The organism is Azospirillum sp. UENF 112521 (assembly GCF_058780665.1).
The window spans coordinates 2,517,596-2,727,500 of record NZ_JBSNCI010000002.1 but is presented as its reverse complement, the minus strand read 5'-3'; the positions used below and the strand labels follow the sequence as shown (position 1 = coordinate 2,727,500).

Here is a 209,905-nt window from a genome sequence, read left to right as displayed (position 1 = left end):
CAGACAGACGGTGGGTGCTAAGGTCCATCGTCGAGAGGGAAACAGCCCAGACCGCCAGCTAAGGTCCCCAAATCACGGCTAAGTGGGAAAGGATGTGGGAAGGCCATGACAACCAGGAGGTTGGCTTAGAAGCAGCCATCCTTTAAAGAAAGCGTAATAGCTCACTGGTCTAGTTAAGCCGGCCTGCGCCGAAAATGTATCGGGGCTCAAGCCGTGTACCGAAGCTGCGGATGTGATCTTTCAGATCACGTGGTAGCGGAGCGTTCCGTAAGCCTGCGAAGGGTGTCCGTGAGGTCGCCTGGAGGTATCGGAAGTGAGAATGCTGACATGAGTAGCGACAAACAGTGTGAGAAACACTGTCGCCGAAAGTCCAAGGGTTCCTGCGCAAGGTTAATCCACGCAGGGTGAGCCGGCCCCTAAGGCGAGGCCGAAAGGCGTAGTCGATGGGAACCACGTTAATATTCGTGGGCCTGGCGGAGGTGACGGATTGGAAAGCGTGTACGATCTTATCGGATTGATCGTGCTGTGGACCGGTTCCAGGAAATAGCCCCGCCTTATAGACCGTACCCCAAACCGACACAGGTGGACTGGTAGAGTATACCCAGGCGCTTGAGAGAATGGTGTTGAAGGAACTCGGCAAATTGCCCTCGTAACTTCGGAAGAAGAGGGCCCCGTTGTGGCGCAAGCCATGGCGGGGGGCACAGACCAGGGGGTAGCGACTGTTTACTAAAAACACAGGGCTCTGCGAAGCCACACAAGGCGACGTATAGGGTCTGACGCCTGCCCGGTGCCGGAAGGTTAAGAGGAGGAGTGCAAGCTCTGAATTGAAGCCCCGGTAAACGGCGGCCGTAACTATAACGGTCCTAAGGTAGCGAAATTCCTTGTCGGGTAAGTTCCGACCTGCACGAATGGCGTAACGACTTCCCCGCTGTCTCCAACACCAACTCAGCGAAATTGAACTCTCCGTGAAGATGCGGAGTTCCCGCGGTCAGACGGAAAGACCCCGTGCACCTTTACTACAGCTTTGCAGTGGTGCTAGGGACTTCATGTGTAGGATAGGTGGGAGGCTTGGAAACATGGGCGCCAGCTCGTGTGGAGCCAACCTTGAAATACCACCCTTGAAGTCTCTGGCATCTAACCGTGGCCCGTTATCCGGGTCCGGGACCCTGCATGGCGGGTAGTTTGACTGGGGCGGTCGCCTCCCAAAGTGTAACGGAGGCGCGCGATGGTGGGCTCAGAGCGGTCGGAAATCGCTCGTCGAGTGCAATGGCATAAGCCCGCCTGACTGCAAGACTGACAAGTCGAGCAGAGACGAAAGTCGGCCATAGTGATCCGGTGGCTCCACGTGGACGGGCCATCGCTCAACGGATAAAAGGTACGCCGGGGATAACAGGCTGATGACTCCCAAGAGTCCATATCGACGGAGTCGTTTGGCACCTCGATGTCGGCTCATCACATCCTGGGGCTGGAGCAGGTCCCAAGGGTTCGGCTGTTCGCCGATTAAAGTGGTACGTGAGCTGGGTTTAGAACGTCGTGAGACAGTTCGGTCCCTATCTGCCGTGGGTGTCGGAGTTTTGCGAGGATTTGTCCCTAGTACGAGAGGACCGGGATGGACATACCTCTGGTGCACCGGTTGTCACGCCAGTGGCATGGCCGGGTAGCTAAGTATGGACGGGATAACCGCTGAAAGCATCTAAGCGGGAAACCCACCTCTAAACCAGAGCTCCCTTGAGAGCCGTGACAGACCATCACGTCGATAGGAGGCATGTGGACGGGCAGCAATGCTTGAAGCTAAGCCTTACTAATCGCTCGATCGGCTTGATCTCGACACCACAATTCACCGCGCCATGCGCAGCAGCAAGTCTGCTCCAAAGCAGTGCTTGACCAGCGCATCGCCGTTCGATACATCCTCCTCACTTGCACTGAACAAGCATTAAGCGCTTTCAGTAACAGCGTCGGTCTTGTGCCTCGGTGACCTGGTGGTCATGGCGAGGTGTCAAACACCCGATCCCATCCCGAACTCGGCCGTGAAAAGCCTCCGCGCCAATGGTACTGCGTCTTAAGACGTGGGAGAGTAGGTCGCCGCCAGGTCGCTCAGGCACATGAGACGCTCAATACACAAAAGCACGCATGCTTGCATCTTCACACTCCCTCATCCAACAATGAAACATCCGCGGGGTGGAGCAGCCCGGTAGCTCGTCAGGCTCATAACCTGAAGGCCGCAGGTTCAAATCCTGCCCCCGCAACCAAAAAGCAAGAAGCCCGCCCTGCTCGCGCAGGGCGGGCTTCTTGCTGTTCGGAGTAGAACCCTGCACCCACTTGTCACGACCCGCATTCCCTGACCCGCGGTCATTGCGGTTGCGCCGTGGGGGCGGCATGTCGTACCCATTTCGCAAGTTGCATCCACGCGGATGCCCCCGCTGCGCATGCTTTTCCAGTGTGTGCACAAGCTGCGAGCAGATGGCGAGCCCATGGCCAAGCGCAAGGTTTTCGACGATTTCGATCCGGCTCCGTCCGGTCCCTCAGTCTCCGAGACTCTGCGTGCGACGCGGATGGCGCATGGCTATGACCTGCGCGACGTCGCGACGATGCTGCGCATCCGCTATCCTTACCTGCTGGCGATCGAGGAAGGGCGGTATCAGGAACTGCCGGGCAGCACATATGCCATCGGCTTCCTGCGCTCCTATGCCGAGTGCCTGGGTCTCGACCCGGACATGGTCGTCACCCGCTACAAGGAAGAGGCGGCAGGCAGCGTCCGCCGGCAGGAATTGTATCTGCCGACTCCGGCCGCCGAAGGGCGAGCGTCGGGCGGAACGCTGCTGCTCGGCACGCTGGTGCTGGCTGGCATCGTTTATGGCGGCTGGTATTATCTGTCGGCGACCGACCGGTCGGTGGCGGACCTCGTGCCCACCCTGCCGGACCGTCTGGTCTCGCTGCTGGACGGCGTACCGGCCAAACCGGCCGAGCAAGTGGCCGACCAGCCCGCAACGTCCGGCCAGCCTGGCGCCGAACCCGCAGTTCCGGCACCGGCCCCAAACACAGCCCAATCTCCGGTGAATACGGTTCCGGTCAGCCCGACTCAGGCTGCATCGGCACCCTCCACTTCGGCGCCGGCCGGAACGCCGTCCAACGTCGGCAAGCCGCCGCAGACCGTCGCGTCCGCCGCCACGCAAGCGCCGGCAACTCCGCAAGCCGGTGCGGCCAAGCCGCAGGCCGGCACTGCCGCCGCCGTGCTGCCGCCGGCCCAGTCGCCATTGCCCTCCGCCAACGCGCCTGCTGCCAACCAGACGGGTGGGCAGGGCATCGTCAATGTACCGGCCCCGCCGGCCGAGGACGACGACGAGGCGTCGCCGCAGGATCCGACTCCGCTGAACGCCACGGCGGCCCCTCCGGCCGCGCCCGCGGTTCCGGCCGCATCGGTCCCGGCCAACGGAAAAGTTTATGGCACGCTGAACACCAATGCGAAGCTGGTCCTGAAGGCGACGCAGGAAAGCTGGCTTCAGGTGCGTGATGGCAGCGAGATCGTCTTCACCCGCGTGTTGAAGCCGGGCGACACCTTCCGCGTTCCTGACAAGCCCAACGTGAAGATCCGCACCGGCAACGCCGGCGGTCTGGTGGTGATGGCCGACGGTGGTGAAAGTCCGCCGCTGGGCTCTGTCGGGCAGGTGCTGCGCGACGTCGCCATCGACGGCCACGGGGTTGTGCGGCGCTGAAACCGGCCGGTGAGGGCGTCAGCCATGCGTCGGCGGCGCCCCACCAACCCTGTCCCTTGAATCCCCGGCGCCGGAGCGCACTTCTGGCCTGATGCCGGCTGCGCTAGGATGCGGCACCCGGTTCCGTTTTGCTGTCCAGAGGCTGACCTGAGATGATCGTGCGCGCCTACCGCCAGATCCTTCGCCGCAAATCGCGCCAGATTCGCGTCGGCAACGTGCTTGTCGGCGGTGATGCGCCGATCTCGGTCCAGACCATGACCAACACGCCGACCACCGACGTGAAGGCCACGGTGGAGCAGATCCAGGCAGCCGAACGGGTGGGGGCCGACATCGTCCGCGTCTCCTGCCCCGACCGCGACTCGGCTCTGGCGCTCAAGGACATTGTGCGGCAGGTGAAGGTACCGATCGTCGCCGACATCCATTTCCACTACAAGCGTGCCATCGAAGCGGCGGAGAGCGGTGCCGCCTGCCTGCGGATCAACCCCGGCAACATCGGCTCGGCCGAGCGGGTGCGCGAGGTGGTGAAGGCGGCCAAGGACCATGGCTGTTCGATGCGCATCGGCGTCAACGCCGGCTCGCTGGAGCAGGATCTGCTGGAGAAATACGGCGAGCCCTGCCCGGAGGCGATGGTCGAAAGCGCGCTGAACCATGCGAAAATTCTGGAAGACAATGATTTCCGAGAGTTCAAGATCTCGGTGAAGGCCTCGGATGCCTTCCTGGCCGTCGCTGCCTACCAGGGCTTGGCGGAAGCCTGCGACTATCCTCTGCACATCGGTATCACCGAGGCGGGCGGGTTGCGCGCCGGAACGGTGAAATCGTCGATCGGATTGGGCATGCTGCTGTGGTCCGGCATCGGCGACACGCTGCGCGTCTCGCTGTCGGCCGATCCGGCGGAAGAGGTCCTGGTCGGCTACGACATCCTGAAGTCGCTGGGGCTGCGCCGGCGCGGCGTGACCGTCATTTCCTGCCCCAGCTGCGCCCGGCAGAATTTCAACGTCATCAAGACGGTGGAACTGCTGGAGCAGAAGCTGGCCCACATCACCACCCCGCTGACCCTGTCGGTGATCGGCTGCGTCGTGAACGGCCCGGGCGAGGCGCGGGAGACCGACATCGGCCTGACCGGCGGTGGCAACAACACCCATCAGGTCTATCTGTCCGGCGTTACCGACCATCGGCTGAAGGACCAGGACATCGTCCAGCATCTGGTCGGGCTGGTCGAGAAGAAGGCGGCGGAGATCGAGGCGGCGAAGGCCGCCGCGGAGGCTGCCGAAGCCGAAACCACCCGAGAAACCACGCGAGACGTGGCCCCCGCCGCGGAGTAAGCTGCCCGGAATTCGGGCAGGGACAGCGATCCGCGGCGTGACCACCACCTCCTACCTCGTCATCGGCGCCAGCCACCGGACCTGCTCCGGCGTCGTCCGCGACCGCCTGTCCACCGACGAGGCGGAAGTGGCGGGAATGCTGGAGCGGCTGCGCGCCGTGGGGGTGGGGCAGGTGCTGTGGCTCAACACCTGCGACCGGGTGGAAGTGCAGGCGGTCCATGAACGACCGAACGAGGCGGCCCTGGCGATTGCCGAAGTCATGGCCGACCGCGCCAGCCTGTCGACATCCGATCTGGCACCGCAGCTCTACACCCGCACCGGCATCGACGCCGTGCGCCATCTGTTTGCGGTGGCCTGCTCGCTCGACAGCCAGATCGTCGGCGAACCGCATATCCTGGGCCAGTTGAAGGCGGCCCACCGCAGCGCTTCCGGCGCCGGGCTGACCGGACCGGAGCTGGAAGCGGTTCTGCAGGCCGCCTATGCCGCCGCCAAGCGGGTGCGCAGCGAGACGCCGATTGCGGAGGGCGCAACCTCGCTGGCCGCGGCAGCCATCCAGGTGGCGCGCGACCTGCACGGCGACATCAGGCGCTGCGGCGCTCTGCTGGTGGGAATGGGCGACATGGGGGCCCTGGTTCTGGAGGGGTTGCGTGAAGCCGGGCTGCCGCGGCTGACCGTTGCAGCGCCAGTGGATCGGCGGGCGGAAGCGGCGGCTCGGCGGCTCGATGGGCATTTCGCCCCTTGGGCCGATCTGGAGATGGCGATGACCGGCGCCGATATCCTGGTGACCGCAGCCGGTCTTGGGCGCTATATCCTGACCGCTCCGATGATGGAGACGGTGTTGAAGCGCCGCCGCCGCCGGCCGGTCTTCGTGGTCGATGCCGCCATTCCAGCTGATGTCGATCCGGCGGTGGCGGGCATGGACGGCGCCTTTGTCTATGATCTGGCCGATCTGGAGCGGGTGGCGCTGCAGGGCCGGGTTGGGCGCGAGGCGGCGACCCAGGCAGCCTGGATGATCGTGGACGAGGCGGTGGCCGCTTTCGCCCGCGACCGTGCGGAACGCGCAGCGGTGCCCGCCGTGGCGGCGCTTCGAAGCCATTTCGAAGCGGAGCGGCGGCGCCTGCTGGCCGGGCATGCCGATCTGGACGCGGCATCGGCGACGCGGCTGCTGGTCAACCGCCTGCTGCACGCCCCATCGGAGGCGCTGCGGGCCCTCGCCGCCGATGGCAGTGGCGAGGGGCTGGCCGAACGGGCGGCGGCGGAACGGCTGATGTTCCGCCTGTTCGGGCTGGACCGGCTGACCGCTGGCGCATTGGAAGAGAACGAACGGGATAAGGACGAGCGACGTGAGCCTGGACGAGAAGTTCGATAAGGTGATGGCCCGGTACGACGAGCTGCGCGACACGCTTGCGGCCGGCCTTGCCGAGTCCGGCGACTTCGCCCGGCTGTCCAAGGAATATGCCGACCTCACCCCGATCGCCGAGGCCATCGCGGAGTTGAAGAAGGGCCGCGCCGAGGCTGCCGATCTGGCGGAAATGATAGCGGCGATGATGGGCGATGCCAGCGCCGACCCCGAGATGAAGGCGATGGCGGAGGAGGAATTCCACGTCCTGACCAAGCGCATCCCGGATTTGGAGCGCAAGGTGCAGATTTCGCTCCTGCCCAAGGATGAGGCGGACGAAAAGAACGCCATCCTGGAAGTGCGGGCCGGGACCGGTGGCGATGAGGCCGCGCTGTTCGCCGCCGAACTGTTCGAGATGTACCGTCGCTATGCCGGCCTGCATGGCTGGCGCTTCGAGGCGATGGACGTCAGCGAGACCGGCATCGGCGGCTACAAGGAGGCCACCGCCAACATCACCGGCCGTGGCGTGTTCGCCCGGCTGAAATTCGAGTCCGGCGTTCACCGCGTCCAGCGCGTGCCGGCGACCGAGGCGCAGGGCCGCATCCACACCTCGGCCGCCACCGTCGCCGTGCTGCCCGAGGCGGAGGAGGTGGACATCCACATCGACGAGAAGGATCTGCGGATCGACGTCTTCCGCTCCTCCGGTCCCGGCGGCCAGTCGGTCAACACCACCGACAGCGCCGTGCGCATCACCCATCTGCCGACCGGGCTGGTGGTGAGCCAGCAGGATGAGAAGTCGCAGCACAAGAACAAGGCCAAGGCGCTGAAGGTGCTGCGTGCCCGGCTGTACGACCGCGAACGGGCGGAGAAGGACGCTGTCCGTGCCGCCGACCGCAAGAACCAGGTGGGCAGCGGCGACCGTTCGGAACGCATCCGTACCTACAATTTCCCCCAGGGGCGGGTGACCGACCATCGCATCAACCTGACGCTCTACAAGATCGACAAGGTGATGGCCGGGGAAGCACTGGATGAACTGGTCGACGCCCTGATTGCCGAGGACGAGGCCGCCCGGCTGGCGGAACTCGGGTGATCGCATGAACCTCCGCACCCTGCGTGCCCAGGCCGAGGCGCGGCTGCGCGAGGCCGGTGTCGATACACCGGAACTCGACGCCCGCTATCTGCTGGAGCATGCGCTGACCCTCACCCGCACCGACTTCATTACGAAGGCGGAACAACTTATCCCCGATGGCGATGCTGCCCATGCCCTGGCATTGGTGGAACGGCGTGCGGCGCGGGAGCCGGTGGGGCGCATTCTGGGGCACCGCGAGTTCTGGACCATCGATCTCGCCCTCAACCCCGACACGCTGGAACCGCGGCCGGACACCGAGACGGTGGTGGAAGCGGTTCTGGCCACCATCCCCGACCGGAAAGCTCCGCTGCGCCTGATCGATTTCGGAACCGGAACAGGTTGCATCCTGCTGGCGCTGCTGTCGGAGCTGCCGAATGCCACCGGTGTCGGCATCGATCTCAGCCCGCTCGCGGTCGAGGCGGCATCTGGGAACGCCGACCGCAACGGGCTGGCGAAGCGCGCCCGCTTTCAAACCGGCGACTGGGCCAAGGGGATCGAGGAGCGTTTCGACATCGTGGTGTCGAACCCCCCCTACATCCCCAGCGCCGATATCGCCACGCTGGAGCCGGAGGTGCGGGAGCATGACCCGCTTCGCGCACTGGACGGGGGACCGGACGGGCTGGAGCCCTACCGCATCCTCGCAGCCGAGTTGCCGCGTCTGCTGGTACCGGGTGGACTGGTCGCCTTCGAAGTGGGGCAGGGCCAAGCGGAAGATGTGGCGGCGCTGGTCAGGGCGCAGGGGTTGGGAGACACCGCAATCCTGTGTGACCTTGGTGGGGTAAAGCGCTGTGTCAGGGCACGGAAGAGCCTGTGAGGCGTCCGCTTATCCAAAAAAACGGTTGGATCGGCAGGCTTTGGCGGGTAGTGTGCGGTACACGACCGCGAACCTAAGGCCTGCGGAGCAAGAATCTCGGATGATTTTCTGCCGAGCGCTGACCGCCATGGCCTGCCGCACGCGATGCGGACGCGTCGTTTGAACCCCGTGAGCGACCCATGGAAATCGTCCATGGCGGGCTCGGTGGCCGGGCCGCAAGGCCGGATGGCCGCCGGAGCGTTCCGGGGACTGCGCTTCTCTTGCATGGGGCCTTAAGAGCCGAATGAGACAGGGACCGAACTCCAGGCGTTCGCGTGGTCGTGGCAACAGCGGCGGCGGGGGCAGCGGCGGTAGTGGTGGTGGCGGGGGCGGCGGTGCCGGCCGGCGCCAGAATGTTCCGCTGCGCCACCAGACCTTCGACAGCAACGGCCCCGACGTCCGCATCCGCGGCAATGCGTGGCAGGTGCAGGAGAAGTATCAGGCGCTTGCCCGCGACGCGATGTCGTCCGGCGACCGGGTGCAGGCGGAAAATTACCTGCAGCATGCGGAGCATTACCTCCGAATCATCAACCAGATTCAGGAATCGGAAAACCGCCAGCGCGGTGGGCAGCCCGGCAATGGGCACGGCCATCAGCCGCAGATCTCGTCGCATGGTGGCGACGAGGACGAGCAGCCGGCCGAGGACGAGACCGACGGCGAGGAACGGGCGGCCGTAAACGCCTGATATGTGATGCTAACCTGGGGTGATGTTTATTCGGCCGGAGTGACCGGGTCGCCCACTGCGATCCGGCCTCCGCCAGTCACCCGGGCGCGCAGCAGGATTTGGCTGTGGCCATAGCCGCGTTCCATGATGTTCGGCAGGCTGAGATCGGCGACGCCGGTATCCGGGTTCACATCGTTCCCGGGCGTGCAGTCGAGCGCTTCCACCACCTCCAGCCTTGCCGTACCGACAGTCAGGGTCCGGCCGACCCAACTGCGCTCCGCCCAGGGATCGATGCCGTCCACCAGCAGGTTGGCGCGCAGGCGGCGGGGATCGACCGGCTGCTTGGCGATCCGCTCCTCCAGGTCGCGCAGGCTGGCGAGGTTCAGCAGCGTGACCGAGGGTTCCTCGCTGTTGCCGAAGCCGCCCTGTTGCGCTTCGATCAGGCGTGGCATGCCGGGGACGATCCCGGCCAGATAGGCGGCGAAGAACTGTTCCAGCAAGTTGCGGCCCATCGGCTGGTCCAGCCGGCCGCGCGACACCTGTCGGCCGCCGCGGCGGATGATCAGCGCCTGCGTCGCCTCGTCGAACTCGCTCTGCAAGACAGCCAGCTTTTCCGTGCGGTCCAGCGTGAAGAAATCCGACGGCAGGCGCCAGCCCTGCGTCTCGGTATCCAGCGCGGCCGGGCCGTGCAGCAGCCCGTAGCGGCGGTCGAGCGGAATCGCCTGACCGGCGGTCAGCTCGATTGCGGGAAGATCCTGGCCACTCATGCCCTTGACGGGATAGCGGCGGATGACGGTCAGTGTGGCGTTCATTGCACTGCACAATGAAAGGGCTGGAGCGTCCCTGTCAACCGATGCGGTGCCTATTTCTCACGCTGCGGCTGGGGTATGGCAGGGCCGATCGTCCGAACCGCCCGCTCCACCCTGTAATCTGGTGCCGCTACCAGCGTTCGGCGACGGGCCGGCGGCCAAGAAATTCCTCCAGCCGCCGTCCGGTGGCCGGCGACAGGTCGGCCGGCAGCCGGTCGAGCGGGAAGAAACGGGTTTCGACGATCTCCACCCCGTCGGCCTTCGGGCTGCCGCTCCAGCCAGGCACGACATAGACCGCCACATGGTCGCTCGCCCCGTTGCGGAAGCGGGCATAGATGGCGAAAGGCTGAGCAGGGCGGTCGGCGATCAGCCCGACCTCTTCCCGCACTTCGCGCCGCATGGCGTCGACCAGCGTCTCGCCCCGCCCGACACCGCCGCCGGGCAGATGCCAGCCATCGACGTAGCTGTGCCGGATCAGCAGGACGCCGGGCGATGCCGGGTCCGCCTCGTCCAGGATGATCGCCCTCACCCCCATGGTCAGAGGCCGTGCCAGCCGATGCCAGACCCCGCGCAGGCTCCAGGCAAGACGAAGCAGCCGGCCCGTCATGGTTCTCGGCATCGGCTGGCCGGCGGATGCCGGCGTCGTGCTGGTCGGGGAACCGGAGGCGGCCAGATCGGTCATGATGAAATCCGGAACGAGGGCCCTTGGAAGGCGGAAAGGCGGAATGGCGGCAGTCTAGCCGTGGCCGGGAGGGATGTTGTAGGGGGCAATCGGCGGGTCGCGCGCTACCTCTTTTTCCCGGTCCTAGCCGGTCTGGAGGAGGCAGATGTGACCGCGTTTCTCCACCGATAACCTTTCTACGCAGATGGTCTTGCATGGCCTTTGGCCTTGCCTACATCTTCGGCAGCATCCTTGCGGATCGCACAGTTGCGTGGATCACGTCGACCGGGCTGCCTCGCGGACGGTCGACAGGAGAAGGGGAGCATCATGGATTTCGAGCAATACACCGAGCGCAGCCGCGGGTTCATTCAGGCCGCGCAGACCCTGGCCGTGCGCCGTGGGCATCAGCGCCTGACCCCGGAACATCTGCTGAAGACGCTGCTGGACGACAAGGAAGGGCTTGCCGCCAACCTGATCCGTGCGGCGGGCGGCGACCCCAAGGCGGCCCTGTCGGCGGTCGATGCCGAACTGGACAAGCTGCCGAAGGTCGAGGGCAGCGGCGCCGGTCAGCTCTACCTGACGCCCGAACTCTCCCGCGTCTTCGAGCAGGCGGAGAAGGTCGCCGAAAAGGCAGGGGACAGCTTCGTCACCGCCGAACGCATCCTGCTGGCGCTGGCCATGGCCGACGGCACCCCGTCGGGCAAGGCGTTGAAGTCCGCCGGCGTGACGCCGCAGGCGCTGAACACCGCCATCAACGACATCCGCAAGGGTCGCACCGCCGACAGCGCCAGCGCCGAGCAGGGCTATGACGCGCTGAAGAAATACGCCCGCGACCTGACCGCCGCGGCGCGCGACGGCAAGCTCGATCCCGTCATCGGCCGTGACGAGGAAATCCGCCGCACCATCCAGGTGCTGGCCCGCCGCACCAAGAACAATCCCGTGCTGATCGGCGAGCCCGGCGTTGGCAAGACTGCCATCGTCGAGGGGTTGGCCCAGCGCATCGTCAAGGGCGACGTGCCGGAAGGCCTGAAGAACAAGCAGCTGCTGTCGCTCGATCTCGGCGCGCTGGTGGCCGGCGCCAAGTACCGCGGCGAGTTCGAGGAGCGGCTGAAGGCCGTGCTGTCGGAAATCCAGGCAGCGGCAGGCGAGATCGTCGTCTTCATCGACGAGCTGCACACGCTGGTCGGCGCCGGCAAGTCCGATGGCGCGATGGACGCCTCCAACATGCTGAAGCCCGCGCTGGCGCGTGGCGAGCTGCATTGCGTCGGCGCCACCACGCTGGACGAGTTCCGCAAATACATCGAGAAAGACGCGGCGCTGGCCCGGCGCTTCCAGCCGGTCTTCGTGTCGGAGCCGACGGTGGAGGACACCATCTCCATCCTGCGCGGCCTGAAGGAGCGCTACGAGGTGCACCATGGCGTGCGCATCACCGACAGTGCCATCGTGTCGGCGGCGACCCTTTCCAACCGCTACATCACCGACCGCTTCCTGCCCGACAAGGCCATCGACCTGATCGACGAGGCGGCGAGCCGCCTGCGCATGGCGGTGGACAGCAAGCCCGAAGCCATCGACGAGCTGGACCGCCGCATCATTCAGCTGAAGATCGAGCGCGAGGCGCTGAAGCGCGAGCAGGATTCCGCCTCGCGCGACCGCTTGGTCAATCTGGAGCGGGAGCTTTCGGATCTGGAGCAGGACTCGGCCGAGCTGACCGCCAAGTGGCAGGCCGAGAAGGACCAGCTGCAGGGTGCGCAGAAGATCAAGGAGGATCTGGAGAAGGCCCGCACCGAACTGGAGACGGCGCAGCGTGACGGCAACTGGGGCCGCGCGGGCGAACTGGCCTATGGCGTCATCCCCGGCCTGGAAAAGGCCCTGAAGGACGCCGAGGAGCATGCCAGTAGCCGCATGCTGAACGAGGAGGTGCGCGACAGCGACATCGCCGCGGTGGTCAGCCGCTGGACCGGCGTGCCGGTCGACAAGATGCTGGCCGGCGAGCGTGAGAAGCTGCTGGCGATGGAGGACAAGCTGCGCGGCCGGGTCATCGGCCAGGACGAGGCCATCGTCGCGGTGTCGAACGCCGTGCGCCGGGCGCGCGCCGGGTTGCAGGACCCGAACCGTCCCATCGGCTCTTTCCTGTTCCTCGGTCCGACCGGCGTCGGCAAGACCGAGCTGACCAAGGCGCTGGCCGAGTTCCTGTTCGACGACGAGACGGCGATGGTCCGCCTCGATATGTCGGAATATATGGAGAAGCACTCAGTCGCCCGCATGATCGGCGCGCCTCCGGGCTATGTCGGCTATGAGGAGGGTGGGGCTCTGACCGAGGCGGTGCGCCGCCGGCCCTATCAGGTCGTGCTGTTCGACGAGGTGGAGAAGGCCCACCCCGACGTCTTCAACGTGCTGTTGCAGGTGCTGGACGATGGCCGGTTGACCGACGGGCAGGGCCGTACGGTCGATTTCCGCAACGTGGTCATCATCATGACCTCCAACCTCGGCTCGCAGGCGCTGGCCGAGCAGGCGGAGGGCGAGGACAGCGCTGCGGTGCGCGACGAGGTGATGGAGGCCGTCCGGGCCCATTTCCGGCCGGAGTTCCTGAACCGCCTGGACGAGATCCTGCTGTTCCACCGGCTCGACCGCCGGCATATGGGCGGCATCGTCAAGATCCAGCTCGGCCGCCTGACCAGGATGCTCGCCGACCGCGAGATCACGCTGACGGTGGACGAAGCCGCGACCGAATGGCTGGCCGAGGCCGGCTACGACCCGGTCTACGGTGCCCGTCCGCTGAAGCGGGTGATCCAGCGCGAGTTGCAGAACCCGATGGCGACCCTGATCCTCGAGGGCCGCATCAAGGACGGCCAGACGGTGGCGGTCGGTGCCGAAGGCGGTTCCCTGACCATCGACGGCCAGCCGGTGAGCGGGCTTGTTCGCAAGGCGTAGGGTTGAAGGCCCTCTCCCGACCGTGGGAGAGGGCTTTTCTCCTCAGTAAAACGGAGCCCCCAGCCCTTCCGCCTCGAAAGCGGCCTTCACCGCCGGACGCTCCAGCACGCGGGCGAGGTAGGGTCCGAGATTGCCCAGCGTGCGTGCCGGGCGGCCCATGAAGCGGGTCCAGCGGCACAGCATTAACAGGTACGGGTCGACAGCGCTGTACGTGTCGCCCAACAGCCACGTACGCCCTTCAAGCGCGCGGTCCAGGCCATCGAAATGACCGTTCAGCCGAGCTTCTGTCGCTGCCTTGAAGGCGGCTTGCGCTTGTGTGCCCTCGACGTAACGCTCGGGGTAGAAGTACAGCAGCATCTCGGCCTGGACGCTGTTGGTCAGATAGACCAGCCACTTGTAGAACTCCGCCCGCTCTGACGCGCCGACCTCCGGGGCGAGCTTCGCCTCCGGATGGCTGTCGGCCAGATGCAGGCAGATGGCGGCGGCCTCGTACAGCACCAGATCGCCATCCACCAGCGTCGGTACGCGGCCATGCGGGTTCAGCGCCAGATAGGCCGCACTCTTGTGCTCCCCCTTGTCGCGGTCGAGCAGCCGCAATTCGAAAGGCTCGCCGATCTCGCGCAGCAGGATGTGCGGCGCCATCGCGGCCGTGCTGACCATACCGTAAAGCGTGCGCAAGGCGGCTCCTCCCTTTCGTCGTTCCGGTCAAGCTGTCCCATCCGGCTTGGCGTCCCGCCAGCGTCTTGCACGCATGGCACGGATGACGGTGAAGCGGGTTTGTCGAGTGGCGAAACTGTGCGTATGATCGGCGATACTGTTTAACAAATCGAACACCCTGCGGTGGGCTGCTACGGCCATCCGGGGGAACGAACCCGACAAGACCGAACAGGAAGACCCACTCCATGACCGCTCCGGGCAGCACCGCCGGCAACTCTGCCGCCAGCCGCGACAAGGCCTTCGTCCTCCATCCCTACACCAACCTGCACGCCCATGAGACGCAGGGGCCGATGATCATCGAGCGTGGCGAAGGCATCCACGTCTTCGACGATGGCGGCAAGGATTACATCGAGGGCATGGCAAGCCTGTGGTGCGTCTCGCTCGGCTGGGGGGAAGAGCGGTTGGTCCAGGCGGCGACCAAGCAGATGCGGCAGCTGTCCACCTATCACATCTTCGGCCACAAGTCGCACGAGCCCGGCATTGATCTGGCCGAAAAGCTGATCGGGCTGGCGCCGGTGCCGATGTCCAAGGTCTTCTTCGCCAATTCCGGCTCTGAAGCCAACGACACTGCGATCAAGCTGATCTGGTACTACAACAACGCGCTCGGCCGGCCGGAGAAGAAGAAGATCCTGTCGCGCCAGCGTGCCTATCACGGCGTGACGGTGGCGACCGCCAGCCTGACCGGGCTGCCCAACAACCACCGCGACTTCGACCTGCCGATCGCCCGCATCATCCATGGCGATTGCCCGCACCACTACAGGAACGGGCTTGAGGGCGAGAGCGAGGAGGCCTTCGCCACCCGCTTGGCCGAACAGTTGGAGGCGCTGATCCTGGCCGAGGGGCCGGACACCATCGCCGCCATGTTCGCCGAGCCGATCATGGGCGCCGGCGGCGTCGTGGTTCCGCCCGCGACCTACTTCGCCAAGATCCAGGCGGTGTTGAAGAAATACGACATCCTGCTGGTCGCCGACGAGGTGATCTGCGGCTTCGGCCGTACCGGCAATTTCTGGGGCAGTCAGACCACGGGCATGCAGCCGGACATCCTGACCTGCGCCAAGCAGCTGTCATCCGGTTATCTGCCGATCTCCGCCGTGATGGTGAGTGACGCCGTCTATCGCGCCTGCGTCGAGGAAAGCCGGAAGATCGGCACCTTCGGCCATGGCTACACCTATTCCGCCCATCCGGTGGCGGCAGCGGTGGCGCTGGAAACGTTGAACATCTACGAGGAGCGCGACATCGTCGGGCATGTCCGCTCGGTCGCCCCGGCCTTCCAGTCGCGGCTGAAGGCGCTGGCGGACCATCCGCTGGTCGGCGAGGCCCGCGGCATCGGCCTGATCGGCGCGCTGGAACTGGTGGCTGACAAGGCGACCAAGCTCCCCTTCGACCCGCCCGGCCGCGCCGGCGCCCTGGTCAACGGTCTGGCCCAGGACAATGGCCTTATTGTTCGCGCCATGGGTGATTCCATCGCGCTCTGCCCGCCGCTGGTGATTTCCGAGGCGGAAATTCACCAAGTCTTCGACCGGCTGACCAAAGCGCTCGACGCCGCGGTGTCGGTTCTGCGGGGGTAAGGGCTGGCCGGGGGTGGGGCTTCGCGTCCTATCCCCGCCGCAGATGCATCTTGCCCAGCCCGCCCAGCGCGTCGAACAGCTGGCAGAACTGGGCGAGGAACTGCTCCCAGGTGACTTTCGTTGTCGGCTCGATTGCGGTGTGCAGCGCGCCCAGGCTGGTCCTGCCGTCGACCCTAGACAGGATCGGGCCGGCCAGCCGGGGCAGGGGAAGCGACACTACGCTGCCCATCAGGTCGAATTCCAGGCTGCCGCCGGGCGGAACGGCTTTGGCGACAGTCTTTCCATCGATGTCGCGCAGGACCGGCACCACGTCCGGCCCGTCCGGCTGGATGCGGGCGGCCTCCAGATCGGCGGGACGCAGCAGATAGGCGATGTGCTTGGTGAAGGCACCGGTGATGCGCTCGGTCCAGGCGGCGCGCTCCAGCATGCCCAGCCCCGACAGCTGCTTCAGGATGCGGGCGTCCTTGACCCACAGCGACGGCTCGTAGCGCAGCGGGTCGATCAGCGTCGCAACGGCGAGCCCCGCGCTCTCCGCCAGCTCCGCCAACTGCGGCACGCTGTAGGGGCGGTCGCAGCTGTGCAACAGCAGATCGTAGAGGTTGGCGTCGGCCAGCCGGTGATCGCTGATGTGCGGGTTGTTCAGCAGCCAGTTGGTCGGCGGCAGCGCCTGGATCAGCCGGCGTGCAAGCGCCACCTTTTCGGCGGGCGGCAACCCCTCGGTCATGCCGCGCAGCGCTTCCTGCATCGGGTAGACGCCGGTGCGGCCGTAGGGCGCGTAGACCATGATGCCGATGCCGCCGCCGGGTGCCAGCGCGCCGGCCAGCGAGCGCAGGCCGGCCGCCGGGTCGTCCAGATGGTGCAGCACGCCGCAGCAGTCGATGTAGTCGAACGGCCCCGCTTCCGCCGTGACCCCGCCCAGCTCCAGCAGCGACCCCCGGTGGAAGTCGATGTTGGTCAGGCCGCGCGCCTTGGCCCGCGCTTCGGCGACGGCGCGGCTGGCGTCGGACAGGTCGATGTAGGCGATGCGGCCGGGATTGCCGGCATCGGCCATCTGCTGCGCCAGCATGATGGTGCCGTCCCCCGTGCCGCCGCCGGCCACCAGAACCCGCAGCGGCTTGCTATGGTCGATCCGGCCGCCGAAGACATGCTGCACCAGCTCGTCCAGGTGGCTGGGCGAGCCGGTGATCAGCCGTCCGGCCTCGTCAGCCGGATTGCGCGCCGGATAGGGATAGGCTTCATACTGGGCGCGCAGGTCGTCGATGCTCATGGGAACCGCTCAGCGGGGAAAAGGGCGCGGCGACCATAGCACCGCGCCCGCTCGCATCGCACCTGCCGGATTGATGAGTGTCAGTGCCTCAGCCCGGCCACCCCGTCGCCGGCCGCACTTCGCCCACCCGCGCGCCGGCGCGGTTCAGCAGCGGAGTGGTCAGCAGCTGCGGCACGCGCGCCCATTGCGCCTCGGTCAGCGCCTGGGTCGAACGGATCAGGGCGGCCAGCGCCACCTCGCGGGCGCGGGCGGCGCCATCCTCGATCTTCAGCGCGATGCCGATGCCCTGCTCGGGGATCACGGCGCAGCCGACGCCCTCGGCCCCGCCCTTGACCAGCACGGCGCCGCCGGCCGCCTCCATCAGCGCCGTATCGAAGGTGCCGGTGCCGCCGATCAGGAAGGGGTGCTTGCCCCAGGCGGCGGCGATGCGGGTGACGGCCTCGGCCCGGGCGTCGGGCAGGTCGACCGGGTCGGCGATGCGGGCCATGGCATAGGCGATGGCGCCCAGCGGGATGCCGATGGTGGGGATGGAACAGCCGTCGACGCCCCAAGGCGCCCCGAACAGGTCCTGTCCGGTCATCTGCTCCATCACGCCCAGGATGCGCTGCTGCACCGGATGTTCGTAGCGGACATAGCCCTTCAGCCGTTCGCCCTTGTGCTTGGCCGTGGTCAGAAAGCCGCTGTGCTTGCCGGAGCAGTTGTTGTGGAAGGCGGTCGGCGCCTCGCCGCGGCGGACGAGATCCTCGGCGGTGGCGGGATCGTAGGGGATTTGCGCGCCGCATTCGTAATCGCCCGGCGTCAGCCCGACCCGTTCGGCCCAGGACCGCGCCAATTCCGTATGCCGCGCCTCGCCGTTGTGGGAGGAGCAGGCGAGCGCCAACTCCTGGTCCCCCAGCCCGAAGGCGTCGAGCGCGCCGCTTTCCACCAGCGGGATCGCCTGCAGCGACTTGATGGCGGAGCGCGGGTAGACCGGTCCATCGATGTCGCCCCAGCGCGCCAGCACATGGCCGCCCGCATCGACGATGCAGGCGCGGGCACGGTGGACCGACTCCACCAGGCTGCCGCGCGTCACCTCGACGGTGATCGGGCTTTCCGCCGGGCCGGAGAGATCGGCGCGGCCTTCGGCGCTTTCGCCAGGCCGGTGGCCATGAGGGTGGGAATGGCCGTGGTGGTGATCGCCGCCGCAGCAGGAGGAATGGTCGTGAGGATTGTCTGGGCTCATGCCGGCAAGCTTGCCTCGGGCGGGCTGCGACGGCAAGCTCCCGCCCGGTCATATCCTTACCCAGATCAGCGGGCTCTTCATGCGTGGCTATTTCGGAATCGGGGTGGAGCGGATCAGCAAGCCGGGCAATGTCGGCAACCTGATGCGCACCGCCCATGCCTTCGGCGCCTCCTTCTTCTTCGCCATCGATCCGGAACCGGACCTGCGCGAGACGAAGCTGGTCGACACCTCGGGCGCCACGCTGCACCTGCCGCTCTACATCCACGAGCGGGTAGCCGACTTCACCCTGCCCAGGGACTGCACATTGGTCGGGGTGGAACTGACAGACGACGCGGTGGAACTGCCCAGCTTCCGTCACCCGTTGCGCGCCGCCTATGTGCTGGGGCCGGAGCGCGACAGCCTGTCGCCCGCGCTGCTGGCGCGCTGCGACCATGTGGTGAAGATCCCGATGTCCTTCTGCATCAATGTCGGCGTCGCCGGGGCGCTGGTGATGTACGACCGCATGATCTCGCTCGGCCGCTTCGCCGAACGGCCGGTGCGTCCCGGCGGTCCGCTGGAGGGGCCGGCCCAGCACAAGCATGGCAAGCAGATCATGCGCAAGGAGGACCGCCGCCGCCGCATCCGCGGAGAGCAGAAGCCGGTCGCCGATGAAAGCGACGAATAAGGACGCGCTCAAAGCGGCAGTGGATCGTCCCCGGCGACGGCGCAGATCCGCTGTACCACCGCGGGCTTGGGCACCGACAGTTCGCCCTGTTCGAAGGCCACCACCTGAAGCCTGCCATGCACCCTTTCCAGCAACTCCCCCCGCCGCAGCAGGAAGTCGGGCGAGGACGGGCGGCCGAAGCGGGCATTGCCGTCAGCGAAGGTCTCGTAGATCAGCACGCCGCCCGGCTCCAGTGCCGCCAGGATGGCGGGGAAGAGCGGGCGGTGCAGGTAGTTGGTGACGACGATCCCGGCGAAGGTGCCGTCAACCGGCAGGGAATTGGCGGAAATGCCCGAGTCGCCGCTTTCAAGGTCGGCCTGAACGAGGGTGACGTTCGTGCCGCCCTCCAGGTCGGCGACGCCGCCTAGGTCACGGTCCAACCCCACCACCGGATGGCCGAGGCGATGGAACAGGCGCAGATGCCGTCCGCCGCCGCAGGCGAGGTCGAGCACCCGCCCGCCCGTCCGCACCAGCGGGGCGAACCGCTCCACCCAGGGGGAGGGCGGCGACAGCGGATGGGGTGTGGGCATGGGGAAACTCCCTTATCCGGACTTTTTTCGATGGTGTCGGGAACGATATCACAGGAGGTACGCGCCTATGGCCTGTCCGGCGTTTGACGGCGCGGCCCGGCCGTGCTGAATTAGGGCGATTCCCGAGTCGCGCCGCAACCCGGACCGGCGTGCACGGATTTGTCTTTCCTGCTGCGGGTCAGTTGGGGCTTGTGGGGATATGATCCTCTTCGCGTTGAGATGCTCGGCCGACCACCAGTTCGAGGCGTGGTTCCGCAACGGTGCCGCCTATGATGAACAGGCGGCGGGCCATCAGATCGCCTGTCCGATCTGCGGCGACACTGTGGTCGGAAAGGCGCCGATGGCTCCGCGCATCGCCAAGGGCGTCGCCAAGGCCGCCGACCGTGCCCGCGAGCAGGCCGAAGCCGTTGCGGCCAGCGCCCCGTCGGTGGCGCCGCCGGCTGCTCCCCCCAATGCGGTGCCGGTGCCGCTTCCCGCGCCGGTCCCGCTGCCGAACGCCGCCGACGTGGTCGCCGCCCTGCCGCCGAGCCTGAACGACGCCCAGCGCGAGGCGGTGGCCGAGGTGATGCGGCAGCTGACCGAGGTGCGGCGCAGCGTGGAGAAGAACTGCGACTATGTCGGCGACCGTTTCGCCGAGGAGGCGCGGCGCATCCATTACGGCGAGACCGACCCGCGCGGTATCTATGGCGAGGCGTCCGACGAGGAGGTCTCCGAACTCCACGAGGAAGGTGTGACATTTCACCGCATCCCGTGGATTCCGCGCACCGATTCCTGAAGGGCAGCCAGTCCCGGCAGGGTGGCGCGACCGCGCGGCCCCGCCACTGATTCCCAACGAAGCCGTTTGAAAAGCTGACTGTTTGAAAGGCGCACCCGGCAACGGGGGCGCCTTTCCCGTATGGCGCTACAGCCTTGCCCGCGCTTGCTTTTTCAGAGCTGTCCGCCCCCTCGGCGCCCACCCCATCGACCAAGGTAGGGGGTGCGCCCAACAATGATCTGTATCAAACAATTGGGCAGGTCAAGGGCGTACGAATTACGGGAAGAAACCCGGACGCGACCGCCCGGACGGCAAATGCCCGCTGATCCCGAAGACGATGTCTGGATGGATCGCAGAAGATTGCCGGCACTCGATGAGGGGACGCACATGAGTCAAAGCGCACAAAGGATTGTGAACAATCCAAAGTTCCAGGAACTGGTGGCGAAACGGTCCGCCTTCGCCTGGACTTTGTCGATTGCCATGCTCGTTATTTATTTCGGCTTCATCCTGCTGGTGGCATTCGGGAAGTCGTTCCTGGGCACGCCGATCGGCTCCGGCGTCACGACCTGGGGCATTCCCGTCGGCGTCTTCACCATCGTGTCCGCCTTCATCCTGACCGGCATCTACGTCCATCGGGCCAACGGCGAATTCGACGAACTGAACCGCCAGATCCTGGAGGAGTCGAAGTGATGCGCGCCACCACCCGTCTTGCCGCTCCGGTCGCCGCTGTGGCGGCTGCCGCCGGCGCGCTGGTTCCGACCACGGTCCTGGCCGACGCCATCGGCGGCGCCGTGCAGAAGCAGGCGACCAACTGGTCGGCCATCCTGATGTTCCTGGCCTTCGTGCTGTTCACGCTGGGCATCACCTACTGGGCGGCCCGCCGCACCAAGTCGGCCAAGGACTTCTACGCCGCCGGCGGCGGCATCACCGGCTTCCAGAACGGCCTCGCCATCGCCGGCGACTACATGTCGGCCGCGTCCTTCCTGGGCATCGCCGGCCTGGTGTACGCCTCGGGCTTCGACGGCCTGATCTATTCGGTGGGCTGGCTGGTCGGCTGGCCGATCGTGCTGTTCCTGGTGGCCGAGCGGCTGCGCAACCTCGGCAAGTACACCTTCGCCGACGTCGCCTCCTACCGCTTCAAGCAGACGCCGATCCGTTCGCTGTCGGCCTGCGGCTCGCTGGCGACCGTCACCTTCTACCTGATCGCCCAGATGGTCGGCGCCGGCAAGCTGATCCAGCTGCTGTTCGGTCTCGACTATATGGTCGCCGTCATCATCGTCGGCGTGCTGATGATCGGCTACGTGACCTTCGGCGGCATGCTGGCGACGACCTGGGTGCAGATCATCAAGGCGGTGATGCTGCTGTCCGGCGCCTCCTTCATGGCCTTCATGATCCTGGCGAAGTTCGGCTTCAGCCCCGAGGCGATGTTCAAGGCCGCCGTCGAGGCGCACCCGAAGGGGCTGGCGATCATGTCGCCGGGCGCCCTGGTCACCGATCCGGTCTCGGCCATCTCGCTGGGCATGGCTCTGATGTTCGGCACCGCCGGCCTGCCGCACATCCTGATGCGCTTCTTCACCGTCGCCGACGCCAAGGAAGCCCGCAAGTCGGTCTTCTACGCCACCGGCTTCATCGGCTACTTCTACATCCTGACCTTCATCATCGGCTTCGGCGCCATCCTGATGATCCTGGCCCCCGACGCCAACGGTGCCTATCCGTTCCTGACGGCGGCCCCGGCGGCCGGCGCCAAGGCGGTGATCGCCAATGTCATCGGCGGCACCAACATGGCGGCCATCCACACCGCCCATGCGGTCGGCGGCGACCTGTTCTACGGCTTCATCTCGGCGGTCGCCTTCGCCACCATCCTGGCGGTGGTCGCCGGTCTGACGCTGGCCGGCGCCTCGGCGGTTTCCCATGACCTCTACGCCTCGGTCTTCGCCAAGGGCCGCGCCAACGAGGCCGACGAAATCCGTGTGTCGAAGATCACCACCGTCGCCATCGGCATCCTGTCGATCGTGCTGGGCATCGCCTTCGAGAACCAGAACGTCGCCTTCATGGTCGGTCTGGCCTTCGTCATCGCCGCCTCGGCCAACTTCCCGATCCTGCTGATGTCGATGTTCTGGGGCAAGATGACCACCCGCGGCGCGGTGCTGGGCGGCGGCCTGGGGCTGGTTTCGGCGATCGTCCTGCTGGTTCTGGGTCCGACCGTGTGGAAGGCCGTGCTGGGCAACCCGACCGCCATCTTCCCGTACGACAACCCGGGCCTGTTCTCGATCCTGCTGTCCTTCGCCGGCATCTGGTTCTTCTCGATCACCGACAACAGCGAGCAGGCGCAGAAGGAGCGTCGCGACTTCGAGGCCCAGTACATCCGGTCGCAGACCGGCCTGGGTGCTGAGGGTGCGTCCGCCCACTAAACGTCAAGCGTTCGAACGAAGCGGGCAGAGCAACAAGAACAGGGAAGGGATCGCGTCTCGCACCGCGTCCCTTCCCCCCTTCGGGGAAGGCTCAAACCCGTGCGGTGACCGAACCACGCCGCCAAATGTCGCACCCGCTTTCGGCCTCGGGCCCGGCGGGTGTATCCTGGAAAGCGCCTCCGGATCCGGTCCGGAGGCGCTTTTTTATGCCTCCTTTTCCCGATGCCCCGCCCTCCTGTGACGGAGCCTGCCCGTGCAGCACGCGATGCCGACCGCCTCCCCGGACTTCGATTTCGGTCAGCCCCCCTTCGACCTGCTGACCGACGATCAGCGGACGGCGCTGGCAGGTGCGCTGGACATCGCGCTCTACCCGCGCGACGCCGTCCTGCTGTCGCGGGAGGAGCCGACCGATGCGATGTTCGTCGTGCTGCGCGGCACCGTGCAGGAGCGCCGCGGCGGCGAGGTGGCGGCGGTCCATGGACCCGGCGACCGTTTCGGCTTGCAGGCTCTCTATGGCGCCGCGGGTGCCGGCGCTGGCGGCAGCACCGCCCGGCGTTTCGTCGCGGCCGAGGAGTGCGCCTGCCACCTGATCCCGCGCCCCGCACTGGAAGCGCTGGCGGCGGAGAATCCCGAATTCGGCGCCGCCATCATCGGCGATTTCGCCCAGCGCATGCGCGATCTGGCGGCGTTGAGGTCCAACCGCGAGATGGCGGCGCTGACCATGGCGCGTATCCGGCAGGCCTATCTCCACCCGCCGCTGTTCGTCGACGCCTCCGCCAGCCTGCGCGACGCGGCCGAGGCGATGCGGCAGAACCGTGCCAGCAGCGTGCTGGTGCGCGGGGCGGATGGAGCGGTTGGCATCCTGACGGGCACCGACCTGCGTGACCTCGTGGTGCTGGACGGCCGGCCGGTGAGCGAGCCGGTCGGGCCGCTCGCCCGCTACGGACTGCTGACGCTCGACCGCGACGACCTGCTGTTCAATGCGCTGGTGCTGATGACCAAGCATGCGGTGCGCCGGGTGGTGGTGACGGAGAACGGCGCCATCGTCGGGCTGTTGGGGCAAAGCGACCTGCTGGCAGTGCTATCCAACCATTCCCAGGTCATCGGGTTGCAGGTGGAGCATGCCGCCGATCCCGCCGACCTGTGCCGGGCCAGCCGCTCCATCGTCGAGCTGATACGCACCTTGCATGCCACCGGGGTCAAGGTCTCCTTCATCGCCGATCTGGTGACCGAGCTGAACCGCCGAATCTTCCGCAAGCTGTTCGAACTGCTGGCTCCGCCGGACCTGCTGGTCAACAGCTGCCTGATCGTGATGGGCAGCGAGGGGCGGGGCGAACAGCTGCTGAAGACCGACCAGGACAACGGCCTGATCCTGCGCGACGGCTTCGACTGTCCCTATCTGCCGAGGATCGCCGCCGACTTCACCCGCCATCTGGTGGAGTTCGGCTATCCGCCCTGTCCCGGCAACATCATGGTGTCGAACCCGGACTGGACCCGGCCGCTCGCCGGCTACAAGGACGCGCTGTTCAACTGGATCCACCGTCCGGACGAGGCGGCGCAGATGAACCTCGCCATCTTCTACGACGCCGCCTCGGTGGCCGGCGACGCCACCCTGCTGGCCGAGGCGAAGGACTATCTGCTGGGCCGCCTGCAGGACAACCAGATGTTCTTCACCCAGTTCGCCCGTCCGGCCCTGTCCTTCGACACGCCGAGCGGCCTGTTCGCCGCCCTGTTCGAGCGGCGCCGGGCGGAAGCGGTCGACATCAAGAAGGCCGGCATCTTCCCCATCGTCCATGGTGTGCGAGCGCTGGCGTTGGAAAAGCACCGGGCGGAAACCAACACGGTGGAGCGCATCCAGGTGCTGGCCGAACTGGGGGCGCTGGACCGCAAGATGGCCGCCGATCTGGTGGAGGCCTTCACCATCCTGTCGACCATCCGCCTGAAGGCGCGTGTCGATCTTCCCGATGACGGGCCTGAGGAGGGAGCGGAACTGGCGATCGACAACCTCGTGTACCCCGACCGGCTGGGCAAGCTCGACCGCGACCAGTTCAAGGACTGTCTGGCCCTGGTGAAGAGCTTCAAGGAACTGATCGCCCACCATTTCCGCCTGAACCATTGAGGCGGCGACCATGGCGCACTCCGATCATACCGACACCGACCGCCGCGAGCATGTGGCGGTCCATTGCGAGGCGACCAGCTTCGACCCCGAGTCGGCAAGGCCGCTGACCTTCGCCGCCATCCGCATCCGCGGTCCCCGCATCCTGACCGGCAGCGCCCTGCTGCTCCATCCCGGCAGCAACACCGGGACGGCCGAGGCCGGCGACCTGCTGCATGCCTTCATCGGCGGCCGGCCGCTGGTCGGCTATTACCTGGATTTCTCCATCGCCATGGCCGAACGCCTGACCGGCCGTCCGTTGCCGGAGGAGCGGACGGAGGTGTCGAGCCTCTATTACGACCGCAAGATCCGCAGCCTGTCGAAGCAGGCGGTCGATCTGCGGCTGGACAGTCTGGTCAACGACCTCGACCTTCCGGTGCGGCCTGACGGTGCCTTCGGCATTGCGCTGACCGCAGCGATGGCGTGGCTGCGGCTGACACAGGACGGCCGCTGAGGAGTAGCGGACGGGTCAGAACCCGATCCGCTCCACCTCGAAGGCACGGTCGTGGGTCAGCGACGGCACCATGCTGCGGGCTTCCGCGATGCGGTCGAGGTCGAGGTCGGCAGTGATGAAGCCGACATCGGTGCCGGCATCGGCCAGCACCTCGCCCCACGGCGCGATCAGCAGGGAATGGCCATAGGTCTGGCGGCCCTGGTCATGGCTACCGGTCTGGGCCGGGGCAACGACGAAGCAGCCGGTCTCGATGGCGCGGGTGCGCAGCAGCGTGTGCCAGTGGGCGCGGCCGGTCGGCACGGTGAAGGCGGCCGGCACCGTCAGGATCGACGCCCCCGCCTTGGCCAGCGCCCGGTAGAGATAGGCGAAGCGCACATCGTAGCAGACGGTCATGCCGATGCCGCCCCACGGGCTGGAGGCGACGACCGCCCGTTCGCCCGGCCGGAAGGTGGCCGACTCGCGATAGGATTCGCCGTCCTTCAGCGTGACGTCGAACATGTGAATCTTGTCGTAGGAGGCGACGACCCGCCCCCCGGCATCGAACAGATGGCTGCGGTTGGCGGCGCGCCCGTCCTCCAGCAGGACATGCAGGGTGCCGCCCAGGATCCAGGCCCCGGTTTCCCGCGCCAGATCGGCGAAGAAGGGGATGCCGGGATGCTCCGCCTCGCTGCGGACGCGCTGCATGGTCTTGTCGCGGCCCTGGACGATCCAACCGACATTCTCCGGCAGGGCGATGAAGTCCGCCCCGGCGTCGCGGGCGCGGCGGACGAGATCGCCCGCCGCCCGAAGGTTCGGCTCAAGCTCTGTGCCCGCATTCACCTGGACGCAGGCGGCCTTCAGCACGCCGGTGCCGGCGGCGCCCCCGCTCACGCGGCGATGCCGAGCAGCGGGTCGAGCTTGCCGGCGCGATCCAGCGCGTGGATGTCGTCGCTGCCGCCATACGGCTTCCCGTCGATGAAGATCTGCGGGACGGTGGTCCGTCCTTCCGACCGCTCGATCATCTCGCTGCGGCGGCCTGGCTGGGCGTAGAGGTCGATTTCCTCGTATGTCACGCCCTTGCCGTCGAGCAGGCTCTTGGCCCGCATGCAGTAGGGACAGAAGGGCGTGGTGTAGATGACGACGTCGGCCATGCCACTGGGCTCCTTTTGGACGTGGAGAAACTATAAGGTCAACCCACGAGGGGCGCCAGACGTTGCAGCCCGCGTGCAACGCCGGTCAGCGTCGCCGGCCGCGGCCCTTTTTAAGCGTCAGCGCTGCACCACACGCGCCAGGGTCAGCACGTCCACCCGCGCCGCGCCGGCGCGCAGCAGAACCCGCGTGCATTCCGCCAGCGTCGCCCCGGTGGTCATCACGTCGTCGATCAGCACCAGCCGCTGTCCCGTCACCTGCTCCTTTGCCGACTGTCCCGGCCGCAGGCGGAAGGCGCCCTTGACGTTGCGGTGGCGTCCCTGGCGGTCCAGCCCGCCCTGGGTCGGGGTGGAGCGGTGGCGTTGCAGCAGGTCGGGCGTGGCGGGAACGCCGCTGTGCCGCGACAGCGCCTGTGCCAGCAGGGCCGCCTGGTTGTAGCGGCGGCGGAACAGGCGGCCGCGGTGCAACGGCACCGGCAGCAGCCGGTCGGCATCCGCCAGCAGCTCCTTGCCGGCCCGCGCCAGCCAGACGCCATAGGATTTGGCGGCATGGATGCGGTCGCCATGCTTGAAGCCGAGGACCAGCGGCCGGCTGCCGTCATCATAGGCCAGCACGGCGCGGGCGCGGGCGAAAGGCGGCGGGGCCGCCAGACAGGCGCCGCACAGCGCGCCCTCCTGCGCCTCATACTCGAAGGGAAGGCCGCAGCAGGCGCACAGCGGCGGGGCGATGAAGGTCAGCTTGACCCAGCAGGCCGCACACAGGCCGCCCTGCCGGTCCACCGCCTCGCCGCAGCTGAGACAGCGCGGCGGCAGCAGCGCGTCCAGCAGCAGGGCCGCCGCACCGCTGGCGATGCGGCCAAGTCCGGAAAGCGGCGCTGGCGCCTGCATCGGCCCGGTCCGTCACTGCAGCATGGCGATGCGCTCGAAGATCACCGCCGTATAGTCGCGCAGCGCCAGATAGATCGCCGGGCCGGTGACGAACAGGATCAGCAGGGTGGCGAAGAACTTCATGTCCTGCTGCAACGACGACTCGTTGATGTTGGTGGCGCTCTGGAACAGCATCAGCCCGGCCGACAGCAATGCCGTGATGCCCAGCGTCGGCAGCGAGATTTTCAGGATGACCATCAGCGCTTCATGACTGACGGCAATGGCCTCGTCGATGCCCATTCCGATGCCTGTCCGGTTTTCCTCCCATTCGGGAGCGCTGCTGTGGAGAAGGTGGCTGGGCTGCGAGTGTAGCACGGTTGTCGTGCCGCCGGCCTGGGGTATAGTGCGGCCATGACAAGCCCCGACAGCATGACCGTTTTCGACCGTGCGCTCGTCCGCCGCCGCCGTGACCGCGCCGTCGCCGAATTCACCGACCACGCCTTCCTGTTCAAGGAGATCGCCGACCGCCTTGCCGACCGGCTGGAGGACGTGATCCGTCCCTTCCCGCTGGCGCTGGACGTCGGCTGCCACGACGGGGCGATGGGCCGGATCCTGAAAGGCCGCAAGGGGATCGAACGGCTGGTCGCCTGCGACCTGTCGCCGGAGTTCGCCCGTGCAGCCCTCGCTCCCGGCAACCCCGCCGTCGCTGCCGCCATCGCCGCCGACGAGGAGTTCCTGCCCTTCGCCCCCGGCAGCTTCGATCTGGCCGTCAGCAATCTCAGCCTGCACTGGGTCAACGACCTGCCGGGCGCCCTGGTGCAGATTAGGCAGGCGCTGAAGCCCGACGGCTTCTTCTGCGCCTCCATGCTGGGCGGCCAGACCCTGGCCGAGCTGCGCCGCTGCCTGTATGAGGCGGAGATGGAGGTGTCGGGCGGCGTCTCCCCCCGCGTGTCGCCCTTCGCCGAGATCAAGGATGCCGGCGGGTTGCTGCAACGCGCCGGCTTCGCCCTGCCGGTGGTCGACAGCGACGTGATCACCGTCACCTATTCCGACGCCTTCGCCCTGATGCGCGAACTGCGCGGCATGGGCGAGACCAATGCCGTGCTGGCGCGGCGCAAGGTCCCCGCGACCCGTGCCTTGCTGTTCGACGCGGCCCGGCGCTATGCCGAGCTTTATGCCGAGCCGGACGGGCGGATCCCGGTGACCTTCGAAGTGCTCTACTTGGCCGGCTGGTCGCCGCATGAGAGCCAGCAGCAGCCGCTGAAGCCCGGCAGCGGGCAGGTTCCGCTGGGCGACGCGCTGAAGGGCGGCGGTATCCACTGAAACAGGGCGAGGGGCTGGTTTACGCAACCAGCTTCCAGGCCATCCAACCCAGCACCCCGGCGTTCACCAGCATGATCGCCGGGGCGACGCGGGCGACCGCGGTGCGCCAGGTGCGGCCGGCGATATGGCCGGCCAGCCCGACCGCCAGCAGGCTGGGCACCGTGCCGAGCGCGAAGGCCGCCATGCCGAGTGCGCCGGTCAGCGCACTGCCGCTCGCCGCCGCCACCGCGATGGCGCCATAGAGCATCCCGCAGGGAATGAAGCCCAGCGCCACCCCCAGCCCATAGCCGCGCCAGCCCGTCGGGTTGCCGAACAGCGGCCGGGCGAGGCCGGACACCCGCTCGCTCCACCAGCGTTGTACTCCGTTGCTTCCCAGCGAAGGAGCCTTGGGCAGCCAGGACAGGACGCCGCGCGCGGCATAGCCGAGGAAGAACAGTGCCGCCAGCGCCAGCAGCGCCACCGACAGCCAGCGCAGTCCCGGCAGCGCCCCGACATGGCCGGCGACCGAGGCCGACAGCGCGCCGACCAGCGCATAGGTCGTCGCCCGGCCGGCATGATAGGGCAGCACCGCCGCCCCGGTCAGGCGTCGGAACTCCGACATTGCCGACAGCGGCACCCGCTCCAGCCGCGCCGACACCTGGGCCAGGACGAAGGGGCCGCACATGCCGGCGCAATGGGTGGTGCCGCCGACCAGTCCGGCGGTCAGCAGGGCCAGCAGCAGCCCGCCGTCGCGGTCGATGACCACGGCGCACTGGTTCAGTCCGGCATCCAGCAGCGACAGGGCGTCCAAGGCAAAGCCTCTCCGGTTCGGGAACTGGCGGCGATCTTAGGAGGAGGGGAGGGGGCCCCCCAATGACGTGGGTCAATGGTGGGCAGGCTTGCCGGGGTGTGGGGCAAAGCGACCGCGAACGATTCTGTGCCGGTCGCTTAACCCCACGCCCTTACGCCAGCAGGCGGGCGATGGGCGGGCGGCTGGGATGAAGGACGACGCCGTCGTCGGCCGGTTCGACCTTCGCGTCCGGGTAGGCGGCCAGCGCATATTGCAGGGCCTGGACGAAGCGCGGCTTGAAATGCTTCATCTGGTCATAGCCGGCACCGAACTGCGCATAGAGCGACGGCCAGGAGATCGGCTGCGGCCGGCTCAGCGAATGCAGCCGGTAGGCGAGCCAGACATAGAGATCCAGGCTCAGCGAACGGTCCTTCAACTGCCGCACCGCTTCCTCCAGCAGGGGAACCGGATGGTCGCGCAGGGCCTGGAAGAAGGTCTCGTCCAACTGGACCACGTCGTTCCACAGCGTGCCCTGGCGGTCGTCGCCGAGAGCGTCATGGAAGATCAGGCCGCGCTTGACGATGCCGCCCTTCTCGAAGACGTCGGCGTCCTCGCCGTCCCAGAAGAACTTCAAGGAGCAGGCGGAGATGCGCAGCGACTGTTCGCGGAAGCCGCGGAAAGTCTCGCCGCCGACGCTGATGCCCATCCGGGTCAGCCAGTCGCGCATGGAGCGGCCGAGTTCGACTTCGCGGCGGCCGGTGCGCACGGCCTGGGTTTGCAGATAGATCAGGATCATCCGCGCCCGCGCGCCATAGGGCACTCCGAACAGCTTCATCTTGCCGTTCACCTTCAGCCGGCCCGGTTCGACCAGCAGCGTCACCTGATGGCCGCGCTTTTCCCAGGGCATGTCGTCGGCCAGCTTCTTGTGCGGAAGGCTGGTCAGGCAGAAGCCGCTGTAGGTGATGCCGAGATGCTGGTTCTCGTCCGCCAGGATGTCGGCGGCGATGTCCACCAGCGTCCGCTCTTCGGGCCGGACCAGGGCGCGCGCCTTGTCCCGGCCATGCTCGATCACGAGTCTGTGTATGTCGCCCATAGCAGCCTCACCCGGATGTTGTGGCATCCTGGTGAGCGGCGGCCGATGGAGTCAATGTGGGGTTAGGCGACCGTGCTAGTCGACGGTTAGTTGTTAGACTTATTAGTTGAGTCGCCGCTTGTCCCCATGGGGAAACCCCGAGTCGCGCCGCTTTTCCCCACGAATCCGCCGCTTTTCCCCAAGGGGATCAGGGTGGACAAAGAGGCGCGGTCGCTTTTCCCCACGGGCTGGGAGGAGCGACTCGCGATGGTTGCGGAGGGACTCGGGGAAGACGCGGGCGGTCGCTTAACCCCACGGGTCGGGGAGGGCGCAGCCGGAAGCCGCACCCCCTCAATGGCTCATCAGCACCGGAACGGTCATGTGCTGCAACATGAAGCGGGTCATGCCGCCCAGCACCAGCTCGCGGAAGCGCGAACGGCCATAGGCGCCCATCACCAGCAGGTCGCAGCTTTCGTCGGCGGCCATGTTCAGCAGGGTGTCGCCGGGCTCCACCACGTCGGTGGCAACATGGGTGGCCTCCACGCGGCAGCCGTGGCGGGACAGATGGCGGGCGATGTCGGCGCAGGGCTCGTCGCCCAGGCCGTTCGGGCCGGGCTTCGGATTGGCGGCCATCACCACGACGCGCTTGGCGGCGGTCAGCAGGGACATGGCGTCGCCGATGGCGCGCGCCGCCTCGCGGCTGCCGTTCCAGCCGACCAGAACCCGCTCGCCGATGCTGGAGAAACGGCCGGCATAGGGCACGACAAGAAGCGGCCGGCCGCATTCGAACAGCAGGTCGGCCGGCTGGGCGACAAGCTGGTCGCGGTCGCGGTCCGGATCGGGCTGGCCGACCACGACCAGATCGGCATAGCGGCCGCGGACCGCGGCGGCGATGGTCGGATCGGCTTCCTGCGCCAGCCATTCGGATCGGTCGGTCATGCCGTGCAGGCGCATGACGTCGTCGAAGGCCGCCTGCATCCGGTCCGTCTGGTCCTTGCGGCTCTGGCGGCGGCTTTCGCGCAATTCCTGCGGGATTTCGGCTTCGATGTAGCCGGGGAACACCGTGTCGGTGAAGGCATAGAGCGCGGTCAGGTGCGCATCGCACCGCGCTGCGAGCCGTGCTGCGAGGTCGAGACGCGCTGCGGACGCAGGCGTATCGTCGACGACGACCAGGAAGTCCTTGAGAGCCATGGCGTGGTTCCTGCCCAGAATGGTGATGGTTGCCCGTCATTGGGGCTTTTCATCATGGGATTTGCGGCAAGGCGGCGCCGGGTCGGGCGACATCCTCGACGTCGTTGTCCCCACTTGTCTTGGCAGTATAAATCCGCGCCTGCCCGCCGATGTCCTTCCATTACAGGGCACAGCCATGCCTTTGCCGCGTTCCTGCACCGCACAAGACTGATTGTCCGCCGAACATTCGACTTGAGATGCAATCGCAGGCCGCAGACACCCCGATAGAAAACGAAACCCATTCCTCTATTCGCACAGTGAGAAACAGAAAAGCGGGATTGTGCGTTCGGCGATGGTGCAACCCGCGCTTGAATGAATACTATGATATGCCCATGGATATGCAGCCGTGTCTCCGATGGATCGGCTATAGAAACGTTCAAGCTCTGTTGCACTAAGGCAGCTTTGGTTTTGACGGGCGGGTGACACTTCGCGTAAGTGTTGGGTATCGATTTCCTGATGAGTACCCCACTCTATCCTCGCCATGAGTCCTGATCCCCGAATCACCGCGCTGGCCGACGCTTTATCGGGTGCCACATCCGGCGCGCCGGGGCTCGACGCCCTGCGTCAGATTCTCGACGCCATGACGGTGAAGGTGGCGTTGATGGACCCGCAGAGGCGGCACATCTATGCCAACCGCGCCTATCTGGAGATGATGGGGACAACTCTGGAGAAGGCGGTCGGCACCACCATCGGCGACCTGCTGGGGCAGGACCAACTGCGCAACACCGTCGGGGCGGCCAAGCGCGCGCTGGCGGGCGAGACGGTGCAGACGGAAGGCTGGATCACCCAGGCCGACGGGCAGCAGCGTTACGTCACGCGGCTTCATGCGCCGCACCGGGCGGAAGACGGCGCCATCGCCGGCTACTTCGTCATTCTGCAGGACATGACCGAACGCCGTCAGGTGCAGGACGACCTGTTCCGCCTCGCCTATTACGACCCGGTGACCGGGCTGGCCAACCGCCTGATGCTGCTGAAGCACATGGCGGACTACCGCAACATGGGCGAGCCCTTCACCCTCGTCATCCTGGACATCGACCGTTTCGCGGAAATCCGCAGCAGCATGGGCCAGGGCTTCGCCAACGAGGTGCTGGACGGTCTGGCCCAGCGGATGGCGGCGCAGGCCGCCGCCTTCGACCTGATCGCCCGCGTCAGCGACCATGCCTTCGCCATGCTGGCCGGCGGCGCCTGCGACCGGCCGGTGCTGGAGGGCGCCATCGAGGAGCTGGCGTCGGTGGTGCGCTCGGCCCGCTCCAGTTCGGGCGGCACGGTGTTCCTGTCCGCCAGCATCGGCGTCGCCATAGCGGCGCCGACCCACGAACGGCCCGACGACGTGCTGCGCGACGCCGAGATCGCCACCGCCCGCGCCCGTGAGCAGGGCGGCGGGCGGCAGGCCTGGTTCGACCCGGCGATGCACTCCCATGTGGTCGAGCAGGTGCGGCTGGAGCATGACCTGCGCAGCGCATTGGACAGCGGCAGCGACCTGTGGGTCGCCTATCAGCCGATCGTGGAGATGGTGACCGGCGGGCTGGCGGGGTTCGAGGCGCTGATGCGCTGGAACCACCCGGAACGCGGCAACATCCCGCCCGGCATCTTCATCCCCATCGCCGAGAGCACCGGTCTGGTCGTGTCGCTCGGCACCTGGGTGCTGCGGCAGGCCTGCTTGCAGATCGCGGAGTGGCAGGACCGCCGCGAACCGGGCTCCGCCCCGCTGTTCATGAGCGTCAACCTGTCCACGCACCAGCTGTCCGATCCCAACTTCGTCCAGGTCGTGCGCGAGGTTCTGCGCGAGACCGGGGTGGAGCCGTCCTGGATCAAGCTGGAGCTGACGGAAAGTGCCGTCATGGACAAGGCGGAACAGTCGATCCGCCTGCTGCGCGACTTGCGGGCGCTGGGCATCAAGCTGTCGATCGACGATTTCGGCACCGGCTATTCGTCGCTGTCCTATCTGCACAAGCTGCCCATCGACAGCCTGAAGGTCGACCGCTCCTTCGTTTCCGCCATGCACCAGTCGGAGGAAAACCGCGCCATCGTCCGCATCATCATGGATCTGGCGCGCCTGCTGGGCTTCGACGTCATCGCCGAGGGCATCGAGACCAGCGCCGACGCCAATCTGCTGCGGGCGCTGGCCTGCGATTACGGCCAGGGCTATCACTTCGCCCGCCCGCTGCCGTCGGCGGATGCCGGCAAGCTGGTCGGCGGGGAGTTGCCGTGGCAGATGCCGCGGTGAAGGTGGCGGTCTGACGCCACCTCCCGCCTTCTACTTCCCCCGAACGAACTTCGGCGTCCCCGCCGTGCCGGGCAGCAGGCGGATGGCGTAGGGGCTGGTGCGCATCTGCGCCACAGCCTGGGCGGGGCCGGGCACCATCTCGTGATAGCCGACGATCAGGTCGGCGCCCTTCTGCTGCACGCTGTCGATGGCGACGCCGTAGCCGGCGCTGTCGCGCGGCCCCAGGAACACCGCCACCGCCATCCGCCCGCCGGGCAAGGAGGACGGGGCCGGTTCGCCGACCCGCGCCCACAATGCCGACCATTCGCCGGAGTCGCGGGCGACGACATAGGCGCGCTCGGCAGCGCTGCTGTGGTCGCCCTGCCAGACGGTGCCGGCCTCCGCCTGCGCCGGCAGCAGATTGCCGTCGGCGCGGTCGTTGCCGCCCTGGCAGGAGGCCAGCAGAAGGGCAGGGGCGAACAGCAGCGGGATCAGATGCGGGATTGGATGTGGGATCTGGCGGGGACGGGACGGCAGCTTCATGGGACGGTCAGGCGCTCCGCGGCAGGATCGTCTCGACCAGCGACGCCCAATAGCTGGCGCCGGTGGTCAGGATCGCGTCGTTGAAGTCGTAATGCGGGTTGTGCAGACGGCAGGAGGATCCAAGATGGCCGCCATGGCCGAGCCAGATGTAGGCACCCGGCCGCTCCTTCAGCATATAGCCGAAATCCTCCGCCGCCATGGTCGGGTCCGGCGCCCAGACCACATTCTCCTCGCCAACCACCTTGGCGGCGGCAGCGGCGGCGATGCGCGCCTCCGGCTCGCTGTTGACCGTGGCGGGATAGCCGGGGCGGAAGCGCAACTCCGCCGTGGCACCCAGACCTTCGGCGATGCTGGAGACGAGGCGGCCGAACTGCTCCTGGATGCGGCTGTGGTTCTCTTCCGAGAAGGTGCGCATGGTGCCGCGCATCCGCGCGCTGTCGGGGATGACGTTGGCCGCGGTCCCGGCCTCCACCACCGTGATCGACACGACGGCACTTTCGGCCGGGTTGGTGCCGCGGCTGACCAGGCTCTGCGCTGCGGTGATGATGTGGGCCGACACCAGGACCGGATCGATGCCGCGATGGGGCATGGCGGCGTGGGCGCCGTGGCCGGTCACATGGATTTCGAACTGGTTGGCCGCGGCCATCACCGGGCCGGGATGCACGGCGATCCGGCCGGCCGGAAGCTCCGGCCAATTGTGCAGGCCATAGACCTGCTCGCAGTCGAACTGCCGGAACAGCCCGTCGTCGATCATCCGCTTCGCCCCACCCAGGCCTTCCTCGGCCGGCTGGAAGATGAAGTGGACGGTGCCGTCGAAGTTGCGGGTCTCCGCCAGATAGCGGGCGGCACCCAGCAGCATGGTGGTGTGCCCGTCATGGCCGCAGGCGTGCATCTTGCCGGCATGGCGCGAGGCATGGTCGAAGTCGTTGGCCTCAGGCATCGGCAGCGCATCCATGTCGGCGCGCAGGCCGATGGCCCGGCTGCTGCCGCTGCCAAGCCCCGTCAGCGTGCCGACCACGCCGGTTCCGCCCAGGCCGCGATGCACCGCGATGCCGAACTCCGCCAGCTTCGCGGCGACGATGTCGGAGGTCCGCTTTTCCTCGAACCCCAGTTCCGGGTGGGCGTGGATGTCGCGCCGCCACGCGGTCATGTCGTCCTGGAAGGCGGCGATGCGGTTGTTGATCGGCATGTCTCTGACGTCTGGTTGGAACGGCCGGAGGACGTTCGGGGAAAACCGGGTGAGGACGGCTGAGGGGCGAGGATCGTCCGCTCAGCCGGAAGCGGCCAGATCGGGCACCGACATTCCGCGCTGGACCGCCGGCCTTGCGGCGACGGTGTCGTGCCAGCGCTTCAGGTTGGGGAAGCGTTCCAGCAATCCGCCGCCCGCCACCGCCGCGGCGGCGATGAAGGGGAAGCAGGCGATGTCGGCGATGGAGTAGGAGGCGCCGGCCAAATGCTCCGCCGCGCCCAGCCGCTCCTCCAGCGCCGCATAGCAGCGCATCAGCTCGCCCTTGTACAGGTCGATGGCATGGGGGATGCGGTCAGGAGAGCGGGCGGCGAAGCGCTGCATGTCGATGGCGGTGGGGCCGAGGTCGCTGATGCCCAGCATGAACCAGCTCATCGCCTCGGCCCGCTCGTCCTCATCCTCGGGCAGCAGCCGGCCGGTGCGCTCGGCGAAATGCAGCAGGATGGCGCCGGAGCCGAACAGGCGCCGCACCCGGCCGCCCGGAAGCTCTTCCGCCAGCGCCGGGATTTTGGTGATCGGGCTGACCGCCAGGAAGTCCGGCCGCTTGTTCTCGCCGGCGGCCAGATCGACACGGTGGACGGTATAGGGCAGTCCCAACTCCTCCAGCAGGATGGAGGCCTTGCGTCCGTTGGGCGTGGGAAAGCTGTAGAGCGTGAGCATGCTGCGACGGTCCCTGCGCTCCGTCCGGGGGCGGATCCCCGGGAGCGATAGCGCCAGTCTGGCCGATTTGCGCGGCGAACGCCAGCGACAGCACTGCCGATCCGGGCCTTCGATCCGTCAGGGCTAGAACAGCGGGGTGCAGCCGTCCGGCTTCACGATGCGCGTGGCCGACGGCGGGTTGGCCGCCAGCTTCGCCGCCGGGCGGATCGGCCGCCGCAACAGCTCGCCCCCGCAGTTCGGGCAGCGCTCCCCCGGCAGCCGGGCACGGCAATCGGCGCAGAAGGTGCATTCAAAGGAACAGATATAGGCGTCCGTCGCCTCGGGCGGCAGGTCGCGGTCGCAGCATTCGCAGTTGGGTCGCAGGTCCAGCATGGCACGGTCTCCGGCTTGGGCGATGTGCCGGAAAGAATAATGGGCTTTCTCTGTCTGCGTGAGTGGCGTAGTTGCCGACGGGCATCAATATCCTGCCAAAGCGATGCACCTTTGCCAGGAGAGAGGCTACATCGCCTCCGCCCGGCGGCCGAACAGGGCGCGCAGCTTGCGGCCGATGGCGCCGCCCAGCATGCCGTGGCCACCCCCCGCCTTTGGGAACCAGCCAGGGTCGTCGGTCTGGAAGCGGCGGACAACGTGCACGAAGGCATCGACGACGTCGGGGTCGAAGTCGCGGCCCGACCGTTCGACGATCCAGGCCATCGCATCCTCCACCGCCCAGGCGCTGCGGTACTGGCGGCTGGTGATCAGCGCGTCGAACACGTCGGCCACCGCCATGATGCGGGCGCCGATGGGGATGGCGCTGCCGCGCAGACCCTCCTGATAGCCCGATCCGTCGTAGCGTTCGTGATGGTAGCGCGCGATCTCCGCCGCGATGGACAGCAGCGACCGGCCACGCAGCGGCACCGCCGCCTCGGCCAGGATGCGGTGGCCGATCTCGGTGTGGCGCTGGATCATCTGCATGTCGATGCCGGTCAGCTCGCCCGGCATGCCCAGCGTCTCGTCCGACACGCTCAGCATGCCGACATCGTGCAGCAGGGCCGCCAGCCCGACCTTCTCGACGAAGTCGGCATCAAGCTCGTCCCGGAACTTCTCGCGTTGGTGCAACTCGCGGGCGATGGAGCCCACCAGCTTCTCGATGCGCTGGAGATGGCCGGTGGCGGCGTTGTCCTTGTATTCTGCCAGCGCGCCCATCGCCAGGACGGTGGCCTTCTGCGAGGTGTTCAGTTCCTCGATCAGCAGGGCGTTTTCGAAGGCGATGGAACATTTGTTGCGGAACAGCTCCATCAGCTGCCATTCGCGGGCGGTGCCGTCGTTGCGGCCCTCGACATAGATCATGCCGGTGATGCCGCCGTTGGCGCGCAGGCGCAGCGCACAGAAATCCGGCTCGATGATCGTCTCGCTGCTGGGCGACAGCCGCTCCAGCGCCGCCTCCACCCGCGGCTCGCCAAGCTCCGCGACCTCCACGTCCTTCCACTTGGCGAAGCGGCCGGTGGAGGCGCGCACGCGGATCTTGCGGTCGCGCGGCAGAGTGTCGCCCTGGATGCAGAGAAGCGCATGGTGGCCGATGCCGAGCAGTCCGACGACGCGCGGCAGGATGTTGGGAAACAGCACGTCGGGCGTGCGCATCTCCAAGAGGCCGGTGGTGGCCACCAGCATGCGGGCCAGCCCCTTGCGCCCCGCCGCCAGCGTCTGGAGGCTGGCGAAGGTGCGCAGCTGGCCAGCAACGGCGGTGCGCAGGGCGCGCGGCGTCAGCTCCGCCTTGACCCGCCAGTCGCCGACGTCGTTGGCGGCGATGGCCTCATCCTCGCTTCCCGTATCCCCGTTCCCGGCTTCGTCCTCCCGTTCATCGGTGCAGACCAGGATGCGGGTGCGCTGGTTGCCCAGTTCGCGCCGCAGATAGGCCACCAGCTCCAACCCCGCCTTCGGGCCTTCAAGCGCGGTTTCCAGCAGGATCAGGGCGGTGTCGGGATGCCGCTGCAAGGCGTCGCGCGCCTCGGCGGCGGAGGTGGCGCCGGTCAGCTCGACCCCGGCGCCGTCGATCGACAGCCCGTCCAGCGCCGACCGTGCCTTGGCCAGCAGCGACGGATCGGAATCGACGACCAGAACCTTGAAAGGTGGTTTGGCGACCGGATCGGCCATCTCTGGCCGTGCATCGTCGTGGAGCATGGCATTCCCAGCGGTTGCGCGTCTGCGGTGCGCGTCCGGCAAAGTAATCCCATTGCACGATTCATTCAACCGGCGACAAGTGCTGCCAACAGCTCCGAAGCCAGCAGGCCGGGATTGACCGGCTTGGAGATGACACGCGACACGCCCAGCTTGGCGAAGGCGGCGGATGTCAGTTCGGCCGGCACCTTGTCGTCGATGGCCGACAGGATGACGACCGGCATCTCCGGACGCAGCGTCCGCGCGGCCTTGATGACCTCGAACCCGTCATGGTCCGGCATGATGATGTCGGTGAGGACGAGGTCGAACTGTTGGACGTAAAGGATGCCGATGGCTTCCGGGGCGCTGGAGCACAGGGTCAGGTCATGGCCTTCGCGGGTCAGGATCGCGCGGATCAGGTTGCGCGTGACCGGATCGTCGTCCACCACCAGCAGCTTGGCCATGCCAGTCCCCGTCGCATTCATGCCGGGCGCAGGTATAGCGTGAACCCATGGTTACGCCAGCGGCAAGTTTATGACCCTCCATTGTGCTTATGCGTGTCAAAATGTCACGCGGCGAGCAGGGCGGCCTGTGAGAAACGACCCTGCACCGGCCCGGCGGTCTTGGAATGGTCAGTCCGTTTGGGGTAGTGTCCGCCCGCACCCCACGGACCAACAACGAGCAGACGCAAGACCGATGTTGCTTCCCAACGCCGTCCGCCGATTTGCCGGGGCCGTCTTTGCCGGTTCTGTCGTCTCTTCCATCCTCGCCGCCGGCTTTCTGGCCGCCGGCATGACCGCCGCGCCGGCCGCCGCGGCCGACCCGCGCCACCTCGGCACCTTCAAGGACTGGAACGCGTTCCTGTTCGAGGAGAAGGGCCAGAAGGTGTGCTACATCTCCAGCCAGCCCAAGAAGTCGGAGCCGAAGGCGAAGCGCGGCGACATCTACACGCTGGTCACCCACCGCCCGGCGGAAAAGGCCCTTGACGTCGTCAGCGTCATCGTCGGCTATCCGTTCAAGAAGGGCAGCGAGGCCGAGGTCAGCATCGACGGCAAGGACTTCAAGCTGTTCACCGACGGCGAGACCGCCTGGGCTCGCGATGCCGATGCCGACCGCACCGTGACCGCGGCGCTGCGCAACGGCAAGCAGATGGTGGTGAAGGGCGTGTCCGGCCGTGGCACCAAGACGACCGACACCTACAGCTTGGCCGGCGTCGGGCAGGCCTATGACGCCATCAACGAGGCCTGCGGCGTGAAGCGCTGATCGCCGCAGCGGATTACTTGGTCTTTTTGCCTTCGAGTCTTTTGACTCCGCGCGCTCATGGCCCTATGTAATGGGGCCATGAGCGCCTCCAATCATGCTTCCGCCTTCGTTCTGCCGGCGACCGATGCCGACGGACGCAAGAACCTTGTCGGCCTGTCCCGCGAAGAGCTGGAAGCCGAGATGCTGTCGATCGGCCTGGAAAAGTTCCGGGCACGCCAGCTCTGGCACTGGCTCTACCACCGCGGCTCCACCGATTTCACCGAAATGACCACGCTGGCCAAGCCGGTGCGGGAAAAGCTGGCCGACGCCTACATCGTGGCGCGGCCGACGGTGGTGACGGATCTGAAGTCGGCGGACGGCACCCGCAAGTGGCTGCTGCGCATGCCCGACGGGCAGGAGGTGGAGAGCGTCCACATCCCCGAGGAGGATCGCGGCACGCTCTGCGTCTCCTCCCAGGTCGGCTGCACGCTGACATGCCGCTTCTGCCACACCGGCACGCAGCGTCTGGTGCGCAATCTGGACGCGGCGGAGATCGTGGCGCAGGTGATGCTGGCGCGCGACATGCTGGGCGAATGGCCGGCGCCGCCCGACGGGCGCATGCTGTCCAACATCGTCATGATGGGCATGGGCGAACCGCTGTTCAATTACGACAACGTCGCCAAGGCGTTGAAGATCGTGATGGACGGCGACGGCATCTCGATCTCCAAGCGGCGCATCACCCTGTCGACCTCCGGCGTCGTGCCGATGATGGAGCGCTGCGGCCAGGAGCTGAACGTGAACCTCGCGGTCAGCCTGCACGCGGTGACCGACGAGCTGCGCGACATCATCATGCCCATCAACCGCAAATACCCGCTGCGCGAGCTGATGGACGCCTGCCGGAACTATCCGGGCCTGTCGAACGCCCGCCGCATCACCTTCGAATATGTGATGCTGAAGGGGATCAACGACACGCCGGCCGATGCGCGGGCACTGGTCAAGCTGCTGGAAGGCGTTCCGGCCAAGATCAACCTGATCCCCTTCAACGAATGGCCGGGCGCTCCCTATGAGCGGTCGACCGCAAAGGCGATCCAGGTCTTCGGCGACATCGTCAACAACGCCGGCTATGCCAGCCCGGTCCGCACCCCGCGCGGCGAGGACATTATGGCCGCCTGTGGCCAGCTGAAGAGCGCCAGCCTGCGCTTGACCGCCGCCGAACGCGCCGCCATCGCCAACGTCATCGCGGAGAAGGACGCGGCGCTGGTCTCGTAAGGGACAGCCGACGATACTTTCGATGACGAGGGGCTTTAGGCCGGGCGTGTTGAAATCCAGCCGCCGGGCATCCATGTTCCCTGTATGTTCGAGGGCTTCGCCGATGCCGTCCGCCTCCCCCCGGAATTGCGGACGGCTCCGCGCTGTGACAGGGTGTCGCCACGTCCGCCAACCAGATCCGGTTCCAGCATCGGCATGCCCGCCCCCATCGAGGACATCATCGCCAAGGCGATCAAGGATGCCGACAAGTCCTTCTTCAACGAGGATTATGCCAAGCAGGCGAAGGCGGTGACCGCCGCCCTGAAGAAGGCGGGGTACGAGGTGGCGCCGGTGAAGCCGCCGCCGGGGCTGGTCGAATGGGCGAAGGACAACATTCCGTTCGGTCGTCTGCGTCCGGCGGAACTGATTACGCAGATGTACTCGATGATGGTCGAGAACGTGCGGCGCTTCGACAAGTAGCGCCAGCGCAAGCGCGGCGGTCCCGGACTGTCCTCATTGGCTGGTATTACCACAGGACCGGAAGGCCGTTTCTTTTCAGCCACTTCCCGCGCTGCGCCAAAATCGTCACACCAGCACTTTCGGCCACCCCCCGCCGTTGACTCGGATGCTGCGTGAGCGTAATTCATTGCGCCAACCAATAGGACGGGACAGCCGTCTCAAAAGGGCACGCACCACCCAGCCGCCGCGGCAATCGTCATGTTGCGCCGCGTCCGGCCGCGAACAGAGGACGACGCAATGGCAAACGGCAGCGGTCGGCCGCTCTCCCCGCACCTTCAAGTCTACAAACTCCCGTTGACCGCAGTCATGTCCATCACGCACCGCATCACGGGCGTCGGGCTGGCTGTGGGCACGCTCCTGCTGGTCTGGTGGCTGGTTGCCGCCGCTGCCGGTCCGGAAGCGTTTGCGCGCGCGCAGGGCTTCATCGGCTCCTTCTTCGGCCTGCTGCTGATGTTCGGCTGGTCGGCGGCGCTCTACTACCACCTGTGCAACGGCATCCGCCACCTGGTCTGGGACGCCGGCAAGTCGTTCGAGCTGACCGACGCCGACCGCAACAACAAGGTCGTCCTCGGCGCGACGGCAGTGCTGACCGTGCTGACCTGGATCGTCGGCCTGGCCGTGTGGTGAGGAGATAAGACATGGCGTCCAATAGCAAGACCCTCCGCTCGCCGTTGCAGGTCGCACGCGGTCTGGGTTCCGCCAAGCATGGCACCGAACATTGGTGGTCGCAGCGTCTGACCGCGATCGCCCTGGTCCCGCTGACCGTCTGGTTCGTTTTCGGCGTCATCCGTCATCTGGGTGCCGATCACGCCGCCTTCATTGCCTGGATGAAGTCGCCCTTTTCGGCCGTGATGATGATCCTCACCGCCGTGGTCACCTTCCACCACGCCCAGTCCGGGCTCCAGGTGGTCATCGAGGACTACGTGCATGCCGAATGGCAGAAGATGGCGCTGATCATCGGCGTCAAGTTCCTGTCCTTCGCCCTGGCGGCCGCCTGCGTGCTGGCCGTCGTGAAGATCTTCATCGGAGCCTGACGACCATGGCGACCGCCTACAACATCATCGACCACACCTATGACGTCGTCGTCGTCGGCGCCGGCGGCGCCGGTCTGCGCGCCACCTTCGGCATGGCCGAAAAGGGCCTGAAGACCGCCTGCATCACCAAGGTGTTCCCGACCCGCTCCCATACCGTGGCGGCGCAGGGCGGCATCTCGGCCGCGCTCGGCAACATGGGCGAGGACGACTGGCGCTACCACATGTACGACACCGTGAAGGGGTCGGACTGGCTGGGCGACCAGGACGCCATCGAGTACATGTGCCGCGAGGCCATCCCGGCGATCATCGAGCTGGAGCACTACGGCGTGCCCTTCTCGCGCACGCCGGAAGGCAAGATCTACCAGCGCGCCTTCGGCGGCATGACCGCGCAGTACGGCAAGACCCAGGCCTATCGCACCTGCGCCGCCGCCGACCGCACCGGCCACGCCATCCTGCACACCCTCTACCAGCAGTCGCTGAAGCATGAGGCGGAGTTCTTCGTCGAATACTTCGCGCTCGACCTCATCATGGAGGACGGCGTCTGCAAGGGCGTGCTGGCCTGGAACCTGGACGACGGCACGCTGCACCGCTTCCGCGGCCAGCTGGTGGTGCTGGCGACCGGCGGCTACGGCCGCGCCTACTTCTCGGCGACGTCGGCCCACACCTGCACCGGCGACGGCGGCGGCATGGTCCTGCGCGCCGGCCTGCCTCTGCAGGACATGGAGTTCGTGCAGTTCCACCCGACCGGCATCTACGGCTCCGGCTGCCTCATCACCGAGGGCGTGCGCGGCGAGGGCGGATACCTGACCAACTCCAACGGCGAGCGCTTCATGGAGCGCTATGCCCCGTCGGCCAAGGATCTGGCGTCGCGCGACGTCGTGTCCCGCTCGATGACCATCGAGATCCGCGAAGGCCGCGGCGTGGGTGAGCACAAGGACCACATCCACCTGCACCTCGAGCATCTGCCGCCGGAAATCATTCACCAGCGCCTGCCCGGCATCGCCGAGACGGCCAAGATCTTCGCCGGCGTGGACGTCACGAAGGAGCCGATCCCGGTTCTGCCGACCGTCCACTACAACATGGGCGGCATCCCGACCAACGTTCACTGCGAGGTGCTGTCGCCGACCGCTTCGAACCCGGATCAGGTGGTGCCGGGCCTGATGGCGATTGGCGAGGCGGCCTGCGTGTCGGTCCATGGCGCGAACCGCCTGGGCTCCAACTCGCTGCTCGATCTGGTGGTGTTCGGCCGTGCGGCCGCCATCCGCGCCGCCGAGATCGTCCAGCCGGGCAAGGCCCCGTCGGTCAAGCCGGACGCTTGCGACAAGGCGCTGGAGCGGTTCGACCGCATCCGCAACGCCAAGGGCTCGATCAAGTCGGCCGACCTGCGGCTGGACATGCAGCGGACGATGCAGAACAACTGCGCCGTCTTCCGCACCGGCGAGGTCCTGGACGAAGGCGTCAAGAAGATCGACGCGGTCTATGCCAAGAAGGGCGAGATCGCCATCTCCGACCGCTCGCTGGTCTGGAACTCCGATCTGGTCGAAGCGCTGGAGCTGGACAATTTGCTGGGTCAGGCGGTCGCCACCCTGCATTCCGCCCAGAACCGTCCGGAGAGCCGCGGCGCCCATGCCCGTGAGGACTATCCGAACCGCGACGATGAAGGCTGGATGAAGCACACCGTCATCTGGGTCGCGGACAATGGCGAGACGAAGATCGATTACCGCCCGGTCCATATGTACACGCTGACCGATGAGGTCGAGGTCTTCCCGCCCAAGGCCCGTGTGTACTAAGGCCCGCCGGATAAAGGAAATCAGCCATGGTTGAATTCAACCTGCCAGCCAACTCCAAGGTCGGCGTCGGCAAGACCGTGAACGTCGCGAGCGGCGCCAAGCGGGCCAAGACCTTCAAGATCTACCGCTGGAACCCGGACGACGGACAGAACCCGCGCGTCGACTCCTATGTGGTCGACCTCGACAAGTTCGGGCCGATGATCCTCGACGCGATCATCTATATCAAGAATCAGGTCGACAGCACGCTGACCTTCCGGCGCTCCTGCCGCGAGGGCATCTGCGGGTCGTGCGCGATGAACATCGACGGCACGAACACGCTGGCCTGCCTGAAGGCCATCGAGGACGTGCCGGGCGACGTCAAGATCTACCCGCTGCCGCACATGCCGGTGGTGAAGGATCTGGTCCCCGACCTGAAGCACATCTATGCCCAGCTCGCCTCGATCAAGCCGTGGCTGCAATCGCAGTCGCCGGCCCCGAGCCGCGAGCGGCTGCAGTCGCCGGAGGACCGCGCCAAGCTGGACGGCCTCTACGAATGCATCCTGTGCTTCTGCTGTTCGACCTCGTGCCCCAGCTACTGGTGGAACGGCGACCGTTACCTCGGCCCGTCGATCCTGCTCCAGGCCTATCGCTGGATCGCCGACAGCCGCGACGAGATGACGGGCGAGCGCCTCGACAACCTCGAGGACCCGTTCCGCCTCTATCGCTGCCACACCATCATGAATTGCACCAAGGCGTGCCCGAAGGGTCTGAACCCCGCCAAGGCCATCGCCGAGATCAAGAAGCTGATGGTTGCGCGCCGCTGATCGCGGACAAACGTTCGCGACACGGAAAAGGCGCCCCTTCGGGGGCGCCTTTTTTCATTTTGGGGCTTCTCAGACGAAGTCCGGGTCGGTCGGGCGCGATGGCGGCAGGTCGTTGCCGGGAGCCGGGCTGTCGGTGGTGCCGGGGCCGCCGGGGTTGGGCAGGTCGGGGTTGTCGGTGCCCGGCAGATCGACGCCGGGAATATCCTCGTGCGGGCCGGGGAAAGGGCCAGAGGAGAAGGTCTGCGGGGCGGCGCTGAGGCCGGGATCGGCGATCGGCATGAGGCGGTTTCCCTCTGTCGGTGGATTGCGGTTGCTCGCTCTTCCCTATCAACGGCCGAAGCCGCAATCCGCTCCATCGCACGGGACGATTGCGTGCGCACCGGTTGACCGATGGCGGCGAGGGGGTATGCTCTTCGGGAGATCACCAACGACCACGAACCACGAATGGGCGGTGCCGGCCGGCGTCGCCCCGCGTAGGGACACATTTTCTTTCTAGGGAAGGACCGAAATCATGGGCGGCATGGCAGGCCAGGCGTGGAGCTGGATCCAGGGCGAGTGGGTGGAGGGCAATCCGCCCATCGTCGGACCGCTGTCCCACACGCTGTGGCTCTCTTCGACGGTCTTCGACGGCGCGCGTGCCTTCCAGGGCGTGGCCCCCGACCTCGACCTGCACTGCGCCCGCGCCATCCGGTCCGCCCAGGTGATGGGGCTGGAGCCGATGGTCACCGCCGGTGAGATCGAAGAGCTGTGCTGGGACGGCATCCGCCGTTTTCCCAAGGAAGCCGAGTTGTACATCCGCCCGATGTTTTACGCCGACGACGGCTTCGTCGCCCCGGCGCCGGAGAGCACGCGCTTCGTCCTGTCGATCTACGAGGACCCGCTGCCGCAGCCGACGGGCTTCGCCGCCTGCATCTCCACCCGCCGCCGGCCGATCCCGACCATGGCCCCGACCGAGGCCAAGGCTGCCTGTCTTTATCCGAACGCCGGGCTGGCGCTGACCGAGGCGCGCAAGCGTGGCTTCCAGAACGCCATCATGCTGGACGCCATCGGCAATGTGGCCGAGTTTGCCACGTCCAACCTCTTCATCGCCAAGGACGGGGTGGTGCGCACGCCGGTGCCGAACGGCTGCTTCCTGAACGGCATCACCCGCCAGCGCATCATCGCCCTGCTGCGCAATGATGGCGTGACGGTGGAGGAATGCACCCTGACCCCGCAGGACGTGTTGGAAGCCGACGAGGTCTTTTCCACCGGCAACCACGCCAAATGCGTGCCGGTGATCAAGGTGGAGGACCGCAGCCTTGCGGCGGGACCGCTGTTCCAGCGGGCGCGGGCGCTTTACTGGGAATACGCGTTCCGCTGATCGAGCAACGCCACCGCCGCCCGGCGGTGATGGGCCAGCGTGGCGGCCAGCCGGGCCAGCCACGCGTCGGTCCGGCAGGTCGCGGCGGTCAACGCGCCGCGGCGCCGGGCCGTGGCGAGGCGTGCTTCCGCCGCGAGCGTGCTGTGCAGACGGAGCGTTGCCGCGCGTTTGAGGGCGTTGGCGCGGCTTGGGCCGCCGAGCAGGGCGGAGCGAAGCTCCTGCTTCGGCGGCTTGGCGTCATGGGTGCGGTGAAGGCTGTCCAGGCGGGCGGCACGGTCCATGGAATGGACGATAGCGCCTGTCGGGATATGCGGTAAAGGCAAATTTTCCTAGGATCGCGCGCCGGGTGGGGAGGTGTTTGACCTCCTCACTGGCTCGCCCAGATGATCCGCGCCATCCAGGCGACGTCCGACAGCGGGATGCTGCGGTCGGGGTGGGCCCGGTTGATCGACAGCAGTTCGATCTTGGTCGCCGTCTCGCGCATCAACTGCTTGGCCATCACCTCGCCGCCCTTGGTGCGGACGACGACGCGGTCGTTGCGGCGGATCTGCGCGGCAGGCGAGACGATGATGGTGTCGCCGTCGCGATAGACCGGTTCCATGCTGTCGCCGGAAATCTCCAGCGCATAGGCATGCGGGTCGCCCAGGCTCGGAAACAGCAGTTCGTCCCAGCCGCTGCCGGCCGGGAAGCCGGCATCGTCGAAATAGCCGGCCGACCCGGCCTGGGCATAGCCGATCACCGGAACCCGTTGCAGCGGGGTGGTACCGGCGCCGTCGCCGACCAGCGACACGAACTCCGACAGGGAGGCGCCGGTGGCGTCCAGCACCTTGGAGATGCTTTCCGTCGACGGCCAGCGCAGCTTGCCGTCGTTGGTGGTGCGCTTGCTCTTGTTGAAGGTGGTCGGGTCCAGTCCGGCGCGCCGTGCCAGCCCGGAGGCGGAGAGCCCGTGCTGTGCCGCGAGGCGGTCGATGGCCCGCCAGATGTCCGTATGTTTCAGCATGGGACGATAATCTCATAAAGCGGCGACAGCGTCCCTAGGAACTTTTTCATAAAACCATTGACCGCGGGCAGTGGCGGGAACATAACGCAAACAGAAGGCGCGGCCGCGAAGCAGGTCCGGTGTCTCTCTTCCCAAAAAATCCGAAGCCGCAAGGAGACCAGCATGCTGCGTCCGGCCGCCACCGCTTTGCCTGCAACCAGCCTTTCCCGGACCGTTCCGCTGAAGCCGGAGCCCTACAGCGTCGAGGGCCAACCCTTTGCCGATGCGGAGGAGGCGTGGTTCTGGGCGGTGCAGGCGCATGAGGCCAAGGCAGCCGGGGCGCGGGTTGTCGCCGGCTGTGGGCAGGTCGCGCGGCCCTGCGAGCCGCAGGACCTTCTTCAGGTGGTCGACCGCCTGTACCGGGCGCGCAAGCTGATGCGCGACCACCTGCATGTGCTGGTCCATTACGGCCGCCGCCAGAGCGCGCCGGAACCGGACCGCTTCCGCGAACAGCGGGCCCATTCGCTGTGGCAGGAGGCGTTCACCGTGATCGCCCCGGCGCTGCGCAACAAAGGCATCGCGCGATGAGCGCCGCCCCCTGGACCGCCGCCTGGATCGTCTATCGCGGCGAAGCGCCCTTGTGGTGGCTGCGGTTGCTGAAGCCGGGCTTCCGCCACTGCCTGGCCCTGCTGACCGACGGTCGGCGCTGGGTGGCGGTCGATCCGCTGGCCGGTTTCACCGACATCGCGGTGCTGGACCTGCCCGCCGACTTCGACCTGCCGGGCTGGTACCGCGCCCAGGGGCTGACGGTCGACGCCGCCCCGCTGCGCCGCCCAGCCGGCCCCGCCCCCTGGGGGCCCTTCACCTGCGTCGAGGCGGTCAAGCGCCTGATCGGCTTGCGCGCCCGCCGGGTGCTGACCCCCTGGCAACTGCACCGCCACCTGACTGGAGGAGACCGCGCATGCCCGCATCCGCAGCCGTGAAACCGTCCGCCCGGCGGAAGGGTGACCTGTCGGAACCGGAAGCCCTGCTTGACCGCTACCGCGTCGCCCGCGAACGGCGCAGCGTGTGGGAAAGCCATTGGCAGGAGTGTTACGACCATGCGCTGCCCAACGGCCGGCCCTTCCGCGGCGGCGGCACGCCGGGCGAACGCCGGGTCGACCGGCTGTTCGACGGCACCGCCCCCGACGCGGTCGAGCAGTTGGCCGCCAGCCTGCTGTCGGAACTGACGCCGCCCTGGTCGCGCTGGTTCGGCTTCCAGCCCGGTCCCACCCTGACCGGGGCGGAGCGCGACCGGGTCGCTCCGCTGCTCGACCGTGCCGCCGGCATCGTCCAGGCCCATTTCGACCGCTCCAACTTCGCGGTGGAGATCCATCAGTCCTTCCTCGACCTCGTCGCCGTCGGCACCGCCAGCCTTTTGATGGAGGAGGCCGCCCCCGGCGCCCCGTCCAGCCTGCGCTTCACCGCCGTCCCGCTGGCCGAGGCGGTTCTGGAGGAGGGGCCGGACGGCCGGTTGGACGCCACGTTCCGCCGTAGCGAGGCGACGCTGGCCCAGATCCTCCAGCGCTTCCCCGGTGCGGACCTGCCAGATGAGGTGCGGAAGCAGGCGGCGGGGGAGCCCGACAGCCGCTTCCCGCTGGTCGAGGCGGTGCTGCCCGACGGGACTGCCTATCGCTGGGGCGTGGTGCTGGACAGCGGGCTCGCCGAACCGTCCTGGCTGGCGCAGGGGCGCTTCGCCCAGTCCCCCTTCGTCAATTTCCGCTGGCTCAAGGCACCGGGCGAGACCTATGGCCGCTCTCCGGTGATGAAGGCGCTGCCCGACATCAAGACCGCCAACAAGGTGGTGGAACTGGTGTTGAAGAACGCCTCCATCGCCGTCACCGGCATCTGGCAGGCTGACGATGACGGGGTGCTGAACCCCACCACCATCCGGCTGGTGCCCGGCACCATCATCCCCAAGGCGGTCGGGTCAGCCGGCCTGACGCCGCTGGCCAACCCCGGCCGGTTCGACGTGTCGCAGCTGGTGCTGGACGATCTGCGCGGCCGCATCCGCCATGCGCTGCTGGTCGACCGGCTGGGGCCGGTGGAGTCGGCGCGGATGACCGCGACCGAGGTGCTGGAACGCTCGGTCGAGATGGCGCGGCTGCTGGGCGCCACCTATGGCCGCCTGCAGGCCGAGCTGATGACGCCGCTGGTGCTGCGGGCAGTGTCGATCCTGCGCCGGCGCGGCGAGATCCCGGACATCACCGTGGACGGCCGGTTGGTGGAGTTGCAGCACCGTTCCCCGCTCGCCCAGGCGCAGGCGCAGCGCGACGTCCAGGCGACGCTGCGCTGGCTGGACAGCGTCAAGGCGCTGGGGCCGGAGGCGGAGGCCACTGTGGATGCGGCGGCGACCGCGCATTGGCTGGGCGAGGCCTTCGGCGTGCCGGCCAAGCTGATGCGGGCGCAGGTTGCCGGCGCCGGGCTGGACGCCGGAGCGGGTGCCGGTGGCTCCAATGGCTGACCGCCCAATGGCTGACCGCCCGACGATCGAGCAGGCCGGCTGGGACTGGCTGGAGGCGACGCTTCCTGCCGATCCGCAAATCGGTGCGGCAGCGGATGCCGACCCGGCGCCCAGCTTCGCCCGCTGCTTCGCCGGACGTGACGGGGAGCGTGTGCTGGCGGTGCTGCGGGCAATGACGCTCGACCGCGCACTGGGGCCCGACGCGTCGGAAGCGGCGCTCCGTCACCTCGAAGGGCAGCGCCAGCTGGTCGCCACCATCCTCGCGCTGGCCGCGCGGGGACGGGCCGGCTGATCGGCGGTTCTGCCGCCCTTTTTTCCCCTTCCTTGCAGGAGTTGATGATGGCCGACACTCTGCTGACCGAATCCACCGCTGCCGCCGATATGGTGCCGCCGCTGCCGGTTCCGGAGAAATTCCGCGACCCCAAGACCGGCGCCCTTCGGGTCGAAGCCCTGCTGAAATCCTATCTGGAGCTGGAGCGCCGCCTGTCGTCGCAGGGCCAGTCCCGGCAGGCACCACCGGACACCGCGTCCGACTCGCCTCCCCAGGCCGCTTCCCTCGATCCGGCCAGCTTCGATTTGGCCACGCTCGACCCGGCACAGCGCCGCCGGCTGCTGGGAGCGCCGGAGACGCCGGACGGTTACAGCATCGCCTGCGACCATGGCTTGTTCCAGTCCGACCCGGAAATTAACGGACGCCTGCACGAAGCCGGCTACACCGCGGATCAGGCCCAGCTTCTCTATGATCTCGCCGCCGAGCGGATGGTGCCGCTGATCCAGACCATGGCCGCCGAATTCCAGGCGGAGCGCGAGGTCGAGCGGCTGGTCGCCCGGTTCGGCGGAGAGGAGCGCTGGCGCGAGGTGTCGCGGCAGCTCCTGGCCTGGGCCGGCAAGACCCTGCCGCCGGCTGCGGTGGAAGGGCTGGCGACCACCTACGAAGGTGTCATGGCGCTCTATGCGATGATGACCGGCAGCGAGCCGGCGGCGCTCTCGATGGCCGGCAACCGCGCGGGCGGCGGCGAGGGCGAGGCGGAATTGCGCACCCTGATGCGCGACCCGCGCTATTGGCGGGAGCGCGATCCGGCGGTGATCGCCCGCGTCACCGAAGGCTTCCAGCGCCTTTATCCCGGCCAGGGGTGAGGTGAAGCGGTACCGGCCGTTCTCCCCCGCCGCTCGCTGTCCGGCGGGGGAGTGGCAGGGGGGACCGGAAGGCGGAGCAGAGACAAAGCGTCGCAGCATGCAACCTTCGTATGGGTTGGACAGACGTATCTTGCGCGTGCGAAGAAAAATTGCGTTGCACGACTGAAATGAAGTCGTCACCTTCCCTTTCACATCACCAACCGTCCGTTTATCGAACGGACCAGAGAGCGACGCCAAGCCCGATGACGCTGCGCCGCAAGATCCGCTGGCTGACCTGGATCGGCCTGATCGGCTGCCTGATGGCGGCGATCCCCGCGCTCTACCTGCTGCGGCAGGGCATGATCGCCGAGCGGGGCCAGCTTGCCGCCGCCCTGGTGGAGTCCGCCGGGCTGCTTCTGCGGGATCTGGAACAGTCTGCGGCATCCGGTGCGATCTCCGGCGACGAGGCGCGCGACCGGGCGCGGACGGCCCTGCTGGCCCTGTCGGCCAAACCCTTTCATGTCAAAATTTTCACGGACGGCATCGTCCCGTCGGGCTGGCCGGCCATCGACCGTGCGGTCACGGCGGAGGGGCGCTTCGAAGCCTGGGGTTGGGCCATAGCCGCCGCCGGCGACATCGGCGACCTCGACCGCGATTTCCTGATCGAGGCGTCGGGCTTCCTGCTGTTCCTGGCGGCGTTGCTGGTGTTGAGCTGGCCGGGATCGCTGTTTCTGTCGCAGCATGTGGTCGGGCCGCTGGAGGCGCTCTCGGACCGCATGCGCCTGCTGACGGAAGGACGGACCGACATCGACATTCCCGGCCGCGACCGCCGCGATGAATTCGGTGCGATGGCCCGCGCCATGGAGTTCTTCCGCCGCGCCGCCATCGCCCTGATCGAGCGGGACGAGCGGCTGGCCGGCATCATGAACAATGTCGGCGAGGCGATCCTGCTGGTCGACGCCCGCGGCCGCATCGAGGAACACAACCCCGCCGCCGTCGCCCTGTTCGGCGTGCCTGCCGGGGAACTTCGCGGCCGTCCGCTGTCCGGGCTGTTCGCCGCCTCCGACCGGGTGCGGATCGATGCGCTGCTGGCCGGCATGGCCACCGACACCGGTGTACCCGAGCCGGTGCGGGAGGAGGCGTTGGCGATCGAGCGCGCCGAAAGCGGCGAGCGGATCGACGCCTCGCTCAGCGTCTCGCCGCTGGTGGTGCAGGGGCGGCGCGGCTTCGTCTGCGCACTGGCCGACGTAACCGAGCGGGTGCGCCATGAACGCGAACTGATGCGGTTGGCCACCCGCGACCGGCTGACCGGCCTGCCCAACCGCGCGATGATCGAATCGCTGCTGGAAGCGGCGGTGGAGCGCAGCCGCCGGTACCGGCGTCCCTTCGCCGTGCTGTGCCTGGACCTGTCCCGCTTCAAGCTGATCACCGACACGCTGGGCCATCAGGCCGGCGACGCGCTGTTGCAGGAGGTTGCGCACCGGATCGTCGCCTCGGTGCGTGCCGCCGATCTGGTCGGCCGCATCGGCACCGACGATTTCGCCGTGCTGCTCGAGGAAATCCGCGATGCCGACGAGGCGGCGACAATCGCCGGGCGCATCCTCGACGCCTTCGACGCGCCGGTCACCCTGCCGGGTTGCGAGCATTACGTCCGGCCGGCAATCGGCATCGCCGTCTACCCGACGGATCTTGCCGGGGACCATGGGGACGGCGACGACCCGCAGGTGCTTCTGCGCGCGGCCGAAACGGCTCTCTACGCCGCCAAGCGGATGGGGGGACGCCGCCATGCCTTCTTCCGTCCGGAACTGGCCGAACAGGCGCGGCGTCAGTTGGCGCTGGACGGCGATCTGCGGGCGGCGCTGGCGCTGAAGCAGTTCCGCCTGCATTACCAGCCCAAGGTGTCGCTGATCGATTACTCGCTGGAAGGGTTCGAGGCGCTGCTGCGTTGGGAGAAGCCGGGGCAGGGGCAAACTCAGGGAACCATGATCCCGCCCGGCGAGTTCATCCCGGTGGCCGAGGAGACCGGCTTCATCGTCCCGCTCGGCGACTGGGTGCTCGACGAGGCCTGCCGCCAGATGCGCGAATGGCTGGATGCCGGGATGGAGCCGGTGCCGGTCGCCGTCAACATCTCGCCCAAGCATCTGCGCAATCGCAGCGCCGAGGATTTCCGCCGCATCATCGACCGCCACGGCCTGCCTCCCGGCCTGATCGAGCTGGAAATCACCGAAGGCGCGGTGATGCAGGATCTCGACCATGCGCTGGCGGTGCTGGCGGCGTTGAAGGCAATGGGGATCCGGGTTGCGGTGGACGATTTCGGCACCGGCCATTCGTCCTTGAGCTACCTGAAGCGGCTGCCGATCACCACGCTGAAGATCGACCGCTCCTTCATCAACGGCGTGCCGAACGAGCGCGAGGACGCCGGCATCGTCTCCACCATCATCGCCATGGCCGACATGCTGGGCCTGCATGTGGTTGCCGAAGGGGTGGAGAAGGCCGAGCAGGCCAACTTCCTGCGCCACCACAACTGCACCCAGGTCCAGGGCTGGCTGACCGGCCGCCCGGTGCCGGCCGACGCCGCCTGCCGCCTGTTGATTGAGCGTCTGCGGCAGACGGCGGCGTTAGGGGCTGCCTGACACCGGGACCGCCTTGCGCCGCGGGCGGGGGACCGTCAGTTCGGACAGGGTGACCGGGCGGAAATTCCAGACATCGACGCCGACGTCGATCTGCCGCGGCTGCGGCTTCAACTGGCCGTGGCTGTGGCCGTGCAGGTTCAGCGCCTTGCGGTGCATGCCGTTCCAGGTGCGGAAGGCGTAATGGCACATCACCAGATCGACGCCGTCCAGCGTCAGTTCGGCGTAATGCCCGACGCTGGCCCAGCCGGGCAGCGCCAGCGTCTCCGGGCCGTCGTTGTTGCCGGCGATCAGGTGCTTGGTGCCGTTCAGCCGGCCGAGCAGGGCGGCCATGGCGTCGGGCTTCATGTGCAGGGCGAAATCGCCGAGGTGCCAGACCTCGTCGCCGGGGCCGACGGTGGCGTTCCAGTTCGCCTCCATCGCCGCGTCCATCTCAGCGGTGGACTCGAAGGGACGGCGGAAACGGCCGCGGGCGCCGCCATGGCCGAAATGGGTGTCGCTGGTGAAGTATACGGTCATCGACCGGTCAACGTCGGCGCGCCCCCGGCGGTTCCCAACCCTGGGATCCCGCTTCGGGCGCGCCGCCGGATGCCGGCATCAGTGCTTGTGATCGCCAGCTGCCGGATCGAGGAAGCGGTGCAGGTGGACGATGTAATAGCGGGTGTGGGCGTCGTCGATCGTCTGGCCGGTGGCGCCGCGCCATGCCTTGTAGGCATCCTCATAGCTCGGGAAGATGCCGACGATGTGCAGCTTCGACGGATCGACGAACTGGTCCGAGTCCGGACGCACGAGTTCGCCGCCGAACACGAGGTGGAGGAGCTGTTTGTCGGGCATGGCGGGGTCCTTATAACCGGGGTGATTGGGGAGTTATGGCTGTCTTTGCGCCGGCAGGCCGGCTGATGCGTCGCATTCTCATATCCGTCGTCCGGGCGGCGCTTCAAGCCTGTTGACACGTCCATCGACCTTTGCCACCACGGGACCGCGGCGTTTTCAGGATCAGGATAAAGAATCCGTCCATTTGCCGCAGATGACGGGGGCCGAAAACATGGCCGAACACTGCGAGGATCGAGCGATGGCAAGTGGTCATACCGCGACTCGGGAGAAACATGGACGGGAGCTGCGGGTCTGGGACCTGCCGACCCGCCTGTTTCATTGGGCGCTTGTCGCCGCGGTGGCGGTCGCGATTCTGTCGGCTGAGCTTGGTGTGCTTGCCGTTCATATGTTGGCAGGCGAAACAGTTCTGATTCTCGTTCTGTTTCGGCTGGCCTGGGGCGTGGTGGGCAGCCAGACCGCCCGCTTCACCGAGTTCGTAAAGGGACCGGGGGCGATCCACGACTATCTGAAGCGTTCCCGCGCGGGTGGGGAGGCCGCCTTCACCCTGGGCCACAACCCGCTGGGCGCGCTGATGGTGGTGGCGCTCCTGCTGGTGCTGCTGGTCCAGGCGGGCAGCGGCCTGTTCACCAGCGACGACATCCTGGTCGACGGTCCACTGGTGCCGCTGGCATCCGGCGCCACGGTGTCGCTGCTCGGTTCGCTGCACCGGTTGCTCGCCAACGGCATCTTCGTGCTGATCGGGCTGCATGTGGCCGCGGTGTTCTTCTATCTGCTGGTCAGGAAGGACAATCTGATCCGTCCCATGCTCACCGGTCGCAAGACCCTGCCGGCGAGGCTGGCGGCGACGGAGCCGTGCCGTGCCCCGGCGGCGCTGGCGCTGGCGATCCTGGCGACGTCGGCCGGACTGGTCTTCCTGGTGCTGCGCGCTGCCGGCTGAGACTGTCGGCGGCTCCCGCCGGGCTGTCTTCCGCGACATATGCCGTTGGTTGTGTGCGACAATGCGCCATCTGGGACTGGACGTCTTCCAGTTTAGAATAACTCCAGATTGATCCGCACAAAACACCACGAAACCAATGATGCCGGCCCGATTTCCCGGATCGATCGCCCTTTGCCTGGATAAACCTTCAGGTTGTGGTGGGGATGTCGGCCGGCCGGGGGACCGCCAGTCATGCACGCACACACCGGACACCGCCCAGCCGCCCAATCAACCGCTGGACTGAAAGGCCTTCTGGTCGCCGCCACCGCTGCCCTGGTCATCCTTGCCGCCAGCACCGGCACCGCGCCGGCCGCCGATCAGCCGGCTGCGGGCGGCGATGCCCTGATGGGCCGCGCGCGCGAGCTGTTCAAGCCGCTGCCCGCCACCCTGCCCGTGGTTCGCAACAACGCGGTCACCCGCGAGAAGATCGAACTCGGCAAGATGCTGTTCTTCGATCCGCGCCTGTCGGCCAGCGGCATCTTCTCCTGCAACAGCTGCCACAATCTGGGGCTTGGCGGTGTCGACGGGCTGGAAACCTCGGTCGGCCATGGCTGGCAGAAGGGGCCGCGCAACGCGCCGACGGTGCTGAACGCCGTGCTGAACGTCGCCCAGTTCTGGGATGGCCGTGCCGAAGACCTGAAGGCCCAGGCCAAGGGGCCGATCCAGGCCGGTGTGGAGATGAACAGCACGCCCGACCGCGTGATGGCGGTGCTGAACAGCATTCCCGCCTATCAGGCCAAATTCGCCGACGCCTTCCCGAACGAGAAGAACCCGGTCAGCTTCGACAATGTCGCCATGGCGATCGAGGCGTTCGAGGCGACGCTGACCACCCCCGCCGCTCCCTTCGACCAGTATTTGGAGGGCAAGGCCGACGCGCTGACCGACACGCAGAAGGCCGGGCTTGAGCTGTTCATCGACAAGGGCTGTTCCGGTTGCCACAACGGCGTCAATGTCGGCGGCCACGATTACTTCCCCTTCGGCGTCGTGACCAAGCCGGGGGCGGAGATCCTGCCGCCGGGCGACAAGGGCCGCTTCGCCGTCACCAAGACCGCCGACGACGAGTATGTCTTCCGCGCGCCCACCCTGCGCAACGTCGCGCTGACCGCCCCCTATTTCCATTCCGGCAAGGTATGGGACCTGCGCCAGGCGGTCGCGGTGATGGGGTCGAGCCAGCTCGGCGCCACCCTGTCCGACCAGGAGATCGACAAGATCACCGCCTTCCTGACCGCATTGACCGGCCAGCAGCCGCGTGTCGACTACCCGCTGCTGCCGGCCAGCACGCCGGCCACGCCGCAACCCGTCTTCAAGTAAGGCCCATCTTCAAGAAGGCCTGTTCCGAAGAAAGACCGGGCAAAGAAAAAGCCCTTCCCCACGCCGGTGGGGAAGGGCTTTTCCGTCAGCAGCACCGCTTATTCGGAGCGGTAACGCTGGTGGCAGGCCTTGCAGCTGTCAGCCATCGCGCCGAACGCCTTGGCCGTCGCAGCCTTGTCGCCGGAAGCGGCGGCAACCTTCAGGGCCTGCGCGGACGCCTGAAGGCCCTGCGCTTTGGCGGTGAAATCCGGGAAGTTGGCCCAGATCACTTCCTTGGCCGCGGTCTTGCCCTTGTCGGAGCCGGGCGGGAACAGGCTGGGGATTTTGGCGGCGAAGGCGTCGATGCGATCGGTGACCGGACCGATGGCGGCGAGGTCGCCCTTGCCCACCGCGTCCTTGATCTCGCCCATCGCCTTCTTGTAGTCCTCGAACCCGGCCTTGCGGGTCTGGATCACGTCCTGGGCCAGAGCAACGCCGCCGGTCAGCATCAGCGCGGCCGAGGCCGCAAGCACGATACGGGAAAACACGGTTCTCATCCCTTCGTTGAATTTTGTCCCCAACGCCAGACCTTACACACCGCAACGCCAAAGCTGTCAAGTGAAGCGGCCATGACGCTGCCGTGCCGTCATGGCGTTCATTTGTGCTGTAAGAAATAATGCTGCAAAGGGTCGGGTGCGGGATTTGCCGGGGCTGCGGGTCCGATCCGCGGACGGTTGGAAATACCCGCGGGCTCGGTCCGGTACAGCACAGCCACAGGGCGGAAAAACCGCCGAACCGCACGGCTTTCACCGGCCGACCGGCCTTGCAACCGGGGTAGAGCGCAAGTAAGGTCCGGCCTCGCGCCTTCCACCCGGAGGGGCAGGCGTCCCAACGACGTCTCCGCCACACCGTCTCTATAGCCCTGAGGGGGCCCATCGCCATGTCGATCATCGCGTCCCGCCTGTCCCGCATCAAGCCGTCGCCGACCATCGCCGTGACCAACAAAGCCCGCGAACTGAAAGCGGCCGGTCGCGACGTCATCGGCCTGGGTGCCGGCGAGCCGGACTTCGATACCCCCGACAACATCAAGGCCGCCGCCATCAAGGCGATCGAGTCCGGTGACACCAAATACACCGCGGTGGACGGCACGCCCGCTCTGAAGAAGGCGATCTGCGCCAAGTTCGAGCGCGAGAACGGCCTGAACTACACGCCGGAGCAGATCACCGTCGGCGTCGGCGGCAAGCAGGTGCTGTACAACGCCTTGATGGCGACGCTGAACCAGGGCGACGAGGTCATCATCCCGGCGCCCTATTGGGTCAGCTATCCGGACATGGTCGAGCTGGCGGAAGGCACGCCGGTCTTCGTCTCCTGCCCGGCCGAGCAGGGTTTCAAGCTACAGCCCGCCGAGCTGGAGAAGGCGATCACGCCGAAGACCAAGTGGCTGATCCTGAACTCACCGTCGAACCCGTCGGGCGCTGCCTACACCCGCGCCGAGATGAAGGCGCTGACCGACGTGCTGGTCAAGCACCCGCATGTCTGGGTGATGACCGACGACATGTACGAGCACCTGCTGTATGACGGCCTGGAGTTCGTCACCCCGGCCCAGGTCGAGCCGTCGCTGTACGACCGCACCCTGACCGTCAACGGCGTGTCGAAGTCCTATGCGATGACCGGCTGGCGCATCGGCTATGCCGGTGGCCCGAAGGAACTGATCAAGGCCATCGGCGTCATCCAGAGCCAGTCGACCTCCAACCCGACCTCCATCGCCCAGGCCGCCGCCGTAGAGGCGCTGAACGGTCCGCAGGACTTCATCAAGGAGCGTGGCGAGGCTTTCCGCCAGCGCCGCGACCTGGTGGTGTCGATGCTGAACCAGGCCAATGGCCTGCATTGCCCGAAGCCGGAAGGCGCCTTCTACGTCTATCCGTCCTGCGCCGGGACCATCGGCAAGACCACGCCGGACGGCAAGGTGATCGAGACCGATGAGGATTTCGTCACCTACCTGCTGGAGTCCGAAGGCGTCGCCGTCGTCCAGGGTTCGGCCTTCGGCCTCGCCCCGCACTTCCGCATCTCCTACGCGACCTCGACGGAAGCGCTGGAAGAGGCGTGCAAGCGCATCCAGCGCGCCTGCGGCAACCTGCGCGACTGATCGCGTCGGCAGGACCCGAACAAGGAAAAGGGCCGGCTCCGGAAGGGGCCGGCCCTTTTCCTTTGGGCGCTACTTTGCGGCGATCATCCTGTCGATGGCGCCAAGCGTGAATTTCAGCACCGCTTCGTCGGCCAGCTTGCCGTCCTTGATCTTCTCGCCGACGCCGCCGATCACGACCTGGGGGCCGCCCAGCAGCTTGGCCGGAAGCGCCAGCAGTGTGTCGTTCACCTGCTGGTGCGCCCGCACGCCGCCGGTGAAGGCGGGAGAGTTGGAAATCACCAGCACCGGCTTGCCGATCAGCGCCGACTTGCCATAGGGGCGCGAGGCCCAGTCCAGCGCGTTCTTCAGCACGCCCGGCATGCCGTAATTGTATTCCGGCGTGACGATGACCACGCCGTCGGCGTCGGCAATGGCCTGACGGAAGGCATGCACCTCCGCCGGGGCGTCCGGCGTGTCGATGTCCTGGTCGTAGAGCGGCAGGCGCAGGTCGCGGATGTCCATGCTGGCGCCGGCCGGCAGGGCGTCCTGCAGTCCGCGCAGGATGGCCAGCGAGTTGGAGTTGCTGCGCAGGCTGCCGGGCAGGCCCAGCAGTTTGGCACGCACCGTTGCATCGGTCATGAAGCGGTTGCCTTTCCTCTAATCTTCGATCTGTTTTCTTACGGGGAATTGCCGGTCCCGGTCCAGTCGATGGAGCCGTGGGACGGATCCGATGGCACTGAAACGGTCGGTTCAGGCCCCGCTTTCCAACAGGGCCAGCTTTTCCAACAGGTCATGCCCCCGTTGCCATCGGAGCAAGCCCGGAAGAGCGACGCATGCCGGCTGTGACCATCTTGGGCTGCGACTGTTGATTGGCTGGTTGACTACCCACTTAGAGGCCACACAAAGGGTAGGACGCGCCACCGGGCGCGGCCATCGGAGTCGGGCTTCGGTTCCGACGGATCGAAAAAATGGGGAGGCGACATGGCGACGCGGCGACTGGATCGGGACGATCACGTCCGGAAGCATCTGGCGCTGATGCTGCAGGAATGGCAGGAGATGACCGGCCGCGACATGGCGACCGCCACCGCCGACCAGCGGCTTCAGCACTGCACCACCCTGCTGATCGACCTGCTGGGCGAGGCGGAACGCGCTGACGAAGCCGCCATGGTGGAAGTCTGAGGGCATCGCCTCATCCCAAGGCACCACATCGACAGTTGCAGGAGCGGTCCCAACCCTGATGGAGGGAGCCGCCCCTGACCGATGCGATGTCCTTACTGGGGGGCCATGCGGATGGCGCCGTCCAGGCGGATGACATCACCGTTCAGCATCTCGTTCTCCAGGATATGCTGCACGAGGCGGGCATATTCCTCCGGCTTGCCGAAGCGCTTGGGGAAGGGGACGGTGGCGGCGAGGCTGTCCTGGACCTCCTGCGGCATGTTCAGCAGCATGGGCGTCCCGATCAGGCCGGGGGCCACCGTCATCACGCGGATGCCGTTGCGGGCGAGATCGCGGGCGGCGCAGATGGTCAGGGCGACGATGCCGCCTTTCGACGCGGCATAGGCGGCCTGCCCGATCTGCCCCTCATAGGCGGCGACCGAGGCGGTGTTGACGATCACGCCGCGCTCGCCGCTGTCCAACGGGTCCAGCTTGGCCATGTCGGCCGCAGCCAGCCGCAGGATGTTGAAGCTGCCGATCAAGTTGATCTCGATCACCGACCGGAAATTCTCCAGCGGCATCGGGCCATCGCGGCCGACGATGCGCTGGGCGGGCGCGATGCCGGCGCAGTTCACCGCGATGCGGGCCGGCCCATGGGCCGAGCGCGCCTGATCGAACGCCCGCTCGGCCGAAGCGCCGTCGGTCACGTCGCAGACAAGACCCAGCCCGCCGATCTCATGCGCGGTCTTCAGCACCGCGTCCTCGTTGACGTCCAGCACGGTCACCTTGGCGCCGAGCCCGGCCAGATGGCGCGCCGTCGCCGCTCCCATGCCCGAGGCGCCGCCAGTGACGATTGCGGACAGTCCCTGGATGTTCATGGCATCTCCTCCTTAATTGCGACCGGTCCGCGCATGGCGCCGGCCTTGTGTCCAACAGGATGCGATCGCACTTGTCGTTTACCAGATGGCCGCTGAACCATACCACACCGTATGGTGCGAGGCATCATGCCGACGCCGCGATCTTCCATCTGCGAACGGGCCAATTCCAAAAGGGAGTCTCGCGTCCATGACCGCATCGTCCGTCTCTCCCTCGCTTGGCCGCTCTCTGGACACCGGCACCGCGCTGGCGGTTTCCGATCCCGACCGGGTCGAGCGTGACGAACGGCTGGTCCGCCGCCGATTCTGGCGAAAGCTGCGGGCCAACCTGCATCGCGTCCCCTTTCTGGAGGAACTGCTGGCCGCCTATTTCTGCGCGACCGACCCGGCGACCCCATACCGGGCCAAGGCGATCCTGCTGGCGGCGCTGGCCTATTTCGTGCTGCCGGTGGACGCGGTGCCGGACTGGCTGCTGATCGCCGGCTTCACCGATGATGCCGCGGTGCTGGCAGCCGCCGTGCAGACCGTACGCGCCAACCTGACCCCTGGCCATTGGCTGCGGGCGAAGGAGACCCTGCGCGCCGAAAAGGGCGGAGAGACGGAAAGCGCCGGCTAGTTGGGCTTGGACTGCGCCATCTTGCGGCCGTCCGCCGCGTCGCGGTGCATGGTATAGAGGGCGGAGCCGGCGATCACCAGGGCACCCACCCAGCCCCACAAGTCCATGGTCTGACCGAAGACGATCCAGGCGACGATGGCGGTGAAGGGCAGCCGGGCATAATCGTATGGCATCATCGCCGAGGATTCGGCCAGCGACAGCGCCTTCGTCATCGCCAACTGCCCCAGTGTCAGCACGCCGCCCAGCAGCGCCAGCCAGCCCAGCGTGCTAAAGCTCGGCCAGGTCCAGACGAACAGCGCCGGCACCAGGGCCATCGGGGTCACCAGCAGACCGAGGAAGGTCACGATCACCGGAGAGCTGTCTTTCCGGCTGAGCAGCCGCATCTGCAGGACAGTGCCGGCCGCGGCGACGCAATGGACGAACAGGGCCAGAAAGGCCAGATCGATCGGCGCCGCCCCTGGCCTCAGCACGATGATCACGCCGATCAGGCCGGCGCAGACCGCGGCCCAGCGCCGTGGCCGCACCCGCTCGCCCAGGAGCAATGCCGCCCCCGCCGCCACGAACAGCGGGATGGCGAAGCTGACCGCCGTCGCGGTGGGCAGCGGGATTTGGGAGATGGCGTAGAACCAGGCGCTCATGGCGCAGAGCGTGGTCAGCGCCCGCGTCACATAAGGTCCGAGCCGCCGTTCCGCCAGCACCGCCCGGCAGGCGGGCGCACCGGCCGTCAGTGCCCAGGGCAGCATCCACAGCAGGCTGAACAGGTTGCGGAAGAACACGACCTCAAGCGGGTCCATCACCGTCGAGGCCCACCGCACCGCCGTGTTGCCGATTCCGAACAGCAGTGCCGACAGCAGCATGAAGCCGGCGCCGAGCAGAAGCCGGTTGGACGGCGCCCGCAGGCGGGGGGCAGCGTCCATGGAAGAGGCGGAGACGGTCACGGTCATCGTCCCTGGCAAGCCGTTGGCGGATGGTCCGGTCCGACTCGCGGAAGGCCGTTAGCGCAAACATGGATCCGTCAGGACCATCTGCGGTCGGACCACCCGCGGCCAGTGCCGTGACAGCGATCCTCCGAAGGAAATCTCGCCAGCGCAAGCAAAATACGGGAATGAGACGTTATTATACTCCCGTATGACGAGTGGTGGTTCGGAAGTTGCGAAGTTCGGCCTCTTTCTCGGTAGGATGGCTTATTCCGGGATACCACCAGCGGCGAAGCGGTGCGGCAGGCTGACCGTGAAGCGCACCCCGGGATCGGCGTTCTCTATCGACAGGATGGCGTCCAACTGTTTGGACAGGGTGTGGATCAGCCGCATGCCCAGGCTGCGGCTGCGGCGCCAGTCGAAATCGGGCGGCAAGCCGACACCGCGGTCGCCGACGATCATCTGCAAGGTCTCACCGTCCCGCCGCAGCCCGACGACGATGACGTTCGTGTCTTCCGGGGCTCGGTCAGCAGCATCGGCCTGCGATGCGGCCGCCATGCCGACCACGGTGGAGGCAAGCGGCCGGTAGGCGTGCTTGATGGCGTTCATCACCAGTTCGTTGGCAAGCAGGCCCAACTGCACCGCATGGTCGGTCGGCACCTCCACCGGCTCAACCACCAATTCCAGCCGCCAGTTGCCGCCTTCGGAGCGGGCGGAGCGCTCCAACTCCCGGCACAGCTCGGTCAGATAGTCGTGAAAGGGGATGAAATGGACGTCGTCCACGCGGTAGAGCAGACGGTGGATGTCGGCGATGGCCTGGACGCGGCGTCCGGCTTCCAGCAGATGCTCGCTCAGCTGCGCATCGCCGACCGCCTGCCCCTGAAGGCTCAGCAGGCTGGAGACCACCTGCAGGCTGTTCTTGATGCGGTGGTTGGCCTCGCGCATCAGCAAATCCTTCTGCGCCAGCACCGCGTCGCGCTCACCGATGGTCCGCTCCAGCGAGGCGGTGCGGTCGCGCACCCGCCGCTCCAGTTCGCGCTGAACCTGACGGGCGGCACCGGCCTGCCGGAAGCCGAAGACCGAGAGGGCGGCCAGCGCCATGGCCGCCGCCGCCGCCAAACCGGCATAGGGCGCGATCAACCGCTGCCAGGACGCCAGAATCGGTGCCAGATCCAGCCGGACCACCACATGGACGGGCCAGCTGTCGACCCGGCGATGGGCGACGATGGTGGCGCCGTCCCGGGCGACGCCGCCGTCCGGCTCGACCTCGATTGCCCGGCGGGCGGTGTCGGACAGCGGGGCGGGCTCGGCGGACCTGTCGGGCTCGCGCACCAAAACGTCGAGGTTGCCGGCCCGCACCAGAACGGTCACCGGCTCGTGCGGGAGGTCCAATTCCTTGTAGAAGCCCGACAGATAGGACGGATCGATGGTGACGGAGGCGATGCCGCGGAAGCCACCATCCGGTTCGGACAGCCGGCGGCTGAGCAGGAAGGTGGCCTTGTTGGTCACCCGGCCGATGATACGGGGCCCGACATGGGGCTGGTCGAGCAGGCGGCCCTGCTGCGCGTTGCGCTGATGGAACAGGAAGATCTCGCGGTCGGACGCATCGGAATAGGGTGCCGGGAAGGCTGCCGTCGTCAGCCGCAGCAGCCCCGTCGCATCGTTCAGCCAGATGGCGTCCAGGAAGGGCAGCCGGGCGCGCTGGGCGTTCAGCTTGTCCCACAGGGCGCGCGACTGTGCGACCTCGGCCCAGGGCCGTCCGGCGCTTTCCTGGGCGGCGTATTCCACCAGCAGGTCTGCGGCATCGAACAGGCGGGCGGCATGTTCCGCCAGGACACGGACGGCTGCCCGCGCGCGTTCCTGTGCCCCATCGATCGCCCGTTCGCGCGACTGCACCCCGACGACCACGGTGACGACGGCGAGGAACAGGAAGCCGCAGGCGGCCAGCCAGCCGATGGCGGCCTCCAGCCTCGGCTTGCGGAAAGGCAGCGAACCGTCCGCAGCAATGCGTTCGGAACCGGTGGACTCGTCGGAAAGCGGGGGGAGGGCAGGGCCATTCAATCGGCCGTTCCTTATCCTTCGATGCGGATCGCCATGCAGGTTGTCGGGCAGATGGGCGGAATCGTCGAATAGTAGCGCAGGGTTGGCTGCCCGTAACCTTATCTTTCGTAGACTCAAGGTTACGCTTGGCTCCGGCAAGACCGGCTCGGCAACTGAAGCGATTCAATGATCGAACGGCTTCAGCGGATCGAATCGTTGTGCAGCACCATCTCCGTCGCCAGCCGGGCGGCGCACAGGTCGGCCAGGGCGGTGCCCACCGACTTGAACAGGGTGATCTGGTCGTAGAAACGCCGGCCGGCCCGTTCGCCGCGGCCGAGTTCGAACAGGTCGCCGGCGATGTCGTCGGACGTCAGCACGCCTGAGGCCACCGGCTGTGCGATGTCGCCGGCCTCGGCCGGCGTGCGGTCGCGGCAATCGACGAAGACGCGCGCGCGGCGGATGCACTCGTCATCGACCTCCCGCATCTCCGGCGTCACGCCGCCCAGCAGGTCCAGATGCTGGCCCGGCTGCAGCCAGTCGCCGCGGATCAGCGGGCTGTGCGACGCGGTGGCGCAGACGACGATGTCGGCGCCACGCACCGCCCCTTCGAGGTCGGCAGTCGCCTCGATGCGGAATTTCGGCCTGTGGAAACGGGCGGCAAGCTTGCGGGCCTTCTGCGGATCTCGCCCCCAGACCAGCACATGGCGGAGCGGCCTCACCGCGGTATGCGCCTCCACCAGTTCCAGGGCCAGCGGACCGGTGCCGACCACCAGCATCCGGTCGGCGTCCGGCCGCGCCAGATAGGAGGCGGCGAGTGCGGAGGATGCGGCACCGCTGCGCCGGCCGAGCGCAGTGGAGGAGTCCATCAGAACCTGGGGCACACCGGTCTTGCCGTCGACCAGCAGATAGACGCCCTGCGTCCGCGGCAGGTCACTGCCGGCATTGTCGGGAAAGACGGTGTCGATGCGCAGCCCGATCGCCTGATTGACCTGCCAGGCGGGGGCAAGCAGCAGTGCGGCGTCGCTGGCGCCATAGGTCTCGACCCGATGGCGGTGAGCCGGCGGAGCTTCCACGCCGGCGCGAAAGGTCTGCCGCAGGCGTTCGACCAGCATGCGGTGGTGCAGAACGGATCGAAGCTCGGCGCCGCTGACGGTGCGCATGGAACCCCCTCCCGCCGGCCGGCATCGCGTTCCGCCCCGATGGAAAGGGGCGGAACCCCTGAACCGATGATCAATCGATGGTCTTGGCCGACGGTTCAGGCCGACGGTTCCGACCGATGAGGCCCAGTGTGACGTTCAGTGAACGGTCGGCGCGCTGCCCTGGGCGGCCGCGACCGGCAGGGTGGAGCCGGGCAGTGTGCCCGAAACCGGGCCGGAAACCGGACGGGTGCTTTCGGCCAGACGCTTCTCGGCCGCGGCGGCGCGGGCCTGCGCCTCCTTCAGTTCACGCTCCAGATACAGCACGCGGTTGCCCTCGCGGCGGGCCCGGCGGCGATGGCGGCGCTGGCTGTTCCAGACGATGAAGCCGCCGGCAACGAAGCCCACCACCAGCGCGATCAGCGTGGCCAGATACACCTGCGTTTCGAGCGTGAAGGGCAGCGGCCACAGCGACAGGGTCACGATACCGCGGTTGGAGATCGCGAACAGGATCGCGACGAGGGCCACGGGAATGGTGACGATCCAGGAAAGATGGCGCAAGGCTAAGGTTCCTTGAGAGTGATACGGCCGGAATACGGCGCTGGGACAGGGCCGGGCCGGCGCTCACTCCGTGTTCAGACGCTCGCGAAGCTGCTTGCCGGTCTTGAAGAAAGGAATGCATTTCTCGCCGACGTCAACCGATTCCCCGGTCCGGGGGTTGCGACCCGTGCGCGCGTCCCGCTTCTTGATGGAGAAGGCGCCGAAGCCGCGCAGCTCCACCCGGTCGCCCCGCGCCAGCGCCTCGGTGATCTCGTCGAAGATGGTGCCGACGATCTTTTCGATGTCGCGCTGGTACAGGTGCGGGTTCCGCTCCGCCAGCCGTTGGATCAGTTCCGACTTGGTCATGACCGTTGACGTTCCCCCATCAGATGCGGGCACATTTTGGTCGGATTGCGCCGCGCTTGGACAGCAGCGTGCCACCGGGCGAATAAGGCGTCAAGCCCCACCCGCGGTGCTAAGCCGTTACGACACAATCGTTTTTCTGAACGGTGGAAAGTGTTTTGCCACCAAAGACCCTGTTCCTTCCAGGGCGCGCGGCGGCAATCTCCGGCATGGATCGTGACGGAAATTTGAAAGCAATCAACGGCTTCGCGAAAGAAAACCCGTGAACCGGCTCAGGCTCCGCTCAGCCGCGTCCCTTCCAGGATGGCGCCCTCCAGCACCGCCGACGAGCGGTCGCAGCCGGTCAGGTCGGCCAGGGTCAGGTCGCTGCCCTTCAGGTTGGTCTGGGCCAGCGAGGCGCCGGCCAGCCGCGCCCGCACCAGCGATGCGCGCATCACCTTGGCGCCGGCGCTGACCAGCAGCATGCCCAGATTGGCTCCATCCAGCCGGCTGTCGATCAGGATGGCGCGGTCCAGCTTCACCCCGCGCAGGTCGGCGCGGCTGAGATCGGCGGACCGCAGGTCGGCACCGTCGAATTGGGCGGCCTGCAACTGGGCGCCGTTCAGCCGGGCGTGGCGCAGCCGGGCGCCGCTGCCCTTGGCCAGCGTCAGGATCTTGCCCGTCAGGTCCGCCCCTTCCAGGTTCAGCCCGGTCAGGTCGAGCTGGCAGCCCTGCTTGCCGCTGGTGCCAAGCCAGATCATGTGCTGGCGCAGCATGCTGTCCAGCTGGTCCACCGGCAGGGCCGGCAGTTCGTCTGCGACGGATTCCTCCGGTTCGGGCTCTGCCGCCGGGGCTTGGAGCGGTGCCTGCCGGGCAGCAACGGCCTGCTCGTCGGTGCGGATCGCCTGTTCCAGGCCATCGGCATCCAGGCTCGCCCCCTCCAGGATGGCGCCGCGCAGGTCGGAGCCGTTGAGGTCGGCGCCGCGCAGGTCGGCACCGGAGAAGTTGGCCCCGCGCAGGTCGGTGCGATCCAGCCGGGCGCCGGACAGCCGGGTGTTGGTGAAGTCCGCCGCCTGGGCGAAGCTGCCCGACAGCTTGGCCCGCGCCATGTCGGCGTTGGTCAGGCGGGCCGACGCCATGTCGGCGGGACCGGGATCGAAGCCCACCACCTTCAGTTCGCCGGCGCTGTTGCGGTTGACCATGCTGCCGTCGCGCAGGTCGACCTCCACCATGGTGGCGCCGTCGAGCTTGGCGCCGCGCACGTTGGCGCCGCGCATGTCGGTGCGGAACAGCCGCGCCTCCGACAGGTCGGCCCCGCGCAGGTCGGCGCCATAGAGGTCTGCATGGTCCAGCACGGTGCCGCGCAGGTCCGCGTCGCGCAGGATGGCGCCGGCCAGATGGGCGCCCGTCAGGTTACGGCCGGCCAGCGACAGGCCGGACAGGTCGAAGAAGGGCAGGTTGGCGCGGGCGCCGTTCGGACGCCCCTCGGCGAATCGGACATGACGCTCGCACACACGGTCGAGCTGGTCCTGGGTCAGTCGGATGCGGGATTTGCCGTCTTGCGCCATGGCCGGTCACGCGAACAAGGCGTCGATGTCGGCCTGCGAGATCCCGCCGCCGCCGGAATCGGCAGGCGGAGGCGGGGGCGGAGGCGGCTTCGCGACAGGAGGCGGGGGCGGGGGTGGCGGGGGTGGCGGCGGGGGTGGGGAAGGCTCCACATCGGCTGGCAGCGGCTCTGCCCGCTCGGCCACCCCCGGCACGCTGTCGAACAGCGCGTCGATGGCGTCCTGGCTGACCTCCGGACCGCCCAGTTGAGGACCGTTCAGCAGATGCGCGTCCGGCCGGGTGTCGCCCAGCTTGCGGTGCGAGGACACTTCGCCCGACGCATGCTGCTGGGGATCGGCGACGGCCAGCCGCTCGACGCCCCAGATCTCGATCATCGTGTTCACGCGCTCTTCGATGTAGCGCAGAGTGTTGACGACTTTGGTGGTGCGCTGGCCGGTGATGTCCTGGAAGGAACAGGCGGTCATGATCTCGATGCACCATGCCTCGACCGCGTCGATCCGTTCGGCCAGATCGTCGTCGTCGCGCGGGATCGACATGGTGATTTCCTGAATCTTCTCCGTCGCGTTCAGGATGTCGGTGGTGGCGCGTTCGGTGGCGGCGACGATCTCGTCCAGTTCGCCGGTCGCCGCCTCGATGCGGTTGGACCCGGTGTCGGTCGCCTTCAGGGCCGCGATGTCGCTGCGCGCCTCGCGCACCACCTGGGTGATGGCGGTCAGCTCCTGCTGGATGCGCGGATCCTCGCCGGAGGCGAAGGCCGTGAAGGCGCTGGAGGATGTGCCGCTCAGCCGGTCGACCTGGGTGCACAGCTTGTCCACCAGCCGGTGAAACTCGTCGGAGGCGACGACGCGGCTGCGCCGGTCGCGCATGCGCAGGAAAGCCCGCCCCCGCGCGGTCTGCGACAGGGCCTCTTCCATCTGCAGATACTCTTGCTCGGTCAGTTCGAGCAGTGACCCGCCGCTCATAGCGCTCAACCCGTTCCTCGACAGCCGCGCCTTCCCGGCATCTCCGGGGCCACGCCGACCGTCGTCCTATACCACCGTATTTCTTTACCGGGAGTTTCCGACGCCACCACGGTATCATCGATGCAGCGGATTTGGCGGACAGGGCACGGCCATGGAGGCGGGCTTGGCTCTGAAGGCCGTCGGTCGGCCGACAGGCTTGAACAGACTTCGTTTTTATCCCAAATCAGCCCGATCGATGGCCATCTCGCCTTAGAAATTCCCAAAAGGAAAGGAACAGTCCATGAAGACGGCGGCGCGTCCGGTGATGTTTGCGGCGGCGGTCGGGATCGCGGCGCTGACCGGCGGCGCGCTGGTGGCACCCGCCGACTCGGCGCTGGGCCGGATCGGTTCCGCCATCGGCCTCGGGGCCTCGCCGGCCGAAGCGGCGCTGCCCCTGGGTGCGGTGGGCGGCGGCACCATCGCCCCGATGCTGGAGCAGGTGACGCCGGCCGTGGTGAACATCTCGGTGCTGAGCCAGGCGCCCCAGGCTGAAAACCCGCTGCTGCGCGACCCGTTCTTCCGTCGCTTCTTCAACCTTCCCGACCAGATGCCGCAGTCCAAGCCGCAGGTCAGCGCCGGGTCGGGCGTGATCATCGATGCCCGCAACGGCTATGTCGTCACCAACAACCATGTGGTGGAGAACGCGCAGGAGATCGCGGTCACCCTGAAGGACCGCCGCCGCCTGCGCGCCAAGCTGATCGGCCGCGACGCCGCCACCGACATTGCGCTTCTGCAGATCAAGGCCGACGGGCTGGCCGCGCTGTCCATCGGCGATTCGGACCGCACCAAAGTCGGCGATTTCGTCGTCGCCATCGGCAACCCGTTCGGACTGGGGCAGACGGTGACCTCCGGCATCGTCTCGGCAACGGGGCGCAGCGGGTTGAAGATCGAAGGCTACGAGGACTTCATCCAGACCGACGCCTCGATCAACCCGGGCAACTCCGGCGGCGCCCTGGTCAATTTCCAGGGCGAGCTGATCGGCATCAACACCGCCATCATTGGCCCGGCCGGCGGCTCGGTCGGCATCGGCTTCGCGGTGCCGGTCAGCATCGTCCGGTCGGTGGTGGAACAGCTGCGCGAATATGGCGAGGTTCGCCGCGGCCGGCTGGGCGTCGCCATCCAGGACCTGACTCCCGATCTTGCGGAGAGCATGAGCCTGAAGGGCGACGAGGGCGCGCTGATCGCCAAGATCGAGCGCGGATCGCCGGCGGACAGCGGCGGCCTGCGCAGCGGCGACGTGGTGATCGCGGTCGATGGGCGGCCGGTGCGCAGCGCCACCGATTTCCGCAACCGCATCGGCCTTCTGCGCGTCGGCACGCCGGTGCAGTTGACGGTGATGCGCGAGGGCGGGCAAAAGTCGGTCACCGTCCGAACCCAGCGTTGACTCCACCCCAGCGTTGCCCCCCAAAGTTGGCCAAAGTGAATAGACCGTCGAGGATCCACCCCGTACCGGCATGATGCGTTCAAACCCTCCCCGCCGCCCGGCCGCTCCGCCGGCGCCCACGCCCGGCCGCAGCGCGGCCCAGCGGCAGCGCGAGATCGCGACGCTGCTGATGCGGCTCGACGCCATGCTGAAGCAGTCGGCCGAACTGGCCCAGACGGCGCGCGAGCGGGTGTCGGTCGGCGGGCTGGCCCGCTATCGCCGTTTCAGCCGGCGGGTGCGCGACTTCTTTGCGCTGGCCGCCCTGACCCAGGAGCGGCTGGACGCCGCGCCGGAGGAGATGGAGGATTCTGATCGACCCCATGACCACCGCGCTGGAGCGTCTGCACGCCCGCATGGTGGTCCAGTTCGTGGAGGGCAGCGCCGCCTTCTTCGCCAGCTTCGCGCGGGTGAAGGCCCTGCCCATCGGCACCCATGAGATGTGCGGCGTGGAGCTGCGCGGCGTCCTGGAAATCCGCAAGTTCCTGGACGACCCGCTCTATGAGGGGGAGCGCGGGCAGGCCCTGCGCGGCGAGGCCGACCGCATCGCCGCCCTGATCCGGCGGGTGATGGACCGCATTCCGCCGTTGCCCGATTTCGGCGACGAACCCAGCATCGGCCCGCGCGGCACGCTGAACAGTCCGCTGAAGGGCCCCAACGCCCATCTGCCGCCCGGCCGCGCCGCCGCCCGCCCGTCTGCCGACCGCTTGGCCGCCGCCCGTCCGGGCGGCATGCCGCCGGTTGCCCCGCCGGCCCCGAACCCGAGCACCGAGGTTCGCTCGCTCAGCCTCGACCAGTTCGAGGACGACGAGGAAGATTAGGGAGGGGAGGGGCCAAATCGGCCATCCTGCCCCCTCGGTATCCTTTGGGGCGTCCTCTGGTCCGCGCCCTGCGCGCTCAGCGCCGGTGCCTGCCCTCGTCCGCCGTCAAGGCGCCGACTGCCGCGCCGGCGGCACCGCCCAGCAATCCGCCATAGACGGCACTGCCGCCGGTGACTGCACCGATGGCTGCCCCGCCGGCTGCGCCGATGGCGCCGCCGGTCAGCGCGCGGTTCTCGCGATGGTTCAGGTTCGAACAGCCGCCGAGCAGGGTCGCGCCGATCAGCAGCGCCATCGCCCCGGTGGAGAATGTCCGCATGGTGGTCTTCATCGGTCTCTTCCTTCAAACACAGGCACGTCGATAAGCCGGCCGCCACCCTGCCGTCAGGCCGGGAACAGGCGGTCAAGCTTATGTTTGGTGAGTGAAGCCGGTCCTTGCTGTGACCATTTCGGGGTATCGATCTCATCCGGTCAGGGGGTTCCACTCCTTTTGGAATGCGAGCGGTACGGAAGGTTGGGCGGATGTGCGGCATGGCGCCATGCGGGGCAGCGTGTACGCCGATTCCGGCATCCGACCCGAGAAATAACAATAATAATATTATGGTTAACAAATGGTGTGGTAAGACCACGTAAATTGTGTACGGGCGTTTACAAATGGTCTGAGATTTTACGATCAAAAATTCTTGTGAATTGGGCAGGAAACCCTTTAGGACCTCATTCATTATCCCTTGGGGAAAACTGAGTTCGGCTCCTGCTGCGGGCGTGCAGACGTCCAATGCCGAAAGGCCGACACCGGGAAGACCAGAGATGACAATCGACGACAGCGATTTAGACAGGAACCGACCGCTCCGCTTGCCATCCGACTCTCCGATGGGGCGGATCGTCGAGATGGCGTTCAGCGGCCTGTGGGTGATTCGGCAGCGAGGCGTCTTGGCGGAGGTCGGCGGACGGCTCTACTGGCCCGACCGCGCTTCGCTGGAGCAGGCCGCCGCGCGGGCCGGCATTCCGCTGTCCGCCGATGTCGTGCACACCGGCTGTCTCGACACCGGCTGCTTCGACCCCGGCCGCCGCTAGCCGGCCACCGATGGGGATGGTCCATTCACCTTCCGGGGGATGGAACAACAACGAACGGACAGTTGCACAGGCGACAGGCTGCTCCCAATATCCGGAGGATCGGCAAAGGTCAGAACCGGCCGTCCCGCAATCTCCGTTTCATTGGGGCCTATGGAAGACATCGACCGCCAAAGAGCGCTTGCCTATTTCGAAAGGCTGGGAAAAGAGCGGGTTCGACTCTATACCGCCATCGACTGCGACCGCTTTCTCGGTGACTGGCAGGTCCGTGAATTGGCCGATCAATGGCTTGATGCCAAGAATGCCGAAGACGGGTCGCGCCAGTTGGGATGGCCGCTGCTGCGGCGGCTGCTGTCCAACCGCCGCCCCTGATCCCAGTCCCCCTTACCCCCGCTCCGGAAACATCCCCAGCAGCCCTTCGCGCGAGGCGGGGCAGACGCCGCGTTCGGTGATCAGGCCGCTCACCAGCCTTGCCGGCGTGACGTCGAAGGCGTAATTCGCCACCGGGCTGCCGTCGGGGGTGACGCGCACCGTCTCGATCCGGCCATCTGCGGTGCGGCCGGCCAGCTCGCTCACCTCGCGGCCGTCGCGCTCCTCGATGGGAATCTCCCGCACGCCGTCGGCGATGGTCCAGTCGATGGTCGGCGAGGGCAGCCCGACATAGAAGGGCACACCATTGTCGTGGGCGGCCAGCGCCTTCAGATAGGTGCCGATCTTGTTGCAGACGTCGCCGGTCGCGGTGGTGCGGTCGGTGCCGACGATGCACAGATCGACCTTGCCGTGCTGCATCAGGTGGCCGCCGACATTGTCGGCGATCACGGTGTGAGGGACGCCATGCTGCTTCAGTTCCCAGGCGGTCAGGCTGGCACCCTGGTTGCGCGGGCGGGTCTCGTCGACCCAGACATGCAGCGGGATGCCCTGCTCGAAGGCGGCATAGACGGGGGCGAGCGCCGTGCCCCAATCGACGGTGGCGAGCCAGCCGGCGTTGCAGTGGGTCAGCACATTGACAGGCTCACCGGTCGCCTTGCGTGCCGCCGCGGCGCGGATCAATGCGGCACCATGCAGGCCGATGGAGCGGTTGATCTCCACATCCTCGTCGGCGATGGCCGCGGCCTCCGCCTCGGCGGCGCCGATGCGCTGCGACTCGGGCAGCGGAATCAGCCGGCCGCGCATGCGCTCCAGCGCCCAGCGCAGGTTGACGGCGGTCGGGCGGGTCGCCAGCAGGGTGGCGCAGGCCCGTTCCAGACCGTGGTCGCTGGCGTCGGTCCGCAGGGCCAGCGCCACGCCATAGGCTGCCGCCGCACCGATCAGCGGGGCGCCGCGCACCAGCATGGCGCGGATGGCGTGGGCGGCCTCCTCCAGGCTGGTCAGGCGGACGACGGCGAAATCGTGCGGCAGCCTGGTCTGGTCGATGATGGCGACGACACCCTCGCCGTCCGGCCAGATGGTGCGATAGGCCGTCCCGTCGATCCGCATAAAACTATCCTCCCCATGCCTGCCGGAGTCTTGCCAAGTCCTTACCAACGCGGGATGACTTTGTCGGCACCCCACAATAGGTGGTGGCTGCTGCCGCTTCAACACGGGTAGCCTTCGGCGGAACCGTCACCCGCCGGGCGGTGTTACCGTTTCCGGCTAAGAATGAAGTGGCCGTATCTCCAGATGGTTTCCGACACGATGCCGTTGCGCGCGCTGCGTTCCCAATCCTCTCCGCTCTACCGGCTGCCCGGTTCGGCGCTGGTCCTGATCGCCTGCACCGCCGCGGTTCTGCTGACCATCGGGCTGTCGGCCGTCTTCGCTTGGCGCGATCGCAACGAGGCGGTCCAGCAGGCGACCGGCGTCGCCGGCAACATCGGACTGCTGGCGGCCGAACACGCCGCCCGTCTGATCGAGTCGGGCGACCTGCTGCTGACCCAGGCGGCGACCTTGGCCAGTCCAGCCGGCACGCCGCTGCCCGACGATGTCGCGACCCGCGACCGCATGGCCCTGCTGGCGGCCAGCGCGCCCCATGTGGTCGGGCTGGAGATCCGCGATGCCGCGGGCGCCCTGCGGCTGTCGAGCCTGCCGGACGCAGCACCCGGCGCCGGCATGCCGGCGCTGAAGCCGAATGGCATGACCATCGGCAGCGGCCGGATGGGCAGGCGCGCGGTGGTTGTCCTGGCGCAGCCTCTGCCGGGCGGTACGGCCGCCAGCGGTGCCGGCGCCGCGCCGCGCGGCTGGGCGGTGGCGGGGCTCGACGCGCGGGCCTTCCGCGATGTCTACCGCTCGCTCGACGTCGGCTACGGCCACAGCATCTCCATCATGCTGCCGGACGGAACGCCGCTGCTGCGCGAACCGGAAGGTGGCGGCACCATGGGCGGCAATCCCGGGGATGAAGCCGCCAGCCACGCCGACGACATCACCGTGACCCGTCCGATCGGCGACACCGGCCTGTCGGCCGCGGTGACCATCACCACCGAAAGCGTCCTGCGGCGCTGGAGCGAGCGGCTGTGGATTTACGCCGCCTTCGCCGCCGCGGCCTGCGCGACGGTGGCGGTGATCGGCGCGCTCGCCATCCAGCGCGCCCGGAAGGAGCGCGAGGCCGAGGACGCCCTGCAACACGCCTATGACACGCTGGAAGAAAACGTCCACCAGCGCACCGCCCAGCTGGAGCGGGCCAACGCCCAGCTGGAAGCGGCGGTGACCGACAAGGAGGTGTTGCTGAAGGAGGTTCAGCACCGGGTGAAGAACAACCTCCAGGTCATTTGCAGCCTGCTGCGCCTCCAAGCCGCCCGCATCGACGAGAGGGCACGGCGCGGCTTCGACGAGAGCCTGCGCCGCATCCAGACCATGAGCCTGCTGCACGAGCTGCTCCACCGTTCGGCCGAGCCGGCGCACATCAACTTTGCCGACGCGCTGCGCCAGATGTGCGACGGGCTGGTCCGTTCCGACAACCCGACGGCCGCCCGGCTGGAACTGGAGGCGCAGGACTGGATCGTCGATGCCGACCGCGCCACGCCGCTGGCCATCGCCACCAGCGAGCTGGTGTCCAACGCCCTGCTGCACGCCTTCCCGCACGGTCATCCGGGAACGGTGCGCGTGCTGCTGGAGCGCGAGGAAAACGGCATGCGGCTGATCGTGCGCGACGACGGCGTCGGGCTGCCCGCCGGCATGCCGAGCCAGCACAAGCGCCCAAGCCGCGGCGGCGCCAGCAGCGGGCTCGGCCTTAATCTCGTGCAGGCGCTGTCGCACCAGGCCGGCGCCACGCTGAAGATCGAGCGTGACGGCGGCACCATCTTCACCCTGACCATTCCCAACCTGCCGGTCCGCCAGCACGCCAAGACCGCGGCGTAGCGGAACCGTGGCGTAAGGAAAGCGGTCGGACTGAAAACGGAAAGGGCCTCCCGATCCTGCCGGATGGGGAGGCCCTGACCCTGTGCGGCCGACCGCAGCGCGGCCGGTGCGGTGACTACTCCAGCATGCTGCGCAGCATCCAGGCGGTCTTGTCGTGGATTTGCAGGCGCTGGGTCAGCAGGTCGGCGGTCGGCTCGTCGCTGCCCTGCTCGGCCAGCGGGAAGACGCCGCGGATGGTGCGGGCGGCGGCCTCATGGCCTTCGACCAGCTGGCGGATCATGTCGTTCGCCTTGGGAACGCCCGCCTCTTCCTTGATCGAGGCCAGCTGCGCGAACTGCGAGAAGCTGCCCGGCGCCGGATAGCCCAGGGCGCGGATACGCTCGGCGATCTCGTCCAGCGCGGTCCACAGCTCCGTATACTGGGTCATGAACATGGTGTGGAGTGTGTTGAACATCGGACCGGTGACGTTCCAGTGGAACGAATGGGTCTTGATGTAGAGCGCGAAGGTGTCGGCCAGAACCTTGTTCAGCCCTTCGGCGATGGATTTGCGGTCTGCGTCCGAGATCCCGATGTCGATTTTCATGCTTCGATCCTTCTTGTTGGGTCCTGCATCATAACCCGGCATTGGCGCAGCCGTCACCGGCCGCTGCCCCCCGCGGTCCCGGGACAACAGCTTGGGCGCAGGCGGATCGTTTCAAGTCCGATGCGGCTAAACTTCACAGATGGGTGATGAGACGCTGACTTATGCCGCCGCCCTCTGCCCGTTCTCCTCAACCCGCCCGAAGCCGGCCGATGAAGTTCGTCACCTCGCGGCTCAGGGTCACCGCCTGACCGTCCAGCAGTTCCGCGGCGCGCAGCACTTCGCCGGCGGCGGTGCCGGTTTCCCCGGCGCTGGTGGACACCGTGGCAATGGTGTGGGAGACCTCGGCGGTGCCGGCAGCGGCCTCCTGCACGTTGCGGGTGATCTCCTGGGTGGCGGCGGCCTGCTGTTCCATGGCCCCGGCGATGGAGCCGACGATCTCGTCGATGCCGACCACCGTTTCGCCCACCCCCTTGATCGCGGTGACGGCGGCTCCGGTCACGCCCTGCATGGTGGCGATCTGGGCGCCGATCTCCTCGGTGGCCTTGGCGGTCTGGGTGGCGAGGTTCTTCACCTCGCTCGCCACCACGGCGAAGCCCTTGCCGGCCTCGCCCGCCCGCGCCGCCTCGATGGTCGCATTCAGCGCCAGCAGGTTGGTCTGGGCAGCGATGGAGTTGATCAGGCCGACGATCTCGCCGATGCGGTGGGCGGCGTCGGACAGACCGACGACGTGGGCGTTGGTCTCCTCGACCGCGCGCACCGCGCCGCGCACCATGTCGAAGGACCGGCGGACCTGATCGCCGATCTCGGCGATGGAGGCCGACATCTCCTCCGTCGCGGCGGCGGCGGTCTGGACGCTGGTGCCGGCCTGGGCGCTGGCGGCGGCGACGGTGGCGGCCTGCCGGTTGGCGCTGTTGGCGCGCTCCAGCATGCCGGCGGCGTTGCTGCGCACCTGATGGGCGCCGGAACCGACCAGTTGAACCACCTCCGCCACGCGGGCCTCGAACAGGTCGGCCAGTTCCTGGATGGCACGGCGTTTTTCCACCTCGGCTTCCGCCTTCTGGCGCTGCTGGTCGGCGGTCAGCCGCTCCACCTCGCGGGCGTTGGTCTGGAACACCTCCAGCGCGCGGGCCATGGCGCCGATCTCGTTGTGCATCCAGCCGCCTTCGACCGCGGTGTCGAGCTTTCCGGCGGCTAGATCGGCCGTGTTGCTCGACAGCCGCTGCAAGGGCCGGGTGATGGAGCGGGCGAGCAGCAGCCCGGCCGCCATCATCGCCAGCAGCAGCCCGGCCATCACCAGGGCGAAGTCGCGGCGGGCCGATGCGGCGGCATCGCGGGTGGCCTGGGTGGCGGCGGCGGTGGAACGGCCGATGGCTGCCTGCGTCTCCATCACCTTGGCGGTCAGGGCGGCGAACTGGTCGTCGGTGTGGGCCATCATCGGGATGCCGATCAGGCGGTCGATTGCCGCCATCTGGTTCATCTCGTCCACCGCCTTGGCATAGGCGCCGATCCGCGCCGACACCTCGTCCAGCATCGCCCGCTCCGCCTCGACCAGTGGCATGGCCCGCAGCTCGGCAATGGCTGCGCGCGCCTTGCCCAGGTTGGCGGCGATGGCGTCGCGCATGGCCTGGAGCTTCTTCTCTTCGATCCCGGACCCCGACAATGCCAGATGCCGGGACACGTCGCTGTGGATGACGTAGGCGATGGCGACCAGCCGGTCGATGCGGCCCAACTGCTCCGCCGCCTCGCGGTGGATGGCGTCCACGGCGCCCAGGGCCTGCTCCGACTGTCGGTCGGCCAGCACCAGCGCCGCCACCGTCAGGACGATCCCCATCAGGGGCGCTGCGAACACACGGCCTGCCACAGACAGGCCGGACAGACGCGCAAAGACACCGCCGCTCATGCTCACCCCCAACAGTTCCGCCCCCAACGGCCCTACCCGCCGGTCATCGCCCTACGCGGGAGCCGTCACTTGTAGATGCCGACATAGGCGACCAGTTCCTGGCCCGGCACGCGCTTCACGTAGGTGATCTTCGGTTCGATCCTGTTGCTGGCGGGGTTCAGCCAGCGATACTCGACCCAGCCTTCGCCCTTGTCCTTGGCGACGGCCAGCACGTCCTGGACGATGAAGCGGCCGTCCGGGTCCTTGACGTTGATGACGCTCTGGCCGACGCCGGCCGGACGCGGCGGGTAGACCTTCCACACGCCGGTGAAATCGATGACGTTGACGTAGATCTCACCGTGCTTGTACGGACCGTCGGCGTTGAACGCCTTGGCGGCCTCGTCCAGGCCCTGGGCGGCGATCAGGTCCGCCGCCTTCAGGGTGATGGACTTCGCGTCCTCCTGCGTCGGCTTGGCCTGCTCGGCGACGGCCGGGCTGGACAGCGGGGCGGAAACGGCAGTCCCGACGGCAATCAGGGCGACCGCCAGCAAACGAAACCACAGGCGCATGTGCACTTTCCCCAAGGAATGCGGGGCGGACGGCAGATGCCGCGCGACCCTGACGAGTTTTGTCCGGCCGCCATCGCCTTCGCATGTGGCCATTTTCCCGTAAGGCTACTAGCAGAAGGTTTCATGGGTTTGTTCGTTGCATTTCCAAGCGATCATATTGCATTGCAACATAGCAATATTACGAATGAGAGACGAGACAACACATCCTTGAGGATTATCTCGTTGCATTTGAAGGTATTATCCGTCCGGCTGGGGCGGCCGGACAGGGATCGGCGGGTCATCCACGCGCCGATGCGGCTTATCGACGCATCGGCCGCGCCCACAGCCCGCGCGTGACGGTTTGCCGCCCCTTTTTTCCATCGACAGCCGTGCCATTCGGGTGGAGCATCGAAAGTCCGATGCGGGCGCCCCGCCGGCCCCGGACCAGATGCGTTTTCCAGCGCCCGTCCGCCGCCGCCCGTCGCCCGATCCGGACGCAATCTTCTGGAAGTGCCAAGTCTTTAAAGTGCCAGTCTGAAGTGCCACACGCGAACGGGCCGCCCCGGCGGCCGGGGCCGGCGGCCCCATTCCCGCCCTGGCCCCGTCCCCCGGTCACGACAGCCCGAAGCTTCGACGGGAGGTGTGAATGCCGCATACGCAAATCCGGACGGCGCGCTGCGCGGCGCTGGTCGGCCCCTATCTCGCCGGCAAAACGACACTGCTGGAAAGCCTGCTGTTCGCCGCCGGGGCCGTCACCCGCAAGGGCAGCGTGCGCGACGGCAATGCCGTGGGCGACAACTCGCCGGAGGCGAAGGCCCGGTCGATGAGCACCGAGCTGAACGTCGCCTCCTTCGATTACCTGGGGGAACGCTGGTCGATCCTGGACTGCCCCGGTTCGGTGGAACTGGCGGGAGAAGCGCAGGCGGCGCTGATGGCCGCCGACATCGCCATCGTCGTGGCGGAGGCCGCACCGGAAAAGGCCGTGCTGCTGGCCCCGCTGTTCAAGGTGCTGGACGACCACCGCATCCCGCATCTGCTGTTCATCAACAAGATCGACACGCTGGGCGATATCAGGGTTCGCGACGTCGTCGCCGCCTATCAGGAGGTTTCGGCCCGCAAGCTGGTGCTGCGCGAGGTGCCGCTGCGCGAGAACGGCCAGATCACCGGGCTGGTCGATCTGGTCAGCGAGCGTGCCTGGCGCTTCAACCCGCACAAGCCGTCCGACTTGGTCGCCCTTCCCGACGGCGCCCGCGACTGGGAGGCGGAGGCGCGGCAGGCGATGCTGGAATCGGCGGCCGATTTCGACGACGGCCTGCTGGAAAAGCTGCTGGAGGACATGGCTCCCGACAGTGCCGAGCTATACGAGACGCTGGCGCACGAACTGGCTGACGATTTGATCGTGCCGGTCTTTTTCGGGTCGGCGGAGAACGACAATGGCATCCGCCGCTTGCTGAAGGCCCTGCGGCACGAAGGGCCGGAGGTTGCCGCCACCGCGGCCCGCATCGACATCCCGGCCGACACGGCGGTAGCGGCGCAGGTGGTGAAGACGATGTTGGGGTCCCATGCCGGGAAGCTCAGCCTCGCCCGCATCTGGCGCGGCACCGTCACCGACGGCATGATTTTGGGGGCTGAGCGGGTGTCGGGCATCTTCCAGCAGTTCGGCCGTGACCAGACCAAGGTGCCACAGGCCGTCGCCGGCGACCTCGTGGCGCTCGGCCGGCTGGAAAAGGCGGCGACCGGCGACCGTCTGACCGAGAAGGCCAATCTTGGCCCGCCCGCCGACTGGCCGGCCGCTGCCCCGCCGGTGCATGGGCTGGCGCTCCGCGCCGAGAACCGCAATGACGAGGTGAAGCTGTCCGCAGCTCTGCAGAAGCTGCGGGAGGAGGACCCGTCCCTGACGCTCGACCAGTCGGCCGAGACCGGCGAACTGGTGCTGTGGGGCCAGGGCGACGTGCATCTGAAGCTGGCGATGGACCGGCTGCGCAGCCGCTTCAACGTCGCGGTGAGAGGCCAGCCGCCGCAGGTGCCCTACAAGGAGACGATCCGCAAGGGCACCGGCCACCATGCCCGCTTCAAGCGCCAGACCGGCGGCCACGGCCAGTTCGCCGACATCCATGTCGAGATCCGGCCGCTGCCGCGCGGGTCGGGCATCCGGTTCGAGGATGCGGTGGTCGGCGGCGCCGTGCCGCGCCAGTACATCCCGGCGGTGGAGGCCGGCGTGCGCGACGCGGCGGTGCGTGGGCCGCTGGGCTTTCCGGTGGTGGATTTCGCGGTGGCGCTGACCGGCGGCCAGTTCCACGCCGTCGACAGCTCCGACATGGCCTTCAAGACGGTGGCGCGGCAGGCGATGGCCGATGCCCTGCCGACCTGCGAGCCGGTGCTGCTGGAGCCGATCCTGACCGTCACCATCGCGGTGCCCAGCGCCTTCACGCCGAAGGTCCAGCGTCTGGTCAGCGGACGGCGTGGCCAGTTGCTGGGCTTCGATGCGCGGCCGGGCTGGCCCGGCTGGGACGAGGTGAAGGCGTGCATGCCCCAGGCGGACATGCAGGATCTGATCGTGGAGCTGCGGTCGCTGACCTTCGGCGTCGGCAGCTACAGCGCCGAGTTCGACCGGCTTCAGGAGGTGGTCGGCAAGGCGGCCGACCGGGCCGTCGAAATCCGCCGCGACATGCTGGCGGCACAATAAGCGGTTGGACGCTCCACCGCCCGGCTGGCGGGCGGTGGAGCAAGTCCCTTATCAGCCGATCTTCTGCTTGGCCATCGCGCCCAGACGCAGGCGGAGCGCGTTCAGCTTGATGAAGCCTTCCGCGTCCTTCTGGTTGTAGACACTGTCCTGCTCGAAGGTCACATAGTCCATGCGGTACAGCGAGTTGGGCGACTGGCGGCCGACGACCGTGACGTTGCCCTTGAACAGCTTCAGACGGACGGTGCCGTTGACCAGCGACTGGGTCTGGTCGATCAGCGCCTGGATGGCCAAGCGTTCCGGGCTCCACCAGTAGCCGCAATAGATCAGCTCGGCGTAGCGCGGCATCAGCTCGTCCTTCAGGTGGCCGGCGCCACGGTCGAGCGTGATGCTCTCCATCGCGCGGTGCGCCACCAGCAGGATGCTGCCGCCGGGGGTCTCGTAGACGCCGCGCGACTTCATGCCGACATAGCGGTTCTCGACCAGATCGAGGCGGCCGATGCCGTTCTCGCCGCCCAGCCGGTTCAGTTCGGTCAGCAGGGCCGCCGGCGACAGCGCCTTGCCGTCGATGGCGACCGCGTCACCGTTCTTGAACTCGACTTCGATGTAGGTCGGGGTGTCCGGCGCCTTTTCCGGGGCGACGGAGCGGGTGTACATGTCCTCGTCCGGCTCGACCCACGGATCTTCCAGCGCCTTGCCCTCGTACGAGATGTGCAGGAGGTTGGCGTCGGTGGAGTAGGGGGCCTCGCCGCGCTTGTCCTTCGCGATCGGAATCTGGTTCTTCTCGGCGTAGTCCAGCAGCGTGGTGCGGCTGTTCAGGGTCCATTCGCGCCACGGCGCGATGACCGTGATGTCCGGGCGCAGGGCGTAATAGCCCAGCTCGAAGCGGACCTGGTCGTTGCCCTTGCCGGTGGCGCCATGGGCGACGGCGTCGGCGCCGACCATGTTGGCGATCTCGATCTGGCGCTTGGCGATCAGCGGCCGGGCGATCGAGGTGCCGAGCAGGTAGGTGCCCTCGTAGAGCGTGTTGGCGCGGAACATCGGGAAGACGAAATCGCGCACGAACTCTTCGCGCAGATCGTCGATGAAGATGTTTTCCGGCTTGATGCCCAGAAGCTCCGCCTTCTTGCGGGCAGGCTCCAGCTCCTCGCCCTGGCCGAGGTCGGCGGTGAAGGTCACCACCTCGCAGGAATAGGTTTCCTGCAGCCACTTCAGGATGACCGAGGTGTCGAGGCCGCCCGAATAGGCGAGCACCACTTTCTTGATCTGTTTGCCGGACGCGCCGCTCATGGGACTGCTCTTGCAGAAGAGAAAGGTAAGGCCGCGACCGTACGGCCTTTCCCGCCCGCCTTCAAGCCCTGCCGGCGCCGATCTGCACCTGGGAATGACGGGACCGGCTACTCGATCTTCTCGCCGGGGTAGGTGCCCCAGAAATCGGCGCGCTTCATCCAGCCGCGATAGCCCTTCACATCGACCTCGCACCACTCGTCGCGGCACTTCTTCAACGATCCGATGACACCGGGCTCGGCCCGCGCCACCACGCCGCTGTCGCCGCGCGGCGACTCATGGATCGCGCGGGTCTGGCCGACGATCAGCACGCCGCGGCGTCCGGACAGCGCGCTCTGGTGTACCCAGCCTTCCGCCCCCTCCCAGTCGCGGATGCGGCGCCAAGTGTCGAATTCCTGGATGATCTCCACCGGCATGTCCTTGCGCTTGAACACCCATTCGATGGGGTAGCTGCCGTTGGGGCCTGAGCGCAGGTTCACCTCGCCGACGCGCACGGTGACGAAGCGGGGGATCGGCAGGCCCGACGCGTGGGTCGGGTCCTTCCCCTCCGCGGCGAGCGCCGTGCCCTCAACGCCCGCGAAAAGCCCCGCCCCCAACCCCGCGATCAGGGCCAGAGCAGCGAAGACGGAGCGGCGGCGGACAGGCATGGCGGCACCGGAACAGGGACAGGGGAGGGCAAACCGGGCCGCACTATAGAGACCACCCGTTCGATAGGGCAAGCGCCGCCACCCCCAATCGGACGGTGCGGCCGGCTTGCCGCAGGGTGGCCTTTCGCGACGGACTTCTGGACAGTCCAACGACCGCTTGGTATGGCAACCATGGACCGGAGCAGCCTGTGCCGAGACCTTCAGATGCGGGCAGCCGGGGCAAGGGAGGACCAGCACCGATGACCGACAAGAAGAAGCCGCTCGTTGTCGTCACCCGCAAGCTGCCGGACGTCATCGAGACGCGCATGATGGAGCTGTTCGACACCCGGCTCAATCCGGACGACGTGCCGCTCACCCCCGCCCAGATGCAGGACGCGATGACCATCGCCGAGGTGCTGGTGCCCACCGTCACCGACCGCATCGACCGCGCGCTGATCGAGGCCGCCGGGCCGCAGCTGCGGCTGATCGCCTCGTTCGGCACCGGCGTCGACCACATCGATCTGAAGGCGGCGCGCGAGCGCGGCATCGTCGTCACCAACACCCCCGGCGTCCTGACCGAGGATACCGCCGACATGACCATGGCGCTGCTGCTGGCCACCGCGCGCCGCGTGGCGGAGGGCGAGCGGCTGGTCCGCTCCGGCCAGTGGACCGGCTGGGGGCCGACCACCATGCTGGGCCACCGCATCAGCGGCAAGCGGCTGGGCATCCTGGGCATGGGCCGCATCGGCTCGGCGCTGGCCAAGCGGGCGCGCGCATTTGGAATGTCGATCCACTACCACAACCGCCGCCGTGTCCATCCGGAGCTGGAGCAGGAGCTTGAGGCGACCTACTGGTCCAGCCTGGACCAGATGCTGGCGCGGATGGACATCGTGTCGATCAACTGCCCGCACACGCCGGCCACCTACCATCTGCTGTCGGAACGCCGGCTGAAGCTGCTGCGCCCGCACTGCTACATCGTCAACACCTCGCGCGGCGAGGTGATCGACGAGGTGGCGCTGACCCGCATGCTGTCGAAGGGCGAGATCGCCGGCGCCGGCCTGGACGTGTTCGAGCATGAGCCGGCGGTCAACCCGAAGCTGCTGCGGCTGGACAATGTTGTCCTGCTGCCGCACATGGGCTCCGCCACCATCGAAGGCCGCATCGACATGGGCGAGAAGGTGGTGATCAACATCAAGACCTTCACCGACGGCCACGCCCCGCCCGACCGCGTTCTGGAAGCGCTGCTGTAAGACGCAGTTCCCTTCCCCTTCGGACAGGGGAGGGGACCGGTCAGGGCGCGGAGACCTCCAGCGGGGCGGCCTCCCGTGCCGGGACCTCCTGCAGCTCCGCCTCCAGCCTTGCCTTGGCGGCGGCGGCCAACTGCTCGTCGGCCTGGATGCGGGCCATGTCCTCCGGTGCGACGGCGCCGGCGGCGATCACCAGTTCGGCGAAATCGGACAGATAGACGCTGCCCTTCACGGTGCGCTGGACCAGCACGTTGCGCTTGTCCTCGGCATCGCGCTTGCGCTTGACGAAGCCCAGGACCGACAGACGGTCGAGCGCACGGGTCACCGCCGGCTTGGAAATGTTCAGCAGGGACGCCAAACCGCGCACGGTGTGCGGCGGGTCGGTCAGATAAACCTGGAGAAGGATCGCCAATTGCCGCGCCGACAGGTCCGGCGCGTCCTTGCGGACGCTGGCGACCAGCGCGGTGCGCCACAACCCGAGCGCCTTGAGGTTCCGTGCCATGCCTCCCCCCGGAAAGCCGCGTGCGGTTCCGCAACCGCAGCACGCGCCGCGAAGTGTCGCTTACCCGAACGATGCAGGCAAGGCTTTCGCGTTCCCGGGAGAAGGACGGCGCCGGTGCCTGTCTATTTTCCTTCGCGTTTCAGCACCACCGGCTTGGCCGTGCCGGTGACCAGCAGATTTCCGCCGGCAAGCGGAACGACGGTCAGGCTGCCGCCGGCCGATACCGGGGCGAGGCTGACCGCTTGGCTGGCGGCGTTGGCGGCGGGCTTCACCCCGCCGGGGACCTCCTTGGGGTCGAAGACGGCATCCTCCCCCTGGCCGGCGACATCATAGCCCGTGCATTCGTTGCCGATGCAGATGCCGGTCTCGTCGATGCGCGCCTTCCCGGCGGGGGCGTTGAAGGGCGGGTCCTCCGCCCCGCCGCCGCTCCAGCTCCAACTGCCGCGCAGCCAGTCCGGCAGGCGGGTGTCCTTCTGGAGCTCCAGATTGTCGGTGATCAGGCCGATGCTGCCATTCAGCCCCTGGGCGGCCACCGCCTCGGCGATCTTGCGGGCCTCGGCGGCGGGAATGCCGTAGCGGGTGGCGATCTGCGGCGTCCAGGCCGTTACCGCACCGTCCACGCCCTTGCGCAGGCTGTCGCCCCAGCCGGGCGCGATCCAGCGCGGGTTGGACCAGCCGGAGGCATCCTTGACCAGCTGGGGCAGTTGCGGGGCATCGGCGCCCTGATCGGCGCCCTGATCGGCGAGGAACAGGCGCGGATCGACCGCCGACTTCATGCGGTCGATGCCCATCTGGCGGTAGGTGGCGAAGCGGATGGTGCCGGTGCGGTTGGAAGCCGCCTCCAGCATCGGGGCGAGCAGGTCGTCAACCGCCTTCCAGGCGGGAGTGGCGAGCAGGGCCTTGTCGTCGGGGCAGGCGGGATAGGCGCCGAAATTGTCGCGGTTGCTGCCATAGAGCGGTTCCATCGCCTTCCAGGCCGCCGCTCCCCGCTTTTCCATCACCGAACAGGGCCATGCCATCTCCACCTCGTCGCTGACGACGCGCAGAGCGGTGAGGAAGCCGTCGTCGGTGGCGAGATCGACCCCGGATGCCGTCTCGCGGGCGTAGGAATCCTCGATGCCGGCGATGGCCTCGCGCAGCAGCGCCTCCGCCTTCGCGCGGTCGGGGGAGGGGCCGAAGCGCAGCAGGTAGGCGTTCCATCCCTTGCCCAGCTCGCCGCGGATTTCGCCAAGCCGTTTGGCGGCGCCGGCCGGATCGCCGGGGATGCCGTCGACGATGGCGGACATCGCGGCGACCGCCTTCGGCATCGACTCGGACAGCGCGGTGCGCCGCGTATCCAGCACCGGGCCGAGGCAGGGGCTTGGTGCCGCGGCGGTCGCACACTGGTTGCGCTGCGCCAGCCAGGACCGCTGTTCCGCCCGCAGCCGGTCACGGTCGGCGGTGCCAGACAAATCCTGCAGCGACTTGTAGAGATCGGCGATCTCCCGGTCGGCATCGGCCAGCTTGGGATCGGCGCAGATCGCCTTTTCCACCGGTGTGGAGGCCGCCTTGCAGTCGAAGGACGGCTCCGCCCTTGCGGCCCCGCCGACCACCATGATCGAGAGTGCGGCTGCCGCCCCTGCGAGCATCGCGCCGCCGATGGACGGCCTCCCACTTTTGCGCCTGTCCATAGCCGCTCGGTTTTTCTCTGCCCGGCCCATCATGCCTTCCTGGGACTGTGATCCGCGGAAGATACGGAATCCGTTGCGGCTTGTCCTCTGCCGCAACGGCAATTCCGTGGAGCGGCAATCAGAGAAGGCGGTCAAAGAAAAGCGACTGCGATTGCGGCGAAATGGCAGCTGGCCGCGGCCAGCACGAACAGATGCCAGACGGCATTGTTGTAGGGCATGCGATCCATCAGATGGAAGACGACGCCGACGGTGTAGACGAGCCCGCCGGCGACCAGCAGCCACAGGGCGGGCGCCGACAATGCCGATCCCAGCGGTTCCAGCGCCGTGACCACTGCCCAGCCCAGTCCAAGATAGAGCGCCAGCCCCAGCCGGTTGAAGCGACCTGGAAAGCGCAGCTTCAACGCGGCGCCGAAGGCGGCCCCGCCCCACACGGCGCCGCCCAGCCCGATCCCTTGGCCCAGCCCCAGCGTGAAGGGCGTGTAGGTACCAGCGATCATCACGAAGATCATGGCATGGTCGATCCGCCGCAGCACTGCCTTGCCGAAGCCGGGCGGGGCGAGGTTGTAGGCGGCCGAGGCCGTCAGCATCCCCAACAGACCCAGTCCGTAGACGGTCAGCGCCAGCGCGGTGTGGACCGGCACGGCGCCGGAAAACACACCGTCATTCAGCAGCCAGACGAAGCCGGCGAGGCCGGCGGTGACGCCGATGGCATGAACGACCGCATCGGCCCGCCGCTCACCGACGCTGTAGACGGGAAACTGGTGGGCATCCTGCATTGGCACACCGCTTCGGTCGACGCGAAAGAGAGAGGTCGGCCGCCGGAACGGGGCCTGCGTCGAACATGGTGTGCCGGCGGCGGCCTCGCCAGCGGTCCTGTCCGATGGAACGAACCCGGCGGGCGCCGCTTCGGCGAACCGCTTATGCCGGACGGAACGGCCGCATTACGCCGTCACTCCGCTGCGAAGGCCACGGCCGCGGTGTGGCGGTGGCGCGGCATCGGCTCCGACAGGTTGGCGGCCTTGCGGAAGTAGCACAGGGCATAGACACGGACGCAGCCGGTGAGATTGTCGCAGTCCTGGCGTTCGGCATCGATCTTCGACACCAGCTCGCTCATCGTCATGAATTCGCGGGCGCAGATTTCCTCAAGCGACTCCCACTCCACCGGCATCAGCTTCATGCTGGTCCGCTTGCCGTTCACCCTGATGTTGCGCATGTGCATGGGAGAGCCCTCCGTTGCTGATGCATAAATGGGTATGCGAAACGACGGGGTGCGTGCTGTGAAGTTCTTCACAGGGAAAACGGCCCTCCGAGCGGGGAGCTGTCGAAAGGCCGGGCGGGCATCGTGGGATCGATATCGGATCGGGGGACGGCATGACACGGAAAGAAGCCTTGCGTGCGATCATGAATGAGGCGGCTGCGGCACGTTCCGCCCTGTGCGAGAACGAACTGGTCATCCGTCTGGACAACATCCTCGCCATTGCCCGCGAAGCGCTGGAGGGGCAGGACGGGGACGAAATGCCGCAACCGTCACGGAACGAAGGCGGTGGCTGCCCGGAGCGGTGAAGGGGATCGGTCACATCCAAGGGACTGAGGCAATTGGTCACGGGTGGTCGTAAATTTGCACAACTTCGCACACCCACGAATTGCATAGGGGGGTAACCTTCCAGACTTACCACCGTCATCCCCGATCCTGGAAAATCCGGGAGGGCAGGCGGAGGGCTTCTCAAACCGAAATGGGACTTCCCACTCAATGGCTCCGATCCCGACTCCGACCTGCATCCTCCGCGGCACTTACGTTCATACCATGCTGGGCGAAGTGCCCGTCGAAAGCCTGAAGATCGGCGATATGATCAAGTCGTCGGTGAGCGGTGAGTTCCGTTCGATCCGCTGGATCGGCCGGCGTCTGCTGGCGGGCTCGTCCTTCGATACCGAGCATCTGCGCAAGGTCCATCTGCCGGTGCGGATCGCCCGTGACGCCATCGCCCGGAACATGCCGTCCCGCGATCTCTATATCTCCCCCAGCCATGCGCTGCTGATCGGCGATTATGGTGTTTCGGCCCGTCTGCTGATCAACGGCTCGTCGATCCGGCAGGTGGATGCGATGGAGGAGATCGAGTATTTCCACATTGAACTCGACAGCCATGACGGCATGTACGCCGAAGGGCTGCCGGTCGAGACCTATCTCGAAGCCGACAACCGTCAGGCCTACGACAACGCTGCCGAGTATGAGGCGCTGTATCCGGGAGACGACCCGCGCATTCAGGAACCCTGTGTGAAGATCGACATCCCGCTGGCCGCGCTGGAGCAAATCCGCAAGAACGTGAACAAGCGCGCCGAGCAGATCGAAACGGCCGAACTGGCCTGAAGCCGAGCCTGGCCCGCCTGTGGGCTTGATTGTCGATTGTAAGCGAGGGGCCGTCCTGTGGGGCGGCCCTTCCTGCATTGGCGGATGCTGACGACGTCTACGAGCTTCACCCGGAGCGCACCGGGGTTCCAGCCGACATGGAGGCGTTGCCGGCGGGCAGTGCTGATGAAGGAATGCGAGCCTCTGCGGCAGAGGACCAGTCGACAACCCATCTTGGGATAGTCGATCAGCCAAGGATTGCCGTAGTCCAGGCTCTTCACTATCCTCTGTCGAACCAAGCCCCATGCGGGCGTCCAACCCTCCTGGCGCCCCCCTAATGCCGACCATGCCCATCGACCGTCCAAGCGCCAACCCCGACGCCGCGGCGCTGGAGCGGCGGTTACGGGCCGCACCCGATGACGTTCCGGTGACGCAGGAGCTTGCCGGGCTGCTGTTCCGAACGGGCCGCGCGGCGGAGGCCGAATTCCATGCTCGCAATGCGGTCCGGCTGGCACCGGAAAGCGCACGCTCCCACCTGCTGATGGCATTGGTGCTGGCCGATACCCACCGGCCGCAGGCTGCCGAGTTCCATTACCGCCGTGCGCTGGCCCTGGCGCCGCCAGACGCTGCGACCGTGGCGAATCTCGCCTGGGCCCTGACGCAGCAGGGCCGACCGGACGATGCCCGGCGGACCTACCGGCTGGCCGCGACCCTGCACCCGTCCATCGCCCTGACATGGCACGGCTGGGCACAGACCGAGGATGCGGCCCGCGATCTCCCCGCCGCGCAACGCTTCGTGGGGCGCGCCCGGCGTCTCGATCCCGGCCATCGCGGCGTCAACACCTTCGCGGCGGCCCTGCTGGCCCGGTGCGGCGATCCGGAGCAGGCGCTGGCGGTGCTCGACACCGCAGCGGCCCGGCATGGCGCCGATCCCGACGCGCTGCTGGAGAAGGGACGCATTCTCGACCGGATGGGCCGCCACGATGAGGCGTTCGCCGCTTTCGCCACCGGCAAGGCTCTGCTCCGGCAGGCCGGGCGTCGCTACGGCGAGGAGCCGGCGGTGGATCTGATCGCGCGCCTCGCCGCCTTCTTCGTCGCGCCTCGCCTGCGCCTGATGCCGCGATTGGACACGTCCACAGCCGGGGCCACAGCCGGAGCCGCCGCCGGGACGCAGCCGGTTTTCATCGTGGGTGCCCCACGCTCCGGCACCACGCTGGTCGAGCAGATCCTGTCCTATCACCCCGCCGTCGCTGCGGGGGACGAACTGCCGTCCCTCGGCGCGGTGGTCCAGGCGCTGCCGCAGATTCTGGGCAGCCCGCTGACCTATCCAGAAGCGCTGTCGGAGCTTTGGATGGGCGACCAGCGCGACGGGCTGGAGCAACTGCGCGACGCCTATCTGCGCCATGCCCGCAAGCTGGTCCCGGTCAAGCCCGGCCACACGCTGTTCACCGACAAGATGCCCTTCAACGAAACGCATCTCGGCCTGATCGCGCTGATGTTTCCCGCCGCCCCGGTCGTTCATGTGCTGCGCCATCCGCTGGACGTGGTGCTGTCGATGATGGGGACCAACCTGACCCACGGCTTCCATTGCGCCAACGATCCGGAGACGGCAGCCCGCCACGTCCTGCGGGTGTTCGATCTGGTGGAGCATTACCGGCGCGAGATGCCGTTGCGCTACCTGCCGCTGCGCTACGAGGATTTGGTGCGCGAGCCGGAGCCGGCGGTGCGGCGGTTGCTGGGTTTCCTCAGGCTGGGGTTCGACCGGCGCTGCCTGCGCTTCGAGGAGAACCGGCGCTTTGCCCGCACGCCCAGCCACGCCCAGGTCGCGGAGAAGCTCCACGGCCGATCCATTGGTCGTTACCGTGCCTATATGGCCCATCTGAAGCCGGTGATCCCGATCCTGGAGCCGGTCATCCACGGGCTGGGCTACAGCCTGTAGCCGCCGCCATGCCGTTCGCGCCATCCCACAGCGACCTGTGCGAAATCCACCGCCGCGAGGGCCGGCTGGACGAGGCTGCCGTCCACGGCCGCCGTGCCGTGGCACTCGATCCCGGCGACGCGGCGGGCTGGTACAATCTGGGCATCGCGCTCTATGACCGGCTGGAGATCGAGGCGTCGATCACCTGCGAGCGGCGGGCCGTCCGGCTTCGCCCGGATTGGCCGGAGCCGCATTTCGAACTGGCCGAGGGGCTCCTGCTCTCCGGACGGCTGGAGGAGGGCTGGCGCGAGTATGAATGGCGCTGGCGCCTTCCCGGCGTGCCGCCGCCGCTTCCACCCACGATCCAGAAGCGACACGGGCACGCCGGTGTGAAGCCCTGGGATGGGCATCCGATGCCCGGCGGCACCCTTCTGCTGGTCGCCGATCAGGGCTTCGGTGACAGCATACAGTTCGCGCGATACCTGCCGATGGCGGCGGCGCTCTGTTCGCGTCTGGCGGTCGCCTGCAGCCCGGACATGCTGCCGGTGATCCGCTCCCTTCCCGGCGGGCAGCGGGCCTTCAGCGCCTGGGAGGAGGCGCCGCCGTTCGACGCCTGGGCGGCGCTGTCCAGCCTGCCGGGGCTGTTCGGCACGGTGGTGGGGACGATCCCGGCCGCGGTTCCCTATCTGCGGGCCGAGCCGGCGCGGGTGGAGCGCTGGAAGTGGCGCCTGGACGGGTTGCTGCCCCGCGGCTACCGCCGCGTCGGGCTGGTCTGGGCCGGGCGACCGACCCACGGAAACGACCGCAGCCGCTCGATGCCGCTGGCGCGGCTGTCGCCGCTCCTGGCACTGGAAAGGACGGTTCTGGTGTCGCTCCAGAAGGGGCCGGCGCAGGCCGAGTCCGCGTGCATCTATGGCACGGCGCCGCTGGTCAATCTGGGACCGGAGCTGGAGAGCTTTGCAGACACCATGGCGGTGCTGGCGCAGCTCGACCATGTGGTCTGCGTGGATACGGCGGTTGCCCATCTTGCCGGGGCGATGGGACGTCCGACAGCGGTCCTGCTGCCGCACGCACCGGACTGGCGCTGGCTGCTGGGCCGTAGCGGCACGCCCTGGTACCCCACCGTCACCCTGCACCGGCAGCCGGCGCCCGGGTGCTGGGACGAGGCGGTCCACGGTGCCGTGGCTGCGGTGACCGGCAACCCGGTCAGGGCTTCAGGGCGGCCAGCCCGTCGGTAACCCCCTTGGTCGAGATCGGAAAAGCAACGTTCTGCGCGCCGCCATAGGGACGGACCGTGACCTGCGCCCCCTTGGACCGGCGCAGCGCGGTCAGGGCTGCCTCGTCCATCGGGGCGTTGGCGAGGCAGCCGTCCTGAAGGCACTGCTGGTAGGTGAGGGGCATGGGCTTGCCGTCGTCGATGGTCAGCGCCGCCCCGGCGCGCAGGTCGACGCCCAGCGGCAGGATCACGACCATCACGCCCTTGCCGTCCGGTGCGAAATAGCCGACCGACACCTTGAGGATGCGGGTCGCCTGCTTCAACTCCTTGTTCTCCACCACGCGGGTCTGCGACAGGAAGCAACGCGGTTTCCCGTCGGTGGGCGTCTCGCATTCGGTCTGCCAGTCGCCAAAGGTCCTGCCCGGCTCCACGGCGCCGGCGGGCGCCACGCCCGCGAGGAGCGGAAGCGCGCCCAGCATGCCCATGAAGACGATTCCGCGCACCGCCGTCAGGTCCTTCACAGCTTCCATTTCAGGCTGGCGGTGGCCGACAGGCTGTTCTCACGGGTGCGGATCGCATCCTGGACGTCGATGGTGGCGCTCATCCGGTCGGTCAGAACCACACCCAGCCCGGCGCCGACCACAAGGGCGTCGCGGCCCGGCTTGCTGGCGTCGGCGGTGAAGGCCGCACCGCCCAACCGGTTGGTGGTGGTCGCCGTCGCGTCCGCGAAGTCATGTTGCCACGCCAGGGCGGCGTTCGGCGACAGGCGCCAGCCGCCGACCGTGATGCCAGTGCCGGTACGCACGCCAACCGCGCTGCGCAGGCTGCTCCAGCCCGCCGCCTCGATGTCCAGCGCCACGCCGCCGCCCGATTCCCGGAACGCCTCGCGGGTGATGCGGTCGAACCGCAGGCCGGCCCGCGGCTCGATCCAGACGCTGTCCGAGCCGGCAAAACCCATGCGGTGTCCGGCGGCGATCTCGACGGAAAAATCATGGCCGTCCGCCGTTGCGCCGGCGCCCTGCGCCAGCCCGCCGAAGGCGATGGCACGAGACGCATCGTAGCGGGCGTAACCGTAGCCGATGGCACCCTCTACAAAGGGGCTGTCCGCCGAACCGCGCAGGTTCCAGGAGCCGTAGAGCGTCGCCTGATAGCTGTCCACATCGGCCTTGCCCAGCCCGTCGCGGGAGCTGACGCGGTTGCGCAGGTAGCCGAGCGCCACGCCGCCGGTCATCCCATTCTCGTAGCTGCGGTCCATGCCCAACAGGAAGCCGCCGATCCGCTCGGTGGTGCCGGCGGCGTTGCCGTCCGAACCGGTCCGGCCATAGGCTGCCAGCGGCTGTCCCCAGATGCCGCCGGAACCCTTTGTCCCGCCGGTCTCACCGACGGCGACCGTGCCGTTGCTGCCGCCGGCCAGCCGAACGCCCGACGACGACGCTTCGCCGCTGCGCAGCGCCGACAGACGGCTCTCCACCGCGCTGCCGAACAGGCGGCGGCTGGTTCGGTCGGCGGCCAACGTGTCTGCGTGCAGCTTGCCGGAGAGTTGGTCGAGCGCCCCGGCGATGCCGCTGCCCGACAGGCCGTAGAGGCCGCCGAACAGCGGGGCGGCGACACCATCCAGGGCGCCGTCCAACCGGGCCCCGGCGGCGGGGCGCAGCGCGTCGACCGCCGCACCGGCGGCCCGTTGGTTGGACGTGCCGCCGCGGACCGCGTAGCTGGCCGGGGTGACCACCAGCCGGACTGCGGTGGCGTCGTACAGCGTATCGAAGCGGGTTCCGGCCTCCAGCCCCGCCGCCGGCTGCGTCACAGCGGCGAAACTGCCGGACACGCCGCCATCCGCCTGGACGATGGTAAAGCTCTGCCCCAGCGTCGCGGTGTAGCTGTTGGTGGCGTCGCCGCTGATGTCGCGCAGCACGGGGGTCAGCGTGCCGGCCGCGATGAAGGACGCTCCCTGTACCCGGACTTGATCGTGCCGACCGGCGCCGAAGCCGGCGGTCGGGCCGTCGATTTCGGCGCGCAGCACGCTGGTGCCGGTCAGCGTCACGGCGGACTGGAAGGTCAGCACGCCGGGCGAGTTGCCTGGAGACAGGATGCCGGAAAGTGTCGCCGGGCCACGGACCGTGCCGCCGCCGCTGAAAGTCGAGCCGGCGCTGGTGGTGAGGGAGCCGGCGACCACGCCGTTGACGGAAACCACCCCGCCGTTCCCCACGGTGAGCGTGCCGGTGCTGCCGGTGGCGGCCACGGTGACGGTGCCTTCGCCGACCGTAACCGGAGCCATGACGGCACCGGCCAGGGTGGCGTTGCCGCCGGAGGTCACGGTGACCGCACCGTTGACCGCGCCGTAGGGGGCGACGGTCAGGGTTCCGCCCTCGACCGTCAGCGTGCCGCCGACGCCGCCACCCTCGGCCACGGTGACGGTGCCGTTGCGGGCGACCGTCACCGGCACCGCGACGATGCCGCCGACCGTGGCATTGCCGCCGCTGTTCACCGTCAGCGTGCCGCCGGCGACCACGCCGCTCTGCGCGACGGTCAGGGCCGCGCCGTTGGTGACGGACAGTCCGCCCGCGTTGGCGAGCTGTCCGGAGACGACCAAAGTGCCGGGACCGGACGCGGCCAGCGCGCCGGTGCCGCCGACGGCACCTGCGAGCGTGACGGTGCTGCCGTTGGGCGTGATGGTGCCGCCCTGATCGGTCACGATGACCGATTGGCCAACCGTCAGCGGCAAGGTCGGACGCAGCGTTCCGCCGTCGAAGGTGACCGTGCTGCCCTGGACCGCACTGTCGCTGTCGGTGAAGCTTGGGCGGCTGGTGTCGATCACGCCGGTCGGGGGCGGAGGTGGCGGCGGAGACGTCGGAGTGGGATCGGGCGTCGGTGTGGGTGTGGGCGTGGGTGTCGGAACCGGATCGGGGGTGGGCGACGGCGGAGGTGGTGGCGACGGCGGAGAGGGAGGCGGGGGAGGAGGCGGTGGCGGAGGGGGAGGCGGAGGGGGAGGCGGGGGAGGCGGCGGGGAGGTCACCTTGGTCAGGGTGAGCTTGATTTCCTTGTTCGCCGTGTCGAAGGTGGCCGTCGGGGTCAGCGTCGCGTCGCTGTTGGTGACGGAGGTGAAGGCACCGGACAGAGCACCCGTCGTGGTCAGGATGGTATAGGTCGTGCTGGCACCGTACCCGCTGCCGGCCGAAGTGACGGACAGCGCGCCGCCCATTGTGGCGGTGCCGGTGACGGCCAGCTTGCTGGCGGTGGACGAGGTCGTCCGGATCGCCAGCGTGCTGCCGCTGTCCTGCGTGTAGTTGCCGGTGACCGTCAGGGTGCCGGGCGTGCTGGAGCCGCCGGGCGACAGGGTGGTGCCGGACGGGGTGGTCAGATTCCCGACGACCGTTCCAGTGCCGGCGAGCGTCGTGCCGCTGCTGAGCTGCAGCCCGGTGGTGAGCGAGCCGTTGACGCGCAGCGTGCCGGCCTGGAGGTTCGTGGTGGTGGCCGAACTCGCGCCGCCAAGCGTCCACTCGGTTCCGCTCATGGTCAGGCTGGTCAGGCCGGACACCGATCCGCTCAGGCTGCCGCTGCCTTCCAGCCGCAGAACCTGGTTGGCGCCCCCGGCCTGGATGCCACCGACCACGACGCTGCCGTCCTTCAGGGTGATGAGGCTGCCGGCGCCGAACCCGTAGGTCTTGATCGCGCTGTAGCCGTTTCCGGCGGCAATCGTCCCATAATTGACGATGGTCGAGACACCGGTGACGGAGAGCGCGTCGGTGGTGCCGATGATCGTGCCATAGTTGGTGACGAAGGAGGGCGTGGTTAGCCCGGCGACCATGACCGCGGCATAATCCGTCTGCATGTAAGCCGTCGCCGACCGGACATTCTTGATCAGCGCCGCTCCGTCGGACGACGTCCCATTGGTGAGGTTGAGCGCGTGGGAGGATTCGATGCCGGCCCAGTTGCCGATGATTGTCCCGGTGTTCTCGACGACTGACCTCAGCGACCCCGACGAATTGGCGAACAGGATGCCATCGTAGGTCTTCTGAACGTCGATCAGTCCGGAATTGATGACGGTGCCGTAGGTCTGCCCGTAGATGCCGTCGGCCTGATAGAAGTTCGTGTCGACCGAAATCCTGATCGTGCCCTGGTTGGTCAGGGTCCAGCCACCGGCAGACTTGACCCACACGCCGGTGGTCTGATCGGTGTACACGTTGCCGGTACCGCTATCGACCACGCCGCCGGTGCTGGTGATGAGGATGTTGCTGCCGGTCGGCTCGAAAGTCTGATTCTGAACCGTGGACAGTGTTTCCGCCGATGCGGCGCTGCCGGCCAGCGAAACGCCGAGTGCGATGGGAGCCGCAACCATTGCCGGGAGGCGACCGCCCGACATCAGGCTTTGGCGGATCAACGCGAGAGTGGACGGGGACGGCGACGGCGGCATGGGTGTTTCACCTTGCAATCAGTGCGTGAGCGTTACGACCAATGGGCCACGCCACCCAATCATAGAGTGCATTCCGCTTTGTTGCTAAGACGAAACATGCAAAAAAATCAACGAAATGGTGCATTCTCTGTCGTTGAGCGAATGTCTCCTGCATTTAATTGCGGAAACTGCCTATTGTTTTACATGATTGAGAAAGAGAAAAATGATATATTTTGGAACTAAATGTAATTTTCGACAATCTATAAAGTTTACACCGCGGTATAATTAGGGAAATATTTTAATTCTCTCCTTTGGGATTTTAGTCGATTGCCCAGGAGACAGGCGAATGGAGTTGCGGTGCGGGTCTGAATATGAGGCAATGTTAGGATGGAAAAGCCGCCGCGCTACCGCTTAAACGATGCCAGCGAAGCTCGCCTCCTGGATGTTGCAAGCGCGGTAGATTGCTTACCTCTCGACCCTCGTCCAGGGTGACGACATCGGTCACCCCGGTCGGGCGCTCGCGCCAATTGGCCAACGTCGCCAGCGTTATGTCGCTCGTCGTGGGGCCGCCGCGGGGACATTCGAGGCGGGCTTGCTAACAGTTTGCGTTATTGCGCCTACATCCCCGATCACGCCGAAAGCCATCGCCAGCGCACCCTGAATGCGCCCTGTACCGCAGCTGTAGGGCGCTGCGGTGTGCGCTGCCGATGCGCGACTGGAGTGCGGTCGATTCGCTATGCCCCTGCGGCGGTTTCGCGGTGGCGGCGCGGCTGTGCCGCTGCAGAGACGCGGTGAAGATGCGGCGCGAGCGCTGCGGTTCCGCCGCTGCCGGCTGCTGAGGGCAAGCCTCCTGGCGCAGCGGGAGCCGCGACTCGCGCCGTGGGGCCGAGGGGATCGGCAGAACAGGTAGCCTCGGGCCGCTGCGCGGCGGTCGGAGGTTCAAGGAGGCCGTCAAGCGCCCGTCCTGTTGGCAATCGGCGTCATGATCAGCAGATGGACGAGCGCCCGCTCGTGCCGGGGCTGCCGGCAGCGTCGAGGAGGACCAGCCCGCCAAGCGAAGCAATCCTGAGACCCCGGTGAGACCCCAACCCTGTGCACATAAAAAAACCGCCGCTAACCCGATGGATTAGCGGCGAGTTGAACAGGGAGGCTTCACGTCTGGGAGACGCTGGGTCCGAGGACCCAACCCCGGAGGGGAGACCTCCGGGACGAAACATCAGATGCTGCGTCGCAACATCCAACGATCAAAATTTGACCATTCTGCTGCCAACTTTCCAGGCATAAATGTATAAATCTACCATGCAAGACACGCATGGCTTCAGATGTCCCTTAGAAAGCTAATAAAAATGCCGAAAACGACAGCGCCGCCCCGGTAAGTTGGAGCGGCGCTGTCGTTTTCGGCAATTCTCTTAACAGATCACTGAAAATGTTCGTGGTTAGAACGGAGTTTCTGCCACTTTTTTAACCAGGAAGTCACGGAAGACGGCAATGCGCTTGGAATGGCGCAATTCTTCGGCATAAACGAAGTAGGCGTCGACCTTCGGCCCGTCGACATCCGGCAGGATCCGAGTCACGTCCTTGGAGAAGCTGTCGACCAGGAAGTCGGGCAGCGCACCGATGCCGAGTCCGCTCTCCACCGCGCGGTAGATGGCGTAGACGCTGTTGACCTGCAGGATCGGTTTCCGGTTGGGCGACGGATCGCCCATCTCCATGATCCAGTTGACGTTGGGGATCGGTGCCCGCACGTCGGGCGGGTAGGTGATCAGGTCGTGGCTGTCCAGCTCCGCCAGCGTCTTGGGCGAGCCCTTCTTCTTCAGATAGCTTTGGCTGGCATAGAGGTGGAAGCGGATCGACATCAGATGCCGCTGGATCAGGTCCGGCTGGCGCGGCGTGTTCATGCGGATGGCGATGTCCGCCTCGCGCATCGCCAGATCCAACTCGTCGTCGTCGATCAGCAGCGTCAGCTGGATGTCAGGGTAGATCGACATGAACTCGTTGATGCGCGGCGTCAGCCATGTCGATCCGAAGGCGACGGTCGTCGTCACCCGCAGCGGGCCCTTCGGATGCTCCCGGCTTTCGGTCAGCATCGCCTCGGTCATCGACAGTTTGGCGAAGACGTCGCGGGCGGTGCGGTGAAGCAGCTCGCCCTGTTCGGTCAGGATCAGCCCGCGGGCGTGGCGGTGAAACAGCGGAACGCCCAGGCTTTCCTCAAGCGCGCTGATCTGGCGGCTGACCGCCGACTGGCTGAGGTTCAACGTCTCGCCGGCGTGCGTGAAGCTGCCGGCTTCGGCCACCGCGTGGAAGACCCGAAGCTTGTCCCAATCCATCATGCTGTCCCGCCCCGATGCGCAACCGCCCGGAGCCTCCCGTTATCTTGAGGGCGGCGCATGGCCGCCATGCATGTTTATAGCGGGAACGCGCCCGGAACGCACGCGCTACCAACCCTGACTCGCACGAAAATTAATCATGATCGCCGGAATTATTCTCATCCGAAGTGCCAGCGATTTCTCTATATCCGCAAAATGGATAGGGATGTTTGCGATGCTCGGAAACGGGTCGGTGGTCGTTCGCCCCCGTTTTGCTAATCCGCGGCGTCGGTCAGGGCGGCGGCCTTGACCGTCGCGCTGCGGGCATCGCCCGCCGGCTTATCCGGCCCGCGATGGCCGATATGTCCACTGATCTCGTCGCCGGCATCGGCGGGGAGGCGCCAGAAGGGCAGGCTGGAGGCACAGGCCATCAGCCCGACCGTCAGGAAGGCGGGAACGAAGGAGGCCGGGGTCAGCGCGCCGCTCCACTGCACGGTCAGGTGAAGCGCGGTGGCGCCGACGGCCACGCCCAGGCTCATCGACAACTGCTGCATCACGCTGGCCAGCGTGTTGGCGCGGCTGGTCATCGGCTGCGGCACCTCGGCATAGCTCAGCGTGTTCATGCCGGTGAATTGCAGCGAGCGGAAGAAGCCGCCCAGCAGCAGCGCGCCCAGGATCACCAGATGCGGCGTGTCGGGACGGAAGGCGCCGTAGCTGGCAAGGATCACGCCGCTGACGATGGAGTTCAGCGTCAGCACCGGTCGGAAGCCGAAGCGGCGCAGGATCGGGCCCGCCAGCGCCTTCATGGTCAGGGCGCCCGCCGCCCCGGCGAAGGTGAGGGCGCCCGACTCGAAGGCGGTCAGGCCGAAGCCGATCTGCAGCATCACCGGCATCAGGAAGGGCACCGCGCCGATGCCGATGCGGAACAGGGTGCCGCCCAGGACCGACGCCCGGTAGGTCTGCAACTTGAACAGCGACGGGTCCAGCACCGGCCGCGCCACCCGCCGGGCGTGGCGCAGGTAAGCGACGGTCGCCAGCAGCGCCACCGCCAGCAGGATCGCCACCGCGTAGGCCGGCAGCAGGTCGCGCCCGACATTCTCAAAACCGAACATGAAGGCGGCCAGCGCGATGGAGCTCCACAGGAAGCCGCGGGCGTCGAAGGGATCGCGCTGCTCCTCCTTCAGGTTGGGGATCAGCGCCAGCACCAGGGCGATGCCCACCAGCCCGATCGGCACGTTGATGAAGAAGATCCAGCGCCAGGAGGCGTAGGTGGTGATCGCCCCTCCGACCAGCGGCCCCAGCGCCGGCCCGATCAGCGCCGGCAGGGTCATCCGTGCCATCGCCGTCACCAGCTGGTCCTTGGGCACGGTGCGCAGCAGGATCAGCCGGCCGACCGGCACCATCATCGCCCCGCCCATGCCCTGGAGAATGCGGGCGGCCACCAGCTCCGCCAGCCCGTTGGACAGGCCGCAGGCGATGGAGCCCGCCATGAAGACGCCGATGGCGCTGGCGAAGACGGTGCGGGCGCCGTACCGGTCGGCGGCCCAGCCGCTGACCGGCAGGAACACCGCCAGCGCCAGCATGTAGGAGGTCATCGCCAGGCTGAGCCGCAGCGGATCCTCGCCCATCGACTGCGCGATCCCCGGCAGGGCGGTGGCGATCACCGTCGAGTCGAGGTTCTCCATGAACAGGGCGCAGGCGATGATCAGAGGGGTGACGCGCGACATGACGGACCGTCAGGCAGGGAGCGGAACCCTACGAATGTGAGGCGTCACGCCGCATTGACCATCGTCCATGCGAAAGCCCTGCCATGCGTAAGCGTGGTCCAAGGCGGCTCACCCGCCTGCGGAGACGAAGTCCACCGCCGCCTGGGTGTGCAGCCGCGTGGTGTCGAACACCGGGAAGCCCGGCAGGTCGGGCTGGTCGATCAGCAGGAAGATCTCGGTGCAGCCCAGGATCACGCCCCCGGCACCGCGGCGGCGCAGATCCTCGACGATGCGCAGGTACTCGGCCTTGGAGTCGGGGCGCAGGTCGCGCCGCACCAGCTCATCGAAGATGATGCGGTCGACGGTGGCCTGATCGGCCTCGTCGGGCACCAGAAGCTCGATGCCGAAACGGTCGCGGAACCGCTCCGCCAGCAGGTCGGACCGCATGGTCGCCGCGGTGCCGAGCAGGCCGACCCGCTGTAGCCCGGCCTTCGCGATCGCCTCGCCCGTCGGGTCGGCGATGTGGATGAAGGGGATGCTGCGGCCGGCCATGATCGGCTCGACCACCCGGTGCATGGTATTGGACACGCAGATGACCAGATCGGCGCCGGCCCGCTCCAGCGCATCGACCTTGCCGGAAAGATAGCGTTCGGCGCCGTTCCAGTCGCCGGTGCGGACGAAATGCTCGATGTTGCCGAAATTCACGCTGACGATGACGATCTCGCCGTTGTCCCAGCCGCCCAGCCGGGCATTCAGGCCGTCGTTGAGAAGACGGTAATATTCGCCGGTGGCCTGATTGCTCATGCCGCCGAGCACGCCGATGGTCTTCTGCGGCAGGGGGCGAACGGTTGGATGGATCGTCATCGCGGTAAGTCTCCTCATGGGCTCGTCCTGATCAGGCCGCCAGCCTTATCACGTCAACGCCCGGCGAACACCGGCTTCCTCTTTTCCAGGAACGCGCGGTAGCCCTCGCGGAAATCTTCGGTGCCGAAACAGCGGTAGCATTCGGCGACCTCCGCCTCGGTCAGCGGTGCCGGATCCGACAGGCGGCGGACATAGCGCTTGTGCAGGGTCGCAGCCAGCGGCGCGCCGGCGGCAATGCGCTGGATCGTGGCGGCGATCTCCGCCTCGAAGCCTTCATCCGGGGCGATGCGGTGGACGAGCTTCTTGTCCTTGGCCTCCGCCGCACCGAAGACGCGGCCCTCCAGCAGGATCTCCAGCGCCGCCGGACCGCCGGCGACGTCGGCCACCAGCTTCAACTCCGTCGGTCCCATGGAGATGCCGAGCCGGCTGACCGGCACGCCGAAGCGGCTGCTCTCCGAACAGACCCGGAGGTCGCAGGCCAGCGCCACCGCCAGACCGATGCCGCAGCAAGGGCCGTCGATGGCGGCCAGAACCGGCTGGCGCAGGGCCCGCAGCCCATCCAGCCCCTCGTCCATCAGGTCGCCGTAGCTCGCCCCCTGTTCCGGGCTGTTGCGCTCGCTCTCGAATTCCGAGATGTCGGCGCCGGGGGAGAAGGTGCGGGCGCCGTTGGAGCCGGGACAGCCGCGCATGACGACGACGCGGGTTTCCTCATCGGCTTCCAGCGCCCCCAGATGGCCGATCAGGGCGTGCCACATCGGCTTGTCGAAGGCGTTCAGCTTGTCCGGGTTGGACAGGGTCAGGGTCGCGACCGCTCCATCGCGGGTCAGGGTGATGGTGCCGGCCATGCCGCAATCTCCATCCGTTGCCGTATGGCGGCGTACCATAACGCCCTGCTGCCGGGACGCAAGCTGCCCGGTGCCGCGGTGCGGAAAGGGAGGGCAGCAAGGGTGGAAGGAGAGGTCGCGAAAAAAGTGAGGGGAGGGTGAATTTTCCTCTTGCGGCGGAGGCCGTGTTTCCGTAGAAAGCGGCTCCCGGACGACGGGAGCGCGGGCGTAGCTCAGGGGTAGAGCACAACCTTGCCAAGGTTGGGGTCGAGGGTTCGAATCCCTTCGCCCGCTCCAGTTCTCCGGTGAAAGCGAAGATCAAAGGGCCGGGCGGCAACGCACCGGCCCTTCGCTTTTCCGGCCGCCGCGGCCCGGCAACGGGCTTTTGAAATCGCTGGGCATCCCGTATCGACACTGGCCGTCCGGCGCGCTAGATCCATACACATGACCGACACTTCCCTCGCCGCCCGCGGCGTTGCGCTCGACTTGCTGCGCGACGTGCTGCGCAAGTCCGTCCCCTTCGACGACGCGTTCGACGCGCATCCCGAACTGGCGGCATTGCAGCCGCGCGACCGCGGCTTCGTCCGCCTGCTGGTCGCCACCGTCCTGCGCCGGCTGGGCCAGATCGACGAGATGATCCAGGCCAGCCTCGCCAAGCCGGGCCTGCCCAAGGCGGCCATCCACGACATGCTGCGGCTGGGCACGGCGCAGCTGGTATTCCTGAACACCCCCGCCCACGCCGCCGTCGACACCGCGGTGGAACTGGCGGCAGCGCGCAACGCCGCTCCCTACAAGGGGCTGATCAACGCCGTGCTGCGCCGCATCGGGCGCGAAGGGGCGGAGATGGCGGCGCGGCAGGATGCCGGGCGGCTGAACACGCCGGACTGGCTGTGGCTGTCTTGGCGCTCCGCCTACGGCACCGCCCGCACCCGCGGCATCGTCGAGGCGCACCTGCACGAGGCGCCGCTCGACATCACCGTCAAGTCCGATCCGGAGGGCTGGGCGGAACGGTTGGGCGCCACCCTGCTGCCGACCGGATCGCTGCGCCGTCCGACCGGCGGGTCGGTGACCGAGCTTCCGGGCTTCGAGGACGGGGAATGGTGGGTCCAGGATCTCGCTGCCTCGCTGCCGGCCAAGCTGTTCGGCGATCTGTCGGGCAAACGGGTGTTCGACCTGTGTGCCGCCCCCGGCGGCAAGACGGCGCAGCTGGTGGTGCGGGGCGCTCGGGTCACCGCCATCGACCGCTCGGCACGCCGGCTGGAGCGGGTGACGGAGAACCTGAAGCGCCTGCGCCTTGAGGCCGATGTGCTGGCCGCCGACGCCACCAGCTGGGAGCCGGAGGAGCCGGCCGACGCCGTGCTGCTCGACGCGCCCTGCTCGGCTACGGGGGCGATCCGGCGCCATCCCGATATCCTGCGGGTCAAGACGCCGGACGACATCGCCAAGCTGGCCCGTGCCCAGTCGCGGCTGCTCGCCCGCTCTGTCGGGCTGGTGAAGCCCGGCGGCACGCTGATCTACTGCACCTGCTCGATCCAGCCGGAGGAAGGGGAGGCGCAGGTCGCCCGCCTGCTGGAACAGGACAAGCGGGTGGAGCGTTGGCCTGTGACCGCCGACGAGCTTGGCGGCCTGTCGGAGCTGATCAACGAGGCGGGGGAGGTCCGCAGCCTGCCGGGCATGCTGGCCGATCTCGGCGGGATCGACGGCTTCTTCGTGGCACGCCTGCGTCGGCGCCCGGACTGAAGCCTTTTGCGGTCCGCACCGCGGGATAAATCCCAGCCCCGTCTTGCGGTGCGGGCGGCGAATTGATACGACACGAGCCATGCTTCCGTCCGCGTTCTCCCGCACCGCATCATCACCCTCCGCCGGCTGCCGACGCCGCTTGCGGTCCTGAAGGAGTCGGCGCAGATGGGCGACGGGAACGGACGGTTTCGCAGCGGCATGGCGCGCCTTGCCTATGGGAACCCCCTCTACGCCCTGATGCTGGGCGGCAAGGCGCCGGGCGCGCTGGCGGTGATCCCGCCCGATCCCTGGCCGGGCGATACCGACACCGGCAACGCCATGCTGGCCGGCCGGATGAGCTTTGCCGGCCAGCCGGTCATGGTCGACCCCAACGGCGTGCCCAACTGGCGGCCCCAGGGCGTCAGCCCAGGCTGGCTGCGCGCCGCACACGGCTTCGAATGGCTGCGCGACTTGCGCGCGGTCGGCGGCGACACCGCGCGGCGCCGCGCGCGGGTGCTGGTGTGGTCCTGGCTGGACCAGAACGGTGGCTGGCATTCACAGAGCTGGGCGCCCGACGTGCTGGGCATGCGGCTGTCCAGTTGGATCGGCCTGCATGATTTCTACTGCGCGTCCGCCGACGACGAGTTCCGCGCCCGGGTGTTCGAGAGCATGGCCCGCCAGCTCCGCCACCTCCTGCGGGTGGCGCCGGCCAAGCTGGACGGCGAGCGGCTGATCGGCGCGATCAAGGGCTTGCTCTATGGCGGCTATTGCCTGCCCGACCAGGACAAGGCGGCGCGGGAGGCGTTGCGCCTGCTCGACAAGGAGCTGCCCCGTCAAATCCTGCCCGACGGCGGTCATGTGGAGCGCAACCCGTCGATCCAGATGCGGGTGCTGCGCGACCTGATCGACATGCGCGCGGTCCTGCGTGTCGCGAAGGAGGAGGTGCCAGAAACCCTCCAGCACGCCATAGACCGCATGACGCCGGCCCTGCGCTTCTTCCGCCATGTCGATGGCGGACTCGCCCTGTTCAATGGCGGGCGGGAGGAAGAGCCGGCGCTGATCGATACGGTGCTGGCCCAGGCCGATGCCCGTGGCCGTCCGCTGAAAAGCGCGCCGCACACCGGCTTCGAGCGCCTGCTTGCCGGGCGCACGCTGGTTCTGCTCGACACCGGCGCGCCGCCGCCGGTCGGGCTCGACCGCACCGCCCATGCCGGCACCCTGTCGATGGAGGTTTCCGTCAACAAGGAGCGGCTGATCGTCAATTGCGGCAGCCACCCGTCGCAGCGCGGCCCTTGGCGCGCGGCGCTGGCCGGCACCTCCGCCCACTCGACCATGGTGGTCGCCGACACCAACTCGTCGGAGGTGCTGGAGAAGGGCGGGCTCGGCCGTAGGCCGACGCATGTCAGCTGCGAACGCCAGGAATCGGACGGGGCCATGCTGGTGGTGGCCACCCACAACGGCTACAGCAAGGGCTTCGGCCTTCTGCACCGCCGCCGCGTCTATCTGGCCGACAATGGCGAGGATCTGCGCGGCGAGGACACGCTGGAGCCGGTGATCGGCGCCACCCCGCAGCCGCAGCCCTACGCCATCCGCTTCCACCTGCACCCCAATGTCCAAGTCGTTCCCGTCCAGGCACAGGGCAATGGCGGCAACGATCAGGTGCTGTTGCGCCTTCCCAGCGGCAATGCTTGGCGCATGCGGGTGACCGGCGCCGTGCTGGAGGTGGCGGAGAGCGTCTATCTCGGTAGCGGGGAGGAGCCCCGCCGCACCCGGCAGATCATGATGCAGGGACAATGCGGACCCGAAGGGCTGACGGTGAAATGGGCCTTGCGCCGCGAGCGCAAGGCGGCGTAAATCGCGCCCATCCGCGGTGGCCGGGCCTATTCCCTTCGGGAGAGGCGTGGAAACACGGATGAACACGGGATTTTGGGGCACGGACGACCACGGGACTCTTCACGCCGTGCTTATCCATGTCCGTCCGGGCCGGCAATGTGCAGACGGACGGGCGGACGCGGCTAAGCACAGCTGAGCGGCATCTCCGTGGTCGTCCGTGCTTTTCTTCTTCCGTGCTTGTCCGGGTCTCCCCGGTTGCCTGCGGCCTTATGCAATTCCCGCAGCGATCAGGATGACGCCATGAGCCCGCCCAAAGCCAACCACGCCCCCGCTCCCGACAAGGTCCGCATCGCCCGCGCCCTGATTTCCGTGTCCGACAAGGCCGGTCTGGTGGAGTTGGGCAAGGCGCTCGCCGCCCGCGGCGTCGAGATCCTGTCGACCGGCGGTTCGGCCCAGCGTCTGGCCGAGGCCGGTGTGCCGGTCAAGGAGGTCTCAGACCACACCGGCTTCCCGGAGATCATGGACGGTCGCGTCAAGACCCTGCACCCGCGCGTCCATGGCGGCATCCTGGCCCGCCGCGACATCCACGCCGACGCGATGGCGCAGCACGACATCCCCGGCATCGATCTGGTGGTGGTCAACCTCTACCCGTTCGAGGCGACGGTCGCCAAGGGTGCGGCTTACGACGACTGCGTCGAGAACATCGACATCGGCGGGCCGGCGATGATCCGCGCCGCCGCCAAGAACCATGATTTCGTCGCCATCGTCACCGAGCCGTCGGACTACGAGGCGGTGATGGACGAGCTGGCGACCCATGACGGCTGCGTCACGCTGGCCCTGCGCCGCAAGCTGGCCCAGCGCGCCTATGCCCGCACCGCCGCCTACGATGCCGCCATCTCCACCTGGCTGGCCGGCCAGCTGGGCGAGACCTTCCCGCCGCGCACCACCCTGTCGGGTTCGCTGGCACAGACACTGCGCTACGGCGAGAACCCGCACCAGCAGGCGGCCTTCTACGTCACCGGCGAGAAGCGTCCGGGCGTTGCCACCGCCGTGCAGCTGCAGGGCAAGGAGCTGTCCTACAACAACCTGAACGACACCGACGCCGCTTTCGAGCTGGTGGCGGAGTTCGAGCAGCCGGCCGTCGCCATTATCAAGCACGCCAACCCCTGCGGCGTGGCGCAAGGGTCGAACCTGCTGGAGGCCTACAAGTCGGCTCTGCTGTGCGATCCGGTCAGCGCCTTCGGCGGCATCATCGCCGTCAACCGCAGCCTGGATGCCGAGACGGCCGAGGAGATCTCCAAGCTGTTTGCCGAGGTGGTGATCGCCCCGGACGCCGACGAGGCCGCCCGCGCGCTGCTCGCCACCAAGAAGAACCTGCGCGTGCTGCTGACCAAGGACGTGCCGAACCCGGCCGAGCCCGGCATGATGATCAAGCAGCTGTCGGGCGGCTTCCTGTTGCAGAACCGCGACAGCGGCCGCGTCGACCCGGCCGAGCTGAAGGTCGTCACCAAGCGCGCGCCGACCGAACAGGAACTGGCCGACCTGCTGTTCGCCTTCCGCGTCGCCAAGCACGTCAAGTCGAACGCCATCGTCTACGCCAAGAACGGCGCCACTGTGGGCGTCGGCGCCGGCCAGATGAGCCGCGTCGACTCGGCCCGCATCGCCGCCATCAAGTCGGGTGAAGCCGCCAAGGCCGCCGGCCTGTCGGAGCCGCTGACCAAGGGCTCGGTGGTTGCATCGGACGCCTTCTTCCCCTTCGCCGACGGCCTGCTGGCCGCCGCGGAAGCGGGGGTGACGGCGGTAATCCAGCCGGGCGGTTCGATCCGCGACAACGACGTGATCGCCGCCGCGGACGAGAAGGGTCTGGCGATGGTGCTGACCGGAATGCGGCACTTCCGGCATTGATGCTGTAAAAAGCGCCCTCTTTCTTCCAGGGAGAGGGCGCTCTCTCACGCCTCCGCCAGCAGGTCGTCGGAATCCTCGACCCGCTTCAGCATCGATTGCCGCAGTTTCAGCAGCGCCCGGTGCTCCAGCTGGCGCACGCGCTCCTTGCTGACACCCAGTTCACGGCCGAGTTCCTCCAGCGTTGCGCCTTCCTCGCGCAGGCGGCGTTCGCGGATGATGGTGCGTTCGCGCGGGCTCAGTTCGCCCAGCGCCTCCGCCAGCCACTGCGAGCGCGTGCTGGCGTCGCGCATGCCGATCACCACATCCTCGGGCGAGGGGCGCTGGTCGGCCAGGAAATCCTGCCAGTCGTCGTCGGAGCCATCGGCCACCGGCGTGTTCAACGACTGGTCGGAACCGGACAGGCGCATCTCCATCGCCTCGACCTCCGACACCTCGACCTTCAGTTCGCCGGCGATCCACTCGCGGCCTTCCCTGGTCAGGGGGGCGCCGCTGCCGTTCTGGGTGGCGCTGTCGATCTTGGCGCGCAGCCGGCGCAGGTTGAAGAACAGGGATTTCTGCGCGGCGGTGGTGCCGGTCCGCACGATCGACCAGTTGCGCAGGATATAGTCCTGCATGGCCGAACGGATCCACCAGGCGGCGTAGGTGGAGAAACGCACCTCGCGGTCGGGTTCGAAGCGGCTGGCCGCCTGCATCAGTCCGACATTGCCCTCCTGGACGAGGTCGCCCATCGGCAGGCCGTAATTGCGGAACCGCGATGCGGTGGCCACCACCAGACGGGTGTATGCCCGGACCAGCTGATGCAGGGCTCGCTCGTCGTTGCCCTCCCGCCATTTTCGGGCGAGGTCGAATTCATGGTCGCGCGACAGCAACGGTTCGCGCATGGATGCCTTGATGAAGCTCAGGTTTGCACGCTGAGTCTCCGGATCGTCGATGTATGCCATCCGTCCCTTCCTTCCCGTCTGGGCGGCATCGTGTTCCTTCGCATATCCCCGTACTATCGGGTCTTCGCCGCTTTGCCGCCTGCCGCCGGTCGATGCCGTCGGGTTAAGACAACAAGCATGAGCGCGCCCTGTTGCGGAATCATACGCAGGTGTAGGGGGGGCGGATCACTAGGGAAAAAAGGAATTTCACCGGCGACCCGTTCGTGGGCGGCCGGCGAGGGACGGACAACGAAGACTCTTCACTGTTATTGCGCGAAGTTACGGTCGGACGGAGCGATCCGGCAGAACCTGAGGTTGGGTCACGCCTGGAAAAGGTCCAGCATCTCACCGAAAGAATCGAAGCAGGCGCAGACGAGGTAGCCACCGCGGCCGCAGCCGCCGTCGAGCGTCACCGTCGCCGGTCCGACACCGACGCCGGGGCTTTCCGGCATCCAGTTGGGGTCGTAGCCGCGCACCAGACGGCTGAAACCGCCATAGGACTGCTCCAGCCGGGCGAAGCCGGCGCTGCCCCACCAGAAGGCATCGCCCTGGCCGGTCAGCGGGCGGCGGGGATCGATGCCGGAATTGACCAGCAGCAGGCTTCCGCCGCCGCGGCTGCTGCCGGTCCAGCCTTCGCCGTCCCCAGCGTCTTCCGGGAGCCCGTCGGAGGAGCCGTCATCCGTCACCCCGCCCTGCGAGACCGGGCCGCCGGTGTAGGCGGCGCGGCGCAGCGCGTTGAACAGCTGCTCATGACCGGGCCTCGCGGCCACCGCCTGCCGGAGTTCACGCGTCCAGCGGCCCAGCATCACCGCCCCGCCGCGTGCCGCCGCCCTGCCGGCATCGAGATGACCGCCATAGGCCGCCAGCGTCGGCGCAACGCCCTGGCGCAGCATCCAGTCCAGCACGGTGCGCGGATCGGGGGCGAAATGGAGTTGCAGCAACTTCTGCCACATCTCCTCCTGCTGGCCGCGCAGGTAGACGATGTCGGACGCGATCATGCCCGGCATCGCCAGCAGGGCGATGCGGAAGGCCAGCAGCCGGTCGATGGTTTCCACCACCTGCTCGCCGACGCCGATCATGTTGCCGAGATAGACCAACCGGTCGCCGGGGCGGAAGCGCTGCCCGACGGCCTGATGGATCGGGTCCAGCCGGTCCGGCTGTGCATGGATGGCGCCGATGGCCCAGATCCGGCGCGGCCGGCCGAGCGACGCGAACCGGCTGTCGTCCTCAAGGGCACCGACAAGGGCGCCGGCACCGGGGCCGGCAGGTCGGTTGGTCCGGCGGTTGGGAAGACCAAGGCGCGGCGGCAGACCCAAACTCGATTCCCTTCGGCGTCGTTCGCGAAGTCGTTCCGACGCTGTCCGCCGGAAGGCGGCCGGAGTTTAGGCGTGTCATGCCGTGGAAACAAAGGCGAAAAACGAGACGGGCGCGCGGCGTGACGTAGCAGCCGCGCGCCCGTTCGTGTCACGGACGTCTAAGAGCCCGGAAACCGGGACCTGAAATCAGGCGGCCTTGGACAGCACCGATTCCAGACGCTCGGTCGCCTTGGTCTCGTCGATCTTCTCGACGGCGGCCAGCTCGCGGGCCAGACGCTCCAGGGCGGCCTGATAAATCTGGCGCTCGCTATAGGACTGGTCGGACTGGTCGGCGCCGCGGTACAGGTCGCGCACCACCTCGGCGATAGACACCGGATCGCCGGAGTTGATCTTGGCTTCATACTCCTGGGCGCGGCGGCTCCACATGGTGCGGCGGACGCGCGAACGGCCCTGCAGAGTCTCCAGCGCGACCTTGATCCGGTCCTTGGAGGACAGGCGGCGCAGGCCGGCGTTGCGGGCTTTGGTAACCGGAACCTTGAGCGTCATGCGCTCTTTCTCGAACGTGATCGCGTAGAGTTGAACCTCGAGTCCGGCAATGCTGTGGGTCTCGATCCCTTCGACCCGACCGACGCCATGAGCCGGATAAACGACGAAGTCACCGGCTTCGAAGTCAAGCTTGTTCGACATGTGGATTGGCTCTCACTTCTCGCGATCACGCCATTTTGCCGCCCCGGTGGAAGGGACGAAAAAGGACCCCGGACGATTATGGCGCCGTGGGGATGGGACCCATCCACGACGATCACAAAAGCCACAGGTCCTGGAACGATGGGAAAACCGGCAATGGCGCGAAGGCCGGCTCCGGGCGCGCATTATAGCGATGTTACGCCCGAGTTACAAAGGGAACGCGCAATCTACCGGGCGGAAATCGTCCATCGCCCGGCCATGGCCGCCCCGTCGATTTTGCATAGCAACATCGATTGGTGCAATCGGTTGATGTGGCCCGACTCGAAAAATCCTACTCGGATCGGGGGCCGGGCCGCATCGTCATTCGGTCTCAGCCCGCCTTGGGGGAGAAATACTTCTCGAACTTGCCGTCCACACCCTTGAACTCGTCGGCGTCGGCCGGCGCGTCCTTCTTGCGGGTGATGTTCGGCCACTGGCCGGAATAGTCGCGGTTCATCTCCAGCCACTTGGTCGCGCGGTCGTCGGTGTCGGGGACGATCGCCTCGGCCGGGCATTCCGGCTCGCACACGCCGCAGTCGATGCACTCGTCCGGGTGGATGACCAGCATGTTCTCACCCTCGTAGAAGCAATCCACGGGGCAGACTTCGACGCAGTCGGTGTACTTGCACTTGATGCAGCCGTCGGTAACGACGTAGGGCATGATCTCTTCTCCGCTGTTCCGGCCCGCAGTGCCAGCCGCGCGTCCGTGGTCCCGCTATCGCCCTTGGGGGCCGATCGGAGCCGTTTCCCAGGAATAGGGCACGCGCATGGCACAGGGCCGGATGGCCAACCCGCGCCTGCCTAGCACGCCGCCGATGAGCCGTTCAACCCTGCGCGTGATGTGGGCGACCCTGTCGCACCCTGCATTGCGCCATTCGCAGCGATGGCCGGGCCGGAGGTTTGCGAAAACGCCTCCATGAAGGCGCGCAGGCTGGCGGTTTCGATGGCGTCGGCACGCCGCACGAACTGGGTCGGCATGCGGGCGAACGCATCCGGCAGCGGCCGGGCCGCCAGCAGCTCGTGCCAAGGGTCGCGCTCGACCACCGACCGGGGCATCACAGTCACCCCCATCCCGGCGCCGACGCAGCCGAGGATGGCGTCCAGCGTGCCAAACTCCATGACCCGAAAGGGCACGCGCCCGGCCTCGCGCATCGCCATCTCCGCCCGGCCGCGATAGGCGCAGGCGCGGCCGAAGGCGATCAGGGTGCGGTGCGCGGAGTCGGTGGTCAGTCCGGCGGCCGGCTCGGCCAGCACCAGCTCCTCGTCGGAGATGCGCCGGGCGATCAGGTCGGGATGGGCCACCTCGCCGCCGACGAAGGCACCGTCCAGACGGCCGGCCAGCACCTCCGCCAGCAGAGTCTCGGTCGGGCCGGGCGTGATGGTCAGCTCCACGTCGGGATGGTCGCGATGGAAGCGGGACAGGATCGGCGGCAGCCGTACCGCGGCGGTCGATTCCATGCTGCCCACCGCCAGCCGGCCGCCGCGCCCTGCCGCTTCCGCCACCGCGTCGCGGGCCTGGGCGACCAGCCGCAGCACCCGGTCGGCATAGCCGCTGAGCACCCGGCCGGCCGGTGTCGGCTCCATACCGCGGCTGAGGCGAAGGAACAGGTCGACGCCCAAATCCTCCTCAAGCCGCTTGATCCGTGCGGTGACGTTGGACTGCACGCAGTTCAGCGCCTCCGCCGCCCGGCTGACGCTCCCGGTGTCGGCGACCGCCTTCACCACCCGCAAACCGGCCAGATCCATCGCGAGGCCTCCTTCCACTTCCCGTGCATGGCACCCATCACTGAAAGTGGAGCTTATCATCAGAACAATTCATTGGAAATGAGGGTAGGGCCGCGGCCATGATGGACGCCAAATCAATCGGCCCACCGGACGTTCGTTGCATCGAACGGTATCCGGTCAAAGGCGCCGGCCGAAAAAACGAGAGGGCGTGGATCATGGTGCGGGTGCTGGTTGGCGGCCTGATCGGGCTTGCCATCGCAATGGGTGTCGCGCGTTTCGCCTTCACCCCGATCCTGCCGGCGATGCAGGAGGCCACCGGGCTGCGGGCCGACGGGGCGGGGCTGCTCGCTTCTCTGAACTATCTGGGCTATTTCATCGGTGCGCTGGGCGCCGGGCTGGTGCCGCACGGCGCCACGCGGACGGCGATGTACCGGCTGTCGCTGCTGGTCAGCGTCGCCACCACCGCGGCGATGGGGCTGGATTTGGGCGATGCCGGGCAGGCGATGCCGGTCTGGCTGGTCCTGCGCTTCCTGTCGGGGGTGTCGAGCGCCGGCATCTTCATCCTGGGCATCGCCATGGTGCTGGACACGCTGACGCGGCGGGGCGGCGAACGCTTCGCCGGCTGGCTCTACACCGGGGTGGGGCTGGGCATTGCATCGTCGGGATTGTTCGTCGCGCTGTTCGGCGACCGGCTGGGCTGGGCCGGCGACTGGCTGGCCCTGGGGGCGATCTGCGCGGTGCTGGGGCTGATGCCCGGCCTCTGGGTGCGCGACCCGCCGCCGCAACCGCAACCCGCCACGGCCGGGGCGGCGGGAGATGCCGGTACGGCACGGCGGGGAGGGCTGTCGGCGCCGCTCCTGCTGCTGACACTCGCCTATTTCCTGGAAGGCGGCGGCTACATCGTGTCGGCCACCTTCCTGGTGTCGATCCTGAAGACCGATCCCGGCACCGCCGCGGTCGGAGAGGCCGCCTGGATGGTGGCCGGGTTGGGGGCGATGGGCGCCGGGGTGTTCTGGGCCGCGGTCGCCCGCCGGTCGAACAGCTGGTGGTCGCTGATCCTGGCTCACCTGACCCAGGCCGTCACCATCCTTCTGCCGATGACCGGCTCGCCGACGGTGGCGGTCATTTCGGCGCTGCTGTTCGGCGGTACCTTCGTCGGCATCGTCTCCCAGGCTTTCGCGCTGGGACGGCAGCTGTCGGCCGGTGCCTCGGCCCGGGTGGTCGGGGCGTTGACCGCCGCCTATGGGCTGGGGCAGATCATCGGGCCGCTGCCGGCCGGGCTGGTGGTGACCCGCACCGGCAGCTTCAATGCCGTGCTGCTGGGGGCCGCCGCCGTGGTACTGCTGGGGGCGCTGCTGCTGGCGCTGGGCATGGTGATCGCCGGACGGCAGTCGTCGGCTGGGCCGGCATTCACCTTTCCCAAAGCGTCATGAGGACCGGAGCGTCATGAAGGGAAAAGCTTCGTAAGTATTCAAAAGGTCTGCCTGCGACAATCGGCGCCGGATTTGCTGCGATGCCGTTGTTCTCCCCGATCGTTTGCTTTGGCTACAGTCTGGTCCACAACAACCAGATCCCGGGGGAGTCGATGAAACGCAAGCTGGTTCCGGACGTCGTGAAGTCGCAGGAACTGATCCTGGTGCCGGAGGACACCTCCGTCGCCACGGTGTCGAAGATGATGGCCGACAAGAACATCGGCGCGGTGCTGGTGGTGGACCACGGCGCCCTGATCGGCATCGTCACCGAGCGCGACCTGAACAACAAGGTGCTGTCCAAGGATCTCGACCCGTCGTCGGTGGAGGTCGGTGCGGTGATGACCCGCAACCCCGACAGCCTGCCGCCCGATGCCGACGCGGTCGACGCGCTGAAGCTGATGCATGACAAGCATTACCGGCACCTGCCCATCACCCAGGGCAAGCGCGCGGTCGGCATCGTGTCGATCCGCGACCTGTTCAAGGTCGCCTACGAGCATCTGATGGCCGAACGCGCCGAGGCGTGACGGGGGAAGGGGGCGTCGCGGACGGCGCCCCCCTTCTTTCGGTCAGTGCGCCGCGTTGTGCTTGCGCCGGGCCAGCAGGTTCAGCGCCTCCACCAGGGTGGAGAAGGCGATGGCGAAGTACAGGTAGCCCTTGGGGATGTGGAAGCCGAAGCCGTCCGCCACCAGCGCCACGCCGACCAGCAGCAGGAAGGACAGCGCCAGCATCTTCACCGTGACGTGACGGTTCACGAAATCGCCGACCGGACCGGAGGCGAACAGCATCACCGCCATGGCGATGACGACGGCGGCGACCATCACCGGCAGATGGTCGGACATGCCGACCGCAGTGATGACGCTGTCGAGCGAGAAGACGATGTCCAGGAACATGATCTGGATGACCACTGAGGTGAAGGTGGCGTGCTTGGGCGCCGATCCGCCCTCCTCATGGCCTTCGACGGTGTGGTGGATCTCCAGCGTGCCCTTGGCCAGCAGGAACAGGCCGCCGAGGATCAGGATCAGGTCGCGGCCAGACACATCCCAGCCGGCGACGGTGAACAGCGGCTGGGTCAGCTGCGCCACCCAGGCGATGGAGGCCAGCAGCGCCAGGCGGGTCAGCAGCGCCAGCGCCAGGCCGACGCGCCGCGCGCTGTGCTGCCGCTCGGGCGGCAGCTTCGACGCCATGATCGAGATGAAGATGATGTTGTCGATGCCCAGCACGATCTCCAACGCGGTCAACGTCAGAAGGCTGGCCCAGACATTCGGGTCGGAGAGGAGTTCGAGCATGTAGGGGCGGGGCTCCGGCAGTCAGATGGCGGCAATCAGGTGGCGGTGGCCAACTGGGTGCAACCGACGGGTTTCACGCCGGCACCGCGGGGTGCCAGCGTGACCGCGACCACATGAGGTCGGCTTCGGCCCGCTGCAAGGGGCGAGTTCCATTTTCCCGCCTGTCTTCTCCCCCGGCTTGCCGGTGTTTTGCGGGCGTCTTACCGCCCTTTTGCCACCGATCCCGCGACCGTGCGTTTCATCTCCAGAAGGCTGCGGTCCGCTGTCCCGCCGCCGTGCCGGGGATGCGGCCGAATGGGGCCGGGTCGGCGTGCTCCACCTCGTGCCGCTCGACGGTCCGTCGGGTGGCCGTGATGCTGTCGGTCCGCTCGCTCCAGGCGCGCCGGCGGATCGCCATCTGAAGCCGGCAATCCTGGGAGCAGTAGAAGGGCGCCGGGCCGCGGGCGGACGTGCGGACGAAGGGCCTGCCGCAGCAGGCGCAGTAAAGCGTGGTCATGGTCGTTTCCTCCGGAACGGGCGGCCGTTTGCCGGCCTTGCCCAGAGCCTTTCAGGTGATCGCCTTTCAGGTGATCGCCCTTCGGCTCTGCTGATGCTGTTGGGTGAATTGTGTCGGCTGGCCTCAGTTATCGCCAGCGACCAAAAGACATAAGCCCGACTGGCCTCAAGTATTCGAGGCCGGAATTTGGAACAGTGGCAGCAGCTTAGATGCACAAGCGCGTCAATTCGCCGCGATGCTCTGCCGCTCGTCGGCACCGGAATTTTTCGACACCGGCATCTTCCAACGGAAGCCTGACGGTGCCACCTGTTCCCATCGACCAACTGTCCGGAAAGACGAGACGCGATGACGCTGAGACGCCTCGCCACCTTCCTGAAAACCGAAAGCGCCAGCGGCGTGGTCCTGATGATTGCGGCGGTGCTTGCTCTGATCTGGGCGAACTCGCCGGCGGCCCCGCTCTACGATGCGATCCTGGCGATGAAGGTGGCGGTGACGGCCGGCGGCGTCGGGCTGGACAAGCCGCTGATCCTGTGGATCAACGACGGGCTGATGGCGATCTTCTTCCTGCTGGTCGGGCTGGAGATCAAGCGCGAGGTGCTGGAGGGCGAACTGTCGAGCCCGGCCAAGGCGATGCTGCCCGGCATCGCGGCGCTCGGCGGCATGGCGGTGCCGGCGCTGGTCTATTGCCTGTTCGCCCAGGCCGAACCGGGCGCCCTGCAGGGCTGGGCGATCCCGGCCGCCACCGACATCGCCTTCGCGCTCGGCGTGCTGGCCCTGCTGGGCAACCGGGTTCCCAGCAGTTTGCGCGTCTTCCTGCTGGCGCTGGCGATCATGGACGATCTGGGCGCCATCGTGATCATCGCCATCTTCTACAGCCACGGGCTGGTGCCGCTGGCGCTGGGGCTGGCGGCGGCATCGGCGGTCGGTCTGTGGCTGCTGAACCGGGCAGGAGTGCGGTCGCTGACGCCCTATCTGGTGCTGGGGCTGGTCCTATGGGTGTGCGTGCTGAAATCGGGCATCCACGCGACGCTGGCCGGCGTGGTGCTGGCCTTCGCCATTCCGTTGCGGGTCAATGACCGCGCCGGCAAGCGGGCGCCGGACGCGCCGCTCCATCGCCTGGAGCATGCGCTGCACCCCTGGGTTGCCTTCCTGATCATGCCGGTCTTCGCGCTCGCCAATGCCGGCGTGCCGCTCGACGGCATCACCCCGGCCAGCCTGCTGGAGCCGGTGCCGCTGGGCATCGCGCTCGGCCTGTTCCTGGGCAAGCAGGCGGGCGTCTTCCTGGCAGTGTGGATCGCCGTGCGGACCGGCGTGGTCGAGCGGCCCGCCCGTGCCAGCTGGAGCCAGATTTACGGCGTCGCCGTGCTGACCGGCATAGGCTTCACCATGAGCCTGTTCATCGGGACGCTGGCCTTCGCCGATCCGCATCATGCGGTGGCGGTGCGGCTGGGCGTCTTGACCGGCTCGCTCGCCTCGGCGCTGGCCGGCTATGCGCTGCTCCATGCCGCCGGCAGTGCGCGGGCGCGGGAAGTTGCCCGGGCAAGCTGAGATCCGCCGCACCGGGATGGCCTATGGGATGGCCCATGGGATTGCCGCGGGCGGAAGGCCGGCATGCTGTCCGCTGGGTGTGCGAACTTTGTGCCCGGAGGGTGGAACCGCCGGGGGGATCGGCGGGTTCTTCCCTTGCGGGGAGTCGCGCTACGGGCGCGGGACCGCCTGATCGGGGGGACATGCGATGATCGACGCCATCCGCACACGCCGGCACGCCGTTGCCGAAGCGCCGCCGCTGGGCGCTGCAGGCGGCTCGGTCCCCATCGACTTCCAACGGCTGGAGAGGCTTCGCCGCTTGACCCGGCTGATGGATACCCGCTGGCGCATTCCCTTCACCCGCATCCCCATCGGGTTGGACGGCATCGCCAGCGTGGTGCCGGTGGCCGGCGATACGGTGACGGCGTTCGTTTCCGCCTACATCATCATGGAGGCCGCCCGCTTCGACCTGCCGAAGACGCTGGTGGCCCGCATGGTCTTCAACGTGCTGCTGGATTGGGCGGGAGGGTCGGTCCCGGTGCTGGGCACCGTGTTCGACATCGCCTTCAAGGCCAACCGGATGAACCTGAACCTGCTGCACGAGCATCTGGAACAGCGCCTCGCCGCCGCCGCGAAGCGCTGACGCGGCATCCGCCAAAAGGCGGCTCTTTCCGATCTTGACGTGGATCAAGGCAGGGGTGGGGGGACTGCGGCACTCTGTCGCTCATGAACGCCATCACCGCCCTGGCCGTTTCGCCGGCCCCCGCCAACCCGTCCCATTCCCATGGTGTCGCCCACGGTGTCGACGCCGCGCTGCTCGCCAAGTATGACGGGCTGCGGGTGCCGCGTTACACCAGCTATCCGACCGCGCCGCACTTCACGCCAGAGGTGAACGGCGATGTCTATGGTGGCTGGCTGGAGGCGACCGAGCCGTCCCGCTCGGGATCGCTCTACCTGCATGTCCCCTTCTGTCAGAAGATGTGCTGGTACTGCGGCTGCCACACCAAGATCGTCGCCCGCTATGAGCCGATTGCGGAGTATCTCGACCATATGCGGCGCGAGATCGCCATGGTGGCCGACCGCATTCCCGGCCGTTTGTCGGTTCGCCACATCCATTTCGGCGGCGGCACCCCGACCATGATGGCGCCCGACGATTTCGAGGCGATGATTGCACTGCTGCTCAGGCGCTTCGACGTCGCCGACGATGCCGAACTGGCGGTGGAGATCGATCCCCGCACCCTGACGGCGGAGATGGCGGCCGCGATGGGCCGCGCCGGGGTCAACCGCGCCTCGCTGGGCGTGCAGGATTTCGACGAGACGGTGCAGCAGGCGATCAACCGCGTCCAGCCGCGCGCCGTCACCGAACAGGCGCTGGCCTGGCTGAAGGACGCCGGCATCGCCAGCGTCAATCTCGACCTGATGTATGGCCTGCCGCACCAGTCGGTGGAGAGCGTCGCCCGCTCCGCCGAAATTGCGCTGGAAATGGAGCCCGACCGGCTGTCGGTCTTCGGTTACGCCCATGTGCCATGGATGAAGACCCACCAGAAGAAGATCGACGAGTCGGTCCTGGCCGGTTCGCTCGGCCGCTGGGAGCAGTTCGCCGCCATCGCCGACACGCTGTCGGCCGCCGACTACAGCGCCATCGGCCTCGACCATTTCGCCCGTCCCGGCGACGAGCTGGCGGTGCAGCAGGAGGAAGGGCGGCTGGGCCGCAACTTCCAGGGCTACACCACCGACGATGCTGAGATTCTGCTGGGCTTCGGCTCCTCCTCCATCGGTGCCTTGCCGCAGGGCTACGTGCAGAACGCGGTGCCCTTCGACCATTACGCCACCGCCATCGAGGAGGGCCGCCTGCCCACCGGCAAGGGCATCGCGCTGACCCAGGACGACAAGGTGCGGCGCGACCTGATCATGCGGCTGATGTGCGACCTGTCGGTCGACACCGCCGCCATCGCCCGTGCCCACGGCTTGCCCGAGTCCGCTTTCGACGCGGAGTTGAAGGGCATGGCCGATCTGGTCGCCGACGGCGTCGCGGTGGTGGACGGCCGGCGTGTCCATGTGCCGGAGAGCGCGCGGCCGCTGATGCGCATCGTCGCCGCCCGCTTCGACACCCACCTGTCCAAAGGCGCCGGACGGCACAGCCGGGCGGTTTGACGGCATTCGGAGAAGATCGGGTAAAAGAAAAGGCGGCCGGCGCCACCCGCCGACCGCCTTTCCCCGTGCCGCGCATCCGAACCCACAAGGCTACGCGGCAACCTCGTTGATGCCCTGCATCAATGTCCGCAGCATGTCGCCGCTGAGGCGGTTGGACGTGACGCCGCCCGTCTGCTGCTGCATGCCGCCATAGGCGGCCATCCGTTCCTGTTCCGACACATAGCCGTCCTTGTTGGTGTCCAGCGGGTCGTAGCTGGTCGTGCCGCCCGCCGACGCGGTGCTGGACGACGAAGACGAGGACGACGAGCTGGAGGAGGTCGACGAAGTCGAGTCCGTGCTGCTGCTGTCGGAAGCGCTGGTGGTGCCGCTGTCATTGGCGGGTGGCGGCGGGGGCGGCGGGCGGTTGGCGTCGGCCTGTTTCAGCGCGCTGCTCAACTCGTCCTGGGAAATCGACCCGTCCTCGTCGCTGTCGAGGCTGCTGAACAGAGATGCGGCATCGGTGCTCGACTGGCCGGCGGAGGTCAGGACGGATGTCAGCTCGTCGGTGCTGATGCCGCCGCTGCTGTCGCTGTCCAGGCTGGAATAGAGGTTCTGGGCGAACTGCTGCTGCATCGCGCTCGCCTGCTCCTGCGCCGCCAGCAGGGCGCTGCCGCTGCCATAGTCGAACTGGCTGGCGAAGGAACTGAATTCGGTCGTGCTGAGCGAGCCGTTGCTGTCGCTGTCCAGGCTGCCGATCAGGCCGTCGACGGCGGACGACAGTTTCCCGCTGTCGGAGGCTGCCGAGGTGCCGCCGAGCGCGCCCAGCAACTCGTCCTTGGACAGCGACGAGTCGCTGTTGGCATCCGCCTTGGAGAAGAATTTCTGAAGCGTCGCCGCGCTGTTGGAACTGCCGAGGGAGGAAATCATGGCCGGATGCCCCCGTAAGGTGCCGTCGTGATGGTCAAGATACGCGGGGCGGCTTGGGACTCCTGCGCGGAACGGCGTCGAAAAAGATCGAATTTGAGATAATTTTTTGCGACTGGGCGGCGTGCCTCAAAAAGCGCATAACGACTCCAGCTGCGCTGCGGTGGCGAAGAGGGGGCCGCCTCCTGTATGGTCGCGCCGAAGGTCCACAACCCACCCGTTTACCCTTTCCGTTCATCCCGTTCCTGCAAAGCACCGTTCCATCTCAAGGTGAGCGATGATCCGGCGTCTGCGTACCCTTCCCTTGATGGTGGCCCTGGCCACGCTGATGGTTCCCGGCTGCATGCCGTACCAGCGGACCCCCAATCCGCCGACCGTGCGGACAGCACCAGACACCGGAACCGGGCTGGAGCCGATCTATGGGGAATGGCAGGTGGACAAACCGACGCCGGCCTATGCCCAGCCGGCTGGCGGCTCGGGCGTCATCGCAACGATTGGGACGGGGCAGGCGGTGACCACGCTGGGCCGTGTGCGCAACAGCGACTGGGTGGCGGTGAAGGTCGGCGGCTCCACCGCCTATGTCCGGCTGCATCTGCTCAGCCTGAAGGGCAGCACCCCGCGTGGCAGCCGCGGCACCTCCACCACCCTGGCGAAGCCCGTCGACAATGCCGGCCCGACCATCAAGGCCGCCCCGCGCGGCAAGATCGGCGCGACGCCAATCGCCAACTGATCCCAGCGACGGCTGACCTCAGGGCAAACGGTCTCAAAACAAGACAGGAGTCGCAGACTCCCTCTCGACAAGCGTTCATGATAGAACATATCAGGAACATATGCCTGTCGAGCGGAGCCTTAGTCATGCCTGTCCCCTTGTCCTCCTCCCCATCTGCGGACGCGGCACCGCGCGACCGAGCCGGAATGCTGGCCGACCTGCGCGCACGCATCCGGCGGATCGAGGGAGCGGGCGGCGAAGGGGGACGGACCCTGGCGTTCGGCATCGACTCGGTCGATGGCCATCTGCCCGACGGCGGGCTGCCGCTGGGCTGCCTGCATGCGGTGGCTGCGGACGACCCGGGGGCCGGCACCGGATTCACCGCGGCGCTGCTGGCCCGGCTGGCGACCCCGAAAAGGCCGGTGCTGTGGATCCTACGCGGGCGCGACCTGTATGCCCCGGGGTTGGCGGCCTACGGGCTCACGCCCGATCGGCTGGTCGCGGTGCGGGCGGTGCGGCCGGTCGACGCGCTGTGGGCGATGGAGGAGGCGCTGCGCTGCTCCACCCTATCGGCGGTGCTGGGCGAACTGGAGGGGCTGGACCTGACCGCCAGCCGGCGGCTGCAGCTTGCCGCCGAGTCTTCGGGGGTGACCGGCTTCCTGCTGGACGCGAGCGCCGGCGCATCGGACGGGCGCAACCAACGGATGGAAGGCCGGCGGCTGGCAGGCCGACGGATGGCGGGCGAGCGGGCGGAAGGGCTCAGCGCAGCGGTGACCCGCTGGCGGCTGGATGCCGTTCCCAGTCTGGATGAGGAGGGGGATGCGGCACCACGCCCGGCCGGAGGCCCGCCGGGGCTGGGGATGCCGCACTGGTCGGTCATGCTGGAGCGCTGCCGGGGCGGGCGCCCAGGCAGCTGGACCCTCGCCTGGGACGGGCAGGGCTGGCACGACGTGGGGAAAGAGGATCGAAGCGGCCTTCGGCAGGCCGCAAGACGCGAGTCGGGGCTATGGCCGGCCGGGCAGCCGATGTCCGACAACCGACGGGGTCGTCTGTCGGATCACCGCAAACCGGCCATCGCAGGCTGACTGCCGGTCAGTAGTCGGTCGCCCAGTCGGGCTCGCGGCGGCCGGGTTGCTCCGACCCGTCCGGCTCGGTCATCCAGCGCGGATCATCCGCGTCCATCGGGGCGTGGAGCGGCAGCTGGCGGGCGAACTCCGCGCTGTCGGCATCGCGGCGCTGCTTCAGCAGGCGGTCGGCAAGGTGGGCGGGCAGCATGGCAGGTCTCCTTCTGAGCGCCGGATGGCACCGCGGATCAGCCTGACTAAGGCCGGTCCTGGCCCACCCGTCGTCCTGTTTGCCTGGATAATAACTACGCAAGTTCCAGGCCAGCTGTTAAGCGCGTCACACGAGTTCCATGACACACGACTAAATCTCTACAAACGGTTTATACGAAGCCACTTGAACCCACATGAACAGGTATGACACGAGGGAGTCTTGGGAGGGGATCTGTCGTACACGCCGTGACGGCCACCGCTCTTCGGTGAGCATCGCCGTCCTTGATGTGAGATGTGTTCCCTTCCGCGTCGTTCCAACCCATATTCGCGGCCAATCCCCTTCAAGGAATGCGTACCTCCCATGCACAGCGCCACCGTCCCCAATTCCTGCCCGACCTGCCTAAAGCCTAATCACCTGTGCATTTGTGAGGCAGTCCAGCCGATCGACAACGGCGTCTTCCTGCTGATCCTGCAGCATCCGCAGGAGAAGCGGGAAAATCTGGGCACCGCCCAGATCGCCCATCTGCAATTCGCCAATTCGTTGGTGAAGGTCGGGCTGAGCTGGCCGGGCCTGAAGCGCATCCTGGGGCGGGAGGTCGATCCCAAGCGCTGGGGCGTGCTGTATCTCGGCCCGGTGAAGGATGGCGGCGCTCCGCGTGCGGAGGTGGGGGTGGTCGACAGGAACGGCGAGCCGCTGCGCGACAGTGCGGAGATCCTGGAGGATCTGGAAGGCGTCATCGTCCTGGACGGCACCTGGAGCCAGGCCAAGACCTTGTGGTGGCGCAATGCCTGGCTGCTGAAATGCCGCCGCATCGTGCTGAACCCGCAGTTCCGCTCGCTCTATGGGCAGGCGCGCAAGGAGCCGCGGCGCGACAGCGTCTCCACCCTCGAAGCCGGCGCTTTCCTGCTGTCGCGGCTGGAGGGTGACCAGACCATCATGGACACCGCGCTGAAGCCCTTCTCCCTGCTGCTGAAGAAGCTGCGCGCACCCCGCCCGCGTCCGGCTGCGGCGCCGGCCGCCGATGCTCCGGCTGCTGATTCCGGCGAGGAGGGGGCTGAGGAGGCCTGACGCTCGTTCGCGCGGCTGCAACCAACCGGCGGCTGCACCGTTGATGAGGGGTGAGAGGGCCGGCGGCGTCCGGCCGCATCGCCCGTCATCAACGGAAGAAGGAGAAGCTACGTGCGAGGCATCCTGCTGTGGCTGGTCGGCATTCCGATCCCCGTCATCCTCCTGCTCTACCTGTTCAACATTCTTTGATCGGCCTGGATTCTTTGACCGGCCCGGCTTCCGCCGGGTTGACGGGGCCGCGGCGCGCGGTGCCAAATGCTGGCCGCAAATCCCTTCGATTTTCTTCCCCTGCAATCGAACGAGAGAATGATGGCCAGCGATTTCGTGCCCTTCGGCCTGACGGTCTGCGGTCTCAGCGAGCTTTGCAATTTCGGCGGCGGCAAGGTCAGCCATGTGCTGTCGATCCTCGACCCCGACATGACGGAGCCGAGCGCGTTCGGCGATTATGGCGAGCATGAACGGCTGGAGCTGCGTTTCCACGACGTCATCGAGCCGACCCAGGGCCAGATCGCGCCGGAACGGTCGGATGTGGAACGCATCCTGGCCTTCGGCCGCGACCTGCTGGCCGAACCGGTGGATTGCCGCCACCTGCTGGTCCACTGCCATGCGGGCGTATCGCGGTCCACCGCAGCGCTGACCATGATTCTGGCCCAGGCGCGCCCGGAACTGCCGGCGGCCGACGCGGTGGGGACGGTGGTCGCGATCCGGGCCCAGACCTGGCCCAACCTGCGCATGATCGAATTCGCCGACGACATCCTCGGCCGCAACGGCGACCTGATCGCCGCCGTGCGCCAGCGCCACCGCACGCTCGGCAAGCAGCGCCCGGAGCTGGTTCAGTTCATGATCGACAATGGCCGCATCCGCGAGGTCGAGGATCTGATCGACTGAGGGGACGGATGCGGCCCTTCTGGGTTTCACGTTTTTCGGCCGTCATCCCCGCGAAGGCGGAAATCCAGTCGCTTCAGCCGCTTGAATGCGGAGTTTCTTGGATCCCCGCCTTCGCGGGGATGACGGCTGATAATCGGCCCTAAAAACCCACTGTCCTCAATAGCCTGCCGACTGCTGACCACCGAAGACGCCCTTCGCCCAGGCGCCGATGCGGTGGCGCCACTGTTCGTGCCAGATATAGACGCCGCCCTTGACCCAGTTCATCTGGATCGCGCGGCGTTGGCCTTCAAAAGGATAATGGCCGTGCCAGGAGGTGTCGCTGCGGCGGAAACACATCAGGGTGCCTTCCTCCGGCGGGACCTCGGCAGCGTAATCCTCCAGGTTCTGGGAGCGCAGGATGCGCAGGCGGCCGCCGGTTGCTTCCCAGGGCGGGTTCATGTAGATCAGAACGGTGATGACCTTGCTGGCCGAATCCGGATGGATCTTGCCGTCGGTCGGCCGGCACATGCCGCGCGCCGTGAACATGGTCGGGTACTTCGACAGATCCACATCGAACTTGTCGGAGAAGGCCTTGCAAACCTCCGGCCCCTTCAGTTCGGCGATCATTCGGTCGAAGCTCGGCCCCTGGGGGAAGACGCCCAGCGGGATCGAGCCGGGCTTGTCCACCTTGGGATAGTCGCGGTGCAGCTCTTCCAGATACTCCCGCTTCACGAAACCCGGAACGCACAGGAAATCATAGGGATCGTGCTGCAGGGGGGTAGCGCGGAACTTGTCCAGATCAAGCATGGACATGGGTACGAGACTCCCAAAGAGCGTGCCGACGGTGGCTTTGCCCCCCAAAACCGGCGTCACTTAAACACGGCGGAAGTTTTATGCAACAGGTTTGTCAGGGAAGCACAATTCTTGCCGCGCCCGCCATTCCGGGCCGACATAGTTCACGATGATCGATTTGCGCACCCCGTCGATCGAACGTTTCTCGAAGCCATGCCAAGTGTTGCTTCCGGGGATGAAGATCAGCCCCTCGTTGAAGGCGTAGGGCGCGCGGGCGACGACGGTCCGGCTCTCGTCCAGCACGTCGGTGCCCCAGTGCGAGCAGTTCGGCCCCTTCGAGAGATAGACCAGCATCGTGTATTTCTTGACGCCGATGTCGGTGTGCGGCTCCAGCCAGAAGCCGTCGGTGTCCTGGCAATATTCGATGCGCAGGCTGGTGCCGGTCAGGTCGACGTTGCAGGTCTTCTGGATCGCGTCCACCACCGCGCGGCTCTGGAAGGCCTGGGCCACCGTCTCGCACACCGCATATTTGGCGCGGTTCTCCTCGCCGAAATAGGTGCGCGACGCGTTGTTGGTCTCGCGCTTGCCATAGGTGTCGGACACCGGGGGCGGACCCCAGGGAAGCTCGGCGATGGCGTCGGCGGACTCCTCCGGCAGCGCCTCGGACAGCAGCCAGTGATTGTAGGGCTGGTCGAACAGCCGGCTGTTATCCAGGCAACGCAGGAAAGAGGCGGAAACGGCGTCGGGAGTGGTCATGGCGGCGGAAGTTCCGGATGGAAGGACGGCCCCGGACCGTGTTTGTCGGAACGGCCGGTTTGCCAGCGCTTATGGCATGGCCGGCGCCCGAACTCCGCAGCAAACCGGTCGTACCAGCGGGGTGCGCGCATTGGTCGCGCCGCACCCCGCTCTCCCGCTACGACAGGCCGAATTGGCTGCGGTGGGCGGACAGGCGGCGCCGCACCTCTTCGGCCACCACCTCCGTCTCGTTCAGCGGCGCATAGTCCCAATGGTCCAGGGAGCCGTCGAAGGGCCGCGTGATGCCGTCCTGGTACAGCCCGTCATGGAAGGCGCGGAACTTGGGCGACCCGCCCTCCAGCTCGATCACATAGACCGGCTTGCCGGTCGAGCAGGCTTCCGAGGTCATCGACACGCTGTCGCAGGTCACCGCCACGGCGTCGGCGAGGCCGAGATAGGCGAAGTAAGGATTCTCGCCGCTGCCGTCCCACACCTCCGCCGGCAGGCCGGACAGGCGGGCGCGCAGGATCGCCTCGTTGTCGGCGCCGGTGCGGCGCGATGGGGTGACCATCAGCCCGGCGCCATGGCTGCGCGTCAGGTTGGCCAGCCGTTCGGCCACATCGCCCATGATGGTGGGCGTCAGGCGGTAGACGCCGTTGTCGCCGCCGATCAGCACGGCGATGCGCGGGTGCGGCAGGTGCGCCAGACGCGGGGCAAAGCGTTCGGCCGCGTCGGCCAGGATGGCGGGCGTCACCCGGTGCAGGGCGCCGCGGGTCACCATCACGTTGTCGCCGCGCAGCCTGTCATGGCGCGGCACGACGATCAGGTCGAAATGGCGCGGGTTCATCACTGGATCCTGGATCTGGACGGTGAAGGTCCGGCCGCCCGACTGCTGGCGCACCGCCAGCGAGACGGCGATGGACTGCCGCCCGGTGCCGATCAGCAGGTCGGGCCAGGGCGGCCCCACCGGATCGCCGTTGGGGCCGGCGGCGAATCGGTTGCCGATGCGCCAGTAGGGGGTCAGCTGGCGCCAGGGCGTGCGCAGATGCACGCGCTTGACGACCGGCGTCAGGCCGAGCGACTCCGCCAGACCGATGCACTGGTTTTCCATGCCGGCCTTGCCGTCCGACACGACCCAGCAGGTCAGAGGCGCGCTGGTCAGAGGTTGCATGAGAACCCGGATCGTTGAAGCTTCGAAGGGAGGGGAGCCCTCAGGCGGGAGGGCTGCGGCGAAAAGACCGTTATCGGGGTTGCTCGCCCTTGCGGGGGTTTCCGTCTTGGCGTAGACACCATGCCCGTGTAATATCCTTTCTCCAAATCATCCCCGGAGCGACCGAGTAAACCATGCGGCGGGTCAAACTCGACCGAATTGACCGTCGGATTCTGCGCGATCTGCAGAACGACGGCCGGATGACCAATGTGGAGCTTGCCCGACGTGCCGGCATCTCCGCTCCGCCCTGCCTGCGCCGCGTCCGCGCGCTGGAGGAGGCGGGATTCATCCGTGGCTACCACGCCGACGTCAACCCCGATGCACTGGGGTTCGGCGTCACGGTGTTCGCCCAGGTCGGCCTCAGCAGCCAGGCCGAAGCGGACCTAAAGAAATTCGAGGAGCTCGTCAACAGCTGGCCGCTCGTGCGTGAGTGCAACATGCTGGCCGGCGAATATGACTTCGTCCTGAAGATCGTGGCGGAGGACTGGGACGACTACCAGCGCTTCCTGACGACCAAGCTGACGGCGGCGCCCAACGTCGCCCATGTGAAGTCGGCCCTGTCGATCCGCACCAGCAAGCACACCCCCGGCGTTCCCATCGACGTCGATTCGCCCGACATCCCGGAAGGGAATGAGGACGACGAGGACGAGGATTACGCGGAGGACGAGACGCCCGCCCGCGCCACCCGGCGCTGAGCGGGCCCCAGCTCGTTCGACCCTGCTCAGTCTACAAGGAAGAGGCGGCGAGCGCCTGGATCAGGCCCGCCGCCGCTCCCCCCGCCACCACCCAGTGGATCGCCACCCCCCGGTGGGTCAGCGCGTAAAGTGCTGCCAGCATGATCGCCCAGGCCCAGATCAGGCTGCCTGCCGTATGCTGCCCGTCCGGCAGCAGCACCGCCATTCCCAGATAGACGCCCAAATTCAGGATCACCCCCACCACCGCCGCGGCGATGGCGGCCAGCGCCCCTGCGGCCAGACGGTTGTGGATCAGCCGCTCCAGATAGGGGGCGCCGGCGAAGATGAACAGGAAGCAGGGCAGGAAGGTGACGTAAGTCGTCAGCGCCGCCCCCAGCGTTCCCGCCAGCGCCGGCGACAGGGCGCCCGGCCGGTTCCAGCCGGCGAAGAAACCGACATATTGCGTGACCAGGATCAGCGGCCCCGGCGTCGTCTCGGCCAGCGCCAGCCCGTCGATCATCTCCCGCGGGCTGAGCCAGCCATAGCTGTCCACCGCCTGTCCGGCGATGTATGGCAGCACGGCATAGGCGCCGCCGAAGGTGATGAAGGCAGCCTTGGTGAACAGCGCCGCAATGCCGCGCCAGGGATCGGCACCGAAGGCCAGCAGGACCGCGCCCACCGGCACCGCCCACAGAACCAAGCCCAGCCCAAGCAGGGTAAGCAGCCGTCCGGCCTTCGGAGCGGGCTCCGCCGTCGGGTCGGTGGTGGAACCGCCGTCGGAGCCATCGTCGCCCGCCGGATGCGGATGGGCGAACCAATGGCGACCGGTGCGCGCCGCCACACCGCCGATCACCGCCGCGCCGCCGATAACCAGTGGGAAGGGCAGGTGCAGCAGCGCCAGCGCCAGAAAGGCCGCACCGGCCAGGGCGACGGCGGCCGGGCCCTTCAGCGTCCGGCGGCCCAGGCGCCAGACCGCGGCGGCGATGATCGCCACCACCGCCGGCTTGATGCCGTCGAACAGCGCGCCGACCAGCCCGGTGTCGCCATGGGCCGCGGCGATCCAGGACAGGGCCAGCAGCACCAGCGCACCCGGCAGCACGAACAGCCCGCCCGCCACCAGCCCGCCGCGCATGCCATACATCCGCCAGCCGATATAGGTGGCGAGCTGCTGTGCCTCCGGTCCCGGCAGCAGCATGCAGAAGTTCAGCGCATGCAGGAACCGGGTCTGGTCGATCCAGCGGCGGCGGTCGACCAGCTCGCTCTGCATCATCGCGATCTGCCCGGCCGGACCGCCGAAGCTGGTCAGCCCCAGCCGCAGCCAGTAGAGGCAGAAGGCGCCGAAGGACGGAAGGGGAGTGCGGAGATCATTCATCGTCCCGCAGCCTAGCTCAAACGCGGCGGCAAGGCAGCTTTCGCCGTCTGGCGGATAAGTGGACGACGCGTCCGCAGGGACAAATGCCGGGCGCCCATGGCCTTCCGCATCGCGGAGGTTTAATATTGCAACCGCGAGCGCCGCCGTCGGGGCAGGCGCCGGAGGTCGGGGACGCTGCAGAATGAAGGCTTCCACCCGCGGTCTTGCGGCTGTGTTGGGGGCGGTGCTGTATGCCGGTGCCGGTGGGATCGCGGCGGGCGTGATCGCGGTTGGGGGGCTGACCCTGTCGGCGGCGCCTGTGCAGGCCGCGGTCGGTGTCCATGCCGAAGAGATCGTGCGCTTTCCGTCTGTCGACGGGGATTTGACCGGCGGCACGCCGACGATGCTGAGCGGCCGGCTGCTGCGCCCGGCGGGCAACGGCCCGCACCCGGCGGTGGTGATGCTGCATGGCTGCGGCGGCCTCTATGCCCGCAACGGCCGGGTGTCGCCGCGCCATGTCTGGTGGGCCACCCACCTGCAGCGGCAGGGTTACGAGGTGCTGATGGTCGACAGCTTCGGTCCGCGCGATGTGGAGGAGGTCTGCACCACCGCGCTGAAGGACCGGACCGTCCGCGCCACGGTGGAGCGCAAGCGCGACGCTTGGGCGGCACTGGCCTTCCTGCGCAAGCGGCCGGAGGTGGACCATGACCGCATCGGTCTGATCGGCTGGTCACAGGGGGCGAGCACCGTGATGGTCGCCTATGGCGCCGGCGAGGATGGACCGGCCGGGACCGAGGAGGGCGGCTTCCGCGCCGCCGTCGCTTTCTACCCGGGCTGCAAGGCGGCGTTGAGCAAGGAGGATTGGCAGCCGGACGGCCCGCTGCTGCTGTTGGTCGGCGGCAAGGACGACTGGACGCCGCCGGAGAGCTGCGTCGAGCTGTCCGGGCGCGACGGGGTCAAGGGCAAGGTGGATCTGGTGGTCTATCCCGACGCCTATCACGGCTTCGACGCGCCGGACGCGCCGGTGCGCAAGCGCAAGGACCTCGCCACCGCCCCCGGCGGCACTGCCCATGTCGGCACGGACGAAGACGCCCGCTCGGACGCGATCCGGCGGGTGAACGACTTCTTCAGGGAAAAGCTTGGGGGATAAGGGGACAACCGCCCTCTCCCGGGGTGGGAGAGGGCGGTTGAAACGTCAACGGAACTCGACCGAAACGATCTCGTACAGCTTGGAACCGCCGGGGGTGGACACCTCGACGCTGTCGCCGACGGACTTGTTGATCAGGGCGCGGGCCAGCGGCGCCTGGATCGACAGAAGGCGGTTCTTGATGTCGCTCTCGTCCTGGCCGACGATCTGATAGGTCGTCTCCTCGTCCGTGTCCTGGTCGGCCAGGGTCACGGTCGCGCCGAACTTCACGGTGCTGCCGGTCAGCTTGGCCGGGTCGATGACCTCGGCACGGCTGATCTTGTCCTCCAACTCCAGCACGCGGCCTTCGATGAAGCTCTGACGTTCGCGCGCCGCGTGATACTCGGCGTTTTCCGAAAGGTCGCCATGTTCGCGGGCTTCCGCGATGGCTTTGATGACCGCCGGGCGTTCGGTGATCTTAAGGTGCTTCAATTCCTCCTGGAGGCGGTTGAAGCCCGCCGCTGTCATCGGAACTTTTTCCATGTTCGGTCCATCACCGCTTGCAGTCGTTCGACCTGTCCAAAGCGACATCAAGGACGAAGACGGCGCGGAGGAGGTCCGCCGCGCCGTCGTCCGTCCTTAATACGATCCGCTAAGGTACGACTGCAACGGGGCGACTTCAAGGCTGCCGTTCCGGAGTGCGGCAATCGCTTCCACTGCTGCGCGTGCTCCTGCCACCGTCGTATAGTACGGAATGTTGTAGGTCAGCGCGGTGCGACGCAGGCTGAAGCTGTCGGACAGCGCCTGGGCGCCTTCCGTGGTGTTGATCACCAGATGCACGTTGCCGTTGATCATGGCGTCGACGATGTGGGGCTGGCCTTCGACCACCTTGTTGATGGTTTCCGCCGGCACGCCGGCATCGCTCAGCACCTTGGCGGTGCCGGATGTGGCGAGGATGCTGAAGCCCATCTCGTGCAGCTTCTTGGAGATCACCGCCAGCGCCGGCTTGTCGTGGTCCTTGACCGAGACGAAGACGCTGCCCTTGACCGGCAGGGTGACGCCGGCGCCGAGCTGCGCCTTGGCGAAGGCCAGCGCGAAGTTGTGGTCGAGGCCCATGACCTCGCCCGTCGACTTCATCTCCGGACCCAGCACGATGTCGACGCCGGGGAAGCGGGCGAAGGGGAAGACCGCTTCCTTGACCGCGGTGTGCGGCGGGGTCGGGCCGTTCAGCGTGAAGGCGGACAGCTTCTCGCCGGCCATGACGCGGGCCGCGATCTTGGCGATGGCGGTGCCGGTGGCCTTGGCGACGAAGGGCACCGTGCGGCTGGCGCGCGGGTTGACCTCCAGGATGTAGACGGTGCCGGCCTTGACGGCGAACTGCACGTTCATCAGCCCGACCACCTTCAGCGCATGGGCGAGCGCGTCCGACTGGCGGTTGATCTCGGCGATGGTGTCGGCCGGCAGCGTGTAGGGCGGCAGGGCGCAGGCGCTGTCGCCGGAATGGATGCCGGCCTCCTCGATGTGCTCCATCACGCCGGCGACATAGACCTGCTCGCCGTCGCAGACGACGTCCACGTCGACCTCGATGGCGTCCTGCAGGTAGCTGTCGATCAGCACCGGGTTCTTGCCCGACACCTGCACGGCGGTGCCCATGTAGCGCTGGAGCCCGGTCATGTCGTGGACGATCTCCATCGCCCGGCCGCCCAGCACGTAGGACGGACGGATGACGACCGGGAAGCCGATGCGGGCGGCGACCGCTTCGGCCTCTTCCAGCGAACGGGCGAGGCCGTTGGCAGGCTGCTTCAGGTTCAGATCGACCAACAGCTTCTGGAAGCGCTCGCGGTCCTCGGCCAGGTCGATGGCGTCGGGCGAGGTGCCGAGGATCGGGATGCCGGCGGCCTCCAATGCTGCGGCGAGCTTCAGCGGGGTCTGGCCGCCGAACTGCACGATGCAGCCCAGCACGGTGCCGTTGCGCTGCTCGACCCGCACCAGCTCCACCACGTCCTCGGCCGTCAGCGGCTCGAAATACAGGCGGTCGGCGGTGTCGTAGTCGGTGGATACGGTCTCCGGGTTGCAGTTGACCATGATGGTCTCGATGCCGGCCTCCTGCAGGGCGTAGACGGCATGGACGCAGCAATAGTCGAACTCGATGCCCTGGCCGATGCGGTTCGGACCGCCGCCGAGGATGACGACCTTGCGCTTGTCGGTCGGGTCCGATTCGCACTCGGCCTCGCCGGTCCCGTCGGTCTCGTAGGTCGAGTACATATAGGGGGTGGCGGACGCGAATTCGGCGGCGCAGGTGTCGATGCGCTTGTAGACCGGGGTAACGCCGGCCATGCGGCGGGACGCTGCGACCGCGGCTTCGGTGGTCTTGGCCAGCTCGGCCAGACGGGCGTCGGAGAAGCCCATCTGCTTCAGCTTCAACCAGCCGGCCTTGTCGGTCGGCAGCCCGCCGGCGCGGATCGCCGCCTCACGGTCGGTGATCGCCTTGATCTGCTCCAGGAACCACGCGTCGTACTTGGAGACGGCCTGCACCTCGTCCACGGTGAAGCCGTGGCGGAAGGCCTGGGCGATCACCAGCAGGCGGTCGGGGGTGGGGGTGGCGAGCGCGCCGCGGATGGCGGTGCGGTCCGGGTTCTCGTCCCCGCCGATCTTCACCTCGTTGAAGCCGGTCAGGCCGGTCTCCATCGAGCGCAGGGCCTTCTGCACCGACTCCTGGAAGGTGCGGCCGATGGACATCGCCTCGCCCACCGACTTCATCGAGGTGGTCAGCAGCGGCTCCGAGCCCTTGAACTTCTCGAAGGTGAAGCGCGGCATCTTGGTGACGACATAGTCGATCGTCGGCTCGAAGCTCGCGGGCGTGGTGCCGGTGATATCGTTGGTCAGCTCGTCCAGCCGGTAGCCGACCGCCAGCTTGGCGGCGATCTTGGCGATGGGGAAGCCGGTGGCCTTCGACGCCAGCGCCGAGGAGCGCGACACGCGCGGGTTCATCTCGATGACGATCAGGCGGCCGTTGGCCGGGTTGACCGCGAACTGCACGTTCGAGCCGCCGGTGTCGACGCCGATCTCGCGCAGCACGGCGATCGAGGCGTCGCGCATGATCTGGTATTCTTTGTCGGTCAGCGTCAGCGACGGCGCTACGGTGATCGAGTCGCCGGTGTGGACGCCCATCGGGTCGATGTTCTCGATGGCGCAGACGATGATGCAGTTGTCGGCGCCGTCGCGCACGACCTCCATCTCGTATTCCTTCCAGCCCAGCACCGATTCCTCGATCAGCACCTCGCCGACCGGGCTGGCACGCAGGCCGCCGCGCACGATGTCCTCGAACTCCGCCCGGTTGTAGGCGATGCCGCCGCCGGTGCCGGCCAGCGTGAAGCTGGGACGGATGATGGCGGGCAGGCCGACCAACTCCAGCGCGTCCATCGCCTCGTCCAGCGTGCGGACCATGCGCGACTTAGGCGACTCCAGGCCCAGCTTGTCCATGGCGTCGCGGAACAGGATGCGGTCCTCGGCCTTGGCGATGACGTCGCGCTTGGCGCCGATCATCTCCACGCCGAGCCGCTCCAGCGTGCCGTCGTCGGACAACGCCATCGCCGTGTTCAGCGCGGTCTGGCCGCCCATCGTCGGCAGCAGGGCGTCGGGACGCTCCTTCTCCAGGATCTTGGCGACGACCGCCGGGGTGATCGGCTCGATGTAGGTGGCGTCGGCCAGACCGGGGTCGGTCATGATGGTGGCCGGGTTGGAGTTGACGAGGATGACCCGGTAGCCTTCCTCGCGCAGCGCCTTGCACGCCTGAACGCCGGAATAGTCGAACTCGCAAGCCTGTCCGATGACGATCGGACCCGCGCCGATGATGCAGATGGATTTGATGTCGGTGCGTTTGGGCATGGGTCCGCTTCTCTGAAATGTGGTCAGCCGAAAACCCCCCGGCACCGGGGGACCGGAGACGGAGAGCGGGATGGGCATGTCGTGCAAGGCCCCCTTATAGGGGGTTCCGGGCCGGGGGGGAAGGGGTGGCATGGATGTCACCCTCGCATGACTAAATCTCGGGCGCGGCACTGCCGCCCCATGCGGGCCTTGAATGGCGGGGGAAAGGGACGCATCAATTCCCCTTCTCCCATTTCGCATACCCATTGGAGATACGCCCCGATGAGCCACGCATTCGCCAAGGACAGCCGCGCCTGCGCCGCCTGCGTCTCGTGGGGCGGCGAGCGCGCGCTGTCGGAGGACAACACGCTGGTGCATGTCGCCCGCCACGGGGTGGAGGGGGAATGCCGGACCGCCAGCAGCCAGGACTACCGCCGCATCACCAAGGGCTATCACACCTGCACCGCCTGGGCGCCGCTGCCGATGCTGAAGAAGCATGGCGGACGGATCGGCCATACGCCCGCCGGGCAGGCCCACACGCTGGTCACCGCCGCGGCCTCGCGCCCCATTCCGCAGCCGGTCTCCCAGCCGGTGCCGGCGGCAGCGGCCTTCGCCTCGGCGCCGGTGGCGACTCCGGTGCTGGACCTTCCGCCGCCGCCCTGCCGGGCCGACGTGATCGATGCGGAACAGACGCCGCAGGTCCGCATCCTCTACACCCACTGGGTGAGGCTGAAGCGCAAGCGCCGCATGCCGCTGGCAAGCGAGATCGACACGGCCCAGGTCCGGGAAAGCGTGCCGCGCACCGCTCTGATGGAGCCGACCGCCGATGGCAGCGACTTCGTCTACAAGTCCTGCGGCCGCGCCCTGCAACGCCGGCTGGCCGAGCGGCCGACGACACGGCGGGTGACCGACTGCCACCCGGAGCAGGCGGCGCAGCGCTGGCTGTCCGACCTGCGCGCCTGCCTGGAAAGCGGCGAGCCGCGCTGCCTGCTGGTGCGCGACGATCCGATGCTGCCGGGGGCGAAGTTCGTCGAGCTTCTGCTGCCGCTGGCCGACGTCGAAGGCGGGCCGGCGACGCGGGTGCTGGCCTACCGCCATGTGCCGGGTGGCTGAGGGGAGGCGGCGATGGGCGATGCGCCAAGCGGAGAAGGGCCGAAGGGAGAAGGACCCGGCCCGGAGATTGTCGGCGTCTGGCCGGCCGCTGTCTGGATCGTCGTCGGCGCCGGCCATTACCTGAACGATCCCGACCATTTCGCCGGCTGGAAGGGGGCGCTGTATTTCGTGCTGGGCACCGGTCTGGTGGCGCTGGTCGGCGGCATCGCCAGCCTGTCGGCACGCCGTACCGTCGCCGGTATCCAGGAACGTCTGCTGAAGGAGGTTCGTCACCGCCGCGATTGGGCGAGCTGGTGGGTGGCGCTGGGCTTGCGCGGGCTGGTCGGACTTGGCGAAGCGGTGCTGGTGACGCTGCTGGCTCTGTCGGTGGTGGCGATGCTGGGATAGGTGAAGGTTTGATGTAGCTATGTAACTACACGCATCTTGTCTCTGATGGGGGCGATCTGTATCGTCTTCATAGCGGTCGTCCATGGCGACGCGTGAGCAGCGGTTCTCAGAAGAGGGACACCATGGGGCGCATGATTTCCAGCCGTGAGTTCAATCAGAACCCGAGCGAGGCCAAACGAGCAGCCGAGGATGGACCCGTGATCGTTACCGACCGTGGCGAACCGGCCTTTGTTCTGTTGCGTTATGACACGTACCGCCGCCTGTCCGGTGAGGGAGGCTCGCTTTTGGACCTGTTGCGGCAGGAAGGGGAGGAGGCGGATTTCGATTTCGACCCGCCGAAGCTACAGGCTATGGCCCGCCCGGTGGATCTGGACTGATGTATCTGTTGGATACCAACGCCGTGTCGGAGTTGCGGCGGCCAGCACGAGCCAATGCCGGATTGGTGACTTGGGCTTCCAAAGCGATGCCGGCCGACTTGTTCATCTCGGCAATCACCCTGTTCGAGATCGAACGTGGCGCCGGTTTGGTGGCGCGGAAGGATCCTGCCCACGGAACGGCACTGCGCAGTTGGATTGACGGCCACGTCCTGGTGGTGTTTCAGGGGCGGATCCTTCCTGTCGATGCCGATGTGGCCAAGCGGTGCGCCACATTGCATGTCCCGACTCCGCGCCCCGAGCGTGACAGCATGATCGCAGCAACGGCCCTGGTCCATCGTTTGACGGTGGTGACACGGAACACGAAGGATTTCGAGCCGATGAGTGTTCCGTTGCTCAATCCCTGGATTTCAGAGTGAAGCGTTTCCCCTGAAACACCGACGGCCCCGCTCCTTTCGGAAGCGGGGCCGTTGCATCAACTCGATCCTTACTTCTGGCTGGTCTTCATGCTCCAGCCCGGCTCGATCCCCTGCATGTCGGGCAGGTGGTGGGCGATGCCCTTGTGGCAGTCGATGCAGGTGTTCTGGCCGGTGAACAGATAGGTCTCGTGCATCTTGGCGGCGCGCGGGTTCTGCTTGGTAATGTCCATCGAGTCGGCGCTGTGGCAGTTGCGGCATTCCAGCGAGTTGTTGGACTTCAGCCGCGCCCATTCGTGCTCGGCCAGCTCGCGGCGCTTGTCGAGGAACTTCTCGCGGGTGTCGATGGTGCCGAAGATCTTGCCCCAGACCTCCTTCGATGCCTGCATCTTGCGGGCGATTTTGTCGGTCCACTGGTGCGGGACGTGGCAGTCCGGGCAGCTGGCGCGCACGCCCGACCGGTTGGTGAAGTGGATGGTCTGCTTCAGCTCCTCATAGGGATTGTCGCGCATCTCGTGGCAGCTGATGCAGAAGGCTTCCTTGTTGGTGGCCTCCAGGGCGGTGTTGAAGCCGCCCCAGAAGACGACGCCGGCAATGAAGCCGCCCAGCGTCAGGAAACCCAGGCTGAAATGGACGCTGGGGCGGGCGAACAGCCGCCACAGGCCCAGCAATGCGGAGCGGATTGTCATTTCTGGCCGCCTTGGGCATGGCCCAGGACCGAGTCAAAGTCTTGGAAGCTGTTGGGAACGATCGGCTGGGCGTCGGTCTGCGGCACATGGCACTGGGTGCAGAAGTAGCGGCGGGCCGCCACCGTGCCCAGCGTCTGGCCGTCACGGTCCTGGAAATGGGTGACCGACAGCATGGGGGCCTGCGAGCCGGCCGTGTTTCGGCGGTCGTGGCAGGTCAGGCACTTGTTGATGTTCAGGTCGATCTGATAGTCGCGGATAGCATGCGGGATCAGCGGCGGCTGGTCGGCGTAGTTGCGCACGCGCTTCTGGTCGTCGGTGATCTCGCGGTGGGTCGCCTCGGCCGGGACATCCGTGGTGATCGGATGGTTGGCGGAGGGGACTTTGATCCCCCCACGGTGCCGGTGGCGTCCGCAATCACGACGGGCTTGTCGGCGGCGACGACACCGGAGGTGACGCCGATGGTCATGGCCGGGATGCCGGCCAGCAGGGCCAGCGCGGCGATCAGGAAACGGGTCTTCATGATGCCGGCACTCCTCAGGCGTTCAGGACTGGCGTGATCTTGACCGCGCATTTCTTGTAGTCGGTCTGCTTGCTGATGGGATCGGTGGCGTCGAGCGTCACCTTGTTGATGAGGACCGTGTGGTCGAAGAAGGGGACGAAGACCAGGCCGCGCGGTGGCTTGTTGCGCCCGCGAGTCTCGACCCGCACCCGGACCTCGCCGCGGCGGGAGGTGACGCGCACCTCCTGCCCGCGCCGGACGTTGAGATCCTTGGCGTCGTCGGGGTGCATGAACACCACGGCGTTCGGGAAGGCCTTGCGCAGCTCCGGAACGCGGAGCGTCATCGATCCGCTGTGCCAGTGCTCGATCACGCGGCCGGTGCTGAGCCAGAAGGGATAGTCGGTGTCGGGCGCTTCGGCCGGCGGCTCGTAGGGCAGGGCGAAGACGTTGGCCTTGCCGTCCTTGTTGCCGTAGAAGCGCATGCCCTCGCCGGCCTTCACATACGGGTCGGAGCCCTCGCGGTAGCGCCACTTGGTCTCCTTGCCGTCCACCACCGGCCAGCGCAGGCCGCGTTCCTGGTGGTACTGCTCGAAGGGCGCCAGATCGTGGCCGTGGCCGCGGCCGAAGGCGGCGTATTCCTCGAACAGGCCCTTCTGGACGTAGAAGCCGGCGTCCTTGGCCTCCTGGTTGTTGTAGGTCGGGTCGAGGTCGGACAGCGGGAAGCGGTCGACCTGACCGTTGCGGAACAGCACCTCGTACAGGGTCTTGCCGCGCAGCTCCGGCTTCTTGTTCAGCAATTCCTCCGGCCACACCTCCTCGATGCGGAAGCGTTTGGAGAACTCCATGATCTGCCACAGGTCGGACCGAGCGCCGTCCGGCGCATCGACCAGCTGGCGCCACAGCTGGGTGCGGCGCTCGGCGTTGCCGTAGCCGCCCTCCTTCTCCACCCACATGGCGGTGGGCAGGATCAGGTCGGCGGCCAGCGCCGTCACGGTGGGGTAGGGATCGGAGACGACGATGAAGTTTTCCGGGTTGCGGTAGCCGGGGAAGGTCTCCTTCGCCGTGTTCGGGGCCGTCTGCATGTTGTTGTTGCACATGACCCAGTAGGCGTTGAGCTTGCCGTCCTTCAGCATGCGGTCCTGCTGGACGGCGTGGTAGCCGACCTTGTCGGGGATGGTCCCCTCCGGCAGCTTCCAGATCTCCTCGGCGTGTTTGCGGTGCTCGGGGTTGGTCACCACCATGTCGGCGGGCAGCCGGTGGGAGAAGGTGCCGACCTCGCGCGCGGTGCCGCAGGCCGAAGGTTGGCCGGTCAGCGAGAAGGGGCCGCAGCCGGGCTGGGAGATTTTGCCGGTCAGCAGGTGGATGTTGTAGACGAGGTTGTTGGCCCAGACGCCGCGGACATGCTGGTTGAAGCCCATGGTCCAGAAGGACACGACCTTCACCTTCGGGTCGGCGTACAGCTCGGCCAGCGCCTCCAGCCGGTTCTTCGGCACGCCCGACAGCTCGTGGGCCTTATCCAGCGTGTAGGGCTCGACGAACCTGGCGAACTCGTCGAAGCTGATCGGGTCGGAGTCGTTGGCGTTGGCGGCGTTCTTCGCCTTCTTCTCCAAGGGGTTGTCGGGACGCAGGCCATAGCCGATGTCGTCGCGGCCGCGCTTGAAGTTGCAGTGCTTCTCGATGAACTCCTTGTTGACCCGGCCGGTCTTGATGATGTGGTTGGCGATGTAGTTGAGGATCGCCAGGTCGGAACCGGGGGTGAAGACCAGACCGATGTCGGCGAGGTCGAAGCTGCGGTGCTCGTAGGTCGACAGCACGGCGACCTTGCAGCCGGGATGGCTGAGGCGGCGGTCGGTGACGCGCGTCCACAGGATGGGGTGCATCTCCGCCATGTTGGAGCCCCACAGCACGAAGGCGTCGGCCTGCTCCATGTCGTCGTAGCAGCCCATCGGCTCGTCCATGCCGAAGGTGCGCATGAAGCCGGCCACCGCCGACGCCATGCAGTGGCGGGCGTTCGGGTCGAGATTGTTGGAGCGCAGGCCAGCCTTCATCAGCTTGGAGGCGGCATAGCCCTCATAGATGGTCCATTGGCCGGAGCCGAACATGCCGACGGCGGTCGGACCCTTCTTCTTCAGGGTCTCCTTCCACTTGGCGGCCATGATGTCGAAGGCTGCGTCCCAGCTGATCGGCTCGAACTCGCCGTCCTTGTCGAACTTTCCGTCCTTCATGCGCAGCAGCGGCTGGTTCAGCCGGTCCTCGCCATACATGATCTTGGACAGGAAATAGCCCTTCACGCAGTTCAGGCCGCGGTTCACCTCGGCCTTCACGTCGCCGTGGGTGGCGACGACGCGGCCGTCCTTGACGCCGACCATTACGCCGCAGCCGGTGCCGCAGAACCGGCAGGGGGCCTTCGACCAGGTCAGCTTGGCGCCTTCCCCGGTCAGGATGTTGGCGGCGGACGCGGGCAGCGAGATTCCGGCCGCCGCGGCGGCGGCAGCGGCGGCTTGCGCCTTCAGGTAATCGCGGCGGGACAGAAACATGGGGAGGACTCCAGGGTCGGAGGAAATTCGGTCGGGAAAAGGCGGAAACGGCGCGCCTGGCTGGGGATCCGGGTGACAGTCCAGGGGAGAGGGGTCAGGCTGCGTCGATCGCGTCCGCGGGTTCGTAGTGGTGGTAGACCATGGTGGTGGTGTGGACGCCGGGAATGGCGTTGAGCAGGGCGATGCGGTCGACGACCTCTGCCGCGCTGGCGGTGACCAGGGTCACCACAGCCTTGCCGTTCTCCGCGGCACACCAGTCGAGCCCGGCGACGGAAGCCGCCGCCTGGCGCACCGCGTCGGTGTGGTCGGGGCTGTGCTGGATGACGAGGCTGGAGATGTGGACTTCGGGTGCGCGGGGCATGTCGGTCCTGGGGGAGCGCTGGGCTCAGTGGGTGAGGATCTGGTACATCCAGATCGAGAAGCCGTAGGCGGCGACGGTGCCGACGGCGATCACCGGCCAGACCAGCACCGCCAGCCACAGGAACATCAGCCCCTCGGCCCGGCGGGTCGGGGCCGGTGCGGAGTCGGTCGCCTTCCGGTCGGACGGATGGGACAGGACGGGGGAGGGGGTGGGCCTCATGGCGGCACTCTCGGTCGGAGCGGAAACAGGTCGAACCGGTCCCGGTGCCAGCCCTGATGGCTGGTCCTTAGGTACTGGTTTTCGGCCCTTAGTATCGGTACTTTCCGGCGAGCTGGAATTGACTCAGGTCAAGTGGGGCCACTTGCGGCCTGTGACGGAATGGCGCCTTCTGTTGCGCAGGCGCCATCGCCCGGGCTGCGCTAGACTGCGGTGGAGGTCTTCATTGGAAACCTCGATCGGGAATGGAATGGGCCATGGATTTGCTGCGCTCCTACTGGTCGCAGGCCGAGTTGGCGACCAACGGGTTGATCCTGCTGCATCTTTTGGGAGCCTTGGCGGTCGGGCTGCTGCTGGGGTACGAGCGCAGCTATCACGGGCGGGCGGCCGGGATGCGGACCTACGGGCTGGTCTGCCTGGCCTCGGCCGCGCTGACTGTGGTCAACGCCTACCCCTCCATGTGGTATGGCGGCATCGGGACGCAGGGGGCGCCGCACGCGGCTGCCCTGACCGGCGATCCGACGCGGGTGATCCAGGGCATCGTCACCGGCATCGGTTTTCTCGGCGCCGGGGTCATCATGCGCGAGGGGCTGTCGATCCGCGGCCTGTCCACCGCCGCCTCGATCTGGGCGACCTCGGCCATCGGCATCGTCATCGGGCTCGGCTTTTATGCGGTCGCCATCGCCGCGGCGCTGTTGACCATCCTGGTGATGAGCCTGCTGCGGCCGGTCGAGCGGCTGCTGCCCCACCAGTCGGTGGTCCACCTGACGCTGGTCTTCCCGCGCGACAAGGCCCCGCCGCCGGAAGAACTGCGGGCGCAGGCCAAGAAACACGGGTTCGAGGTGGTCGACTGGGCCTTTCATCTCGCCAACGGCAGCGGCCAGTTCGAATGCCAGCTGGTGCTTCAGGGGAAAGGCGACCCCGATCCGATGGCGCTGGTCAGCGCCCTTGCCTCCACCGACACGGTGGTGGAGTTCAAGCTGTCCCCTTCACGCATCTGACGACGGCCGGGAACCAGAAGAGTTGGAAGGACGTAATGCATACAAACTTAATGTTTTGCTAAAACTTTATCCATATCGATAACCCGCGATGATGAAGGACGCGAACAACGGCAGGGAATGGCGAGGCTGGAATCGCCGCCCTTCTGCCCGGCAGAACGGCCCTGGCGGGCGCAATGCCGGTTCCCCGGCCTCATCCGCGTCTTGCCGCCGGATGGCGGGGCCGATCGCCCTGCTGACGGCGCTTCTTCTGTGGTTCGCCGGCACAGCCGCCGCCACGGTGTCCGGTGTGGAGCCGCTTCGGCTCGGGCCAGCCACCGCCAGCGCCACCCTGGCCGGCCATTTCGCCCGGCTGATCGATCCCGACCGCAAGTTCGACTTCGCCGCCATCCTGAAGGCCGACGCCGATGGGCAGATGGAGCCGCTTGGGGATTTCCGCGGTGTCGGCCAGACCCGCGACATCCATTGGTACCGCTTCGACCTGATGCGCGAACCCGGTGCGCCGGCGGACTGGCTCCTGGAGATGGGCGAAGCCTATATCGACCATCTCGATCTCTTCATTCCGAAGGCAAACGGAGCCGTGGGCCGGCCGCAGGATCCTGCCGCCTACCGGCTGGTCCGGCTGGGAGACTTCGTTCCCTTCAGCCAGCGGCCGATGAAGACCCGGCTGCACAGCCTGCCGCTGACCCTTCCGGAGGGAAAGCCGGTTTCGCTTTACCTGCGCGTCGATTCGGTCAGCGCCATCCGCCTGTCGGCACGGGTGTGGTCTCCCGCCGCCTATGTCGGCCACCAGACCAAGGATCTGCTGTTCCAGGGGTTTTTCCTGGGGGTGTTGGGCATCCTGGTGTTGGGCTATGTCGCGTTGGGCCTGCTTCTGCGTGACGGGGCGCTGCTGTCCTACACCGCCTATGTCGCCACGGTCTTCTGCTATTACCTGTTCGCCAACGGCATCGGTGCAGCCCTGCTGCCGGATCTGCCGGGCTGGATCATGAACTTGCTGGTGGGCAGCAGCGGTTTCCTCGGCTTTGCCACGGCACTGATCATGTGGGTCTATATCCTCGATCTGCAGACCCGGGCGCCGAAGCTGGCGCGTTGCTATCAGGGGCTGGCCCTGCTGGTGCTGCTGGCATTGCCGACGACGGTTTCACCGCTCTACGCCCTGACCAACCCGGTGGTGACCCTGTCGGCGCTGGTCGTGGTGGTGATCGCGCTGGTGCTGACCGCACGCATGGCCTGGCTGAACCCGAGCGATCTCAGCCCGCGCTTCTATCTGGCCAGCACCCTGGTGTCCCTTGGTGGGCTGATCATGGCCCAACTGATCCTGCGGGGCGCGCTGCCTGCCGATTTCTTCATCGCCGATCCCTATCAGGTCGCCTCGATGGTGGCGGTGATGGTGCTGGGCACCGGTCTGGCCCTGCGCATCGGCAGGCTTCAGGCGGAACGGCTGCGTGCCCGGGAGGAATCGGCCTTCGCCACCAAGCGGGCGGAGGAGCAGCGCAGCTTCGTCGCGATGCTGTCGCATGAATTCCGTACTCCGCTGGCCGCCATCGACAGCGCGGCCCAGATGATCGAACTGTCGGGCGTGGTGGAGTCGCCGTCGGCGCTGTCCCGCCTGCAACGCATCCGCAGCACCACCCACAAGATGGCAGAGCTGGTGGATCTGTTCCTGTCCTCGGATGCGCTCGACCAGGGGGCGCTGGCGCTGAAGCCGGAACCGGTGGCGCTGGGCCAGTTGATGGACGAGGTGCTGGGCGGCCTGAGGGGGACGGAAGCGGAGGAACGGCTGGAGCTGTCGATCGACGCTCCCGACCGCCCGATGCTGGTCGATGCGCCCTTCCTGGGGGTGGCCATCGGCAATCTGGTGCAGAACGCGCTGCGCTACTCGCCGGCGGACGCGGCAGTCCGGGTGAGCGCCTTCGATGACGGAGGCGGTATCGTCATCCGCGTCGCCGACCGGGGTTTCGGCATGACCCCGGAGGAGGTGGAGCGAATCGGCTCGATCTATTTCCGCGCCTCGTCGTCGCGCGGAACCAAGGGGTCGGGGCTGGGACTTTACATGACGCAGAAGATCGTCGCCGCCCATGGCGGAACCCTGTCGGTGGAGAGCGAGCACGACGAGGGCTCGGTCTTCACCATCCGGCTGCCGGCCACCGACAGGCTCGCCGCGCAGTAGGAATGCCGGGTCAGTACAGGGTTTTGGGGATGCGCTCGGCCAGCGACCGGTCATAGGCGTCGCCGCCTTCACGCCCGGCGCTGGCCTCGGCCATCAAGACTCCTGCCGACGGCAGGCTGCGGCGCTCGATCTGCACCGCCGGGTCCCACAGGCGGGACCGCAGCAGGGCGCGGGCGCATTGGAAGAACACCGCCTCGATGCTGACGACCAGCACCGACTTCGGCACCTTGCCGTCCACCGCGAAGCTCTCGCACAAGGCCGGGTCGGTGTCGATCACGGCGCGGCCGTTGACCCGCAGCGTCTCGTTCAGTCCCGGCACCAGGAACAGCAGACCGACCCGCGGATCGGCCAGGATGTTGCGCAGGCTGTCGATGCGGTTGTTGCCGCGGCGGTCGGGGATCAGCAGGGTACGGTCGTCCGCGACCCGGACGAAGCCGGGTTGGTCGCCGCGCGGCGAGGCGTCCAGCCCATCCGGCCCGCTGGTGGCGAGAACGAAGAAGGGCGACGCCTCGATCAGCGCCCGGTAGCCGGGGGTCAGCGCCGGCACTTCCTTGGCGATGGAGGGAGCGGCGGGCTCGCCATAGAGGGCTTCCAGAGCCGCGAGGTCGGCGACGGGCCTGCTTCCTGTCTGGCTCATTTCGTCTCCAGCAGGAAATAGACGAAGTCGATCGTCGGCGCGCCCAGCCCGAACTGGCTCAGCAGCGTGTGGGCCTGCCCGCGATGGTGGGTCTGGTGGTTGAAGATATGGGTGACGATCTGGGAGAAGGGCAGCTCATGCGCCGTGGCGGCCATGCTGCGGTAGGAGAGAACCGACTCGAACCGCTCCGCCGGGGTGGCTGCCAGGACGCGCAGGATACGCTCGTCCTCCGCTTCGCGGGCAGTGCGCAGGCCGGCGAAGTCGTCATGGAGGATTTCATCGAGCGACGACGGTTTCGGCCCGGCCCCCTCGATGCGTTCCAGCCACACCCGGTCGGCGACCAGGATATGGTTCAGCGTGCCGCGGACAGAGCCGAAGAAGGCGCCGCGGTCCTCGCGGAACTGAGCATCGGAAAGCTGCGCCGCGGCCTCGTAAAGGCGGCGGTTGGCCCAGCGGTTGTAGCGGGCGAGGCTTTCAAAATGGGGCTTCGGGTCCATAGGGGAGCCTTTTGCTTTCTTGCTGTCGTCTCCCAACCGGAGGAGCCCTCTCCACAGAGGAAGAAAGCTCCTCCGGATGATCGATCACACGCCTGCGCGCTTGGCCGACAGGCCGGCGTGGGACAGCAGGACTTCGCGCTTGCCCTGGTGGTTGGCGGGACCGACCACGCGTTCGGTCTCCATCCGCTCCACCAGGCGGGCGGCGCGGTTGTAGCCGATCTGGAGCTGGCGCTGGATGAAGCTGACCGACACCTTGCCCTCGCGGACCACGAGATTGACGGCCTGCATGTAGAGGTCGTCGCCGGTCGCAACCGAACCGCCGTCCTCATCCTCCACCGCGGCGGCTTCCTCCTCCTCCTCGGTGATGGCGGTGACGTAGTTGGGAGCGCCCTGGGCCTTCACATACTGGACGATCTCCTCGACCTCCGAATCGGAGACGAAGGGACCATGGACGCGGGTGATGCGGCCGCCGCCCTGCATGTACAGCATGTCGCCCTGTCCCAGCAGCTGCTCCGCCCCGGCTTCGCCGAGGATGGTGCGGCTGTCGATCTTGCTGGTGACCTGGAAGCTGATGCGGGTCGGGAAGTTGGCCTTGATGGTGCCGGTGATGACGTCGACCGACGGGCGCTGCGTCGCCATGATCAGGTGGATGCCGGCGGCGCGCGCCATCTGGGCCAGACGCTGGATCGCCGCCTCGATCTCCTTGCCGGCCACCAGCATCAGGTCGGCCATCTCGTCGACGATGACCACGATGTAGGGAAGCGGCGTCGGTTCCGACGGCGTCAGGTCGAAGACGTTCTCCGGCTCGCCCGGTGCCGGGGCGCGGCGCGGCATCTTCTCGCCATTGGCGATCATCTCGGCCATGCGGGCGTTGTAGCCCTCGATGTTGCGCACGCCGAGCTTGGACATCGCCTCGTATCGGCTTTCCATCTCGCGCACGGCCCAGCGCAGGGCGACCACCGCCTTCTTGGGGTCGGTGACGACGGGCGTCAGCAGATGCGGGATGCCGTCATAGACCGACAGCTCCAGCATCTTGGGATCGACCATGATGAAGCGGCAGCGCTCCGGCGGCAGCCGGTAGAGCAGCGACAGGATCATCGTGTTGATCGCCACCGACTTGCCCGAGCCGGTGGTGCCGGCGACCAGCAGATGCGGCATGCGGGCGAGGTCGGCCACCACCGGCTCGCCGCTGATGTCCTTGCCGAGCGCGATGGCGAGCTGTGCCGTGGTGTTGCGGAAGGCGTCGTGGTCGAAGCTCTCGCGCAGGTAGACCATCTCGCGCACCGGATTCGGCAGCTCGACGCCGATGACGCTGCGGCCGGGAACGATGGCGATGCGGGCGGTGACCACGCTCATCGAGCGGGCGATGTCATCGGTCAGGTTGATGACGGTGGCCGACTTGGTGCCGGGCGCCGGCTCGAATTCATAGAGGGTGACGACCGGGCCGGGGCGGACATCCATGATCTCGCCGCGGACGCGGAAATTCTTCAGGACGGTTTCCAGCATCCGCGCGTTGCGGGCCAGCACCGACTCGTCATGCTGCTGCACCGGGCGCGGCGGCGGGGTCTGCAGCAGCGAGACGGTGGGCAGCGAATAGACGGCGGGATAATCCACCGGGCCGGCCGGAGCGGCGGGCGCGCAGGGCACGGCGGGGGCCGTGGCGGGGCCGGGGATGGCGGTTGCCGCCTCCGCCACCGGTGCGGCTTCGCACGGGGTCGCAGGTGCCTCCGCCTCCGCCGGGTCGCGCGCCTCATAGGCCCATTCGACGCCCGACAGGAAGGCGAAGCCGGCGACCACCGCCAGCGCCTCGTCCGACAGGTTGGTGGAATAGACGGTCCCGGCGCGCGGGGTGCCGGGCAGAACCTCGACATCCCACATCACGCGGCCGTCGGGGCGCGGGTTCGGGACGAGATTGAACGGTCGGCCGTTCAGCGCGCACCACAGATTGAACTCGTCGGCGGTCACCACCCCCGCTTGGGTGGGCGGGGCGGCGAGATGCGGCATACGCGGGCTCATGCCGAGGCTCCGGGCTTCTGAACGGTGAGGGGGACTGGACCGGAGGAGGAGCCACCCGGCAGGGGGGGACGTGCCGCCAGCTCGCGCGGCGTCATCTCGTATGCGGCGACCAGCAGCTTGTCGATGCTGACGCCGTCGCTGGACATCGGCAGCACCAGCCGCTCGAAGCTGCGGGTGCGCCCGCCGAAGACCGCGGTGTGGACACGGGCGACAGGCAGCCGCTCGCGGCGCACCGTCTCGTATTCCGGCTGAAGCAATGCCCGCTGTTCCGGCGGCAGGTCGTCCAGCGTGGCGCCCAGGCGCGACTGGCCGAAAGCGGTTGCCAGCGCCTTGCCGTAATAGGAATAGACGAAGGTGCCGGCTTCCTCCCCGATCACCTCGAAGACGGCGATGTTGTCCTTCCACGGCCGGAGGTCGGCCGGGGCGATGCTGCTGGGGACCGGCGGCCGGCCGGCGACGGATTTGGTGAGCCAGAATTCGAGCAGGCCGCTGAGATACGGCGTCGCCAGCTCGGTTCTTTCCTTGGTCATGACAATCGCAGCTGGACGGGCGGCGCTCCCGCGGGATGATGCCGCCGGAGCTTTCAAGAGCCGCCCGAACCATACCCGCAAGGGCCGGTGTGGCGCAACCGCAAGGGCTAAGCCCGTCAGGGGCACCGCACCCCGGCGTTTACCCGTGTTTCATCAGGCCGCACAGGTGACGCCGGTGCCGCCAAGCCCGCAATAGCCGTTTGGATTCTTGGCAAGATACTGCTGGTGGTAGCCTTCCGCGAAGTAGAAGGGAGGAGCCTCGCGGATCTCGGTGGTGATCGGGCCATAGCCGGCCTGGGCCAGCCGCTCCTGATAGGCCGCCAGCGTCGCTTCCGCCGCCGCCTGCTGGGCGGGGCTGTGGGTGTAGACAGCGGACCGGTACTGGGTGCCGACATCGTTGCCCTGGCGCATGCCCTGGGTCGGGTCGTGCGACTCCCAGAAGACGCGCAGCAAATCCTCCGCCTTCACCATCGCCGGGTCATAGACGACGCGCACCGCCTCGGTATGGCCGGTGCGGCCGGAGCAGACCTCCTCATAGGTCGGGTTCGGGGTATGGCCGCCCTGATAGCCGACGGCGGTCACCCAGACGCCGGGGACCTGCCAGAACTTGCGCTCCGCTCCCCAGAAGCAGCCGAGCCCGAGGTCGATGACCTCCAGCCCAGGCGGATAGGGGCCGGTCAGGCGATGGCCGTTGACATGGTGCTGTTCGGGAACCGGAACGGGTTGGCTGCGGCCGGGCAGCGCCTCCTCCGGCGTCGGCAGCGTCGCCGGCTTGCGCAGAAAATGCCCCAGCATGGTCGGGTCTCCCATCATGACGATCCGTTGGAGTGACCTCTTATGTCGGGTCGCGGCCGGGCTGCGGCAAGGTGGCGCCAGCGGAGTCGGCGTGCCGGTGAACCTTCGGGCTGTTTCGCGCGTTTGAGCTTGTGATCTGCTGGGAACTTGAAAAAAGGAGAGCCATCATGGCCAGCACCACCGACGAGCGCCTGATCCAATCCCTCATCGACCATGGCCGCCGCAACGGCAACCGGCTGAGCGCCGAGGCGCTGGGCGGTATCCTGCCCGTCGACACGATGACGCCGGAGGAAACCGCCGCGGTGATCGAGCGGGTCGAGGCGGCCGGGGTCGAGGTCGAACTGGACGATTCCCGCCTGATGCAGGGCCGGCCCAATCCGGCGCTGGCCCGGCAGACCGGCGACTATCACCGCGGCGACGGCGTCGTCGACATGGCGAACCCGGCCGCCCCAGCGGTGTCGGCCCCGGGTGCGGTGCCGTCGCGCCACGGTTGGGCCGACGACATCGCGAACGGCCATGTGGGCCACCACAATGCCGTCCCCAGTTGGACGCGCAACGGTGTGGAACTGCTGCCGCTGGCGTCCGTCGCCCTGGTGGCGGTGGTGCTGATCGCGGCGCTCGGCTGAAGGCAGCCCTTACCCGGCGGCCAGGGCATGGATGAGGATGGCGGCGGTGGCGGCGACGTTCAGCGACTGGACGCGGCCGCTGCCGGGGATGGTCAGCACTGCCTCGCAGGCCGCGAGCGTGGCCGGCGGAATGCCGTCCTCCTCGTTGCCCAGCACGACGGCCGGCGGCTTCACACCCTGCTTGCCGCGCCAGCCCGTCAGCGCGCCGGCATCGACGGTCGGCCGGGTCTGGTCCAGTGCCGTCCCGAACACCCGGTGGCTGGTGCGCAGCCGCTTCAGCACGGCCGGCAGGGCGGGGGCGCGCTCCAGCGCCACCCACTCGAACCCGCCCTCCGCCACGCGATAGGCGGCCTCGGACGGCAATGCCTGGCCGGGATGGTCGGAGACCAGGACGCGGGGCAGGCCGAAGAAGGCGGCGGTGCGCAGGATGGCGCCCAGATTGTGCGGGTTGCCGACCCCGTCCAGGATCAGCAGCGGCTCCGTTGCCCGGCGCGCGGCCTCGGTGTCGAACAGCGGCAGCGTCCGAGGCGCCATCAGCGCGACCACGCCGCCGTGCAGAACCGTGCCGGCGACTTTCGCCAGTTCCTCCGCCTCCACCATGCGGTAGGGCTTGCGGGCCGCCGCCATCGCCTTGCAGAAGGCACCGACCGCCGGTTTCAGCCGCTCGTCGAAGAACAGGCGCTCCACCCGCTCCGGCTCATGGGTGAACAGGGCGGACACGGCGGCCAGCCCGGCCACGCGGAACAGCTTGCGCGATTCGGTGGGCTCCGGGGCTGACGGTGCGGACGAGAGGGCGGGGGCTGCGGTCCGGGAGCGGGCGCGGCTGGGATGGGGCGGGCGCCCGCGCGGAGGCATGGAGGTCCTGTCTGTCTGGAAGAGGGTGGCGGCTTACAGCAGCTTCACCACCAGGAAGCCGCCGATCAGCGCCACCGCGAACACGCTGGTGACGAGGGTCAGCCGCTTTTCGATGAAGGCGCGGATCGGCGGACCGAAGAAATACAGCAGAGCCGCGACCAGATAGAAGCGGATCGACCGCGAGATGATCGAAGCGCCGATGAAAACCCACAGCGGTAGATGCGCCACGCCGGCTGTGATGGTCAGCAGCTTGTAGGGGATGGGCGTCATGCCCTTGATGATCAGGATTTCCGCCCCGTACTCGACGAAGGTGTGGCGCAGCTGCTCGAACTTGTCGGTCAGGTGATAGAACTCGATCACCCAGCGGCCGATCGTCTCGTACAGGAAATAGCCGATCATATAGCCGGCGATGCCGCCGACCACCGAGGCCAGCGTGCAGATCGTCGCCAGCTTCCACGCCGCCTTGCGGTTGGCGATGACCATCGGCACCAGCAGCAGGTCCGGCGGCAGCGGGAAGAAGGAGCTTTCGGCAAAGGACACACCGGCCAGCCAAGCGGTCGAATCCTTCGACGCGGCCTTGGCCATGGTCCAGTCGTAAAGACGCTTCAGCATGAATGGGCCGTCCTTCGTCGCTGCCGTTGCGGTGCACGAGGCCTCTTTTAGGCGCGACGGTGCCGGTGCGCCAGTGCCCAATTCGACCGCCCCCGGACAGGGAGAACCCGTCCGGAGGCGTTAGCCCGTTCCAGTGAGGACGGTTCAGGCGGCGGCGGCGCCGGAGGGCAGCGCATTGGCATTTGCGGCTGGCACCGCTGCCGGAGCCTCCTCCCTGCGCAGCGCGCCGCGCAGGCGCAGCAGGTTGGCGGCGGCACAGAAGGCATCCGACGCCATGGCGAAGGGCGACATCACCAGCGCGTTGTGGCTGACCCAGAAACCGCCGGCCACCAGCAGGAGAATGCGCATGCGGACCGCGTCCGATTGCCAGCGGGCAAGGGTGGAGAAGGTGATGCCCAGGCTGGACAGCGCAGACGGCAGGCCGGACCAGGTGAACAGTGCGATGGCGGCGACGCCCGGCACCGTCGCCGCGAAGATCGCCGTCTGCCAGCGGCTGCGCCCTTCCGGCAGCGCCGCCAGCGCCTGCGCCACCACCAGCAGGCAAAGCGCCGCGGCGGTGTGCGCCCCCAGCAGCACATAGTGGGTGATGAACATCAGGTTGGTGGCGGCCTGCCCGGCCAGCAGGGCACGGCGCTTCTTCATCAGCGGCCACAGGCACGAACCGGCGAAGGCGGCGGCACCGAAGGCGTCGGCGGCCGTGACGGGCAGGGGGAGGGACAGCATGGCGGGGGGATCGGCTCGGGCAAAGGCACGGCGGTGCGGCGCCGCGGCTGCGGCCCGTCCGGATGCCGGATGAGGTCGGGGGAAACGGGTTGTTGCCGTACGGTCACGCTGGCGCCGAGCTGCAACAGAGCCATATGTACGGTGCCTCGTCCCGCCGCACCATCGGACTTCCGGTTGCCCAGGGCTGCACGGCGCGCATGGAAGAAAAAGCGGACGTTGCACCGCGAAATCGGCATGTCGGGCGAACGGCGGGATCAGGCGGCCATGCGCAATGGCCGTTGCGGTTCGACCATATATTTCCGGCGCATCTTCATGAACGGTTGTTCGATGGCGAAATAGGTCAGGGTGGAAAGAGCGATCGACGCCGGTAGAACCACGGCCGTGCAGACCAGCAGCGCATTGATGTGCGGATTCTGCATCAGCTTAAGAATGTCACCGTATTTCCCGATCTGCGTGATGACGATGAAGTTGGTCAGATAGATGGAATAGGAGATCGAGCCGATATAAGCCGTCATCCGCGATAGGGCGGGGGAACCGGAAATGCGGACGGACAGATAGGTCACAATGACGAGTGCCCAGCCGGCCGCCTCGACGGTGGGCCAGACTGTCTTCCAGGTGGCGATCACCGGATAACCTCCGGCCCGATGGAAAACCGTGATCATGGTCAGCATCAGAAGGATTGCGGGCAGGAAGGCCCGGCCGAGCCACAAGGCGCCCTGTGGAGTATCGTTGCAGCGGCGCAGCGCCACGGCCGCGATCATGCCGATCAGGAACTGATCGATGCGTCCGACGATCGTCCAATAAGCGATTGCGCGGGAATTCGCGCCGAACTGATCGGCGATGAGCCGATAGACGAATGCGCACAGGATCATCAACGCCAGTTGTCGGCATCCCTGCCGGTTCAGGATCGACAGCAGGAAGGGGAAGATCAGATAAAACTGGAACTCGACGGCGACCGTCCAGAACAGGCTGGTTGCTACCCCGTAGGTCGCCTTGTTCCCGGCATTCAGGAATGGAACCGCCATCTCGAGAATTTTGGCCGGATCGACGGCATCCGGCGTCATGGCGATACCGACAAGGAGAAGCCAGGCATAGAGAGGATAGATTCGGAGCAAGCGGTTCCGCAGGAAGCCGAAATAAGAGACTTCACGGCCGTTTGCGCCCCATGTGAAGATGAAGCCCGATAACACCATGAAGAGCGCGACGCCGGTGTGTCCCTCCACCACCATCGCCAGCAACGGGTTTTTTGTATGGACCCAACCTTCAATCAGGTTCCCACCCGCCGATTGTGGGAGGATCTGAAACGAGTGGTAGTATAAAACGATAAGAGCTGCAAATGCACGGAGATGGTCGAGCCGTGGAAGATATGCGATGTTGACGGATTTTTCCATTATTCTGCTTTTCAAAAATGTTCTTCGGGTTCAAAATCTTCTATAATGATCTGCGCGATCTTTTTCTCGAGAAATCTTTTCATCCATGAGGGCGCCGCCCTTTGCTTCGATGGCCGCCTGCATCGGGGCGCGGCCTATGTCGTGCCATCGGCATTCGAGTCTGTAGCCTGTGCCCGGCTCTCCGTCTCCGTCTCCTTCAGCACTTCGTCCAGCCAGCGCAGATGCGGCTCGGCGGCCTTGCGCGCCTCCTCCTGGGTCTGGCGATAGCGGGCGACCACCTCCTGGCCCAGCGGGGTCAGGCCGGCACCGCCACCCTCACGCCCGCCGACGCAGGTGCGGATCACCGGTTCGCGGAAGGCGGTGTTCATCGTCTCCACCAGGAACCAGGCGCGGCGGAAGGTCATGTCCAGCGACCGCGCGGCGGCGGAGATCGAGCCGGTGCGGTCGATGGCCTCCAGCAGGGCGATCTTGCCGGGGCCGATGGCGCCCGACGGGTGCAGGAAACGGACACGAAGGTCGGCAGGCATGGTGTTCCGATGCAAATCCGAAAGAGAGGGGAACAACCATGTGGAGGGCGACCCGCCGGTTCAAGCGACAAGTCGCGCAATAGGGGGAACCACCGATGGGATGCGCAATCGGCCGCACCCCTCCAGTGGCTTCCCTACTGTTCGGGCCTTATTCCGCTCCTGCCGCCTCGGCGAGGCCCAGGAAGGCGGGCAGTTCGTGGGTGATGACGTAACTGGGCACCGGTGCGAGGAAATCGCGCATCCGGCCCTTCTCCACGAAGCGCTTGCGGAAGCGGGAATGGGTGAACAGCGTGTCCAGCTTCGGCACGATGCCGCCGGCGATATAAATGCCGCCGCGCGCGCCCAGCGTCAGAGCGAGGTTGCCGGCGACGGTGCCCAGCATGGCGCAGAACATCTCCACCGCCTCGACGCAATGGGCCTCGCTGCCGTTCAGGGCGTTGTCGGCCACCTGCGCAGGCGTGAGGGCGGCCGGCTCCCGCCCGTCCAGGATCGACAGCGCGCCGTAGAGGTTGACGAGGCCGGGGCCGGACAGCACCCGTTCGGCCGAGACATGCTCGAAGCTCTTGCGCAACTGGCCGAGCACGGCGCTTTCGCGGTCGCTGATCGGCGCCATGGTGACATGACCACCCTCGCCCGACAGTGCGGTCCAGCGGTTGTTGGCGCCCGGCACCAGACCGGACACGCCCAGCCCGCTGCCCGGCCCCAGCACGCCGACAACGGCACCCGCCTGCGGCGCGCCCTCGCCGATCTGGCGGCGATCCTCTTCGGCCAGACGCGGCACCGACAGGGCGACGGCGGTGAAGTCGTTGATGACGACCAGCCCGTCCAGCCCCAGCGCGTCCCGCACCCGGTTGACGGAGAACTGCCAGACCAGATTGGTCATGGCGATGCGGTCGCCGGTAACCGGCCCGGCCACCGCGAAGGCGCCGCGCCGCGGCCGGCCGGGAGTGCCGACCGCCGCCAGCCCGACCGCCGTCAGGTAAGCGGTGGCCGCATCCTCGATCGAGGCGTAATCGGCACAGCGCAGCACGCGGGTGTCGCGGACGATGCGTCCGTCGATCAGGCCGAAGCGGGCATTGGTGCCGCCGATGTCGGCAACCAGAATGGGGGCCAGAATGGGAGCAGCGTTACCGGCGGTGCCGGGAATGGCGGGGGAGAGGTCGGCGGCCATGGATCCGGATCTGCGCTGTTGGTGGGCCGAGCGGATGCTCAGGTGACCGGAAAGTCATACGGTGCCCGCGTCAATGCGTCTACATAGCTTTCGCGCCACCAGTTGATGTCCTGCCGCCGCAGGGTCTGCATCAGGGCGGCGTGGCGCTCCTTGCGCTCGCCCAGCGGCATGGTCAGCGCCCGTTGCAGCGCGTCGCCGACGCCCTCGATGTCGAACGGGTTGACGATCAGCGCCTCGCCCATCTCGTGGGCGGCACCAGCGAACTGGGACAGCACCAGCACGCCCGGATTGTCGGCGTCCTGGCAGGCGACATACTCCTTCGCGACGAGATTCATGCCGTCGCGCAGCGGCGTCACCAGCCCGACATTGGCCAACCGGTAGAAGCCGGCCAGAACGCGCTGGCCGAAGCTGCGGTTCAGGTAGCGGATCGGCTGCCAGTCGAACTCGGCGAAACGGCCGTTGATGCGGCCGGCCATCTCCGACAATTCGCGGCGGATGGCGATGTATTCCGGCACATCCTCCCGGCTTGGCGGGGCGACCTGAAGGAAAGAGACGCGGTTGCAATGCTCCGGGTAGCTTTCCAGAAGCTGCTCGAAGGCGGCGAAGCGTTGCGGCAGGCCCTTGGAATAATCGAGCCGGTCGACGCCGATGATCAGCCGGCGTCCCACCAGGCTTTCGCGCAGCCGTTCGGCCTGGCGCGAGCGGCCGGCGGTGCGGGCCAGGCTTTCCAGCGCCGGGGTATCGATGCTGATGGGAAACACCTTCGCCATCAGGGTTCGGCCGAAGGCGCGGATCATCGCCGTGCCGTAGGCGCCGCGCTGTTCCACCGTGCCGTCGGTCTCGGTGCGGATGTAGTCGCAGAAGCCGCGCAGGTCGGTGGCGGTGTGGAAGCCGACCAGATCGTAGGCGCACAGCTCGCGGATCAGGTCGCGGTGGTTGGGCAGGGCGGTCAGCAGTTCCGGCGGCGGGAAGGGCGTGTGCAGGAAGAAGCCCATGCGCTGCGAACAGCCGCGGCGGCGCAACTCGTCGCCGAAGGGGATCAGGTGATAGTCGTGGACCCAGACCATGTCGTCCGGGCGCAGCAGAGGCTCCAGCTTGTCGGCGAAATAGGCGTTGACCCTGGAATAGCCCTCGCGCGTGCGACGGTTCACCGAGATCAGGCCCAGGCGGTAGTGGAACAGCGGCCATAAGGTCTGGTTGGCGAAACCGTTATAATATTCCTCATGATCGCGGCGGCCCAGATCCAGCGTGGCGTAGGTCAGCTTGCCGGCCTCCGTCTTGGTCGGCTCCGCCTGGGACTCGCCATCGACGACCGTTCCGCTCCACCCGAACCAGATGCCCCCGGTCTTCTTCAAGGCTGCCAGGATGGCGACGGCGAGACCGCCTGCGGCCTGCTTGCCCTCTTCCATAAGGGCGACCCGGTTGGATACGACGACGAGCCTGCTCACGATCTTCTTCTCCTTATTGGCCGCCGGCAGGGCGTTCCGCAGTCCGCAACTTCAGGGCCGCCGTGGCGGACACCCGGTATTGGACCACTGCGAAACGACAAAGGGCGGCCTTGGTTCCGAACTCCCGCCGTCACGCTCACGATAGCGGTCCGAAGGTACGGCACCTTTTGTCCTTTGGGGCAAACTGTTTCACGAAAGGTTATGCTGCGGTGCAGCAAATCTAGATAGATCCTATCCGGTTCGCGGTATCTCCTGTCTCGATTAACGTGATGTAATGAATAAGAAATTCTTTTTGGGCTTGAAGCCGGGACGCCACGCGCTCATATTGTGCAGTGCGGCAACGGTTGCGCCTCGGCGTGGACGTTGGCGTAACGCACTTCTTGGGCGTTTCCTCCCTAGACTGAAGGCCGCGGGTCCGCCCGCGGCCCTTTTTTGGCCTGACGGTCCGTTGGCCGGGGGGCAGGAGGGTCAGCGCGGACCAAGCCCGTCGGGCGGCAGCAGGCCCAGCGTGTCGACCAGTTCGGTCATGTGGCGGGCCAGGGTGCCAAGATAGGGCAGGCGGGTTAGCGCCGCCTCGTCCATGTAGAGATCTCGGGCGATTTCGATCTGAAGCGTGTGGATGCCCTGGCGCGGCCGGCCGTAATGGCGGGTGGTGTAGCCGCCGGCATAGGGATTGTTGCGGCTGACCGCATAGCCCAGCCCGCGCAGGTAATCCTCCGCCGCGTCGATCACCGCCGGGGCGCAGGCATTGCCGAAACAGTCGCCCAACACGATGTCGGGATGGGTGCCGCCGCGCCCGTTGCCCCGTCCACCGGTGGTGACGCTGCCCGACGGCATGGAATGGCAGTCGATCAGCAGGACATGGCCGAAGGCGTCGCGGGTGCCGTCCACCAGTTGGCGCAGCGCGTTGTGATAGGGGGTGTAGCAGCGGCTGACGCGGTCCAGCGCCTCGGCGAAGCGCAGCTTGCCTTTGTAGATGTCTTCGCCGTTGGCGACCACGCGGGCGATGGTGCCCAGCCCCGCAGCCACCCGGGGGGAGCGGGTGTTGACATAGGCCGGCAGCGGATCGGCGAACATCTCCGGATCCAGTTCGTAGGCCTCGCGGTTGACGTCCAGATAGGCGCGCGGAAACAGGGCGCGGATCAGCGGCACGCCGAAGCCCGGGGCGAAGGCGAAGATCTCGTCGACGAAGCAATCCTCCGACTTGCGCAGCGCCCGGGCATCCAGGCGGGACGAGGCGAGGAACTCTGCGGAATACGCATTGCCGCTGTGCGGCGATGCCAGCACGAGCGGCAGCCTCTGGCTCTGCGGGGCCAGAATTTCGAAGGCCGGGGCGTTGGGCAGCGGAGCGGCGGCCGGGTCGGCACCGGCACCAGCGCCGCGTTGCGCGTCGAAGGAGGCGTCCATGATCGAATGATGTAATGGACGCCGGCCCCAGTGTCACGGAACCTCTGTCACGGAACCGTCTGTGAGGGGGCCGGCCGCCTCCCTGCCGCCGGCGGATAAAAAAAGCGGATGGGTGGTGCGAAAGAGCTTGCGTGTCGGCAAGGAGGTCGGTATACACCCGCCCACGCCGGACGGAACGACGCCAAGCGCTTCTCCGCCGGTTGCTACAGTGGGCGGTTAGCTCAGCGGGAGAGCACTACGTTGACATCGTAGGGGTCACTGGTTCAATCCCAGTACCGCCCACCATTCTGAAGGCCGCGAACCGGAACGGGTTCGCGGCCTTCGCCGTTCCAGGGCTGCTCTTGGGGCTGCCGCATTTTTTAGCGGCTGCATATCTGAACTCCGTTCGTCCGGATCGCAGCCCCTCGCCACAATCCTCCCTGCGCCGTACCATCCGGGCGGCAAACAATGCATCGGGAGGATTTTCATGCCTGTCCATACCCTGCGCCACAGCGGCCGGAGCCTTGCCGCAGCCGTCGGCGCGGTGCTGGTCTGTGCCGTTACTGCCCTGTCGTCCGCCGGTGCGCTGGCGCAGACCGCTCCGTCGGCATCGGCCGCTTCACAGCCGGCTGAAAACTCGCGCCTGGATGCCGTTCTGTCGGCCGGTACGCTGCGCGTCGGCACCACCGGCGACTACAAGCCCTTCACCTACCTGAACCCGCAGACCGAGAAGTTCGAGGGCATGGACATCGACCTCGCCGAATCGATGGGCAAGGCGCTGGGCGTGAAGGTGGAGTTCGTGAAGACCAGTTGGGGCAACCTCCTGCCCGACCTGCTGGCGGACAAGTACGACATCGCCGTCGGCGGCGTCTCCGTCACGCTGGAGCGGCAGAAGAAGGCGCTGTTCTCCGATCCGCTGATGCGCGACGGCAAGACGCCGATCACCCGCTGCGAGAACAAGGACCGCTTCCAGACCGTCGCCGACATCGACAAGCCCGGCGTCCGCCTGATCGTCAACCCTGGCGGCACCAACGAGAAGTTCGCCCGCGCCAACATCCGCACGGCCCAGATCGAAGTCCATCTGGACAACGTCACCATCTTCGACCAGATCGTCGCCGGCAAGGCCGACCTGATGATCACCGACGCGGTGGAGACGCGGCTTCAGCAGAAGCTGCATCCGGAACTGTGCGCCGTCCATCCTGACCAGCCCTTCGACTTCTCGGAGAAGGCCTTCCTGCTGCCGCGCGACATCGTGCTGAAGCTGTGGGTCGACCAGTGGCTGCACCAGGCCGTCGCCACCGGCCAGTATCAGGCGGTTTTCGATCGCTGGCTGAAGTAGCTGGTCCCGGCAACTGGAGATGCCGTCGTGCCGTCCGCAGCGCGGCGGCATTTCCATGCGGCCCGATGGAGTTCCGCAACTATGCACCGAACCGGCGTCTTTATCTGGTGCCCGGTCCAAACGCACCAAGGGCCCGGCGATTACTCACCAGGCCCTTGATCGATTTGGTGGAGCCAAGGAGGATCGAACTCCTGACCTCTACAATGCCATTGTAGCGCTCTCCCAGCTGAGCTATGGCCCCTTAACTCTGGGGGCCGGTCGTTTCCGTCCGGCCTTGGTGGAGCGGGATAATAGTCAGGCAGCGGAGTGATGCAAGCGGAAAATTCGTCCTTTCGCGCTTTTTTCACCACCCCGCCGGCCGTCCCGCCGCCACTGGGAGGGGCGCCGGTCAGCGCTCCTCCTCGTCCTCACCCTCGACGTCGACGACCTCGTCCATGTCGTCCTCGCCCAGTTCGGACGTGTCCTCGATCAGGACATCGTCCTCGTCCTCGGCGGTGTCGTCGGCTTCCTCGATGTCGTCGACCGACATGTCGTCCTCGGCATCCTCCAGCTCCGGAGTCTCGGCCTCGGTCTCGACCTCTTCCTCGTCCTCGGCCACGACAGCCGCCTTCTTGGTGTCGTCGACCGGGGCCGGACGGGCCTTGCGGGACTTCAGCAGAGCCTCAGGATCGAACTGCGCGCCACAGCTCGGGCAGACCGGCGGGTCCTTGCGCATGTCATAGTAACGAGCGCCACAGCTCGGGCAGATGCGCTTGACGCCCCATTCGGGTTTGGCCACGCCACGTCCTCCGTCACAAAAATCAGGGGGGTTCTCAAGAGGCGCCCTTTGCCATGCCCTGCGGCGCTTGTCAAAAAAAAGATGAGACGAGCCGGCCGCCGCGGCGTCGCAGCACCGGCGGGAAAGTGGTATCCCGCCCGGGCAGGGGTTGCCTTTACACGGCGTTAACCATAACTCGCTAGAACGGACCTGCACACCGTGCAACTCCTCCATTTGGTTTCCTCCTTGAACTCGGGGCCGCTTACGGGCGGCCTCTTTTCATGTGCGCAAGGCGGAGGCTGCCGGGGTGCGGCCGGGACCCTGGAGCGGATGGCGCCGGTACAGGCGGCGATTTGGCCCCTCTCGCATCGAGGCGGGGGCTGTGATAGGAACGGCGGCCACAACCGCTTCCCGTTCCGATCCGAAGGACCCGTCCCATGACGCACGCAAGGCCGCTGCGCTCCACCACCACCGGCGCGATCCGGGGCAGCATCCGCGTGCCCGGCGACAAGTCGATCTCGCACCGGTCGCTGATGCTGGGCGCCATCGCCGTGGGCGAGACGGTGATCCATGGCCTGTTGGAGGGCGAGGATGTGCTGCACACCGCGGCTGCCATGCGTCTGCTGGGCGCCGAGGCGGAGCGGAGCGACGACGGCCAAGGGGGGAGTGTCTGGCGCGTGCGCGGCGTCGGGCTGGGTGCGTTGCAGGAACCGGCGCAGGTTCTCGACATGGGCAACAGCGGCACAGCCGCCCGCCTGCTGATGGGGCTGGTCGCCGGCCATCCGATCTCCTGCGTCTTCACCGGCGACGCCTCGCTGAACAAACGGCCGATGGCCCGCGTCACCAAGCCGCTGGAGGAGATGGGCGCCCGCTTCGTCAGCCGCTCCGGCGGACGTCTCCCGCTGACCGTGGTCGGCAGCGGCGAGCTGGTTCCGATCACCTACCGCCTGCCGGTCGCGTCCGCCCAGGTCAAGTCGGCGATCCTGCTGGCCGGCCTCAACACCGCCGGCGCGACCACGGTGATCGAGGCGGAGCCGACCCGCGACCACACCGAACTGATGCTGCGCCATTTCGGCGCCACCGTGACGACCGAGCGGCTGGAGGACGGCGCGCTGGCCGTCACCGTCACCGGCCAGCCGGAGCTGACCGGCCGCAGCATCCATGTGCCGGCCGATCCCAGCAGTGCTGCCTTCCCGGCGGTCGCCGCCCTGCTGCGGCCGGGCTCCGAACTTCTGCTGAACGACGTCGGCATGAACCCGCGCCGCACCGGCCTCTACGACACGCTGGTGGAGATGGGGGGATCAATCGCCTTCGAGAACCGCCGCGACCAAGCGGGCGAGCCGGTGGCCGACCTGCGGGTTCGCCACAGCGCCCTGAAGGGCATCGTGGTGCCGGCGGATCGCGCGCCGAGCATGATCGACGAATACCCGGTCCTGGCCGCCGCCGCCGCCTGTGCCGAGGGCACCACGGTGATGCTGGGGCTGAAGGAACTGCGTGTGAAGGAGAGCGACCGCCTCGCCATGGTGGCGGAGGGGCTGACCCGCTGCGGCGTGTCGGTGGAGGTCGGTGCCGACGACAGCCTGACGGTCCATGGCACCGGCAAGCCGCCGAAGGGCGGTGCCACTGTCCTCACCGCCATGGACCACCGCATCGCGATGAGCTTCCTGGTCCTGGGCATGGCGACCGAACAGCCGGTGTCGGTCGACGACGGCGCCTTCATCGACACCAGCTTCCCCGATTTCGTCGGGCTGATGAACGGGCTCGGTGCCGCGATCGTGGAGGCTTGAGGCGATGACGCAGCCGCTTTCCAACCAGGGCACTCCGGTCGGGACCGTGGTCGTCGCCATCGACGGCCCGGCCGCCAGCGGCAAGGGCACCCTGTCTCAGCGCATCGCCGACGCCTTCGGCTTTGCCCATCTCGACACCGGCGTGCTGTACCGCGCGGTCGGCGTGTCGGTCCTGCGGGCCGGCGGCGATCCGGCCGACAATACGGCGGCGGCGCGGGCTGCCTATGACCTGCACCCCGAACATCCGATCCTGCGGGAGGTGGCCTTGCGCACCGACGAGGCGGCGCAGGCGGCCAGCAAGGTGGCGGCGGTGCCGGAGGTGCGGGCGGCGCTGCTCGACTTCCAGCGGCGCTTCGCCGCCCACCCGCCGGGCGGCGCGCCTGGGGCCGTTCTGGATGGGCGCGACATCGGAACGGTTGTCTGCCCCGATGCCCAGGCCAAACTGTTCATTACCGCTTCGGTGGAGGTCAGGGCCGAACGGCGACTCAAGGAGTTGCAGAGACGGGGGATTCCGGCTATATCCTCCGATGTCCTGGAGGACATGAAGACTCGTGATGCGCGCGACAGCCAGAGAGCGGTGGCCCCGCTCCGTCCGGCTGCCGACGCTTTTGTGCTTGATACGTCCGCTCTCGATGCCGATCAGGTGTTCTCGATGGCGGTCGCCCACATCGGTTCGAAAACCGGTCTGAAGCCCACGGCGTAACGCCGCCGCTTCCGACTTCCGTTGACGGGCCGCCGGTGGCGGCGCGAACGGGTCCGACCCCCTCCATGGAAAACCATCAACCAAGTCGCCGGGCGTGGTGCCCGGCGCGGCGGTTCGGTCGAGGTCCCACCCGTTTTGCCGCGGGCGGGACCGGAACGGGGCTGCTTTCGCGCCACCTTTAGGAGTTTCAATGGCACAGTCACTGGCCCGCACGGTCGAAAAGGAAAGCTTCGCGTCTCTGCTTGAAGAGTCGCTGGGCGCGGCCGAGTCGCTCGAAGGTACGGTCGTCAAGGGACGCGTCGTCGCCGTCGAGAACGACATGGTCACCATCGACGTCGGTCTGAAGTCGGAAGGCCGCGTCGCGCTGAAGGAATTCGCCGTTGCCGGCCAGCCGCCCGAGCTGAAGGCGGGCGACACCGTCGAGGTCTACCTCGAGCGGATGGAAGACAAGAACGGCGAGGCGATGCTGAGCCGTGAGAAGGCGAAGCGCGAAGAAGCCTGGGCCCTGCTGGAGAAGTCGTTCAACGACCAGACCCGCGTCACCGGCGTCATCTTCGGCCGCGTCAAGGGTGGCTTCACGGTCGACCTGTCGGGCGCCGTCGCCTTCCTGCCGGGCAGCCAGGTCGACATCCGTCCGGTCCGCGACATCTCCCCGCTGCTGGGCACCCCGCAGCCGTTCCAGATCCTGAAGATGGACCGCTCGCGCGGCAACATCGTCGTGTCGCGCCGCGCCGTGCTCGAAGAGAGCCGTGCGGAGGCCCGTTCGGAGCTGGTGGCCAACCTCAAGGAAGGCCAGATCCTCCAGGGCGTCGTCAAGAACATCACCGACTACGGTGCGTTCGTCGACCTGGGCGGCGTCGATGGCCTGCTGCACGTCACCGACATCGCGTGGCGCCGCATCAACCATCCGTCGGAAGCCCTGCAGATCGGCCAGACCGTCACGGTCCAGGTCATCCGCTTCAACCCGGAAACCCAGCGCATCAGCCTGGGCATGAAGCAGCTCGAAGCCGACCCGTGGGAAGGCGTCGAGGCCAAGTATCCGGTCGGCGCGAAGTTCAAGGGCCGCGTCACCAACATCACCGACTACGGCGCCTTCGTGGAGCTGGAGCCGGGGATCGAGGGCCTGGTCCATGTTTCGGAAATGTCCTGGACCAAGAAGAACGTCCATCCGGGCAAGATCGTGTCGACTTCGCAGGAAGTCGAGGTCATGGTCCTGGACGTCGATCCGCAGAAGCGCCGCATCAGCCTCGGCCTGAAGCAGTGCCTGGACAACCCGTGGGAGACCTTCACCGACAAGTTCGGTCCCGGCACCGAGCTGGAAGGCGAAGTCAAGAACATCACCGAGTTTGGTCTGTTCGTCGGCCTCCCGGGCGACATCGACGGCATGGTCCACATGTCCGATCTCGACTGGAACAAGTCGGGTGAAGAGGCGATCGCCGAGTACAAGAAGGGCGACCGCGTCAAGGTCAAGGTTCTCGACGTCGACGTCGAGAAGGAGCGCATCAGCCTCGGCATCAAGCAGCTGGCCAGCGACCCGTTCGAGTCGGCCACTGCCGGCCTGAAGAAGAACGAAGTCGTGACCTGCACCGTGACGCAGGTGACGGACGGCGGCATCGAAGTGACCGTCGGCGAGGGCTACACCGGCTTCATCCGCAAGTCGGACCTGTCCCGCGACCGTTCGGAACAGCGCCCGGACCGTTTCGCCGTCGGCGAGAAGGTCGATGCCAAGGTCACCCAGATCGACCGCGCTTCCCGCCGTATCTCGCTGTCCATCAAGGCCCGCGAGATGGAGGAAGAGAAGCAGGCGATGGCCGAGTTCGGTTCGTCCGACTCGGGCGCCTCGCTGGGCGACATCCTGGGTGCCGCTCTGAAGCGCAAGCAGCAGAACGACGAGTGATCGCCTGACGCCGTCCTTTCCTGCGTCGCCGCAGGGGAGGGGGCTTAGCGATCTCCCGGAAGGGTAGGAGAAAGGCCGCGTCCCGGTTGGGGCGCGGCCTTTTTCATTGCTCCATTTTGCTAATGCCGCCGTGGCTCCGGGCTGCGGGTCAGCGACGTTATGCTGTCGTCGTAGCGGAATTCGGGCATGTCGCGCACGCTGGCGGCCGTCACCTCGCGCAGATGGATCGCCTCGGTGCCGGTCCGCAGGTCGGCCAGGGTCAGGTCGGCCGCGATGTTCTTGCCGCCGAAGCCCAGAATGCCGCCGGAATGGATGACGATGTATTGGGCCTCGCCCTTGTCGTTGAGGATCACGTCGGTGACGGTGCCGATCTTCGACCCGTCGGCACCGAGGACGCTGCGGTCCATCAGCTGGTCGACGCTGGGGCCGGTCTTGCGTTCCACCGCCGCACCGACGGCCGGAGTCGAACCATTGATGATGACGCTCTGGGCAGCCGCACCCGGCGGAGTCGCTATACCGACAAGCAGTGTCAGTGCCGGCAATGCGAACCACATCTTGTGGGTGATCTTCAGCATGGGCGCTTTTCCTCCCCCAAGGATCTATGGGATCCCGCGGGATCCATCTTGGCTCCACCCGCCTTAACCGGGGACGCTTGAAATAGTTGCGGGGAGGCCGTCGCCACCCCTCCTCCGTGTCGATCCGCAGGCCGACCGGCGGCGACTCGAGGGCTGCTTCACCCCCTTTTTCGAGTCGCCCCTTGGATTCCGCCAATTTGCCTCGAGTCGAAGCGCAGCGAATCGGTGGTGTGTACAATGGGGCACAGGCAACAAGATGTTGATTTTCACTGCAACGAAGCACTGGTGATCGCCCGCGTTTTGCGCTCTAATCGGGGCGTGGCGCCGTCCGATCCGGCATCGGCGGTGATTTGAGTGCCTACAGTTTGTGCCTCACGACCGCGATGCGGTCCGCCACCGCCCCTGAAAAAATTGCTTGGCAGGCGGGAACAGGATCCGCAGTGACGGGTTGAACACCACAAGATCAAGGTTTTGAGGGGTTCGGTGATGTCAACCACAATATCTAGCAGAGTGGGGCTTGCTTGCCCCGGCTGCGCTGGCTAGGATGCCGCTCACGTGACCCGGCCGGCCTCTAGCGGCGGCCCCGGTCGGCAGCACAGCGGCGACGGCGGACAGCCGGGCATCGAGCCCTCTGTTTGCACGGCGCCATCTGCGTTGCCGGGCCGGACGGCGGATGAAGACCGCCGGCTGCTTCGACGGGATGGGTCGCACCATATTTCCATTTGAGCGCGCCGCGGCGGGCTCCAAGCAAGGGACAGTCTCATCATGCGGATTGAGCGTCGTTTCACGCACGAAGGCCAGGACGCCTACGCCAGCCTCGGTTTCCGCCAGGCGACCAGCGAGATCCGCAACCCGGATGGGACGATCGTCTTCCAGCAGACCGGCATCGAGGTGCCGGACAACTTCTCTCAGGTCGCCAGCGACATCCTGGCCCAGAAGTATTTCCGCAAGGCCGGCGTCCCCGCAGCGCTCCGCGCCGTGGAGGAGAACACCGTCCCGTCCTGGCTGTGGCGCAAGGAGGCGGACCAGGAGAAGCTGGCCGCCCTGCCGAAGGAAAAGCGTTTCGTCGGTGAGCATTCGGCCCGCCAAGTCTTCGACCGTCTGGCCGGCACCTGGACCTATTGGGGCTGGAAAGGCGGCTATTTCGACACCGAGGCCGACGCGCACACCTTCTTCGACGAGATGCGCTTCATGCTGGCCGCCCAGATGGCGGCCCCGAACAGCCCGCAGTGGTTCAACACCGGCCTGCACTGGGCCTATGGCATCGACGGCCCGAGCCAGGGCCACTTCTATGTCGATTTCAAGACCGGCCTGCTGACCTCGTCCGCCTCGGCCTACGAGCATCCGCAGCCGCATGCCTGCTTCATCCAGTCCGTCGCCGACGATCTGGTGAATGAAGGCGGCATCATGGACCTGTGGGTGCGTGAAGCCCGCCTGTTCAAATACGGCTCGGGCACCGGCTCCAACTTCTCCCGTCTGCGCGGCGAGGGCGAGAAGCTGGCCGGCGGCGGCAAGTCGTCGGGCCTGATGAGCTTCCTGAAGATCGGCGACCGCGCGGCCGGCGCCATCAAGTCGGGCGGCACCACCCGCCGTGCGGCCAAGATGGTCACGGTGGACATGGATCACCCGGACATCGAAGGCTACATCGACTGGAAGGTGAACGAGGAGCAGAAGGTCGCAGCACTCGTGACCGGCTCCAAGATCTGCCAGAAGCACCTGACGTCGGTGATGGCCGCCGCCCAGTCGGGCCTGGACCCGAAGGAAAACAAGGAGCTCAAGAAGGCGATCCTCGCCGCCCGCAAGGATCAGGTGTCTGAGAACTACATCCAGCGCGTGATCCAGTTCGCCGGCCAGGGCTTCACCTCGATCGAGTTCAAGACCTACAACACCGACTGGGATTCGGAAGCCTACCTGACGGTCTCCGGCCAGAACTCCAACAACTCCGTGCGCATCTCCAACGAGTTCGTGCAGGCGGTGCTGGACGATGCCGACTGGAACCTGATCGGCCGCACCAACGGCAAGGTGGTGAAGACCGTCCGTGCCCGCGACCTGTGGGACAAGGTCGGCTACGCCGCCTGGGCCTGCGCCGATCCGGGCGTGCAGTTCGACAGCACCATCAACGAGTGGCACACCTGCCCGGCCTCGGGGCGCATCAACGCCTCGAACCCGTGCTCGGAATACATGTTCCTCGACGACACCGCCTGCAATCTGGCGTCGCTGAACCTGATGTCGTTCCGTCTGAAGGACGGCTCCTTCGACGTCGAGGCGTTCGAGCATGCCTGCCGGCTGTGGACCATCGTGCTGGAAATCTCCGTGCTGATGGCGCAGTTCCCGTCGAAGGAAATCGCCCAGCTCTCCTACGAGTTCCGCACGCTGGGCCTCGGCTTCGCCAACCTCGGCGGCCTGCTGATGGCATCCGGCCTGTCCTACGACTCGGACGAGGGCCGCGCCTACTGCGCCGGCATCTCCGCCGTCATGACCGGCGTCGCCTATGCCACCTCGGCCGAGATGGCGCAGGAGCTGGGCACCTTCCCGGGCTTCGAGGCCAACCGCGACCACATGCTGCGGGTCATCCGCAACCATCGCCGCGCCGCCAACGGCGAGATGAACGGCTATGAGGGCCTTGCGGTCGAGCCGGTGCCCTTCGTCGCCGACCTCTGCCCGGACCAGGAACTGGCGCTCGCCGCCGTCCGCGTGTGGGACGAGGCGCTGGAACTGGGCGAGGCCCACGGCTACCGCAACGCCCAGGCCACCGTGGTCGCCCCGACCGGCACCATCGGTCTGGTGATGGACTGCGACACCACCGGCATCGAGCCCGACTTCGCCCTGGTGAAGTTCAAGAAGCTGGCCGGCGGCGGCTACTTCAAGATCGTCAACCGTCTGGTGCCGGAGGCGCTGAAGACGCTCGGCTACACCCCGGACCAGATCGAAGAGATCGCGCTCTATGCCGTCGGCCACGGCACGCTGAAGAACGCCCCCGGCGTGAACCACGAGTCGCTGAAGGCCAAGGGTTTCACCGCCGAGCTGCTGGAACGGCTCGAGGGCAACCTCGCCACCGCCTTCGACATCAAGTTCGTCTTCAACCGCTGGACCATTGGCGCCGACTTCTGCACCCAGACGCTGGGCATCCCGGCCGAGACGCTGGACGCCCCGGGCTTCGACCTGCTGAGCCACATCGGCTTCACCAAGGCCCAGATCGAGGCGGCCAACACGTTCTGCTGTGGCGCCATGACGCTGGAGGGCGCGCCCTTCCTGAAGGACGAGCATCTGTCGGTGTTCGACTGCGCCAACCCCTGCGGCCGCATCGGCAAGCGCTTCCTGTCCTGGGAATCGCACATCACGATGATGGCGGCGGCGCAGCCCTTCATCTCCGGCGCCATCTCCAAGACCATCAACATGCCGAACACGGCGACGGTCGACGAGTGCAAGGACGCCTACCTGATGTCCTGGCGCCTGGGCCTGAAGGCGAATGCGCTCTACCGCGACGGCTCCAAGCTGAGCCAGCCGCTGCAGGCCGCCCTGCTTGACGACGAGGAAGATGGCGAGGCGGTCGATGCGATGATCGAGGCGCCTGCCGCCGTCCGCGCCCAGATGGTCACCGAGCGCATCGTCGAGAAGGTGATCGAGCGGGTGGTCGAGCGGAAGAGCAGCTCGCGCGAGCGTCTGCCCCACCGCCGCAAGGGCTACACCCAGAAGGCCAATGTCGGCGGCCACAAGGTGTACCTGCGCACCGGCGAGTATGAGGATGGCCGCCTGGGCGAGATCTTCATCGACATGCACAAGGAAGGCGCCGCCTTCCGGTCGCTGATGAACAACTTCGCCATCGCGGTGTCGATCGGCCTGCAGTATGGCGTTCCGCTCGAGGAGTTCGTGGAGGCCTTCACCTTCACGCGCTTCGAGCCGTCGGGCATGGTGACCGGCAACGACACCATCAAGATGGCGACGTCGATCATCGACTACATCTTCCGCGAGATCGCCATCTCCTACCTGAACCGCACCGATCTGGCGCACGCCACGCCGGAGGATTCTGGTGCCGTCGACGGTCGGCAGTGGTGACAAGCAGGGCGACCTGCCGGACACCCAGGTGCAGCCGTCCGACATCGTCCGCCGCATCGCCTCCACCGGCTATGTCCGCAACAACCTGCGCGTCCTGCATGGCGGCCAGACGGGCGGTCAGGTCCAGCGTGCCAGCGCCGCAGCGGCCTTCGCCGCCACCGGCACCGATACGGCGGCGGTCAGCGTCACCGCCTCGGCCGGCACTCAGGCGTCCGCCCAGGCGGCCATGTCGGCCAGCCCGGCGGTTGCCGCCGCCACTGTGCAGGGCCATGTCGCGGCCACCGCGGCCACCGGCACGGCCTATGGCGGCAGCACCAGCGACCAGCGCTTCGACCGCATCCGCGAGGCCCGCGCCCGCGGCTATGAGGGCGATCCCTGCGGCGAGTGCGGCAACATGACCCTGGTCCGCAACGGCACCTGCCTGAAGTGCGACAGCTGCGGGTCGACCACCGGCTGCAGCTGATCCCGAGGACGGCGCTCCCCCCGGGGGCGCCATCCGAAGGCCAATGACGATGGGGAGGGAGTGGGAAACCGCTTCCTCCCTTTTTGTTGTGCACGAACGGTTTCAGCGATGGCGGATTAGAACCGTTCTTGTGTGGCTGCAACAAGTTGGCCGAAGCGCGACGAGCCTTGACCGTGCCGCGTGTGTTCATGTTAGCTGACTCTCCCGGGGCGCCGACGCGGCGTTTCCGAAGCATGTCCGGAGGGATCAGGGGTCATGGACTCGGCCGCGACCGCGCTGGACGACCGTCTGCCGTCCGATCGCCTGTTGCGGGCAACCGCCGCGCAATGGAACGCTGCCCTGGTCTGGACATCGGTCGACGGCGCCATCGTCGGTGCCAACCCCGGCTTTGCCCGGCTGACCGGCCTCCACCTGGAGACGCTGGTCGGACGCTCGCTGCCCAGCCTGCTCGATCTCGGCGGACGTGACTGGCAAGCGGTGTGGGACGGTGCGCGGGGGGATCATCCGCCGCCCGGTGCCGGCGCCTTGCGGATCCTCCGCCATGACCCGGTCCCGGTCGATCTGTTCTGGCAGCATCTGACCGATGGGGACGATGAGCTGCTTCTGTGCGAGATGCGCAGCTTCGACGAGCGCGAGCGGGCGGAGGCGGTGGCCCGCCTGCAGCAGAATGTCCTGGAACTGGTGGCGACCGGCCGGTCGCTGAAGCAGGTCCTGGATTTCCTCTGTCGGCAGGTGGAGGCCTGCGCGCCGGACGTCGCCTGCTCGGTGATGCTGCGCGACGACGAGAACCGCATGCGTGTGGCCGCAGCCCCGTCGCTGCCCGCCGGCTACACTGCCAACATCGACGGGCTTCCGATCGAGCCGGACGTCGGCTGCTGCGGCAGCGCGATGAGCGCGGGTGAGGCGGTGATGTCCGTCGATATCGCCGACGATCCGCGCTGGGCCAAGCGTCGCGACATTGCGCTGGCCCATGGGCTGGCCGCCTGCTGGTCCAACCCGATCAAGGGGCGGGACGCCCGCATGCTGGGCAGCTTCGCGCTCTATTACCACCATCCGCGCCCCGTTGCCGCTTTTCACCGCCGGCTGGTGGAAGCCTGCGTTCATCTGTGCGCGCTCGCCATCGAACATGACCGGGCGCGGGCGGAGATCAACCGGCTGGCCTACTTCGACACGCTGACCGGGCTGCCCAACCGCCAGCTTCTGGCCGACCGCGCCACCGCGGCGCTGGCGCTTGCCGGGCGCACCCGGCAGCCGGTGACGCTGATGTTCCTGGACATCGACCGCTTCAAAACCATCAACGACTCGCTGGGGCATGCGGTCGGCGACCGGCTGCTGGTGGAGGTGGCGACCCGGCTGAAGCACTTGTTCATCGAGGGCGACACGCTGGCCCGGCTGGGCGGCGACGAGTTCGTGGCGTTGCTGCCGGGCTGTGACGCGGCACATGCCTCGCTGCTGGCCGAGCGGGTGCTTGCCGCCCTGGCGGTGCCGGTGACGGTGGCCGATCTGACGCTGACCCCGACCGCCAGCATCGGCATCGCCGTGCATCCCGACGACGGCATGGATTTCGACACGCTGCTGCGCCAGGCCGACGCGGCGATGTACCGGGCCAAGCAGGCGGGCCGCAACCGCTGCCACTTCTTCCGCCGCGACATGAACGAGCAGGCGGTCCGCCGGCTGGAGATGGAGGCGGCTCTGCGCGAGGCGCTGGATCGCCAGGAGGCGGGCTGTCCGGAGGACGAGGCACCGTTCGAACTGTATTACCAGCCCCAGTTGCGGTTGAAGCCGAACTGCCTGCACCGGGTGGAGGCGCTGATCCGCTGGACCCACCCGCGCTGGGGAGCGGTGTCGCCGGCGGAGTTCGTGCCGCTGGCCGAGGAGTGCGGGCTGATCGACCGGCTGGACAGCTGGGTGTTGCAGACATCGGTGGCGCAGCTCGGCCGCTGGCGCGCGGCGGGGGTGCCGGTGCCAGGGCTGGCGGTGAACGTCTCCGCCGTCCGCTTCGCCCGCGGCGACCTGCCGGATCAGGTCCGCGCCGCGCTGGCCACCAACGGCATCCCGGCCAACGATCTGACGCTGGAGATCACCGAACGGCTGATGATGACGGAGGAGATCGGCGTCCATGACGCGCTGGACGCCCTGCACGCGCTGGGCGTCACCCTGTCCATTGACGATTTCGGCACCGGCTATTCGTCCTTGAGCTATCTGAAGCGTTTTCCGGTCGGCGAACTCAAGATCGACCGCAGCTTCGTCAAGGAACTGGACATCGACGCCGCCAACCGCCCCCTGGTCCGCGCCATCGTCCAGATCGGCGAGGCGCTGGGCCTGACCGTCGTCGCGGAGGGGGTGGAGCGCGAAGCCCAGCACCGCATGCTGGAGGCGGAAGGCTGCGCCATCGGCCAGGGTTATCTGTTCGCCCGGCCGATGCCGTCGGCGGCGCTCGTGAGCTGGCTGGCGGGGGAGGGCAAGCACTGGGTCGAATGTCCGGCCGACGCTTGCTTCAGCATCTGAAACATTTGCATGGGAAATGGTCCCGTTTTTCTTTGGATTTACGGGGTACTTCGGGCGCAATTCACCATTCGAATCGGTATTATGCGGATCCGCCGGAGTAATGGCGATGCAGGCGAGGATCTGGGCAATACGATATAGCCGCAACGCTCCTTTGCCGGTGAAGCGCAGGTCATCCTGTTCTAGACCACGCGACTGTCTTGTGTCCCAACGTTTGGGGCGATAGAAGGTCCACTCAGCGGCATGTGCGGTCAAGCAAACTGACCACGGGGTTTCGCCCGGCGGATTTCCGCAGGGTGGAACGGTCGTTGGAGACAAGGGGAGCACCCACATGCCGGACGACCATGGGGCGAGAGGAAATCCGCGATGGCGAGCCAGGGTGAATCCAAGTGGGTCTACAGCTTCGGGGCCGGTGCCACCGAAGGACGGGCCGATATGAAGAACCTGCTGGGCGGCAAGGGCGCCAATCTGGCCGAGATGGCCAATCTTGGCCTGCCCGTTCCGCCGGGCTTCACGATCACCACCGAGCTGTGCACCTATTTCTACGCCAACGGACGCTCCTATCCGCCGGAGCTGACGACGCAGGTGAACGCCGCCATCGCGCGGCTGGAACAGGCGATGGACGCCAAGTTCGGCGATCAGGCCAACCCGCTGCTGGTGTCGGTCCGTTCCGGCGCCCGCGCGTCGATGCCGGGCATGATGGACACCGTCCTGAACCTGGGCCTGAACGACGCGACCGCCGCCGGCCTCGCCAAGCGGTCGGGCGACGGCCGCTTCGCCTACGACAGCTACCGCCGCTTCATCCAGATGTACTCCAACGTCGTGCTCGACGTTGAGCATCACCATTTCGAGGACATCCTCGACAACCACAAGCGCGACAAGTCCTACAACCTCGACACCGACCTGTCGGCCGAGGATTGGCAGGCGGTGATCGAGGACTACAAGAAGGCGGTCGAGCGCGAGCTGGGCCGTCCCTTCCCGCAGGACGTGCAGGAGCAGCTATGGGGCGCCATCGGCGCCGTCTTCGGCTCCTGGATGAACGCCCGCGCCATCACCTACCGCAAGCTGCACGACATTCCGGCCGACTGGGGCACCGCGGTCAACGTGCAGTGCATGGTCTTCGGCAACATGGGCAACGACTGCGCCACCGGCGTGGCCTTCACCCGCAACCCGTCGACCGGCGAGAACGCCTTCTACGGCGAGTATCTGGTCAATGCCCAGGGCGAGGACGTCGTCGCCGGCATCCGCACGCCGCAGCACCTGACCGTCGCCGGCAAGATCGCCAACAAGTCCGACCTCCCCGCCATGGAGGAGGTGATGCCGGAGGTGTTCAACCAGCTGAACGAGGTCCGCCTCAAGCTGGAGAAGCACTACCGCGACATGCAGGACATCGAGTTCACGGTCCAGCAGAACAAGCTGTTCATGCTGCAGACCCGCAACGGCAAGCGCACCGCCCCGGCGGCGCTGAAGATCGCCGTCGATCTGGCGAACGAGGGCGTCATCGACCAGAACGAGGCGGTCCGCCGCATCGATCCGGCCTCGCTCGACCAGCTGCTGCACCCGACGCTGGACCCCAAGGCCGACCGCAAGATCATCGCCAAGGGCCTGCCGGCCTCCCCCGGTGCCGCCTCGGGCAAGGTGGTCTTCACCGCCGACGAGGCTGAGCAGATGGCCGGCAAGGGCGAGTCGGTGATCCTCTGCCGCATCGAGACCTCGCCCGAGGACATCCACGGCATGCATGCCGCCCGCGGCATCCTGACCAGCCGCGGCGGCATGACCAGCCACGCGGCGGTGGTGGCCCGCGGCATGGGCCGTGCCTGCGTGTCGGGCGCCGGCGACCTGCGCATCGACTACAAGACCAAGCAGATGTCGGTCCGCGGCGTCGCCGTCAAGGAAGGCGACATCCTGACCATCGACGGCTCCACCGGCGAGGTGATGCTGGGCGAGGTTCCGACGATCCAGCCGGAGCTGTCGGGCGACTTCGCCACCCTGATGGGCTGGGCCGACAAGATCCGCCGGATGAAGATCCGCGCCAACGCCGAGACCCCGCTGGACGCCCGCACCGCGCGGAAGTTCGGCGCCGAGGGCATCGGCCTGTCGCGCACCGAGCACATGTTCTTCGACCCGGAGCGCATCCTGGCCGTCCGCGAGATGATCCTGGCGGAGGACGAGGCCGGCCGCCGCAAGGCGCTCGCCAAGCTGGAGCCCTTCCAGAAGAAGGACTTCGTCGATCTGTTCACGATCATGACCGGCCTGCCGGTGACGATCCGCCTGCTCGACCCGCCGCTGCACGAGTTCCTGCCGAACACCGAAGAGGACATGGCGGAGGTCGCCGAGGCCACCGGCACCGATCCGCTGCGGGTGCGCCACCGCACCATCCAGCTGCATGAAGCGAACCCGATGCTGGGCCATCGCGGCTGCCGTCTGGGCATCTCGTACCCCGAGATCTACGAGATGCAGGCCCGCGCCATCTTCGCCGCCGCCGCCGAGGTCGCCAAGACCACCGGCGAGGCCGTCATTCCCGAAGTGATGATCCCGCTGATCATCACGAAGAAGGAGTTCGACATCCTCAAGGCGGTGATCGACCGCGCCGCCGAGCAAGTGAAGGCCGAGACCGGTGTCGCGGTGGAGTATCTGACCGGCACGATGATCGAGATCCCGCGCGCGGCCCTGAAGGCCGGCGAGATCGCCGAATCGGCCGAGTTCTTCAGCTACGGCACCAACGACCTGACCCAGACCACGCTGGGCCTGTCGCGCGACGACGCCGGCAGCTTCCTGCCGGAGTACCAGCGCCAGGGCATCCTGGAGCAGGACCCGTTCCAGTCGCTGGACGTCACCGGCGTCGGCGAACTGGTGGAGATCGCCACCGAGCGCGGCCGCAAGGTCCGTCCGGACATCAAGCTCGGCATCTGCGGCGAGCATGGCGGCGACCCGGCCTCGATCTCCTTCTGCGAGAAGGTCGGTCTGACCTATGTCTCCTGCTCGCCCTACCGCGTGCCGATCGCCCGTCTGGCGGCGGCGCAGGCGGCGCTGAACAGCGACACGGTCAAGCGCGACTGAGCCGAACCGGGTAGCTGAAACGACGACGGCCCTCTTCCCGCAAGGGAAGGGGGCCGTTTCGTTTTGGGGGCGGAGTGGGGCGGGTGGAACAGCGTGGAACAGGTTTCGGGGGAGTGTTCACTGTTCCACGCGGGGCCGCCGGGCATGGGCGGCGGCGGTCGGATGGAACGTTTGGAACAGGTTGGAACGGTTTTCCGTGGGCTGTTCACTGTTCCATCCGGCGGAGCAGGTGCGCGGAAGGACGGGCGCAAGGGGGCGTGGCACCGTTCGCGATGCATGCAGGACACTCCTCGGGCAGCTGAGGCTTATAGTCCTATCATGAATGGCGGTCGGCGGTAAGGGGAGCCTGGAAAAGGCGTGCGTGACGTGCGGTCTGCTGCGGCGATGGGGCTGGCCGTTCGTTGGGTACATCCAGTTCTTGAGTGAGCTTGCAACACAACGTTACGCTTGCGACAGCATGCGCCCCGCTGGCCTTTGTCTTGGGCCAGTCATATTTGCTATAAGCCCTTCCAATTCATCAATGGGCAAGCGCAGTTCCTTAGCTACGTCATCCTTAGTAACGCGCTCTGCCCAAAGGGAGGAGAAGACCTGCCTCCATATCATGGAATATTCGCGTTCTATACCTACGGGTTCTCCAGATCTATATCCCCTCTTGCTCAGATCTATGCACAGCGACCTGTACTGATGCTCCGTAGAAACTATTCCCATCTTCCAGAGGCGGTATAGAAGAGCGAAAGCGGAAACCTTCCACCTTCCTTTGCCAGCAATGATGTTTGCGCTCGTAATAGGTCTGGTCATTTTTGCGCTGACATCATTAGGCGGCATGAGAAAAGCAGCCGCGAATGCGTCCGCTTCGCGTTCGAGTAGCCTTTCTCCTCGCAAGTCACCTTTGCAATGAATTAGCAAATGTCCAAGCTCATGAGCGCAGTCAAATATGCTGCTCTCTGCAGTCTTGAAGTTGTTGAGGAATATATACGGCTTGCCATCTCTCCAAAATGAGAAAGCATTGACGTTCGCGGTGTCTTCGCTGAGCGAGAGAACCCTAACGCCTTTACTTTCTAGGAGCCCGATCATGTTCCCGATAGGGCGTTCCCCAATTTGCCAATACTGCCGTATTTCAATGGCAGCTTTTTCTGGGTCTGCTTGGTAGCTAAGATCGGGTAAGTCTGGGCGTGGTAGATCAAAGCGTTTCTCTGTCCACGCCGTCAACTGAAGACCGAGTTGCCCAGCCGAAGTGGCCGCGGCCTTTTCCGCAGCACTCATTTTTGAGAAGCTACGAAAACTGACGCCCGCCTCGTCGAGATCTATGGGATCCTCTCCATAGAAGAATTCAGTCGGGTAGCTAAGCGCCGCCGCGAGCTTGCTTACCGTATTATCTTCCGGCGGACGGTATCCCTTTTCAATACGCGACAAAGTATCCGCCGAAATTCCGGCAGTACTTGCAAGCTCTTTCCCAGTCATTCGGCGGCGCATGCGTGCCAAGCTGAGCCGTTTTGGATTAAAGACCATCTACACTACTTTTCTGGAGATCGAAGGAACCATGTCAACAGCATCGCCGCCATCGCTCGGCTTTACAAGCTTCTCACCGTCATCTTCGCCATTCGAGATGAAGTTACGCTCTACGCACGGACCAAAGGTGCGATTTTCAACGGTCGGGCGAGAAAGCTCAATACGACCATCAGGATCAACCATGCAGTAAAATAAGGGTATCCCGTTATTGCTCTGTTGCTTTGTATATGTTGGCAAATCGCCAAAAAGATTGCCTTGGCACAACCTTTCCGTTCCGGATCCTTTTCCGGAAATTGGTTGAGGAGAGTGATTTATGTCGCAGCAACGATCAACGTTTGCAAACGCAACCCTCACCCCAACACTCATATTTACAATTGCCTCAACCCCGCCGGGGCGTTCTCGTTTCCAATCGTTTCCAACAAATTCATTTCTGAGGCACCAAACTCCATCCTGATACGCATGAGTGCCGGGAGCATTTGCTGCGTGATCTTCTGTGGAATTATTAGCTCTTGCCAGTTGGGCAACGTCGCGGATGCGTCTCAATCCGGACGAGGTGAGTCCGAGATGCTGCAAACGCGGCTCAACTTCCCAAGGATCTCTACGCACTATCGTCTGAATGTAGGCCACGGAACACCTCGCGTCGATTTTTCAGACCACGATCGTGGTCTGAAAAATCGACGTTGTCAACCGAAGCCGCCCTCTACTCCGCCGCCACTGCCATTGGCACCACACGGCAAGTCCCCCGCACCAGATCGACGTCGATCTCCGCCGCGACCAGTTCCGGCCGGATGCTCATGCCGTCGCGGACCAGTCGCACCAGACTATGCTTCGCCAAGTCTTGCAGAGCTCGTGAGACATTCGGCTGGGCGCGGTCGGCGAGTTGGGCCAGGCGGGAGACCGTCTCCGGGCGTTCGGTGGCGATCAGGTGCATCAATGCCCGGTTGGCTGGGGTCAGCACGCCGAGAAGGCCGGAGACCGCCTCGCCATCCGTCACCGACCGTACCGGGGGAACCGGGCGGGTACCCTGGGCGACCGCCAGCATCTCGTCGCGCACATCATGCAAGGTCCGCATCGCCAATCCCTCCGTCGTCGTCATCCTCGGTGTCCTCCAGCGCGATGGTCAGCGCAACGCCCGCCGTCCGGCAGGCGCGCTCCGTGGCCGCGAAGAAATCGCTCAGCAGTGCGTCCGCTCCGGTGAAGGCGTAGGGAACCGGATCGGCCACACGGCCATAACGGTGCTCATGGTCGAAGCGGGTTTCCCGGCCGACTCCATGCGCGTTGTCGAAGCCCATCAGGCGGGTGCCGTCCACATCGTGCAGGGTCAGCGAATAGCGCATGCCGTGGGGCTTCTCCGCGGTGACCGGCGTTCGCCAGAGGCGAAACCGCAGGCTCCACCCATTCTCCAGCCAGTAGCGCCGCCGGTGATATCCGAGAAGGCGCTCAACCGCTTCATCAACCATATATCTCTCACCGATATATGCTTCAATATGGCATCATTGTATATCGCAAAATGATATAAGCCAGGGTCGGATTACAGGCGCAGTGCTGGTCTCGGGCGTCATCGACGGAACCGCCTTTCGTGGGCGATCCCCAGGCAAACGGGTGGCGAGCCGGCCCGCCTACCGCCCCCCAAGCCCCCGATAAAGCTCCATGTACTCCTCCGCCGGCCCATGCCAGCCGAAGTCCCGCGTCATGGCGCGGCGCTGCATCGCCTGCCAGCGGTCGGGCTTGCGGTAGACGCTCATCGCCCGGCGCAACGCCCAGACCAGTTCCTGGCCGGTCGCGTTGACGAACTGGAAGCCCGTCGCGCTGCCGTCGGCGCTGGCGGCCGGGTTGGCGTCGATCACCGTGTCGGCGAGGCCGCCGGTGCGGCGGACCAGCGGCAGGGTGCCGTATTTCAGGGCGTAGAGCTGGGTCAGGCCGCAGGGCTCCGAGCGCGACGGCACCAGGAACAGGTCGGATCCGGCCTGGATGCGGTGGGACAGCGGCTCGTCATAGCCGATGCGGACGCCAATGGACTGCGGATGCCACTGGGCCAACTGGCGGAAACCGGCCTCGCTGGAGGCGTCGCCGCTGCCCAGAACCACCAGTTGGCCGCCCCAGGACACCCATTGGCCCGCCGCCTCCAGAACCAGATCGAGGCCCTTGTGCCAGGTCAGGCGGCTGACCACGGCGGCCAGCGGGGCGTCGGCGCGGCGGTCCAGGCCGAAGGCGGATTGCAGGTCGGCCTTGCAGGCGTCCTTTCCGCCGAGGTCGTCGGGGGTGTAGCGGGCGGGCAGATGCGGGTCGGTCGCCGGGTCCCACACCGCGTAATCGACGCCGTTCAGGATGCCGGTCAGCACGTCGGAGCGGGTGGCGAGCAGCCCTTGCAGGCCTGTGCCGTGCTCCGCCGTCTGGATCTCGTTGGCGTAGGTCGGGCTGACCGTGGTCAGGCGGTCGGCATAGAAGCAACCGGCCTTCAGGAAGCTGATGTTGCCGTAATATTCGACGCCGTCGACGCGGAAGCTGGAGGAGGGCAGGCCGAGGTCGCCCATCATCCAGGGGCCGAACAGGCCCTGATAGGCGATGTTGTGGATGGTCAGCACCGTGCCGGGCCGGAAGGGGCCGGCGAAACGGTCGGGGCGCAGGGTCAGATAGGCGGGGATCAGCGCCGCCTGCCAGTCATGGCCGTGCAGGATGTCGGGACGCCACCAGGGATCGTAGGATTTCTCCGCGGCGAAGCCAGCGGCGACCCAGGCGAGTGCTGCGAAGCGCAGGGCGTTGTCGGCCCAGTCCTTGCCGTCCGGCCCGAGATAGGGGTTGCCGGGACGGTCGTACAGCGACGGCGCCTTCAGCGCATAGGCGAGAACCCCGTCGGCGGTGCGGCCGATGCACAGCTGGGCGCGGTCGCAGCCGGGCAGGTCGGTGATCAGGTCGCCGACCTCGTGCAGGTTCTGCAAACTGTTCAGGACGGCGGGATAGCCCGGCAGCAGCAGGCGGACATCGGCACCGGCGGCGTTCAGGGCCGGCGGCAGGGCGGCGGACACGTCGGCCAGCCCCCCCGTCTTGACCATCGGGTAGCATTCGGACGTGACGTAGAGGACGCGCATCGGGAAGGCACTCGGCGATAGGCGGGAGGGGTGAAAGGCGGGAGGGTGTGGACATGGTATAGCGCCGATGCGGGTCCGGTGGGGAGCCGGACCGCATCGGCGCGGGCCATGGGGCGGGGGAGGGCGGCGAAATGCCGCCCTACTCCTTCGGCAGCTTCTCGATCATCTCGCGGGTGATCAGGACGACGCCGCCCTCGCTGCGGTGGAAGCGCTTGGCGTCCAGCTCCGCGTCCTCGCCGACGACGAGGCCGTTGGGGATGCTAACGCCGCGGTCGATCACCACCTTCTTCAGGCGGCAATGGCGGCCGATGTCGCATTCCGGCAGGACCACCGCCTCGTGCAGCTCGCTGTAGGAGTTGACGCGGACCGAGCTGAACAGCAGCGAGCGGCGCACGGTGGAGCCGGAGATGATGCAGCCGCCCGACACCAGGCTGTCGATCGCCGTGCCGCGCCGGTTCTCGTCGTCGAAGACGAACTTGGCGGGGGGGAGCTGTTCCTGATAGGTGAAGATCGGCCAGTCGCGGTTGTACATGTTCAACTGCGGCGTGACGTGGCAGAGGTCGAGGTTGGCCTCCCAATAGGCGTCGATGGTGCCGACGTCTCGCCAGTAGGGGGCGTCGTCCGGCGCGTCGATGATGGCGCTGTCGGCATAATCGTGGGCAATGATTCGCGCCCCGGTCTTCACCAGATGCGGGATGATGTCCTTGCCGAAATCGCGGCTGGAGCCGGGGGTGGCGACATCGCGCTCCAGCTGGTCGTAGAGGAACTGGGCGTTGAAGACATAGATGCCCATGCTGGCCAGCGCCATGTCGGGACGGCCGGGCATCGGCGGCGGGTCGGCCGGCTTCTCGACGAAGTCGATGATGCGGCGCTCCTCGTCGATGTGCATCACGCCGAAGCCGCTCGCCTGTTCGCGCGGGACCGCGATGCAGGGGACGGTGACGTCGGCCTTGCGGTCGATGTGGTCGAGTAGCAGCGCGCCGTAATCCATCTTGTAGATGTGGTCGCCGGCCAGGATCAGGACATATTCCGGCTCGTGGTCGCGCAGGATGTCGAGGTTCTGGTACACGGCGTCGGCGGTGCCCTGGTACCACTCCGTCTCGCTGACGCGCTGCTGCGCCGGCAGCAGGTCGCAGAACTCGTTCATCTCGCCGCGGAAGACGTTCCAGCCGCGCTGGAGATGGCGCAGAAGGCTGTGAGACTTGTACTGCGTCAGCACGCCGATGCGGCGGAAGCCGGAGTTGACGCAATTGGACAGCGCGAAGTCGATGATGCGGTACTTGCCGCCGAAATAAGTCGCCGGCTTGGCCCGCCGGTCGGTCAGTTGCTTCAGACGGCTTCCGCGTCCCCCGGCCAGCACCAGCGCCACCGCACGTCGCGGTGCGAGGCGCAGATCCCGTTTGTCGAGCATGGCCGTTACCCCCTTTGCCTTATTCTTGCGGCCGCTCGGCTGCGGCCAATCCATATGGAGGCGTTGACGGTGCCACATCTCGCCGCCATGTCCAATAGGCGCGGCGGACGGTTGGCATCGGCTTACCCGCCGCACCGGCTCCTCTCGGTCCTAGGAGGAAAGGGGAGCTTATGCGCCACTCCTCCGAACGGACTGGGCGGAAGGGATAGAGTGGCGGATTGCCGCCGCCGCGATGCCGCCGCAATGGGCGGCTTTCGGGCCATGTCCTGCTCAAATTTTCATCATCTGCCGGAATGGCAGCCAGAATGCCGGGCAGACACGGGCTCGAAACGGGCTGCCGGCCCTGCCGTTCGGTCGGAAGCCCGGAATTTGCGGCGAAATGTCGGTTCCGAAATCTGCCTGTTTCCTGTGCAAACACCGGGTGCGACTCGTAGGAGGGTGCCCGTTCGGATGTCCCGGCCCGGGACAACCCTGACGATTCCAAGCCGTTTTCGACTGGCACGCTTCTTGTAACGCTGGAAGCGTCCTTGGTCCCGTCCGCCGCCCCGTCTTTGCCGGGGACGGGGCGACCGGGACGGGGTCGCCCCAGTGCGGTGGCTTGAGCGCGGAACACCTCCGGTGCCGCGCCGGCCGTAAGGGGGTGGGAGCGATTTTGGAGAAAGAGGAGCCTCGATGAACCGTCTGTTCCTTATGGCCGCACCGATGATGGCGGTTGCTCTGGGCGCGGTCGGCATGCCGGCCGCAGCCCTTGCCCAGGATCCGGCGGCTGCCGCCGCTGCCGCGGCTGCGGCTGCCGCCGCTGCTGCCGCGCCGGCGGCTCCGGCGCTGAATGGCGGCGACACCGCCTGGATGCTCATCTCCACCGCGCTGGTGCTGATGATGACCATCCCCGGCCTGGCGCTGTTCTACGGCGGCATGGTCCGCAAGATGAACGTGCTGGCGACGGTGATGCAGAGCTTCGCCATCACCTGCCTGATCAGCGTCCTGTGGTACGTGATCGGCTACAGCCTGGCCTTCACCGGCACCGGTGCCTATGTCGGCGGTCTCGACCGGCTGTTCCTCAACGGGCTCGACTTCTCGAAGGCCTTCGTGCTGGGCGAGGCGACGGGCTCGGGCGTCGCGACGACGATCCCCGAGCCGGTCTTCATGATGTTCCAGATGACCTTCGCGATCATCACCCCGGCCCTGATCACCGGCGCCTTCGCCGACCGCATGAAGTTCTCCTCCCTGCTGGTCTTCACCGCGCTGTGGTCGATCGTGGTCTATGCGCCGATCGCCCACTGGGTCTGGTACCCGTCGGGCTTCCTGTTCGGCCTGGGCGTGCTGGACTTCGCCGGCGGCACGGTCGTGCACATCAACGCTGGCGTCGCCGGCCTGGTCGCAGCGCTGGTGATCGGCAAGCGCAAGGGCTACCCGAAGGAAGCCTTCATGCCGCACAACCTGGTGCTGTCGCTGATCGGCGCCTCGCTGCTGTGGGTTGGTTGGTTCGGCTTCAACGCCGGTTCGGCCCTGACCGCCGGTCCGCGTGCCGGCATGGCGCTGGCCGCCACGCACATCGCCACCGCCGGTGCCGCCATGGGCTGGCTGTTCGCAGAGTGGATCGTCAAGGGCAAGCCGTCGATCCTCGGCATCATCTCCGGCGCCGTCGCCGGCTTGGTCGCGGTGACCCCGGCCGCCGGCTTCGTCGACCCGACGGGCGCCATCGTCATCGGCATCGTCGCCGGCGTGGTCTGCTTCTGGTCGGCCACCAGCCTCAAGCACATGCTGGGCTATGACGACAGCCTGGACGCCTTCGGCGTGCACGGCGTCGGCGGCCTGATCGGCGCCATCCTGACCGGCGTCTTCGCCAAGATGTCGGTGTCCAACAGCGAAGGCGGCTTCGCCTCCGTCCTCCAGGCCGACCCGAAGGCCACGCTGGGCCTGCTGGAAGGCAATGCCGCCGCCGTCTGGATCCAGGTCCAGGGCGTCCTCTACACCATGGTCTGGTGCGCCGTCGCCACCTTCGTCCTGCTGAAGGTCGTCGATGTGGTCATGGGCCTGCGCGTCGAGGAAGATGTGGAGCGCGACGGTCTCGACCTCGCCCTGCATGGCGAGAGCATCCACTAAGAACATCCCTTTCCCACGGGTCTCTCGCGAAAAGGCCGCCGGTTTTCCGGCGGCCTTTTTCGTGTCCGATTGTTGCGCGGAGCGGAACGCTGTGGCGCGGGCGGGCCGGCTTCACGGCGGGGCCGCGAGGGACTACCTGTGGTGCATCGTCATTGTATCCGCTCAGGAGTTGCCGCCATGTCCGCCAAGCCAGCCGCCCCCGGTGTCCGTCCGGTGCTCGCCGCCGTGGAGGGCATGGCCACCTCCGACGGTGCCGGGGTCAGCATGACCCGCATGCTGGGCAGCCCCCGCCTGCGCACGCTCGACCCCTTCCTGATGCTGGACCTGTTCGGGTCCGACCAGCCGACCGATTATCTGGCGGGATTCCCCGACCATCCCCACCGCGGGTTCGAGACGGTGACCTACATGCTGGCCGGCCGCATGCGCCATGCCGACAACCACGGGCACGAGGGCGTGATCGAGACCGGCGGCGTGCAGTGGATGACCGCCGGCCGCGGCCTGATCCATTCGGAGATGCCGGAGCAAACCGAAGGGCTGATGCGCGGCTTCCAGCTGTGGATCAACCTGCCGGCCCGGTTGAAGATGACGGAGCCGCGCTATCAGGAATTCCCGGCCGCCTCCATCCCGGTGGAACGGCGCGAGGACGGGGCGACCGTCACCGTCATCGCCGGCGACACCGCCCGCGGCACGGCGGGACCGGTGCGGGCCGAGGCGACCGACGCCCGCTATTTCGACGTGGCGCTGCCGCCGTCGGTGGCCTTCGCCGAGCCGCTGCCGGCCGGGCACACCGCCTTCCTGGTTCTGTTCGAGGGCACGCTGGCTGTCGGGGGCGACGCTCCGCTTTCCGGGCCGCGGGTGATCGTGCTGGGCGACGGCGAGCGGGTGGAGGCGGTCGCCGGGGCCGACGGCGCGCGCTTCCTGCTGCTGGCCGGCGAGCCCATCGGCGAGCCCATCGCCTGGGGCGGCCCCTTCGTCATGAACACGCGGGAAGAGGTGATGCAGGCCTTCCGCGACTTCGAGGAAGGCCGCATCTGATCCCTGGTGCGCGGCATCTCGTTCCTTGCACCCCCGCCACCGCCGGTTATCATGGCGCATTCCGTGTTAACACGAACGATGGCGGGGACGGGGCGATGCGTGCAAAGGGGCTGTTGGGTGGGGTCAAGGCGGCGGTCGCCTCGGCGCTGCTGGCCGTGACGATGATCGTAGCCCCGATGACGGCCAAGCCCGCCGCCGCGGTGGACGTCTCCAAGGCCGCAGCGGATTTCGGGCCGGAGGGCGCCTGGACCAACCAGTGCGACATCGACCGGATGACCGACAGCAAGAACCTGCTGGCTGATGATCTACCGCCTGTTCGACGACGGGAAGGATGTCGGCTTCATCGCGCTCAGCATCATCCCGACCGGCAACGACTTCCACCTGTTCCTGACCACCAGCCAGGGGCTGATCGACCGCTGCGCCATCCGCGTCGACCGCCAGCCGCGCATCGAATCGCATGTGGCGACGCTGAACATGTGCATGTTCCCGAACTTCGTGTCCGGCCGCGTCGCCGACCAGTTCCGCAACGGCTCGACCATCCTGGTCCGCGTCAACTCCCGCCTGGGCAAGCGCGACATCGATTTTCCGCTGAACGGCTTCTCCCGCACCTTCGAGGAGATGCAGCGCAGCCTGCAGTGAGGGTGATGCACAGGGAGATTTCTCGGGTGATCCACCCTGTGCATCCCCCTCACCCTAGGTCCTGTCTGACGGCCTACTGACGCGCAGGCATCGCTGGATCATGGCGAGCCTGATGAAGGTCATGTAGTTGACGGCAAGCTTGTCATGTCGCGTGGCAACGGATCGGCATCCTTTGAGCCATCCGATGCCACGCTCGACGACGTTTCGTCGCCGGTATGCCTCCCGATCGAACCGAGGCGGCCTGCCGCGGTGGGTTCGCCTGCGTTCGTCCTTGCGCATGGCAATGACCGGTTCGATGTGGCGGCGTCGCAGGTACTGACGAAAGCGATTGGCGCTGTAGCCCTTGTCGCCAGCCAGCTTTCGAGGCTTGGTGCGTCGGCGCCCTCGGCGGGTGGGCAAGCTGACCGCCTCCAAGGCGGCGACGGCGAAGGAGATTTCCTGAAGCTGACCTGCGCTCAGCACGGCGGCCAGCGGCAGGCCGTTGCCATCGGTCACCAAATGGATTTTGGTCCCGAAGCCCCCGCGGGAGCGGCCGAGTGCGTGGTCGGCCGGCTCGTCCGAGCCCCCCTTTTTCCGCCCCCAGCCGCCGAGCGACTGGCCCGGATGCTGGTGCCGTCGATGCACCAGAGGTCCACATCGATCCGACCATCCGCATCAAGCTGCAAGCGCAGCCGGTCGAGGATCCGCTCGAACAGCCCGTCGCAACGCCATCGCACAAAGCGTTCGTAGATCGTCTGCCAGGGGCCGTAGCGTTCGGGAATGTCCCGCCATTGGGCGCCGGTGTTCAGCTTCCACATCAGCCCATCAACCACTTGACGGTGATCCCGCCACACACCGCCACCTCGCGGATTCGACCGCGGCATCAAATCCGCGATCCGATCCCACTGCGCATCGCTCAGTTCGTAGCGTCGCAGCCCTGTCGCATCGTAAGCCATCAAACTGACCTTGGGCTCTAAACCACAACGTCAATAGGCTCGTCAGACAGGACCTAACCCTCTCCCCGGGGGAGAGGGGATTGTGCGCCTACCCCGGCAGCCGGTAGCCCGCCGCCGGCTCGTGCATCGGGCAGCCGTTCCGTTCCATGCGGAATTCGGCGGAGCGGTCATAGGCGAGGCGCCGGGCGCGCATGATCGAGCCCAGCGGCCGGTGCGCCGCCAGCCCATGCCAGGGGCTGAAGGACAGCCGGTCGTCGCCGGCACGCGACCGTTCCTCGCTCCAGGCCGTCTGCGGCGGCACGGTGATGCGGGCGATGGTGCGGTAGGGGCTCAGAATCCTCCGGCCACACCACGCTGGCATCCTCCACCGGCATGCGTTCCTCGTCGGTGCGCAGCTGGGCGCGCAGCTCCCAGACGGCCTCGTGGTCGCGGAAGAACTCCGTCACCGCCTCGCGGATGCCGTTCGGCTTGCCGCTGAGGTCCAGCGGCGCGTTCTCCAGCGCGGTCAGGTTCGGCGAGACCGGCACGATCGACAGCTTGGCGATGTGATCGCCATGGCGCAATGCCGCCTGGCTGTAGAAGGTTTCGCCCAGGATGTGGGTTTCCGGGTGGCCGCCCAGCGTCTTCAGCGTCGCGCTTTCGCCGCCGAAGGCCTCCACCACCCGTTCGGCGACGCGCAGGCCGGCCGACAATACCTTCTTCGCGGTTTCCGCCCGGTCGGTGGTGGCGGCCAGCAGCTTCAGCGTCGACAGGAACTGCTTGGCATCGGGGGCCGAGAAGGCGGGGGCGTTGGCCATGACGAAATCCTGCGTGGCCTCACCCTCCGACCCCGGCAGCCGCTCGCCGGAAACGCCCAGCACCTTCACCGCCAGACCGCGCGGGGTCGAGACGCTGTCGGGCAGGATGTCGCCCGGCGTCGTCGACAGCCGCAGGATCGCCGGATAGCTCTCCGCCTTCGCGAACAGTCCCTGGGCCAGTTCGGCCGGCAGGTCGTCCAGCACATCCAGCCGGCCGATCAGCAGCCCGTGGCTCTTGGCATGGACGCTGCGGTTGGCATGGCCGCTGTCCTCGAAGGTCTTGGCGCTGATCGACAGCATCGTCTCCGCCAGATCGTTGAAGACCTGCGCTTCATCGGGACCCGGATTTTCGACCGACGGCGTATAGGCCAGGGGCCTGGCAGTGCGCCGGGGGGTGGGCTGGGTGGAGGCAGCGGACACGGGCGGGGCTCCCGAAGAGGAGGAAAGGGCGGGGTGCAGCCAGGACAACAGCCGCGCACTGTCCTCTGTTCCGCAACGACGCGGCGGTGCTCTCCTGCGGCGCCAGCGCGAGAAGGCCGCCGGCAAGGATCCGCGATATCCTGGGCGGCTGTTGTGCATGTGCGAGAAGAGCGGGCACCCATCGCGGTTTGCGCTGCAAAACGAGAGGGCGGGATGCGCAAATAATAGATTGCGCCTGAAGCGCGAGGATTCTGTAACTTCTCCAATCTTCTATGGAAAATTAACCATGAATACGGGGGAAGTCCTTAGCAAAAGACTCTGGCGCCGAAATGACTGCGCTGCATATCCTTTTGTCAGGAAAGGCCAAACCTCTCTACGTCTCCTGCGGCTGCGCGACATGCGGCCATCGGGGGGCGGCCGGACAAGCGAGCGAAGGGTGTCTCATGACCGGACGGAGCGTCATCTGGTCCTCCATATGGACGCGCGGCAGTGTCCTGCTGCTGGGGCTGCTTGTGCTGGCGACGCTGTCGGTGCCGGCGGGCGGGCGGGCGACGCCGCCCAACCGGACGGTGCTGGTCCTGCACTCCTACCACCAGGGCTATGAGTGGACCGACGGACAGGCTGACGGCATCTCGGAAATGCTGGCGTCGGCGGCGCCCAATGCGCTGGCGATCCCCTACTACCTGGACTGGAAGCGCTTCCCCGACTCCGCCGGGATCGAGCGGCTGCGGGCGCTGATCGCCTATCGCCATCCGAAGGGCACCGTCGACGCCATCGTCTCCACCGACGATGCCGCGCTGTCCTTCGGCCTGGACTTGCGGAACGAGATTTACGGGCCGGTGCCGATGGTGCATGGCGGCGTGCTGCCGATTTCGGCGCGGCGGCTGACCGAGCATGAGGCCAACGTCGTCGGCATCGACGAGGCCAAGGACATCGAGGGCACCGTGCGCATGGCGATGGCCGCCAATCCGCGGCTGCAACGCCTGTTCATCCTGCACGACGACACCGAGACCGGCCTGGGGCTGGATGACGAGATCGAGGCGCTGGTCGCCGCCGGCCGCTTCCCCGCCGGGGTGGAGCGGCAGGTGCTGCCGGCGCTACCCTTCGCCCGGCTGGAGGAGCGGCTGGCTGCCCTGCCGCCGGACAGCGCGGTGCTGCTGGGCACCTATGCCACCGACCCGGAAGGCCTGATCCTGCCGCCCGAGCAGTTCCTGGAACTGATGAGCGAAAAGAGCAGCGCGCCGATCTACGGCTTGCAGGAATTCCTGCTGGGCCACGGCATCGCCGGCGGCAGCCTGCTGAGCGGGCAGGAGCATGGCCGTGCGGTCGGTCGGCTGGCTGCCGCCCTGGTGAACGGCGTGCCGGTCGCCACCCTGGCGATGGAGCGGCGCCAGTCGGTCATCCGGGCCGCCGACTACAGCCAGATGCAGCGCTATGGGATCGATCCCGCGCGGCTGATGCCGCTCGACCGGCTGGTCGACAAGCCCTTCTCCTTCATGGAGACCTACCGCTGGCTGGTGGTGACGGTCGGCGGCGTGCTGCTGCTGCTGTTCGGCATGGTTCTGGTGCTGTCCGTCACGCTGCGCAGCCGGCGGAAGGCTGAGGCGGCGTTGCAGCGGAGCAACGAGGCGCTGACCGAGTCGCGCCGGCAGTTGCAGGCCAAGGTCGTCGAGCTGACCGCCAGCCAGGATGCGCTGCGCGAACGCGGGCGATGGATGCGGCTGGTGGCGGAGGCATCGCGCGACATCATCTGGACCTGGGACATCGTCAACGACGTCCGCGTCCTGTCCGGCCGGGTCGAGGAGCTGCTGGGCGTCGATGCCGCCAGCATCGATTCCCGTGCGGCCTGGTTCGACCGCATCCATCCGGAAGACCGGCCGCTGGCGGAGGAGGCGCTGCAACGCCACCTGTCGGGCGAACTGCCGGAATACCGGGTGGAATACCGGGTCCGCCATCGTGACGGCAATTACCTGTGGCTCTACGCCACCGGCAAGATCCTGTTCGATGGGGACGGGCAGGGCGGGACAGGAGGGCGGGGGAAGCCGGTGATGATGGGCGGCTCCTACACCGACATCACCGCGCAGAAGCGGCAGCAGGCATGGCTGGACCATCTGGCCCATTACGATTCCCTGACCGGCCTGCCCAACCGGCTGACGCTGGAACAGCATGTCGACCGGCTGATCGCCGAGACCAAGGCATCCGGCAAAGCCGGGCCGCTGGCGCTGCTGTTCCTCGACATGGACAATTTCAAGTTCATCAACGACGGCTTCGGCCACAAGGCCGGCGACGAGCTGCTGATGATGCTGGGGCTGCGCATCCGCAAGGGTGCGGGGGACGGGCTGTTCATCGCGCGGCTGGGCGGCGACGAGTTCGTGGTGGTGGTCCAGGGTGGCGAGGCCGGCGATCCGGCGGAGGTGGCGCAGCGGCTGGAACAGGCGTTCGCCGCCCCCTTCCTGGTCGAGGGGCAGCATTTCTTCGTGACATGCAGCGTCGGCATCGCCCGCTATCCCTGGGATGGCCGCTGCTTCGACGATCTGTTGCAGAATGCCGACACCGCCATGTACCGGGCCAAGGACAGCGGACGCGGGCGCATCTGCACCTTCACCGCCGACATGAACCTCAAGGTGGTGGAGCGCATGCGGCTGCTCAGCCGGGCCCGGCTGGCCTTCGACCGCCAGGCCTTCACCGTGCATTACCAGCCGCAGGTGGCGACGCGCGACGGCCGGGTCCGCGGTTTCGAGGCGCTGATCCGCTGGACCGACCAGGAACTGGGGCCGGTGTCGCCCGACCGCTTCATTCCGGTCTGCGAGGATTCCGGCCTGATCGTTCCGCTCGGCCTGTGGGTGCTGGAAACCGCCTGCATCGAGGCGGCCGGGCTGGCCTGCCGCGGGGCCGGCGACGTGACGATGAGCGTCAACATGTCGGCGGTCCAACTGGCCCAGCATGATTTCGTGCCGCGGGTTCTGGAGATCCTGGACCGCACCGGCCTGCCGGCGAACCGGCTGGAGCTGGAAATCACCGAGTCGCAGATGATCGGCTCGCTCGATTCCGCCATCGGCAAGCTGAACGCGCTGCGCAAGGCCGGCATCCACATCGCGCTGGACGATTTCGGCACCGGCTATTCGTCGCTGACCTATCTGCGGACGCTGCCGATCAACACGCTGAAGCTGGACAAGGCCTTCATCGACGACGTCCACCGCCGGCCCGATGCGCGCAGCATGGTGTCGTCCATCTCGCGCATCGCCCACGATCTGCGGCACAGCGTAGTGGCGGAGGGAGTCGAAGAGGCGGCCCAGTGGGAGGTGCTGTCGCTGATGGGCTGCGACCTGATCCAGGGCTATTTCGTCAGCCGCCCGCTGCCGGCCGACCGCATCGACGCCTTCCTGGCCGCCTGGGAGGACCGGCGGGCCGGCCTGCCGGTGATCCGCGACGATGTGGTGGTCGGCTTGCCCACCCAAGGGGCGAACCGGCCGTCCCTGCCGGTTTCGTAGGGGCCGGTTTCGTAGGGCCCGATTTCGTAGGGCCCGATTTCGTAGGGTTGGAATAGCGGCCCAGGGACTGCGGAATTCGCCAAGCTTCGACGGTTTGCATCCCTCTTCGGCTTGCGGGACCGTCGGCTTTCGGTGCAAACGCGAAACGCCCCGCAGGCTGCCTGCGGGGCGTTTTGAACGCGGGGCTTTTTGGACCGGAGGCGCCGGGCTCAGTGCCGCGTGCGGGCCGGGGTGATGTAGACGCCGTCCCAATCGACGCCGAACAGGGCGTCGTCGCCGGCCTCTTCGACCAGATCGTCATATTCGTGGGCCTCGATCAGCCCGAAGATCGAGGCGGTGCCGGAGGCGTCCAGGTCGCAGGTCACGACATGGCCGCCGACCTCGACGGAGGTGAAGAACACTTCCGGCAGCTCCATGCTGTCCAGGTCGGCGGTAACGGCGGCTTCGATCTCGTGGATGGAGCGGGCCGACAGCGACACGCGCAGCTTGGCCGCCTGGGAGGCCCAGACGATGCGCTTGACGTGCGCGGGCTCCTTCATCTCCGCGACGCCCGGCGCCTCGTCGCCTTGGCCGGCCATCGCAATCATCCGGGAAACCAGGGTCGAGGTGCTGCTGGGTGCGCGCATGAAAGCCTCCGCTCGTTCGATGACGACAGATTTGCGCGCAGGCGGTTAACGGGGTCTTAAGCCGGTACCGGGGCTAAAGCCTTACCACCGGGGGAGTAGTCCTATCCTATCGGTTTTAGCGGCCGGCGAGTGCGGCGGCGACCCCCGCCGCGACCCGCGCGTTGTTGCGGATCAGCGCGATGTTGGCGGTCAGGCTGCGCCCGCCGGTAATCGCCTCCAGCGCCGCCAGCAGGTGAGGGGTGATGTCCTTCCCCTTGATTCGCCTGGCATCCGCGTCGGCCAGCGCCTGGGCGACCGCCGCCTCCATCGCGTCGGCGTCGAGTTCGTCGGCTGCCGGGATCGGGTTGGCGAGCAGCACGCCGCCCTCCAGGCCGAGCTGCCATTTCGTCCGCAGGATTTCCGCCACCTCCTGCACGTTGTCACAGCGATGATCGACGGAGAGGCCGCTGCGGCGGCTGTAGAAGGCGGGAAATTCCTCGGTGCCGAAGCCCAGGACCGGCACGCCGCGGGTTTCCAGCAGCTCCAGCGTCTTGGGCAGGTCGAGAATCGACTTGGCCCCGGCGCAGACGACGCAGACCGAGGTGCGGGCCAGCTCGTCGAGGTCGGCGGAAATGTCAAAGCTGGTCTCCGCCCCGCGATGGACGCCGCCGATGCCGCCGGTGGCGAAGACCGGGATGCCGGCCAGCCGCGCCCCGATCATCGTCGCCGCCACCGTGGTGGCGCCGAGCGCCCTGGTCGCCAGGGCGACGGGCAGGTCGCGGCGGCTCAGCTTGCGCGCGGCATGGCCGGCGGTCGCCAGCCGCTCCAGCGCCTCGTCGTCCAGCCCGATTCGGATGCGCCCGTCCATCACCGCGATGGTGGCGGGGAGGGCGCCTGCGGCCCGCACCTCCGCCTCCAGCGCGCGGGCGGTCTCCAGATTGCGCGGATAGGGCATGCCGTGGGAGATCACCGTCGATTCCAGCGCCACCACCGGGTGCCCCGTGGCGAGCGCGTCGGCGATTTCGGGGGTCGGCAGCAGGATCGGGTGCATGCGCTGGGTCTCCGCTATGAGCGCCCTATATTAGGACGCATGTCCGCTGCACACCAATCCAATCAGGGGGGCGCCAATCCAAGCCGTCCCCATCCCGACACCTGGATCAAGGTCCTGCCCGAGGGACTCTTCGTCGAGCCGGGGGGCTTCTACATCGACCCGGTGCGCCCGGTGGAGCGCGCGGTCGTCACCCACGGCCATTCCGACCATGCAAGGCCGGGCAACCGCTCCGTGCTGGCGACGTCGGGCACGCTCGCCATCATGCGCCAGCGGATGGGCGAGGGGGTGGGCGGCAGCCTGCAGGCGCTGGACTATGGCGAGACCCTGCGCATCGGCGACGTGACGGTGCGGATGGTGCCGGCCGGCCATGTGCTGGGCAGCGCCCAGGTGGTGATGGAGCATGCCGGATCGCGCGTGGTGGTGTCGGGCGACTACAAGCGCCGGCTCGACCGCACCTGTGCGCCGTTCGAGCCGGTGCCCTGCGACGTCTTCGTGACCGAGGCGACCTTCGGCCTGCCGGTGTTCCGCCATCCGCCCGACCTGGGCGAGGTATGTAAGCTGCTGCATTCGATGGCGCTGTTCCCGGAGCGCAGCCATGTCGTCGGCGTCTATGCGCTCGGCAAATGCCAGCGGCTGATCACGCTGCTGCGGGCGGCGGGTTACGACCGGCCGATCTGGCTGCATGGCGCGCTGGAGCCGCTCTGCCGGCTCTACAGCAGCCTGGGGGTGGAGTTGGGCGAGCTGCGCCCCGCCACGGTGGCGGCGAAGGAGGAGTTGAAGGGCGCCCTGGTGCTGGCTCCGCCGGCGGCGGTGGCCGACCGCTGGGCCCGGCGGCTGGCCGACCCGGTGGTGGCGGTGGCGTCGGGCTGGATGCGGGTGCGCCAGCGCGCCCGCCAGCGCGGGGTGGAACTGCCGCTGGTCATCTCCGACCATGCCGACTGGGACGAGCTGTGCCAGACGCTGGAGGATGTCGGCGCGCCGGAGGTCTGGGTGACCCATGGCCGGGAGGAGGCGCTGGTCCATTACGCCACCGGCCGCGGCATCCGCGCCCGCGCGCTGGCGCTGATCGGCTTCGAGGACGAGGACTCGGAAGGGATGCCGGAGAAGGCTGGCGAAGGAGAGGCGTCGTGAACCGCTTTGCCGCGCTGATCGACGCGCTGGTCTTCATGCCGTCGCGCAACGGCAAGATCCGCCTGCTGGTCGAGCATTTCGCCACCGTGCCGGATCCCGAGCGCGGCTGGGCGCTGGCGGCGCTGACCGGGGCGCTCAGCTTCCGCGAGGCCAAGCCGGCGGCGATCCGCGAACTGGCCGCCACGCGTGTCGATCCGGAGCTGCTGGCGCTGTCCTACGACTATGTCGGCGATCTGGCGGAGACGGTGGCGCTGATCTGGCCGGAACGTCCTGAGCGGGCCAACAGCCTGCCGCCCAGCCTGGACGAGGTGGTGGAGGCGCTGCGCGCCGCCAAGCGCGGGCAGGTGATCGGGCTGGTGGAGGGCTGGCTCGACACGCTCGAACTCGTCGGGGCGCTTCGCGCTCTTGAAGCTGATCACCGGGGCTCTGCGCATCGGCGTCTCCGCCCGGCTCGCCAAGACGGCGCTGGCGGAGTGGGGCAAGGCGGCCCGGCCGGAGGTGAGCGTCGACGACGTCGAGGAAGTCTGGCACGGGCTGACCGCCCCCTATGCGGAGCTGTTCGCCTGGCTGGAGGGGCGGGCGGAGCAGCCGGCGACCGGGGCCGGGGCCGGCTTCCGCCCGATGATGCTGTCCCACCCGCTGGAGGAGGAGGACCGCGCCGGGCTCGATCCCGCCGCCTATGCCGCGGAATGGAAATGGGACGGCATCCGCGTGCAGATGGTGGCGCGCGGCGGAGAGCGGCGGCTCTACAGCCGCACCGGCGACGACGTGTCCGGCGCCTTCCCCGACATCGTCGATCACATGAGCTTCGACGCGGTGCTGGATGGCGAGCTGCTGGTGGCGCGCGACGGGGTGGTGGCGCCCTTCAACGATCTGCAGCAGCGGCTCAACCGCAAGACGGTGACGGCGCAGATGCTGCGCGACGGGCCGGCCTGGGTGCGGCTCTATGACATCCTGTTCGACGGCGACGAGGATCTGCGCGGCCTGTCCTTCGTCGAGCGGCGCGCCCGGCTGGAGCGCTGGTACGAGACGGTGCGGCCGCGGCGGATGGATTTGTCGCCGCTGGTGCCGTTCGACCGGTGGGACGAGCTGGTGGAACTGCGCGAGGGCGCGCGGGAGAACGGCATCGAAGGGCTGATGCTGAAGCGGCGCGACAGCGCCTATCTCGCTGGGCGGCCGAAGGGACCGTGGTTCAAGTGGAAGCGCGGCGCGCTGACGCTCGACACCGTGATGATGTACGCCCAGCGCGGCCACGGGAAGCGGTCGAGCTATTATTCGGACTACACGTTCGGTGTCTGGCGCGGCGAGGAGCTGGTGCCGGTCGGCAAGGCCTATTCCGGCTTCACCGACGCCGAGCTGGTCGAGCTGGACCGCTGGGTGCGCAACCACACCACCCGCCGCTACGGCCCGGTGCGCGAGGTGGAGGCCGGGCTGGTGCTGGAGGTCGCCTTCGACAGCGTGCACCCGTCGAACCGGCACAAGAGCGGGCTCGCCATGCGCTTCCCCCGCATCTACCGCATCCGCTGGGACAAGCCGGCGCACGAGGCCGACCGGCTGGAGACGCTGGCGGCGATGGTGGCGGGGTAGGGCGGGAGACGCCCTACCGCAGCGGGGCGGTCACCACGTCGACGGAGGTTTCCGCCACGGTGCCGACCACGTCGACAGCGGTGCCGGCGATGCTGGCGGCACCGCTCGCCACCCCGGCGACGGCGCCGCAGCCGGTCAGCGAACCGCCGAGCAGCAGCAGGGCGGCGAGCGGAAGAAGGCGGCGCGGGGCGGGGCGGCGGGACATGGCGTCCTCCAAAAAAACCGGAAACGGATACGGATACAGGTCCGGTGGCGATTGCAGCACGCAATTCCGACCGAAAGGTTAATCCCGGCATTTGCCGCAAGAGCGGTGAATTCCGCCTCCGCCTGATGCAGTGCCCTTTCCAGGTCGGTGCTGAGTATTACAAGTAATTCATCGCGGTGTAATACCTTGATGTAGGTTCTCGCAAGGGTGCGGACGGGTTACAGGAGATGGGCATGGCTGTCATGAAGAATTCTCCGTCATCCATGGATGTTTCCGCATAGCCGTATTCAACTCCGGCCCCATATCTGGCTTGCCGACCGAGGAAAGATGTCTGCAATCGATTGACTGGTTGGGAAAGACACAGATGCGCGACGGTTCCTTTGCCGATCTCATCGCCCCCTATGACCGGGTGGCGCTCGTCCTTCAGGGTGGCGGCGCGCTCGGCGCCTATCAGGCGGGCGTCGTCGAGGGGCTGTTCGAGCACGACATCCATCCGACCTGGGTGGCCGGCGTGTCGATCGGCGCCATCAACGCGGCGCTGATCGCCGGCAACCCGCCGGAGCGGCGCTGCGCCGCGCTGTCGGAGTTCTGGAGCCGCATCGCCCCGCCCTCGCCCTGGGAAGGGGCGGAGACGCTGTGGCGGCGGCTCGATCCCGACGGGCCGTCGATCTCGGTCCTCAACCAGTGGAGCGCGTGGCGGACGGCGCTGTCCGGCCAGCCCGGCTTCTTCCGGCCGCGGCCGGCGGTGGAATGGGCGGCGGCCGGTCCCTTCGCCGGGCCGACCAGTTTCTACGACACCGCCCCGCTGAAGAAGACGCTGGAGGATCTGATCGACTTCGACCGGATCAACCGCGGCGACATCCGGCTGTCGCTGGGGGCGGTCGACGTGCTGACCGGCAACTCGATCTATTTCGACACCGAGACCCACCGGATCGGGCCGGAACATGTGATGGCGAGCGGCGCCCTGCCGCCCGGCTTCGCCCCCGTCGAGATCGACGGCGGCTTCTATTGGGACGGCGGGCTGGTCTCCAACACGCCGCTCGACCATGTGCTGGAGGACCGGCCGCGCCGCGACACGCTGGTCTTCCAGGTCGATCTGTGGAGCGCCATCGGGCAGGTGCCGCGCGGCATGTCGGAGGTGCTGGAGCGGCAGAAGGACATCACCTATTCCAGCCGCACCCGCTTCAACACCGACAAGGTCACCTACGAGCAGACCCTGCGCAACCAGCTGGTCACGTTGCTCGACCGGCTGCCGGAGGATCTGCGGGACACGCCGGAGGCGAAAGCGCTGCGGGGCGCCGCCTGCGAGGCGGCGGTCAACATCATCCACCTGATCTACCGCCGCAAAAGCTACGAGCGCGACAGCAAGGACTACGAGTTCTCCAACGCCGGCATGCGGGAGCATTGGGAAAGCGGCCGTGCCGACACCCTCGCCACGCTTGCCCACCCGGACTGGCTGGCGATGCCGCCGCGGCTGGGCGGACCCGTCACGCACGACCTGCTGCGCGACGACGGAAAGCCGGACTGACCGGACATCACCGAAGAGACACCCTCACCGACATCTCGATCGAGAAGGAGCGGACCCATGCGCTTGCAGGACAAAGTCGCCGTCATCACCGGGGCGGCGAGCGGAATCGGGCTTGAGATCGCCCGGACCTTCGCCCGCGAGGGCGCCAAGATCGTCATCGCCGACCTGAACCAGGCCGGTGCCGATGCCGCCGCGGCCAGCCTGGACCCCACGGGCAAGCGGGCTCTTGGCGTCGCCATGGACGTGACCGACGAGGCCCAGGTCGATGCCGGCATGGCCCGCGCCGCCAACGCCTTCGGCCGCATCGACATCCTGGTCAGCAATGCCGGCATCCAGACGGTGGCGCCGGTCGAGCAGTTCGAGTTCGCCAAGTGGAAGCAGCTCCTGTCCATCCATCTGGACGGCGCCTTCCTGACCACGCGCGCCGCCCTGCGGACGATGTACAAGCAGGGCAGCGGCAGCATCATCTATATGGGGTCGGTCCACTCCAAGGAGGCGTCGGCGCTGAAGGCGCCCTACGTCACCGCCAAGCATGGGCTGATCGGCCTTGCCAAGGTGGTCGCCAAGGAAGGGGCGGCACATGGCGTGCGCGCCAACGTGATCTGCCCCGGCTTCGTCCGCACCCCGCTGGTCGAGAAGCAAATCCCCGAGCAGGCCAAGGAGCTCGGCATCTCCGAAGAGGACGTGGTGAAGAAGGTGATGCTGAAGGAGACCGTCGACGGCGAGTTCACCACCGTCGAGGACGTCGCCCAGGCCGCCCTGTTCTTCGCGTCCTTCGAGTCCAACGCGCTGACCGGCCAGTCGCTGGTCGTCAGCCATGGCTGGTTCATGCAGTAAGCCGTCCGACGGCAGCCGGAATGGAAAAAGGCGTCGGGTCATCGGCCCGACGCCTTTTCCGTTTCAAGATGCACCGATCTGGTCAGAGGCGGTTTGTCCCCCCCTCTCAGAACTCCTTCCAGTCGTCGTCGTCGCTGGTGCTGTGCTTCAGGACCGGGACCGCGGCGGCGGTGGTGCGGGTGGGTAAGTCGGCGCGGGCGGACGGCTTGGCCGTCGCATGGGCCGTGCCGTTGCCGCGGGCGGCGGGCTTCGCCGCCGGCTTGGCGGTGGCGCGGGTGGGAGCCGGAGCGCGGCGGGTGGTGGTGACCGCGGGTGCGGCCTGGACCGCCGCCATCGCGCGCGGCGCCTGGGCATAACCGAAGCCAGCCGCACCGAAGCCGGCCGCCTGATCGAACTTGAAGAAGCCGACCAGCGACTTCAGGTCGGTGGCCTGTCCGCTCATCGCCTGGGCGGCGGCGGTGGTTTCCTCCACCAGGGCGGCGTTCTTCTGGGTCATCTCGTCCATGTTGGCGACGGTCGAGTTGATCTCGTCGAGCGCCGTCGCCTGTTCGGCCGAGGCCGAGGCCATCTCGGCGATCAGCGTCGCCACCTGCTGCACCCCGGACACGATGCCCTGCAGCGCGTCGCCGGCCTTGCTGACCAGATCGACGCCATCCTTGACCTGGGCGTCGCTGTCCAGGATCAGGCCCTTGATCTCCTTCGAGGCCTGGGCGGAGCGCTGGGCGAGCTGCCGCACCTCCTGCGCCACCACGGCGAAGCCGCGCCCGGCGTCGCCGGCCCGCGCCGCCTCCACCGCCGCGTTCAGCGCCAGCAGGTTGGTCTGGAAGGCGATCTCATCGATCACGCCGATGATGTCGGTGATCTTGCGGCTGGATTCCTCGATCTTGCGCATCGCCTCGATGGCGGAGCCGGCGACGCCGCCGCCCGAACTCGGCGGACCCGCGGGCCTGGGCCGCCATCACGTTGGCGCGCTGGGCGTTCTCGGCGTTGGAGCGCACGGTCGCCCCCAGCTCCTCCATGCTGGCCGCGGTCTCTTCCAGCGAGGAGGCCTGCTGTTCGGTGCGGTCGGCGAGGTCGGAGGATCCCAGCGACACTTCCGCGGCGGCGGCGGCGATGGTCTCGGCGGCCTGGGTGATCTGGCCGACGATCTCCGTCAGACGGGTGGAGGTGGTGTTGACGTCGGTCTTCACCCGCTCGAAGGCGCCCTGGTAGTCGCGGGTGACTCGGCGGTTCAGGTCGCCCTGGGCCAGCGCCGACAGCACCTCGCCCAGGTCGGCGATCACCGCCTCCACCGTGTCGGTCAGGCGGTTGATGCCTTCCGACATGGTCCTGTAGAAGCCGTCCTTGCCGGCCAGATCGATGCGGCGCTCCAGGTCGCCCTTCGACACGGCGTCGATCAGGGTGGCGATCTCCTCGCCGATGGCCTGCTCGCGGGCGCGCTGGGCCTCGGCGGCGCGGCGTTCGGCCTCCAGCCTCTCGCGCTCCGCCTCGTCCATCCGCTTCTTCTCGATGGCGTTCTCCTTGAACACCAGCACGGCCTTGGCCATGCTGCCGATCTCGTCGCGGTTGGCGAGCGCCGGAACGTCCACCGTGAGGTTGCCGGCGGCCAGTTCGGTCATCGTGCCGGTCATCTGCACCACCGGGCGGACGATGGAGCGCGCGGTGACCAGCGCCACCAGGATGCCGATCAAGAGGGCGCCGACCGCCATGCCGATCAGCAGGCTGCGGGTCTTCTCCATGTCGTTCTGCGAGGCGGACAGCACGGCTCCGCGCGCCTCCGCCTGGGAGGCGATGGTCTTCTCCACCAGGGTGGCGAATTCCTCCGCCTCGCCGGTCATGGTGCGGAAGGCCAGGGTCTGGGCATCGTTGACCGCGGCGACCACCCGGTTGAAGCTGTCCAGATAGCGGGTGGAGAGCTGGATCGTCTCCTCGACGTCGCGCTTCTGCACCGGGTCGGCGATGCGGGCCGACAGCGGGCCGGCCGCCTTGAGGAAGGAGTCCATCCGGCCGCGCGTCTCGTCCGCCGACTTCGCCGTCTGGTCCGTCAGGAAGCGCTGGGCGCTGAGGCGGGCGAGGACCAGCATCTCCTGCACCTGACCGGCGCGCGCCGCAGTCTCGAAATCGCCGGCGGCGATGCCGGCGGCGATCGTCCGGCTCAACCCTTCCCGCGCCTTCAGGCCGGCCGGCACCAGCTCGTCCGCCACCAGCCGGTCACGCTGCTCGCGCAGCTTGACCAGCTGGGCAAAGTTGGCGGTGTAGCTGTCGAACTGCCGGATCATCGCCTCCAGATTGGCGCGGCGGCCGGGATCCTGCGTGGCGTCGCGGATGGAGCGCAGCATGTCGCCGAGCTTCTTCTGCTGCGTCTGGATCGGAGCGATCAGGGCGTTGTTGCCGGAGAAGGAGTAGTTGACCGCGTTGCGGCGCATGTCCGACACCGAGCCGTCCACGTCGGACAGCCGCAGCGAACCGTCGGAGATCGTCGCGTAACGGGTGAAGCCTTCCTCCACCGTCGACAGGGACCGGACGCCCAGCGCTGCCACCAGGACGAGGAGGGCGAGGATCAGAAGGAAACCCACCTGGATGCGGGTGCCCACCTTGAAACGGCCGGCGAAGCTGGCGTTCTGCATGGTCAAATGCCTTGGTCTGCGGATCGGGTCGAACGCGATACGCCCGGCAGGGTAGAGGAAAGTGGTTTCCAGTCCGTTGCCATGGCGCAAGGAAATGCACGGAAAGCGCCCCTGGGGCGCGGCAAAATCGTGTCAAAGCCGTGACCCGGGGCTTTGACGATGCGGCCGCGGTCCCTAGGTTACGTCGCCTGCACAGCATTCGGGCGACGGTCCTTCGGGGGCCGGTCTTCCCTGGGCCGGCAGACATCACCGTAAAGGCTACTGAAAAATCCGATGCGCCGCAGCCTCCCGCCGACCTCCGACACCAGCGCCTTCACCCGCCCGTCCGGCGACCTGCGGGCCGCGATCCGCTCGCTCGGCCCCTACATCTGGCCCCGCGATTCCGTGGAAACGCGGGTGCGGGTGGTGCTGGCGATGCTTCTGCTGATCGGCGCCAAGGTCGCCAACGTCTATGTGCCGATCTTCTACAAGCATGCGGTGGACGCGCTGACGCCCGCCAGCGCCGGCGGCAGTGCCGGATTGGGAGGGGGCCCGGGTGCGGTGGTCGCCATCCCGCTGGGACTGATCGTCGCATACGGCCTTGCCCGCGTGACCTCGCTGGTCTTCGCCGAACTGCGCGACGCCGTCTTCGCCACGGTGGCTCAGCGGACCATCCGCCGGGTGGCGCTGTCGGTGTTCCGGCACCTGCACGCGCTGTCGCTGCGCTTCCATCTGGAACGCCAGACCGGCGGCCTGACCCGCTCGCTGGAGCGCGGAACCCGCGCCATCGAGTCGCTGCTGCGCTACACCCTGTTCTCCATCGTGCCGACGCTGGTGGAGATCGCACTGGTCTGCGCCATTCTGTGGAAGCTGTTCAGCGTCTGGTTCGCGCTGGCGACCTTCGTCACGGTGATGGGCTACATCCTCTACACCTTCTTCGTGTCGGAATGGCGCATCAAGTTCCGCCGCCTGATGAACGACACCGACAGCAAGGCCAACACCAAGGCCATCGACAGCCTGCTGAACTACGAGACGGTCAAGTATTTCGGCAACGAGGAGCATGAGGCCCGCCGCTACGACGGCGCATTGCAGAGCTACGAGAAGGCAGCGGTGCGCAGCCAGCAGAGCCTGTCGCTGCTGAATGTCGGGCAGTCGGCGATCATCTCGCTGGGGCTGGCGGCGGTGATGGGCATGGCCGCCAAGGGCATCGTCGACGGCAGCATGTCGCTGGGCGACTTCGTTCTGGTGAACACCTATCTGTTGCAGCTCTACCAGCCGCTGAACTTCTTCGGCGTCGTCTATCGAGAGATCAAGCAGTCGCTGATCGACATCGAATCGATGGTGACGCTGCTGGCGGTCGACCGCGAGGTGGCCGACGGCCCCGATGCGAAGCCGCTGGCGGTCGACGGGGCGGAGCTGCGCTTCGAGGGGGTGGAGTTCGGCTATGACCCGCGCCGGCCGATCCTGAAGGATGTCAGCTTCACCGTGCCGGCCGGCAGGACGGTCGCCATCGTCGGCCCGTCGGGGGCCGGCAAGTCCACCATCAGCCGGCTGCTGTTCCGCTTCTACGACGTCAATGGCGGCCGGGTGCTGATCGATGGGCAGGACATCCGCGGGGTGACCCAGTCCTCGCTGCGGGCGTCCATCGGCATCGTCCCGCAGGACACCGTGCTGTTCAACGACACCGTCTTCTACAACATCGCCTATGGCCGCCCCGGCGCCAGCCCGGCGGAGGTGGAGCGGGCGGCGCGGCTGGCCCACATCCACGACTTCATCATGGCGCTGCCCGACGGCTACCAGACCACGGTGGGAGAGCGCGGGCTGAAGCTGTCGGGCGGCGAGAAGCAGCGCGTCGCCATCGCCCGCACCATCCTGAAGGACCCGGCGATCCTGCTGTTCGACGAGGCGACCAGCGCGCTCGACACCCACACCGAGCGGGAAATCCAGGCCAACCTGCGCGAGGTCAGCCGCGGCCGCACCACGCTGGTGATCGCCCACCGGCTGTCCACCGTGATCGACGCCGACGAGATCCTGGTGCTGGAGGCCGGCCGGGTGATCGAACGCGGCCACCACACCGACCTGCTGGCCGCCCGCGGCGCCTATGCCGCCCTGTGGGCGCGGCAGCAGGAAGCCAGCCAGGCATCGGTCGGGACATCCACCGGTGGCCCGGCGCCGCTGCCCGGCGTGCTGGCGCCGACCTGAGCCGGAAACGGGGAGAACGGGATCATGGGACCGGCAAGGCAGGCGCTGCGCGCCGCGACGCGGGAGAGCCACGACCGTCTGGACAAGGCCGAGGTGCTGCAGCCTCTGGTCCGGCCGGACATCACGCCGCCGCAATATGTCCGCGCGCTGGCCGTTCTCCACGGCTTCAACGCGCCGGTGGAGCGGGGGCTGGGGGAGGACGGGGGAGACGGCGCGGCGCGGCTGGCGCTGCTGCGCGAGGATCTGCGGGTGCTGGGCGCCGACCCGGACGCGCTGCCGGAGATGGCGGGGCTGCCGCCGCTGGACAGCGCGCCGGCCCGGCTGGCGGCGCGCTACGTGCTGGACGGCTCGGCCCATGGCGGTCGGGCGATGCTGCCGGGAATCACCCGGGCGCTGGGCCATGACGCCCGGCGCGGCGCGCGCTTCCTGGCATCGGACGGGTTGGACATGGCGGGGGCCTGGAAGGCGCTGATGGTCCGGCTGGAGGAAGAGCTTGCCGACCCCGCGGCGCTGGCCGTCGCCTGCGCCACCGCCGCCGGCCTGTTCGCGGCGCTGGAGAGGTGGACGGCCGAGCAATGGATGGGGGAGCGGAGGGCTTGAAACTGGCGCGCCGGGCCATCCCTTGATAGGGTGCCGCACCATCCTCATCCGGGTTCTGGAGACCGCTTTCCCATGACCGCGCCAGCCTCGCGCATCTATTGCTCCGTCGACACCACCGAGATCGAGTCCGCCCGCCGCATCGCCGGGCAGGTGGCCGGGGCCGTCGGCGGCATCAAGCTGGGGCTGGAGTTCTTCATCGCCCAGGGGCCGGCTGGCGTCCGTGCCGTGGTGGGCGAGGATGGGCCGCCGCTGTTCCTCGACCTGAAGCTGCACGACATCCCCAACACGGTGGCCGGCGGCGTGCGCGCGGCGCTGCCGCTGAAGCCGGCCTTCATGACCATCCACAGCGCCGGCGGCCCGGCGATGATGCGGGCGGCGGCGGAGACGGCGGCGACCGCCGGGGCGGACCGGCCGAAGATCCTGGCCGTCACCGTGCTGACCAGCCTCGACGAGGGCGATCTGGGCGCGGTCGGCCAGTCGGTGCCGGTGGCCGACCAGGTGGTGCGGCTGGCGAAGCTGGCCAAGGCGTCGGGGGTGGACGGCGTCGTCTGCTCGCCGGCCGAGGTGGCGCTGGTGCGCGCCGCCTGCGGTCCCGACTTCATCCTGATGGTGCCCGGCATCCGCCCGGCCTGGGCCGCCACCAACGACCAGAAGCGCATCATGACCCCGGCCGAGGCGCTGGCGGCCGGCGCCGACCATCTGGTGATCGGTCGTCCGATCACCGCCGATGCCGACCCGGCCGCCGCCGCCCGTCGCATCGTCGCCGAAATTGAGGGGGCCGCATGACCGTCGCCGCCAAGATCTGCGGGCTGAGCGAGCCCGAAAGCCTGCGCGCCGCCGTCGCCGGCGGCGCGCGCTATGTCGGCTTCGTCTTCTATCCGCGCAGCCCGCGCGCCATCGCCCCGGCGATGGCGGCGGAGCTGGCGCGGCTGCTGCCGACCGGCGTGCGCTCCGTCGGGCTGTTCGTCGATCCCGACGACGAGTTCCTGGAGCATGTCACCGGGCAGGTCCCGCTCGACCTGATCCAGTTGCACGGCGCCGAGACGCCGCGCCGAATCGCCGAGATAAAGGCCCGCTACGCCCTGCCGGTGATGAAGGCGATCAAGATCGGCGGGCCGGAAGATTTGACCCTGGCGCTGGAGGCGGCGGAGGTCGCCGACCGGCTGCTGTTCGACGCCAAGCCGCCGGCCAAGGTGTCGGCGCTGCCCGGCGGCAACGGCATCGCCTTCGACTGGACGATCCTGGCCGGGCGCCGCTGGCCGCGGCCCTGGATGCTGTCGGGCGGGCTGACGGTGGACAATGTCGCGGAGGCGGTGCGGGTCACCGGCGCCACCGAGGTCGATGTCTCGTCCGGCGTGGAAGACCGCCCCGGCCACAAGGATCCGGCGCTTGTCCGCTCCTTCCTTTCGGCGGTCGCGGCACTTTGAGGATGGTCCGCCGGAATAGTGCCCTGTTTTAGACGAATGCTTCGGCTTATCTTGATCGCATGGCGGGACCCTTCGCCGTCGGCTAGGATGCGCCCATGAGCGATTCCACCACCCTGTCCACAACCGAGGCGCTTGGCGCCGTGCTCGATGAGCATCTGCGCTGGATCGGCCAGTGGCAGCGCGCCGTTTTCTACCGCGACGGCCGCGGCGGGGAACGGTCGTCTGCCCCGGCTTCCTTCCAGGCCTGGTGCCAAGCCGCCAGCCGCGACGACCTGTTGCAGCAGCCGGCGGTGCAGAAGCTGGCGAACCTGCACGAGCAGATGCACCGTCAGGCCCGGCTGATCCTGCTGAAGGCGTCGAGCGGCGAACTGCCGACCGAATCCGAGTATGAGGGGGTGATCGGCCGCTTCGAGGAGTTCATGCTGCATCTGCGGCGGATGGAGCGCGCCTTCGCCGCCGCCGCCTCCGGCCTGGATCCGCTGACCGGCCTGCGCACCCGCCGCGGCATGGGCGAGGCGCTGGAGCGCGAGCACAACCGCTATCGCCGCACCGGCCAGCCCTTCTGCGTCGCGCTGGCCGACATCGACAAGTTCAAGGGCATCAACGACAGCTACGGCCACGACATCGGCGACCGGGTGCTGGCCGCCACCGCCGCCGTCATCAGCCGCGGCGTCCGCAGCTTCGACGAGGCCTTCCGCATGGGCGGCGAGGAGTTCCTGGTCTGCCTGAAGGAAACCGGGCTGGACGAGGGCTATGCGGTGATCGAGCGGCTGCGCGTCGACCTGATGCGCTCGCCGGTGGTGCTGCCCGACGGCCGGGTGATCCCGGTCACCGCCTCCTTCGGGCTGGTGGAGGCGGTGGCCGACCTGACCGTCGACGATCTGGTGGTCTGCGCCGACCGCGCGCTCTACCAGGCCAAGAATTCCGGCCGCAACCGCGTGATCCGCTACGGCATCGACCGTCCGGAACCGAAGGTGGCGGCGGCGAAGGCGGTGCGGGGCTAGGGACAAACCGCAGCTGCCGGTCAGCCCCCTTGGCCCCGGCCCCCCAGGCGCGCTAGGATCGGGGCAACCTCACCGTCAGCCGCGATCCGGATTCCATGCGCACCCTGCCCGAATTTCCCAACCTGTTCGTCCTCGACCATCCGCTGATCCAGCACAAGCTGACCCATATGCGGAACAAGGAGCGGTCGACCGGCGGGTTCCGCACCCTTCTGCGCGAGATCTCGCTGCTGATGGGCTATGAGCTGACGCGCGACATTCCGCTGACCACCGAGCGGATCGAGACGCCGCTGCAGCCGATGGATGCCCCGGTGATCCTGGGCAAGAAGCTGGCGGTAGTGCCGGTGCTGCGCGCCGGGCTCGGCATGTCGGCCGGCCTGCTGGAGCTGGTGCCGTCGGCGCGCGAGGGGCATATCGGCCTCTACCGCGACCATGACACCAAGCAGCCGCACGAATATCTGGTGAAGCTGCCGCCGGCCGACGGACGGCTGTTCATCGTCGTCGATCCGATGCTGGCGACCGGCAACTCCGCGGCCCATGCCTGCGACGTGCTGAACCGCCACGGCGTGGACGACCACAACATCCGCTTCATGGCGCTGGTCGCAGCACCCGAGGGCGTGCGCCGCTTCCACGAGGCACACCCGGACGTGAAGGTCTTCACCGCGGCGCTGGACAGCCATCTGGACGAGAACGCCTACATCGTTCCCGGCCTGGGCGATGCCGGCGACCGCATGTTCGGCACCAAGTAAGGACCGGTTCAGGTCATCGTGAAGCGGGGCGGGTGCCGGAGGACGGCCCCGCCCCGTTTTTCGTTGGGCCCCCGGTCAGCCGGCCGGGGCCGGTTCCTCTTCCCGCACCGTGCCGAACTGCGCCAGCGCCTTGCGGTAGCCGATGTTGGGCGGTGCGTAGCCCGCATCGCTGGCGGCACGGTGCGGCACCAACTCGTGCAGGTTCTCCTGGCTGAAGGGCAGGACGCAGACCGGGCGGTAATGGCGCGGCTGCACCAGTTCGCCGACCCCGTCCAGGAAACGGGCATAGGAATCGACGATGACGCCCAAGGCGTTGTCGGGCGACACCTCCGGCACCCAGATGGGGTCGATGGCGAGGCCGCAGACCTCGGCGTGCTCCATCATCCATTTCAGCGTGATGTCCGACAGCCTGTCGTCGTCATAGCCGCCGCCGACGTTGGAATGGCAGCCGGCGAACCAGCGCTGCTCCATCCGCTGCGCCGGCTTCGCTTTCGGATCCCAGAGGTTGGCGGCGAAGGTCTTGCGATGCTCGTCGATCGCCAGCGCCTGGAAGGCATTGCGGACAAGGCTGCTGAGTTCTGTGTCGTGGAAGCCGTACAGGTCCTGATCCAACTGCTTGCAGATGCCGAGCGGCACGCCGAGCGCGCCCACCGTGTCCCAGACGCCGAGGAAATGGATCGGGATCAGCGTCGAACCGTTGGTGTCGCGGAACCGCTTTGCCTCCCCCACGTCCGGACCGTCGTCCCGCTTACGGTAGAGCGCGTAGGCGTCGTCCGTCTCGCCCAGCCTGTCGGCCGGCAGCAGCCCGGCATTGCGGATCAGCCCGACGAGGCTGCGGGCGGTGTAGGCGCCGCGCGAGAAGCCCAGGATGAAGACATGGTCGCCATCCCTGTAGTTCGAGGCGAGGAAGCGGTAGCCGTCCTTGATCTTCTTGTCGATCCCAAGGCCGAAGGCGCCGCCGAAGATTTTGTCGAACCAGTCGTGGAGAAAGCCTCCCTTTTCATCGGTGCCGACGCCGGAATCGTAATAGGAAACCTGTGCGGTGCCGTCCGGGGCGGTGCCGAGGACCGACTTGGAGAATTTCCAGACGTTGGTCGATGCCTCGTTGTCCTTGTCGGGCTGGCTGCCGCTGCCCGGCTTGTTCCAGGTGCCGTCGAAACACAGGACGATCCGCTTGCCCATCTTCCTCTCCCCGTCAAACGAGTGCGCGCAGGAGATGATGGAAACGATATTTTTTCAACTTCAATAGATTTATAAAAATCGGCGGCAACCCTGCAACGGACGATTCCGCCCGCTGCAACTTCGACCGGTCGCCGGAACAGGTCGCCGGAACAGGTCGATGGATCGGGGCAGATATGCGCACGTATTCCCGGACCCCCGCTATGGTCATCCGGCACATTCGGCCCATATTGCCGCCGATGAAATCAAGTCATCGCCGTGCCGATGGCCTGTCCGCGGGACGCCGACATGCGGCATCCGCAGGACAGGGGAGCCTGCCACTTGTGCGAAGGTCTCATGCGGCGGCGGCTTGATTTCGATCAATGCCGGGTGGCATGCCGGGAAGGATCATGCGATCCTCTTCGACGCGCCGGACGAATGGCCTAGCCCCTAGGTCTGGAATCCGGTGCAGCCGACCGTGTGAATGAACGCGAACGGAAACGCGCGATGGATTACGAAACTTTCTTCCGCAACCAGATTGCGACCCTGAAGCAGGACGGCCGCTACCGCGTGTTCGCCAATCTGGAGCGCCACGCGGGCAATTTCCCGACGGCGACCTTCCGCGATTCCCACGGGCGCGAACGTCCGGTCACGGTCTGGTGCTCCAACGACTATCTCGGCATGGGCCAGCATCCGAACGTGCTGAAGGCGATGCACGACGCGCTGGACCAGGTCGGCGCCGGTGCCGGCGGCACGCGCAACATCTCCGGCAACAACGTCTACCATGTGCTGCTGGAACGCGAACTGGCCGACCTGCACCACAAGGAAGCGGCGCTGCTCTTCACCTCGGGCTATGTGTCGAACGACGCGACGCTGACCACGCTGGGCAAGATCCTGCCCAACTGCGTGATCCTGTCGGACGCGCTGAACCACAACTCGATGATCACCGGCATCCGCAACTCGGGCGCCGAAAAGCACATCTTCCGCCACAACGACCCCAAGCATCTGGACGAGCTGCTGTCGGGCATCGCCCCCGGCCGTCCCAAGGTGGTGGCGTTCGAAAGCGTCTATTCGATGGACGGCGACATCGCCCCCATCCATGACCTGTGCGACGTGGCCGACAAGCACGGCGCCATGACCTATCTGGACGAGGTGCACGCTGTCGGCATGTACGGCGCCCGCGGCGCCGGCGTGGCCGAGCGCGACGGAGCCATGGACCGGCTGACCATCGTCGAGGGCACGCTGGGCAAGGCCTTCGGCGTCCAGGGCGGCTACATCACCGGCTCCACCGCGCTGATCGACTGCGTCCGCAGCTTCGCCGCCGGCTTCATCTTCTCCACCTCGCTGTCGCCGGTGATGGCGGCGGGGGCGCTGGCCTCCATCCGTCACCTGAAGCACAGCCAGACCGAACGGACGCAGCACCAGGAACGCGCCGCCACGCTGAAGCGGATGTTCGCCGACGCCGGCCTGCCGGTGATGCCGTCGATGAGCCACATCGTGCCGCTGATGGTCGGCGACGCCCACCGCTGCAAGCGCGCCTCGGACGAACTGCTCGACCGGCACAACATCTACGTCCAGCCGATCAACTACCCCACCGTTCCGCGCGGGACGGAGCGGCTGCGCTTCACCCCGACCCCCCTGCACACCGATGCGCAGATGGGCATGCTGGTCGACGCGCTGCTGGATGTGTGGAGCCGGCTCGACCTGCGCCTCGCCGCCTGAGCGGGGCTCCTGGAAACAGGTCCGGAAAGACCCTTTTGGCGATAAGGACGTTTTGCCCCCTGGACAGACAGCGTGCGCATCCCTACTTTGTGGGGTAGTGTTGCGACCGGTTCGCAGCTTCATTGCTGTGGACCGGCCGTCGCCCTTGCCGTCCTTTCCGTTTTTCCGGGGCTTCGCATCCAGCGGCTCGCCTAGGGGGTTCGCCATGTACCGTGACAACTCGCTGATGCCGAAGGAGGCCGTGCGCCTCGTCGTCCTGGGCACGCTGATCCAGGGTGGGCCGCTGCGCTACGCCGATCTGGCCGGCTCCGTCCGTCATTTCCTAGACCGCATGATGGGTCCGTCGCTGGACCTGATGGGCACCTCGCTGGAGATGCTGCGGTACGAAGGGCTGATCGAGGCGCTGGACGGCAGCGGCATGGAAGACAATGCCCTGCTGGGTCCGACCGAAGCCGGCCGGGCGGAGTTCGACACGCTGATGCGCGCCAATGTCCGCGCGCCGTCGGCCGACGGGCTGAACAAGCTGGTCATCGCGCTGAAGCTGCGCTTCCTGCATCTGCTGGACGTCGAGTCGCAGCGCGACCAGATCGACAATCTCGTGGTGCTTAGCGAGACCGAGCTGGCGCGGCTGGGCGACCTGAAACGGGCGGATGTCGGCAGCGACGGCCATTTCGCCTCGTGGCTGGATCGGGACATCGCCCAGACGGAAGAGCGTCTGGCCTGGTTCCAGAAGCTGCTCGCCCGGCTCTGATCACCCTTTAAAACCAGTGGTTTTGTTGCGCGCGGCGCGCCCTTTCGAATAGGGGCGCGCCGCGTCTGTTTCGGCGCAAGGATTTGGTGTACCTTCGGGTTACCCCTTTCCCTCCCCAGCCGGAATCCGCTCCATGGCCTCGCACATGTCGACCGACGACCTCGAAGACCGCTTGCGCATGGAGTTCGTGGACGACGCGCGCGATCGGCTGGAGCTGATGAACGCGACGCTGGCGGACCGCGTGAAGGGCCAGCGCAGCGATGTCGAGACCATCGGCGTCCTGCGGCTGGAGGCCCACAATTTCAAGGGCATGGGCACCAGCTTCGGCTATCCCACCGTCAGCCTCGTCGCCCACCGGCTGGAGGATTACCTCAGCGGCCTGAAGCGGCTGGACGAGAAGCAGCTGGTCGACGCCCAGATCTTCATCGACCGCATTTCCGAACTGGTCGACCGCGCCGAACAGCCGCTGCTGGCCGAGACCAACCGGATCATCCGCGCCCTGCCGGTGCGCTATGAGTTCCAGGTCACCGACGTCGACGTGCGCAACGTCGAGATCATGCTGGTCACCCCGTCCAAGGTCGTCGCCAAGAAGCTGGGGACGGAGCTGGCCGCCTGCGGCTTCCGCACCATGACGGTGACCGACCCCATCGAATCGATCAGCCTTGCCGTGCGCGTGCCGCCGGACATGGTCATCGCCTCGATGGTGATGGACGGCCTGTCCGGCCTGGACCTGATCCGCGGCCTGCGGGCGATGAGCGTGACCCAGCATGTGCCGATGGCGCTGCTGACCTCGCTGAACCTCGACCACCCGTCGCTGAAGGAAATCCCCTACGGCGTCTCCGTCATCCGCGTCGGCGAGCATTTCGGCGACGACTTCGCCGCTGTGGTGGCCAAGCACAATCTGGGCTGATCGGGCAGACCGTCATCTGACCCTCATCTGAACGTCATCGTCATATAGCGGCGCTTGCGCCGGCGGGAATCCCCATGTTAGGCGTCAAACCGGTCCCACAGGCTGGAGCAGCGCCCGAATGACGGAGGTTCTTCGCCGGTACGGCCCGGTTCTGACCGGGGTGATCCTGCTGGCCGTGGCGGTCTGGCTGGCTCTGCTGGTGCTGCTGCCGCAACTGATGATGATCGGCTTCTCCTTCCGGCCGTCGCTGCCGCCCTCCAAGATCGGCGGGCCGGAGGATGTGTTCACGGTCAGGAACTACCTGACCCTGTGGACCAACCAGATCCATCTGTCGATCTTCCTGAAGACGATCTGGGCCAGCGCGCTGGTCACCGCGACCAC

General features: G+C 67.3%; 194 protein-coding genes, 4 tRNA genes, 2 rRNA genes and 1 pseudogene (2 of these 201 cut by a window edge). 98 read left to right on the top strand and 103 right to left on the bottom strand.

All coding sequences use genetic code 11. The features are described from left to right. The 9 genes from ACWPN8_RS15310 to ACWPN8_RS15270 all read left to right on the top strand — a co-directional run. Positions 1 to 1,826 (top strand): 23S ribosomal RNA (locus tag ACWPN8_RS15310); it begins 921 nt to the left of the window's first position. Between the two features lie 149 nt (positions 1,827 to 1,975). Further along, positions 1,976 to 2,091: ribosomal RNA gene (gene rrf / locus ACWPN8_RS15305) — 5S ribosomal RNA — on the top strand. 81 nt (positions 2,092 to 2,172) lie between these two features. Then, positions 2,173 to 2,249 (top strand) — tRNA-Met (locus ACWPN8_RS15300). Positions 2,250 to 2,471: 222 nt separating this feature from the next. Then, entirely contained in the window at positions 2,472 to 3,713 is a 1,242-nt protein-coding gene (locus ACWPN8_RS15295; RefSeq protein ID WP_492241301.1) for a helix-turn-helix domain-containing protein, read from the top strand. Between the two features lie 152 nt (positions 3,714 to 3,865). Continuing rightward, positions 3,866 to 5,035, top strand: a complete 1,170-nt coding sequence (gene ispG / locus ACWPN8_RS15290) for a flavodoxin-dependent (E)-4-hydroxy-3-methylbut-2-enyl-diphosphate synthase (RefSeq protein ID WP_492241300.1) — start codon at positions 3,866 to 3,868, stop codon at positions 5,033 to 5,035. Positions 5,036 to 5,072: 37 nt separating this feature from the next. Beyond that, positions 5,073 to 6,404 carry a glutamyl-tRNA reductase gene (gene hemA / locus ACWPN8_RS15285; protein WP_492241299.1) on the top strand — a complete coding sequence of 444 codons (1,332 nt, stop codon included), beginning with the start codon at positions 5,073 to 5,075 and terminating at the stop codon, positions 6,402 to 6,404. Beyond that, the gene (prfA, locus tag ACWPN8_RS15280; RefSeq protein ID WP_109445935.1) at positions 6,379 to 7,464 is read left to right on the top strand and encodes a peptide chain release factor 1; all 1,086 of its coding nucleotides are present in this window, start codon (positions 6,379 to 6,381) and stop codon (positions 7,462 to 7,464) included. The genes hemA (ACWPN8_RS15285) and prfA overlap by 26 nt, the downstream gene beginning before the upstream one ends. Before the next feature lie 4 nt (positions 7,465 to 7,468). Then, positions 7,469 to 8,317: a peptide chain release factor N(5)-glutamine methyltransferase gene (gene prmC / locus ACWPN8_RS15275; RefSeq protein WP_492241298.1), complete on the top strand. Its 849-nt coding sequence runs from the start codon at positions 7,469 to 7,471 to the stop codon at positions 8,315 to 8,317. Between the two features lie 283 nt (positions 8,318 to 8,600). Further along, positions 8,601 to 9,041 (top strand): DUF4167 domain-containing protein, encoded by a 441-nt coding sequence (locus tag ACWPN8_RS15270; RefSeq protein WP_492241297.1) that lies wholly within the window; start codon positions 8,601 to 8,603, stop codon positions 9,039 to 9,041. A 26-nt stretch (positions 9,042 to 9,067) separates the two neighbouring features. Here the strand turns inward: ACWPN8_RS15270 and ACWPN8_RS15265 are convergent, their stop codons facing one another. Further along, positions 9,068 to 9,832 carry an MOSC domain-containing protein gene (locus ACWPN8_RS15265; RefSeq protein ID WP_109445929.1) on the bottom strand — a complete coding sequence of 255 codons (765 nt, stop codon included), beginning with the start codon at positions 9,830 to 9,832 and terminating at the stop codon, positions 9,068 to 9,070. A 127-nt stretch (positions 9,833 to 9,959) separates the two neighbouring features. Then, positions 9,960 to 10,511: an NUDIX domain-containing protein gene (locus ACWPN8_RS15260; RefSeq protein WP_492241296.1), complete on the bottom strand. Its 552-nt coding sequence runs from the start codon at positions 10,509 to 10,511 to the stop codon at positions 9,960 to 9,962. A gap of 306 nt (positions 10,512 to 10,817) precedes the next feature. Here ACWPN8_RS15260 and clpB point away from each other — a divergent pair, with 306 nt between their 5' ends. Further along, positions 10,818 to 13,421 (top strand): ATP-dependent chaperone ClpB, encoded by a 2,604-nt coding sequence (clpB, locus tag ACWPN8_RS15255; RefSeq protein ID WP_492241295.1) that lies wholly within the window; start codon positions 10,818 to 10,820, stop codon positions 13,419 to 13,421. Positions 13,422 to 13,463: 42 nt separating this feature from the next. Here clpB and ACWPN8_RS15250 read toward each other — a convergent pair whose 3' ends face one another. Continuing rightward, on the bottom strand, positions 13,464 to 14,099 hold the full coding sequence (locus ACWPN8_RS15250; RefSeq protein ID WP_492241294.1) for a glutathione S-transferase family protein: 636 nt from the start codon (positions 14,097 to 14,099) through the stop codon (positions 13,464 to 13,466). A 224-nt stretch (positions 14,100 to 14,323) separates the two neighbouring features. Here ACWPN8_RS15250 and ACWPN8_RS15245 point away from each other — a divergent pair, with 224 nt between their 5' ends. Continuing rightward, positions 14,324 to 15,706 carry an aspartate aminotransferase family protein gene (locus tag ACWPN8_RS15245; RefSeq protein ID WP_492241293.1) on the top strand — a complete coding sequence of 461 codons (1,383 nt, stop codon included), beginning with the start codon at positions 14,324 to 14,326 and terminating at the stop codon, positions 15,704 to 15,706. A gap of 28 nt (positions 15,707 to 15,734) precedes the next feature. Here the strand turns inward: ACWPN8_RS15245 and ACWPN8_RS15240 are convergent, their stop codons facing one another. Continuing rightward, positions 15,735 to 16,973, bottom strand: coding sequence for a class I SAM-dependent methyltransferase (locus ACWPN8_RS15240; protein ID WP_109445919.1), 1,239 nt, complete (start codon positions 16,971 to 16,973; stop codon positions 15,735 to 15,737). Positions 16,974 to 17,061: 88 nt separating this feature from the next. After that, on the bottom strand, positions 17,062 to 18,195 hold the full coding sequence (locus tag ACWPN8_RS15235) for an asparaginase (RefSeq protein ID WP_492241292.1): 1,134 nt from the start codon (positions 18,193 to 18,195) through the stop codon (positions 17,062 to 17,064). 79 nt (positions 18,196 to 18,274) lie between these two features. Here ACWPN8_RS15235 and ACWPN8_RS15230 point away from each other — a divergent pair, with 79 nt between their 5' ends. Then, on the top strand, positions 18,275 to 18,859 hold the full coding sequence (locus ACWPN8_RS15230) for an RNA methyltransferase (RefSeq protein ID WP_492241291.1): 585 nt from the start codon (positions 18,275 to 18,277) through the stop codon (positions 18,857 to 18,859). 8 nt (positions 18,860 to 18,867) lie between these two features. Here the strand turns inward: ACWPN8_RS15230 and ACWPN8_RS15225 are convergent, their stop codons facing one another. Beyond that, positions 18,868 to 19,428 carry a class I SAM-dependent methyltransferase gene (locus ACWPN8_RS15225; RefSeq protein WP_109445915.1) on the bottom strand — a complete coding sequence of 187 codons (561 nt, stop codon included), beginning with the start codon at positions 19,426 to 19,428 and terminating at the stop codon, positions 18,868 to 18,870. A gap of 199 nt (positions 19,429 to 19,627) precedes the next feature. Between ACWPN8_RS15225 and ACWPN8_RS15220 the strand changes: the two genes are divergently transcribed. From ACWPN8_RS15220 to ACWPN8_RS15200, 5 genes are all read left to right on the top strand, one after another. Continuing rightward, complete coding sequence (locus tag ACWPN8_RS15220; RefSeq protein WP_492241290.1) at positions 19,628 to 20,203, top strand: DUF1178 family protein; 576 nt, start codon at positions 19,628 to 19,630, stop codon at positions 20,201 to 20,203. Between the two features lie 366 nt (positions 20,204 to 20,569). Beyond that, on the top strand, positions 20,570 to 20,872 hold the full coding sequence (locus tag ACWPN8_RS15215) for a DUF485 domain-containing protein (protein ID WP_109445911.1): 303 nt from the start codon (positions 20,570 to 20,572) through the stop codon (positions 20,870 to 20,872). After that, complete coding sequence (locus ACWPN8_RS15210; protein WP_109445909.1) at positions 20,872 to 22,593, top strand: cation acetate symporter; 1,722 nt, start codon at positions 20,872 to 20,874, stop codon at positions 22,591 to 22,593. Before ACWPN8_RS15215 ends, ACWPN8_RS15210 begins: the two co-directional genes overlap by 1 nt. Positions 22,594 to 22,846: 253 nt before the next feature. Further along, complete coding sequence (locus ACWPN8_RS15205; RefSeq protein ID WP_492241289.1) at positions 22,847 to 24,712, top strand: DUF294 nucleotidyltransferase-like domain-containing protein; 1,866 nt, start codon at positions 22,847 to 22,849, stop codon at positions 24,710 to 24,712. Positions 24,713 to 24,722: 10 nt separating this feature from the next. Next, positions 24,723 to 25,202: a 3'-5' exonuclease family protein gene (locus ACWPN8_RS15200; protein WP_492241288.1), complete on the top strand. Its 480-nt coding sequence runs from the start codon at positions 24,723 to 24,725 to the stop codon at positions 25,200 to 25,202. A gap of 15 nt (positions 25,203 to 25,217) precedes the next feature. On the opposite strand, the gene ACWPN8_RS15195 is transcribed toward ACWPN8_RS15200, so the two are convergent. The 4 genes from ACWPN8_RS15195 to ACWPN8_RS15180 all read right to left on the bottom strand — a co-directional run bounded on the left by ACWPN8_RS15195 (position 25,218) and on the right by ACWPN8_RS15180 (position 27,496). Then, positions 25,218 to 26,072, bottom strand: a complete 855-nt coding sequence (locus tag ACWPN8_RS15195) for a carbon-nitrogen hydrolase family protein (RefSeq protein WP_109445903.1) — start codon at positions 26,070 to 26,072, stop codon at positions 25,218 to 25,220. After that, positions 26,069 to 26,332 carry a glutaredoxin 3 gene (gene grxC / locus ACWPN8_RS15190; protein ID WP_014248998.1) on the bottom strand — a complete coding sequence of 88 codons (264 nt, stop codon included), beginning with the start codon at positions 26,330 to 26,332 and terminating at the stop codon, positions 26,069 to 26,071. Before grxC ends, ACWPN8_RS15195 begins: the two co-directional genes overlap by 4 nt. A gap of 117 nt (positions 26,333 to 26,449) precedes the next feature. Then, a complete protein-coding gene (locus tag ACWPN8_RS15185) occupies positions 26,450 to 27,217 on the bottom strand; it encodes a ComF family protein (RefSeq protein WP_109445901.1) in 768 nt (255 codons plus the stop codon). 12 nt (positions 27,218 to 27,229) lie between these two features. After that, positions 27,230 to 27,496, bottom strand: coding sequence for a flagellar biosynthetic protein FliQ (locus ACWPN8_RS15180; protein WP_109051833.1), 267 nt, complete (start codon positions 27,494 to 27,496; stop codon positions 27,230 to 27,232). Between the two features lie 111 nt (positions 27,497 to 27,607). Here ACWPN8_RS15180 and ACWPN8_RS15175 point away from each other — a divergent pair, with 111 nt between their 5' ends. Then, complete coding sequence (locus ACWPN8_RS15175) at positions 27,608 to 28,519, top strand: methyltransferase domain-containing protein (protein ID WP_109445899.1); 912 nt, start codon at positions 27,608 to 27,610, stop codon at positions 28,517 to 28,519. Positions 28,520 to 28,538: 19 nt separating this feature from the next. Here ACWPN8_RS15175 and ACWPN8_RS15170 read toward each other — a convergent pair whose 3' ends face one another. The 3 genes from ACWPN8_RS15170 to ACWPN8_RS15160 all read right to left on the bottom strand — a co-directional run bounded on the left by ACWPN8_RS15170 (position 28,539) and on the right by ACWPN8_RS15160 (position 31,551). Further along, positions 28,539 to 29,309: a sulfite exporter TauE/SafE family protein gene (locus ACWPN8_RS15170; protein WP_109445897.1), complete on the bottom strand. Its 771-nt coding sequence runs from the start codon at positions 29,307 to 29,309 to the stop codon at positions 28,539 to 28,541. Between the two features lie 151 nt (positions 29,310 to 29,460). Next, on the bottom strand, positions 29,461 to 30,381 hold the full coding sequence (locus tag ACWPN8_RS15165) for a replication protein RepA (protein WP_109051836.1): 921 nt from the start codon (positions 30,379 to 30,381) through the stop codon (positions 29,461 to 29,463). A gap of 330 nt (positions 30,382 to 30,711) precedes the next feature. Next, the gene (locus ACWPN8_RS15160; RefSeq protein WP_492241287.1) at positions 30,712 to 31,551 is read right to left on the bottom strand and encodes a universal stress protein; all 840 of its coding nucleotides are present in this window, start codon (positions 31,549 to 31,551) and stop codon (positions 30,712 to 30,714) included. A gap of 520 nt (positions 31,552 to 32,071) precedes the next feature. Between ACWPN8_RS15160 and ACWPN8_RS15155 the strand changes: the two genes are divergently transcribed. Continuing rightward, on the top strand, positions 32,072 to 33,817 hold the full coding sequence (locus ACWPN8_RS15155) for a putative bifunctional diguanylate cyclase/phosphodiesterase (protein ID WP_492241286.1): 1,746 nt from the start codon (positions 32,072 to 32,074) through the stop codon (positions 33,815 to 33,817). A gap of 30 nt (positions 33,818 to 33,847) precedes the next feature. On the opposite strand, the gene ACWPN8_RS15150 is transcribed toward ACWPN8_RS15155, so the two are convergent. From ACWPN8_RS15150 to ACWPN8_RS15125, 6 genes are all read right to left on the bottom strand, one after another. Beyond that, positions 33,848 to 34,339, bottom strand: coding sequence for a protease complex subunit PrcB family protein (locus ACWPN8_RS15150; RefSeq protein WP_109445891.1), 492 nt, complete (start codon positions 34,337 to 34,339; stop codon positions 33,848 to 33,850). A gap of 7 nt (positions 34,340 to 34,346) precedes the next feature. Then, the gene (locus tag ACWPN8_RS15145) at positions 34,347 to 35,528 is read right to left on the bottom strand and encodes a M20 aminoacylase family protein (protein WP_492241285.1); all 1,182 of its coding nucleotides are present in this window, start codon (positions 35,526 to 35,528) and stop codon (positions 34,347 to 34,349) included. 81 nt (positions 35,529 to 35,609) lie between these two features. After that, on the bottom strand, positions 35,610 to 36,245 hold the full coding sequence (locus ACWPN8_RS15140; RefSeq protein ID WP_098738827.1) for a glutathione S-transferase family protein: 636 nt from the start codon (positions 36,243 to 36,245) through the stop codon (positions 35,610 to 35,612). 123 nt (positions 36,246 to 36,368) lie between these two features. Then, entirely contained in the window at positions 36,369 to 36,617 is a 249-nt protein-coding gene (locus ACWPN8_RS15135; RefSeq protein ID WP_492241283.1) for a DUF1272 domain-containing protein, read from the bottom strand. 126 nt (positions 36,618 to 36,743) lie between these two features. Then, positions 36,744 to 38,405, bottom strand: coding sequence for an HD domain-containing protein (locus ACWPN8_RS15130; RefSeq protein WP_492241282.1), 1,662 nt, complete (start codon positions 38,403 to 38,405; stop codon positions 36,744 to 36,746). Between the two features lie 65 nt (positions 38,406 to 38,470). Then, entirely contained in the window at positions 38,471 to 38,845 is a 375-nt protein-coding gene (locus ACWPN8_RS15125) for a response regulator (protein ID WP_109445880.1), read from the bottom strand. Positions 38,846 to 39,077: 232 nt separating this feature from the next. Here ACWPN8_RS15125 and ACWPN8_RS15120 point away from each other — a divergent pair, with 232 nt between their 5' ends. From ACWPN8_RS15120 to ACWPN8_RS15090, 7 genes are all read left to right on the top strand, one after another. After that, positions 39,078 to 39,644 (top strand): invasion associated locus B family protein, encoded by a 567-nt coding sequence (locus tag ACWPN8_RS15120; protein WP_109445878.1) that lies wholly within the window; start codon positions 39,078 to 39,080, stop codon positions 39,642 to 39,644. A gap of 78 nt (positions 39,645 to 39,722) precedes the next feature. Beyond that, positions 39,723 to 40,892, top strand: a complete 1,170-nt coding sequence (rlmN, locus tag ACWPN8_RS15115; RefSeq protein WP_109445876.1) for a dual-specificity RNA methyltransferase RlmN — start codon at positions 39,723 to 39,725, stop codon at positions 40,890 to 40,892. A 195-nt stretch (positions 40,893 to 41,087) separates the two neighbouring features. Further along, positions 41,088 to 41,351: a hypothetical protein gene (locus ACWPN8_RS15110; protein ID WP_014248979.1), complete on the top strand. Its 264-nt coding sequence runs from the start codon at positions 41,088 to 41,090 to the stop codon at positions 41,349 to 41,351. Positions 41,352 to 41,627: 276 nt separating this feature from the next. Then, positions 41,628 to 42,017, top strand: coding sequence for a succinate dehydrogenase, cytochrome b556 subunit (sdhC, locus tag ACWPN8_RS15105; protein WP_098738833.1), 390 nt, complete (start codon positions 41,628 to 41,630; stop codon positions 42,015 to 42,017). 11 nt (positions 42,018 to 42,028) lie between these two features. Beyond that, positions 42,029 to 42,424 carry a succinate dehydrogenase, hydrophobic membrane anchor protein gene (gene sdhD, locus ACWPN8_RS15100; RefSeq protein WP_098738834.1) on the top strand — a complete coding sequence of 132 codons (396 nt, stop codon included), beginning with the start codon at positions 42,029 to 42,031 and terminating at the stop codon, positions 42,422 to 42,424. Between the two features lie 5 nt (positions 42,425 to 42,429). Next, entirely contained in the window at positions 42,430 to 44,214 is a 1,785-nt protein-coding gene (sdhA, locus tag ACWPN8_RS15095) for a succinate dehydrogenase flavoprotein subunit (RefSeq protein WP_109051846.1), read from the top strand. Positions 44,215 to 44,240: 26 nt separating this feature from the next. After that, positions 44,241 to 45,017: a succinate dehydrogenase iron-sulfur subunit gene (locus ACWPN8_RS15090; RefSeq protein WP_377808385.1), complete on the top strand. Its 777-nt coding sequence runs from the start codon at positions 44,241 to 44,243 to the stop codon at positions 45,015 to 45,017. 69 nt (positions 45,018 to 45,086) lie between these two features. On the opposite strand, the gene ACWPN8_RS15085 is transcribed toward ACWPN8_RS15090, so the two are convergent. Continuing rightward, positions 45,087 to 45,296 (bottom strand): hypothetical protein, encoded by a 210-nt coding sequence (locus tag ACWPN8_RS15085; protein ID WP_109445874.1) that lies wholly within the window; start codon positions 45,294 to 45,296, stop codon positions 45,087 to 45,089. Positions 45,297 to 45,528: 232 nt separating this feature from the next. On the opposite strand from ACWPN8_RS15085, the gene ACWPN8_RS15080 reads away from it, so the two are divergent. Then, positions 45,529 to 46,377, top strand: a complete 849-nt coding sequence (locus ACWPN8_RS15080) for a branched-chain amino acid aminotransferase (protein ID WP_109445872.1) — start codon at positions 45,529 to 45,531, stop codon at positions 46,375 to 46,377. Here ACWPN8_RS15080 and ACWPN8_RS15075 read toward each other — a convergent pair. Together ACWPN8_RS15075 and ACWPN8_RS15070 are read right to left on the bottom strand one after the other, a co-directional pair. Further along, positions 46,353 to 46,700 carry a hypothetical protein gene (locus tag ACWPN8_RS15075; RefSeq protein WP_492241281.1) on the bottom strand — a complete coding sequence of 116 codons (348 nt, stop codon included), beginning with the start codon at positions 46,698 to 46,700 and terminating at the stop codon, positions 46,353 to 46,355. The genes ACWPN8_RS15080 and ACWPN8_RS15075 overlap by 25 nt on opposite strands. 44 nt (positions 46,701 to 46,744) lie before the next feature. Then, positions 46,745 to 47,377, bottom strand: a complete 633-nt coding sequence (locus ACWPN8_RS15070; RefSeq protein WP_109445868.1) for a S24 family peptidase — start codon at positions 47,375 to 47,377, stop codon at positions 46,745 to 46,747. Positions 47,378 to 47,539: 162 nt separating this feature from the next. Here ACWPN8_RS15070 and ACWPN8_RS15065 point away from each other — a divergent pair, with 162 nt between their 5' ends. From ACWPN8_RS15065 to ACWPN8_RS15040, 6 genes are all read left to right on the top strand, one after another. Then, positions 47,540 to 47,944, top strand: a complete 405-nt coding sequence (locus ACWPN8_RS15065; RefSeq protein WP_109445866.1) for a hypothetical protein — start codon at positions 47,540 to 47,542, stop codon at positions 47,942 to 47,944. Beyond that, positions 47,941 to 48,339, top strand: coding sequence for a hypothetical protein (locus ACWPN8_RS15060; RefSeq protein ID WP_492241280.1), 399 nt, complete (start codon positions 47,941 to 47,943; stop codon positions 48,337 to 48,339). The genes ACWPN8_RS15065 and ACWPN8_RS15060 overlap by 4 nt, the downstream gene beginning before the upstream one ends. After that, positions 48,318 to 49,859, top strand: a complete 1,542-nt coding sequence (locus tag ACWPN8_RS15055) for a portal protein (protein WP_492241279.1) — start codon at positions 48,318 to 48,320, stop codon at positions 49,857 to 49,859. Before ACWPN8_RS15060 ends, ACWPN8_RS15055 begins: the two co-directional genes overlap by 22 nt. Further along, the gene (locus tag ACWPN8_RS15050; RefSeq protein WP_492241278.1) at positions 49,852 to 50,151 is read left to right on the top strand and encodes a Bbp19 family protein; all 300 of its coding nucleotides are present in this window, start codon (positions 49,852 to 49,854) and stop codon (positions 50,149 to 50,151) included. The genes ACWPN8_RS15055 and ACWPN8_RS15050 overlap by 8 nt, the downstream gene beginning before the upstream one ends. Before the next feature lie 44 nt (positions 50,152 to 50,195). Continuing rightward, on the top strand, positions 50,196 to 50,996 hold the full coding sequence (locus ACWPN8_RS15045) for a capsid assembly protein (protein ID WP_492241277.1): 801 nt from the start codon (positions 50,196 to 50,198) through the stop codon (positions 50,994 to 50,996). Between the two features lie 242 nt (positions 50,997 to 51,238). Then, on the top strand, positions 51,239 to 53,608 hold the full coding sequence (locus tag ACWPN8_RS15040) for an EAL domain-containing protein (protein ID WP_492241276.1): 2,370 nt from the start codon (positions 51,239 to 51,241) through the stop codon (positions 53,606 to 53,608). On the opposite strand, the gene ACWPN8_RS15035 is transcribed toward ACWPN8_RS15040, so the two are convergent. Both ACWPN8_RS15035 and ACWPN8_RS15030 read right to left on the bottom strand, forming a co-directional pair. After that, entirely contained in the window at positions 53,594 to 54,124 is a 531-nt protein-coding gene (locus ACWPN8_RS15035) for a metallophosphoesterase family protein (RefSeq protein ID WP_492241275.1), read from the bottom strand. The two genes, ACWPN8_RS15040 and ACWPN8_RS15035, sit on opposite strands and share 15 nt — an antisense overlap. A 78-nt stretch (positions 54,125 to 54,202) precedes the next feature. Continuing rightward, positions 54,203 to 54,439: a DUF4170 domain-containing protein gene (locus tag ACWPN8_RS15030; protein ID WP_098738845.1), complete on the bottom strand. Its 237-nt coding sequence runs from the start codon at positions 54,437 to 54,439 to the stop codon at positions 54,203 to 54,205. 238 nt (positions 54,440 to 54,677) lie between these two features. Here ACWPN8_RS15030 and ACWPN8_RS15025 point away from each other — a divergent pair, with 238 nt between their 5' ends. Together ACWPN8_RS15025 and ACWPN8_RS15020 are read left to right on the top strand one after the other, a co-directional pair. Further along, positions 54,678 to 55,376, top strand: coding sequence for a cytochrome b/b6 domain-containing protein (locus tag ACWPN8_RS15025; protein ID WP_492241274.1), 699 nt, complete (start codon positions 54,678 to 54,680; stop codon positions 55,374 to 55,376). A 231-nt stretch (positions 55,377 to 55,607) separates the two neighbouring features. Then, positions 55,608 to 56,726 carry a cytochrome-c peroxidase gene (locus ACWPN8_RS15020; protein ID WP_492241273.1) on the top strand — a complete coding sequence of 373 codons (1,119 nt, stop codon included), beginning with the start codon at positions 55,608 to 55,610 and terminating at the stop codon, positions 56,724 to 56,726. Between the two features lie 98 nt (positions 56,727 to 56,824). Here ACWPN8_RS15020 and ACWPN8_RS15015 read toward each other — a convergent pair whose 3' ends face one another. Then, on the bottom strand, positions 56,825 to 57,262 hold the full coding sequence (locus ACWPN8_RS15015; protein WP_109445848.1) for a c-type cytochrome: 438 nt from the start codon (positions 57,260 to 57,262) through the stop codon (positions 56,825 to 56,827). A 383-nt stretch (positions 57,263 to 57,645) separates the two neighbouring features. Here ACWPN8_RS15015 and ACWPN8_RS15010 point away from each other — a divergent pair, with 383 nt between their 5' ends. Then, on the top strand, positions 57,646 to 58,851 hold the full coding sequence (locus ACWPN8_RS15010; RefSeq protein ID WP_109445846.1) for an aspartate transaminase: 1,206 nt from the start codon (positions 57,646 to 57,648) through the stop codon (positions 58,849 to 58,851). Between the two features lie 69 nt (positions 58,852 to 58,920). Here ACWPN8_RS15010 and ACWPN8_RS15005 read toward each other — a convergent pair whose 3' ends face one another. Next, positions 58,921 to 59,469: an NADPH-dependent FMN reductase gene (locus ACWPN8_RS15005; protein WP_109445844.1), complete on the bottom strand. Its 549-nt coding sequence runs from the start codon at positions 59,467 to 59,469 to the stop codon at positions 58,921 to 58,923. Positions 59,470 to 59,811: 342 nt separating this feature from the next. Here ACWPN8_RS15005 and ACWPN8_RS15000 point away from each other — a divergent pair, with 342 nt between their 5' ends. After that, positions 59,812 to 60,009, top strand: a complete 198-nt coding sequence (locus ACWPN8_RS15000; protein WP_109445842.1) for a hypothetical protein — start codon at positions 59,812 to 59,814, stop codon at positions 60,007 to 60,009. Positions 60,010 to 60,101: 92 nt separating this feature from the next. On the opposite strand, the gene ACWPN8_RS14995 is transcribed toward ACWPN8_RS15000, so the two are convergent. Continuing rightward, the gene (locus ACWPN8_RS14995; protein WP_492241272.1) at positions 60,102 to 60,863 is read right to left on the bottom strand and encodes an SDR family NAD(P)-dependent oxidoreductase; all 762 of its coding nucleotides are present in this window, start codon (positions 60,861 to 60,863) and stop codon (positions 60,102 to 60,104) included. 187 nt (positions 60,864 to 61,050) lie between these two features. Here ACWPN8_RS14995 and ACWPN8_RS14990 point away from each other — a divergent pair, with 187 nt between their 5' ends. Continuing rightward, the gene (locus ACWPN8_RS14990) at positions 61,051 to 61,476 is read left to right on the top strand and encodes a YkvA family protein (RefSeq protein ID WP_492241271.1); all 426 of its coding nucleotides are present in this window, start codon (positions 61,051 to 61,053) and stop codon (positions 61,474 to 61,476) included. Here ACWPN8_RS14990 and ACWPN8_RS14985 read toward each other — a convergent pair. The 7 genes from ACWPN8_RS14985 to ACWPN8_RS14955 all read right to left on the bottom strand — a co-directional run bounded on the left by ACWPN8_RS14985 (position 61,473) and on the right by ACWPN8_RS14955 (position 68,979). Then, positions 61,473 to 62,414: a DMT family transporter gene (locus ACWPN8_RS14985; protein WP_492241270.1), complete on the bottom strand. Its 942-nt coding sequence runs from the start codon at positions 62,412 to 62,414 to the stop codon at positions 61,473 to 61,475. The two genes, ACWPN8_RS14990 and ACWPN8_RS14985, sit on opposite strands and share 4 nt — an antisense overlap. A gap of 246 nt (positions 62,415 to 62,660) precedes the next feature. Then, a complete protein-coding gene (locus tag ACWPN8_RS14980; RefSeq protein WP_492241269.1) occupies positions 62,661 to 64,454 on the bottom strand; it encodes a sensor histidine kinase in 1,794 nt (597 codons plus the stop codon). A 179-nt stretch (positions 64,455 to 64,633) separates the two neighbouring features. Beyond that, a complete protein-coding gene (gene lhpI, locus ACWPN8_RS14975) occupies positions 64,634 to 65,593 on the bottom strand; it encodes a bifunctional Delta(1)-pyrroline-2-carboxylate/Delta(1)-piperideine-2-carboxylate reductase (protein ID WP_492241268.1) in 960 nt (319 codons plus the stop codon). Between the two features lie 135 nt (positions 65,594 to 65,728). Next, positions 65,729 to 66,130 (bottom strand): lipopolysaccharide assembly protein LapA domain-containing protein, encoded by a 402-nt coding sequence (locus ACWPN8_RS14970; RefSeq protein WP_492241267.1) that lies wholly within the window; start codon positions 66,128 to 66,130, stop codon positions 65,729 to 65,731. Between the two features lie 63 nt (positions 66,131 to 66,193). Next, a complete protein-coding gene (gene ihfB, locus ACWPN8_RS14965; RefSeq protein ID WP_085090428.1) occupies positions 66,194 to 66,475 on the bottom strand; it encodes an integration host factor subunit beta in 282 nt (93 codons plus the stop codon). A gap of 269 nt (positions 66,476 to 66,744) precedes the next feature. After that, positions 66,745 to 68,019, bottom strand: a complete 1,275-nt coding sequence (locus ACWPN8_RS14960; RefSeq protein ID WP_109445830.1) for a pentapeptide repeat-containing protein — start codon at positions 68,017 to 68,019, stop codon at positions 66,745 to 66,747. A gap of 6 nt (positions 68,020 to 68,025) precedes the next feature. After that, complete coding sequence (locus ACWPN8_RS14955; protein ID WP_492241266.1) at positions 68,026 to 68,979, bottom strand: hypothetical protein; 954 nt, start codon at positions 68,977 to 68,979, stop codon at positions 68,026 to 68,028. A gap of 280 nt (positions 68,980 to 69,259) precedes the next feature. Between ACWPN8_RS14955 and ACWPN8_RS14950 the strand changes: the two genes are divergently transcribed. From ACWPN8_RS14950 to ACWPN8_RS14940, 3 genes are all read left to right on the top strand, one after another. Continuing rightward, entirely contained in the window at positions 69,260 to 70,402 is a 1,143-nt protein-coding gene (locus tag ACWPN8_RS14950) for a Do family serine endopeptidase (RefSeq protein ID WP_492241265.1), read from the top strand. A 70-nt stretch (positions 70,403 to 70,472) separates the two neighbouring features. After that, complete coding sequence (locus ACWPN8_RS14945; RefSeq protein ID WP_492241264.1) at positions 70,473 to 70,877, top strand: hypothetical protein; 405 nt, start codon at positions 70,473 to 70,475, stop codon at positions 70,875 to 70,877. After that, positions 70,762 to 71,259, top strand: coding sequence for a hypothetical protein (locus ACWPN8_RS14940; protein ID WP_492241263.1), 498 nt, complete (start codon positions 70,762 to 70,764; stop codon positions 71,257 to 71,259). The genes ACWPN8_RS14945 and ACWPN8_RS14940 overlap by 116 nt, the downstream gene beginning before the upstream one ends. A 76-nt stretch (positions 71,260 to 71,335) precedes the next feature. Here ACWPN8_RS14940 and ACWPN8_RS14935 read toward each other — a convergent pair whose 3' ends face one another. After that, on the bottom strand, positions 71,336 to 71,587 hold the full coding sequence (locus ACWPN8_RS14935) for a YMGG-like glycine zipper-containing protein (protein WP_492241262.1): 252 nt from the start codon (positions 71,585 to 71,587) through the stop codon (positions 71,336 to 71,338). A gap of 521 nt (positions 71,588 to 72,108) precedes the next feature. Here ACWPN8_RS14935 and ACWPN8_RS14930 point away from each other — a divergent pair. Both ACWPN8_RS14930 and ACWPN8_RS14925 read left to right on the top strand, forming a co-directional pair. Beyond that, positions 72,109 to 72,330: a hypothetical protein gene (locus ACWPN8_RS14930; RefSeq protein WP_492241261.1), complete on the top strand. Its 222-nt coding sequence runs from the start codon at positions 72,109 to 72,111 to the stop codon at positions 72,328 to 72,330. A 150-nt stretch (positions 72,331 to 72,480) separates the two neighbouring features. Continuing rightward, entirely contained in the window at positions 72,481 to 72,699 is a 219-nt protein-coding gene (locus tag ACWPN8_RS14925) for a hypothetical protein (RefSeq protein ID WP_109096626.1), read from the top strand. Between the two features lie 12 nt (positions 72,700 to 72,711). On the opposite strand, the gene mtnA is transcribed toward ACWPN8_RS14925, so the two are convergent. Next, positions 72,712 to 73,803, bottom strand: a complete 1,092-nt coding sequence (gene mtnA / locus ACWPN8_RS14920; RefSeq protein ID WP_492241260.1) for an S-methyl-5-thioribose-1-phosphate isomerase — start codon at positions 73,801 to 73,803, stop codon at positions 72,712 to 72,714. Between the two features lie 183 nt (positions 73,804 to 73,986). Between mtnA and ACWPN8_RS14915 the strand changes: the two genes are divergently transcribed. After that, positions 73,987 to 75,657, top strand: a complete 1,671-nt coding sequence (locus ACWPN8_RS14915) for a sensor histidine kinase (RefSeq protein WP_492241259.1) — start codon at positions 73,987 to 73,989, stop codon at positions 75,655 to 75,657. Positions 75,658 to 75,772: 115 nt separating this feature from the next. Here ACWPN8_RS14915 and ACWPN8_RS14910 read toward each other — a convergent pair whose 3' ends face one another. The 3 genes from ACWPN8_RS14910 to ACWPN8_RS14900 all read right to left on the bottom strand — a co-directional run bounded on the left by ACWPN8_RS14910 (position 75,773) and on the right by ACWPN8_RS14900 (position 78,688). Beyond that, entirely contained in the window at positions 75,773 to 76,240 is a 468-nt protein-coding gene (locus ACWPN8_RS14910) for a Dps family protein (protein WP_098738879.1), read from the bottom strand. Positions 76,241 to 76,427: 187 nt separating this feature from the next. Continuing rightward, a complete protein-coding gene (locus ACWPN8_RS14905; RefSeq protein ID WP_492241258.1) occupies positions 76,428 to 78,089 on the bottom strand; it encodes a methyl-accepting chemotaxis protein in 1,662 nt (553 codons plus the stop codon). A 116-nt stretch (positions 78,090 to 78,205) separates the two neighbouring features. Continuing rightward, positions 78,206 to 78,688 (bottom strand): cache domain-containing protein, encoded by a 483-nt coding sequence (locus ACWPN8_RS14900; RefSeq protein WP_377808416.1) that lies wholly within the window; start codon positions 78,686 to 78,688, stop codon positions 78,206 to 78,208. A 625-nt stretch (positions 78,689 to 79,313) separates the two neighbouring features. Between ACWPN8_RS14900 and ACWPN8_RS14895 the strand changes: the two genes are divergently transcribed. Continuing rightward, positions 79,314 to 81,353 (top strand): elongation factor G, encoded by a 2,040-nt coding sequence (locus tag ACWPN8_RS14895; RefSeq protein WP_492241257.1) that lies wholly within the window; start codon positions 79,314 to 79,316, stop codon positions 81,351 to 81,353. Positions 81,354 to 81,404: 51 nt separating this feature from the next. Here ACWPN8_RS14895 and ACWPN8_RS14890 read toward each other — a convergent pair whose 3' ends face one another. Together ACWPN8_RS14890 and ACWPN8_RS14885 are read right to left on the bottom strand one after the other, a co-directional pair. Further along, positions 81,405 to 82,640, bottom strand: coding sequence for an argininosuccinate synthase (locus tag ACWPN8_RS14890; protein ID WP_098738883.1), 1,236 nt, complete (start codon positions 82,638 to 82,640; stop codon positions 81,405 to 81,407). 107 nt (positions 82,641 to 82,747) lie between these two features. After that, positions 82,748 to 83,284, bottom strand: coding sequence for an SH3 domain-containing protein (locus ACWPN8_RS14885; RefSeq protein ID WP_492241256.1), 537 nt, complete (start codon positions 83,282 to 83,284; stop codon positions 82,748 to 82,750). A 239-nt stretch (positions 83,285 to 83,523) separates the two neighbouring features. Here ACWPN8_RS14885 and ACWPN8_RS14880 point away from each other — a divergent pair, with 239 nt between their 5' ends. Further along, positions 83,524 to 84,513, top strand: coding sequence for a 2-hydroxyacid dehydrogenase (locus ACWPN8_RS14880; protein ID WP_109096633.1), 990 nt, complete (start codon positions 83,524 to 83,526; stop codon positions 84,511 to 84,513). A 40-nt stretch (positions 84,514 to 84,553) separates the two neighbouring features. Here ACWPN8_RS14880 and ACWPN8_RS14875 read toward each other — a convergent pair whose 3' ends face one another. The 4 genes from ACWPN8_RS14875 to ACWPN8_RS14860 all read right to left on the bottom strand — a co-directional run bounded on the left by ACWPN8_RS14875 (position 84,554) and on the right by ACWPN8_RS14860 (position 87,901). After that, the gene (locus ACWPN8_RS14875; RefSeq protein WP_492241255.1) at positions 84,554 to 85,012 is read right to left on the bottom strand and encodes a MarR family transcriptional regulator; all 459 of its coding nucleotides are present in this window, start codon (positions 85,010 to 85,012) and stop codon (positions 84,554 to 84,556) included. A 122-nt stretch (positions 85,013 to 85,134) separates the two neighbouring features. Continuing rightward, positions 85,135 to 86,682 (bottom strand): lysozyme inhibitor LprI family protein, encoded by a 1,548-nt coding sequence (locus ACWPN8_RS14870; RefSeq protein WP_492241254.1) that lies wholly within the window; start codon positions 86,680 to 86,682, stop codon positions 85,135 to 85,137. 131 nt (positions 86,683 to 86,813) lie between these two features. After that, the gene (trhA, locus tag ACWPN8_RS14865; RefSeq protein WP_247872846.1) at positions 86,814 to 87,458 is read right to left on the bottom strand and encodes a PAQR family membrane homeostasis protein TrhA; all 645 of its coding nucleotides are present in this window, start codon (positions 87,456 to 87,458) and stop codon (positions 86,814 to 86,816) included. Between the two features lie 173 nt (positions 87,459 to 87,631). Beyond that, positions 87,632 to 87,901, bottom strand: a complete 270-nt coding sequence (locus ACWPN8_RS14860) for a ribbon-helix-helix domain-containing protein (RefSeq protein ID WP_098738887.1) — start codon at positions 87,899 to 87,901, stop codon at positions 87,632 to 87,634. Between the two features lie 152 nt (positions 87,902 to 88,053). On the opposite strand from ACWPN8_RS14860, the gene ACWPN8_RS14855 reads away from it, so the two are divergent. The 4 genes from ACWPN8_RS14855 (at position 88,054) to ACWPN8_RS14840 (ending at position 92,182) form a co-directional block, all read left to right on the top strand. Then, positions 88,054 to 88,245, top strand: a complete 192-nt coding sequence (locus ACWPN8_RS14855; RefSeq protein WP_146208017.1) for a hypothetical protein — start codon at positions 88,054 to 88,056, stop codon at positions 88,243 to 88,245. 187 nt (positions 88,246 to 88,432) lie between these two features. Further along, positions 88,433 to 89,047 carry a Hint domain-containing protein gene (locus ACWPN8_RS14850; protein WP_109096636.1) on the top strand — a complete coding sequence of 205 codons (615 nt, stop codon included), beginning with the start codon at positions 88,433 to 88,435 and terminating at the stop codon, positions 89,045 to 89,047. Positions 89,048 to 89,363: 316 nt separating this feature from the next. After that, a complete protein-coding gene (locus tag ACWPN8_RS14845) occupies positions 89,364 to 90,965 on the top strand; it encodes a tetratricopeptide repeat-containing sulfotransferase family protein (RefSeq protein WP_492241253.1) in 1,602 nt (533 codons plus the stop codon). Between the two features lie 8 nt (positions 90,966 to 90,973). Next, complete coding sequence (locus ACWPN8_RS14840; RefSeq protein ID WP_109096638.1) at positions 90,974 to 92,182, top strand: glycosyltransferase family 9 protein; 1,209 nt, start codon at positions 90,974 to 90,976, stop codon at positions 92,180 to 92,182. Here ACWPN8_RS14840 and ACWPN8_RS14835 read toward each other — a convergent pair. The 6 genes from ACWPN8_RS14835 to ACWPN8_RS14810 form a co-directional block, all read right to left on the bottom strand. After that, positions 92,151 to 92,681 carry an invasion associated locus B family protein gene (locus ACWPN8_RS14835; RefSeq protein ID WP_492241252.1) on the bottom strand — a complete coding sequence of 177 codons (531 nt, stop codon included), beginning with the start codon at positions 92,679 to 92,681 and terminating at the stop codon, positions 92,151 to 92,153. The genes ACWPN8_RS14840 and ACWPN8_RS14835 overlap by 32 nt on opposite strands. After that, positions 92,678 to 96,496, bottom strand: a complete 3,819-nt coding sequence (locus tag ACWPN8_RS14830; protein ID WP_492241251.1) for an autotransporter domain-containing protein — start codon at positions 96,494 to 96,496, stop codon at positions 92,678 to 92,680. Before ACWPN8_RS14830 ends, ACWPN8_RS14835 begins: the two co-directional genes overlap by 4 nt. A gap of 1,490 nt (positions 96,497 to 97,986) precedes the next feature. Further along, positions 97,987 to 98,877, bottom strand: coding sequence for a LysR family transcriptional regulator (locus tag ACWPN8_RS14825; protein WP_109448511.1), 891 nt, complete (start codon positions 98,875 to 98,877; stop codon positions 97,987 to 97,989). Between the two features lie 254 nt (positions 98,878 to 99,131). Continuing rightward, positions 99,132 to 100,583, bottom strand: a complete 1,452-nt coding sequence (locus ACWPN8_RS14820) for a DHA2 family efflux MFS transporter permease subunit (protein WP_109448509.1) — start codon at positions 100,581 to 100,583, stop codon at positions 99,132 to 99,134. A 108-nt stretch (positions 100,584 to 100,691) separates the two neighbouring features. Continuing rightward, complete coding sequence (locus ACWPN8_RS14815; RefSeq protein WP_492241250.1) at positions 100,692 to 101,426, bottom strand: aspartate/glutamate racemase family protein; 735 nt, start codon at positions 101,424 to 101,426, stop codon at positions 100,692 to 100,694. A 53-nt stretch (positions 101,427 to 101,479) separates the two neighbouring features. Next, entirely contained in the window at positions 101,480 to 102,271 is a 792-nt protein-coding gene (locus tag ACWPN8_RS14810) for an enoyl-CoA hydratase/isomerase family protein (protein ID WP_492241249.1), read from the bottom strand. Between the two features lie 201 nt (positions 102,272 to 102,472). Here ACWPN8_RS14810 and ACWPN8_RS14805 point away from each other — a divergent pair. The 4 genes from ACWPN8_RS14805 to purH all read left to right on the top strand — a co-directional run bounded on the left by ACWPN8_RS14805 (position 102,473) and on the right by purH (position 107,707). Beyond that, a tRNA-Gly gene (locus ACWPN8_RS14805) sits at positions 102,473 to 102,547 on the top strand. 147 nt (positions 102,548 to 102,694) lie between these two features. Next, complete coding sequence (locus tag ACWPN8_RS14800) at positions 102,695 to 103,990, top strand: RsmB/NOP family class I SAM-dependent RNA methyltransferase (protein WP_492241248.1); 1,296 nt, start codon at positions 102,695 to 102,697, stop codon at positions 103,988 to 103,990. Between the two features lie 165 nt (positions 103,991 to 104,155). Then, the gene (locus tag ACWPN8_RS14795; RefSeq protein WP_109448501.1) at positions 104,156 to 105,823 is read left to right on the top strand and encodes a heparinase II/III family protein; all 1,668 of its coding nucleotides are present in this window, start codon (positions 104,156 to 104,158) and stop codon (positions 105,821 to 105,823) included. Positions 105,824 to 106,102: 279 nt separating this feature from the next. Continuing rightward, entirely contained in the window at positions 106,103 to 107,707 is a 1,605-nt protein-coding gene (gene purH, locus ACWPN8_RS14790; RefSeq protein ID WP_492241247.1) for a bifunctional phosphoribosylaminoimidazolecarboxamide formyltransferase/IMP cyclohydrolase, read from the top strand. Between the two features lie 44 nt (positions 107,708 to 107,751). On the opposite strand, the gene ACWPN8_RS14785 is transcribed toward purH, so the two are convergent. The 5 genes from ACWPN8_RS14785 to ACWPN8_RS14765 all read right to left on the bottom strand — a co-directional run bounded on the left by ACWPN8_RS14785 (position 107,752) and on the right by ACWPN8_RS14765 (position 112,412). Beyond that, positions 107,752 to 108,648: an RNA polymerase factor sigma-32 gene (locus ACWPN8_RS14785; protein ID WP_109048123.1), complete on the bottom strand. Its 897-nt coding sequence runs from the start codon at positions 108,646 to 108,648 to the stop codon at positions 107,752 to 107,754. 299 nt (positions 108,649 to 108,947) lie between these two features. Next, positions 108,948 to 109,943, bottom strand: a complete 996-nt coding sequence (locus tag ACWPN8_RS14780) for a hypothetical protein (RefSeq protein WP_492241246.1) — start codon at positions 109,941 to 109,943, stop codon at positions 108,948 to 108,950. 186 nt (positions 109,944 to 110,129) lie between these two features. Continuing rightward, positions 110,130 to 110,630: a CarD family transcriptional regulator gene (locus ACWPN8_RS14775; RefSeq protein WP_014248912.1), complete on the bottom strand. Its 501-nt coding sequence runs from the start codon at positions 110,628 to 110,630 to the stop codon at positions 110,130 to 110,132. A gap of 367 nt (positions 110,631 to 110,997) precedes the next feature. Further along, positions 110,998 to 111,327, bottom strand: a complete 330-nt coding sequence (gene fdxA, locus ACWPN8_RS14770; protein ID WP_098738899.1) for a ferredoxin FdxA — start codon at positions 111,325 to 111,327, stop codon at positions 110,998 to 111,000. A gap of 140 nt (positions 111,328 to 111,467) precedes the next feature. Beyond that, complete coding sequence (locus ACWPN8_RS14765) at positions 111,468 to 112,412, bottom strand: LysR family transcriptional regulator (protein WP_492241245.1); 945 nt, start codon at positions 112,410 to 112,412, stop codon at positions 111,468 to 111,470. 194 nt (positions 112,413 to 112,606) lie between these two features. On the opposite strand from ACWPN8_RS14765, the gene ACWPN8_RS14760 reads away from it, so the two are divergent. Both ACWPN8_RS14760 and ACWPN8_RS14755 read left to right on the top strand, forming a co-directional pair. Beyond that, complete coding sequence (locus tag ACWPN8_RS14760; protein ID WP_492241244.1) at positions 112,607 to 113,824, top strand: YbfB/YjiJ family MFS transporter; 1,218 nt, start codon at positions 112,607 to 112,609, stop codon at positions 113,822 to 113,824. A gap of 152 nt (positions 113,825 to 113,976) precedes the next feature. Then, a complete protein-coding gene (locus ACWPN8_RS14755) occupies positions 113,977 to 114,387 on the top strand; it encodes a CBS domain-containing protein (protein ID WP_109048118.1) in 411 nt (136 codons plus the stop codon). A gap of 42 nt (positions 114,388 to 114,429) precedes the next feature. Here the strand turns inward: ACWPN8_RS14755 and ACWPN8_RS14750 are convergent, their stop codons facing one another. After that, positions 114,430 to 115,149 (bottom strand): TerC family protein, encoded by a 720-nt coding sequence (locus ACWPN8_RS14750; protein WP_109448488.1) that lies wholly within the window; start codon positions 115,147 to 115,149, stop codon positions 114,430 to 114,432. Positions 115,150 to 115,387: 238 nt separating this feature from the next. After that, a complete protein-coding gene (locus tag ACWPN8_RS14745; protein WP_109448486.1) occupies positions 115,388 to 115,645 on the bottom strand; it encodes a hypothetical protein in 258 nt (85 codons plus the stop codon). Between the two features lie 345 nt (positions 115,646 to 115,990). Between ACWPN8_RS14745 and nhaA the strand changes: the two genes are divergently transcribed. The 3 genes from nhaA (at position 115,991) to hemN (ending at position 119,326) form a co-directional block, all read left to right on the top strand. Continuing rightward, a complete protein-coding gene (nhaA, locus tag ACWPN8_RS14740; RefSeq protein ID WP_492241243.1) occupies positions 115,991 to 117,193 on the top strand; it encodes a Na+/H+ antiporter NhaA in 1,203 nt (400 codons plus the stop codon). A 187-nt stretch (positions 117,194 to 117,380) separates the two neighbouring features. Next, a complete protein-coding gene (locus tag ACWPN8_RS14735; protein WP_109448482.1) occupies positions 117,381 to 117,815 on the top strand; it encodes a DUF4112 domain-containing protein in 435 nt (144 codons plus the stop codon). Between the two features lie 83 nt (positions 117,816 to 117,898). Then, positions 117,899 to 119,326 carry an oxygen-independent coproporphyrinogen III oxidase gene (gene hemN, locus ACWPN8_RS14730; protein WP_492241242.1) on the top strand — a complete coding sequence of 476 codons (1,428 nt, stop codon included), beginning with the start codon at positions 117,899 to 117,901 and terminating at the stop codon, positions 119,324 to 119,326. A gap of 90 nt (positions 119,327 to 119,416) precedes the next feature. On the opposite strand, the gene xopAW is transcribed toward hemN, so the two are convergent. Then, positions 119,417 to 120,232, bottom strand: a complete 816-nt coding sequence (gene xopAW / locus ACWPN8_RS14725) for a XopAW family type III secretion system calcium-binding effector (protein WP_492241241.1) — start codon at positions 120,230 to 120,232, stop codon at positions 119,417 to 119,419. Positions 120,233 to 120,506: 274 nt separating this feature from the next. On the opposite strand from xopAW, the gene ACWPN8_RS14720 reads away from it, so the two are divergent. Together ACWPN8_RS14720 and ACWPN8_RS14715 are read left to right on the top strand one after the other, a co-directional pair. After that, complete coding sequence (locus ACWPN8_RS14720) at positions 120,507 to 120,959, top strand: SH3 domain-containing protein (protein ID WP_109448478.1); 453 nt, start codon at positions 120,507 to 120,509, stop codon at positions 120,957 to 120,959. 125 nt (positions 120,960 to 121,084) lie between these two features. Further along, entirely contained in the window at positions 121,085 to 122,023 is a 939-nt protein-coding gene (locus ACWPN8_RS14715; RefSeq protein WP_492241240.1) for an ImuA family protein, read from the top strand. A gap of 7 nt (positions 122,024 to 122,030) precedes the next feature. Here ACWPN8_RS14715 and ACWPN8_RS14710 read toward each other — a convergent pair whose 3' ends face one another. After that, entirely contained in the window at positions 122,031 to 122,213 is a 183-nt protein-coding gene (locus ACWPN8_RS14710; protein ID WP_109448476.1) for a hypothetical protein, read from the bottom strand. Positions 122,214 to 122,573: 360 nt separating this feature from the next. Here ACWPN8_RS14710 and ACWPN8_RS14705 point away from each other — a divergent pair, with 360 nt between their 5' ends. Next, positions 122,574 to 123,281, top strand: a complete 708-nt coding sequence (locus ACWPN8_RS14705) for a tRNA-uridine aminocarboxypropyltransferase (RefSeq protein WP_492241239.1) — start codon at positions 122,574 to 122,576, stop codon at positions 123,279 to 123,281. A 306-nt stretch (positions 123,282 to 123,587) separates the two neighbouring features. Continuing rightward, positions 123,588 to 124,169 (top strand): tyrosine phosphatase family protein, encoded by a 582-nt coding sequence (locus ACWPN8_RS14700; protein ID WP_247873098.1) that lies wholly within the window; start codon positions 123,588 to 123,590, stop codon positions 124,167 to 124,169. 156 nt (positions 124,170 to 124,325) lie between these two features. Here the strand turns inward: ACWPN8_RS14700 and ACWPN8_RS14695 are convergent, their stop codons facing one another. The 3 genes from ACWPN8_RS14695 to ACWPN8_RS14685 all read right to left on the bottom strand — a co-directional run bounded on the left by ACWPN8_RS14695 (position 124,326) and on the right by ACWPN8_RS14685 (position 126,846). Next, entirely contained in the window at positions 124,326 to 124,961 is a 636-nt protein-coding gene (locus ACWPN8_RS14695) for a 2OG-Fe(II) oxygenase (RefSeq protein ID WP_109448475.1), read from the bottom strand. Between the two features lie 78 nt (positions 124,962 to 125,039). Beyond that, positions 125,040 to 125,696: a 2OG-Fe(II) oxygenase gene (locus ACWPN8_RS14690; protein ID WP_109448474.1), complete on the bottom strand. Its 657-nt coding sequence runs from the start codon at positions 125,694 to 125,696 to the stop codon at positions 125,040 to 125,042. Between the two features lie 157 nt (positions 125,697 to 125,853). Then, positions 125,854 to 126,846, bottom strand: coding sequence for a mitochondrial fission ELM1 family protein (locus ACWPN8_RS14685; protein ID WP_492241238.1), 993 nt, complete (start codon positions 126,844 to 126,846; stop codon positions 125,854 to 125,856). A 173-nt stretch (positions 126,847 to 127,019) separates the two neighbouring features. Between ACWPN8_RS14685 and ACWPN8_RS14680 the strand changes: the two genes are divergently transcribed. Beyond that, a complete protein-coding gene (locus tag ACWPN8_RS14680) occupies positions 127,020 to 127,580 on the top strand; it encodes an Lrp/AsnC family transcriptional regulator (protein WP_109448471.1) in 561 nt (186 codons plus the stop codon). A 31-nt stretch (positions 127,581 to 127,611) separates the two neighbouring features. Here ACWPN8_RS14680 and chrA read toward each other — a convergent pair whose 3' ends face one another. Beyond that, a complete protein-coding gene (gene chrA, locus ACWPN8_RS14675) occupies positions 127,612 to 128,931 on the bottom strand; it encodes a chromate efflux transporter (RefSeq protein WP_492241237.1) in 1,320 nt (439 codons plus the stop codon). A 181-nt stretch (positions 128,932 to 129,112) separates the two neighbouring features. On the opposite strand from chrA, the gene ACWPN8_RS14670 reads away from it, so the two are divergent. Next, positions 129,113 to 130,060 (top strand): dienelactone hydrolase family protein, encoded by a 948-nt coding sequence (locus tag ACWPN8_RS14670; protein ID WP_199237644.1) that lies wholly within the window; start codon positions 129,113 to 129,115, stop codon positions 130,058 to 130,060. Between the two features lie 45 nt (positions 130,061 to 130,105). On the opposite strand, the gene greA is transcribed toward ACWPN8_RS14670, so the two are convergent. Beyond that, positions 130,106 to 130,579, bottom strand: a complete 474-nt coding sequence (greA, locus tag ACWPN8_RS14665) for a transcription elongation factor GreA (RefSeq protein WP_012972887.1) — start codon at positions 130,577 to 130,579, stop codon at positions 130,106 to 130,108. Positions 130,580 to 130,675: 96 nt separating this feature from the next. Continuing rightward, on the bottom strand, positions 130,676 to 133,924 hold the full coding sequence (gene carB / locus ACWPN8_RS14660; protein WP_492241236.1) for a carbamoyl-phosphate synthase large subunit: 3,249 nt from the start codon (positions 133,922 to 133,924) through the stop codon (positions 130,676 to 130,678). Between the two features lie 261 nt (positions 133,925 to 134,185). Here carB and ACWPN8_RS14655 point away from each other — a divergent pair, with 261 nt between their 5' ends. The 4 genes from ACWPN8_RS14655 to ACWPN8_RS14640 all read left to right on the top strand — a co-directional run bounded on the left by ACWPN8_RS14655 (position 134,186) and on the right by ACWPN8_RS14640 (position 136,196). Further along, the gene (locus ACWPN8_RS14655) at positions 134,186 to 135,016 is read left to right on the top strand and encodes a PAS domain-containing protein (RefSeq protein WP_492241235.1); all 831 of its coding nucleotides are present in this window, start codon (positions 134,186 to 134,188) and stop codon (positions 135,014 to 135,016) included. A gap of 12 nt (positions 135,017 to 135,028) precedes the next feature. Continuing rightward, on the top strand, positions 135,029 to 135,403 hold the full coding sequence (locus ACWPN8_RS14650; protein WP_492241234.1) for a hypothetical protein: 375 nt from the start codon (positions 135,029 to 135,031) through the stop codon (positions 135,401 to 135,403). Positions 135,404 to 135,525: 122 nt separating this feature from the next. Further along, positions 135,526 to 135,780 carry a type II toxin-antitoxin system Phd/YefM family antitoxin gene (locus ACWPN8_RS14645; protein WP_492241233.1) on the top strand — a complete coding sequence of 85 codons (255 nt, stop codon included), beginning with the start codon at positions 135,526 to 135,528 and terminating at the stop codon, positions 135,778 to 135,780. Beyond that, complete coding sequence (locus tag ACWPN8_RS14640; RefSeq protein WP_492241232.1) at positions 135,780 to 136,196, top strand: type II toxin-antitoxin system VapC family toxin; 417 nt, start codon at positions 135,780 to 135,782, stop codon at positions 136,194 to 136,196. The genes ACWPN8_RS14645 and ACWPN8_RS14640 overlap by 1 nt, the downstream gene beginning before the upstream one ends. A 68-nt stretch (positions 136,197 to 136,264) precedes the next feature. Here the strand turns inward: ACWPN8_RS14640 and ACWPN8_RS14635 are convergent, their stop codons facing one another. From ACWPN8_RS14635 to ACWPN8_RS14610, 6 genes are all read right to left on the bottom strand, one after another. After that, positions 136,265 to 136,882, bottom strand: coding sequence for a cytochrome c3 family protein (locus ACWPN8_RS14635; RefSeq protein ID WP_376957624.1), 618 nt, complete (start codon positions 136,880 to 136,882; stop codon positions 136,265 to 136,267). After that, positions 136,879 to 137,202, bottom strand: coding sequence for a nitrate reductase cytochrome c-type subunit (locus tag ACWPN8_RS14630; RefSeq protein ID WP_492241393.1), 324 nt, complete (start codon positions 137,200 to 137,202; stop codon positions 136,879 to 136,881). The genes ACWPN8_RS14635 and ACWPN8_RS14630 overlap by 4 nt, the downstream gene beginning before the upstream one ends. Next, positions 137,151 to 137,402 carry a hypothetical protein gene (locus ACWPN8_RS14625; protein ID WP_492241231.1) on the bottom strand — a complete coding sequence of 84 codons (252 nt, stop codon included), beginning with the start codon at positions 137,400 to 137,402 and terminating at the stop codon, positions 137,151 to 137,153. Before ACWPN8_RS14625 ends, ACWPN8_RS14630 begins: the two co-directional genes overlap by 52 nt. Positions 137,403 to 137,416: 14 nt before the next feature. After that, a complete protein-coding gene (gene napA, locus ACWPN8_RS14620) occupies positions 137,417 to 139,918 on the bottom strand; it encodes a nitrate reductase catalytic subunit NapA (RefSeq protein ID WP_492241230.1) in 2,502 nt (833 codons plus the stop codon). 94 nt (positions 139,919 to 140,012) lie between these two features. Continuing rightward, on the bottom strand, positions 140,013 to 140,279 hold the full coding sequence (locus ACWPN8_RS14615) for a chaperone NapD (RefSeq protein ID WP_492241229.1): 267 nt from the start codon (positions 140,277 to 140,279) through the stop codon (positions 140,013 to 140,015). Positions 140,280 to 140,303: 24 nt separating this feature from the next. Then, complete coding sequence (locus tag ACWPN8_RS14610) at positions 140,304 to 140,498, bottom strand: periplasmic nitrate reductase, NapE protein (protein ID WP_492241228.1); 195 nt, start codon at positions 140,496 to 140,498, stop codon at positions 140,304 to 140,306. 254 nt (positions 140,499 to 140,752) lie between these two features. On the opposite strand from ACWPN8_RS14610, the gene ACWPN8_RS14605 reads away from it, so the two are divergent. Both ACWPN8_RS14605 and ACWPN8_RS14600 read left to right on the top strand, forming a co-directional pair. Then, on the top strand, positions 140,753 to 141,496 hold the full coding sequence (locus ACWPN8_RS14605; RefSeq protein WP_109452954.1) for an MgtC/SapB family protein: 744 nt from the start codon (positions 140,753 to 140,755) through the stop codon (positions 141,494 to 141,496). A gap of 211 nt (positions 141,497 to 141,707) precedes the next feature. Next, positions 141,708 to 143,666 carry a sensor histidine kinase gene (locus ACWPN8_RS14600; RefSeq protein WP_492241227.1) on the top strand — a complete coding sequence of 653 codons (1,959 nt, stop codon included), beginning with the start codon at positions 141,708 to 141,710 and terminating at the stop codon, positions 143,664 to 143,666. A gap of 10 nt (positions 143,667 to 143,676) precedes the next feature. On the opposite strand, the gene ACWPN8_RS14595 is transcribed toward ACWPN8_RS14600, so the two are convergent. The 5 genes from ACWPN8_RS14595 to msrA all read right to left on the bottom strand — a co-directional run bounded on the left by ACWPN8_RS14595 (position 143,677) and on the right by msrA (position 148,141). Beyond that, positions 143,677 to 144,303, bottom strand: a complete 627-nt coding sequence (locus ACWPN8_RS14595; RefSeq protein ID WP_492241226.1) for a pyridoxamine 5'-phosphate oxidase family protein — start codon at positions 144,301 to 144,303, stop codon at positions 143,677 to 143,679. Next, a complete protein-coding gene (locus ACWPN8_RS14590; protein ID WP_492241225.1) occupies positions 144,300 to 144,800 on the bottom strand; it encodes a DinB family protein in 501 nt (166 codons plus the stop codon). Before ACWPN8_RS14590 ends, ACWPN8_RS14595 begins: the two co-directional genes overlap by 4 nt. A gap of 84 nt (positions 144,801 to 144,884) precedes the next feature. Next, positions 144,885 to 146,816 carry a DNA translocase FtsK gene (locus tag ACWPN8_RS14585; RefSeq protein WP_492241224.1) on the bottom strand — a complete coding sequence of 644 codons (1,932 nt, stop codon included), beginning with the start codon at positions 146,814 to 146,816 and terminating at the stop codon, positions 144,885 to 144,887. Then, complete coding sequence (locus tag ACWPN8_RS14580; protein WP_109448553.1) at positions 146,813 to 147,346, bottom strand: PAS domain-containing protein; 534 nt, start codon at positions 147,344 to 147,346, stop codon at positions 146,813 to 146,815. The genes ACWPN8_RS14585 and ACWPN8_RS14580 overlap by 4 nt, the downstream gene beginning before the upstream one ends. 153 nt (positions 147,347 to 147,499) lie before the next feature. Next, on the bottom strand, positions 147,500 to 148,141 hold the full coding sequence (msrA, locus tag ACWPN8_RS14575; protein ID WP_109448555.1) for a peptide-methionine (S)-S-oxide reductase MsrA: 642 nt from the start codon (positions 148,139 to 148,141) through the stop codon (positions 147,500 to 147,502). A gap of 167 nt (positions 148,142 to 148,308) precedes the next feature. On the opposite strand from msrA, the gene ACWPN8_RS14570 reads away from it, so the two are divergent. Then, entirely contained in the window at positions 148,309 to 148,767 is a 459-nt protein-coding gene (locus ACWPN8_RS14570; RefSeq protein ID WP_109448557.1) for a hypothetical protein, read from the top strand. Between the two features lie 9 nt (positions 148,768 to 148,776). On the opposite strand, the gene ACWPN8_RS14565 is transcribed toward ACWPN8_RS14570, so the two are convergent. The 8 genes from ACWPN8_RS14565 to ACWPN8_RS14530 form a co-directional block, all read right to left on the bottom strand. Next, on the bottom strand, positions 148,777 to 149,622 hold the full coding sequence (locus ACWPN8_RS14565; protein ID WP_109448559.1) for a TrmH family RNA methyltransferase: 846 nt from the start codon (positions 149,620 to 149,622) through the stop codon (positions 148,777 to 148,779). Positions 149,623 to 149,655: 33 nt separating this feature from the next. Then, positions 149,656 to 150,234 (bottom strand): YqaA family protein, encoded by a 579-nt coding sequence (locus tag ACWPN8_RS14560; RefSeq protein WP_085090362.1) that lies wholly within the window; start codon positions 150,232 to 150,234, stop codon positions 149,656 to 149,658. Positions 150,235 to 150,378: 144 nt separating this feature from the next. Then, complete coding sequence (locus tag ACWPN8_RS14555) at positions 150,379 to 150,957, bottom strand: YgjV family protein (protein WP_109448561.1); 579 nt, start codon at positions 150,955 to 150,957, stop codon at positions 150,379 to 150,381. A 254-nt stretch (positions 150,958 to 151,211) separates the two neighbouring features. Next, positions 151,212 to 152,348, bottom strand: coding sequence for an acyltransferase family protein (locus ACWPN8_RS14550; RefSeq protein WP_109448563.1), 1,137 nt, complete (start codon positions 152,346 to 152,348; stop codon positions 151,212 to 151,214). Positions 152,349 to 152,482: 134 nt separating this feature from the next. Next, positions 152,483 to 152,875 (bottom strand): winged helix-turn-helix domain-containing protein, encoded by a 393-nt coding sequence (locus tag ACWPN8_RS14545; RefSeq protein ID WP_109448564.1) that lies wholly within the window; start codon positions 152,873 to 152,875, stop codon positions 152,483 to 152,485. A gap of 148 nt (positions 152,876 to 153,023) precedes the next feature. After that, entirely contained in the window at positions 153,024 to 154,046 is a 1,023-nt protein-coding gene (locus tag ACWPN8_RS14540) for a glucokinase (protein WP_109448565.1), read from the bottom strand. A 38-nt stretch (positions 154,047 to 154,084) separates the two neighbouring features. Beyond that, on the bottom strand, positions 154,085 to 155,494 hold the full coding sequence (otsA, locus tag ACWPN8_RS14535) for an alpha,alpha-trehalose-phosphate synthase (UDP-forming) (RefSeq protein WP_098738939.1): 1,410 nt from the start codon (positions 155,492 to 155,494) through the stop codon (positions 154,085 to 154,087). A gap of 468 nt (positions 155,495 to 155,962) precedes the next feature. Continuing rightward, the gene (locus ACWPN8_RS14530) at positions 155,963 to 156,901 is read right to left on the bottom strand and encodes an N-formylglutamate amidohydrolase (RefSeq protein ID WP_109448567.1); all 939 of its coding nucleotides are present in this window, start codon (positions 156,899 to 156,901) and stop codon (positions 155,963 to 155,965) included. A gap of 210 nt (positions 156,902 to 157,111) precedes the next feature. Here ACWPN8_RS14530 and ACWPN8_RS14525 point away from each other — a divergent pair. Beyond that, positions 157,112 to 157,186, top strand: a tRNA-Val gene (locus tag ACWPN8_RS14525). A gap of 181 nt (positions 157,187 to 157,367) precedes the next feature. Beyond that, positions 157,368 to 158,219 carry a transporter substrate-binding domain-containing protein gene (locus tag ACWPN8_RS14520; RefSeq protein ID WP_492241223.1) on the top strand — a complete coding sequence of 284 codons (852 nt, stop codon included), beginning with the start codon at positions 157,368 to 157,370 and terminating at the stop codon, positions 158,217 to 158,219. A 165-nt stretch (positions 158,220 to 158,384) separates the two neighbouring features. Here ACWPN8_RS14520 and ACWPN8_RS14515 read toward each other — a convergent pair. Both ACWPN8_RS14515 and ACWPN8_RS14510 read right to left on the bottom strand, forming a co-directional pair. Then, positions 158,385 to 158,460: transfer RNA gene (locus tag ACWPN8_RS14515), tRNA-Ala, on the bottom strand. Positions 158,461 to 158,607: 147 nt separating this feature from the next. After that, the gene (locus ACWPN8_RS14510) at positions 158,608 to 158,997 is read right to left on the bottom strand and encodes a TIGR02300 family protein (protein WP_109448571.1); all 390 of its coding nucleotides are present in this window, start codon (positions 158,995 to 158,997) and stop codon (positions 158,608 to 158,610) included. A 416-nt stretch (positions 158,998 to 159,413) separates the two neighbouring features. On the opposite strand from ACWPN8_RS14510, the gene aroA reads away from it, so the two are divergent. From aroA to rpsA, 3 genes are all read left to right on the top strand, one after another. Then, a complete protein-coding gene (gene aroA / locus ACWPN8_RS14505; protein ID WP_492241222.1) occupies positions 159,414 to 160,763 on the top strand; it encodes a 3-phosphoshikimate 1-carboxyvinyltransferase in 1,350 nt (449 codons plus the stop codon). Between the two features lie 46 nt (positions 160,764 to 160,809). Then, positions 160,810 to 161,466: a (d)CMP kinase gene (gene cmk, locus ACWPN8_RS14500; RefSeq protein ID WP_199237820.1), complete on the top strand. Its 657-nt coding sequence runs from the start codon at positions 160,810 to 160,812 to the stop codon at positions 161,464 to 161,466. A 190-nt stretch (positions 161,467 to 161,656) separates the two neighbouring features. After that, positions 161,657 to 163,363, top strand: coding sequence for a 30S ribosomal protein S1 (gene rpsA, locus ACWPN8_RS14495; RefSeq protein WP_042694362.1), 1,707 nt, complete (start codon positions 161,657 to 161,659; stop codon positions 163,361 to 163,363). A 119-nt stretch (positions 163,364 to 163,482) separates the two neighbouring features. On the opposite strand, the gene ACWPN8_RS14490 is transcribed toward rpsA, so the two are convergent. After that, positions 163,483 to 163,938: a PRC-barrel domain-containing protein gene (locus ACWPN8_RS14490; protein ID WP_109051901.1), complete on the bottom strand. Its 456-nt coding sequence runs from the start codon at positions 163,936 to 163,938 to the stop codon at positions 163,483 to 163,485. Positions 163,939 to 164,703: 765 nt separating this feature from the next. Between ACWPN8_RS14490 and ACWPN8_RS14485 the strand changes: the two are divergent. The 3 genes and pseudogenes from ACWPN8_RS14485 to ppdK all read left to right on the top strand — a co-directional run bounded on the left by ACWPN8_RS14485 (position 164,704) and on the right by ppdK (position 174,022). Further along, positions 164,704 to 168,457 (top strand): annotated as a pseudogene (locus ACWPN8_RS14485) (vitamin B12-dependent ribonucleotide reductase). 255 nt (positions 168,458 to 168,712) lie between these two features. Then, positions 168,713 to 170,965: a putative bifunctional diguanylate cyclase/phosphodiesterase gene (locus tag ACWPN8_RS14480; RefSeq protein ID WP_492241221.1), complete on the top strand. Its 2,253-nt coding sequence runs from the start codon at positions 168,713 to 168,715 to the stop codon at positions 170,963 to 170,965. A 363-nt stretch (positions 170,966 to 171,328) separates the two neighbouring features. Next, positions 171,329 to 174,022, top strand: coding sequence for a pyruvate, phosphate dikinase (ppdK, locus tag ACWPN8_RS14475; protein ID WP_492241220.1), 2,694 nt, complete (start codon positions 171,329 to 171,331; stop codon positions 174,020 to 174,022). A gap of 441 nt (positions 174,023 to 174,463) precedes the next feature. On the opposite strand, the gene ACWPN8_RS14470 is transcribed toward ppdK, so the two are convergent. From ACWPN8_RS14470 to glgC, 6 genes are all read right to left on the bottom strand, one after another. Further along, positions 174,464 to 175,531, bottom strand: a complete 1,068-nt coding sequence (locus ACWPN8_RS14470) for a helix-turn-helix domain-containing protein (RefSeq protein ID WP_492241219.1) — start codon at positions 175,529 to 175,531, stop codon at positions 174,464 to 174,466. Next, positions 175,532 to 176,158: a hypothetical protein gene (locus tag ACWPN8_RS14465; protein WP_492241218.1), complete on the bottom strand. Its 627-nt coding sequence runs from the start codon at positions 176,156 to 176,158 to the stop codon at positions 175,532 to 175,534. Positions 176,159 to 176,231: 73 nt separating this feature from the next. Then, a complete protein-coding gene (locus tag ACWPN8_RS14460) occupies positions 176,232 to 176,603 on the bottom strand; it encodes an HVO_A0114 family putative DNA-binding protein (RefSeq protein ID WP_492241217.1) in 372 nt (123 codons plus the stop codon). Next, positions 176,587 to 176,991, bottom strand: a complete 405-nt coding sequence (locus ACWPN8_RS14455) for a toxin-antitoxin system TumE family protein (protein ID WP_492241216.1) — start codon at positions 176,989 to 176,991, stop codon at positions 176,587 to 176,589. Before ACWPN8_RS14455 ends, ACWPN8_RS14460 begins: the two co-directional genes overlap by 17 nt. A 159-nt stretch (positions 176,992 to 177,150) precedes the next feature. Next, positions 177,151 to 178,620, bottom strand: coding sequence for a glycogen synthase GlgA (gene glgA, locus ACWPN8_RS14450; protein ID WP_492241215.1), 1,470 nt, complete (start codon positions 178,618 to 178,620; stop codon positions 177,151 to 177,153). A gap of 139 nt (positions 178,621 to 178,759) precedes the next feature. Then, on the bottom strand, positions 178,760 to 180,031 hold the full coding sequence (gene glgC / locus ACWPN8_RS14445; protein ID WP_492241214.1) for a glucose-1-phosphate adenylyltransferase: 1,272 nt from the start codon (positions 180,029 to 180,031) through the stop codon (positions 178,760 to 178,762). Positions 180,032 to 180,703: 672 nt separating this feature from the next. Here glgC and ACWPN8_RS14440 point away from each other — a divergent pair. From ACWPN8_RS14440 to ACWPN8_RS14430, 3 genes are all read left to right on the top strand, one after another. Then, positions 180,704 to 182,137 carry an ammonium transporter gene (locus tag ACWPN8_RS14440; protein ID WP_109448590.1) on the top strand — a complete coding sequence of 478 codons (1,434 nt, stop codon included), beginning with the start codon at positions 180,704 to 180,706 and terminating at the stop codon, positions 182,135 to 182,137. 177 nt (positions 182,138 to 182,314) lie between these two features. After that, entirely contained in the window at positions 182,315 to 183,172 is an 858-nt protein-coding gene (locus ACWPN8_RS14435; protein WP_492241213.1) for a pirin family protein, read from the top strand. 300 nt (positions 183,173 to 183,472) lie between these two features. Then, entirely contained in the window at positions 183,473 to 183,811 is a 339-nt protein-coding gene (locus tag ACWPN8_RS14430; protein ID WP_492241212.1) for a hypothetical protein, read from the top strand. A gap of 54 nt (positions 183,812 to 183,865) precedes the next feature. On the opposite strand, the gene ACWPN8_RS14425 is transcribed toward ACWPN8_RS14430, so the two are convergent. Together ACWPN8_RS14425 and ACWPN8_RS14420 are read right to left on the bottom strand one after the other, a co-directional pair. After that, a protein-coding gene (locus ACWPN8_RS14425) for an IS5 family transposase (RefSeq protein WP_492241211.1) occupies positions 183,866 to 184,746 on the bottom strand; the annotation gives its coding sequence in 2 pieces (ribosomal slippage) (positions 183,866 to 184,369 and positions 184,372 to 184,746; 879 coding nt in all). Positions 184,747 to 184,913: 167 nt separating this feature from the next. Next, on the bottom strand, positions 184,914 to 185,963 hold the full coding sequence (locus tag ACWPN8_RS14420; protein WP_492241210.1) for a catalase family protein: 1,050 nt from the start codon (positions 185,961 to 185,963) through the stop codon (positions 184,914 to 184,916). Between the two features lie 443 nt (positions 185,964 to 186,406). Here ACWPN8_RS14420 and ACWPN8_RS14415 point away from each other — a divergent pair, with 443 nt between their 5' ends. Then, complete coding sequence (locus ACWPN8_RS14415) at positions 186,407 to 189,454, top strand: EAL domain-containing protein (protein WP_492241209.1); 3,048 nt, start codon at positions 186,407 to 186,409, stop codon at positions 189,452 to 189,454. A gap of 209 nt (positions 189,455 to 189,663) precedes the next feature. Here the strand turns inward: ACWPN8_RS14415 and ACWPN8_RS14410 are convergent, their stop codons facing one another. Next, positions 189,664 to 190,080, bottom strand: coding sequence for a hypothetical protein (locus tag ACWPN8_RS14410; protein WP_109448598.1), 417 nt, complete (start codon positions 190,078 to 190,080; stop codon positions 189,664 to 189,666). Positions 190,081 to 190,195: 115 nt separating this feature from the next. Then, entirely contained in the window at positions 190,196 to 191,110 is a 915-nt protein-coding gene (locus ACWPN8_RS14405; protein WP_492241208.1) for a pseudouridine-5'-phosphate glycosidase, read from the bottom strand. Positions 191,111 to 191,149: 39 nt separating this feature from the next. Between ACWPN8_RS14405 and ACWPN8_RS14400 the strand changes: the two genes are divergently transcribed. Beyond that, positions 191,150 to 192,241 (top strand): ligase-associated DNA damage response exonuclease, encoded by a 1,092-nt coding sequence (locus ACWPN8_RS14400; protein WP_109448602.1) that lies wholly within the window; start codon positions 191,150 to 191,152, stop codon positions 192,239 to 192,241. 220 nt (positions 192,242 to 192,461) lie between these two features. On the opposite strand, the gene ACWPN8_RS14395 is transcribed toward ACWPN8_RS14400, so the two are convergent. Continuing rightward, positions 192,462 to 192,617, bottom strand: coding sequence for a hypothetical protein (locus tag ACWPN8_RS14395; protein ID WP_492241207.1), 156 nt, complete (start codon positions 192,615 to 192,617; stop codon positions 192,462 to 192,464). Between the two features lie 29 nt (positions 192,618 to 192,646). Between ACWPN8_RS14395 and ACWPN8_RS14390 the strand changes: the two genes are divergently transcribed. Next, entirely contained in the window at positions 192,647 to 193,828 is a 1,182-nt protein-coding gene (locus ACWPN8_RS14390) for a cisplatin damage response ATP-dependent DNA ligase (protein ID WP_492241206.1), read from the top strand. 13 nt (positions 193,829 to 193,841) lie between these two features. Here ACWPN8_RS14390 and ACWPN8_RS14385 read toward each other — a convergent pair whose 3' ends face one another. Beyond that, the gene (locus ACWPN8_RS14385) at positions 193,842 to 194,033 is read right to left on the bottom strand and encodes a hypothetical protein (RefSeq protein WP_109448606.1); all 192 of its coding nucleotides are present in this window, start codon (positions 194,031 to 194,033) and stop codon (positions 193,842 to 193,844) included. Positions 194,034 to 194,397: 364 nt separating this feature from the next. Between ACWPN8_RS14385 and ACWPN8_RS14380 the strand changes: the two genes are divergently transcribed. Both ACWPN8_RS14380 and ACWPN8_RS14375 read left to right on the top strand, forming a co-directional pair. Continuing rightward, positions 194,398 to 195,561, top strand: coding sequence for a patatin-like phospholipase family protein (locus ACWPN8_RS14380; RefSeq protein WP_492241205.1), 1,164 nt, complete (start codon positions 194,398 to 194,400; stop codon positions 195,559 to 195,561). A 57-nt stretch (positions 195,562 to 195,618) separates the two neighbouring features. Next, positions 195,619 to 196,398, top strand: a complete 780-nt coding sequence (locus ACWPN8_RS14375) for a 3-hydroxybutyrate dehydrogenase (RefSeq protein ID WP_492241204.1) — start codon at positions 195,619 to 195,621, stop codon at positions 196,396 to 196,398. A gap of 106 nt (positions 196,399 to 196,504) precedes the next feature. Here ACWPN8_RS14375 and ACWPN8_RS14370 read toward each other — a convergent pair whose 3' ends face one another. Further along, on the bottom strand, positions 196,505 to 197,290 hold the full coding sequence (locus tag ACWPN8_RS14370) for a methyl-accepting chemotaxis protein (RefSeq protein ID WP_492241203.1): 786 nt from the start codon (positions 197,288 to 197,290) through the stop codon (positions 196,505 to 196,507). After that, positions 197,232 to 199,025, bottom strand: a complete 1,794-nt coding sequence (locus tag ACWPN8_RS14365; RefSeq protein WP_492241202.1) for a HAMP domain-containing protein — start codon at positions 199,023 to 199,025, stop codon at positions 197,232 to 197,234. Before ACWPN8_RS14365 ends, ACWPN8_RS14370 begins: the two co-directional genes overlap by 59 nt. Before the next feature lie 273 nt (positions 199,026 to 199,298). On the opposite strand from ACWPN8_RS14365, the gene ACWPN8_RS14360 reads away from it, so the two are divergent. The 6 genes from ACWPN8_RS14360 (at position 199,299) to upp (ending at position 204,983) form a co-directional block, all read left to right on the top strand. Then, positions 199,299 to 201,206: an ABCB family ABC transporter ATP-binding protein/permease gene (locus ACWPN8_RS14360; RefSeq protein WP_492241201.1), complete on the top strand. Its 1,908-nt coding sequence runs from the start codon at positions 199,299 to 199,301 to the stop codon at positions 201,204 to 201,206. Positions 201,207 to 201,230: 24 nt separating this feature from the next. Further along, positions 201,231 to 201,806 (top strand): biliverdin-producing heme oxygenase, encoded by a 576-nt coding sequence (locus ACWPN8_RS14355; protein WP_492241200.1) that lies wholly within the window; start codon positions 201,231 to 201,233, stop codon positions 201,804 to 201,806. Between the two features lie 72 nt (positions 201,807 to 201,878). Further along, positions 201,879 to 202,592, top strand: coding sequence for an orotidine-5'-phosphate decarboxylase (pyrF, locus tag ACWPN8_RS14350; RefSeq protein ID WP_492241199.1), 714 nt, complete (start codon positions 201,879 to 201,881; stop codon positions 202,590 to 202,592). Next, on the top strand, positions 202,589 to 203,233 hold the full coding sequence (locus tag ACWPN8_RS14345; RefSeq protein WP_492241198.1) for a phosphoribosylanthranilate isomerase: 645 nt from the start codon (positions 202,589 to 202,591) through the stop codon (positions 203,231 to 203,233). The genes pyrF and ACWPN8_RS14345 overlap by 4 nt, the downstream gene beginning before the upstream one ends. A gap of 95 nt (positions 203,234 to 203,328) precedes the next feature. Continuing rightward, complete coding sequence (locus ACWPN8_RS14340) at positions 203,329 to 204,237, top strand: diguanylate cyclase (RefSeq protein ID WP_109448622.1); 909 nt, start codon at positions 203,329 to 203,331, stop codon at positions 204,235 to 204,237. 95 nt (positions 204,238 to 204,332) lie between these two features. Next, positions 204,333 to 204,983, top strand: coding sequence for a uracil phosphoribosyltransferase (upp, locus tag ACWPN8_RS14335; RefSeq protein ID WP_098738971.1), 651 nt, complete (start codon positions 204,333 to 204,335; stop codon positions 204,981 to 204,983). A gap of 75 nt (positions 204,984 to 205,058) precedes the next feature. Here upp and ACWPN8_RS14330 read toward each other — a convergent pair whose 3' ends face one another. After that, positions 205,059 to 206,165, bottom strand: coding sequence for a T6SS phospholipase effector Tle1-like catalytic domain-containing protein (locus tag ACWPN8_RS14330; protein ID WP_492241197.1), 1,107 nt, complete (start codon positions 206,163 to 206,165; stop codon positions 205,059 to 205,061). A gap of 483 nt (positions 206,166 to 206,648) precedes the next feature. Here ACWPN8_RS14330 and hemA (ACWPN8_RS14325) point away from each other — a divergent pair, with 483 nt between their 5' ends. The 4 genes from hemA (ACWPN8_RS14325) to ACWPN8_RS14310 form a co-directional block, all read left to right on the top strand. Further along, on the top strand, positions 206,649 to 207,863 hold the full coding sequence (gene hemA / locus ACWPN8_RS14325) for a 5-aminolevulinate synthase (protein WP_109448626.1): 1,215 nt from the start codon (positions 206,649 to 206,651) through the stop codon (positions 207,861 to 207,863). Between the two features lie 205 nt (positions 207,864 to 208,068). After that, positions 208,069 to 208,614, top strand: coding sequence for a hypothetical protein (locus ACWPN8_RS14320; protein WP_109051931.1), 546 nt, complete (start codon positions 208,069 to 208,071; stop codon positions 208,612 to 208,614). Between the two features lie 133 nt (positions 208,615 to 208,747). Next, the gene (locus tag ACWPN8_RS14315; RefSeq protein WP_109051932.1) at positions 208,748 to 209,524 is read left to right on the top strand and encodes an Hpt domain-containing protein; all 777 of its coding nucleotides are present in this window, start codon (positions 208,748 to 208,750) and stop codon (positions 209,522 to 209,524) included. A gap of 118 nt (positions 209,525 to 209,642) precedes the next feature. Beyond that, positions 209,643 to 209,905 carry the 5' portion of an ABC transporter permease gene (locus ACWPN8_RS14310; protein ID WP_492241196.1) on the top strand. Its footprint extends 622 nt past the window's final position, so the window shows 263 of its 885 coding nt (coding positions 1-263); the start codon lies at positions 209,643 to 209,645; its stop codon lies beyond the right edge, outside the window.

Excerpts from the sequence above, each read along its gene's own strand:
- ACWPN8_RS14840 (WP_109096638.1), top strand. The coding sequence starts at position 90,974 with ATGCCGTTCGCGCCATCCCACAGCGACCTGTGCGAAATCCACCGCCGC.
- ACWPN8_RS14585 (WP_492241224.1), bottom strand. The coding sequence starts at position 146,816 with ATGAGCCCGCGTATGCCGCATCTCGCCGCCCCGCCCACCCAAGCGGGG.
- ACWPN8_RS14810 (WP_492241249.1), bottom strand. The coding sequence starts at position 102,271 with ATGGCCGGCACCATCACCCTGACCCGCGATGGAGCGGTCGCGACCCTG.
- ACWPN8_RS14600 (WP_492241227.1), top strand. The coding sequence starts at position 141,708 with ATGGCGGGGCCGATCGCCCTGCTGACGGCGCTTCTTCTGTGGTTCGCC.
- ACWPN8_RS15230 (WP_492241291.1), top strand. The coding sequence starts at position 18,275 with ATGCGTGGCTATTTCGGAATCGGGGTGGAGCGGATCAGCAAGCCGGGC.
- ACWPN8_RS15055 (WP_492241279.1), top strand. The coding sequence starts at position 48,318 with ATGCCCGCATCCGCAGCCGTGAAACCGTCCGCCCGGCGGAAGGGTGAC.
- ACWPN8_RS14690 (WP_109448474.1), bottom strand. The coding sequence starts at position 125,696 with ATGACCACTCCCGACGCCGTTTCCGCCTCTTTCCTGCGTTGCCTGGAT.
- ACWPN8_RS14370 (WP_492241203.1), bottom strand. The coding sequence starts at position 197,290 with ATGCGCAAGATCGAGGAATCCAGCCGCAAGATCACCGACATCATCGGC.
- ACWPN8_RS15260 (WP_492241296.1), bottom strand. The coding sequence starts at position 10,511 with ATGACCGATCTGGCCGCCTCCGGTTCCCCGACCAGCACGACGCCGGCA.
- prmC (WP_492241298.1), top strand. The coding sequence starts at position 7,469 with ATGAACCTCCGCACCCTGCGTGCCCAGGCCGAGGCGCGGCTGCGCGAG.
- ispG (WP_492241300.1), top strand. The coding sequence starts at position 3,866 with ATGATCGTGCGCGCCTACCGCCAGATCCTTCGCCGCAAATCGCGCCAG.
- ACWPN8_RS14330 (WP_492241197.1), bottom strand. The coding sequence starts at position 206,165 with ATGGGCAAGCGGATCGTCCTGTGTTTCGACGGCACCTGGAACAAGCCG.
- ACWPN8_RS14345 (WP_492241198.1), top strand. The coding sequence starts at position 202,589 with ATGACCGTCGCCGCCAAGATCTGCGGGCTGAGCGAGCCCGAAAGCCTG.
- ACWPN8_RS14550 (WP_109448563.1), bottom strand. The coding sequence starts at position 152,348 with ATGGAAAAATCCGTCAACATCGCATATCTTCCACGGCTCGACCATCTC.
- ACWPN8_RS14885 (WP_492241256.1), bottom strand. The coding sequence starts at position 83,284 with ATGCCTGTCCGCCGCCGCTCCGTCTTCGCTGCTCTGGCCCTGATCGCG.
- ACWPN8_RS15045 (WP_492241277.1), top strand. The coding sequence starts at position 50,196 with ATGATGGCCGACACTCTGCTGACCGAATCCACCGCTGCCGCCGATATG.
- ACWPN8_RS14735 (WP_109448482.1), top strand. The coding sequence starts at position 117,381 with ATGATCGACGCCATCCGCACACGCCGGCACGCCGTTGCCGAAGCGCCG.
- ACWPN8_RS14950 (WP_492241265.1), top strand. The coding sequence starts at position 69,260 with ATGAAGACGGCGGCGCGTCCGGTGATGTTTGCGGCGGCGGTCGGGATC.
- ACWPN8_RS15080 (WP_109445872.1), top strand. The coding sequence starts at position 45,529 with ATGGGCGGCATGGCAGGCCAGGCGTGGAGCTGGATCCAGGGCGAGTGG.
- ACWPN8_RS14880 (WP_109096633.1), top strand. The coding sequence starts at position 83,524 with ATGACCGACAAGAAGAAGCCGCTCGTTGTCGTCACCCGCAAGCTGCCG.
- ACWPN8_RS14785 (WP_109048123.1), bottom strand. The coding sequence starts at position 108,648 with ATGGCATACATCGACGATCCGGAGACTCAGCGTGCAAACCTGAGCTTC.
- ACWPN8_RS14470 (WP_492241219.1), bottom strand. The coding sequence starts at position 175,531 with ATGGTCTTTAATCCAAAACGGCTCAGCTTGGCACGCATGCGCCGCCGA.
- ACWPN8_RS15010 (WP_109445846.1), top strand. The coding sequence starts at position 57,646 with ATGTCGATCATCGCGTCCCGCCTGTCCCGCATCAAGCCGTCGCCGACC.
- ACWPN8_RS14875 (WP_492241255.1), bottom strand. The coding sequence starts at position 85,012 with ATGGCACGGAACCTCAAGGCGCTCGGGTTGTGGCGCACCGCGCTGGTC.
- ACWPN8_RS14855 (WP_146208017.1), top strand. The coding sequence starts at position 88,054 with ATGACACGGAAAGAAGCCTTGCGTGCGATCATGAATGAGGCGGCTGCG.
- ACWPN8_RS14720 (WP_109448478.1), top strand. The coding sequence starts at position 120,507 with ATGATCCGGCGTCTGCGTACCCTTCCCTTGATGGTGGCCCTGGCCACG.
- ACWPN8_RS15040 (WP_492241276.1), top strand. The coding sequence starts at position 51,239 with ATGACGCTGCGCCGCAAGATCCGCTGGCTGACCTGGATCGGCCTGATC.
- msrA (WP_109448555.1), bottom strand. The coding sequence starts at position 148,141 with ATGCTGGGGCATTTTCTGCGCAAGCCGGCGACGCTGCCGACGCCGGAG.
- ACWPN8_RS15200 (WP_492241288.1), top strand. The coding sequence starts at position 24,723 with ATGGCGCACTCCGATCATACCGACACCGACCGCCGCGAGCATGTGGCG.
- pyrF (WP_492241199.1), top strand. The coding sequence starts at position 201,879 with ATGACCGCGCCAGCCTCGCGCATCTATTGCTCCGTCGACACCACCGAG.
- ACWPN8_RS14915 (WP_492241259.1), top strand. The coding sequence starts at position 73,987 with ATGGTTTCCGACACGATGCCGTTGCGCGCGCTGCGTTCCCAATCCTCT.
- ACWPN8_RS15000 (WP_109445842.1), top strand. The coding sequence starts at position 59,812 with ATGGCGACGCGGCGACTGGATCGGGACGATCACGTCCGGAAGCATCTG.
- ACWPN8_RS15240 (WP_109445919.1), bottom strand. The coding sequence starts at position 16,973 with ATGAGCATCGACGACCTGCGCGCCCAGTATGAAGCCTATCCCTATCCG.
- ACWPN8_RS14895 (WP_492241257.1), top strand. The coding sequence starts at position 79,314 with ATGCCGCATACGCAAATCCGGACGGCGCGCTGCGCGGCGCTGGTCGGC.
- ACWPN8_RS14695 (WP_109448475.1), bottom strand. The coding sequence starts at position 124,961 with ATGTCCATGCTTGATCTGGACAAGTTCCGCGCTACCCCCCTGCAGCAC.
- ACWPN8_RS14655 (WP_492241235.1), top strand. The coding sequence starts at position 134,186 with ATGAGCCACGCATTCGCCAAGGACAGCCGCGCCTGCGCCGCCTGCGTC.
- ACWPN8_RS14775 (WP_014248912.1), bottom strand. The coding sequence starts at position 110,630 with ATGTCGAACAAGCTTGACTTCGAAGCCGGTGACTTCGTCGTTTATCCG.
- ACWPN8_RS15135 (WP_492241283.1), bottom strand. The coding sequence starts at position 36,617 with ATGCTGGACCTGCGACCCAACTGCGAATGCTGCGACCGCGACCTGCCG.
- ACWPN8_RS15030 (WP_098738845.1), bottom strand. The coding sequence starts at position 54,439 with ATGCCCGACAAACAGCTCCTCCACCTCGTGTTCGGCGGCGAACTCGTG.
- ACWPN8_RS14760 (WP_492241244.1), top strand. The coding sequence starts at position 112,607 with ATGGTGCGGGTGCTGGTTGGCGGCCTGATCGGGCTTGCCATCGCAATG.
- ACWPN8_RS14925 (WP_109096626.1), top strand. The coding sequence starts at position 72,481 with ATGGAAGACATCGACCGCCAAAGAGCGCTTGCCTATTTCGAAAGGCTG.
- ACWPN8_RS14960 (WP_109445830.1), bottom strand. The coding sequence starts at position 68,019 with ATGGCGCAAGACGGCAAATCCCGCATCCGACTGACCCAGGACCAGCTC.
- ACWPN8_RS14545 (WP_109448564.1), bottom strand. The coding sequence starts at position 152,875 with ATGCCTGCCGACCTTCGTGTCCGTTTCCTGCACCCGTCGGGCGCCATC.
- ACWPN8_RS15245 (WP_492241293.1), top strand. The coding sequence starts at position 14,324 with ATGACCGCTCCGGGCAGCACCGCCGGCAACTCTGCCGCCAGCCGCGAC.
- ACWPN8_RS15210 (WP_109445909.1), top strand. The coding sequence starts at position 20,872 with ATGCGCGCCACCACCCGTCTTGCCGCTCCGGTCGCCGCTGTGGCGGCT.
- purH (WP_492241247.1), top strand. The coding sequence starts at position 106,103 with ATGAGCCCGCCCAAAGCCAACCACGCCCCCGCTCCCGACAAGGTCCGC.
- ACWPN8_RS14830 (WP_492241251.1), bottom strand. The coding sequence starts at position 96,496 with ATGGTTGCGGCTCCCATCGCACTCGGCGTTTCGCTGGCCGGCAGCGCC.
- ACWPN8_RS15165 (WP_109051836.1), bottom strand. The coding sequence starts at position 30,381 with ATGGGCGACATACACAGACTCGTGATCGAGCATGGCCGGGACAAGGCG.
- sdhD (WP_098738834.1), top strand. The coding sequence starts at position 42,029 with ATGGCGTCCAATAGCAAGACCCTCCGCTCGCCGTTGCAGGTCGCACGC.
- ACWPN8_RS14910 (WP_098738879.1), bottom strand. The coding sequence starts at position 76,240 with ATGAAAATCGACATCGGGATCTCGGACGCAGACCGCAAATCCATCGCC.
- ACWPN8_RS14870 (WP_492241254.1), bottom strand. The coding sequence starts at position 86,682 with ATGGACAGGCGCAAAAGTGGGAGGCCGTCCATCGGCGGCGCGATGCTC.
- glgC (WP_492241214.1), bottom strand. The coding sequence starts at position 180,031 with ATGCTCGACAAACGGGATCTGCGCCTCGCACCGCGACGTGCGGTGGCG.
- ACWPN8_RS15125 (WP_109445880.1), bottom strand. The coding sequence starts at position 38,845 with ATGGCCAAGCTGCTGGTGGTGGACGACGATCCGGTCACGCGCAACCTG.
- ACWPN8_RS14540 (WP_109448565.1), bottom strand. The coding sequence starts at position 154,046 with ATGGCCGCCGACCTCTCCCCCGCCATTCCCGGCACCGCCGGTAACGCT.
- ACWPN8_RS15130 (WP_492241282.1), bottom strand. The coding sequence starts at position 38,405 with ATGCTCCACGACGATGCACGGCCAGAGATGGCCGATCCGGTCGCCAAA.
- ACWPN8_RS14520 (WP_492241223.1), top strand. The coding sequence starts at position 157,368 with ATGCCTGTCCATACCCTGCGCCACAGCGGCCGGAGCCTTGCCGCAGCC.
- ACWPN8_RS15270 (WP_492241297.1), top strand. The coding sequence starts at position 8,601 with ATGAGACAGGGACCGAACTCCAGGCGTTCGCGTGGTCGTGGCAACAGC.
- chrA (WP_492241237.1), bottom strand. The coding sequence starts at position 128,931 with ATGAATGATCTCCGCACTCCCCTTCCGTCCTTCGGCGCCTTCTGCCTC.
- ACWPN8_RS14795 (WP_109448501.1), top strand. The coding sequence starts at position 104,156 with ATGGGCGACGGGAACGGACGGTTTCGCAGCGGCATGGCGCGCCTTGCC.
- ACWPN8_RS14640 (WP_492241232.1), top strand. The coding sequence starts at position 135,780 with ATGTATCTGTTGGATACCAACGCCGTGTCGGAGTTGCGGCGGCCAGCA.
- ACWPN8_RS15050 (WP_492241278.1), top strand. The coding sequence starts at position 49,852 with ATGGCTGACCGCCCAATGGCTGACCGCCCGACGATCGAGCAGGCCGGC.
- ACWPN8_RS15175 (WP_109445899.1), top strand. The coding sequence starts at position 27,608 with ATGACAAGCCCCGACAGCATGACCGTTTTCGACCGTGCGCTCGTCCGC.
- hemN (WP_492241242.1), top strand. The coding sequence starts at position 117,899 with ATGAACGCCATCACCGCCCTGGCCGTTTCGCCGGCCCCCGCCAACCCG.
- ACWPN8_RS15065 (WP_109445866.1), top strand. The coding sequence starts at position 47,540 with ATGCTGCGTCCGGCCGCCACCGCTTTGCCTGCAACCAGCCTTTCCCGG.
- ACWPN8_RS14415 (WP_492241209.1), top strand. The coding sequence starts at position 186,407 with ATGACCGGACGGAGCGTCATCTGGTCCTCCATATGGACGCGCGGCAGT.
- ACWPN8_RS14385 (WP_109448606.1), bottom strand. The coding sequence starts at position 194,033 with ATGTCCCGCCGCCCCGCCCCGCGCCGCCTTCTTCCGCTCGCCGCCCTG.
- ACWPN8_RS15225 (WP_109445915.1), bottom strand. The coding sequence starts at position 19,428 with ATGCCCACACCCCATCCGCTGTCGCCGCCCTCCCCCTGGGTGGAGCGG.
- ACWPN8_RS14455 (WP_492241216.1), bottom strand. The coding sequence starts at position 176,991 with ATGGTTGATGAAGCGGTTGAGCGCCTTCTCGGATATCACCGGCGGCGC.
- ACWPN8_RS15180 (WP_109051833.1), bottom strand. The coding sequence starts at position 27,496 with ATGGGCATCGACGAGGCCATTGCCGTCAGTCATGAAGCGCTGATGGTC.
- ACWPN8_RS15145 (WP_492241285.1), bottom strand. The coding sequence starts at position 35,528 with ATGCCGATCAACAACCGCATCGCCGCCTTCCAGGACGACATGACCGCG.
- ACWPN8_RS15015 (WP_109445848.1), bottom strand. The coding sequence starts at position 57,262 with ATGAGAACCGTGTTTTCCCGTATCGTGCTTGCGGCCTCGGCCGCGCTG.
- ACWPN8_RS14340 (WP_109448622.1), top strand. The coding sequence starts at position 203,329 with ATGAGCGATTCCACCACCCTGTCCACAACCGAGGCGCTTGGCGCCGTG.
- trhA (WP_247872846.1), bottom strand. The coding sequence starts at position 87,458 with ATGCAGGATGCCCACCAGTTTCCCGTCTACAGCGTCGGTGAGCGGCGG.
- ACWPN8_RS14625 (WP_492241231.1), bottom strand. The coding sequence starts at position 137,402 with ATGAAGACCCGTTTCCTGATCGCCGCGCTGGCCCTGCTGGCCGGCATC.
- ACWPN8_RS14440 (WP_109448590.1), top strand. The coding sequence starts at position 180,704 with ATGAACCGTCTGTTCCTTATGGCCGCACCGATGATGGCGGTTGCTCTG.
- ACWPN8_RS14685 (WP_492241238.1), bottom strand. The coding sequence starts at position 126,846 with ATGCAACCTCTGACCAGCGCGCCTCTGACCTGCTGGGTCGTGTCGGAC.
- ACWPN8_RS15020 (WP_492241273.1), top strand. The coding sequence starts at position 55,608 with ATGCACGCACACACCGGACACCGCCCAGCCGCCCAATCAACCGCTGGA.
- ACWPN8_RS15025 (WP_492241274.1), top strand. The coding sequence starts at position 54,678 with ATGGCAAGTGGTCATACCGCGACTCGGGAGAAACATGGACGGGAGCTG.
- sdhA (WP_109051846.1), top strand. The coding sequence starts at position 42,430 with ATGGCGACCGCCTACAACATCATCGACCACACCTATGACGTCGTCGTC.
- ACWPN8_RS14700 (WP_247873098.1), top strand. The coding sequence starts at position 123,588 with ATGATGGCCAGCGATTTCGTGCCCTTCGGCCTGACGGTCTGCGGTCTC.
- ACWPN8_RS15185 (WP_109445901.1), bottom strand. The coding sequence starts at position 27,217 with ATGCAGGCGCCAGCGCCGCTTTCCGGACTTGGCCGCATCGCCAGCGGT.
- ACWPN8_RS15150 (WP_109445891.1), bottom strand. The coding sequence starts at position 34,339 with ATGAAGCTGCCGTCCCGTCCCCGCCAGATCCCACATCCAATCCCGCAT.
- ACWPN8_RS14765 (WP_492241245.1), bottom strand. The coding sequence starts at position 112,412 with ATGGATCTGGCCGGTTTGCGGGTGGTGAAGGCGGTCGCCGACACCGGG.
- ACWPN8_RS14755 (WP_109048118.1), top strand. The coding sequence starts at position 113,977 with ATGAAACGCAAGCTGGTTCCGGACGTCGTGAAGTCGCAGGAACTGATC.
- ACWPN8_RS14435 (WP_492241213.1), top strand. The coding sequence starts at position 182,315 with ATGTCCGCCAAGCCAGCCGCCCCCGGTGTCCGTCCGGTGCTCGCCGCC.
- upp (WP_098738971.1), top strand. The coding sequence starts at position 204,333 with ATGCGCACCCTGCCCGAATTTCCCAACCTGTTCGTCCTCGACCATCCG.
- ACWPN8_RS15110 (WP_014248979.1), top strand. The coding sequence starts at position 41,088 with ATGCCCGCCCCCATCGAGGACATCATCGCCAAGGCGATCAAGGATGCC.
- ACWPN8_RS14560 (WP_085090362.1), bottom strand. The coding sequence starts at position 150,234 with ATGCTGAAGCGTCTTTACGACTGGACCATGGCCAAGGCCGCGTCGAAG.
- ACWPN8_RS14940 (WP_492241263.1), top strand. The coding sequence starts at position 70,762 with ATGACCACCGCGCTGGAGCGTCTGCACGCCCGCATGGTGGTCCAGTTC.
- ACWPN8_RS15215 (WP_109445911.1), top strand. The coding sequence starts at position 20,570 with ATGAGTCAAAGCGCACAAAGGATTGTGAACAATCCAAAGTTCCAGGAA.
- ACWPN8_RS14825 (WP_109448511.1), bottom strand. The coding sequence starts at position 98,877 with ATGGATTGGGACAAGCTTCGGGTCTTCCACGCGGTGGCCGAAGCCGGC.
- ACWPN8_RS14570 (WP_109448557.1), top strand. The coding sequence starts at position 148,309 with ATGGCCAGCACCACCGACGAGCGCCTGATCCAATCCCTCATCGACCAT.
- ACWPN8_RS15005 (WP_109445844.1), bottom strand. The coding sequence starts at position 59,469 with ATGACCGATGCAACGGTGCGTGCCAAACTGCTGGGCCTGCCCGGCAGC.
- ACWPN8_RS14850 (WP_109096636.1), top strand. The coding sequence starts at position 88,433 with ATGGCTCCGATCCCGACTCCGACCTGCATCCTCCGCGGCACTTACGTT.
- ACWPN8_RS14990 (WP_492241271.1), top strand. The coding sequence starts at position 61,051 with ATGACCGCATCGTCCGTCTCTCCCTCGCTTGGCCGCTCTCTGGACACC.
- ACWPN8_RS14890 (WP_098738883.1), bottom strand. The coding sequence starts at position 82,640 with ATGAGCGGCGCGTCCGGCAAACAGATCAAGAAAGTGGTGCTCGCCTAT.
- napA (WP_492241230.1), bottom strand. The coding sequence starts at position 139,918 with ATGTTTCTGTCCCGCCGCGATTACCTGAAGGCGCAAGCCGCCGCTGCC.
- ACWPN8_RS15140 (WP_098738827.1), bottom strand. The coding sequence starts at position 36,245 with ATGCTCACGCTCTACAGCTTTCCCACGCCCAACGGACGCAAGGCCTCC.
- ACWPN8_RS14955 (WP_492241266.1), bottom strand. The coding sequence starts at position 68,979 with ATGAGCGGCGGGTCACTGCTCGAACTGACCGAGCAAGAGTATCTGCAG.
- ACWPN8_RS14845 (WP_492241253.1), top strand. The coding sequence starts at position 89,364 with ATGCCGACCATGCCCATCGACCGTCCAAGCGCCAACCCCGACGCCGCG.
- ACWPN8_RS15220 (WP_492241290.1), top strand. The coding sequence starts at position 19,628 with ATGATCCTCTTCGCGTTGAGATGCTCGGCCGACCACCAGTTCGAGGCG.
- ACWPN8_RS14595 (WP_492241226.1), bottom strand. The coding sequence starts at position 144,303 with ATGAGCCAGACAGGAAGCAGGCCCGTCGCCGACCTCGCGGCTCTGGAA.
- ACWPN8_RS14480 (WP_492241221.1), top strand. The coding sequence starts at position 168,713 with ATGGACTCGGCCGCGACCGCGCTGGACGACCGTCTGCCGTCCGATCGC.
- sdhC (WP_098738833.1), top strand. The coding sequence starts at position 41,628 with ATGGCAAACGGCAGCGGTCGGCCGCTCTCCCCGCACCTTCAAGTCTAC.
- hemA (WP_109448626.1), top strand. The coding sequence starts at position 206,649 with ATGGATTACGAAACTTTCTTCCGCAACCAGATTGCGACCCTGAAGCAG.
- ACWPN8_RS14365 (WP_492241202.1), bottom strand. The coding sequence starts at position 199,025 with ATGCAGAACGCCAGCTTCGCCGGCCGTTTCAAGGTGGGCACCCGCATC.
- ACWPN8_RS14530 (WP_109448567.1), bottom strand. The coding sequence starts at position 156,901 with ATGGACGCCTCCTTCGACGCGCAACGCGGCGCTGGTGCCGGTGCCGAC.
- ACWPN8_RS15155 (WP_492241286.1), top strand. The coding sequence starts at position 32,072 with ATGAGTCCTGATCCCCGAATCACCGCGCTGGCCGACGCTTTATCGGGT.
- ACWPN8_RS14745 (WP_109448486.1), bottom strand. The coding sequence starts at position 115,645 with ATGACCACGCTTTACTGCGCCTGCTGCGGCAGGCCCTTCGTCCGCACG.
- ACWPN8_RS14650 (WP_492241234.1), top strand. The coding sequence starts at position 135,029 with ATGGGCGATGCGCCAAGCGGAGAAGGGCCGAAGGGAGAAGGACCCGGC.
- ACWPN8_RS14750 (WP_109448488.1), bottom strand. The coding sequence starts at position 115,149 with ATGCTCGAACTCCTCTCCGACCCGAATGTCTGGGCCAGCCTTCTGACG.
- ACWPN8_RS14315 (WP_109051932.1), top strand. The coding sequence starts at position 208,748 with ATGGCCTCGCACATGTCGACCGACGACCTCGAAGACCGCTTGCGCATG.
- ACWPN8_RS15295 (WP_492241301.1), top strand. The coding sequence starts at position 2,472 with ATGGCCAAGCGCAAGGTTTTCGACGATTTCGATCCGGCTCCGTCCGGT.
- ACWPN8_RS14860 (WP_098738887.1), bottom strand. The coding sequence starts at position 87,901 with ATGCACATGCGCAACATCAGGGTGAACGGCAAGCGGACCAGCATGAAG.
- ACWPN8_RS14605 (WP_109452954.1), top strand. The coding sequence starts at position 140,753 with ATGGATTTGCTGCGCTCCTACTGGTCGCAGGCCGAGTTGGCGACCAAC.
- clpB (WP_492241295.1), top strand. The coding sequence starts at position 10,818 with ATGGATTTCGAGCAATACACCGAGCGCAGCCGCGGGTTCATTCAGGCC.
- ACWPN8_RS14405 (WP_492241208.1), bottom strand. The coding sequence starts at position 191,110 with ATGCACCCGATCCTGCTGCCGACCCCCGAAATCGCCGACGCGCTCGCC.
- ACWPN8_RS14710 (WP_109448476.1), bottom strand. The coding sequence starts at position 122,213 with ATGCTGCCCGCCCACCTTGCCGACCGCCTGCTGAAGCAGCGCCGCGAT.
- ACWPN8_RS14430 (WP_492241212.1), top strand. The coding sequence starts at position 183,473 with ATGATCTACCGCCTGTTCGACGACGGGAAGGATGTCGGCTTCATCGCG.
- glgA (WP_492241215.1), bottom strand. The coding sequence starts at position 178,620 with ATGCGCGTCCTCTACGTCACGTCCGAATGCTACCCGATGGTCAAGACG.
- ppdK (WP_492241220.1), top strand. The coding sequence starts at position 171,329 with ATGGCGAGCCAGGGTGAATCCAAGTGGGTCTACAGCTTCGGGGCCGGT.
- ACWPN8_RS14490 (WP_109051901.1), bottom strand. The coding sequence starts at position 163,938 with ATGCTGAAGATCACCCACAAGATGTGGTTCGCATTGCCGGCACTGACA.
- ACWPN8_RS14715 (WP_492241240.1), top strand. The coding sequence starts at position 121,085 with ATGCCTGTCCCCTTGTCCTCCTCCCCATCTGCGGACGCGGCACCGCGC.
- ACWPN8_RS14680 (WP_109448471.1), top strand. The coding sequence starts at position 127,020 with ATGCGGCGGGTCAAACTCGACCGAATTGACCGTCGGATTCTGCGCGAT.
- ACWPN8_RS14935 (WP_492241262.1), bottom strand. The coding sequence starts at position 71,587 with ATGAAGACCACCATGCGGACATTCTCCACCGGGGCGATGGCGCTGCTG.
- ACWPN8_RS15035 (WP_492241275.1), bottom strand. The coding sequence starts at position 54,124 with ATGACCGTATACTTCACCAGCGACACCCATTTCGGCCATGGCGGCGCC.
- ACWPN8_RS15160 (WP_492241287.1), bottom strand. The coding sequence starts at position 31,551 with ATGGCTCTCAAGGACTTCCTGGTCGTCGTCGACGATACGCCTGCGTCC.
- nhaA (WP_492241243.1), top strand. The coding sequence starts at position 115,991 with ATGACGCTGAGACGCCTCGCCACCTTCCTGAAAACCGAAAGCGCCAGC.
- aroA (WP_492241222.1), top strand. The coding sequence starts at position 159,414 with ATGACGCACGCAAGGCCGCTGCGCTCCACCACCACCGGCGCGATCCGG.
- ACWPN8_RS15070 (WP_109445868.1), bottom strand. The coding sequence starts at position 47,377 with ATGCTGAAACATACGGACATCTGGCGGGCCATCGACCGCCTCGCGGCA.
- ACWPN8_RS14995 (WP_492241272.1), bottom strand. The coding sequence starts at position 60,863 with ATGAACATCCAGGGACTGTCCGCAATCGTCACTGGCGGCGCCTCGGGC.
- lhpI (WP_492241268.1), bottom strand. The coding sequence starts at position 65,593 with ATGCGCACCGTCAGCGGCGCCGAGCTTCGATCCGTTCTGCACCACCGC.
- ACWPN8_RS15085 (WP_109445874.1), bottom strand. The coding sequence starts at position 45,296 with ATGCCGATCGCCGATCCCGGCCTCAGCGCCGCCCCGCAGACCTTCTCC.
- ACWPN8_RS14590 (WP_492241225.1), bottom strand. The coding sequence starts at position 144,800 with ATGGACCCGAAGCCCCATTTTGAAAGCCTCGCCCGCTACAACCGCTGG.
- rlmN (WP_109445876.1), top strand. The coding sequence starts at position 39,723 with ATGAGCGCCTCCAATCATGCTTCCGCCTTCGTTCTGCCGGCGACCGAT.
- ACWPN8_RS14565 (WP_109448559.1), bottom strand. The coding sequence starts at position 149,622 with ATGCCTCCGCGCGGGCGCCCGCCCCATCCCAGCCGCGCCCGCTCCCGG.
- ACWPN8_RS14375 (WP_492241204.1), top strand. The coding sequence starts at position 195,619 with ATGCGCTTGCAGGACAAAGTCGCCGTCATCACCGGGGCGGCGAGCGGA.
- ACWPN8_RS14635 (WP_376957624.1), bottom strand. The coding sequence starts at position 136,882 with ATGACAATCCGCTCCGCATTGCTGGGCCTGTGGCGGCTGTTCGCCCGC.
- ACWPN8_RS14320 (WP_109051931.1), top strand. The coding sequence starts at position 208,069 with ATGTACCGTGACAACTCGCTGATGCCGAAGGAGGCCGTGCGCCTCGTC.
- ACWPN8_RS14355 (WP_492241200.1), top strand. The coding sequence starts at position 201,231 with ATGGGACCGGCAAGGCAGGCGCTGCGCGCCGCGACGCGGGAGAGCCAC.
- ACWPN8_RS14615 (WP_492241229.1), bottom strand. The coding sequence starts at position 140,279 with ATGCCCCGCGCACCCGAAGTCCACATCTCCAGCCTCGTCATCCAGCAC.
- ACWPN8_RS15060 (WP_492241280.1), top strand. The coding sequence starts at position 47,941 with ATGAGCGCCGCCCCCTGGACCGCCGCCTGGATCGTCTATCGCGGCGAA.
- carB (WP_492241236.1), bottom strand. The coding sequence starts at position 133,924 with ATGCCCAAACGCACCGACATCAAATCCATCTGCATCATCGGCGCGGGT.
- ACWPN8_RS15120 (WP_109445878.1), top strand. The coding sequence starts at position 39,078 with ATGTTGCTTCCCAACGCCGTCCGCCGATTTGCCGGGGCCGTCTTTGCC.
- xopAW (WP_492241241.1), bottom strand. The coding sequence starts at position 120,232 with ATGATTTCCTCCCTCGGCAGTTCCAACAGCGCGGCGACGCTTCAGAAA.
- ACWPN8_RS14400 (WP_109448602.1), top strand. The coding sequence starts at position 191,150 with ATGTCCGCTGCACACCAATCCAATCAGGGGGGCGCCAATCCAAGCCGT.
- ihfB (WP_085090428.1), bottom strand. The coding sequence starts at position 66,475 with ATGACCAAGTCGGAACTGATCCAACGGCTGGCGGAGCGGAACCCGCAC.
- ACWPN8_RS14645 (WP_492241233.1), top strand. The coding sequence starts at position 135,526 with ATGGGGCGCATGATTTCCAGCCGTGAGTTCAATCAGAACCCGAGCGAG.
- ACWPN8_RS14820 (WP_109448509.1), bottom strand. The coding sequence starts at position 100,583 with ATGTCGCGCGTCACCCCTCTGATCATCGCCTGCGCCCTGTTCATGGAG.
- fdxA (WP_098738899.1), bottom strand. The coding sequence starts at position 111,327 with ATGCCCTACGTCGTTACCGACGGCTGCATCAAGTGCAAGTACACCGAC.
- ACWPN8_RS14670 (WP_199237644.1), top strand. The coding sequence starts at position 129,113 with ATGAAGGCTTCCACCCGCGGTCTTGCGGCTGTGTTGGGGGCGGTGCTG.
- ACWPN8_RS14410 (WP_109448598.1), bottom strand. The coding sequence starts at position 190,080 with ATGCGCGCACCCAGCAGCACCTCGACCCTGGTTTCCCGGATGATTGCG.
- ACWPN8_RS15090 (WP_377808385.1), top strand. The coding sequence starts at position 44,241 with ATGGTTGAATTCAACCTGCCAGCCAACTCCAAGGTCGGCGTCGGCAAG.
- ACWPN8_RS14705 (WP_492241239.1), top strand. The coding sequence starts at position 122,574 with ATGCACAGCGCCACCGTCCCCAATTCCTGCCCGACCTGCCTAAAGCCT.
- ACWPN8_RS14460 (WP_492241217.1), bottom strand. The coding sequence starts at position 176,603 with ATGCGGACCTTGCATGATGTGCGCGACGAGATGCTGGCGGTCGCCCAG.
- grxC (WP_014248998.1), bottom strand. The coding sequence starts at position 26,332 with ATGGCCGACGTCGTCATCTACACCACGCCCTTCTGTCCCTACTGCATG.
- ACWPN8_RS14945 (WP_492241264.1), top strand. The coding sequence starts at position 70,473 with ATGATGCGTTCAAACCCTCCCCGCCGCCCGGCCGCTCCGCCGGCGCCC.
- ACWPN8_RS14555 (WP_109448561.1), bottom strand. The coding sequence starts at position 150,957 with ATGCTGTCCCTCCCCCTGCCCGTCACGGCCGCCGACGCCTTCGGTGCC.
- ACWPN8_RS14360 (WP_492241201.1), top strand. The coding sequence starts at position 199,299 with ATGCGCCGCAGCCTCCCGCCGACCTCCGACACCAGCGCCTTCACCCGC.
- ACWPN8_RS14610 (WP_492241228.1), bottom strand. The coding sequence starts at position 140,498 with ATGAGGCCCACCCCCTCCCCCGTCCTGTCCCATCCGTCCGACCGGAAG.
- mtnA (WP_492241260.1), bottom strand. The coding sequence starts at position 73,803 with ATGCGGATCGACGGGACGGCCTATCGCACCATCTGGCCGGACGGCGAG.
- rpsA (WP_042694362.1), top strand. The coding sequence starts at position 161,657 with ATGGCACAGTCACTGGCCCGCACGGTCGAAAAGGAAAGCTTCGCGTCT.
- ACWPN8_RS14380 (WP_492241205.1), top strand. The coding sequence starts at position 194,398 with ATGCGCGACGGTTCCTTTGCCGATCTCATCGCCCCCTATGACCGGGTG.
- ACWPN8_RS15265 (WP_109445929.1), bottom strand. The coding sequence starts at position 9,832 with ATGAACGCCACACTGACCGTCATCCGCCGCTATCCCGTCAAGGGCATG.
- ACWPN8_RS14900 (WP_377808416.1), bottom strand. The coding sequence starts at position 78,688 with ATGCGCCTGTGGTTTCGTTTGCTGGCGGTCGCCCTGATTGCCGTCGGG.
- greA (WP_012972887.1), bottom strand. The coding sequence starts at position 130,579 with ATGGAAAAAGTTCCGATGACAGCGGCGGGCTTCAACCGCCTCCAGGAG.
- ACWPN8_RS14580 (WP_109448553.1), bottom strand. The coding sequence starts at position 147,346 with ATGACCAAGGAAAGAACCGAGCTGGCGACGCCGTATCTCAGCGGCCTG.
- ACWPN8_RS15235 (WP_492241292.1), bottom strand. The coding sequence starts at position 18,195 with ATGAGCCCAGACAATCCTCACGACCATTCCTCCTGCTGCGGCGGCGAT.
- ACWPN8_RS14800 (WP_492241248.1), top strand. The coding sequence starts at position 102,695 with ATGACCGACACTTCCCTCGCCGCCCGCGGCGTTGCGCTCGACTTGCTG.
- ACWPN8_RS14815 (WP_492241250.1), bottom strand. The coding sequence starts at position 101,426 with ATGACGATCCATCCAACCGTTCGCCCCCTGCCGCAGAAGACCATCGGC.